This is a genomic window from Nonomuraea sp. B1E8, assembly GCF_039871515.1.
In the GTDB taxonomy this organism is placed as follows: domain Bacteria; phylum Actinomycetota; class Actinomycetes; order Streptosporangiales; family Streptosporangiaceae; genus Nonomuraea.
The window spans coordinates 511,756-701,700 of sequence record NZ_JBDPLS010000002.1; the positions used below are offsets into that span (position 1 = coordinate 511,756).

A 189,945-nucleotide genomic window follows, 5' to 3' on the forward strand; every position below is an offset into this window, starting at 1 on the left:
AGATGCCGACCTCGATCGCCGAGCGGATCATCCGCACCCGCCTGTCGGTGTCGAGCCGCAGCAACTCGGCGACGGCCGGGTCGTGCCGGGCCATCTCGACCTGCGAGTTGACCACCAGGCAGCCGGCCGGCTCCTCGGGATCGGGCTCGACCGCCCACCCCAGCACGGTGCCGACCTTCTCCCTGACGGGCAGATCGGAGTCCATCAGCTCGGCGAGCCTGGCGTTGCGCCCGTCCATGTAATGGCGCAGCGCCTTCTGGAACAGGTCGTGCTTGCTCGCGAAGGTGTTGTAGATGCTGCTGCGCCCGAGGCCGGTGGCCGCGCACAGGGCCTGCGTCGAGGTGTTCTCGTAGCCCGCGCCCCAGAACGCGTGCATGGCCGCCTCGACCGCACGGTCCTCCTCGAACGTCCTCGGTCGCGCCATGCCCGGCACGCTACCAGTTTTGGAACGGCCAGTGCAATATCCGAGGGTTCGCGAGGCATCTCACCGTCGCGCCGATGTCAGGTGCTTCGCCGGAACGTGTCGAGGAACACCTTGCGCGTGCCGGCCTGGTCGTCCCACTTCAGCTCGGGCAGGTCGAACGTGATCGTGAACCCGGTCGTGTCGTCGATCGTGACGTATCGGGTCAGCGCGTGCATGGGCACGCCGTTGGCGGTGGTGTAGGTGTACTCCCAGTCGGCGGCCTTCCAACCCCGGTAGGACACGGCCCGCAACTGCACCTGGATGTAGCTCTCCCGGCCGCCCTCGGACTCCTCCCTGCTCAGCCGGGACAATCCGCCGTCGGCCTGCGGCGTCACCCGCTCCACCACGATCCGCATGCCGGAGTCCTCCGGCCCGTTGAACGTGGTCTTGCCGTCGGCCTTCGCCGGCGTCCAGTCCTCCGGCACACCGGCCGCGAACCCGGCGGCGGTGTGCTCCTCGTAGCCCTCGGGCACGGGGGACGGCTCGCCGCCCGCGGTCGCGGCGCTCGTCGTGGCGGTGGGGGTCGCGGTCGCGGCGGTGACCGCGGCGGGCTCCTGCGGTGATCCGCCGGACAGGACGATCATCACGGCGCCCGCGACGACGGCCACCGCCACGATCGCGCTGATGAACGTGAGCGGCGTCGGCCGGCCGTCGCGCATCCACGCGCCGCCGTCGTCGTCCTCGCTCCTGCGCCTGCTCGTGCCCGTGCGCGGGGAGGCGCCGGGCAGCGTGGCCAGGCGGCTGCGGCCGATGTCGTGCGACAGGCCGCGTGACTGCTCGCGCAGGTCGGCGGGGGAGGCCAGCGGCCACGGGGTGGCGCCGGACGTACGGCTGTCGGACGTCAGCGGCAGGATCGGCCGGGGCCGCGGTCCTGACGGCGCGTCCAGGCCGTCGGCGGAGTCGTCCAGGGACGGGTACGACCCGAAGGGGTCCGGTCCGCCTGACGGGGACGGGCCACCATACGAAGGCGGGCCACCGTGCGAGGAAGGGCCACCGTGTGGAGGCGGGCCACCGGGCGGGGGCGAGCCGTCGAGCGAGGGCGGGGCGCCGATCACGGGGAAGCCGCCCGAGGACGAGGGACCGGCCACTGCGGGAGAACGGTCGGGCGAGGGCGGGCCGCCGGCCACGGGGAAGCCGCCCGAGGACGAGGGGTTGCCCAGGGAAGGGGCGCCGTCAGGCGAGAGCGGGCCGCCGAGCGAGGGCGGGCCGTTGTCCGGCCGCTGCGGCCCCGACGGGCTGCCGAACGCCTCGAACCCCTGCGCCGGGGGTAACTGGTCGGTGTTGTGGCTGCCCGACGGGCTCGTCATCCCGTCATAGGGCATCGAGTAGCCGCCCGAGGGGCTGTTCATCGGGTCGTACGGCACGCGCACCGGCCCCGAGGGCGTCTCCACGATCCGCGACGGCATCGGCCCCGAGGGGTGTTCCAGCGGCGGCAGCAGCCCGGCCGGGGTCGGGTCGGCCTGGCTGGGCAGCGTCTCCGGCGGGCGCGGCCTGGCGGAGCCGTGCGCGCCCAGCACCGTCTCCAGCATCTCGATGACCTGGGCCGAGGTCAGCCGCTCCGCCGGGTTCTTGCGCAGCAGGCCCTCGATCACCGGCATCAGCGCCCCGGCCCGCTGCGGCCTGATCGGGTCCTGGGTGAGGACCGCGCCGAGCACCGCGATCGCGTCGGGCCCTTCGTACGGCGGCCGCCCCTCGACGGCGGCGTACAGCGTGGCCCCGAACGACCACAGGTCGGCCGCCTGCGTGATCGGCTGGCCGGACAGGCGCTCGGGCGGGATGTACGCGGGCGACCCCATGAGCAGCCCGGTCTGCGTGATCGTCACGTCGCCCTCGATGGCCGCGATGCCGAAGTCGGTCAGCACCACCCGGTCAGAGGTCAGCAGCACGTTGCCGGGCTTGATGTCGCGGTGCATGATGCCGGCGGCGTGGGCGTGCCGGATCGCGTCGAGCACCCTGATGCCGATCTCGGCCGCCTGGATCACCGGCAGCGGCCCGCTCTGGCGTACGGCCTGCTCCAGGGACCACGCGCGGACCAGCTCCATCACGATCCAGGGGCGGCCGTCCTCCTCGACGACGTCGTGCACGGTCACGATGCCGGGGTGCGTCAGCCGCGCGGCCGACCTGGCCTCGCGCAGCATGCGCCGGTGCGCCACCTGCCTGCCCGCGTGGTCGAGGCCGTACGGCAGGATCAGCTCCTTGACCGCGACGTCCCGGTCGAGCAGGACGTCGTGGGCCTGCCACACCATGCCCATGCCGCCCCTGCCGACCGGCGACATCAACCGGTAACGCCGGCCGATCAGGCGGCCCTGGCTCTGCGGAGTGCCGCTCGGGGGGCCTCCCTCCGCGCCGGGGCCGCTGAGCAAGCGGTCGGCTGCCATGTTCCCGCCCCCATCTCGCCTCATCCGTCACGTGCGTTCTCACGCTACTTGCAGATTGCCACTGAGAAATCCGCCGGACGGCTGCCGCGAAGGGCTTTGACCAGGCGCGGCGACAGGGCCGCGGCGGGTTTCTTGCTGGCCTGAGGTTCGTTACGATATCGGCGCTATAACCGCAAGGGAAGCTGACATTGCTTGACAATAGTGCTGACGTGCGGCTATTTCACTATTCAATTGGGTCGCTTACTGAGCGTGCCAATGCCAGCAACGCGCCGGTGAACGCCTCGGCGGGCGGCTTGACCAGGCCCGCGCCGACCTGGCCCGTGCCGGCCACGCGCCCCGCGATGCCGGTGTTGACGACGGGCAGCACACCCGTCCTGGCCACCAGGGCGAGGTCGATGCCGGTGGGCGTGCCGCGGAAACCGAGGCCCGGGATCTGGTAGGCGGGATGCTCGGCCAGCGTGATCTCGTACATCGAACGGGTGGCCCTGACGGCGTCGGAGACCTCGCCGCCGACGAAACGCACGATGGCAGGGGAGGCCGCCATCGCGAAGCCGCCCAGGCCGGAGGTCTCGGTGATGGTGGAGTCGCCGATGTCGGGGTTGGCGTCGCCGGGGCCGTACGCGCCGAGATAGAGCCCGTCGGGCACGCCTGCCGGGCCGGTGAACCAGCGTCCGCCCAGCCCCGAGACCTGCACGCCGAAGTCGGTGCCGTTGCGTGCCATCGCGACCACCAGCGACGAACCGGGCACGTCGCGGGCGGCGTCGGTGCTGACCTTGGCCGCGGCCATGCCGGCGTTGAGGAAGAAGTGGTCGTTGCCGTTGATGAAGCGCAGCACCCGCGCGGCGGCGCCGGGAGCGGCCTCCACCACGGCGGGCGCCAGCTCGCGCAGCAGCAGCGAGGTGGCGGCGCGGTTGCGGTTGTGCAGCTCGTCGCCCATCTGCAGCGCCTGAGCGATCAGCGAGCGCAGGTCGATCGGCCCGGTGCGCTCCAGCGCCGCGGCCAGGGCAGGGCCGAGCACCTGGTCCATCCAGCGCAGCCGCTCCAGCACCTCCGGCCCGTACGCGCCGTAGCGGAGCACCTTACCCAGGCCCTCGTTGAGCGAGCAGTAGGCGGTGCCGCCGTGCTCCTCGTCGCGCACCTCGAACACCCACATGGACGGGCTCACCACGCCCGCCATCGGGCCCACGGCGGCGTGCTCGTGGCACGGGCGCAGCGTGACGCCGCCCTCGGCGAGCGTGCGCCCGGCCTCGTGCTCGTCGCCCGCCAGGCCCTCCAGCAACATCGCGCCGATGAGGGCGCCGCGCATCGGGCCGGACGCGCGCTCCCACGTGATGGGCGGGCCCGCGTGCAGGAACGTCCCATCCGGTAGCACCTCTGAGGCGCGCCGTACGCCCATCAGGTGCGGGCGGGCGGAGGTCAGCCGGCTGACGGCCAGCTCGTTGGCGGCCTGCCTGCGCGGGTCGGCGAGGACCCTGGCCAGCGCCTCGGCCGTGCCGGGCAGCGGCGGCCGCCACGCCACGGGGACCGTCGGCACGGCCTGCGCCTTGAGCGCGTCGTCGAGCAGGCCGGCGCCGACGGTGACGACGCGGGGCGGTGCGGAGAGCAGGGTCACAGCAGGCTCCTGGCGTGCTGGGGGGCCTGGGCGTTGGAGGTGGACCGGGTCACAGCAGGCTCCTGGCGTGCCGGGCGGCCTGGGCGTTGGAGGTGAACACGGCCGCGCCCGCCTCGCGGAAGGCGGTGGCCTGGCGGTGCAGGTCCTGGGGGTCGCCCTCCGTGCCGACGAGGGCGATGACGACCGTGGCCGGGGCGCGGGCGACGGCGTGCGCGAGCGAGGCGGCCGGGTCGGGGTCGGCGCCGTGGCCGAGCACGACGTCCATGAGCACCACGTCGGTGTCCTCGGTGCGGGCGAGCGCCTCGACGCGGAGCGCCGGGTCGATCATGGGGTGGGCGCGTCCCCTGGTGTAGGCGTCGTCGCCGTAGTCGACGATGTCGCCGGAGCCGGCGACCATCGCGGCCTCCGCGCTGAGCGTGCCGCCGGCGTAGACGCCCTTGATCGCCTTGACGGGCGGGCGGCCGCCCGGCCACGACGGCCAGGACGGCCACTCGGGTACGGGCCTGCCGAGCGCGCGCAGCACCTGCTCCGTCGCCTCCGTGAGGTCGGGCGCGCCCTCCTGGAGCATCGCGCGTACGACCGGCGTGCGCAGCCGGCCCACCGACTCCTCCACGGCCCGCGCCACCTCCGGCGACGGCGGCTTGGAGATGAGCACGATCAGCTCGGTGGCCGGGTCGTCGTCCAGCATGCGCAGGGCCCGCAGCGCCGACAGGCCGCCCACCTCGGCCGACAGGTCCCTGCCGCCCACGCCGAGCACGTGGCTGACGCCCGTGCCCGCCCAGTCGAGCAGGGACGTCACCTGCTGCGCGCCGGTGCCCGAGGCCGCCACCACGCTCACAGGGCCGGGGCGCAGGACGTTCGCGAAGCCCAGGCCGACGCCGCCGATCACCGCCGTGCCGCAGTCGGGGCCCATCACGAGGACGTCCCTGGTTTCCGCCCGCTCCTTCAGCAGGCGTTCCTGCCACACGGGCACCCCGTCGCTGAAGATCATGACGGGCAGGCCCGCCTCGACGGCGTCCAGCGCCTCGGCGAAGGCGTGCTCCCCGGGCGTGGAGACGAGAACCAGGTCGGCCGGGGTCCGCGCGGCCGAGCGGGTGGTCAGCGGCGGTTGGTGCTCCGGCGCCGGATCCGCCCGCTGGTAGGTGGTCAGCTGCCGGTCGGCCTCCTCGACGGCGGCCTCGGTGTCGCTCGCGCGTACGGCGATCAGCAGGTCGCCCGGGCCGGTCTCCGGGATCGTGAACCCCAGCTCGCGCAGGATGGAGACGTTGAGATCGGTGGCCATGGCGACCATGGCAGCCCTTACACCCGGCAAGTCGGACAGTGCCCGGCTGACCCGCATGAGGGTCACCGAGTCGTGATAAGTCCCCCGACGTACCAGCACCATCTCGCTCACAGCGTCAACCACGGGCTCACTCACGGGCTCACTCACTGGTCCGGTTCCTGGTCGGCCAGGGCGAGGACCGCGTTCACCCCGATGGCGATGCCCTGCGCCAGATCGGCCCCCGAGGTGTGGCCGAGCCGGTGCAGCCGGCGCAGCGCCGGGTCGAGCGCCTGCGTGCCGGCGATGCCGCGCAGCACCCCGATCACCTCGGGGCTGGCCGCGCCTCTGGCCGCGCAGTGCAGGAGCGTGGCCGAGATGGGCGTCGTCCGCGTACGGGCGTCGAAGGTGACCGTCGCGCCGAGCCAGCCGGCCAGCCAGACCGCCCGGTCCACGCCGGCCGCCGCGCCCACGTGCCGCAGCGTCACCAGCAGCCCGGCCAGAACGTCGTCGCCGCTCGGCGTGAGCCCAGGCCCCAGGCCCACCAACTGCTCGGCCGCCGTCACCGCCCCCAGCAGCCAGCCCTTGGCGCACCCGCCCGCCAGCATGTCGACCGCGGCGTTGCCGGCCAGGCCCGGCTCGGGCGGGTCCGTCAGGCGGGCGGCGGCGCGCGCGAGGCTCGCCCGGTCGACCGAGCCCAGCGGCGGCGAGGGATCCCACCAGCGCCGGACGGTCAGGCTGAGCGGGCCCAGCTCGATCGAACGGTCGCCCACCGAAGCGTCGTCACCCACCGTGACCTTCGGGAGCGGGCCGGACAGCAACACGGAGTTGGGCAACCGGATCGCCTCGCCGGTGATGACCGCGATCACCGAAGGCTCCAGATCGGTCCTGACCTCCAGGTAGATCCCGCCGGGAAACGCGGCGAGCACGCGCGCCGGGCGGCGGGACGACTCCAGGACGGGACGTACCGCCGTGCTGGCCGCTCCCGTGACGTGGACGCGGGTACGTCTCGCGTGAGTACTGACCGTCACCAGACCTCCCAACCGACCCTGGTCCTGACCGTAGAACGGGCCGGGAACCCTCCGTACGGGTAAATTTGCCAACAGTGAGCGGGAAGGTTGGCTCTTCCTGACAGACGGTCTCCGGGGTCACAATCACATCCATGGAGCCCCCCGTGCGTCTGGCGAGCACCGGAACGATCATCCATGGCGTGTCCGTCGGCGAGGTGCTCGGCGTGTCCACCCTCGCCGACGCCAGACTGATCGCGGGGGAGAGCGGGCTGGGCCGCATCGTGCAGCGGCTCAACGTCATGGAGGTGCCCGACATCCTGGCCTGGGTCAAGCCGCACGAGCTGCTGCTCACCACCGGCTACCCGCTGCGCAACACGCCGCAGTCGCTCGGCAGGCTGGTGGCCGACCTGGACGAGCGCGGGCTGTCCGCCCTGGCGATCAAGCTGGGCCGCTACGTCGACGAGCTGCCCGCCGAGATGGCCGAGCAGGCCGACCGGCTCGGCTTCCCGCTCATCCAGCTGCCGGACGATGTCGGCTTCGACGACATCCTCAACCAGGTGCTCACCGACATCCTCAACCGCCAGGCCGCCGTGCTCGCCCGCGCCGAGGAGGCGCACCGGGCGCTGGTGCAGGTGGTGCTGGCCGGAGGCGGGCTCAACGAGGTCACCGCCGAGGTGGCGCACCTGCTCGACGTGTCGGTGGCCGCGGTCGACGGTTCGGGCCGCGTGCTGGCCGCCGCGGGGCCCGCGGGACACGTGACCGTCCTGTGCGAGTCGATCACCCACGAGGGACCCCCGGCGGCCGAGGCCGACGGGGCGCGCAAGCGGTCGTTCGCCTCGGTGCCGGTGCTGGCAGGAGGGCACCACCACGGCAGGATCGTCGCCTACAGCCCGTCCGCGGCCATCAGGGACGGCGACATCGGCATCCTGGAACGCGCCGCCACCGTCGCCGCGCTGGTCGTCACCCGCCAGGAGGCGGTCAACGCCGTCGAGAGCAAATACCGGGCCGACTTCCTGCGCGACGTGCTCACCGGACGGGCCGGCACGGTCGAGCGGGTCACGGCCAGGGCCAGGGCGTTCGGATGGGACCTGTCGCGGCCCGTGACCGTGCTGGTGGCCGAGCTCGACCCCGACGGCGACGAGCGCAGCGCCCAGGACCGGCTGGTGGCCTGCTGGACGGCCGCGATCAGGCGTCACGACCCCCAGGGGGCGGTGGCGGGGTTCTCGCACGAGGTGGTGGCCGTGGTCGACGCCTCCGCCGACGTCGCCAGGATGGCCAAGGACGCCGCCTGCGCCTTCCCCGACGCGCCGCCCGCGACGTTCTCGACCGGCACGTCCCGGCCGAGCCCGGGCGCGGAGACGCTGCCCGAGGCGTATGCGCAGGCGCTGAAGGCCGCCAGGGTCGGGCGGCAGTTGCACGGGCCCGGCGCGGTGGCCCACTTCGACCAGCTCGGCGTCTACCGGCTGCTGTCGCTGGTGAACGACACCGACGAGCTGCACGCGTTCGTCCGCGAGACGCTCGGGCCGCTGGCCACCGACGACGACGCCGAGAACGCCGACCTGCGGCGAACCCTCCAGGCCCTTCTGGAAACAAACCTGAACGTGGCGGAGACGGCCAGGCGGCTGCACTTCCACTACAACACGCTGCGCTACCGGATCGGGAAGCTGGAGCGGCTGCTCGGCGGCTTCACCGACGACCCGCACCTGCGGCTCAACCTGACCCTCGCCCTGCACGTGCTGCGCATGCGCGGCATCTAGGCTTGGGGTCTGTGGACTTCGAACTGCGCTCCGACTTCATCCCGCTGTGCGACCTGCTGAAATACTGCGGCATCACGGAGACGGGCGGCATGGCCAAACAACTCGTCGCCGAGGGCATGGTGCTCGTGGACGGCGAGGTCGAGCTGCGGAAGCGGGCCAAGATCCGGTCAGGCCAGGTGGTCAGCGGCGAGGGGTTCTCGATCCGGGTCGAATAGCCCGGGGGTTCACGTGAAGTCACCGCGATATTACGCAATGTTGACTAACATCGGGCGCGCCGATGAAAAGAAACGGCCCCCTGACGGGGGCCGTAGCACCCGGGAGCGTAGCCCCGGGCGGGTGACTCCATGTTAGGGCGTGATGGCGGTGTGCGACAGCCGAATCCAGGAATCGAGCGCGTGGGCGTCTACGTCGACGGCTTCAACCTGTACTACGGTCTGCGAGAGCTCGGCAGGCGGCGCCTCCTGTGGCTCGACCTCCGGTCCATGATCATGCGCATCCTGCGGGCGCACCAGCGCCTCGTGGCTCTTCGATACTTCACCGCGACGATTCGCAACGACCCGGCTGCCATCGCGCGACAGGAGGTGTACCTCGCCGCGATGGAGAGCATGGGCATCCAGGTGGTTATGGGCCGGTACCAGGAACAACTGATGCGCTGTCGTGCGTGTGGCGACACTCGACGCACCTACGCGGAGAAACAATCTGACGTGGCGCTCGGCGCGGCCATGGTCGCGGATGTGGCGACCGGAAAGGTCGATGTGGTCATGTTCGTGTCGGCCGAATCCGACCTGTGCGCGGCGGTCCATGCCATCAGGCGGCTGGATGACGAGCGCGCCACGAAGACCAGGATTGTCACACTCTTCCCACCCCGGAGGCGCTCGGAGAGCCTGCGACAGGTCAGCGACGCCTGGTTCCCGCTGGGCGACGCCATCCTCCGCCAGTCCCAGTTGCCGGACACCGTGCGCACACCTGACGGAGCCGTCTACCACCGTCCGCCGTACTGGAACTGACGGAAGGCGCCCAACTGCGGAGAGCGAGAGCTTTTCTCTGGTTCCCGGCGTAGATTTGGCAGATCATGCCCGTGTAGGAGTGATCCTGCGGGCCTAATGTGCCCGCAACGGAAAAGCGTGTCGCCGGCCCAGCGCAACGCCCGGTACAAGAGGGGCTCTCATGGTTTTGGGATGGACCAAGCACGGTGACGGCAAGCATCTGGCCCCGGGAGAGGTGGTCAGGCCCGACGAGCGGCTGAGCTGGCCCCGGATGGTGGGGTTCGGGGCGCAGCACGTGATCGCGATGTTCGGTGCGACGTTCGTGTTCCCCCTGGTGATGGGGCTGGATCCGAACATCGCCGTGATGATGTCAGGGGTCTCGACGATCCTGTTCCTGCTGATCGTGAAGGGCAAGGTGCCGAGCTATCTCGGCACCAGCGCGTCCTTCGTCGGCGGGGTGTTCGCCATCAGAGCGGCGGCGGGGGGCGACACAGCGGGAGCGGACGCGATCGTGACCGGCGCCATCCTGGTCGCCGGGCTCGTGCTGGCGCTGGCCGGGCTGGCCATCCACTTCCTCGGCGTGCAGATCATCCACCGGGTCTTCCCTCCCGTGGTCACGGGCGCGGTGGTGATGCTGATCGGGTTCGGGCTGGCGTTCGTGGTGGCGGACACGTACTGGCCGCAGGACCACTGGGTCGCCCTCGTCACGATGCTGATCACGTTCGTGGTGATCGTGCTGTTCAAGGGGTTCATCGGGCGGATCGGCGTGCTGGTCGGGCTCGTCGCCGGGTTCGTGCTGTCCTGGGTGCTGGACGGGGTGGCCGGGCCGATCACGTCGGTGCTGCCCGGCGCGAACCTGCGGGACGCCTCCGGGGCCGCCTGCCAGCCCGAGGGCACGTACTGCGTGGCGACGGCGTTCCCGCACGACCGGGTGAACTTCGAGTCGGTGGCGCAGGCGGAATGGATCGGGTTGCCGGAGTTCCACGGGCCCGACTTCAAGACCTCCGCCGTGCTGCTCGTGCTGCCCGCGATCATCGCGCTCATCGCCGAGAACATCGGCCACGTCAAGGCGGTCGGCGAGATGACGGGCACCGACGTCGACCCGTACGTGGGCCGCGCCGTGGCGGCCGACGGCCTCACCACCGCGCTCGCCAGCTCGGTCGGCGGCTCGCCCACCACGACGTACGCCGAGAACATCGGCGTCATGGCGGCCACCAAGGTCTACTCCACGGCCGCCTACTACATCGCCGGGGTCATCGCGATCCTGTTCGGCCTGTGCCCCAAGTTCGGCGCGCTGGTCGCGGCCACCCCCGGAGGCGTGCTCGGCGGCGTCACCGTGATCCTCTACGGCATGATCGGGCTGCTCGGCGCGAAGATCTGGATCGAGAACCGGGTGGATTTCGCCGATCCCGTGAACATGGTTCCGACCGGGGCGGGCATCATCCTGGCCATCGGACCTGTGCAGCACTTCATCGGGGGCGACTTCACCTTGGAAGGCATCGCGCTCGGCACCATCGTGGTTCTGGGCGGCTACCACTTGCTCAGAGCCATCGCCGGGCGCGCCCCCGGGCCGGCCGGGAGCGAGCCCGCGTGAAGCCGCCGCCGTTCGCGTACCACGCTCCCCGTGACGTCGGCGCGGCGCTGCGCACGCTCGCGCAGGTGCGCGGCAAGGTGCTGGCCGGCGGGCAGAGCCTGATCCCGCTGATGAACATGCGGCTGGCCGCGCCCGAGCACCTCGTCGACATCAACCGGATCGGCTCCCTGTCCGCGATCGACGCGACCCCGGCGGGCGTCAGGGTGGGCGCGCTGGTCAGGCACTCCGATGCCGAGCACGCGGGCGCGCACCCGCTGCTCACGCGGGCGCTGAAGCTGGTCGCCCACCCGGCGATCCGCAACCGGGGCACGGTGGTGGGCAGCCTCGTGCACGCCGACCCGGCCGCCGAGCTGCCGGCCGTGCTGGCGGTGCTGGACGGTACGGTCCGGCTGGCCCGCTGGGACGGCGGGGCCGTGGAGCGGGAGGTGCCGGCGCGGGAGTTCTTCGTCGGGCCTCTGGAGTCGGCGGTCCAGCCGGGCGAGCTGGCCGTGTCGGCGTACTTCCCCGCGCTGGGCCCGGGCACCGGCACCGCCTTCGAGGAGGTGGCCCGCAGGCACGGCGACTACGCGCTGGCCGGGGTCTGCGCCGTGGTCACGGTGGACGGCGACGCGCGCGTCACCGCCGCCAGGGTCGCCTGCGTCGGCGTAGGACCCGCGCCCGTCGTCGTGGACGTGACCGGGGCGTGCGGGGGAGGGGCCGGCGGCTGGTCGGAGGCGGCGCGGACCGTACAGGAGGAGACCGAGCCGGAGAGCGACGTGCACGCCTCGGCCGCCTACCGGCGGCACCTGGTGGGCGTGCTCGCCGAGCGGGCGCTGCGGAACGCGGCCAGGGAAGGGGCGGCAGCCCGTGGAGCATGAGATCACGCTCGTCGTGAACGGCGCGACCAGGCGGGTGAGGGTGCCCGCCCGCCGGCTGCTGTCCGACTGCCTGCGCCACGACCTCGGGCTGACCGGCACCCACGTGGGCTGCGAGCACGGCGTCTGCGGCTGCTGCACGGTGCTGCTCGACGGCCGGCCGATACGCTCGTGCCTGACGTTCGCGGTCACCGTCGACGGGCAGGAGATCACCACCGTCGAGGGCCTGGCCCGCGAGGGAGCGCCGTCGCCTGGACTGAGGAGCGCAAGGAGCGCAGCGACCGGAGCGACGAGGGAAGGCGGCGGATTTGAGCGACCGAGCCGCCTCCACGAAGTGGAGGCCGTGAACACGAGGGAAGGCGGCGGATCCGAGCGACCGAGCCGCCCCCACGAAGTGGAGGCCGTGAACACGAGGGAAGGCGGCGGATCCGAGCGACCGAGCCGCCCCCACGGAGTGGAGGCCGTGAACACAGAGCTGTCGCCGGTGCAGCGGGCGTTCGCGGAGTGTCACGGGCTGCAGTGCGGGTTCTGCACGCCGGGGTTCCTGTGTACGGTCACCGCGTTCCTCAGGGACAATCCGGCGCCGTCGGACGACGAGATCGTCGAGGGCATCTCGGGCAACCTGTGCCGGTGCACCGGCTACCAGAACATCGTCAAGGCCGTGCACCGGGCCGCCGAGCTGCTGGCGGAGGAGACATGACGACGAGGTTGTTCGGGGAGCCCGTGCAGCGGCGCGAGGACCCGAGGCTGCTCACCGGGCAGGGGCGCTATCTCGACGACCTCGGCCGCGACGCGCTCGCCGCAGCCTTCGTGCGCTCGCCGCACGCCCACGCCCGCATCCGCGACATCGACGTGGCGGCCGCACTCGACGTGCCGGGGCTCGTCGCGATCTACACCTGGGAGGACCTGCCCGAGCGGGTGGGCAGGGCGCTCCCGCTGCTGATCCCGCATCCTGCCCTCACCCACGGCCGCACCGCCTACCCGCTGGCCCGCGACGTGGTCAGGCACGTCGGCGAGCCGGTCGCCATGGTCGTGGCGAGCGACAGATATGCCGCCGAGGACGCCTGCGCGCTCATCGAGGTGGACTACGAGCCGCTCAAGCCGGTCGTCGGCCTGGAAGAGGCCGTGCAGGGGGCCGCGCTCGTACACGAGGACGTGCCCGGCAACGTCGGCGCCCATCTCGTGCAGGAGGTCGCGGCGGCCGACGGCCGCGGCGCCGGCGAGGTGATCGAGGCCGCGCCGCACACGCTCTCCTTCCGGCTCGACATCGAGCGCAGCGCCAGCATGCCCCTGGAAGGGCGCGGGGTGTACGCCCGATGGGACGGCAGAGACCTGCGCGTCTACTCCAGCACCCAGACCTCCACGAGCGTCCGCATGGCCGTCGCCGCCACGCTCGGCCTGCCGCTGCCGCACGTCGAGGTGATCGCGCCCGACGTCGGCGGCGGCTTCGGCGTGAAGATCGTGCACCCGTGGCCCGAGGAGATCCTCGTGCCGTGGGCCGCCATGACGCTCGGGCGCGAGGTCAAGTGGGCCGAGGACCGCAGGGAGCACTTCATCTCCTCCGCCCACGAGCGCGCGCAGATCCAGCACGTGCGGGTCGGCTTCGACGGCGACGGACGCGTCCTGGGGCTGGACGTGACGATCCGGCACGACCACGGCGCCTACACGCCCTACGGGATCATCGTGCCGATCGTGACGTCCACCCAGCTGCTGGGGCCGTACAGGATCGGGGCCTATCGCGTCGAGTTCGCCTCCGTCTACACCAACACCGTGCAGGTCACCCCCTACCGTGGGGCGGGCAGGCCGCAGGCCGTGTTCTGCATGGAGCGGACCATGGACAAGATCGCCCGCCATCTGGGCAAGGACCGCACGAAGGTGCGGGCGGTCAACTTCATCCAGCCGGAGGAGTTCCCGTACGACCAGGGCATGACCTTCCAGGACGGGCGCCCGCTGATCTACGACAGCGGGAACTACCCGGAGATGCTCCGCATGATCAAGGAGCTGATCGGCTGGGACGAGCACGAGAGGCGTCCCGGGCGCGGCATCGGCATCGGCTGCTACGTCGAGGGCACCGGCGTCGGCCCTTACGAGGGCGGGCACGTGCAGGTCACCTCCGACGGCCGGGTGCACGTCTCCACCGGGCTCACCTCGCAGGGCCAGGGGCACGAGACGGTGTTCGCCCAGATCGCCGCCACCGAGCTGGGCGTGCCGATCGAGCGGGTCAGCGTGGTCACCGGCGACACCAGGAGGTTCGGCTACGCGGTCGGCACGTTCGCCTCGCGCGCGGCCGTCATGAGCGGCAACGCCATCGCGCTGGCCTGCAGGAAAGTACGCGAGAAGGCACTGCGCATCGCGGCCGACGCGCTGGAGGCCGACCCGGCGGACCTGGCGATCGACGACGGGATGGTGCACGTGGCGGGATCACCGTCGGCGTCGATCCCGCTGTCCACGGTGGCCGTGCTGGCCAACCCGCTGAGGTACGCCTTCGACGACGAGGCGGCCAAGGCGACCCAGTTCTCCGGTGCGGCCTCCCCTGACCGGCCGCCGGTCGCCGAGGGGGAGGAGCCCGGCCTGGAGGGGCGCGACTACTACTCGCCGATCAGATCCACGTTCGCGTCGGGCATGCACGCCGCCATCGTCGAGACCGACCCCGACACCGCCGAGATCAAGGTGGTGCGCTACGCCGTCGTGCACGACTGCGGGCGGCTGATCAACCCCATGATCGTCGAAGGGCAGATCCACGGCGGGGTGGCGCAGGGCATCGGCGGGGCGCTCTACGAGCGCATGGTGTACGACCCGCACGGCCAGCTGGTGAACGCCTCCTTCATGGACTTCCTCATGCCGTACGCCACCGAGATCCCGCACGTCGAGACGGCCCACCTGGAGACGCCCTCGCCGCTGAACCCCCTCGGCATCAAGGGCGCGGGCGAGGCCGGCGTGATCCCCGTCTCCGCGGTCATCGCCTCGGCCGTGGAGGACGCCGAGGGCATCGACGTGGACCGTATGCCCATCTCCCCGTCCGAGCTCTTCGCGCTCCGCGAGCTCCGCTCCGGCATGGGATGATCCGGTCTCGTGCCGGATCTGCGTGCCCCCGGAGCGGGCCTGACCTCCTTCCCCGGCGTTCCCGACGGCGTCCGCCTGATCGACCTGGCCTGGAACGCGATCACCGAGGTGCCCGGGTGGGTGGCCGGGCTCGGCTCGCTGGAGGAGCTCAGGCTCGACGGCAACCGCCTGCGCGCCGTGCCCGACCTGTCGGGGCTGGCCGCGCTGCGCGCGCTGCACCTGGACGGCAACGCGCTGACGGCCGTCCCGGCCTGCCCGCCGGGCCTGGAGACGCTCTCGCTGTACGGCAACCGCGTCCGCACGCTGCCCGAGCGGCTCGGCAGGCGGCTGCGGCACCTGGCGGCGGGCCGGAACGCGTTGACCGAGGTGCCGGGCTCGTTGTGGGAGCTGACCCGGCTGGAGTCGCTCAACCTGGCCGAGAACGCGTTGACCGAGGTGCCGGCGGCCGTCGGCGGGCTGGCCCGGCTGCGCATGCTCGACCTCGGGCACAACCGGCTCACCTCCATCCCGCCCGAGCTCGGCGACCTGGCGCTCACCGACTACCTCTACCTGAGCGACAACCTGTTCACCGAGGTGCCCGCGGCGATCGGGCGGCTCGACCGTCTCGCCTACCTCAACCTGACCGCCAACCGGCTCACCCGCCTGCCGGAGGCGCTGGGACGGATGGCCGCGCTGGTGGAGCTGCGGCTCTACGACAACCGCCTGGAGTCGCTGCCCGAGACGGTCGGCGGGCTGACCCGGCTGCGTGAGCTGCACCTCCAGGGCAACCGGCTGACCCGGTTGCCCGCGGCCATCGCCGAACTGGAGGAGCTGCGGGTGCTCGACCTGCGCGACAACCTGCTCGGCGAGCTGCCGGACACGTTGCCGTCCGGGCTCAGGCAGCTCGACCTGCGCAACAACCGGCTGCGCGAGCTGCCGGACCGGCTGCCCCCGCTGGACAAGCTCGACCTGCGGTGGAACAAGCTCGACGGCGAGCCGGAGGTGCTGCGCCGGCTCGCCGCGCGTGGGTGCGTCGTTCTGCGCTGAACCGAGGTGCCGGGTCGTGCGTACCTCCGCACATGACGACTTTTCCACGCTTGGCCGCTTTCGCGCTGCTGGCCGGGCTGGTCGCCGGATGCTCCTCAGGGGGCTGGAGCGACTACGTCGCGGCAGGCGCGAGCGGGCAGCCCGCGGCCCCGCTGACCGTCGAGCAGCTCTCCGCGAAGGTCGGCTGCACGCCGAAGATGCAGGTCGAAGGAGACGACCTGCGCACCGGGTTCTGCAAGACCTCCGACGGCAGGTTCTTCGTCAACACGTTCAGGACCGAGGCGCTCAAGGACGCGTGGATGGATCAGGCGCCCGAGTACAACCCCCACCTCGTCGGCCCCCGCTGGACCGTCCTGGGCCCGCTCGAGGTGCTGGAGTCGATCCAGGAGCGGCTCGACGGAGACCTGCACCTGACCGACCACCGCGTCTCGCAGACGCCCACGCCGGCCACCTGACCCGTGGAACGCGTACCTCCGCACATGACGGCACCGCGGCGCCTCGCCGCGCTCGCGCTGCTGGCAGGGCTGGCCGCGGCCTGCTCCGTGGGCGATGGGAGCGGCGGCTACCTCGCGGCCGGCGGGCGGGCCGGGGCCGCCCCCCTCACCGTCGAGCAGCTGTCCGCCAGGGTCGGGTGCGAGCCGCGCCTGCGGGCCGGCGGTGCCGGTGTCCGCTCAGGACACTGCACGACCCCTGACGGCGAGTTCGTCGTGACGACGTTCGCCACGCGGGCGGGCAGGGACGCCTGGATGGGCGCCGCCCCCGCGGGCGCCCCGCACCTCGCGGGCGACCTGTGGACCGTCACGTCCAGCCGCAAGGTGCTCGACCTGCTGGGCGAGCGGCTCGGCGGCGAGCTGCACATGACGGATCCGGGGAGCGGTGAGATGCGGGTCGTCGAATAGTCCCGCTCACAGGCAGCTCCGTACCCCGGGGCCGGCCAGGACGAGCAGGGTCACGCGGTGTGCGCGCAACGCGCGGATCCTGGCCGGCTCGGCCCGCCCGGCTTCACCTCCGGTCTGAAAGCCGGAGCACTGCCGACGCTTCTGGTAGCCGATCCGCGAGGCGACCGCCCGGACGTGGGCGGCGGGCTCGGCGCTCACCCCAGAGCCGCCCGTCGTGGCGCGGGAGGCCGTCGCCGGCGACACCCCCGCGGCCCTGGCCACGTCGACGCGCGTAAGGTCGCTCTGCCATGCGGACGGTCCCCCTTGTCTGGGGCCGGATCCCGTGTGATCGTGACCGAAAGCGCTTACGAAAGCGCTTTCGCGGCGCCTCTCCTGACGGGAGTCTCCTCGATGGCACGACTTTCCAGCGGCCTAGTGATCATCTCGATGTGCGGTCTGGCGCTGACCGCCTGTGCGAAGACCGATGAACCCGGCGCCGCCCCGTCACCCGGTCAGCGGCAGGGGCCGGTCAAGATCGGCATCTCGCTCCCGCTCACCGGCGACTTCTCCGAGCCGGGCAAGGGCATCCAGGAGGGCTACCAGGTCTGGGCGGACCGGGTGAACGCCAAGGGTGGCCTGCTGGGCAGGAAGGTCGAGCTGATCTTCCGTGACGACGCCTCCGACCCCAACCGGGTCAGCTCCGACTACGAGTCCCTCATCACGCAGGACAAGGTCGACCTGGTGTTCGGGCCGTTCTCCTCGCGGCTGGTGATTCCCGCGGCGAAGGTCGCCGAGTCGTACGGCATGGTGTTCGTGGAGCCGGCCGGGGCCGCGAAGGAGGTCTTCGAGCAGGGCTTCAAACGGCTCTTCTACGCGGCCCCCGCGATCGCCGACGACCACTACGACTACCTGGCCGACTATCTCATCAAGCTGCCGGCCGACCAGCGGCCCAAGACGGCGGCGTACGCGAGCCTGGACGACCCGTTCGCGCAGGGCACCGCGTACGGGCTGCGCGACAGGCTGGCCGAGGCGGGGATCAGGACGGTCGTGGACGAGATCTACCCGCCGGAGACCACCGACTTCTCGCCCATCGCCGCCAAGATCGCCGCGGCGAAGCCGGACCTCGTCGTCGGGGGCACGCAGTTCGAGGACTCCGTGGGCCTGGTGCGCGCGCTGCAGGAGCTGAAGGTGCAGCCCAAGCTGGCGGCGTTCTCGACGGGGCCGACGCTGGCCGAGTTCCCCGCCGCGGTGAAGGGGGCGGCCGAGCACATCGTCTCGCCCGTCGGGTGGTCGGCCGCCTCGACGTTCACCGGCAACGAGGAGATGGTCAGGCGGTACAAGGAGATGTTCGGCGGCGCGGCCAACGAGGACGCGGCCAACGGCTACACGGTCGGCCAGATCATCGAGGCCGCCGTGACCGCGGCCAAGTGCGCCGACCCGGGCAAGGAGTGCCAGGACAAGCTGACCGAGCACATCAGGCAGGGCACGTTCGAGACCGTCGTGGGCCCGCTGTCCTTCGACGACAAGGGCCGGCCCGAGCAGGCGCACATGATCCAGCAGTACGTGGACGGCAAGATCGAGATCGTGCTGCCCGAGCAGGCGAAGACCGCCGACCTCGTCTACCCGAAGCAGGCATGGTGAGCCTGCTCCTGCAGGGGCTGGCCCTGGGCGTGCTGACGGGCGGGCTCTACGCGCTGCTCGCCTCGGGCCTGTCGCTGTACTTCGGCGTGATGCGGGTCGTCATGGTGGCCCACCCGGCGTTCCTCTTCCTGGCCGCCTACCTGACGTACACGGTGCACACGGCGCTCGGCGTGGACCCGTTCCTGGCCCTGCCGGTGACCGTGCCGGTCTTCTTCCTGCTGGGCGTGGCGGTGCAGCGGCTGCTCGTCGCCCGGCTGGCGCCGGAGAACGTGGCGATGATGTCGGTGCTGCTGACGTTCGGGCTCGCGCTGACGATCGAGGGGCTGCTCGGGACGTTCTACACGGGCTCCTACAAGTCGGTCAGCATGGAGTACGCGACCAGGTCATTGACCGTCGCCGGCGTGCACCTCCCGTACGACAAGATCATCGCCTTCGGGGTCGCCGCGCTCACCCTCGGCGTGCTCTTCGCCGTGCTGGTCAGGAGCAGGTTCGGGCAGGCGCTGCGGGCCACCATCCAGCACCGCGAGGCGGCCAGGCTGGTCGGCGTCCCGACCGAGCGGGTCGCCGGCTACGGCTTCGGCGTCGGCCTGGCCACGGCGGCCGTCGGCGGGACCGTACTGGCTCTGATCACGCCGTTCTTCCCCGCCTCCCACTGGGTGTGGATCGGCAAGCTGATGGCGATCATCGTGGTCGGCGGGCTCGGCAGCGTGGCCGGCGCGGCGCTGGCGGCCGTCCTGCTCGGCGTCGTCGAGGGCATCGTGCTCGTCACCGTGGACGCCACCTGGGCGACGATGATGTTCTACGTCTTCCTCTTCCTGACCCTGCTCGCCCGCCCGCAGGGGTTCTTCGGAGGCCGCCTTGCGCACCGCTTCTAGAGGGCTCCCGCTGCTGGTCGCCGCCCTGGCGATCGCCTATCCCTGGCTGGTGCCCAACTACTACCTCGTGTACGCGGGCGCGCTGACCGTCATGTACGCCGCCATGGCCACCTCCTGGAACCTCCTGGGCGGTTTCACCGGCTACGTCTCGCTCGGCCACTCGGCCTTCTTCGGGCTCGGCGCGTACGGCACCGGGCTGCTCGTGACCCGGCTGGACGTGCCGTGGGCGGTGGCCCTGCCGGTCTCGGCGCTGCTGGTCACCGTGTTCGCCGTGGGCGTCGGCGTCGCGGCCGTACGGGTGCGGGGCGCGTCGTTCGTGATCGTGTCGATCGCGCTCGTGTCGATGATGAACCTCGTCGTGCAGGGCTGGCGCTCGCTGACCGGCGGCTCCACCGGCCTGCAGGTGCCCTCGCCGTTCCCCGGCCTGCACCGGGGGCAGACGCACCTGGTCTTCTTCTACCTGTTCCTCGTGCTGCTCGGGCTCGCGCTGCTGTCCTGGTGGTACGTCTCCCGCTCCCGCTTCGGCGCGGGCCTGCGGGCGATCAGGGAGGACGAGGACAAGGCCGAGTCGCTCGGCGTGCCGACGGCGGCGTACAAGGTGGCCGCCTTCGCCCTGTCGGCCCTGTTCGTGGCGCTGGCGGGCGGCCTGTACGCGCTGTGGTTCGGCAGCCTCGATCCGATCTTCATGTTCTCCATCCTGATCGGCTCGTACATGGTGCTGATGAGCCTGCTCGGCGGGGTCCGGCACGTGTACGGCCCGCTGCTCGGCGCGCTCATCGTGGCGCCCGCCGGCGAGTATTTCCTGATCGCGCTCGGCGAGACGCAGGTCCACCTGGCCGCGACGGGCGTGCTGCTCATCCTGGTTGTGCTGTTCATGCCGGAGGGCATCCTGTCCAGGCTCACCAGGACGGGCCCGGGGCCGTCCATCCCGGAGGAGAGCGCCGGGCAGCGGCTGGAAGGGGCGGCCCGATGACCTCGCTGCGCACGGAGGGCCTCACGAAGTCGTTCGGCGGCGTGCCCGCGGTGCACGGCGCCACCGTAGAGCTGCTGGAGGGTCAGGTCAACGGACTCATCGGACCCAACGGCTCGGGCAAGACCACGTTCTTCAACCTGATCACCGGCATGATCAGGCCCGACTCGGGGCGGGTGCTCTATCGCGAGCGCGACATCACCCGCCACGCGCCGCACCGGATCGCGCACGCGGGCATCGGCCGCACCTTCCAGCTCTGCCGGGTCTTCCCGCGCCTGACCGTGCTGGAGAACATGCTGGTCGCGGTCCGCCGTACCCGCCTGCGGGAGCTGCTGGCCGGGCTGCACGACAGGGACGAGGCCGAGCGCGCCCGCCGCTGGCTGCACCGCATGGGCATCGAGCACCTGGAGCACGCCGAGGCCCGCGACCTGTCCTACGGCCAGCAGAAGCTGCTCGAACTGGCCGCCGTGCTCATGGCCGAGCCGGACCTGGTGCTGCTCGACGAGCCCGCCGGCGGCGTCAACCCGGCGCTGATCGACCGCATCGTCACCCTCGTACGCGAGCTGAACGCCGAGGGACGCACCTTCCTCGTCGTCGAGCACAACATGGACATGGTGATGGGCATGTGCGACCACGTGATCGTCTTCGACCGCGGCGCGCCGATCGCCGCGGGCCCGCCCCCGGAGATCAGGGACGACCCCCGCGTGCTGGAGGCGTATCTCGGTGTCTGAGGTGCTGCTCGCCCTGGAGAACGTCGTGGCCGGGTACGGCAGGGCGGCGCCGGTGCTGCGCGGCCTGTCCGTCACCGTGCGCGCCGGCGAGGTCGTCTGTCTCGTCGGCCCCAACGGCGCGGGCAAGTCCACCGTGCTCAAGGTCGCCAGCGGCCTGCTCGCGCCCAGGTCGGGCCGGGTGCTGCTGGCGGGGGAGGACGTGGCGGGCCTGTCGCCGCAGCGGCTGCTCGGCCGCGGGCTGGCCCACGTGCTGCAGGGGCACAGCGTGTTCCGGGAGATGACGGTGGCGGAGAACGTGCGGCTCGGCGGCTACACCGTCCGCGACCAGGCCGTGCTGAACGCCAGGATCGAGGCGGTCAAGGAGTTGTTCCCCGTCGTGGCCGAGCGGTGGGGGAGCGTGGCCGGTCTGCTGTCGGGCGGCCAGCAGAAACAGGTCGAGTTCGCCCGAGCCCTCATGCTGGAGCCGGCCGTGGTGCTGCTCGACGAGCCGTCGATGGGGCTCGACCCGCGCAACACGCAGGTCGTGTTCGACCAGATCGACCTCATGCGCGGGGCCGGGGTGGCGGTGCTGCTGGTGGAGCAGAACGCGCGCAGGGCGCTGGAGATGGCCGACGTCGGCTGCGTGCTCGACCTCGGCCAGGTGCACATCTCCGGCCCCGCGCGCGAGCTGGCGGCCGACCCGCGGCTCGGCCGCCTCTACCTCGGCGGAGCGCCGTCTGACCACACGGCCGGGGGTGCGGCTACGCCACGCCCACCCGGACCCGCCTCCTGAACACCCAGTACGTCCACCCCTGGTAGACCAGCACGAACGGCAGCGCGATGAGCCCGATCCAGCTCAACATCGTCAGCGTGTAGGGGCCGGAGGCGGCCTCGGCCAGCGTCAGCCCGGGCAGCGGCCGCGCGTGCAGCTCCACGAAGACGGCCAGCGTGGTCAGCACGATGGCGCCCGCCGTGGCCGCGAACGCCCAGCCCTCCCTGCGGCGCCAGATCAGCGCCGTGGCCGCGGCCAGCGCCGCCATGGCGGCCAGCGCGGGCGGCGTGCCCAGGCCCGACAGGGCGAACACGGCCACGGGGACGGCCACGGCGCTGGCGGCCATCGCCGCGACGCGGGCGCGGCGGCGTACCGGTCCGGTGGTCTTCAGCGCCAGGAAGACGGCGCCGTGCAGGACGCACACCGCCAGCGTGAACGCGCCTCCGAGCAGGGCGGCGAGCGGGCGGTCGAACAGCAGGCCGGCGAAGATCGCGCCCCAGAGGAACGCCGGGAGCGCGCTGCCCGCCACGACGCCCAGGTCGCACCAGCGCGGGGAGACGACCTTGCCGCGCCACTCCAGGCCGACCCCGCGCACGATCAGCCCGACCAGGACGAGCACGACCGGCAGGTAGAAGGAGCTGAACACGCCCGCGTACCAGGCGGGGAACGCGGCGAACATGGCGCCGACCGCGGTGATCAGCCACACCTCGTTGCCGTCCCACACCGGGCCGATGGTCTGCAGGCTCTGGCGCCGCTCCTCGGCGTTCCCGCTCACGAGCGGCGCCAGCATCCCGACGCCGAAGTCGAAGCCCTCCAGCACGAAGTAGCCGGTCCACAGGAAGGCGATGATGACGAACCACAGATCGATCACTGTCCGCTCCCTCAGTACATCAGCGACGGTTCGAGCTGCTCGGTCGCGGCCGCGGGCCGCCGTTCCTCCTCGGCGCCCCCGCGGACGTGCCGGACGAGGAGCACGACCTCGGCGACGGCGAGCGCGCCGTACAGCAGCGTGAAGACGGTCAGCGAGGTGGCCACCTCGGCCAGGCTCACGCCGGGCGACACGCTGGCGGCCGTCAGCAGCTCGCCCGCGACCGTCCACGGCTGGCGGCCGATCTCGCTGAGCAGCCACCCGGCGGTCACCGCGGCCAGCGGCAGCGGCAGGGCCAGCAGGAAGGCCCGCGCCAGCCACCTCGGCATGTCACGCCTCCCGCGGGTCAGCCAGAGGCCGAGCACCGACAGGCCCACCGTGGCCATCCCGAACCCGATCATCACCCGGAACGACCAGAACACGACCGCCTGGTTCGGCCGGTAGTCTCCGGGGCCGAACTCCTGCTCGAAGCGCCGCTGCAGGTCCTCGGTGCCCTGGACGGTGGCTCCCGCGTCGTGGGTGGCCAGGAAGCTCAGGACGGCGGGGATCTCGATGCCCGGGGCGACGCTGAACGCCGCGCCGGCGGTGTCGCGCTCGAGCCCTTCGGCCGAGGCCAGCTTCATGGGCTGCTGCTCGTACATCAGCCTGGCGGACGTGTCGCCCGTGCCCGCGACGACGGCCCCCGCGATCGCGGTCATGATGAGCGCGCCCCTGGCGGCGCCGCGCCACATGCCCGCGCGCGTCCTCAGCAGCCAGTATCCGCTCACGGCCAGCACGAAGCCGCCCGCCACGACGAACGCCGCCCCGATCACGTGGGGCACCTGGGCCAGCGCCGTGGGGTTGGTGAGCACCGCCCACAGGTCGGTCATCCTGGCCTTGCCGCCGACGACCTCGTAGCCGACGGGGTGCTTCATCCAGGCGTTGGCGGCCAGGATGAAGTAGGCCGACAGGTTGGACCCGATGGCGGCCGCCCAGATGCACGCCAGGTGCGCCCTCTTCGGCAGCCGGTCCCAGCCGAAGATCCACAACCCCAGGAACGTCGACTCCATGAAGAAGGCCAGCAGCGCCTCCATCGCCAGGGGCGCCCCGAAGACGTCGCCGACGAACGTGGAGTATTCACTCCAGTTCATCCCGAACTGGAACTCCTGCACGATGCCGGTGACCACGCCCATGGCGAAGTTGATGAGGAAGAGCTTGCCGAAGAACTTCGTGAGCCGCAGGTAGTGCTCCTTGCCCGTGCGGTGCCAGGCCGTCTGCAGGCCCGCCACGAACACGCCCAGACCGATGGTCAGCGGCACGAACAGGAAGTGGTACACGGTGGTCACCCCGAACTGCCACCGTGCGAGGTCAAGTGCGTCCATCGTCTGCGTCGACTCCCGTGAGCTCTACAAGCTGTAGTACATCTACTTGCAGTAGTACTACAAGCTGTAGAGCAATGGGGTGCGACCTTGGTCACAGTCCTTCTCCCGTCTGGCAGGTGTTGCCCTTATCCGCCCGGACGCGGCCGCCTAAAGTTGCTCCATGAAGGTGGGTGGCAGCGCCGTGATCGGCGTGCGAAGAGATCAGGTGTGGACGGCGCTCCAGGATCCGGCGGTGCTGGTGCGCACCATTCCGGGATGCGAACGCCTGGAGGAGTCGGGACACGACACGTACCGGATGACGGTCAACGCGGGTGTCGCCTCCATCAAGGGGGTCTACCAGGGGGAGGTGGCGCTGACCGACCCGCTCGCGCCCGAGTGCTTCACGCTCAGGGCCCGCGGGCAGGGCGCGCCGGGGACGGTGGACGCCACCGTCGTGGTACGGCTGACCGAGATCGACGGCGGGACCCGCGTCGATTACGACGCCGACGCCGTGATCGGCGGGATGATCGGCGGGGTCGGGCAGCGCATGCTCGGCTCGGTGGCCAGGCGGACGGCGGGCGAGTTCTTCTCGGCCGTCGAGGAGCACCTGCTCGCACCGGCCGAAACCCCCGCCACCACCTCAGGTACGGCGGCTCCGGCCTCCGGAGACCTGGCTCTCTCCGGCCCGGCCCCCGGCGACCTGGCCGCGCAGGCTCCCGCCGGCCCGGCTTCCGGAGGTCCGGGTAGGCAGGGCGTCACCGCATCGGGAGCCGCCGCGGCCGTGGGCGGTGTCCGGCCGGCCGGGGCCGTCTACGAGCGGCCCGCCAAGGCGCGCGCGGAGACGCGGCCATGGGTGATGCTGGCGTCGTTCGGCATGGGCGCGGGCGTGGCGGTCGGCGGCGTCGTGGTGGGCTGGCTGCTCGGCCGCGGCTCCCGGCGCCGCGACTCCTGACTGGCGGGCGGAAACAGGTGGTGAGGAGCGTGGCGGCGTGGCCGGGGCTCTCGCGGAAAAGGATCTCCGGGCGTAGCGTGGCTGTATGCGGCAGGCACACGCTGAAGACGCAAGGACCGAGGCCAGACGAGTCGTACGCAACCTGCTCGGCGAGGAGCGCCCGACGGCCCCTGCCCTCATCGACGGCGTACGCCCCGTGCTCGGGGACGAGCGGACCGATCGCACGCTGGAGCTGGCGCTCGGGGCGTCGCTCACGAGACGCTCGGCCGAGCTGGCCGCCATCGCCGCGCTGCTGGTCGGCACCCGCGAGCTGGGCGCGGAGTGGTGGACGCGGCCCAGGGGCGGCAAGCTGCCCCCTCCCGACGAGGTGGTGCGCACGGCCGTCGCGATCGAGCCGTGGACCGATCTGACCGCGCTGGAGATGCTGGCGGCCTGGATCGCCGACGACGCCGCCGACCAGCTGTGGGGCCGGCCCGTCGCCGAGGTCGACCTCAACTCCTGGCAGGCCGAAGACCGTTTCCGCCTGCCGCCGGGGGTCAGGCCAGGGCAGCGGCTCGTGGTCCACTTCGACGCGGGCGGGCGGCTCGACGCGGTCGTCACGCGCCGGTCCGACGACGACCTCGGATCCAATCTGGACTTCCACTCGCTGCGTTACTCGCGCCCCGCCGAGGCGCAGTGGAGCTGGGGCGTGGCGGCCGGGCTCGGGCCGCACCGGCTGCCAGGGGAGCACCCCGACCCGTACGCGCGCGAGGTCCCCGCGGCGGCCTCGGGTGTCCTGCGCGACTGGGCCATGCGCCACGGCGCCACCCGCGAGCAGCTGGGCGAGCGGTGGGAGACCGTGGGGGACGTCGTGGCCGCCATCGAGCGGGTCGACTGGATGTGGCGCAGCGGCGAGTGGTTCGGGTGGTGGCGCGGCGCGTCGGCGCTGGTGGACGACTCGGCCTACCTGCCGTACCGGCTGGAGGAGCTCGCCGCGGGCTGACGCGCCCCCGGCGGGGGCGGCGCGGCAGGCAGGCGCCGATCATCCAGCTCGCCGCGCCCGCCGACGGCTGCGACGACGACGGTTACTGCCCCGTCTGAACGGGCTCATGAAGGGCGTCCACCGAGCCCTCGCCGAGCCGGCCGGAGCGGTGGTGCCTGCGGCAGAGCACCTGGTAGCGCACGCGTGAGGCGTCGGTGTCGCCGATCACGACCTGCTCGCCCGTACGCGCCATCGCCCCGCCCACGACCCTGGCGTTCAGCTGCCCGGGCCGGCCGCACCAGCACAGCACCTCGACCTGCAGCCGGCACACCTCGTCGGCCAGCTCGAACAGCCGCTGGGCGGCCGGGAACATCACCGAACGGAAGTCGGAGGCCAGCCCGAACGCGTACACGTCGACGCCGTGCTCGTCCACCAGGTCGGCGAGCTGCTCGATCTGCTCGACCGTGTAGAAGCAGGCCTCGTCGCAGATCAGGTAGTCGATCCTGTCGTGCGTGGTCACCAGCCGGACGAGATCGAGATCGTCCTCCACCTCGATCGCATCGAGGCCGAGCCCTATCCGGCTGGTGACCTTGGGGCCGCCGGAGCGGTCGTGCTTGGTCAGGACCAGGCCACGCCTCCCTTGCCGACCGTGGTTGTAGTTCATCTGGAGGGCGAGCGTGGACTTCCCGCAGTCCATGGGGCCGAAGTAGAACTTCAGCACCGCATCCCTGACACCAGACGGCACCGCAGACAAGGCAGACACTTCAGTCACGGGCCGCCAGCTTAGCGGCTTGGCTTGTTCCATGACCTCGTGGGACATTTCTCCCCTGGAGTTACAGGAGGAAGTGTGGTCACCGACAATCCGCCGTCCAACCCGCCCTCGACCCCGCCGTCCGGCGGGCCGTCCAGCGCGTCGTCCAGCCCTCCGGCGCTCGACGCGATGATGTCCCAGGACGACATCACGGCCGCCCAGGCCGAGGCGACCCGATGGCGCTACGGATTCCTCGTCGTCGTCACCGGGATCGTCGCCGTCCTGGTCGCCTTCGGCGCCGCCGTGTTCGCCACCCGGGAGTTCGCCGTGCTGTTCGCGGGCGTGGCCGGTGTGATCGGCACCATCATCGGAGCGTATTTTGGGGTGCAGGCAGGTCAGTCAGGCAAGGCCAGGGTGGAGGCAGAGCTCTCCCGCTCCCAGGAGATGGTGGTGAGGCTGGCCGCGTACGTCGGCACAGACAACGCGCCCCGGGTCATCGACGAAGTTCTCGGCCGTCGCCGAAGCTAGAGGAGCCATGCGTAGCGTCCGTATCGGAGTGGACACCGGAGGCACCTTCACCGACGTCGTGGCGGTGGACGAGCAGACCGGTGAGATCCTCACCACCAAGACCCCATCGACCCCCGCGAACCCGGCGGACGGGTTCGTCGCGGGCATCGAGAAGCTGGGTGACCTCGACATCGGCTCGATCGTGCACGGCACCACGGTGGCGACGAACCAGCTGCTCGAAGATCGCATCGCCGACCTCGGATTCATCACGACCGAGGGCTTCGAGTTCATCCTGGAGATCGCCAGGCAGAGCGTGCCGGACGGCTACGGCAACTCCTACTTCTGGGTCAAGCCGCCGAGGATCGTGCCCGTGCACCAGGTCAAGACCGTCGGCGGGCGGCTCGACCACCTGGGCGAGGAGGTGTGGCCGTTCTCCGAGGAGCAGGCCGTCGAGGTGGCCCGCTGGTTCAAGGCCAGGGGCATCACCGCGATCGGGGTGTGCTTCCTGCACGCGTACGCCAACCCCGAGCACGAGCGGCGCATGCGCGAGGTGCTGTGGCGCGAGCACCCGGAGGCGGTGATCTCCCTGTCCAGCGACGTGCTGCGCGAATACCGCGAGTACGAGCGCTCGGTGACCACCCTCGTGGACGCCGCCGTCAAACCGGCGATGCGCGGCTACATCGCCGGCCTGTCCAACCGGCTCGGCAAGCCGTTCTCCGTGATGAAGTCGAACGGCGGCATCCTGTCGGCGCGCGAGGTCGTCAACCAGCCGATCACCACGGTGTTGTCGGGGCCCGCGGCGGGCGCGCTCGGCGCGGCGCTCATCGCGTCCACGGCGGGTCACCGGTCGGTGATCACGCTGGACGGCGGCGGCACCTCCACCGACGTGGCCGTGGTGGTCGACGGCGAGCCGTCCATCACCACGGAGGGGTCCGTCGGCCGCTACCCGTGCAAGATCCCGATGATCGACATCGTCACCGTCGGCGCGGGCGGCGGCTCGATCGCGTGGATCTCGCCCGAGGGCACGCTCAAGGTCGGGCCGAAGTCCGCCGGCGCCGACCCGGGCCCGCTCTGCTACGGCAAGGGCGGCACGGAGGTGACGGTCACCGACGCGCACGTGTTCCTCGGGCGCATCCCGCCGCACCTGCTGGGCGGGGAGATCCCGCTGGACGCCGGCGCCGCCCGCGCGGGCATCCAGGCGCTGGCCGGCAAGCTCGGCCTGACCCCCGAGCGCACGGCGACGGGCATCCTGGAGATCAGCGCGTTCAACCAGAGCAACGCGATCCGGCAGCTCACCGTCAAGCGCGGGCTGGACGTGCGGGACTTCCCGCTGGTGACGTTCGGCGGGTCGGGGCCGCTGCTGGCCTGCCGGCTGATCGACATCCTCGGCCTGCCGTCCGTGGTCGTCCCCCGCGACCCCGGCAACGTGTCGGCGTTCGGGCTGCTCACGGTCGACGTCAGGAACGACTACGTCCGCACGTACGTCACCCGCGACCTCGAACTCGGCAAGGCGGTCGAGATCTTCCACGACCTGGAACATCAGGCGGGCGAGGCGCTGGACCGCGAGGGCTTCGACGACCCGGTCTACGTGCGCAGCGCCGACCTGCGCTACTACGGGCAGGCGTACGAGGTGCGGGTGGCCGCTCCCGCGGGCGAGATCGACGAGGCCTGGCAGGCCGAGGTCGTCGACCGTTTCCACGCCGCCCACGAGAAGTTGTACGGCTACGCCTACCGCGACGATCCCCGCCACGGCGTCGAATGGGTCAACCTGCGCGTGTCCGGCATCGGCCCCATCAGCCGTCCGGTCATCCCCCGCCTGGACAAGCCGGGCGAGGGCGCCACCTCGGTGCGTCCCGTGCACTTCGACGAGACCAGTGACACCCCCATCCACCAGCGCTCCGCGCTCGGCCCCGGCGCCACGGTCACGGGCCCGGCGGTGATCGAGGAGTACGGCTCCACGATCCCCATCCACCCGGGCTTCACCGCGACGGTGGACGACTTCGGCAACGTGGAGATATCCGCAGTGGACGAGGAACGGTGAACGACCGATGAACACGGCTGACCCCATCCTGGTGGAGATCGTCGAGGGGACCCTCGCGTCCGTCGAGAAGGAGGTCGAGACGGCCATCGCGCGCACGGCCCGCTCGCCGATGATCCGCGACGCGCACGACTTCCGCGCCGGCATCCACGACGTGCGCATGCGCAAGCTGACCGGCCGCTCCTACAGCGCGCTGGTCCAGCCGGTCGTGCGCGACTTCCCCGTCGAGACGATGAAGCCCGGCGACGTCTACTTCCACAACGACGTCTACCTCTCGGAAGGCGGCATCGGCCACCTGCCCGACCTGTGCGTCACCGTGCCGGTGTTCCACGAGGGGGAGGTGGTGGCGTTCGTGCAGGCGTTCGGCCACCACGACGACATCGGCGGGTCCGTGCCCGGGTCCATGCCCTCGCACGCCCGGTCGGTCTACGAAGAGGGCCTGATGGTGCCGCCCATCAAGCTGTGGGACGAGGGCGTGCCCAACGAGGCCGCGCTGCGCATCATGACCCGCAACTCCCGCATGCCCGACTCCCTCGCCGGCGACCTCGACGCCGAGTGCTCGGCCTGCCTCATGGGGGCGCGGCGGCTGGCGGAGCTGTTCGACCGGTACGGCAGGCAGGCCGTCGAGGAGAGCTTCGACGCGATCATCGGCAAGACCACCGAGACGTTCCGCAGGGAGCTGCTCGCCAAGATCCCCGAGGGCACGTACGTGTGGGAGGACTACGCCGAGCACGACGGCGTGGACGAGCCGCGCCTGCACACCCAGCGCATCACCCTCACCGTCGATCACTCCGCCCTCGAGCACGGAGGTGACCCGGCGCCGCTGACCATCGACTTCACCGGCACGTCGCCGCAGGCCAAGGGGCCGATCAACCACGCGGGCGACTACGCCGACGGCGTGTTCCTGAAGAAGTGGCTGGCCCCGGTGTTGCGCAACCTGGCCGACACGCCGGAGCGCATGGCCGAGCTCGACGTCAACGAGGGGGTCGTCCCCCTCATCAAAATGATCTTCCCGGAGAAGGGCAGCCTGCTCACCCCGGTCTTCCCCGCGCCGACCAACGCCCGCACGTTCGTCATCCTGCGCCTGCTCGGCGTGCTGGCGGGCGTGCTCGCCAAGGCCACGGGCGGGCGCATGCCGGCCGACCAGGAGACCATCCGCTACACCGGAGTCCACGGCACCGGCGCCGACGGCGAGCCGTACCTGATGCGGGAGGTGCTGGGCGGCGGCTCCGGCGGGCGCTGGTACGCCGACGGCGAGGACACCATCCACGTGGTGCCCGACTCGCGCAACATCCCGGTCGAGTTCGCCGAGGCCCGCTGGCCGTTCCGGGTGGAACGCCTGGCGCTGGCCTGCGACTCGGGCGGGCCGGGCATGTTCAGGGGCGGTCTCGGCTACGACAAGCACGTCAGGATGCTCAGAGACGCCTCGTACATGTCCATCGCCGACCGCTCGATCCTGTCCTGCTGGGGTGTCAACGGCGGCCTGGCCGGGCGGCCGTTCCGCGTGGAGATCGCGGGCAAGGAGATGGAGGGCCTGGTCGACGACCACCCGGTGCAGGCGGGGGAGCTGATCAGGATCCGCACCACCGGGGGCGGCGGATGGGGCTCACCCTACGATCGCGACCCCCGGGCGGTGGCCGCGGACGTGCGCGACGGGAAGGTGTCGATCGCCGGCGCGCTGGGCGACTACGGCGTGGTGCTCGACGGGGACCGCATCGACGAGCAGGGCACCGCCGAGCTGAGGGCCCGGCTGCGGCCCCCGGCCGGACGGTTCTTCGACCGCGGGCCGGGCTACGCGAAACTCGCCGGGCGGCCCTTCGCGGACGTCGACGAGCTCAGAAGCCCTCTCGACAGCGGCTCGCCCCACGATGGCCCGCTGGACGGCGGCCCGTCGCACGGTGGCCCGCTGGACGGCGGCCCGTCGCACGGCGGCCCGTCGCACGGTGGCCCGCTGGACGGCGGCCCGTCCCATGACGGCCCGCCCGGCGGCGGCGCCCCCGGCGATGGCCTGGCCGGCGGTGGCTCGCCCGGCGAAGGCCCGGTCGGAGAGCCCTGACCGGTGCTCACCGACCTGACACGGGCGCCGCGAGCCCGGCGAAGGCCCGGTCGGAGAGCCCTGACCGGTGCTCACCGATCTGACACGGGCGCCGCGAGCCCGGCCAAGGGTGCGGTGCTGACGCCCGCCGGCGCCGGAGAAACCGAACCATCGTGAGAAAGGGAGGGACCCGCGTGCGGATCGTGCTTGCCGGGCTCGCCACCAGTCACCCGTACACCGACGCGCGCACCCTCGCCAGGCATGCCGAGCTGGTGGTGTGGGAGCCCGATCCCGAGCGGTTGCGGCGCTTCACCGACGAACATCCGACCGCGAAGGTGGCGGAGAGCCTGGCGGGGGCGCTGGGCCACGAGCCCGACGGCGTGGTGCTGACCGTGCCCAACCCGCAGGTGCCCGCGGCGCTGGCCCGGGTGCTGGAGACGGGCGCGGCGTGTTTCGTCAACAAGCCGGCCGCCGCGACCAGGGGCCAGCTCGACGCACTCGACCGGCTGCCGATCCACGAGCGGGTGATGTCGACGTCGGTGTTGCGGTTCGCGCCCGCCTTCGCCGGGCTGCGGGCCGCCCCGGACGAGCTGCTCGCCGTGCGCGCCACCGTGCGCCACGACGTGGGCCTCTGGGCGACCGGCTACAACGCCTGGCAGGACACACCGGGCGAGGGCGGCGGCACGATGGTGACCATGGGGATCCACGGGGTGGAGCTGCTGGTGGCCCTGCTGGGCCCGGACGTGCGGCTGGCCGGGGCCGCCCGGTCCACGCGGCATTACGGTGCGCTGCGTTCTGAGGACACCGGGGTGATGGCCCTGCGGTGGGGCGGCGGCGTGCTCGGCACAGTCGAGGTGCTCGGCGTCTCCGAGGCGGAGTCGTACGCGGTCACGCTGCACGGACGCGACTCCACCGAGACCGTGCTCATCGAGGGCGGCGACGACCCGATGAGGGGCCTCGGCTACGAAGGCACCATCGACGCGTTCCTCGCCATGGTGGGCGGCGCGCCCAGTCCGGTGCCGTGGGAGCAGACCAGGGCCGTCCTCGACGTGCTCGTCTCGGCGAGGGAGAGCGCGTAGGGAGCCGCCCCGGCGTTGACAGCACGACTCTCGCGCAGTTACGGTCTGGACCGTAAATAGCGGATGGAGGACGTTCGTGCGGACGACGGCGGAACTCGAGGAGCGGCTGGCGCGGCCCGGCGCCGGGCTCGTCGACGATCTGGGCAGGCTGCCCGGTGACATCATGATCCTGGGCGCGGGCGGCAAGCTGGGCCCGAGCCTGGTGCGGCTGGCCCTCAACGCCACCCGCGGCGACCGGCGGATCATCGCGGTGTCCCGGTTCGGCGAGCCGGGCCTGGCGGACGCCCTCAGGGCGGACGGCGCGACGGTGGTGAGCGCCGACGTGTCCGACGAGCGGGCGCTGCGCGACCTGCCGGACGCGCCCAACGTGGTCTTCCTGGTCGGCGCCAAGTTCGGCACGCAGGGGCGCGCCCACGCCGCCTGGTTCACCAACACCTACCTGCCCGGCCGGGTCGCCGACCGGTTCAGAGAGAGCAGGATCGCCGCCCTGTCCACCGGCAACGTCTACCCGCTGGTCCCCGTGGCCGGCGGCGGCAGCACCGAGGACTCGCCGGCCGGGCCCGTCGGCGACTACGCGATGAGCTGCCTGGGCAGGGAGCGGGTGCTGACGCACTTCTCCGAGACCTACGGCACCCGCGTGGCGCTGCTCCGGCTCAACTACGCCGTCGAGCTGCGCTACGGCGTGCTGGTCGACCTGGCGCAGAAGGTCCTGGCGGGCGAGCCCGTCGACCTCACGACCGGCCAGGTGAACGTGGTCTGGCAGGGCTACGCCAACGAGGTGACGCTGCGGTCGCTGCTGCTGGCGGACGCGCCGCCGTACGTGCTCAACGTGACCGGGCCCGAGCTGGTCTCGGTGCGGCAGGCCGCGCTGGCGCTCGGCGAGGCGCTCGGCAAGGAGCCGGTCTTCACCGGCGAGGAGGCCCCCACGGCGCTCCTGTCGAACGCGGGCCGCTGCCACCGGCTGTTCGGCTACCCGGAGCTGACCCCCGCCGAGCTCATCGAGCACACGGCGCGCTGGGTCGCGGGCGGCGGGCCGCTGCTCGGCAAGCCCACCAAGTTCGAGCGCCGTGACGGGCGTTTCTGATCCACAGCTCACATCACGGCACCTATCACTTGGGGGGACTCACGTGCTCGGCACGGCTCCAGAGGCGCACGCGTCCGTGCGCGACCTGTTCAGGCGCGGCCTGGTGATCCCGGCGCATCCGCTCGCGCTGACCTCGGACAGGAAGCTGGACGAGCGCCGCCAGCGGGCGCTCACCCGCTACTACGTCGAGGCGGGCGCGGGCGGGCTGGCGGTGGGCGTGCACACCACGCAGTTCGCCATCCACGGCACCGGGCTGCTGGCTCCGGTGCTCGAACTGGCCGCCACGGTGGCGGGCGAGTACGCGCACGAGGTCGTGCTCGTGGCCGGCGCCACCGGGCCGACGGCGCAGGCGGTGGCGGAGGCCGAGCTGGCCAGGTCGCTCGGCTACCACATGGTGCTGCTCAGCCCGTACCGGGAGCTGGACGAGGACGGCCTGATCGAGCGGGCGCGGGCGGTGGGCGAGGTGCTGCCGGTGATCGGCTTCTACCTGCAGCCCGCGGTCGGCGGCCGCCACCTGTCCAGGGAGTTCTGGACGAGGCTGGCGCAGATCGAGGCCGTGGCCGGCATCAAGGCGGCGCCGTTCGACCGCTACCGGACCCTCGACGTGCTGCACGGCGTGGTGCGCGCGGGCCGGGCCGGCGAGGTCGCCCTCTACACCGGCAACGACGACCACATCCTGACCGACCTGATCACCCCGCACCGCGTGGTCGTGGACGGGCGCGAGGTGGACGTCGAGTTCGTCGGCGGGCTGCTCGGCCAGTGGGCGGTGTGGGTACGGCGGGCCGTGGAGCTGCTGGAGCAGGCCAGGGCCGCGCGGTCCGGCGACGACGCGGCCGTGCGCCGGCTGCTCACCCTCGACGGGCACCTGACCGACGCGAACGCCGCCATCTTCGACTCCGCGAACGCCTTCCACGGCTGCATCCCCGGCATCCACGAGGTGCTGCGCCGGCAGGGCCTGCTGGAGGGCCGCTGGTGCCTGGACCCGGCGGAGGACCTGTCGCCCGGCCAGCTCGCCGAGATCGACCGGGTGCTGGCCGCCTATCCGGAACTGCGCGACGACGACTTCGTCGCGGAGAACCTCGCACGCTGGCTCGCCTGACCGATGCGCGGGGGCGAAGCGCCGGTGCGTCCGGCGGCGAGCGGGGGCGGGGCGCCGGAGCGTCGGGCGGCCGGCGGGCGCGGGGCGCTGGAGCGTCGGGCGGCCGGCGGGCGCGGGGCGCTAGAGCGTCAGGCGGTAGAGGGTCAGCGGGCGGCCGCTGGATCCGCTGGTGAGGTTGCCGGTGCGCTCGGCGAGCCCGGCCAGTTCCAGGCGGTGCAGCATGCGCCGGGCCGTGCGCTGCTGGACGGCCAGCCGGTCGGCGATCTCGCGCGTCGTCAGGGGTTCGTCGCCCGCGGCGGCCCGCGCCTCCAGGAGCTTCTCCAGCGTGGGCACCGACAGCCCGACCCGGCGGGCGATGACCGACAGGCTCTGCCGGCCCGCGGGCGTGGTGGTCACCGACTCCAGGACGATGTCGGCATCCGCCCGCAACGACAACACCGCGGCGACCGGGCCGATCCTGCGGGCCTTGGCCAGCGCGCGCCGCGCCAGGCTCTCCGCCTCCGCGGCGCTGCGTCCCAGGCCGAAGCCGACGCGGACCGCGTCGTTCTGGCCGGCCAGCCGGGCCAGCATGGGCAGCCCGGTGAAGCCGCCCGTGGCGTCGTGCAGGGGGCCACGGGTCGTGACCAGCAGGTGCGTGCCGCCGCGGAAGGCCGCCAGCGTGCCGCCCAGGGCCGTGGCCTCGCGCAGCAGCCCTTCCTCGTTGGCCACCTCGATGAGCCCGAGCGCGATCTGGGCGTCCTCCTGCACCTGCCCCTCGGCGGTCAGCACGACCTGGCGCAGCGCCACGCGTACGGAGTGCACGGACGGCACCAGGCGCAGCACGTGCCGCTCGTCGCGCAGCGCTTCGTACACGGAGCTCAGGCAGGTGATCACCGTGTGCGCGGGACTCCTGCGGTGGAAGGCGATCGCCTTCTGGGAGGTCATCCCCGGCCGGTACGGGTGCGTGCGCAGCTCGCCGGTCGGCAGCCCGGCCTCGGTGAACGTGGCGTCGACGTCGGCGGCCGACAACGTGTCGATCGACAACATGGTGACGTCCTCGCCCTGGTGCTGGAGGCGTACGAGGGCGTTGAGCAGCGTCGCGCCGGAGTAGTCGACGAACGCGGCGGGACGGGTGAGGGCCTCGGCGTCGCGGGAGAGCATGTAGGGGACGATGCCGGTGAACAGCCAGCCCTCGACGGAGGTGGCGTGGGCCTCGACGATCGCGGGGGCCTGCGACTCATGGTCGTAGTCGAGGCGCAGGGTGCTCACGCCCGGCTGCTCCTCGCAGACGGCCGCGACGTCGTCGACCAGATCGTGCGGGCCGACGACTCCGATGACGATTCCCACGCACGCCTCCCTCTCTCTCATTTCGGTCAAGACCGCAATCATAACTGGTGAGGTGCCAGGTGAAGTTCCCGTCCATGGCAGAGGCAGACGGCCGCACACTCGGCGACGAGGAGGTGGCCGCCGTCGAGCGGGTGATCCGCTCGGGCATGCTCAGCTCCGTCTGGGGGACCGAGGCGCGGGCGCTGGAACGCGAGATCGCGCAGGCGTACGGCTCCCGCCATGCGATCACGTGCAGTTCCGGCACCGCGGCCCTCCATCTGTCGGTCGTGGCGGCCGCGCCGGACCCAGGGGACGAGATCATCACGACACCGATCACGGACTTCGGAACCGTGGCCCCCATCCTGGCGCAGAACGCCGTTCCTGTCTTCGCCGACGTGGATCCGTCCGACGGAAATCTCGATCCCGGCGCCGTGGCCCGGCTCATCGGCCCCCGGACGAAGGCGATCATGGCGGTGCACCTGTTCGGGGCGCCGGCCAGGATCCACGAGTTGCGCGCGCTCGCCGACGAGCACGGCCTGATGCTGATCGAGGACTGCGCGCAGGCCTGGCTGGCCGAGCTGCCCGGCGGCGGGCTCGCGGGGACGACGGGTCACGTGGCGTGCCTCAGCCTGCAGCAGTGGAAGCACATCACCTGCGGCGACGGCGGGGTGGCGATCACCGGCGACGACGGGCTGGCCAGGCGGATGCGGCTCTTCTCCGACAAGGGCTGGGACCGCGCGGCCGGGCGCTCGCACGCCGCCTTCGGGCTCAACTACCGCATGACCGAGCTCCAGGCCGCGGTGGCGCGCGCCCAGCTCGCCAAGCTTCCCGGCGTGGTCGCCGCGCGCCGCCGTACGGCCGTGCGGCTGATCGAGGCCCTCAAGGACCTGCCAGGGGTACGGCTGCCGCGCCCGCAGGGGCACGCGTGGTGGCTCTTCCCGGTCGTGTGCCCGGACGGCGACGCGCCCGAGCTTGCGGCGCACCTGGCGGCGGCCGGGATCCCGGCGCGGGCCGGATACCTCGCGGAGCCGCTGAACAGGGCGCCGGTGTGGCAGGCGGCCATCTACGGGACTGCCCGCTTCCCGCTCGACGGCTACTCACCGAACCCCTGCCCGCAGGCCGAGCGCATGGTGGACCGTACGCTGCTCGTCATCGACTGGAACGAGAACTACACGCCGGAGCACGTCGACCTGATCGCCCAGGAAATCACGAAATTTCGGGCTCAGGGGTAGTCACGTTCATATCTCAGGCATTGACCAGGCCAAGTCCCGCTCACTAGGTTTCGGTCAGGACCGGTATTAAGCGAAAGGAAGCCGCCGATGAAGAAGGCAGCGGCAGTCGGCCTCGCGGCCGCCCTGAGCCTGGCGGCCGCCGGGTGCGGATCCAGCGGTGGCTCGGACAAGAGCGTCGTGACCCTGTGGATGTACCCCGTCATCGGGGACCAGGCGAAGAGCCAGGCGTTCTGGGGCAAGGTCGAGAAGGACTTCGAGGCCGCCAACCCCACGACGGACATCAAGATCGATCTGCAGCCCTGGGAGGGCCGTCAGGAGAAGGTCACCACGGCGCTCGTCTCGAAGAAGGGCTTCGACCTGGTCGTGCTCGGCCCCGACCAGATCCCGCAGTACGCCCAGCAGGGCACGATCGAGCCGGTCGACGACATCGTCGCCCCGGCCAAGGCCTCCTACCTGCCCAACTCGCTGACCGCCCTCACCGTCGACGGGAAGCTCTACGGCGTCCCCATCTACCAGACGATCACCGCGCCCATCTACAACAAGAAGCTGTTCTCCGAGGCGGGCGTGAACAAGGTGCCGGAGACGCTCGACGAGCTGAAGGAGGCCGCGCCCAAGCTGGCCGCCAAGAAGGTCGCCATCCTCGACTACCCGGGCAAGCCCGAGGTGACGCTCAACCAGAGCTTCTACCCGATCCTGTGGGCCAACGGCGGCACCGTCTTCGCCGCCGACGGCAAGAGCGTCGTCTTCAACGGCCCTGAGGGCGTGGCGAGCCTGCAGCTCCTGCTCGACCTGAAGGCCGCCGGCGGCCTGCCGCCGAACACCGCCAGCAAGGGCAACGACATCGAGGGCGGCCTGCTGGCCGCAGGCAAGACCGCCATGTACCACGCGGCCACCGCGGGCCAGGTCGACCAGCTCGGCGCCGCCATCGGCGAGGAGAACGTCGGCATCGGCCTGCCGCTCGAAGGCACGAAGCGGGTCGCGTTCGGCATCCCCGGAGGCCTGATGGTGGCCAAGCACTCCGAGAACAAGGACGCGGCCAAGAAGTTCGCCTCCTACCTGGCCTCGCCGGAGGTCTCCGCCGCGCTGGCCAAGGAGTCGGGCTTCTTCCCCGCGCGCACGGACGTGACCGTGCCCGGCCAGTCGGAGGCGTCCAAGGAGTTCGCCAAGTCCCTGCAGTACGCCTTCCCCGGTGACACCCACCCGAAGGCCCGGCAGGTGATGGGCGTGCTCGCCCCGCACATCCAGGCGGCGCTGCTCGGCAAGGAGGACGCGAAGACCGCGCTCGACGCGGCCGCCGAAGAGGCGAACCAGCTGCTCGGCAGCGGCGGCTGAGAGGGAAGGAACCACCTGGTGCGTCAACGCTTGCGTGACCCGGTCACGGGCCTGCTGTTCGTGCTGCCCGTGCTCGTGCTCTTCCTGATCTTCAGGATCTTCCCGTCGCTGGGCGCGGCGGGCATGAGCCTGACGAACTGGAACATCGGCGGCGAGTGGGACATCATCGGCGCGGACAACTACGTCCGGCTGCTCGACGACGTGAACTTCTGGCTGAGCCTGCGGGTCACCCTCGTGTACTCCGCCGTCTACGTGCCGCTCACCATGATCGTGGCGCTCGGCACGGCGTTGCTGCTCAACCAGGTGGTCTTCATGCGCGGGCTGTTCCGCGGCATGCTCTTCCTGCCGTACGTGACCAGCTTCGTGCTCGCGGGCATCATCTGGCGCTGGATCTACGAGTTCAACGGCCTGATCAACGGCCTGCTCGCCAAGGCCGACCTCGGCCCGGTCGCCTTCCTGGAGGAGTCGGGGGTGGTCCTGCCCGCCCTGGCGGTCGTGGCGGTGTGGAAGGGCTTCGGCTACTCGATGCTGATCCTGCTCGCGGGCCTCAAGGCGATCCCCTCCTCCTACCTGGAGGCCGCCAGCATCGACGGGGCGAGCGCGTGGCAGCGTTTCCGCAGGATCACGCTGCCGCTGCTCAAGCCGGCGATCTTCTTCGTCATGGTGATCGAGACGATCAGCGCGTTCCAGACGTTCGACACGGTGTACGTGATGACCGGCGGCGGCCCGGCCAGGGCGACGTACACCCTCATCTACGGCATCTACGACCACGGTTTCCGGTCGTTCGACTTCGGCTACGCCGCCACCTGGGGCATGGTGCTGTTCGCGATCGTGCTGGTCGTGTCGCTGGTCCAGCGCCGCTTCCTGGACCGGGGGAACACATGACGATCACCACGACCTCCCGTCCCTCCGTACGGGCCGAGGCCCCCAGCGCGGCGCGCAGGCGGTGGTGGCGGGGCAGGTGGCCGCTGGCCGCCCTGCTCGCGCTGCTGTCGGTGCTGACCGTCAGCCCGTTCGTGGCGATGTTCATCGTGGCTCTGTCGCCGGCGGGCCGGCCGACCGTGCCCGCGGGGTGGCCGGATTCGCTCACGCTGGACAACATCACGATGGTGCTGTCGTCGTCCGGCTTCGTCACCTGGACGATCAACTCGCTGATCTACGCCCTGGTCTCCGTGGTGATCATCCTGCTCACCTCGTCGATGGCGGGCTACGCCTTCGCCAAGAAGCGCTTCCCCGGCCGCGAGGCGATGTTCTGGACGTTCCTCGCGACCATGATGGTGCCGTTCCAGGCCACGCTCATCCCGACGTTCGTGCTGGTCAACAGCCTGGAAGGGGTGGACACGTTCTGGGGGCTGATCGTGCCGACGCTGGCCAACTCGCAGGCCGTCTTCCTGATGCGGCAGTTCATCCTGGGCCTGCCGGACGAGCTGTTCGACGCCGCGAAGGTGGACGGCGCCTCCGAGTGGCGGGTGTACTGGACGATCGTGCTCCCCCTGACCAAGCCGATCCTCGCCACGCTGGGCGTGTTCGTGTTCCTGTGGCACTGGAACGACTTCCTGTGGCCGCTGGTCGTCGGGCAGAGCGACGCCACCCGCACGCTCACGGTCGGCCTGACCACGCTGCGGACCGAGGAGATGCAGCTGTCGCTGCTCATGGCCTCGGCGGCGGTGTCCGTGGTGCCGTGCCTGCTGGTGTTCTTCCTGCTGCAGCGCTACCTGGTCAACAGCATCGCGATGACAGGGCTGAAATGATCGCCCTCAGCCTGGCTCCCGAGCTCCGCGAGATGTTCCTCCCGCCGCCGATCTTCACGCGGCTCGAGCGGCTGGCCCCGATCGGCCCGCTGGAGCGGGCGCGGGTGCTGGTCACCGGGTGGGACACCCCGCGCGTGGACGCGGAGACGCTGGCCCGCGCGCCGGAGCTGCGGCTCGTGGCGCACACCGGCGCGGCGGTGGGGTTCCTGGTCTCCGACGCGCTCTGGGAACGCGGCATCCGGGTGACCCAGACCGGAGCGGCGATGGCGCCCGCGGTGGGCGAGGTGGCGCTCACGTTCACGTTGTGCCTGCTGCACCAGGTGCACCGTTTCGACCACGAACTGCGGTCCGGGTCGGGCTGGGCGGAGACCAGGCAGGCCGCCCGGCCCCGGCGCGAGCTGCGCGGCAGCGTGGTCGGCGTCGTGGGCGCCTCCCGCACCGGCAGGGCGTACGCGGGCCTGGTCCGGGCGCTGGGCGCGGAGCTGCTGCTCGCCGACCCGACCGTCTCCGCCGGTGAGGCGGCCGGGCTGGGCGCCACGCTGGTGGAGCTCGACGACCTGCTGACGCGCAGCGACGTCGTGGCCCTGCACGCCCCCGCCATCCCGGCGACCCGGCACCTGATCGGCCGCAGGGAGCTGGCGCTCATGCCCGACGGGGCGGCGCTGGTGAACACCGCCCGATCGTGGCTGGTCGACTCCGCCGCGCTCCTCGACGAGCTGCGCGGCGGCAGGATCGACGCGGCGCTCGACGTCTTCGACGAGGAGCCCCTCCCTGCGGACCACCCGCTGCGCGGCCTGCCGAACGTGCTGCTCACGCCCCACCAGGCGGCGGGCACCGAGGAGGCCAGGCACCGGCAGGGGACGCTGACGGTCGGCGAGATCGCCAGGTTCCTGGCCGGTGAGCCGCTCCAGCACGAGATCACCCGCGAACAGCTGCGATGGACCGCCTAGCGCTCCCGAAGAGAGGGTCTAAGCTGTGCGAATGGCCCCTATCGACCCCCGTGCGGCCGCGCTGCGCGACCGGCTGCGCGGCACCCTGATCGCCGCCGCCGCGACCCCCATGACCGGGTCGGGCGAGGTCGACCTCGACGTCGTCTCGCGCTATTTCGCCGGCCTGGTGGCCGACGGCGCCACCGGCCTGGCCGTGCTCGCCCACACCGGCCGCGGGCCCTTCCTCGTCCCCGGCGTCCGCGCCGCCGTCATCGAGCGCGCCGTCGCCTGCGCCGCTGCGGGGGACGTCCCGGTGCTGGTCGGCGTGGGCGGCGGTCCCGAGACCGCCGACCCGGCCGAGCAGGCGCGGGTGGCCGCCGGCCTGGGCGCGGACGGCGTGCTCGTGTTCCCGTCGGAGGGCGACAGGGCCGCGCTGCACGAGGAGGTGTGGCAGGCCGCCCGCCTGCCGATGGTCGCCTTCGACCTCTACACGCGGCCGTGCCCGCCGGGCGTCCTGCGGGAGATCCTGCGGCACCCCGGCGTGGCCGGGCTCAAGACCGCGCTGCTGTCCGACGCCATCGGCTGCCAGCGGGCGATCGTGCTCGCCCGCGAGTCCGGCCGGCTGGCGATCACCGGGGAGGACCGCATGTTCGGGCCCTCGCTGCTGTGGGGGGCCGAGGCGGCGCTGGTGGGCATCGCGGCCGCCGCCGTCCAGGTGACGGCCGAGGTGATGCGCGCCTTCCGCGAGCCCGGCCTGCGCGCGTTCGAGCAGGCGTCGGGACGCCTCGACCGGCTGGCGGCCGCCACCTTCACCGACCCCATGGAGGGGTACGTCCAGCGCATGCTCTGGCTGGCCGCCGCCGAGGGCCGCATTCCCGGCACCCACGCCCACGACCCTCACGGCCCCGGCCTGACGGAGCGGGAACGCCTGGAACTGCAGGCCCAGGACTTCGGCCCCCGACCGTCGGTGGCGCCGGCGGCCACGTCAGCGGGCGAGTTCGCCGCCCGACGTGGCCGGCGCGCTGAACGTGCCCTGCCGGTTGATGGTGTGCCAGCGCAGCCGTACGCCGAGGATGGCCGTGGCCACCGACTGGATCACCACGAGGTACATCAGCTGGCGGTAGACGAACTGCTGCAGCGGCAGCACCCACAGCGCTGAGGCCCGCTCGCCGTCGAGGCGCAACGCGTACCAGCCGGTCACCGCCTGCACGGCGACGAACCCGGCCCACACCGCGGCTACCGGCAGCGGGTCGCCCACCGCCACGCTGTAGACCGCCATGAGGTCCACCACGGGCGCGAGCAGCGGCAGCACCAGCTGGAACAGGGTCAGGTATCCAAGGCACCGGCGGCCGAACGGCGCGCCTTCCAGCAGTGCGCGCCGGTGCTTCCACATGGCCTGCAGGGTGCCGTAGCACCAGCGGTAGCGCTGCTTCCACAGCTGGCCGAGCGTCGTCGGGGCCTCGGTCCAGGCCAGCGCCTTCTCCTCGTACACCACCCGCCAGCCGGCCCGGCACAGCGCCATCGTCAGGTCGGTGTCCTCGGCCAGCGTGTCCGTGCTCACCCCGCCCAGCGCAACCAGCGCCGAGCGGCGGAACGCCCCGATCGCTCCTGGCACGGTCGCCATGCAGTCCAGCAACTCGAACGCGCGCCGGTCGAGGTTGAACCCGATCACGTACTCGATGTGCTGCCAGTGCCCGATCATGCCGCGCCGGTTGCCCACCTTGGTGTTGCCGCTGACCGCGCCGATGGCCGGGTCGGCGAGCTGGCGGACCAGGTGCCCGATCGTGGCGGGCTCGAAGACGGTGTCGCCGTCCACCATGATCAGGATCTCGTGGGAAGCCTGCGCGATGCCGACGTTGAGCGCCGAGGGCTTGCCGCCGTTCGGCTTCGTGATCACGCGGACGTTGCCGTAGCCGAGCGCCGCGGCCAGTCCGGCGGTAGGGTCGGTCGATCCGTCGTCGACGACCAGGACCTCCACCACTCCCCGGTACGACGTGGTGACCAGCGAGCGGACCGTCGCCTGGATCCCGGCCTCCTCGTTGTAGGCCGGAATGATCACTGTCACGGGAGGCGGCGCGGGCCAGTCGGGTGCGCGGCCCTTGCGCCGCCGTCCGCCCCTGTTGCGGTGGGCGTGCACCATCGCGAGCACCGCGAAGAACGCCAGCCGGCCCAGTGTGAGTGCCCCGGCGGCGAACAACGCCCACGCCAGCGCCGTGGTGAACCAGCCAGAGGCCCGCTGGGCGAAGGAGAACACCGTGCCCACGAACCGCTCCCCGCCTCCCGCCTTCTGGTGCGCCGACGGCATGCCGAGCGCGTCGGTCACGGTGACCATCCGGTGTCGGTCCGGGACGTCGTGCAGGGCACGATCCAGGGCCTCGACGGTCTGCCGCCGGTTGCCGCCCGAGTCGTGCATCATCACGACCGCACCCCGCTCGCCGCCCGCCAGCGCCGCTGCGGCGATCTTGTCCGTGCCGGGGTTGCTCCAGTCCTTGGTGTCCAGGTCGGTGAGCGTGACCAGGTAGCCCTGGGCCGCCGCTACGCGCAGGCCCTCCCACTGGGGGACGGTGATGGTGCGCGGAGTCGAGGAGTACGGCGGGCGTACCAGCGTGGTGTGCAGGCCCGTTGCGCCGGCCAGTGCCCGCTGGGTCAGCGACAGCTCAAGCCGCAGCCGCCACTCCGGAACGGCGGCCATGTCCGCGTGGGTGTAGGTGTGGTTGCCGATCTCGTGGCCCTCGGCGACGATCCGCCGGACGAGCTCGGGATGCTGGGCGACCTTCGAGCCGACGACGAAGAACGTGGCCTTGGCGCCATGGCGGCGCAGCACGTCCAGCACCTTCGGCGTCCACTCCGGATCGGGGCCGTCGTCGAACGTCAGGGCGATCGTGCGCGCGGGCAGGCGGGCGCTCGCCGGCTGGCCGTCCGTGAGGTTGAGCACAGGGCCGCCGCGGCGAGCCCGCTCCAGGTCGGGACTCGGGCGGTCGGTGGCGGGAGGGACGGCCTGGGTCTCGCCGGCGACGTTGGTCACGTATCCGTTGAGGACGAGCATGCCGGCGACCAGCAGCAGTCCGGTGGCCAGCAGGAACCAGTGGCCCCGCGGATCCTTCCGGTTCCCGGGCACCGGCGGGGAAGCCCCATGGGGCGGGGCTACCGGTGGGCGGCCGGCGACGAGGCGGGGATCCCGCCGGGCGGGCACGGCCGGACGGCTCATCCCTTCGGCCCTCTCGTCCTGCCGGGGTCGTGTCCCGGCGGGATGTCGCGGCCCGGCGGGTCCAGCTCGGTCGGCACGGGCTCGGCGCCGTCCCCGCCGGTCGGCTCGCTACTCGGTTCCGCGCTGGCCGGGCTGCCGGGGTCCGTGCCCGGCTGCTCGGTCGCGAAACGTCTGCCGGGGGCCGTGGTGCTCGCCCGCGGGGGCTCCTTGCCGTTCCGGACCCGCGTCGGCTCGGCCGAGCGTGTCCTGCCCGGCTTGGGGGCGGAGGATGCGGTACGGGTGGGGGTGGCCACCGGTGGCCGGCTTGCCTGGGCGCTGCGGCGGGGCGTCGCGGTGGGGCTCGCATGGTGGGGCGAAGCCGTGCCGGCCGGGCCGCCGGGCCGCTCCCCGGGCCAGCCGCTCACGGAGAGTGTCGTGCCGGAGAAGAGCCCGCCGACCACGACGAGTAGCATGCCGAACACGACCACGCTACCGGCGATCGAGCCGAACATCATGAGCCGCCGGCGACGGCCGCTGTGGTCCACGAAGACGGCGGTGGGAGGTGCCTCGAAGACTGCCGTGGGAGGCTCAGGGTGGTGCTGCTCAAGGGACACGAGCTGAGATCGTAGTGACAAATCGGGAGGTATAACCATTAACCCCCCGCCTGACTTGAGTCAGGACCGGGCCTGTCCGAGCGGCCCTCAGATGCAGACCCGCTGGACGGGCGGTAGTGCGCTGGTGCTCACGGTCCCTCGCCGACCATGTGCGCGGCTTTGCTGTGCACAGGGGCCGGCCTGGCGAGGTCGTCACACTCGTCGGCGGAGTTGGAAGAGGGCGGCGGCGTTGCGCCAGGCGACGCGCTCGGCGAGCTCGCCCGTGAGGCCGGCCGCGGCGACCGCCCCGAAGGCCGACGACGGGTCGATCAGGGTCGCGTCCGTGCCGAACAGGAGCTGGGCCGGGTCCACACCCGCCACCACCTCCGCGATGCGGCCCGCAGGGGCGTGCGACCAGCAGGGCTCCAGATAGAGGCGGTCGCAGGCGCCCGCCGCCTCGATGGCGTGCCGGAACCCGTCCGCCCCCATGTGCCCGGCGATCACCCGCAGGCCGGGGATGTCCAGGCAGACCTCGGCCAGGTCGAGCACCGAGGTGCCCCACGTGTGCACGAGCGCCGGGCGGCCCGTTCCGGCGACCAGCGTCAGCGCCTCGCGCAGCCGCGCCGAGCCGACCGGCGAGCCCGTGTAGTCGGTGTGGATCTTGACGCCGACGAACCTGCCGCCCGGCAGGTACGCGCGCAGATCCGCCTCGGCCTCGCGCAGCCGGCGCGGGTTGACCGTGACGTAGCCGAGCAGGCGGTCCTGGGTCTCCAGGTACGCGGCCAGGGCGCGGTTGCCCGCAGGGGCGTCGTAGATCACGGCCTCGGTGGCGGAGACGATCGCCCGGTCGATGCCGTAGCGGTCCATGGTGGCCAGGGTGGAGCCGGCCACGTCCATGGTGAAGAACCACGGGCCCCAGTGGGCGTGCACGTCGATGATCACAGCGCGGGCCTCCTCGGCGTCCCGGCGAGCAGCCTCGTCGCGTTGCCGCCCGCCACCGCGGCGATCTCCGCCGGCCCCAGGCCGCTGGTGGCCAGGCGGAGGAGGGGGACGAGGGGTTCGTAGTGGGGGGTGCGCGAGCCGTACAGCAGGCGGTCGGCCCCGATCTCCGCGGCGACCGTCTCCAGCGCGTCGGGGGAGTTGAGCAGGCGGGTGGAGGTGTGGAAGCCGGGCTCGTCCCCGGCGGCCACCAGGAAGTCGCCCAGGTGGTAGAAGTGCGTGTCGAGGAAGACCACGTCGGCCCCGAGTCCGGTGAAGGGCTGCCAGAACCTGCGTACGTCGCCGCCGGTGAGCACCACCAGGCCGAGCCGCGCCGCCCGGCGGGCGACGTGCCGGACGGACGGGAAGCCCGCTTCGACCCCCTGCTCGTCGGGGAACAAGCGGACGGCCCTGGCCCCCGCCGACGCCAGCCGCTCCAGCTCGCGGGCCGCGCCGATCGGGTCGCGCAGGTCCACGGCCCCGACGGGAACGATCTCCGGGCGCGTGGCCGTGGCCAGCAGTTCGTCGTTGCCCGTGCGCACGTCGAACAGCGCCGCCCGCAGGCTGGCCACGGCCGCCGCCCGGACGTGGTGCGCGGCCAGCGTCTCCAGCACGGCGCCGGGCGTGCCGGGCGGCCCGTCGCGGTCCGGATACGCGCCGAACAGCACGTCCACGTCGAGCGTCACCTCCAGCTCGCCCACCAGCCGCCACGCGTCGAAGGGCGTGGCGGACCCAGCGTTTTCGGGCCCGACCTCAATCGACATGCCGGTCATTATGTCATTGACGACAAGCGTTGCTGAAGATACGGTCATGACCTTAATCAGGGTCTGCTCCGCTTCCGCGATCGTCATCGATCGCGCCGGGCACGCACCGTCCGCCCTTGACCGCCACTCCGTCGCCCGGATAGTTTCGGTCTGTGCCGAAATATGTGATCGATGCGCACCGGCTCGTCGGTCCCGTGCCGTTCGACGACCTGCCGTCGGATCCCCGGGGCGAGATGGACCGGCTGCGCATCGACCGGGCCCTCGTCACCCACACGCTCAGCCTCTACTCCGACCCGGAAGCGGGCAACGAGGCCCTGCTCACGCTCGACGATCCCCGGCTCGTCCCCGTGCCCGTCGTGGTGCCGGGGGAGACCGACGCGCCGCCGCCCGGCGTACGGATGGTCAGGCTCTGCCCGGAACGCCACCGGTTCGATCTCACGGGCCCGGCCACGCTGCGCTGCCTGCCCGCCCTCGGGCTGCCCGCCGCGATCGACCTCGACGAGACCTCGCCCGCCCAGCTCCGCCACCTCGCCGAGCTGCTGCCCGGCCAGCGCCTCCTCGTGCTCAACCCCGGTTACCGCAGGCTGCGCGCGCTGGGCGAGCTGATGGACGAGGCGCCGAACGTGTGGGCCGAGATCGGCACCGTCAACACCCAGGGCGGCGTCGAATGGCTGGCCGCGCGGTTCGGCGCGGAGCGGCTGGTGTTCGGCACCGGAGCGCCCGTCGCCGACGACTGCGGGCCGCGCTTCCTGCTCGACCACCTCGACCTGCCCGCCGAGGACGTCGAACGGATCGCCTCGGGGTCCCTGGAGGCGCTGCTGTGATCCTCGACGCCCACGGCCACGTGGGGACCTGGCCGGACTTCCTCATCCCCCACCCCGCCGCCGAGCACCTCGTGGCCGCGATGGACCGGATCGGCGTGACCGCGATGGGCATCAGCCACCTGCTCGCCGTCGGTCCCGACGCGGTGCGCGGCAACGCGACGGCCCTGGAGATCGCCGGGCGCTTCCCCGGCAGGTTCGGGGTCTGGCAGGTCTACAACCCGCACCACCGCACGCCGCTCCCCGGCGAGGGCGCGCGGGGCGTGTGGGGGGTCAAACTCCACCCCGACGTGCACCAGTGCCGCCTCGACGACCCCTTGTACGAGCCGGTCTGGCGCTGCGGCCTGCCGGTTCTCGCGCACGGCCAGACCGACTCGCCATGGAGCGACCCGGCCCAGTTCGCCACCGTCGCCGCACGCCATCCGCACGTGCCGCTGCTCATGGGGCACACGGGGCTCTGGCCGTACGGGTTCGGCCGCGCGGCCCGGCTCGTGGCCGATCAGCCCAACGTGTTCCTGGAGACGTGCGGCTCGAAGATGACCGGTCGCTGGATCGCCAGGCTGGCCGCGCTCGCGGGGCCGGAGCGGGTGCTGTTCGGCTCGGACGCGTGCTTCCTCGACGTGCGTACGGGCTACGGCCGCGTCGCGCTGGCCCCGCTCGCCGACGCCGACCGCGCTCTCATCCAGGGCGGCAACCTGGCCCGCCTCCTCGGCCTCCCCCTACCTGATCTGCCAGGCTCGCCCGGTTCGCCCGGTTCGCCGGAGAAGGGACATCCAGCGTGACGCTCGCCATCCACGGAGGCGCCCCCGTCCGGACGGCCCCCTGGCCGGCCTGGCCGCCGCCCGTCGACCCCGCCCAGCGCGAGCTGGTCACGAAGGTGCTGGAGAGCGGCCTCTGGGGCGCCACGCAGGGCGGCTCCGTCGTCGCGGACCTGACCGCCGCGTTCGCCCGCCGCTCCGGCGTCCGGCACGGCGTCGCCGTGGCGAACGCCACGCTGGGCCTGTTCGCGGCGCTGCGCGGCCTGGGCGTCGGCAGGGGGGACGAGGTGATCGTGCCGGCGTACACGTTCGTGGCCTCGGCCACCGCGGTGCTGCTGGCCGGAGCCACCCCCGTGATCGCCGACGTCGACCCCGTGGACCTGCACCTGTCCCCGGGCGCGGTGCGCGATGCGCTGACCGGCAGGACGGCCGCGATCATGCCCGTCCACCTGGCGGGCAGCCCCGCCGACATGGACGCGCTGAACGACCTGGCCGCCCGCCACGGACTCACGGTCGTCGAGGACGCCGCCCAGGCGCACGGCGCCACGTACAAGGACCGTCCGGTCGGCGGCCTGGGTGACGCCGGCGTCTACAGCTTCCAGGCGAGCAAGGCGATGACCGCGGGGGAGGGCGGCCTGATCGTCTGCCGCGACGAGGCCGTGCACGAGCGTGTCTGGTCGGTCTGCAATCTCGGGCGCGCGCTGGGCGGGCAGTGGTACGGTCACCCGTCCGTCGGCTGGAACCTGCGCCTGACCGAACTCCAGGCGGCGCTGCTGCTGCCCTGGCTGGACCGGCTCGACGAGGAGATCGACCGCAGGAACACCTTCTGCGCCGCTCTCGAGCGCGAGCTGGCCGCCGTCCCCGGGGCCGACGTGGTGCCCGCGACGGAGGGCACCACCCGCGACTCGCGCCACCTCCTCATGGTGCGCCTCGGTTCCGGCGTGGACCGCGCGTTCCTGCTGAGGGCCATGGCCGCAGAAGGCGTGCCGCTGGACGCCGGCTACCCGCCGCTCGGCACCATGTCCGCGCTGACCGACGAGGGCGCCCGCGCCGAGCCGTGCCCCGCCGCCGCCGAGGCGTCGAACACCGTGGTGTGGGTGCGCCAGTCGATGCTCATGGAGGCGCCGGCCGCCGCGGCCGACATCGCCGAGGCCCTCGCGAAGGTGCTGAGCCATGAGGGCGACGCCGGGATCGCGAATTAGTTCCTTCACCGTAATCCAGGTATTGACGACATAACAGCGTATCTCTAGGTTTCGGTCATGACCTTAATTAGACAAATGCTGGCTGCCGCGCTGGCGGCCGTCCTCGTGGCACTGGCCGCGGCCGCCCCCGCTGGCGCGGCGGAGCGCCGGGTGGAGGACCTGGGCGTGCCCCTGGAGGACGTGCTGCTGCTCGGCGGCGTCGTGGCGCCGGGCCCGGGCGGCGCGACCGTGCTCTGGGGCGCCTCCTCCGGAAGCCCCGCCCACCTCAACGCCGTCGACCCGGCCACCGGGGCCGAGGTGGCCAGGTACGACCTGCCGGGCGCCGAAGGCGCGTGGGCCGTGACCGCCACCGGCGACGGCAGCGTCTACGCCGGCACGTACGGCGACGGGCGGCTCTACCGCTGGACGGACCAGGGCGGTGTGCAGGACCTCGGCCGGCCCCTGCCCTCGGAGAACTTCATCTGGTCCGTGACGGCAGGTGCGGGCGCCACCGTCTACGGCGGCACCTACCCGGGCGGCCGCCTGTTCGCCTACGACCCCGAGACCGGCGTACGCGACTACGGCAGGCTCTCGCCTGCCCACGACTACGTCCGCAGCGTCTCCTACGCCGACGGGAAGATCTACGCCGGCACCGAAGCACCCGCCGCGGTCTTCGAGATCGACGCCGCCTCCGGCGCCGTCAGGCAGCTCCCCCTTCCCGACGGCCTCGACCCGGCGGGCAAGTGGGCCTACGACGTGGACGTCGCCGCCGGCCACCTCTACGTCCGCTTCGGCAGCGCCTTCCCCGGCCCGCTGCACGTGTGGGACATCGCCGCCGGCCGCTGGACCGACACCCTCGATCCCGCCCACGGCCTGGACGTCTCGCCGCCCGACGCCGACGGCGCGGTCTACCTCATCAAGGACGCCGAACTCGTCCGCTACGACCCGAAGACGAAGGAGACGACGGGCACGGGCATGCCGTTCACGGGCCGCGTCGCCAACACCCGCGGCATCGGCTGGGCCGAGCTCGGCCTGCCGGACTACCCGGGCAAGAGCGTCGTGGGCCTGCTCTGGCGCGGGCTGATGTTCCGCTACAACCCGCAGACCGGCGCGACGTCGTTCGTGGAGACGCAGGTCAGGGGCGAACCCATCGACGTCACCGCGCTCTCAGAAGGCCCCGACGGCCGCATGTACGCCGGCGGCTTCCTCAACGGCGGTTTCGCCGCCCTGGACCCGGACACGGGCGAGCGCGCCGAGTTCCACACGTTCTCGCAGAGCGAGGACATGGCCACGCACGACGGAAAGCTCTACGTCGGCGCCTATCCCGACGCCAGGGTCTACGCCTACGATCCGGAGCTGCCGTGGAACAGCCCCGAGTACTCGCCGAGCCCCGAGCCCGGCCCGGCGGACAACCCGGCACGCCTGTTCGACCTGTCCGCGGACAAGCAGATCAGGCCGCGGGCGCTGGCGTCGGCGGGCCGCTACCTCGCCGCGGGCACCATGCCGGACCTCGGCCACCTGGGCGGCGTGCTGGCGGTCTGGGACCCGGAGACCGGCAAGCTCAAGCACTCCCAGCGCAACGTGATCAAGGACCAGAGCATCGTCTCGCTCGCCTACCGCGACGGCGTGCTCTACGGCGGCACCTCCATCTACAGCGGCCAGACGGCCACGCCGCCGACCCAGCCGGAGGCCAAGCTCTTCGCCTGGTCGGTGAAGGACGACCGGCTGCTGTGGGAGATCGTCCCCGCGCCGGGCAAGCCGGCCGTCCCCGCGCTGACGTTCGACGATCGGGGCACGCTGTGGGGGATCGCCGGCGGCGAGGTCTTCGCCGTCAACCCGGCCTCCCGCAAGGTGGTCAAGCGGGTCACGCTGTCGGGCAGCGAGAGCGCGAGCGGGCAGCTCTCCTTCAACCGGCGTGACCGCACGCTGTACGGCGCCCACGCCGGCCAGTACGTCTTCTCGCTCGACCCGCGCACCGGCCGGCACACCCAGCTGAAGCAGGGACCCGTGCACCAGCTCGCGGTGCACGGGTCGGGAGACGTCTACTTCGCCGAGGGCCCGCGCCTGTTCCGGCTCACGGGTCAGCAGACGCGGTAGGTGGAGAAGTTCTCGAAGCGCCAATAACGGTCTCGACCGTAATTTGGCCGGTGGCTCCGTGGCAAGATGGCGGGCGTGGGCCCATCAGTGATCATCGCCGTCCGGCACGGAGAGAGCGAGGCCAACCTCGCCTACCGGCGGGCCGGCGACACGCCGCTGGTCTACGAGCGGGGCGACGACGAGGTGACGCTGACGGAGCAGGGCAGGGCGCAGGCCGCGGCCCTCGGGCGGCTGCTGGCCGCGCTGCCCGCCGGCGAGGCACCCGAGCTGGTGTGGTGCTCGCCCTACCTGCGCGCCCTCGACACGTGGCGGATCGCCCAGGCGACCTGGGGGATCCACCCGCTCCCCGTCACCGTGGACGAGCGGCTCAGAGACCAGGAGGCGGGCGAGTTCGCCCGCTACAACCCCGCCGCGGTCAAGCAGCGGTTCCCCGGCGAGCCGGAGCGGCGGGAGGCGCAAGGGGCCTGGGCCTACCGCCCGCCCGGGGGCGAGTCGCTGGCCGACGTCGTGGCCCGGCTGCGTGACCTCCTCGCCGGCCTGCCGCGGCGGGCCGACGGCCGGCGGGTGCTGATGGTCGCCCATGACTCCGTGGTGCTGGGGCTGCGCCACGTCATCGCCGGCGGCCCCGACGCGGAGCTCGCGGCCGTGCTGGAGTTCGCGCCGGTGCTCAACGCCTCCGTGTCGGTCTGGCGCACCGGCGGTGGCCGCTTCGAGCTCGTCCGCTTCAACGACGTCGGCCACCTCGGCCCCTGACGTTCCGGGGCTCGTCCGCCGCGACGACGTCGGCCACCTCGACCCGGGGGCTCGTCCGCCGCGACGAGCTCGCCTGTTACGGGCCCTGACGTCACCCTGTCCGGATGATCAGGTCGGCGCGTTGCCGCGTCCGGTCCTCGGCGAACCACGCGTGCTCGGCCGCGAACCACCTCCGCCACCGCGGCTCCAGCTCGGGTCCGTCCCGCTCCAGGACGCGCGCCAGGCGCACCGCCTCGGGCGCCTCCACCCAGACGGTGTACGCCAGCAGCTCCGCCACCGAGACCCTGGCCGTGCCGACCCCCTCGATGACGAGCGCCGGCGCGACCGGCACGATCACCTGTTCGACGTATTCGCCCAGCACCCAGTCGTACCTGCGAAAACACCCCGGACGGCCGTGTCGCAACGGATCGATCACCTGCGACTCCAGCGCGTGGAACCAGCCGCCGGGCCCGTCGTCCCACGGCACGGGGAAGTCGTCGCTGTGAATCACCTGGCACCCCAGGTCCGCGGAGAGCCGCCGCGCGAACGTCGTCTTGCCCGCCCCCGCGGGCCCGTCGACGGCCACCAGGCGGACAGGGCCGCAGGACGGGGGCAGCTTCCCGATGACAGCGGCCGGCGGATTCATCGGACCAGGGTAGAGGAGAGGGGCCCCGCGCCTGAGAGAATGTTCTTTCGCCCTTGGATCGCATGTAGGAGGTTGATCTTGCTCGGACCCCTCGGCGGCATCGTCGTGCTCGATCTTTCCAGGGCCCTGGCCGGGCCGCACGCCGCGCAGATGCTGGGTGACCTGGGCGCCAGGGTGATCAAGGTCGAGCATCCGGACGGCGGTGACGAGTCCCGGGGCTGGGGACCGCCGTTCGCCGGGCCGGATCACGACGTTTCGACCTATTTCCTGGCGGCTAACCGCAACAAGCAGTCCATCACCGTCGACCTGAAGTCTGTGGAGGGCAAGGAGCTCATCGAGCGCCTCGTCCGCCAGAGCGACGTCCTGGTGGAGAACTTCCGCACCGGCGTGCTCGACCGCCTCGGCTTCTCCGTCGAGCGCCTCCACGAGCTCAACCCCCGCCTCGTCATCCTGTCCATCACCGGGTTCGGCCACGACGGCCCGGAGGGCGGCCGCCCCGGCTACGACCAGATCGCCCAGGGCGAGGCCGGCCTGATGTCGCTGACCGGCCCCTCACCCGACGAGCCCTACCGCGTCGGCGCGTCCATCGCCGACCTGCTGGCCGGCATCCACGGCGCCTACGGCGTGGCCGCCGCACTCTACGAGCGCGAGCGCACCGGCAACGGCCGGGTCGTGCGCACGTCGCTGCTGGCCGCCGTCACCGGCGTGCACGCCTACCACGGCACCGCCTGGACGGTCGGCGGCAAGGTGCCCGGCGCTGGCGGAAACCACCACGCCTCCATCGCCCCCTACGGCGCCTTCCGCTGCGCCGACGGCATGTTGCAGATCGCCGCGGCCAACGACGGCCAGTGGAAGAAGGTCGCCGCCCTGCTCGGCATCGACCCCGCCGATGCGCGATACGCCACCAACAGGGAGCGGTTCGCCCACCGCGACGAGCTGATCGCCGACATGGAGCGGGCCCTGGCCGCCCACGACCGCGCCCACTGGCTGGCCAGGCTGGCCGAGGCCGGTGTGCCCGCGGGCGCGATCAGGTCGATCGACGAGGTCTACGCCTGGGAGCAGACCCGCTCGCAGGGCCTGGTCGTCGAGGTGGAGCACCCGGTGCTCGGGAAGATCGAGCTGCCGGGGCCCCCGCTGCGGTTCGACGGGCTCACCGGGGCCGAGCACAGCGCGCCGCCCGCGCTCGGCCAGGACAACGACGCCGTGCTCGCCTGGCTGGAGGCGCGCGAACAATGATCCGCCACCCGCGGCACCGGACGGCGCCCTCATGCGTCACCATTGCAAGGATGTCCGACTTCTAGGGAGTGATAGTGAGCCGTCCGGACGCGCGCACACTGATCGACACGGTCCTCGACAAGGGCTCGTGGACATCGTGGGACGCGCCGCCAGCCGACCCGGCGCCGCCCGGCTCCTCCTACGCCGACGAGCTGGCCGCGGCGCGCGCCAAGTCCGGCTACGACGAGGCGGTGATCACCGGCGAAGGGCGGCTCGACGGGCGCAGGGTCGCCATCGCGGCCTGCGAGTTCTCGTTCATGGCGGGCTCGATCGGGGTGGCGGCGGCCGAGCGGTTCGTCAGCGCGGTCGAGCGGGCCACGCGCGAAGGGCTGCCGCTGCTGTCCGCGCCGGCCTCGGGCGGCACGCGGATGCAGGAGGGCGCGCTCGCGTTCGTGCAGATGGTGAAGATCACCGCCGCGATCCAGGCGCACCGCGCCGCCGGCCTGCCCTACCTGGTCTACCTGCGGCATCCGACGACCGGCGGGGTCTTCGCGTCGTGGGCGTCGCTGGGGCACGTCGCGGCGGCCGAGCCGGAGGCGCTGATCGGGTTCATGGGGCCGAGGGTGTTCGAGTCGCTGCACGGCTACCCCTTTCCCGAGGGCGTGCAGGTGTCGGAGAACCTGCACCGCAGGGGGCTGCTCGACGCGGTGGTGTCGGCCGGGGAAGCGCGCGACGTCGCGATCAAGGCGCTCGCCGTGCTCGCCGCCGACAGGTCCGCCGTCGTGGCCGGCGCTCCCCCCGAGGAGGATCTGCGGCCCGTCGAGGCGTGGGAGGCGATCACCCGCTCGCGCCGCGACGACCGGCCCGGCGTGCGCACGCTGCTCAAGCTGGCCGCCACCGACGTGACCCCGCTCAGCGGCACCGGCGAGGGCGAGAACGAACCGGGACTGCTGCTGGCGCTGGCCAAGTTCGGCACCGCGCCGGCGGTGGTGCTCGGCCAGGACCGGCGCTTCCAGCGGGCCAACTCGCCGCTGGGCCCGGCCGGGCTCCGCGCGGCCAGGCGCGGCATGCGGCTGGCGGCCGAGCTGGACCTGCCCCTGGTGACCGTCGTCGACACGGCGGGCGCCGACCTGTCGAAGTCGGCCGAGGAGGGCGGCCTGGCGGCCGAGATCGCCCGCTGCCTGGCCGAGCTGGTCATGCTCGACGCTCCCACCGTGTGCCTGCTGCTCGGCGAGGGCGCGGGCGGGGCGGCGCTGGCGCTGCTGCCCGCCGACCGGGTGCTCTGCGCGCAGCACGCCTGGCTGTCGCCGCTGCCGCCCGAGGGGGCCTCCGCCATCCTCTACCGCTCGGTCGACTTCGCCCCCGAGATCGCCCAGGCGCAGCACATCCGCGCCACCGACCTGCGGCGCGACGGCATCGTCGACCGGGTCATCCCCGAGGTGCCCGACGCCGCGTACGAGCCGCGCAACTTCTGCGAACGGGTCGGGCGGGCGCTTGAGCACGAGATCGCGCTGCTGCTGCGGGCGGCCCCCGCCGACCGGCTCGCCGCCCGCCACGCCCGCTACCGCGGCCTCGGCGTCTCCACCGGTTAGACCCCTACGGCACCGGGACGCGCTCGACGCGGATCGAGAAGACCTCCTCGCGGGGCACCACGACCTCGTAGGCGCCGTGGTCGACCATCCAGTAGCCCAGTGCCTCCGCCTTCATCCCGCTGTGCCCGGTGTAGGCGATGTGCAGGCCGTCGTCGTCCTCGTCGAGCACGATGCACGGCTCGCCGCCGAACGCTCCCACCGTGCGGATCAGCACCAGCCACTCCAGCTGCGCCCTGGGCACGACTCGCCGCCAGTAGCCGGAGGAAGGCTCGAACCCCTCCAGCTCCGTCTCGCTGAACAACACCACCTGGTCGCTGTCGGGGCCGAGGGCGGCGGGCAGGGTGCGCTCGCCGAAACGGGCCACGAACCCGGCGGCGATCGGCACGATCTCGTCGCTCATGCGGAGGGCCGCCAGGTCAGCCCGTCGTAGTGGGCGAAGGTCCGCTCGCCCTCAGCGGTGACGCGGATGATCTCCGCCCCGGCCGGGATCGGCATCGGAACGGTGTGGAACTGCGGCACCACGTGCTCCGACGACGTCGTGAACCCGTTGCCGGCGAACGGCGGGGCGTCGCTCCAGTCGCCGCCCATGTGCGGTCCGTACGGCACCGCGTAGGTGTCGATGTCGCGGGCGAACCAGCGCATGACGTAGATCTCGGGCACTTCGGCGAACAGCTCCGATCCATCGAACGACAGGTCGAGCCCGTAGTAGAGCGCCTCCGGCGTGGCCAACCTGACGCAATCCTGCACCCGGTAGACGTAGCCGGAGATGACCGTGCGCTTGCCCGACAGATATGGCACGAGCAGACGCGGCGGGACAACCTTCTGCATCTGCGTTCCGCTCACGCTTCTACTTTACGATCTGTTGAAACCGGAGCATCCGATGTTCAAGGCACGGCAAGGCGGCGCGGGCGGCCGCGGTCTGCTCATGGTCGATCTCCACGACCTGCACACCCGGGGCGGTGCCGAGGTCGGCGCGCACCACGCCCAGCGGGTCGACCAGCATGCTGCGGCCCACACCGTAGCCGTCGGACGCCTCGGCCGGGTTGGGCGCCTGGCCGACGGCCGCCGTCCACATGGTGTTCTCCAGCGCCCGCGCTCTCACCAGGGTCACCCAGTGGTCCTCCTTGAGCGGCCCCGAGCCCCAGGCCGCGATCACCGCGAACAACTCGGCGCCCTGGTCGACCAGCGCCCTGGCCAGCTCGGGGAAGCGAATGTCGTAGCAGGTGATCAGCCCGACCCGCACCCCGGCCAGCTCGACGACCACCGGCTCGGCGCCCGGTTCGACCAGGTCGGACTCCTTCGCCCCGAACGAGTCGAACAGATGGATCTTCCGGTACGCCGCCCGCACCGTGCCCTGGGCGTCGATGGCCACGGCCGTGTTGTGCACGCGCTGGCCGCCCGGCTCGAACACGCCGGCGATCACCGCGAGACCGTGCTCCTTGGCGGCCTCGGCCAGGCCGGACACGAACGGCCCGTCGAGGGGCTCGGCCAGGCTCGTGATGCGCCTGCCGTAGCGGGTGAGCGTGGCCTCGGGGAAGATCGCGAGGTCGGCGTCCTCGGCTCGGGCGAGCGCCTGCCGCACTCTCTCGAGGTTGGCCGGCGGGTCAGGAGAGACCGGGATCTGGCAGAGGGCGATTCTGGTCACGGCCAGACTCTAGCCGGTTGGGGACCCGCCGAAACCACGTGAGGCACCGCCAGACCCATTCGAGCGGGCCGTACCTGAACCTCGCCAGCCACCACCTGCTCAGCAGCACCTGCGCGGCCACGGTCACCAGCGTCAGAGCCACCACCGACCAGCGGGTCCTGTCGGCGCCGACCAGCGGGCCCGTCAGCATGACGATCGCGGTGCCCGAGACGTAGTTGGTCAGCGCCATCCGGCCCAGCGGCTCCAGCACCGCCGCCGACCACGGCCGCAGCGCGAGCAGCAGCCCCAGCGAGTACGCCGCCGCGCCCGCCAGCGCGGCCACGCTGTAGATGCTCCAGGCGTGCGTGGACGACCACGCGGCCGTCAGCAGCGCGGTGGCCGGCACGGCGACCGCGAACGACGGCAGCAGCAGCCACCTGGGCGGACGCAACTGCCACACCGCCATGCCGACCAGGAACAGGCCGGGGATCAGCAGCGGCCCGCCGCCGACCGCAACCCCCCACCCGGCGACTGCCAGCCCGAGCACCAGCACCGGCAGGCCGGGCGCCAGGAACGAGGCGGGCAACAGCACCACCGCGCCGTAGAAGGCGTAGTCGGTCAGCACCTCGCCCTCGTAGAAGGTGCGCTGCACGAGCCCGAAGCAGAACAGCCAGAACAGCCTGCTCAGCAGCGCCCACCGGCTGTTGCCGCGCAGGAACAGCAGGAAGCTGATGCCGAACAACATCGAGAAGATGGGGTAGAACCGGCTCTGGAACAGCGCCTCGATGGTCCAGTCGACGCCGGTCTGCTGCTTCGTGGTGTGCTGCCAGGTGTTGACCAGCATGATCCCGCCCACCGCGAAGCCACGGAGAGCGTCGAGTTCACGGATGCGCGTCACAGGAACCAGGTGAACCACCATATGAGGAATCCGGCGCCGATGGCGGTCGCGGCGATCTGGGGCCACCTGCGGTCGCGGAGCAGCGCCGCGGCCGTCAGCACGGCCGACGCCACCGCGATCGACGTGTACGGGCCGGTGGTGCCGGGGACGCCGACGGCCAGGGCGGAGCCGTTCGCGCCGGCCAGGGTGTGCGCGGACTGGGCCACGAGCCCCGTGAAGGCCACGCCGGCCAGCCCGGCGAAGGCCGCGGGCGCCCGGCCCCGAAGCGCCCCGGAGACGAGCTGGACCAGCGAGGCGAGCGCGAACGCCGCGAAGGGCGCGGCCAGCCAGGGGGATCGGGAGATCAGGTAGGGGGCCGCGGTGACGTGCAGGTCGCCCGGCCGGGCGGCGGTGGTGGGGGCCGCGCACGGGGCGGTCGACGCCGTGGCCGGGTCGGCGACGAACGCGGCGATCTTCCCGCGGGCGCAGGCGCTGGTGAGGAAGACGGCGTGGGAGGCGCCGGCGAACTCCTCGAAGCGGGCGTCCGGCAGGGCCTGCGCGGCGGACCTGGCCGTCGCGGCGGGGGCGGCGGGGTCGTACCGGCCGCCCAGGACGTACACGGGGGCCGAGGGGGTGGCGTTCACGGGCTCTGACCTGGACACCTGCCAAGCATCGCATACCGCTTTGTCTGCATTTATGGTGAAAAGTCGTGATTGTGAAGTGAAGGTGTTGAACGGGACCTCGTCCTGGCACTGGACCGCGTGATACAGGCCCCACACGCGCGCCGCCAGCCGCTCGCCCGCGGCGTCCACCAGCGGCCGCAGCAGCTCGTCACGCCCCTCGGCGAGCCCGCCGACCAGCGCGGGCGCCACCGCGGCCAGGTCCGCGTCGAGCAGCGCCCCGGCCATGATCGCGGCCAGGTCGTCGCCGGTCACCCATGCCGTGAACGCCCTGCCGAGCACCGGATCCGTCGTGGGCACCCGGGCCGGCGAGGCGTTCAGCCTGGCCCGCACGGCCGCGAACCGCTCCCCGGCTTCCAGCGCGGCGAGCGCGCCGCCGAGGTGGCGATCGGCGCCGTCGTAGCGGCGGGCGCCCGCAGGAAGGAACGAGTCGAGCACCGCCGAACGCACGCCCCCCGGGTCGGCCGCGGCCACGCCGAGCATGACCCTGGTCGAAGAGCCGACCCCGAACAGGTGCCACGCGTCGTACCCCAGCTCCTCGCGCAGGGCGACCACGTCGGCCGCGATCTCCCGCGTACGGTAGCCCCGCAGGTCGACGCCCTCCTCCTGGAGCCGGTCGCGGCATCGTACGGCCGCCGCGGCCACGTCGGCGGCCCTATCGGCGGCCCTGTCGGCGGCCGGCCGCCGCAACTGCCCGAGCAGCGCCTGCGCGGTCTCCGGGCAGCCCAGCGACGGCTCGGAGTGCCGGCCGCCGCGCTGTTCGACCGTCACCACGTCGCGATCGGGGAACATCGCGCTCAGCACGGACATCGCGTCCATCGACGCCGGCCCCGGCCCGCCGCCCATGAAGACCACCGGATCCGCTTCGCGGCCACCGGCGCCCGCCACGCGCACGGCGTACGCCACCTTGACCGTCCGCCCGGGGGCATCCCTCCGCTCGGGGACCTCCAGGAAACCGCAGGTGGTGCGCGGCGGCATGGCGACCGGGCACGGATGCCGCGCGGCCATGCCCGGGTTGGGGGCGGGGTTCATGGCGGGGTTCACGGCGGGGTTCACGGCGGGGTTCACGGCGGGGTTCACGGCGGGGTTCACGGCGGGGTTCACGGCGGGGGGCGCCGTGAGGGCGAGGGCGAGCACGACCCGAGAGATCACTGCACGAGACTAATAGTGTGGGCACGTGACCGAACCACTTGTTTCCAGGATGCGCACCTTCGGCACGACGATTTTCGCGGAGATGAGCGCGCTGGCCGTGCAGACCGGGTCGATCAACCTCGGCCAGGGCTTCCCCGACACCGACGGGCCCGCCGCGATGCTCGACCGCGCGGTCGAGGCGATCGGCTCGGGCGCCAACCAGTACCCGCCGGGGCCCGGCGTGCTCGACCTGCGGCAGGCGATCTCCGAGCATCGCTCGGCCCACTACGACCTCTCCTACGACCCGGCGGGCGAGATCCTCGTCACGGTGGGCGCCACCGAGGCGGTCGCGGCGAGCGTGCTGGCGCTGTGCGAGCCGGGCGACGAAGTGATCGCGTTCGAGCCCTACTACGACTCCTATGCCGCCTCGATCGCGCTGGCCCAGGCCCGGCTGGTGGCCGTGACCATGCGGCCGGAGGCCGGCCGCTTCACGTTCGACCCCGGCGAGCTGCGCGCCGCCGTCACGCCGCGCACCAGGGCCATCCTGGTCAACTCGCCGCACAACCCCACCGGCACGGTGTTCACCAGGGAAGAGCTGACCGTCATCGCGGAGCTGTGCCAGGAGCGCGGGTTGATCGCCATCACGGACGAGGTCTACGAGCATCTCGCCTTCGACGGGGTCGAGCACATCCCCCTCGCCACGCTGCCCGGCATGCGGGAGCGCACGGTGATGATCTCGTCCGCGGGCAAGTCGTTCTCGGTCACCGGCTGGAAGACCGGCTGGGTGTGCGCGCCGCCCGCCCTGGTCACGGCGGTGCAGACGGTCAAGCAGTTCCTGACGTTCACGGCGAGCGCCCCGTGGCAGCTGGCGGTGGCGTACGCGCTGCGGCACGAGCTGGAGTGGGTGGCCGCGCTCCGGGCCGGGCTGCAGGACAAGCGCGACCGGCTCATGGAAGGGCTGACGGCCGCGGGCTTCTCCGTGCTCAAGCCCGCCGGCACCTATTTCGTGCAGACCGACATCCGGCCGCTGGGCTTCGAGGACGGCCTGGAGCTGACCCGCCGGCTGCCCGGCCTGGCCGGGGTGGTGGCGATCCCGACCCAGGTCTTCTACGACCATCCCGAACGCGGGCGGCACTTCGTACGGTTCGCCTTCTGCAAGAAGGACGAGGTCATCGACGAGGCGGTGACCCGGCTCAAGCGCCTGTCGTCCTGACGCGCCCTCCGTAAAGAGTGTGTAAGCATGTGGTCGCTGAGGGCAGTATGAAGCTTGCGGTATCGCGGTGATACCACTCCCCGACCTACGATGAGGGGCATGGCCATGACCCTTCGCCTCAGCGACCAGCAGACCGAAGCCCTCCGCAAGCGCGCCGACGCCGAGGGGCGCAGCATGCAGCAGGTCGTCCTGCGCGCGATCGACGACTACCTGGAGCGAGCCTCGGACGACGAGATCACCGAGGACCTCGCGCGCAAGGGAGCCGAGCGCTTCTCCGACCTCTTGCGGAGGCTCGGCGAATGACCCGATATATCACCCTGGAACAGGCGCTGCGCGTCGCCAAGATCGCCGTGGGCGGCCCTGTCGAAGTGCGCGATCTCGGGCTTCTCGAGGCGGCCCTCCTGCGGCCGCGCACGTCGCTCTTCGGCTGTGAGGCCTACCCCGATGTGCTGGTGAAGGCCGCCGCCCTGCTTCACTCGATCGTCGCCAACCATCCCTTCGCCGACGGCAACAAGCGGACGGGCTGGCTTCTCACCTATGTCTTCCTGGCCAGGAACGGCATCGAACTCGATCCCTCCAACGACGACGACGCCTACGACCTGGTCATCGCCGTGGCCTCCGGCAAGCTCACCGAGGCCGACGAGATCGCCGACGTGTTGCGTACGTTCACCGTCCCGTCGTGACGGACGGTCACCGGCGGTGGGTGTTGCCGCCGCTCGGCTCGTCCAGCGGGGTCAGCGCGGCCGTCGCCTCCTCGTTCTCCATCCCCGTCGCCTGCAGCAGGTCGACCACCACCGAACGCAGCTGCGCGATGATGACGTGCGCCGAGAACCCCAGCTGCGGGGGCCGTTCCCTGGCGGCCACGGCGAGCAAGGCCTGCCGCGCCAGCGTCGGCTCGCGGCCCGCCCCCAGCTCCAGCTGCAGCAGCAGGGCCGCCTCCGACACCTCCCGCATGGCCTCGGCCAGCGCGGCCGGGGGAGGGCTGACCTCTCCGAGCGAGGCCAGCGTGCGCCTGATCAGCACGCGTGCGTTGCGCAGGGCCAGGTCCACCGGCATGGCAGCGGTCTCATAGCGCGCCAGCCGGGCCCGCCGGTGCCAGTGCACGGGCGAGATCATGGCGATCTCCTTGCTGGTCTCCAGCGCCGCCTCGAACTCCTCGACCGCTCCCTGCGTGTTGCGTGCCTCCTCCAGCGCTTCGGCGGCCAGCTCCACGTCCCGCTTCTCGATCGCCGCGGCGGCCTGTTCCAGCACCGTCGACAGCGCGTCCAGCACCCCGGACAGGTGTTTGGCGGCGATCATGAACGGGCTGGCGGGCAGCAGCGCGACCGCCGCGATCCCGATGATGCCGCCGGTGAGCGCGTCGGCCATCCGGTCCAGGCCGCCCACGTCCTCGCCGGGCACCAGGGTGGCCACCAGTACGGCCGACGAGCCGGCCTGCGCGACGAAGAGCGCTCCGCTGTTGAGCAGCACCGCCACGGTCATCGCCAGCCCCACCACGAGCGCGAGCTGCCAGGCGCCCGAGCCGATCCAGGACACCAGCAGGTCGCCCACGCCGACGCCGAGGCTGACCCCGACGACCAGTTCGATCACCCGGCGCAGGCGCTGCCCGAGCCCCACGCCGATGCAGATGAGCACGGAGATCGGTGCGAAGATCGGTCGCGGGTGGCCGAGCAGCTCGATGGCGGTGAGCCAGGCGAGCGCGGCGCCGACCGCGCACTGCGCGATGGACGGCGCCATCAGGCCGAACGTGCCCAGCCGTTCCTTCACATGATCGCTGAGCCTCGTTCGCACCTCTCCACCTTGGCGGATCTTCGACACAATGTCACGTTTGCCCCGGCCAGGTGTGTTTAGTCGGGAGCCGGTTCTGCGATCACGAACCCGCCGCTGATCCGTTCAGGAATCCGGCGGCGACCCGTCCAGGAAGCCGTCCACCACCCGCAGGAACGCGCGGCGCGCGTTGACGTGGACGAGGTGCCCGGCCTCGATCGTGACCAGCTCGGCCCCGGGGACCAGCGCCGCCACGTCCTGCGCGCGCAGCGGGCTCGACGCCCCGCCCGACACCACCAGCGTCGGCGCCGTGATCCGTGCCAGCCCCTCCCGCCAGGCCGGATCGGGGTCGACGAGTTGCCGCTCGGTGTCGTGCATCATCCGCCAGTCGAACCGCGTCGACCCGTCCTCCACCAGCGGGGCGCGGTTCTCCAGCGGGTAGGGCTGCGGCGGATCCTCCAGCACGAGCCGCTCGACCCGCTCGGGACGGCTCATGGCCAGAAGGTAGGCCACCACGCCGCCGAGCGAGTGCCCCACCACCGTGGCGCGTTCGACGCCCAGGTGGTCGAGCAGCCCGACGACGTCCTCGGCCATGGCGGGCAGCGGATATTCGCCCGGACGGCCGCTCGCCCCGTGCCCGCGCAGGTCGAGCGCCAGAACGTGATAGCGGGCGGCGAAGTGCTGGGTGATGCCGTTCCAGTCGTTGTGGTCGGCGGTGCGCCCGTGGAGCAGCAGGAGCGCGGGGGCGGAAGGATCGCCTTCCTCCCGGTAAACGAGCTTGATCCCGTTGACGTGCGCGTCGCGAATCACAGGCGCGACCCTACCGCCGCCGCTCAGCGCACGTTGACATCGTCCGCGGCGTTCCTGGGCAGACATTGACCATGAACCCCGCTGACCGGCTCGGCTAGCGTCGCCAGGACGGGGGAAACGTACGGGAAGAAGGGGCTTCGTATGCCGGACCCGATAGAAGTGCGCAAGGTGCCCATCGAGAGCGTCACCGACGCCTCGGGGTTGTCACGGCTCATCGCCGACGGGGTGATCGAGGCCGGCCGGGTGCTGGCCGTCGTCGGCAAGACCGAGGGCAACGGCGGCGTCAACGACTACACGCGCATCCTCGCCGACCGCGCCTTCCGCGAGGTGCTCGCCGAGCACGGGCATCCGGCGCCGGACAGCGTGCCGCTGGTCTGGTCGGGCGGCACCGACGGGGTGCTCAGCCCGCACGCCACCATCTTCGCCACCACGGCCGACGCGCCCCCGTCCGAGGAGCCGCGGCTTTCGGTGGGCGTGGCCATGAGCGAGGTGATCCTCCCCGAGGACATCGGCAGGCCCGCCATGGTCGAGAAGGTCGCCGCGGGCGTGCGCGAGGCCATGAAGACCGCCGGCATCGACGACCCGCGCGACGTGCACTACGTACAGACCAAGACGCCGCTGCTCACCCTCGCCACCATCACCGACGCCAGGAGCCGCGGCCAGGACACCGCCATCGAGGAGACCGGCCCCTCCATGGACCTGTCCAACTCCACCACCGCCCTCGGCATCGCCGTCGCGCTCGGCGAGATCGACATGCCGCGCGCCGACCAGATCCACAAGGACCTGTCGCTCTACTCGTCGGTGGCCTCGTGCTCGTCGGGCGTGGAACTGGACCGGGCGCAGATCGTCCTCGTCGGGAACGTACGCGGGATCGGCGGCCGCTACCGCATCGGCCACAGCGTCATGAAAGACGCCCTCGACGCCGACGGCATCTGGGAGGCCATCAGGGACTCCGGGCTGCCGCTGCCGGAGCGCCCGCATCCGTCCGACCTCGGCGGGCGGCTGGTGAACGTGTTCATGAAGTGCGAGGCCGACCCGTCAGGACGGGTGCGGGGACGCCGCAACATCATGCTGGACGACTCCGACGTGCACTGGCACCGGCAGATCAAGGCGACGGTGGGCGGGGTGGCGGCCTCGGTCACGGGCGACCCCGCCGTGTTCGTCTCGGTGGCCGCCGTCCACCAGGGCCCATCCGGCGGCGGCCCGGTCGCCGCCATCTCCGACCATGGATGAGCTTTTATGAGTATTTACGGCTTCGCCCAGGTTCAGCCACTCGCCGCAGGTTGCTGACGGCCCTCCAGGAAACGCCCGCTGACCCTTCACCGGCGGCCCGCCGTTACGGAGCGCACTCTTGACCCTCGCCGTGGTCGAACCCGCGACCGGTCGCGTGACCTGACGCAGGACACCGTTAGCACGTTGGTGCGCAGCACGCGGGGCATGGCGGCGAGTTGCTCGTCGAGGGGGAGGCGCGCGATCCGCATCGGAAACCATGATGTCACCCGGGCGCGGCCGGGGGTGGACCGTGACCGGCCGGATGCGCGCGCTGCGGGCCAAGCTCGGGGCCGGATCCGGGCGCGGGTAGTGTCGGGGGTTGTGCCGAGCATCCCGCAGCCTCTGAACCCTGACGACGACGGCCGCGCCGCTCCCGCCGTCGCCGCCGCTCTGGCCGCCTTCGAGGCCGGTACGGCCGGCGACGCCGAGGTGCTGGCCGCGCTGAGCGGCGCCAGGCTGCTCGTGCCCGTGGTCGCCCTGCTGACCGAGACCGAGGTCGGCGCGCACGGGCTCCGGCAGGAGAAGGAGAGCGAGATGGCCCTGCCCAAGCTCGTCGGGCAGGACGGCAGGCACGCGGTGCTCGCGTTCACAAGCGCCGGCGCGCTGGCCAGGTGGCGTCAGGACGCCCGGCCCATCCAGGCCACCGCGCTCCAGGTCTGCCGGGCCGCCGTGCAGGAGCAGGCGGCCGCGGTCGTGGTGGACGTGGCGGGTCCGGTGCAGTTCGTGATCGAGGGAGACGTGCTGGCGGCGCTCGCGGCGGTCGAGTCCGGCACCGTGGGCGAGCTGCGCGGCGTCACCGTCGCCCGCGTGGAGCCCACCCGCAGGCGCCGCCGCTTCCCCTGGGGACGCAGGCCTGCCCGATAACCACCCGGCGCCGGTGGTCAGGAGCCCGACTCCGGCCACGCCTGATCCGTCCTGATCGGGCGCAGGTTCCCGCCCGGCTCCGGCCGGCTGCGCTGGTTGATGGGCGGCAGCGTGAAATGGCCGCGGATCATGTCGACGAGCTTGGCCATCTTGTCGTCGGCCTCGCCGACCTTGCGCTGGTCGAGTGTGACGCCCACGACGTAGCGGCCGTGGTCGACCCAGTAGTGGAACAGCGCGCCGCGCTCGACGTCCAGCACGGTCCTGATCACCGTGCCGCTCTCCAGCAGCCTGAGGTGCGCGTCGAGCCGCTGCCCGATCCAGTCGATCTGGCGGCCGAGCTTGAGATAGGTGATCCTGCGTTCCTCGGGTGTCGACTCGTGGAAGAAGTGCTGCAGGTCGGCGTCATCGAGCACGTCGGTGTAGAAGGCGCAGCCGCCAGGGCTGAAGAACGCCACGAAGTGCAGATCCTCCTGGTCGATCACGGAGACGCAGCTCCCGAGCGCCTTCTCCATCGCCGCGCTGAGGTCCGGCTGCGTGCGGATCAGGATCTCCGACTCGCCGATCACCTTGCGCTTGGTCGTGGTCGGCGACGGGCCCGCCGTCGTCTCCAGATGCGGCACGTACAGGCCGCGCCGGAAGAGGACCAGCAGGTACGTCCCGGTCAGCAAGGTGAACGCGGCGATCCCGATCATCGACAGGCCGAGCAACTCGCCGGACAAGTGCCCGTTCCACAGAACCGGCCCGAACCCGGCCGCGAACCCCAGCACGACCCCCCCGGCCGCCGTCACGGTCATGGCCGTGACCAGCATGGTCGGCAGCCGTCCGCGCAGCCGGCCGGCGATCAGGGCGATCAGGGCCAGCCCTGTCACCACGGAGACCACGGTGATGGCGCGGGAGACGTTGTACTCCTCGCCCTCGATGTACCAGGCCAGCATTTCGAGCAGGACAGGGGCGAGCACGAAAGTCGCGATGACCACTGCGAACCTGACGAACCGATCCCTGTCCACGCGGGCAGTGTCCGTGATCGGCTCGCCGACCGCAATAGCCGAACCCCCATCCCCACCGACGGATTCCGCTCTCGAACGCCCACAGCCGGGCGGGCCTGCCAAGACCTGGGACGCGACGATCCGGCCCACCGATCCGGCCCACCGATCCGGCTCACCGATCCGGCCCACCGATCCGGCCCACCGATCCGGCCCACCGATCCGGCTCCGATTGCCGCGGCCCAGACGACCGGGCCCCGACGAACCGGTTCGCACGCCGGGTTTGGGGGCGCAGCGACGGCCCGGCTCAGCGCCAGGGCTTGGGATGGCGCAACGACGAACCGGCTCCCGTGCCGGGGCTCGGGGCGATCGGCCTGCGGGGGCGGGCCGGGCGGTTTAGGGTCTGTGCGTGGTCGCACTCATGGCGCTGCTCGGACTCCTGTGCGGACGCGCCATCCGGGCGCTGGCCGACGTCTATGACGACGGTGTCACCCCCGTTCCCCCGTGGCCGCCGGCCATCGAGGTGGTGTGCGCCGCCGTCACCGCGCTCGTCGCGTGGCGGGTGGGGTTGCCGTACGCGTGCTTCGCCGTGATCGGGGTGGCTCTGGCCGTGGTCGACTGGCGTACGAGCCTGCTGCCCGACGCGATCACGCTCCCGGCGTACCCCATCATGGCGCTGGCGCTCGTGCCGACGGGGGAGCTGCCCGCGGCGCTGGCCGGCGGGGCGGCGCTGGCGGTCGTGTACGGGCTGCTCTGGTTCGCCAGGCCGTACGCGATGGGGCTAGGGGACGTGAAGCTGGCCGGTCTCATCGGCATGACGAGCGCGGCGCTGGGCTGGCAGGCGCTGGTCGTCGCCGCCTTCGCCGGACAGTTGCTGGGCGCGCTCTACGCCGTCGCCCTCCTGGTGACGAAGCGCGGGACCCGGCACACCGAGTTCCCTTTCGGGCCGTTCATGCTGCTAGGGGCGTTCAGCGTGCTCTGTCTCGGTTGATGAACGCCGGTCCGGCCACTGGGCCGCACATGGAAGACTTGGAGTCATGTTGCGCTGGTTGACCGCCGGAGAATCCCACGGGCCCGAACTCGTCGCCGTCCTCGAAGGCCTGCCTGCCGGTGTCGAGGTGACCACGGCCGCCATCGACGAGGCCCTGCGCCGCCGCAGGCTCGGCTATGGCCGCGGCGCCCGGATGAAGTTCGAGCAGGACCAGGTGACGATCGTGGGCGGCGTGCGCCACGGGCGCACGATGGGCAGCCCCGTCGCCATCCGCATCGGCAACACCGAGTGGCCCAAGTGGGAGAAGGTCATGGCGGCCGACCCGGTCGACCCGGCCGAGCTGGAGGGCCTGGCCCGCAACGCTCCGAGGTCCCGCCCCCGCCCCGGGCACGCCGACCTGGCCGGCATGCAGAAATACGGGTTCGACGACGCCCGGCAGGTGCTCGACCGGGCCAGCGCCCGCGAGACCGCGGCCCGCGTCGCGCTCGGCGAGGTCGCCAGGCGTTTCCTCAAGCAGGCGCTCGGCGTCGACATCGTCAGCCACGTCACCTCCATCGGCGGCGCCAGGACTCCGGCCGAGACGCTGCCCGGCCCCGCAGACCAGGCCCGCATCGACGACGACCCGGTCAGGTGCGCCGACCCCGAGGGCAGCGCCGCGATGATCGCCGTGATCGACAAGGCGCACAAAGACGGCGACACGCTCGGCGGCGTCGTCGAGGTGCTGGCCTACGGCCTGCCGCCGGGCCTCGGCAGCTACACCCACTGGGACCGCAGGCTCGACTCCCGGCTGGCCGCGGCGCTCATGGGCATCCAGGCCATCAAGGGCGTCGCGGTCGGCGACGGCTTCGAGACCGCCATGCGGCCCGGCTCCCGCGCCCACGACGAGATCGAATACACCGCCGACGACGGCGTCAGGCGCATCACCAACCGCGCGGGGGGCGTCGAGGGCGGCATGACCAACGGCGAGGTCCTGCGCGTCAGCGCCGCGATGAAGCCGATCTCCACGGTGCCGAGAGCCCTGGCCACCATCGACGTCAAGACCGGTGAGGCGGCCAAGGCCCACCACGAGCGCTCCGACGTGTGCGCCGTGCCGGCCGCGGGCATCGTCGCCGAGGCGATGGTCGCGCTGGTGCTGGCCGACACGGCGCTCGAGAAGTTCGGCGGCGACTCCGTCGAGGAGGTCGCGCGCAACCTGTCCGGCTACCTCTCTTCCATGGTGATCAAATGAGCGCAAAGCCATCGGCGAGCATCGTCGTGCTGATCGGCCCTCCCGGGTCAGGCAAGACCACGATCGGGCGGCTGCTGGCCGAGCGGCTCGGTGTCGGGTTCCGCGACACCGACGCCGACGTCGAGGCCGTGGCGGGCAAGCCCGTCTCCGACATCTTCGTCGAGGACGGCGAGGACCGCTTCCGCGAGCTCGAGCACCAGGCCGTGCGCAGGGCGCTGGCCGAGCACGACGGCATCCTGTCCCTCGGCGGCGGCGCCGTGCTCAACGAGGAGACCCAGGCCCTGCTCGACGGCCACCACGTGGTCTACCTGCAGGTGGGGCTCTCCGACGCGGTGCAGCGGGTCGGGCTCGGCTCCGCCAGGCCGCTGCTCGTGCTCAACCCGCGCAGCCGGCTGAAGAAGCTCATGGAGGAGCGGCGGCCGGTCTACGAGCGGCTGGCCGTGACGACCGTGGTCACCGACAAACGCGAGCCGGCCGAGCTGGCCGACGAGATCGTGAAAGGGCTGCCCGCATGAGCGCGACGCGCATCCACGTACGCGGCGACAGCCCCTACGACGTCGTGGTCGGCACCGGCGTGCAGGCCGAGCTGGCGACGCTGCTCAAACCGGGTGTGCGCACGGTCGCGGTCATCCGCCCCGAGAGCCTGCCCGATCTCGCCGGGCCGGTCACCGCGACCCTGTCGGAGCGCGGCTACGAGATCGCCGACCTGCCCGTGCCCGACGGCGAGCAGGCCAAGTCCGTCGACGTGGCCGCGCGCCTGTGGTCCGCGCTCGGCCGGCACGGCGTGACCCGCTCCGACGCCGTGATCGGCGTGGGCGGGGGAGCGACCACCGACCTGGCCGGGTTCGTGGCGGGCACGTGGCTGCGCGGCGTGCAGGTCGTGCTCGTGCCCACGACGCTGCTGGCCATGGTCGACGCGGCCGTCGGCGGCAAGAACGGCATCGACACGCCCGAGGGCAAGAACCTCGTCGGCACGTTCCTTCCGCCGGCCGGGGTGTTGTGCGAGCTGTCGACGCTCGGCAGCATGCCCAGGGCCGACTACGTCGCCGGCCTCGCCGAGATCATCAAGGGCGGCTTCATCGCCGACCCGGACATCCTCACGCTCGTCGAGGCCGACCCCGAGGCCGCCACCACACCCGGCGGCCCGCACACCCGCGAGCTGATCGAGCGCAAGATCCAGGTCAAGGCCGACGTCGTGGGCGCCGACCTGCGCGAATCCGGCCTGCGCGAAGTCCTCAACTACGGCCACACGCTCGCCCACGCCATCGAACGCGAAGAGCACTACACCATCCGCCACGGCGAGGCCGTCGCCATCGGCATGGTCTACGCCGCCGAGCTGTCACGCCTCTCCGGACGCGCCGACCTGGTCGAGCGCACCCGGTCGATCCTCACGAGCGTCGGCCTGCCCGTCTCCTACCGCGCCGGCGCCTGGCCCCGGCTGCGCGACCACATGCGCCTGGACAAGAAGAACCGCGGAGCCAAGCAGCGCTTCGTCGTGCTCGACGACCTGGCGCGACCCGGTCGCCTCGAAGATCCCGCAGAAGAGCTGCTCGAAGCCGCCTACAAGGAGATCTCCGCATGATCCTCGTGCTCAACGGCCCCAACCTGGGCCGGCTCGGCGTCCGCGAGCCCGACGTCTACGGCGCCGAGACGTTCGAGGACCTCGCCACCCTCTGCCGCGACACCGGCCGCAAGCTCGGCGAGCACGTCGAGGTGCGCCAGACCGACGACGAGGCCGAGCTGATCGGCTGGATCCACGAGGCCTGCGACGGCCGCATCCCCGTCGTGCTCAACCCTGCCGCCTTCACCCACTACTCCTACGCTCTGCGCGACGCCATCGCCCAGCGCACCGCCCCGCTCGTCGAGGTGCACATCTCCAATCCCGCGGCCAGGGAAGAGTTTCGCCATACCTCCGTCGTGGCCGGGGTGGCGACGGGCACGATCGCGGGCTTCGGGCTACAGTCGTACATCCTTGCGCTGCACGCTATCGCGGAGATGAAGACGACCTCATGAGGCATTACAAGTCCTTCGTCGCTCTCGGCGACAGCTTCACCGAAGGGCTGAACGACCCCGGGCCGGACGGCCACTACCGCGGCTGGGCCGACCGGGTGGCCGAACGGCTCGCCACCGACAACCCCGGCTTCCGCTACGCCAACCTGGCCGTGCGCGGCAAGCTGATCAGCCAGATCGTCGCCGAGCAGGTGCCGCTGGCCGTCGAGATGGCGCCCGACCTGGTCAGCTTCTGCGCCGGCGGCAACGACCTGCTCAGGCCCGGCAGCGACGCCGACGAGATGGCCAAGCAGGTCGCGCGAGCCGTACGCGACCTGCGGGCCGGGGGCGCCGACGTGCTGCTGTTCACCGGGGTCGACCCGCGCGACACGCCGGTGATGCGGCGCCTGCGCGGCCGCTTCGCCATCTTCTACCTGCACCTGCGCTCCATCGCCGACCTCTACGGGTGCCGGCTCGTCGACCAGTGGTCGATGCAGGGGCTGCGTGACTGGCGGGCATGGAGCACCGACCGCCTGCACATGAACGAAGACGGTCACCGGCTGGTCGCCGCGCGCGTGCTCGACGTGCTGGGGGTGCCGTTCGACGACTGGCGCAAGGGCTGGCCGGAGCGGGCCGTGGACCCCCGGGCGCGCCGGCGCGAAGACGCCCAGTGGATGCGCGAACACCTCGTCCCCTGGGTCTCCCGCCGCCTCCGCGGCGTCTCCTCCGGCGACGGGGTGTCTCCCAAGCGTCCGGATCTTTCTCCTTTTTAGTGTTACGGCTTCGCTGGGTTCGGCCACCCGCCGCAGGTGGCCGATGGCCCTCCAGGAAACGCTCTCTGACCCGTGGCGGGTTTCGAGTCGTTACGGCTTCGCGGTGCTCAGCCACCCGCCGCAGGTGGCTGATGGCCCTCCAGGAAACGCTTTCTGACCCTTCACCGGCGGACAGCCGTTACGGAGCGCGCTCCTGGCCCTCGCCGTGGTCGAACCCGTGACCGGGGATGCGCGCGGCCGGCAGCGATCACACCACCGGAGGCGCGCATTCGCAAGGCTCCTGGCACGCGGTTTCGTCGATGGCCGGGCCCGCACGCATGCGCAGCCGACCCCACCGCCCAGCGAGCGGGCAGGTCGACCGCCCACCCGGCCGGTCTGGTGTTGGCCGCTACGCGAACCGGTCGTGTGTTAACCGTCGCGTGCCTCAGAGGCTGTTTCCGCGAGGCGTTTGAGTGCCGCCCGGGGGATGGCCGGGTCGTTCGTGCGCCAGAACGGCGGAAGGGAACCCAGGAGGAAGCCGCTGTAGCGGGCCGTGGCCAGGCGCGGGTCGAGGACCGCGATCACGCCCTTGTCGTCCTGGGCGCGCAGCAGGCGGCCGGCGCCCTGGGCCAGCAGCAGGGCGGCGTGGTTGGCCGCCACCGCCATGAACCCGTTGCCGCCCTTGGCCGCCACGTGGCGCTGCCGGGCCGAGGTCAGCGGGTCGTCGGGGCGCGGGAACGGCACCCGGTCGATGATCACGAGGCGTAGCGACGGCCCGGGCACGTCGACGCCCTGCCACAGCGACAGCGTCCCGAACAGGCACGTCGGCTCGTCGTCGGCGAACTGCTTGACGAGCAGCATCGTCGAGTCGTCGCCCTGGCACAGCAGCGGCACGTCCAGCCGATCGCGCAGCGCCTCGGTGGCCGCCTTGGCCGCCCGCATCGACGAGAACAACCCCAGCGTGCGGCCCCCGGCCGCCTCGATCAGCTCGGCGATCTCGTCGAGGTAGGCTTGCGGCAGCCCGTCGCGCCCTGGCTGGGGCAGGTGTTTGGCGACGTAGAGGATGCCCGCGCGCGGGTGGTCGAACGGCGAGCCGACGTCGATGCCCTGCCAGCTTCTGCCCTCGCCCAGCCCCCACTGCGCGGCCAGCGGGTCGAACGTGCCGCCGAGCGCGAGCGTGGCCGACGTGAGCACCACCGTGCGCTCCCCGAACAGCTTGTCGCGCAGCATGCCGCTGACGCTCAGCGGCGCGACCCGCAACATCGGCGGCCGGCGGTCGGTGCCGGCGTCGAGCCAGACCACCTCCGCCCGGTCGGCCTCCGCTGCGTGCCCGTAGGCCTCCAGCATGCGCACCGCGGTGTCGTGCACCTCGTCGAGTGCCGTGAACGCGGCCTTGCGCTGCCCCGCCTTGTCAGGGTCGTCCTTGTCGGCGTTGCGCGGGCCGAGCGCGGTGATGCATCGCCAGGCCGTGTCGCGCACCAGCGCCAGCGTCAGCCCGAGCACCTCGGGCAGCTCGTCGATGCGCCCGGGCGGCGCGGCGGTCAGCAGCGCCTTGAGGTCTTCGCCCGCCTCCATCAGCTGGTCGGCGATCGGCTGCTCGATCAGCCGGCCGACCCGGCGGACCGCCAGCATCACCGAGGTGTCGGACAGCTCGCCGGTGACCACCGACGTCACCCGGTCGACGAGCTCGTGGGCCTCGTCGACGACGACGACCTCGTGCTCGGGCAGCACCGGCAGGTCGCCCATGGCGTCGATGGCGAGCAGCGCGTGGTTGGTCACGACCACGTCGACCTCGCCCGCCCGCGCCCTGGCGAGCTCGGCGAAACATTCGGCGCCGCTCGGGCAGCGGGTGGCTCCCAGGCACTCCTGCGCGCTCACCGAGAACTGCCGCCACGCCTGCTCGCTCACGCCGGGCACCAGCTCGTCGCGGTCGCCGGTCTCGGTCTCCTCGGCCCACTCCTGGATGCGCTGCACCATGCGGCCGGTGGCGCTCACCTCGCGCGGGTCGAAGAGCTGGTCCTGCTCGTCCTCCTCGGGCCAGCCCGCCGTCGCCTTGTAGCGGCACAGATAGTTACGCCGGCCCTTGAGAATGGCGAACGTCGGCTCGTGCGGCAGCTCCTTGCCCAGCGCCTCGGAGAGCCTCGGCAGGTCGCGGTCGACGAGCTGGCGCTGCAACGCGATCGTGGCCGTGGAGATCACGACCGGTTTCTCGCTGTCCATCGCGTGGCGGATCGAGGGCACGAGGTAGGCCACTGACTTGCCGGTGCCCGTGCCCGCCTGGACCGCCAGGTGCGTGTTGTCGTCGAGGGCCTGCCGCACGGCCTGGACCATGGTGATCTGGCCCTGCCGTTCGCTCCCTCCGAGAGCGTTGACCGCGATGCTGAGCAGTTCGTCCACTGACGGGAGATGGGAGTCCGGCACGGCACTAAACGCTACCCGCATTCCAGGGCCGCCGCGCCGAACGCGGCGTGATCGGCCAGACGCATCCCGGCATTCCTGAATCGGCGCGACGGCACGCATGGCACACTGGTCGATCGGGACTCCAGCTGGTGTCAGAAAGTCTCCACCGAGCGTGACCAGAGGGAATCCCGGTGTAGGTGGGAAGACCGGTCCCGTAGGGTTTTCCGGGGTTGAGTGGACGAATAAAGGCTGGTTAAAGCAATATGTCCTCCATGTCGGAAGTTGTCCCCTTGCCGTCGTTCGGCGAAGTCTTCTTCGATGCGCGAGGTCAGGAACGGTGTCTCCGCGTCACGTGGCACGAGGGCACACTGGTCCTCAGCCTCTGGCGGGGCGAGATGTGCACGGCGAGCTTCCGCATGCCCATGGAGGACGTCGGGCGGCTGCTCGACACCCTCGACGACGGCTACGCCGAGGCCACGGGCGAGCAGCCGGCGGTGCCCGCGCAGGAGCCGGGCACCGAGGTCATCCCCGGCACCGGCCAATACCACCGGCCGCCCCAGCACGCTCAGCAACCGCCGCAGCAGCCGCAGCCCGACGACCGGCCCACGGCGGCCCTGTCGCCCAACGACGTCCTCGTGGCCAGGGGCGCGCCGCCGGCCCCCCGGGACAAACTGGTGGCCTCGTACGGTGAGACCGCGGCGCCGAGGGAGCACCACGCGCCCGCCTACGGCGAGACCGCGGCCCTCAGAGAGCAGCACACCCCCGCCTACGGCGAGCGGGCCCCCTTCACCGGCCCTCAATACGTCGATCAGACCGCCCCGCAACAGGCCTACACCGGTGACCCTTTCAGCGGCCCTCAGTACGCCGCCGACCCGATGAGCGGCCCGCACTACATCCAGCAGGGCCAGGCCGAGCCCTTCACCGGCCCTCAGTACGTCGAGAACGAACCGGTCTACCAGATGCCCGGCGACCAGCGTCGTCAGGCGCCGGCCAGCACCGACCCGCTGGGCTTCCCTTCGCAGGCCGCCGACCCCTACCAGCCTGCCCAGCAGCACCGGCCCGACTACCCGTCGGACCCGTACCCGTCCGACCCTTACGGACGCCGCTCCGACACCTCCTACCGGCAGCCCCAGCCGCAACAACCGCAGCCGCAACAGACCCAGCCGAGCACGGCCGGTCTGGGCACCCCCATGCACGGCATCCCGGGGGCCGGCCGGCCTCGCCCGGCCCCGCAGCAACGTCAGGCGCCGCCCCACCAGAACCCCGTGGACCCGCTGCTGACCCTCGGCCGCCATGAACAGGGTGATCCCGAGATGACCCGCCCGTACGTCGGGGACCCGATGTTCTCCACGGGCGAGCGCCTGCGTCCCGAGCAGCCGGACTACCACGAAAGAAGCGACCGCAGGGAGTGGTGACGCGCGCCCGCCGGTCCGTCGCCGCAACGCCTCCGCCGCGCGCCCCGTCCGCCTGACGCGTCATCGCCCCCCGCACGCCGTGCGCCGCACCTCGCCCCCTGGCGCGGGGTCCGCTCACACGGGATCCGTCGGCGCGGTGACCGTTCCCGCGCGACGTGAGCGGGCCACGCTCCTCCCGCGGGTACGTTCACGGCGGGGTGATCGGGCCGAGGGGGAGGGGAGCGCCGGTGAATCCCACCATGGGCCTGGACCCGGAGCTGGCGCTGTTGGTGTTCCTGCCGCCGCTGCTCTACTCCGCCGTGCTCGACAGCTCCTACCTGCGGCTGCGTGAGGTCAGGCGGCCCGTGGGGCTGCTGTCGGTCGGGCTGGCGCTGGCGTACGACCTGTCGTGGGTGTTCGAGCGTACGCGCGACTCGCTGGTCGAGAACGCGCTGATGTTGCTGATCCCGTTCGCCGCCCAAAGAGGCGATGCTGGAGCGCTAACCCATCCGGCTGTCCACGAAGCACCAGCGCCACTGCTCGCCGGGTTCGTAGGACTGCATCACAGGATGGCTGGTGGCGTGGAAGTGGGCGGTGGCGTGTTTGGCCGGCGAGGAGTCGCAGCAGCCGATGTGACCGCACTCCAGGCAGCGCCGCAGGTGCACCCACCGGCCTCCGTCGGCCAGGCATTCCTCGCAGCCCTCCGGCGTCCTCGCCGCCGGGTCGTCGGCCTGGGAAAGGTGTTCGCACGTGGCCATAGACCCATTCTATGACCGCCGTGCGGCTCGGCCCTTGGCGGGGCGCCGGCGCCCCGCCGCAGGCGGGCTCCTCCGCGCCACTCGATGAACACGGCGGTGTCACCGAGCGTGGGGAACTCCCCGGTCTTCTCGACCTTCTTGGGCGTGGATCCCGGCTCGGTGCCGCAGAGGTAGTGCGGTCTCCGGCCAGCGGGCGCATTAAGGGAGTTGCGTTCCCGGGCTTTCCGGGTTTTCCGCATCACGCCGCCCGGGGCGGCAGAGCTCGTCGCAGCCGCCGAACCGGGCCGTGTCCATCGGGGTGAACGACGTCGGCGTCACGCGCTTCAGCGCCGCCGCCATCGTGTCCCGCCAGATGGGCCCGGGCACGCTCGCGCCCTGCACCGCGCCGTGGTAGCGGCCGCCGAGCGTCACCCCGACGAGCTTGTGCCGCTGGGAGCCGCGCGGGTCGCCGACGCTCACCGCGCCCGCCAGGTCGGGGGTGAACCCGGCGAACCACGCCGCCGCGTAGTCGTCGGTGGTGCCGGTCTTGCCCGCCGCATCACGGCCGATGCCGCCGACGCCGCTCATCGTGCCCTTGGTGAAAACGCCCGACAACACGGACGAGGCCGCGTCCGCGACGGCGGGGTCGAGGACCTGGCGGCATTTCGGCCGGTAGCGGGTGGTCGAGCCGTCCCGGTCGGTGATGCGGGTGATCGCCATCGGCGCGCAGTGGCGGCCGCGCGCCCCGATCGCCGCGTACGCGTTCGCCACGGTCACCGGGTCCATCTCGTTGATGCCGAGCGTGAACGTCTCGTACTCCTGCAGCTTCTTCCCGTCCGCGCGGCGGATCCCCAGCGACTCGGCCATCGTGACCGTCTCGCACAGCCCGACCCGCTGCTCCAGCTCCATGAAGAACGTGTTGACGGAGTCCCACGTGCCGGTGCGCAGCGTCTTCCAGCCCGGCGAGCCCTCGTCGTTGGTGACCGTGTGCGTGGGGTCGCCGACGTTCTCGCCCGCGCAGTTCTTGAACGAGGCGTACCCCGGCGCGCGGTATCCGGCGCCCGCCTTGAGGCCGTCGTCCACCTTCATGCCCTGCTGCAACGCGGCGAGCAGGGTGAACGTTTTGAACGTGGAGCCCGCCTGAAATCCCGCCCCGCCCCCGTGCGCGGCGTCCGCGACCACGTTGTACGAGATCTCGTTCCTGGCGGCGCTGCGGCCGTAGCGCCTGCTCGCGGCCATCGCCCTGATCGCGCCGGTGCCCGGCTGGACCAGGGCCTCAGCGGCCACGGCGCGGTCCGAGGGCCTGACCCACGTCGTGATCGCCCGGTCGGCGGCGGCCTGCATGGCCGGATCGATCGTGGTCCTGATGGTCAGGCCGCCGCGGTTGAGCCTGGCCAGGCGTGCCTCGGCGGTCGGGCCGAAGCCGGGGTCGCTGAGGATCTCATGCCTGACATAAAGGCAAAAGTACGGATATTTGCTGGATTCGCAGCCGCCGGGGAGCTTCGTGCCCCTGTATCCCAGCCCGGTGGCCTTGGCCTTCGCCGCCTCGGCCGGGGTGATCGTGCCGAGTTCGGCCATCCGGCCCAGCACGACGTCGCGCCGCGCGCGCAGCCTCTCGCGCTGCGCCCTGCCCAGGTTGGGGTCGGTGGCGTTGGGATCCTGCACGGCCCCGGCCAGCGTCGCCGCCTGGGGCAGGGTCAGGTCGGAGGCCTTGACGCCGAAGAAACGTTTCGCCGCCGCCTCCACGCCATAGGCGCCCGCGCCGAAATACGCGATGTTCAGATATTTTTCGAGGATCTGGTCCTTGGTGTACTTCTCCTCGACCCCCATGGCGTAACGCAGTTCGCTGAGCTTGCGCGCGTAGCTGGCCTCCACCGCCGCGTCACGCTCCTCGTCACTGTCGGCCGAGTTGAGCAGCACCTGCTTGACGTACTGCTGGGTGATGCTCGACCCGCCCTGGCTGACCCGGCCCGCCCGCAGGTTCGCGGCCAGCGCCCGGAGCGTGCCCTCGACGTCGATCGCGCCGTGCTCGTAGAAGCGGTAGTCCTCGATCGAGACGATGGCCGTCTTCATCACGTCGGCGATCTCGTCGAAGCCGACGACCTCGCGGTATTCCTCGTAGAAGCGGGCGATCTCCTTCCCCCTGGCGTCCTGCACGATCGTGACCTCCGCCGGCGGCGGCTCGACGAGCTCGGCGGGCTCGAGGTTCACCCCTTCGGCCGCCGCCACGAACCCGAACCCCGCGCCGCCCACGGCGGGCAGCGCGATCCCCGCGACCAGCACGCCCGCCGCCACCCCCACGGCGGCGAGGCGGACGATCTGCGTCCCCCGGCGTGCCATCAGAGTCTGCCGAGCCCGCGGGCCAGGATGGTGGCGGTCTTCGCGATGGTCTTGTCGTCGGCGGCCAGGCCAGGCGTGCGGTTGGTGTAGATGGCCATGATGATGGGAGCGGCCTTCTTGTCCGGCCAGATGACGGCGATGTCGTTACCGCCGCCGAACCCGTCGGAGTTGGTGCCGGTCTTGTCGCCGATCGTCCAGGTCTTGGGCAGGCCGGCGCGGATGCGGGCGTCTCCGGTCTTGTTCGCGATCAGCCAGGCGTTGAGCCGGGCGCGGTCCTTGGCGTCGAGCGCCTTGCCGTACGTGACGGCGCGCAGGTCGCGGGCGATGGCCGACGGGGTGGTGGTGTCGCGCCGGCTCTTGGGCGTCCAGTCGTTGAGCTCGGTCTCCCAGCGGTCGAGGCGTGAGACGCGGTCGTTCAGCGACCGGAAGTACCTGGTCAGCCCGGCCGGTCCGCCGATCTGCTTCAGGACCATGTTGCCCGCGGTGTTGTCGCTCATGGTGATGGCGGCGTCGCAGAGCGCGGCCACGGTCATGCCGTCCTTGACGTGCTTCTCCGTGACGGGGGAGTAGTCCACCAGCTCGCGGGCCGTCCACCGGACGCGCTTGTTCATCAGCCCCGGCCGGGAGGTGCGGGCCTTGTGCAGCACCGCCGCGCACGCCATCGCCTTGAACGTGGACAGCAGCGGGAACCGCTCGCCCGATCGGTACGCGATCGTCCTGCCGGTGGCGGTGTCGATCGCGTACGCGCCGATGCGGCCCTTGAACGAGCGTTCCAGGGCCCGCAACTCCTTCGCGGCCCGGGCCTGCCCGGACGTGACCGTCGTGGCCGAGGCCGTGCCGGTGACGAGACCGCACCCCAGGAGGGTGATCGTCAGAGCGGTCGCCGTCGCCGCCCGGAGGTGTCGCATGTCGAATCCTTCGCCGTCGTCCGTCAGAGGGCAGGAGCAAAGCAGATGCGATCAGCGGATGTCTAATAGCGATATCGCGAAGGGAGCGATATCCGATCACGCATGACGCCAGGTGAGCAGCACCATTCCGCCGGCGATGGCCAGCCCGAGCGCGTGCAGGCACAGGGTCGGCACGATGCCGAGCGCGCCGCCGAGCACCCCCGCCGCCGCCATGCCGGCCAGCGAGGTGGCCGCCTGGGCGCTGCCCAGCAGGCCGATGACGCCGCCGCGGCGATCGTCGGTGGTGACGGTCTGGGCCAGGGTGGTGAAGCCCGCCATCGCGGCCGCCGCCGGCACGCCGGCCAGCACGATCAGCACGAGCGCGGGCCAGAGTGCGGGCCCGGATGCGGGCCCGCATCCGGGCCCGCATCCGGGCAGGGCAAGGGGGTAGGCGAACAGCGCCAGATCGACCGCCCCGAACACGATCGTCCCCCAGCCCAGTAACCCCCGCGGGGTCGCCCTTCCCGGGCGGGCCGCGACGACGAGCCCGCCGAGCAGCCCGCCGACCGCCTGCACCGACAGGAACAGCCCGTACGCGTCGCCGCCGCCGCCGAGGACGTCCGCGACGAAGGGCGCGGCCAGCGTGGCGAAGATCCCCTCGCCAGCCCTGTGATCACCATGTACGCCACCAGCACGCGCACGCCCGCGTTCCCCATGGCCAGGCGGAGCCCCGAGATCCACTGTCCGCCCGCCGACATCGACCTCGCGGGCCGTCCCGGCGCCCGCACCGCCGCCTGCAGGGCCGCCGAGACGACGAAGCTGGTGACGTCGACGAGCACGACGGCGGGCAGCCCGCCCGCGCTGACGGCGACGCCGCCCAGCATCGCTCCCAGCAGGCGGGCCAGCTGCCCGCTCTGCCCGTGCAGGGCGTTGGCGCGCACGAGCTGGGACTCCGCCACGACCTGCGGGAGCAGCGCCTTCTGCGCGGGCACGAGCACCGTGCTGAGAACGCCCGTCCAGAGCGCGACCGCGTACACGATCCACATCTGGGCCGGGTCGCGCACCGCCAGCAGCGGCAGCAGCCCGAGGGCGAGCAGCAGCTCGGTGACCACCAGCAGCCGCCGGCGGTCCCAGCGGTCGGCCAGCATCCCGGCCACCGATCCGAGCAACACGTCGGGCAGCCGCGAGACCACCAGCATGATGGCGGTGGACAGCGTCGAGCCGGTGAGCTGGTAGACGTGGAAGGCCAGGCCGGTGCTGATCGCCCAGTCGCCGGTCTGCGAGACCACGCCGGCGAGGAGCAGCCGCCGGTAGTCGCGGTTGCCGCGCAGCGGTCCCGGCGCCCGGGACGCCGCCCCGGCCGGCATCCGGGAGACCGCGCCGGACACCGCGGTGCCCGGTGTCCCGGGCGGCTCCCCGGACGGCTCCCCGGACGGCTCCCCGGACGGCTCCCCGGGCGGTGTCCCGGCGGGCGCCTCAGCCATCGCAGCCGGCCGGCGGCAGCGGGACGACGACCTGCGTCAGGAGCACGGGCCGGGCGCCGTCGGGCTGCGCCGCCGGGTCGCCCACGCGCGCCATCAGCGGCTCCAGCAACTCCGTGATGGCCGCGCCGATCTCGGCTACCTCGTCGGGAGTGGCATGGAGGTAGAAGTTGCCGATCCCGCCGACCGAGCGCCACGGCTCCGGCTCCTCCTGCCGCCGCTCCCCCCAATCCGCCAGCCGCGCCAGCGCCCGCTCGGCGATGACCTGCTCCAGCAGGCTCCTGGCGGCCGAGTGCTCGAGCCCGGGCACGCCGTCGTCCCACTCCTGGACGCGCTCGGTCACCTTCCACGGCCGCTCGCGCTCGTCGCGGGCCTCGGCCTGCTCCACGAAGCCGTATTTGGCGAGCTGCCGCAGGTGGTAGGAGGCCAGCGCCTGGCTGACGCCGGTCTCGCGCCCGGCGTCGGCGGCGGTCGTGGGGCCCGCCCGCAGCAGCAGCTCGTGCAGTGCCAGCCGGACGGGATGAGCGAAGGCCCGCATGGCCGCCGGGTCGTCGAGCCGCCGGCGCGAGAATTCCAAAGACATGCTTGGAATCTTCGGGCTCGGGGGAAAGCTATGTCAAGGAAATCCTTGGCATCAGGAATCCGTTTGCCGGAACGGCAAGCCGATGTGTGCGCGCCGCCCCCGGGCCCGCATGATGCGAAGAGCAAACCCGTTGGGAGGACGCATGACCGATCACCCGTCTTTCTCGCCCGCCGAGGTGCGGCACCGGCTGGTGGAGACGCCCGGCGGCCGCATCCACGTGGCGGAACAGGGCACAGGCCCCCTGGTCCTGCTGGTCCACGGCTTCCCCGAGTCGTGGTATTCCTGGCGGCACCAGCTTCCCGCCCTCGCCGCGGCGGGCTTCCGCGCGGCGGCCATCGACGTACGCGGCTACGGCCGCTCGTCCAAGCCCGCGCAGGCGCACGCGTACCGGATGCTCGACCACGTCGCCGACAACGTCGCCGTCGTGCGCGCGCTCGGCGAGCGGTCCGCGGTGGTCGCGGGCCACGACTGGGGGTCGCCGATCGCCGCCAACAGCGCCCTGCTCAGGCCGGACGTGTTCACCGCGGTGGCCCTGTTCAGCGTGCCCTATTCTCCGCGCGGGCCCGTCCGGCCCACCGACGCCTTCGCCCGCCTCGGCGGGGATGAGGAGTTCTACGTCAGCTACTTCCAGCGGCCCGGGCGGGCGGAGGCGGAGATCGAACCCGACGTCCGCGGCTGGCTGGCGGGAATCTACGCCGCGCTCTCGGCCGGCACGATGCCCGCGACGGGCGTCTCCTCCGTTCCCGAAGGCGGCCGGCTCTCCGACCGTTTCCCCAAGGGCGAGCTGCCGTCCTGGCTCACCGAGGCCGACCTCGACGTCTACGCCGGCGAGTTCGAGCGGACCGGGCTGACCGGCGCCCTCAACCGCTACCGCAACGTCGACCGCGACTGGGAGGACCTCGCCGCGTGGGACGGCGCCGCGATCACCCAGCCCGCGCTGTTCGCCGGAGGCGAGCTCGACCCCACCACCACCTGGATGGCCGGCGCGATCAAGGCGCTCCCCGAGACGATGCCGGGCCTGACCGCCTCCGACATCCTCGACGGCTGCGGCCACTGGCTCCAGCAGGAGCGCCCAGGCGAGGTCAACCGCCTCCTCATCGGCTGGCTCCAGGGCCTCCCCGCCAGGTGAACCGCCGTCTGCGTGCGGGCCGCCGGCCGGCTCGAGAGCCTCGCCCGGACGAACCGCGTGCGGGCGACCGGGGTTTCGGTCGCGTCTACTGTCCGAAAAGCAGCGGTCACGTCGCGTGGCCGTTCGTTGGGTAGGGTCGAAACATGCGCCACCTCAAGAGCCGGTTCCTGCCCCTTGCCGCTTTCGCCGTGTGCCTTGTCGCCGCCGGGTGCGGCGAGGTCAACGACACCATCGACAAGGCCCAGGCGTGCCTGGAGGCGCCGAAGATCGTCACTGATCTGGGCGCGCAGATCGCCAAGCTGACCGACGACCCGCAAGCCATGGACAAGGCGCTCGACGACGCCGCGACCAAGCTCAACGATGTGGCCGACAAGGCCACCAACACCACGCTCAAGGAGGCCACCGACGACCTGGCCGCGACCCTGAGCGGCATCTCCGTCACCAGCGTCAACGACGCCGTCGACGCGGCGCAGAAGGTCGGCACCGACTCGGCCGCCTACCTGGAGAAGGTCGCCAAGGCCTGCACCGGCTGACCCTCGACAGAAAGGGCAATCCCGACTTCTCTAGGGGAAAAGTAGACGAATTACCGTTTTTGTCATGGAACCCGACCCGCGTTTCACCTTGGCCAACGAACGCACCTTCCTCACCTGGCTGAGCACGGCGCTGGCGCTCAGCGCGGGCGGCGTGGCCATGGCGGCGGTGCCGGCCGACATGTTCGTGCCCTGGATCCGCACAGCCCTGGCCATCATGCTCGTCACCCTCTCCGCGCTGGCCGCGGGCCTGGCCTACCCACGCTGGCGCAACATCCAGCGCGCCCTGCGCCGGCAGGCGCCGCTGCCCCCGCCCGCGCTCGCGGCCGTCTTCGGCTACGGCGTCGCGGCCGTCGCCGTGATCGCCCTCGTCCTCATCGTCCTGTCGATCTGAGGCCGCGGGTGGGGGAGGAGGCGAAGGCGCCCGACGAGGAGATCTGGGACCAAGGGCTGCAGAGCGAACGCACCCGGCTGGCCTGGGTGCGTACGGCGGTGGCCCTGGCGACCGGCGGGCTGGGCGCGGCCGGCCTGTCCGCCAGGCACGACCTGCCCCTCCTCGCCGTCACGGTGTTCGCCCTGGCCGCGCTCTGCGGCGCCGTGCTGCTGATCAGGACCAGGGCCCGGTTCCGCCGGGTGCAGGCCGCCCTGCACGGCGGCCGGCCCCTGGACTCCCGGCTGGACGCCGTCGTCGCATGGCTCGGCACGTTGTGCCTGGTCGCGGGTGCCATCGCCTTCGTGTTCACGGTCAGGTAGCCGGCACGCGGGCCAGGGTTGCGATGTTCCCCCAGGCGGGCGGAGACTCGGAAACGAGGGGGTGACCTCGTTGACCGAAGAACTCAGGACCGTGCCCTTCGAATGCCGCCGCTGCTGGCATGTCTGGGAAGAGCAGTATCTGGTCAGGCGCATCGACGACCGCCACGGCAACGAGACCGAGGTGTGGCTGCGCGACGGCCTGCCCGCGCTGCCTCCAGGGCCGGGCGTGATCTGCCCGCACTGCGGGTGCCAGCAGTCCACCAGGTTCCCGGACGGCTATCTGTCGCGTCATCCGGAGCTCGTCCCACCGGCTGAGCCCGGCGTTCCCGACGCGACGCCGCTGCTCAGCCCGGTGCAGCGGCGCCGCCGGGGCCTGACCTGACTCTCGGTGAGGTGGTCGTGCCCGCGGTCCGGCCGGGTGAGGCGCCCGCTGATCGGACCCGCCTACCCGGCCGGCTGCTGATCGCGCTGGGCGTGCCGCTGGTCGCGTTCCTCGCGTACGAGCTGTACGCCGGTTTCGCGGCGGCGGCCCACCCGCACGGCTAGCTCAGGCTGTCGAGCCAGGCCTGGTGCAGGCCCGCGAACCGCCCGGAGGCGGCGATGAGCCTGGCCGGCGGGCCGTCCTCGACGACCTCCCCCCGCTCCATCACCAGCACCCGGTCGGCGATCTCCACCGTCGACAACCGGTGCGCGATGATCAGCGCGGTCCTGTCCGCGAGGATCGTGCGCAGCGCACGCTGGACGAGCCGTTCGCTCGGCACGTCGAGGCTGGAGGTGGCCTCGTCGAGGATGAGCACCGCGGGATCGGCGAGGAACGCCCTGGCGAACGCGACGAGCTGCCGCTGGCCGGCCGACATGCGGCCGCCCCGCTTGCCCACCTCGGTGTCGTAGCCGTCGGGCAGGCCGGCGATGAACTCGTGCGCGCCGATCGCCTTGGCGGCCTCGCGCACCTGCCGGTCGGTCGCGTCAGGGCTGCCGAACCTGATGTTGTCGGCGACCGTGCCGCTGAACAGGAAGTTCTCCTGCGTGACCATGACCACGGCCTGGCGCAGCGTGGGCTCGTCCAGCGTGCGCAGGTCGACGCCGTCGAGCAGCACGCGGCCCTCGGTGGGGTCGTAGAAGCGGGAGATCAGCTTGGCCAGCGTCGTCTTGCCCGCGCCCGTCGCGCCGACCAGGGCCACGCTCTGCCCGGCCGGGATCGTCAGGTCGAGGCGGGGCAGGATCGGCATCTCCTCGACGTAGGCGAACCTCACGCCCTCGAAGCGCACCTTGCCGCGCGCCCCGCCCGGCGGCAGCGCCGCGGGCTCGCGCGGCTCGGGCACGGACGGCTCCTCCTCCAGCACGCCGGACAACTTCTCCAGCGCCGCGCCCGCCGACTGCAGCGTGTTGTAGAACTGGCTGACCTCCTGCATCGGCTCGTAGAACTGGCGCAGGTAGAGCAGGAACGCCGCCAGCACGCCGACCTTGACCTCACCGTGGAGCGCCAGCCAGCCGCCGTAGAGCAGCACCCCGCCGATCGTCATGTTGCCGATGAGCTTGATGCCGGTCATGAACGTCGCGCCGAGCTGCATGCTGCGGGCGTTGGCGCCGCGGTAGTCGTCGTTGAGCTGCTGGAAGATCTCCTGGTTGCGGGGCTCCCTGCGGAAGGCCTGCACGGCGCGGATGCCGGTCATCGACTCCACGAAGTGCACGATCACCAGCGCCACCGTCTCGCGCGTGCGGCGGTAGACGATCGCCGACTGCCGGCGGAACCACTTGGTGAACAGCAGCAGGATCGGCAGCGGGACCAGCGCCACCAGGCCGAGGTGCACGTCGAGCACCAGCAGCAGCACCGCCGTGCCCACCATGGTCAGCACGGCCTTGACCAGTGCGTCGAACCCCGACTGGAGCAGCTCGGCGATGGCCTCGATGTCGGAGGTCAGCCGCGAGATGACCCGCCCGGAGGTGTACTGCTCGTGGAAGCTCAGCGACAGGCGCTGGAAGTGGTCGAACACCCTCCTGCGCAGCTCCAGAAGGATGCTCTGGCCGATCCGGCCCGACAGCCGCAGGAACGCCTGCCGCGTGACCGCCTGCGTGACGGCCGCGGCCAGGATCACCCCGACCACGGTCAGCAGCACGGAGGGGCCGGATCCCTGCCGGATCGGCGGGATGCCGGAGTCGATCCCGATCGAGACCAGGAAGGGGATCGACAGGCCCGCCGCGTTCGAGACCACGATGATCCCGACCAGCAGCGTGATCTTCTTCCGGTACGGGCGCAGCAGGTTGCCCAGCAGCCGCCGGGAGCGCGCCCGCAGCAGGACGGAGACCTTCTCCGGCAGCTCGTCCTGGTCCTCGGAGGCGACGCCGCGCCAGGACGCCGCGCCGGACGCGTTCGGCGGGGGCGGTGTCGTGGTCGCGGTCATCGCAGAGCCCCTTCCGACGCGCCGTCGAAGTCGGCGTCCTGGGCGAGCAGCTCGCGGTATTCGGGCACCTCGGCCAGCAGCTCCTGGTGCTGCCCGACGTGCGTGATCGTGCCGTTGCGCAGCAGCGCCACCTTGTCGGCCAGCAGCACGGTGGAGGCGCGGTGGGCGACGACGATGCCGGTCGCCTCGCGCAGCACGTGCCGCAGCGCTTCCTCCACGAGGGCCTCGGTCTCGACGTCGAGCGCGGACAGGGTGTCGTCGAGGACCAGGATCCGCGGCCTGCTCAGCACCGCCCTGGCCAGGGCGAGCCGCTGCCGCTGGCCGCCGGACAATGACAGGCCCTGCTCGCCGATGCGGGTGTCGAGCCCCCACGGCAGGTCGTAGACGAACATGGCCTGCGCGGTCTCGATGGCCGCCGCGAGCTCTTCCTCGGTGGCGTCGCGCCGGCCGAGCATGAGGTTCTCGCGCACGCTCATCGAGAACAGCGTCGGCTCCTCGAACGCGGTGGCCACCACCTGGCGCAGCGTTGTCAGCTTGAGGTCGCGTACGTCCTGCCCGTCGATCGTGACGCGGCCCGAGGTGGGGTCGAGCAGGCGGGGCACCAGCGCGGTCAGCGTGGTCTTGCCCGCGCCTGTCGCGCCCACGACGGCGACCGTCTCGCCGGGCTTGACCTCGAGCCACACGTCGCGCAGCACCGGCTCGTCGGCGTCGGCGAAGCGGAACCCGACCCCTTCGAAGCGGAGATGGCCGCGCGGCCGCTCGATGGTCTGGGTGCCGCCCTCGATGGCCGGGACGGTGTCCATGACCTCCATGAGGCGGTCGGCGGAGGTCATGGCCTCCTGGGCCATGGCGAGGATGTAGCCGAGGCTCGCGATGGGCCACACGAGCTGCAACATCAGCGTGGTGAACGCCACCAGCGCGCCCAGCGTCAGCGCGCCCGAGCCGACGGCCAGTGCTCCGAGCAGCAGCACCAGGGCCAGGGTGATGTTGGGGATGATCTCCAGGAAGGAGAAGAACCGGGCCGACAGCCGCACCTTGTCCATCGAGCTGCCGTACACCTTGAGCGCGGCGTCGTCGTAGCGGTCGTAGACGTGGTGGCGGCGGCCGAACGCCTTGATCGTGCGGATGCCGAGCGCGGACTCCTCGACGAGCGTGGCGAGGTCGCCCTGCTCGTCCTGCACCTGGCGGGAGATCTTGATGTAGCGCTTCTCGAAGCGCAGCGACGTCCAGATGATCGGCACGGCCGAGGCCAGCACCAGCAGCCCGAGCGGCCAGTACTTGTTGAGCAGCAGCACGGTCACCGTGATCAGCTGCAGGATGTTCATGACCAGGAAGAGCATGCCGAAGCCGAGGAACCGGCGGATCGTCGACAGGTCGGTGGTCGCCCGGGATAACAGCTGGCCCGACTGCCAGTCGCCATGGAAACCCATGGGCAGGCGCTGCAGGTGCTCGTAGAGGTCGTCGCGGATGCGGGTCTCCAGGCCGAGCACCGGTTTGACCTGGGCCCATCGCCTGAAGAAGATCAGCAGGGCTTCGACCACGCCGACGCCGACCGCGAGCAGGCCGAGGGGGAGCAGCCCCGCGGAGTCACCGTGGGCCACGGGGCCGTCGATGACCTGCTCGCTGATGAGCGGGAGCGCGAGGCCGGCGCCGATGCCGACGATCGCGGCCAGCCAGATGAAGACCAGTCTGGCGGCGTACGGGCGGAGGTAGGACTTCATCCGCCACAGGGAGTTGGAGGACAGCAGGGGACGGCGAGGTTTGTGCGTATCGGGAGGCATCCCATCTAGGCTAATACGTGGGATCAACAGATTTTCTGTGGCCTGGAGGTGGGTTTCACGTTTCTGACGTGGGAAAACGTGAATGACCATGCATGCTTCGGCCGACCATCACTTTTGTTGTGGTCTGTTGGGGAATGTTCCTCGAGGCTGCTCGACCTTGCGAGGATTCATGATCGACAGTACGGAACTACCCCACCTGCGCCGCTGCGTCGAACTGGCCAGGCAGGCGCTGGAGGAGGGCGACGAGCCGTTCGGCTCGGTCCTCGTCTCCGGCGACGGCACCGTCCTGGCGGAGGACCACAACCGGGTGGCCTCGGGTGACCGCACCCGCCATCCGGAGTTCGAGCTGGCGCGCTGGTCGGCGGCGAACATGACGCCGCAGGAACGCGCCGCCGCGACCGTCTACACCTCCGGCGAGCACTGCCCGATGTGCGCCGCCGCCCACGCCTGGGTGGGGCTGGGCCGGATCGTGTACGTCGCGTCGTCGCAGCAGCTGGCCGGCTGGCTGAGCGAGCTGAAGGTGCCCCCGCCGCCCGTGCGCACGCTCCCCGTCAACGAGGTCGCGCCGGAGGTGACGGTGGAGGGGCCGGTGCCCGAGCTCGCCGACGAGGTCCGCGAGCTGCACCGCCGTTGCTACGCCGGGTCCTGAACACCCCCTGGCACGGCCCATGGCCGGCCGTCCCTGGAATGCACCGGGCCCACCGAGCCCGGGGCGCCCCTCCTGCGGGTCACGGAGGTGCATCCAGGGCGCAGGCAGGGCACCCGGTGACGTCCGGGTGCCCGTCCCGCTTCTAGTACCAATTGTGCGATCTGAAATGACCCCAGGCGCCGCAAGGCCGGCCGTACCTCCCCTTGATGTATGCCAGGCCCCACCGGATCTGCGTCTCGGGGTTGGACCGCCAGTCGTGGCCCGCGCCCCGCATCTTGCCCGCGGGCAGCGCCTGCGGGATGCCGTACGCTCCGGACGAACGATTGCGGGCCCGGTGGTTCCAGTTGCTCTCCCTGGTCCACAGGTTGTCCAGGCAGCGGAACTCCTTGAGGTTCCACGATCGCTGGACGACCTGCCCCAGGGCGATCCGCTTGTTCCTGCTGGCCGGTTTCCCGGCCGTGATCTTCGGTTGCGCTGTCGTGGTCCACACCCGGGTCTTCGGCTGCGCCTGCGTGGTCCAGAGCCGGGTCCTGGGCTGCGCCGGCATGGTCCAGATCCCGGTTCTGGGTTGCGCCGGCGTGGTCCAGGCCCGGGTCTTGGCCGGAGGCGCTGTCTCCGCCCGGGCCGGCGTGCCACCGAACGCGGTGAGCGCGGTGACGGAGATGAGAGTGCTGCTGAGCGCGCGTTTGCTGTCCAAGTCGATCCTTGCTGTCGGGCCGCGTGCGGACGGACGCTTCTTCCTGCGCCTCGTGCCGGTCCGCGTCCGTGGCTCGGACGCGGAGAGTCCGCGTGGCCTTCCGGGATTCCGGTGTCCGCCCGATCGTGCTGGGCGGCCCGGAAGGCGCCGCGACGTGTCCTCTAGCACGATTCCTATTACGCTCCGTAATCGCGGGTCGCGCATCGCGACACGGCGTGGACAGGTGTTTGTTGCACCGTTGCGGATAAAAGGCCCGCTCGCTGGGCCGGGATTGCCCGCCCCGTCGCGCACATGGGGCGGGCTTGCCGGAAAACGCGGCCAACCCTGAGGTTTGGCTCAGCGACAAGGGTGGGATGGGGCGTTCTCCCCGGGCGGGGACACGGCGCGCCGGACCGCTGCTCGATGGGAGCGAGACGGGGTCAGGCAGCGCGGAAAGTCCCGGCCCGCGGCGTTCTGTAGGGTCAGGGCCATGAGTCTCAGCGACATTCCGCTCCGCACCCTCGACGACGCTCCCACTACGCTCGGTGACCTTGCGGCCGGCAAAGCCGCCCTGATCGTCAACGTGGCCTCCCGGTGCGGCCTCACCCCGCAGTACGCCGGCCTGGTCAAGCTCCAGCAGGAGTACGGCCCGCGCGGCTTCACGGTGATCGGCATGCCCTGCAACCAGTTCGCCGGCCAGGAGCCGGGCACGGCGGAGGAGATCCGGCACTTCTGCGCGGCGACCTACGGCGTCGACTTCCCGCTGCTGGCCAAGGCCGATGTCAACGGTCCCGGCCGCCACCCGCTCTACGCCGAGCTCACCCGGACGCCCGACGCCGACGGCGAGGCCGGTGACGTCCAGTGGAACTTCGAGAAGTTCCTGGTGAACCGGGAGGGCGAGGTCGTCGGCCGCTTCCGCCCGCGCACGGCCCCGGAGGACCCCGCCCTCGTCGCGGCCGTCGAGAAGGTGGTGTAGCCGCCGGTGGCGGCCCGGCGGGACCGGCATCGACCCCGTCCAAGCTCAGTGCACGTGCCCTTCGAGATGGAAAGTCCGTTTGCACGTGTAGTGAGCGTATTGCTGCGGTAAGTAATCAGGGAGTCGTGGCTGGTTCCTTCACCGGCTCCGCACACTGACCTGATGTCCCGCAGGGGGTTCGCGATGACGATCAATCCGTACGCAGGATCGTCCTCCAGCTACGTCTCCGAACCCGCCGCGGGCCCGTACGCGATCGTCGAGCTGATGCCGGGCGTCCGAAACCTGTGCGAATACGTCCGGCTGGCCGCCGGCGAACGGGTGCTGCTGCTCATGGAGCACACCGTCGACCCCGTCGTCGTGCAGGCCATCGCCGCCGGCGCGGCCTTCCGCGGGGCCGACGTCCGCATCCTGTCCGTGCCGCCGTTCAGCGCCGGCGGCTGGGACAGGGAGGCGCCGCTGCAGATCGAGACGGCCGCGTTCCACGAGGCCGACGTCGTGATCAGCGGCACCTGGTGGGGCGAGGTGCACACCGCGCCGCTGTTCTTCGACCAGATCAAGGCGCGCTCGTCCCGCTTCCTGTCGCTGCACATGACCGCCACCGCCGGCGCGCTGCTCACCGGCGGCCGGCTGCCCGCCGAGGTGTTCTACGCGCTGCTGCGCCGGGCGCTGCGGCAGTTGTCGGGGGCCGGGCGCATCCGGGTGACGTCCGGGCGGGGAACCGACGTGACGTTCTCCGGCCTGACCTTCGACCCCGACCCGGGCGCGCTGCGGCCCGGCGACTGGCGGCCCTTCCCGTACGGCGGCGCGAACTTCTGGCCCACCGACACCGAAGGCGTGATCATGATCGAGGACAGCACGGTCACCGGCGTGCCCGGTGAGCCCGTGCTCCTCACCCTCGAAGGCAACCTGGTCCGCAAGATCGAGGGCGGGGCGGAGGCGGAGAGCCTGCGGCGCTACGCCCCCGAGGGCTTCTACATGCGCCACGGCCTGATCGGGCTGAACCCGAAGGTGCGGATCGCCGGCGGGACCCAGTTCGAGCGGGAGAAGCACGCCGGGGCCTTCTACTGCGGCATCGACGGGCTGACCGGCGGCGAGCCCGTCACGACGGGCCCCGGTTTCGCGCACTGCGACTGCCAGATGGACCGGCCCACCGTCACGGTGGACGGCGAGCTCTTCATCGAGCAGGGGCGGCTGCTGCTGCTCGACGAGCCGGAGATCCAGGAGGTGGCCGCGCGGTTCGGCCCGCCGGAGGTGGTCCTCGACGACAACCCGGTCATGATCCTGCCCCGCCGCTACACGGGCCTGTCCGGGCAGTGACCCCCGCCGGCGTCTCGCCGGGGCAGGAGCCCCCGGTCAGCGGCGGGGGCCGCAACTGCCCCTGATGATGAGCTCCGTGGGCAGGACCACGCTCCTGGCCCTCCTGGTGCCCGCGCGCAGGACGAGCTCCGCCGCGCGGTAGCCCATGTCGCGCCCCGGCTGGGCGATCACCGTCAGCGGCGGCGAGCACAACTCGGCCCAGGGCACGTCGTCGTACATGACGAGCGAGACGTCTTTCGGCACTCTCAGGTCGAGTTCCCTGGCCGCCAGCACGGCCGCCTCCCCGAGCACGTTGCCGCCGGCCACCACGGCCGACAGATCGGGGCGGCTCTGGTAGAGGCCGGAGGCGGCGGCGTACGCGGAGTCGCGGCTGCCGGTGCCGAACACGATCAGCTCCTCGTCCACCGGAGCGCCCACGGCCTCCCTGAAGGCGTGCGCGCGGCCCTCGTGGCCGGGGCCGCCGAGGAAGGCGATGCGCTTGTGGCCGAGGCCGCGAAGATAGCGGACCGCCGTCCGGATGCCCGCCCGGTCGTCGGCCACCACGGCGGGGACGTCCAGCGGCCGGGCCGGAGGAGCGGGCGGCAGGCCGTCGAGGGCCATGAGGTCGCCCACGGCGGACGGCCCGGTGTCGCCGGCGGACGCCTGGGAGGGAAGCCGGTCGGCGAAGATCACGGTCATGCCCGCGCGCATCGCCGGGGTCCAGGTTTCCGCGTCTCCTGACGGGACGGCTATCAGGCGGTCTACGCTCTGTTCGAGAAGCATGCCGATCAGGTCGGCCTCCTGCTCGGGGTCGCCGCCCGTCGAGCCCAGGACGACGGGCTCGCCCGCCGAGCGGGCGCAGGCCAGCACGCCTTCCGCCAGTTGCCCGTAGAAGGTGTCGGTCAGGTCGGGGACGAGCAGGCCCATGCCGCCCGTGCGGCGCTGGCGCAGGTTGCGGCCGAGGGCGCTGGGGCGGTAGTCGAGCTGGGCGGCGGCGGCCAGGACGCGCTCCCTGGCGCCGGCGCTGGCCGAGCCGCCCGACAGCACCCGGGAGACGGTGGCGACGCCCACGCCGGCCGCCTCGGCCACATCTTTGATCGTCGCCCGCTTCTCCATGGAAACGATTCCATCATGATTTCCGGAAATCGGGAAGTGCACCGTTTCGGCAACGGCTGGTCACGCTGCAACCCTTGACACCGATGTCCGTTTCGGGTGAGATGCTTGAAAACGTATCCACGCGAGTGGGCACACGGAACCAACATCCGGGCCACAGCCCTGGAGCGCGAAGGAATGTCATGGCATCCATCGTTCTGACGAACGTTGACAAAATCTACGCCGGTGGCGTAAAGGCCGTGAACGGGCTCAACCTTGAGATCAAGGATGGCGAGTTCATGGTGCTGGTCGGTCCGTCCGGTTGCGGTAAGTCGACCGCGCTCCGGATGATCGCGGGCCTGGAGGACATCAGCGGCGGCGAGATCTCGATCGGCGAGAAGGTCGTCAACCACCTGCCGCCCAAGGACCGCGACATCGCGATGGTCTTCCAGAACTACGCGCTCTATCCGCACATGACGGTCGAGGAGAACCTCGCCTTCGGCCTCAAGCTCCGCAAGATGCCGAAGGCGGAGATCCAGAAGCGCGTCGGCGAGGCGGCCAAGATGCTCGGCCTCGAGACCTACCTCAAGCGCAAGCCCGCCGCGCTGTCAGGTGGTCAGCGCCAGCGTGTCGCGATGGGCCGCGCCATCGTGCGTGAGCCGCAGGCCTTCCTCATGGACGAGCCGCTGTCCAACCTCGACGCCAAGCTCCGCGTCTCGATGCGCGCCTCGCTCAACACGCTGCACGAGCGCCTCGGCGTCACCACGGTGTACGTCACCCACGACCAGGTCGAGGCCATGACCCTCGGCGACCGGGTCTGCGTGCTGCGGGACGGCATCCTCCAGCAGGTCGACACCCCGCAGAACCTGTTCGACAAGCCGGTCAACCTGTTCGTGGCCGGGTTCATGGGCTCGCCCGCGATGAACTTCGTCACCGCCGAGCTCGTCCGCGGCGACGACGGCGCCGCGGTCACCTTCGCCGACATCAAGCTGTCGATCCCCGAGTCGACCTTCACCGACAAGCCGGGCCTCGACCAGTACATCGGCAAGAAGATCATCCTCGGCATCCGCCCGTCCGACTTCGAGGACGCCACGTCGGCCGGCAACCACGCCAACGGCTGGGCCACCCTGCCGGTCAAGGTGGAGGTCACCGAGGAGCTGGGCTCCGAGATCAACGTGCTGTTCCTGATCGACGCCCCGCCGGTCGAGCACAAGGACACCGTGGCGGCCGCCGACTCCGGAGACGACGAGGAGGCGTCGCTGCCGCTCGTGGGCGACAAGTCCCTGTGGACGGCCCGCGTCAACGCCCGCAGCCACGCGCGCTCCGGCCAGAACCTCGACCTGGTCGTCGACACGCACAACCTGCACTTCTTCGACCAGACCTCCGGACTGGCCATCGGCCACGAGGCCAACCGCTGAGTCTCCCGCCGGCTCCTGATTCCCGGTCGTGAGCACGCTCACGGCCGCTCGGGCCCCCACCGCGACCCCCTCCCGCGGCGGGGGCCCGTCCTTTTCCTCTCCCGCCCCCTTCCCGCCCCTTGCCGGGCGGAAGGTCAGCGGCCGATCCTGGCCGACACCATGGCCTGCAGGCTCCGCGGCACGAACCGGCCGACCCCGACGATGACCTTGTAGCGCAGGCTCGGCACCGACACGCTCTTGCCCAGCGCCAGGTCGCGCATCGCGCCGCGGACCACGTCGTCGGCCTTGAGCCACAGCGGCCCGGGGATGCCCGAGGGATCCATCCCGGCGCGCTGGTGGAACTCCGTCCGCACGAAACCGGGGCACAGCGCCATGATCCGGATGCGCGGGTGGCCCACCTGGTGCGCCGCCGCCTCGCTGAAGCTGACCACCCACGCCTTGGACGCTCCGTAGGTGCCGCGGGTGAAGAACGCCGCCGCGGACGCCACGTTGACGATCGCGCCCCTGCCGCGCTTCTTCATCGCGGGCAGCGCGGCCAGCGTCAGCCGCAGGACCGCCTCGCAGTGCACCCGCAGCATGCGCATCTCGTCCTCGACGGGCGCGTCGGGGAAGCTGCCGGCGTTGCCGAAGCCGGCGTTGTTGACCAGCAGGTCGACCCCCTCGCGGAGCCTGGACTCGACCCTGGCGATCCCCTCGTCGCTCGCCAGGTCGGCGGCCAGCACCTCGACGTTGACGCCGTAGCGGAGCCTGAGCTGCTCGGCGTTGCGGACGAGCCGCTGCTCGTCGCGCGCGACCAGGACGAGTGAGAACGCGTCGGCGGCCAGGCGCCGGGCGAAGGCGGCGCCGATGCCGGCGGTCGCGCCCGTGATCAGTGCGGTAGGCATGGCTGAACCTTAACCTTCATGGCAGGATGACGCCGTGCGCCCCGTCCTGGCCGTGCTCCTCCTCCTGGCCGTCACCGCCTGCTCGGGCCAGGCGCCCTCGCCCGGGCCCTCCGCCGGATCGACCGGCCCCGCGGCCACCGCGACCGCCGCCCCTTCGGCGTCCGCGCCCACCACCGCCGCGCCGGCCGAGCGGGGCCGGCTGCGGTTCGCGAAGATCGGCGAGTTCGACAAGCCCGTCGCGTTCGCCGTGCGCGAGGGTGACGACCGCCTCTACGTCGCCGAGCAGACCGGCAGGCTGCGCACCTCCGCCGGCGACACGGTGATCGACCTGTCCCGCGAGGTGAGCGGCGGCAACGAGCAGGGGCTGCTCGGCGTGGCGTTCCATCCCAGCGGGCGGTGGGTCTACCTCGACTGGACCGACGCCCAGGGCGACACCCACGTCACCGAATGGGCCTACGACGGGTCCACGGCGACGGCCAGGCGTGACGTGCTCACCCAGGAGCAGCCGTTCGCCAACCACAACGGCGGCCAGCTGGCCTTCGGGCCCGACGGTCACCTCTACATCGCGCTCGGCGACGGCGGCGGCGCCGGCGACCCGCAGGGCAACGGCCAGGACCTCGGCACGCTGCTCGGCAAGATCCTGCGCGTCGACCCGCGCGGAGACCCGTACACGATCCCCGAGGACAACCCGTTCGCCGGCAGGAAGGGCGCCAAGGGCGAGATCTGGGCGTACGGGCTGCGCAACCCCTGGCGGTTCGCCTTCGACCGCGAGTCCGGCGACCTGTGGATCGGCGACGTCGGCCAGAACGAGTGGGAGGAGGTCGACCACCAGCCGGCGGGCTCGAAGGGCGGCGAGAACTACGGCTGGAGCCTGCGCGAGGGCAAGGAGCGCTTCCACGGCGGCAAGGGCGGCGACCTGACCGAACCGGTGATCGTCTATCCGCTGGGCGAGGACGGCAACTGCTCGGTGATCGCCGGGCCCGTCTACCGCGGTACGAAGATCCCCTGGCTGCGGGGGCGCTTCGTGTACGGCGACTTCTGCGCCGGCTGGATCAGGGCCGCACCCGCCGACGCGCCCGATGAGGCGGCGGAGGTCGGCGAGGTCGAGCAGCTGTCGTCGTTCGGCGAGGGGCACGACGGCGAGCTCTACGCGCTCAGCCTGCAGGGCCCGCTCTACCGGATCGAGCCCGCCTGACCCGCTCGATCAGCTCCTCGACCCGGCCGTTCAGCCTGGCGCCCCGGATCCACCCCGCGTAGTGGGTGACGAAGATGACCACCTCGCGCAGCTCGGGCTCGGTGAGGTCGCCGGTGCGCAGGGCCGCGTCGAGCTGGACGTCCGTCAACTCGTCGAAGCCCTGCCCGACGAGGAGCCCGAGAAGGAGCAGGCGACGATCCCTGTCCGACAGGGCCGTCCTCGACCACACCTCGGCGAACTGGCGCTCGGCCGTCATGCCGAAGGAGTCGACGGTCTCCATGGCAGGATCTGTCATCGTGCACTCCAGGTGTTCGCAAGGGATCCTCACATCTTTCGCTACCTCTTGAGTTGAGCCAATGGGGGTTGCACGAACGTTGCACGCCCATGCCGCACGGAGTGTCGCCTCCGAGAGGTCGACACCCGCACTCGTACCATGCGCGCGGGCGGTCAGGCCCGGTCGTGCTCCTCGTGGGCGCGGCGCAGGAGCGTCATGAGACTCTCCTCCTCCCGGATCCACCGCCTGTGCTTCTCCGGCAGGCGCCTGAGCTGCTCCTCCTCGGCCAGCAGCCGCCGGTAGACCTGCTCGCGCACGTCCGGGTCGTGCTCCACCTCCAGGTACTCCTGCGCGTGCCGGCGCGCGGCGGAGACCGCGTTCTGTGCCCGCCCCCGGCCGCTGACCAGCGAGGCCACCACGGTGACCAGCAGCACGCCGAGGATCACCAGCAGGGACAGCCCGGTGGTGATCTCGATCACCGGCACCGGCTCGCCGTCGTTGATGAACGGCACGTTGTTCTCGTGCAGGGCGTGCAGGATCAGCTTCACGCCGATGAAGCCGAGGATGACGGCCAGCCCGTACGACAGATAGATCAGCCGGTCGAGCAGGCCGTCGAGCAGGAAGTAGAGCTGCCGGAGCCCCATCAGGGAGAACGCGGTGGCGGTGAAGACGAGGTAGACGTCCTGGGTCAGGCCGAAGATCGCCGGGATGGAGTCGAGGGCGAACAGGATGTCGGTGCCGCCGAGGGCGACCATGACGAGCACCATGGGCGTCATCACCCGCCGGCCGTTCTCGACGGTGAACAGCTTGTCGCCGTCGTACGTGTCGGACGCCGGCAGCAGCCGGCGGGCGGTGCGGACCATGAAGTTGTCCGGGGTGTGGCTGTCCCCGCCCTCGGGCTTGAGCAGGTTGCCCGCCGTCAGCAGCAGGATGAGGCCGAACACGTAGAACACCCAGGCGAACCGGTCGATCAGCGTCGCCCCGAGCCAGATGAACCCGCTCCTCGCGATCAGCGAGAACACGATGCCGAACAGCAGCACCTTCTGCTGGCCCGCCCGCGGCACCTTGAAGCTGCCCAGGATGACGAGGAAGACGAACAGGTTGTCGACCGACAGCGCCTTCTCCGTGATGTATCCGGCGAAATACTCCGCTCCCGGGTCCGGACCGCCGAAGATCCACACGGCCACGCCGAACACCAGGGCGACGCCGACGTACAGAGCCGACCAGAAGGACGCCTCGCGCAGGGTGGGGATGTGCGCTTCGCGTACGTGGAAGACGAAGTCGAAGAGCAGCAGGCCGGCGATCCCTGCGATCGTCAGCCACCACACCACGGTGGGCACGTCCACTCGGGGCTCCCTCTCTGCAGGCCGTCGCGATGGGCGACTCGGGGTAGGGCTCGCGACTCGGCATGAGCTACCCGATCACGGCGGGGGTAAGCCTCGGCGCCCGCGGGGGTGTCCTGGGCGGGCGTCGAACCCGCGGGGGCCGGGCGACGTCTGAGAAGTGTGCATCGAATCGCCCTCATCGCCGCCCTGTTCGCCGTCGCGCCGGCCGCATGCTCGGAGGGGACGCCGTGCACGCTGATCGGCACCCCCGTCGGCGTGTCGGTGATGGTCAGGGCGCCGGTCGCCGCCCAGGCGGACACCGCTGAGATGGAGGTGTGCTGGGACGGCGCCTGCCGGCAGGCCAGGGCCGAGCTGCGTACGGTCCGGCGGGCCGGGGAGGAGACCTGCGACGGTGACACCTGTTCGGTGACCGCGGTCCCGACCGCGGACAAGAGCGGTTTCGGCACCGTCGAGGGGTTGCCGAAACGGCCGGTGGAGGTACGGCTGACGCTCAAGGGAGCGGGCTCCGAGCCGGTGGCCGAGCACACTGTCACGGTCACCCCGAAGGGGCGCTTCCCCAACGGGCCCGGCTGCGGGGAGGGCGGCCCGAATGTCGTGCTCACCGTCGAGGCCGACGGCACCGTACGGGAGAGCTGACCCGCGGCATGAGTGGTGCTGATTAACACGGCGTTCACATACGGGCAAAAATCGGGAAACGGTCGTCCGTAAGACTCGGCGTGGCTGAAAGAACCCGAAAGGACCGCCGTGAGCTACAAGGCTGAGTACATCTGGATCGACGGCACCGAGCCCACGGCTCTGCTGCGCTCGAAGACGAAGATCGTGGCCGACGGGGTCGAGCCTCCGGTCTGGGGCTTCGACGGCTCCAGCACGAACCAGGCCGTGGGCCACGCGTCCGACCGCGTGCTCCGCCCGGTGTTCACCTGCCCCGACCCGATGCGCGGCGGCGACAACGTCCTCGTGTTGTGCGAGGTCGAGGAGACCGACGGCGAGCCCCACCCGAGCAACACCCGCGCCCTGCTCCGCCCGGTCGCCGAGCAGTACGCCGAGCAGGACTCCTGGTTCGGCATCGAGCAGGAGTACACGTTCTTCAAGGGCAGCCGTCCGCTCGGCTTCCCCGAGGGCGGCTTCCCCGCGCCGCAGGGGCACTACTACTGCGGTGTCGGCGCCGAGGCCGTGTTCGGCCGCGAGATCGTCGAGCTCCACCTCGACCGCTGCCTCGCCGCCGGCCTGAAGATCTCCGGCATCAACGCCGAGGTCATGCCGGGCCAGTGGGAGTTCCAGGTCGGCCCGGCCGGTCCTCTCGAGGTCGCCGACCACCTGTGGGTCGCCCGTTACCTGCTCTACCGGACGGCCGAGGAGTTCGGGGTGGAGGCCACGCTCGACGCCAAGCCCGCCCGCGGCGACTGGAACGGCGCCGGCGCGCACACCAACTTCTCCACCCGCGCCATGCGCGAGGGCTACGACGCCATCATCACCGCCTGCGAGTCGCTCGGCGAGGGTGACAAGCCGATGGAGCACGTCTCCCAGTACGGCGCCGACATCGAGTTGCGCCTGACCGGCCACCACGAGACCGCCCCGTGGAACAAGTACACCTACGGCGTCTCCGACCGCGGCGCCTCCGTCCGCATCCCGTGGCAGGTCGAGGTGGACAAGAAGGGCTACATCGAGGACCGCCGCCCCAACGCCAACGTCGACCCGTACGTGGTCGCCCGCCTGCTGGTGGGCACCTGCTGCGCCGCGCTGGAGAAGGCCGGCCAGGTCTGACGACGGCACCGCGTCTTCCGGGGGCTCCTCGCCGAGGAGCCCCCGCCGGCTTTCACGGGAGGCGGAAGTCCAGGTCCGGCTCGATCTCCGCGACGTCCATCTGCGCCTTCTGCAGCCGGCCCGAATGATCCCAGTTCATGGACTGCCAGCGGGTGAACTGGTCGAGCACCCACATGCCCGACTGGCGGCTGCCGTTGCCGGACTTGCCGTTGCCGCCGAACGGCAGGTGCGCCTCGGCGCCGGACGTCGAGTTGTTGACGCTGACCATGCCGGCCGAGATGCCCTCGCGGAAGCGGAAGGCGTGCCTGGCGTTCGTGGTGTAGATGGAGCTCGACAGGCCGTAGCCGGGCAGGTTGGCCAGCTCGATGGCCTCGTCGAGGGTGGCGAACGAGGTCACGCCCACGATCGGGCCGAACGTCTCCTCCAGGAACAGCCGGTCGCCCGGCTGGACGCCGTCGACGATGACCGGGTGGTAGTAGAGGCCCTCGCCGCCGTCGAAGTCGCCGCGCGGGTTGTCCTCCGTGATCCGCCCGACATTTCCTGACACGACCTTGTGGTGCGGCTGGAGCCAGGTCAGGAACTCCTCGTACCGGTCGGCGAACTTCTGGTCGAGCAGCGGGCCCGCCAGCACGTCGCCCGCCGGGTCGCCGATGTCGGCCGCGCGCAGCGCCCGCGCGAACCGCTCGACGAACTCGTCGTGCACGCTCTCGTGCACGATGACCGTGCCGAGGCTGGTGCAGCGCTGCCCCGCCGTGCCGAACCCGGAGAACAGCGCCCCCTCCACGGCCAGGTCCAGGTCCGCGTCCGGCATGATCACCATCGGGTTCTTGCCGCCCAGTTCCAGGCAGGCCGACTGCAGGTGACGCCCCGCCAGCTCGCCGACCTTCCTGCCCACCTCGCTGGAGCCGGTGAAGCCGACCTTCTGCACGGTGCCCTCGCCGAGGGCCAGCTCCAGGCCGTCGAAGGTGTCGGCGCCGCCGGCGAACACGATGTTCAAAACCCCGTCGGGCAGCCCGGAGGCCGTGAACAGCCGGAACATGGCCTCCGCGGACGCGGCGGCGTACTCGGCGGGCTTCCAGACGACGGCGTTGCCGCAGAGCAGGGCCGGCACCAGATACCACGAGGGCACGGCGACCGGGAAGTTGCCCGCGGTGACGACCGCCGCCACGCCGATCGGGTTGCGGAACGTGAACAGGTTCTTGTCCGGCATCTCCGACGGGACCGTCTGGCCGTACAGCCTGCGCCCTTCGCCGAGGAAGAAGTCGCAGGTGTCGACGATCTCCCGGACCTCGCCCAGCGCCTCGGCGTACGGCTTGCCGATCTCCTCCGTCACCAGCCGGGCCAGCCGCTCGGCGTTGGCCTCCACCAGCCGCCCGATGGAGGCGATCACCCGGCCGCGTACGGGAGCGGGCACCCTGGCCCACTCGCGCTGGGCCTCCTTGGCGGTACGGCAGGCGGCGGCGAACGTGCCCGCGTCGGCCAGCCCGACCCGGGCCACGACCTCGCCCGTGCGGGCGGGGTTCAGCGATGTGTACGTGCCGGCGACGGCGGCTTCCTTGCCACCCACCACGGAAACGATCTGACGGCTCACCGGTGCCCTCCTCATAGTTCCTCCGGACAGACAATCATCTCGCCGGAAAAAACCCAAGAAAACCGCGTCGTCAGCCGGTCAGCACGGCGTCGATCACATGCCGCGCGTTGGCGGCGATCGACGGATTGCTGTGACGGTAGTAGGGGAGCTGGATCAGGGCCATGGACAGCGCCCAGCCGCGCCCGCGGGCCCAGGCCGCGTCGTCGGCGCCGAGCGCGTCGCGGAAAGTCCGCCGGGCGGAGGGCGGCAGCAGGTTCCAGGCCGGGATCAGGTCGCAGGCGGGATCGCCCACGCCCGCGGTCGCGAAGTCGATCACGGCGGCGAGCCGGCCGTCCTCGACCAGCAGGTTGGCCGGCATCAGGTCGGAGTGCGCCCACACGGGAGGGCCCTCCCACTCGGGGGCCCGCAGCGCCTCCTCCCACGCCGCCGTCGCGGCGGCGGTGTCGATCAGCCCTTCCAGTTCGCCGATCGCGGCCCGCGTCCCGGCGTCCACCGTCGACAGCGGCCCCGCCCGGTAGGCGACCGGCCCGCCCGGCAGATCGATGCGCTGGAACGCGGCGACGAACCGCGCCAGATCCTCGGCCAGCGACCCGGCGTCGGAGAGGTGGGCCGGGTCGGGGTTGGCGCCGTCGAGCCAGCGGTAGACGTACCACGGCCAGGGGAAATCCTCGGCGGGCTCGCCCAGGCCGAGCACCGTGGGGACGGCGGCGGGCAGCAGCGGGGCGAGCCGCGGCAGCCAGTGGTGCTCCTTCGTCACGTCGTCGGCGCCCCACGCGACGCGCGGCAGGCGTACGGCCAGGTCGTCACCGAGCCGGAAGATCGCGTTGACCGTGCCGCCCGAGGGGAACGGCTCGACCGGCAGGCCCGCCCACTGCGGGAACCGGCCGGCCACCAACCGGCGGACGAGCCCGGCGTCGATGTCGAGCTCTTCGTCATGCATCCTGCCCATGGGCACCCTTCTTCGTCCGGACCGGGCCCATGTCAGCGTTCTCCGGCGCCGCCCGTCAACCGGTTTTGCTCGCAGGACGGGCTTCGCGATCCGGCACGGCAGCCCACACTCGTGAGGACCGCGCCCAGGGTCGGCGCGATCAGGCGGTGAAGTCGGCGAAGTCGAAGCCTGGCGAGACGATGCAGCTCACCAGCACCGGTTCGTCGCCCACCGGCCTGGCCGACTGCCACACCCCGCCGGGCACGACGGCCTGCGGCACCTGGCCGCGTTCGACGTCAGGCCCGAGCGTGATCGTGTCGTCCCCGACGGTCAGGGTCAGCGGCCCGCCACGATGCCACAGCCAGACCTCGTCCGACCTCACCGCGTGCGGGACAGACTGCTCGCCCGGCTGGAGCAGGAAGTAGATGCCGGTGGCGCTGGCCCGCGGCCCCGGGTAGCCGTCCGGCCGGAACGCAGCCGCCGACCGCCACGTCTCCCTGAACCAGCCGCCTTCGGGGTGGGGGAGCAGGTCGAGGGCCTCGGCGACGGGCGGCCGCTCGACGAACGCCACCGGGGCGCCGGTCACGTCTCTGCGCAGGAAGCGGTTGCCGTCGAGGACGAGCTGCCCGTCGAGCCGGCTGGCCAGCGCCGCGGCCTCGTCAGCCACCTGGACGGACGGGCCGCCGGGGTAGATCCGTAGCTCCACCCGGCCCAGTTTATGGGTACGCCGGACGCATCGCGGTGCCCGATCCGTCCGTTCGGGGTGGGCCCCGGGGGCTGTACGTCGGCCGGGTGGTCTCGGGCGGTCCTGTGCCGGCCGGCCGGCGCTTTCGGTGATCTCCGGGACTCGGGGCGAAATGTCGGTCGGGCTGGCTAGTCTGCGGCAGGTGATCGAACGGTGGAGCCGTGACCAGGTGCTCGCTCTCGCCCCCGACGCCTCCTCCCAGAAGGCGGCCCAGGGGCTGGCGACGCCCGGGAAATGGTCGTTGCGCGGCACGGCGGGCACGATGCTGTACGGCGAGTGCAAGGGCAGCGGGGCCAAGCCCTACCTGGCCTGTGTCGATCTCACCGAGCCCGCCTACCGATGCAGCTGCCCGAGCCGCAAGTTCCCGTGCAAGCACACGCTCGGCTTGCTGCTCCTGTGGTCCGCCGACGGTGTTCCCGCCCAGGAGGCGGCGCCGCAGTGGGTGACCGAGTGGGTGAAGGCACGCGCCGAGCGGGCGGCCAGGATCGAGGCCGCCCGCCGGCCGGGTGACGGTGCCGTGCGATCAGGTGACGGGGATGGGGTGTCCGGAGGATCCCATGGTGCACAACCCACTGGGGAGGAGACGTCCGGGCGAGGGCGTGGCGGGGAGTCCGTACGCCACGGGCGGGTCGCGTCAGGGCTGGCGGAGCTGGAGCGGTGGCTGTCCGACCAGGTGCGGCAGGGGCTGGCGGGAGCCGCGGAGCACGACTGGGAGGGTCTGGCCAAGCGGCTCGTCGACGCCCAGGCGCCCGGAGTGGCGGGCATGGTCTCCAGGCTGGGCCGGGTCCGTTCCGAGGAGGGCTGGCCGGGGCGGCTGCTGGAGGAATACGCGCTGCTCAACCTGCTGGCCGTCGCCTACCGTCTGCGGGCCGGGCTGCCCCCGGCGCTGGGGCAGACCGTGCTGATCCGCACCGGGTTCCCCGTTACCAGGGAAGAGGTGCTGGCGAGACCCGCCGTACGGGATCACTGGGACGTTCTCGGCGGACGTGACGAGGTGCAGGATCGGCTGACGGCGCGCAAGGTCTGGTTGCGCGGCAGGCGCACGGGGCGGCCCGCGCTGGTCCTCTCGTTCGCTCCGCAGGGCCAGTCGCTCGACGCCTCCCTGGTCACGGGCACCACGATCGATGCCGACCTCACCTACTACCCGGGTGCCGCCCCGCTTCGGGCCCTCGTCGCCGCCCGCCGCGGCACCGTCCCATCGCCCGAGCCCTCAGACCGCTCCGAGACGGTGCCAGGACCGCCTGCCCTGCCCGACTTCTCCGGTCCGCCGGGAGTGTCGCCGGAAGAGGCGCTGGACGAGGTGGCCAGGGCGCTGGCGGGGGATCCCTGGACGGAGTCGTGGCCGCTCGTCCTCACCGGCGTGGTGCCCGGGCGAACCCGGCTGGGCGGCCTGCCGCTGCACCTCAAGGCCCGTGATCCCTGGCGGCTCATCGCCGTTTCGGGCGGACGCCCGGTCACGGTGGCCGTCGAGTGGACGCCCCAGGGCCTGCGGCCGCTGACCACGTGGGACGGTGACGGAAGGGCGGTGATCCTGTGACGGGCTGGGAGGAGCTGGCGTCGGCGGCTCTCGTGGGCACCGACCGCAGACCGTACACCGGAGATCTGCTCGCGAGCGCCGCCGTGGAGGTGGCGCGGCGGCGGGCGGGCCGGCCGCTCGGAGAGGTCGTGGAGCAGGAGCGGGCGCCTGACGAGGAGCGGCCGGCCGTCGGCAGGCGTGCGGCCGAGCGGCTGATGAGGATTCTGGGCGGCGAGCAGGAGCGGCTGCTGGCGGAGTGGCTGGCCGCGGCCGCCGCGACCGGCCGCAGGGTGCCCCCGTACGCGCTGCCCGAGTTGCTCGAACGCGGCCGGCGTGACCGTTCGATCAGAGTGCACCTGGGCGTTCTCGCCGGGCAGCGCGGCCGCTGGCTGGCCGGCCTCAATCCCGCCTGGGCCTACCTCCTGGAGGAGCCCACCGGCGAGACCTGGGAGCTGGGCTCCGCCGCCGACCGGCGGGCTCATCTGCGCCGCGTCAGGTCGGACGACCCCGCGCGGGCCCGGCGGCTGCTCGAGAGCACGTGGGAGAGCGAGACGCCGGACGACCGGGCCGAGTTCGCGGAGGTGCTGGCCGACGGGCTGAGCATGGACGACGAGCCGTTCCTCGAGCAGGTGCTCGACGACCGCCGCAGGGAGGTGCGCCAGGCCGCCGCCAACCTGCTCGCCCGGCTCCCCGGGTCGCGCCTGTCGCAGCGCATGGCCGAGCGGGCGCGAGCGTGCGTGACGATCGCCGGCGACGTCATCACCGTCGAAGCCCCCGGGTCCTGCGACAAGGCGATGGAGCGTGACGGCGTCCGGGCCAAGCCGCCCAGGGGCATCGGAGAGCGGGCCTGGTGGCTGCAGCAGATCATCGCCCGCGCCCCGCTGGCGATCTGGGGCCACCCGCCCGCCAGGCTGCTCCGGATGACGATCCCCGACTGGGACGCCGAGGTGAAGACGGCCTGGGTGCGCGCCGCCGTGCTGCAGAAGGAGCCGGAGTGGGCCCGGGCGATGTTCGGCTGGGACCCGATCGCGGACCTTCTCGAATGCCTTCCGCCGAACGAGCAGCAGGAGCTCGCCGCTGATTTCGTGAGAAAGCACGACCTGGACAGTCAGTTGATCATGGTGCTGGGCGGTGTCTCGTCCCACTGGCGCGACGAACTGGCCACGGCCGTGCTCCGCAAGATCGTGAAGGTGGCCACCACGCAACCGTGGAACCTCGGCGAGCTGGTCAAGCTGGCGGGCGAGCACATCGACCCGGCCCTGTTCCCGCTGGCCGAGAGCTACTCGCCCGTGGAGTCCATCCAGCAGGTCGCCGCCCTGCTGCGTTTCCGTGCCGACATGTACAAGGAGCTTTCCGTGAGTGAGACGACGACGAGGGAGGGCTCATGACCGTTCTGCGCCCGCACGCGGAAGACCAGTACTCCGAGGAGCTGGCCCTGCTCGCCAAGGACGACGACCGGCCGAGGCCGCCCGGCTGGAGGTTGTCCCCGTGGGCCGTCACCACCTACCTCCTGGGCGACGGCGAGCGCGTCACCCCGAAATACGTGGGCGCGCGGCGCATCGTCGAGGTGGCCGTCGCCACGCTGGCGACCGACCGCGCGCTGCTGCTGCTCGGGGTGCCCGGCACCGCCAAGACGTGGCTGTCTGAGCACCTCGCCGCGGCCATCAGCGGCGACTCGACGCTGCTCGTGCAGGGCACCGCGGGCACCGCGGAAGAGGCCATCAGGTACGGCTGGAACTACGCGAGGCTGCTGGCCGAGGGCCCGTCGATCGAGGCGCTGACCCCGTCGCCGGTGATGCGCGCGATGGCCGAGGGCCGCGTGGCCCGCGTCGAGGAGCTCACCCGCATGCCGTCCGACGTACAGGACGCCCTCATCACCGTGCTGTCGGAGAAGACGCTGCCGATCCCCGAGCTCAACCGAGAGGTTCAGGCCGAACGCGGCTTCAACGTCATCGCCACCGCCAACGACCGTGACCGGGGCGTCAACGAGTTGTCCAGCGCGCTGCGCCGCCGCTTCAACACGGTGGTGCTGCCCGTGCCCGCCACCGCCGAGGAGGAGGTCGACATCGTCGCCCGCCGCGTCACCCAGCTCGGCGCCTCACTGGAGCTGCCGGAGACGACGACGGGACTGGCGGAGATCCGCCGGGTGGTGACGGTGTTCAGGGAGCTGCGCGCGGGCGTCACCGAAGACGGCCGCACCAAGGTCAAGTCGCCCAGCGGCACCCTGTCCACGGCCGAGGCGATCTCCGTCCTCACCAGCGGCATCGCGCTGGCCGCCCACTTCGGCGACGGCGTGCTGCGCCCGTCCGACGTGGCGGCCGGGATCGTGGGCGCGGTGGTCCAGGAGCCGGTGTCGGACCGGGTGGTGTGGCGCGAATACCTGGAGACCGTCGTACGCGAGCGGCCGGACTGGCGCGACTTCTACCGCGCCTGCCGCGAGGTGTCATGAACCCCCGCCCACCCTCCGGGCCCGCCGACGCGCCGGGCACCGGGCGGGCGGAGGTTGTCGTGCTGGGCGTACGCCACCACGGGCCGGGGTCGGCGCGGGCCGTGCGCGACGAGCTGGAGCGGCTGCGGCCCGACGCGATCCTCATCGAGGGCCCGCCGGAGGCCGACCCGATCGTCTCGCTCGCCCCCGGCATGGAGCCGCCCGTCGCGCTGCTCGCCCACGTGCCGGGACAACCGTCCCGTGCGGCGTTCTGGCCGTTCGCGGTGTTCTCCCCGGAATGGCAGGCCATCGTGTACGGCACGTCCGCCGGCGTCCCGGTGCGCTTCTGCGACCTGCCCGCCGCCCACTCGCTGGCGGGCGACGGCGGGGAGAAGGTGGCCGGGCTGCGGGCCGACCCCATCGGGACGCTGGCCGCGGCCGCCGGATACGACGACCCGGAACGCTGGTGGGAGGACGTCGTCGAGCACCGCGGCGACACGCCCTTCGCCGTGATCGCCGAGGCCATGGCGGCGGTGCGCGAGGGCCACCAGCCGGACGAGCGGGAGGCCCGGCGCGAGGCGTACATGCGCAAGACCCTCCGCGCGGCGATCAAGCAGGGCTACGGGCGGATCGCGGTGATCTGCGGCGCCTGGCACGTGCCCGCGCTGGCGGAGCCCCTGCCCCCGGCCGGCGCGGACAACGCGCTGCTGCGCGGCCTGCCGAAGGTGAAGGCGGAGCTGACGTGGGTGCCGTGGACGTACGGGCGGCTGGCCTCGTGGAGCGGCTACGGCGCGGGCATCTCGTCGCCCGGCTGGTACCACCACCTGTTCGACGCGCCTGACCGGCCCGTGGAGCGGTGGCTGGCCGGGGCCGCGGGGGTGCTGCGCGACGAGGGCCTGCCGGTGTCGTCCGCGCACGTCATCGAGTCCGTACGCCTCGCGCACGGTCTCGCGGCCCTGCGTGGCAGGCCGCTGGCCGGGCTCGGCGAGGTCACCGAGGCGGCCAGGGCCGTGCTGTGCGAGGGCGACGACCTGGCCGTGGAGCTGATCCAGCGGCGCATGGTCGTCGGCGACCGGCTCGGCCACGTCAGCGACGGCACGCCGATGGTGCCGATCCAGCGCGACCTGCGCGAGCAGCGGCGGCGGCTCAGGCTCAAACCAGAGGCGCCCGACCGGGAGATCGACCTCGACCTGCGCAAGCCGCTCGACCTCGACCGCAGCCACCTGCTGCACCGCCTGCGCCTGCTCGGCGTCGACTGGGGGACGCCGGGGCAGGCGCGGGGGAAGGGCACGTTCAGGGAGACCTGGACGCTGCGGTGGCGGCCGGAGCACGACCTGGCGCTCATCGAACACGCCGCCCTCGGCACCACCGTCGAGGCCGCCGCCACCCAGCGGGCCACGGGCCTTGCGGCGGCGGAGCCGGTGGCGCTGGCGGATCTGACGTCGCTGGTCGAGCAGTGCCTGCTGGCCGAACTACCGGAGGCGCTGCCCGAGGTGCTGGCGGCGCTGTCGGCCAAGGCGGCCCTGGACACCGAGGTCACGCATCTCATGGCGGCGCTGCCCGCGATGGTCCGGGCCCACCGCTACGGCGACGTGCGCGGCACCCCGGCGGAGGGGCTGGCGGCGATCGTACGGTCGATGCTGGACCGGATCTGCGTCGGGTTGCCGGTGGCGGTCACGGGGCTTGACGACGAGGCGGCGGCGGGGCTGCTCAAGCACGTGGACGGCGTTCACTCGGCCGTCGCCCTCCTCGACGAGCCGCCCGGTCCCGCCCCCGCCGGGCCGACGTCCGAGCCCGGCGCTCAGGGCGAGGGAAACGGGACGGATGCGGGAGGCGTGCCGCGTCCAGGAGGAGCGAGGTCCGGCGAGGGTGCGGGCGAGGAGCCGGTGTCGCCGAGGAGGCAGTGGCTGGGCACACTGCGGGGCATCAGCGACAGGCAGGATCTGCACGGGCTGATCGAGGGCCGGCTCACCCGGATCCTGCTCGACTGCGGAGGGCTTGACGACGCCGGCGACCGTATGTCCAGGGCCATGTCGCGGGGCCAGCCGCCGGCGCGGGCGGCGGCGTGGGTCGAGGGGTTCCTGGCCGGGGGAGGGCTGCTGCTGGTGCACGATCCGCGGCTGCTCGGCCTCGTGGACGGCTGGCTCACCGGGCTGTCCTCCGACCAGTTCACCGACGTGCTGCCGCTGCTGCGCCGTACGTTCGGCACGTTCGCCGCGCCGGAGCGGCGGGCGGTCGGCGAGCGGCTGCGCTCGGCCGGTGGTGAGGCGGGAGAGCGGGCGCAGGCCGTCGACGAACGCCGCGCCGCGCCCGCCGTCGCGACCGTGCTCTCCATTCTCGGCACGGCGGGCCGATGAGCGCCCCTGGGCCGGCAGGCCGGCGGGAGCACGGACGGGCCGGTCAACGGATGGCGAAGTCCTGCGGTGGGGTTCGGCGGGCTCGGGTGGTGGGATCCGGCGGTGGGGGTTCCGCGGTGAGGAACGTCGGCCGGGTTCGGCGGTGAAGGGGTGCGGGTGATGAGGGCAGCCTGGGGACGATGGCGTGGGAAGGCGGAGCGATGAGCGCGGCGGACGAGCGGATGCGCCGGTGGCGGCTGGTGCTGGGCGGTGGCGACGCCGACGGGACCGGGTGTGCTCTGGAGGGCGCCGACGCGGGGATGGACGCGGCGCTGGCCGCCGTCTACGAGCCCGTCCGCGAGCAGGGTGGTCGCGGAGGCGGGCTGGGCGCGTCGGCCCCGAGGGTGGCCCGCTGGCTGGGCGACATCCGCACCTATTTCCCCTCGACGGTCGTTCAGGTCATGCAGAAGGACGCGATCGAGAAGCTCAACCTCACCCGGCTGCTCCTCGAACCCGAGATGCTCGAGGCGGTGGAGCCCGACGTGCACCTGGCCGGCACCCTGCTCGCGCTCAACAAGGTCATGCCCGAACGGGCGCGCGAGTCGGCCAGGGCGCTGGTGCGCCGGGTGGTGGCGGAGCTCGAACGCCGGCTCGCGCAGAAGACCAGGGCCGCGGTGACGGGCGCCCTCGACCGCTCGGCCAGGACTCACCGCCCCAGGCGGGTGGCCGACATCGACTGGAACCGTACGATCAGGGTCAACCTCAGAAATTACCTGCCGGAGAGGAACACCGTCGTCCCTTCCCGCCTGGTGGGCCATGCCCGCAGGCAGCGGTCCGTCCAGCGCGAGGTGGTGTTGTGCGTCGACCAGAGCGGTTCGATGGCGGCCTCGGTCGTCTATTCGAGCGTGTTCGGGGCGGTGCTGGCGTCGATGCGGTCGTTGAAGACGTCGCTGGTGGTGTTCGACACGGCGGTGGTGGATCTCACCGACCAGCTGCACGACCCGGTGGAGCTGCTGTTCGGCACGCAGCTCGGCGGCGGCACCGACATCAACAGGGCCGTCGCCTACTGCCAGGGCCTCATCACCAGGCCCGCCAGCTCGATCGTCGTCCTGATCAGCGACCTGTACGAGGGCGGCGTCAGGCAGAAGCTGCTGCGCAGGGTGGCGGCCATGACGCAGGCCGGGGTGCAGGTGATCGTGCTGCTCGCGCTGTCGGACGAGGGCGCGCCGTTCTACGACCATGAGAACGCCGCCGCGCTGGCCGCTATGGGCGTGCCCGCGTTCGCGTGCACGCCTGACGCGTTCCCCGACCTGATGGCGGCGGCGATCGAGCGGCGCGACATCGCCCGGTGGGCGGAGCGCCACGCCGCGGTCAAGGGTTAGGGACCTCGGCCCTGGGGCGCCACCGGCTCGATCTCCTGCTCGACGGGATGGAGGGGCGCATGCCGTGACCGTGCCGTAGGTCCAAGGGCCTAGGGCCGGCGCCCGATGTGCTGACCTGTGGGTTCGCCATAGCTTGCCACCATGACGACAACTGTTGACGGGCCCGCGGCCGCCGCCCCGGTGAGCGTGGTGGCCCCGCCCTATCGAGCGCTCAGCGTGGGGCTGGTCGCGCTGATCATGTTGACGGCCTTCGAGGCGATGGCGGTGGCCACGGCGATGCCGGTCGTGGCCCGCGACCTCGGCGGCATGCACCTGTACAACCTGGCTTTCAGCGCCACGCTGGCGGCCAGTGTGATCGCGACGGTGCTGGGCGGGCGGTGGAGCGACGTACGCGGACCGTTGCCGCCGATCGCCGTCGGCGTGACGAGTTTCGTGGCCGGGCTGCTGCTGGCCGGGTTCGCGCCGACCATGGAGGTGTTCGTCGCGGGCCGGTTCGTGCAGGGCCTTGGGGCGGGTTTGATCCAGGTTGCGCTTTATGTACTGGTTGCCAGGGTCTATCCGAGCGCGATGCATCCCAAGGTGTTCGCCCTGTTCTCCGCCGCCTGGGTGGTGCCCTCAATGGTCGGCCCGGCGATCGCCGGGTTCGTGGTCGAGACCATCGACTGGCGGTGGATCTTCCTCGGCGTCTCCTTGATCGTCGTTCCGGCGGCGTTGCTGCTCTGGCGCGGCACCGCGGGACGTGAGGTGCGGGACGGCGTCGCCGGGCCCGCCCCCGGCCTGGGACGCAAGCTCGTCTGGGCCATGCTGACCGCCGTCTCCGCCGCCCTCATCCAGTACGGCAGCGCGCTCAAGCTCGCCGGCCTGCCCCTGCTGCTCGCCGGGATCGTCCTGCTGGTCGTGGCGCTGCCCCGGCTGCTGCTGCCCGGCTCGCTCAAGGCCGCCCGCGGCCTGCCGACCGCGCCCGTGCTGCGCGGCCTGGCCTTCGGCGCGCTGACCGCGGCCGAGGTGCTCGTCCCGCTCATGCTGATCAGCGAGCGCGGCCTGACCCCGACCGGGGCCGGCATCGTGCTCACCATCGGCGCGCTCGGCTGGTCCGCCGGCTCGTGGATCAAGGGCCGCGGCGCGATCAGCGACATGACCGCCATCCGCGGCGGCGCCGCCATGATCGCCCTGGGCATCTCCCTGGTGACGCTCGTGCTGATCGACTCGGTGCCGATCGCGGTCGCGTACGTGGCCATGGCCACCGCGGGCCTCGGCATCGGCGCGCTGCACCCCACGGTGTCCGTCCTGGTGCTGGAGATGTCCAAGGAGGGGGAGGAGGGCCAGAACAGCGCGGCCGTCGGCGTCGGCGAGTCGGTGTTCACCGTCGTGGCCGTCGCGGTCAGCGGCGCCCTGTTCACGGCCGCCGCCGAGAACTACCTCGCCGGTCTGACCTTCACCATCGTGCTGGCGGTGCTGGCTTTCCTGCTGGCCCCGCGTTTTGCCAAGCCCGCGGTACCAGGCACTATGGAGGGAAGCGCGTCATAGAACGACGAGAAATCTCCCCTTCCGCCCTCCGCTGACCGGGTACGACCCTGGGGCGGCGGCCGGAGGGGCAGGCTCTCGCCGGTGAGGGGGATACATGCCGCGAGTGCGGGAGCTTGAGGTCTTCCGGCTGGCACTGCCGTTCGGCAAGAGGTCGGAGAGCCTGCTCGTGAAGCTCACCGACCACGGCGGCATGAGCGGCTGGGGCGAGGTGACCTCCCCCCAGCCGAAGACCTGGTCGAGGCTGGAGGAGTCGCTGGCGGCCCTGCTGATCGGCGTGGACTGGGAGCATCCCGACACCGTGCCGAGCGGCGACTCCGCGGTCGACATGGCCTGCTGGGACCTGTGGACCAAGATGCGGGGGGTGCCGCTCGCCGAGGCGATCGGCGGCACCCGCACCTCGCTCATGGCGACCGTGCGCATCGCGCCCGACCTGTCCGTCGAGAGCCTCGTGTCCCGGGTCAACCAGCAGGTCTGCGCCGGCTACGGGCACGTCACGCTGGACATCAGGCCCGGATGGGACGTCGAGCCCGTACGCGCGGTGCGGCAGGCGTACCCCGCGCTGACCCTGGCCGTCGACTGCGGCAACGCCTACTCCGACCTCGGCCAGCTCGTCGCGCTCGACTCCTACGGCCTGGAGGTCATCGAGCGGCCCTTCGACGCCGGCGACGTCCAGTCGCACGCCTCGCTGCAGGACCAGGTGGCCGCCTCGGTCGCCGTCGAGGTCGGCTCGATCGCGGGTCTCGACGACTACCTGACGCTGCGCGCGGCGCGGGTCCTGCTGCTGCGGCCCGCCGCGTTCCCGTCGTTGTCGGAGGCCAGGCGGGCGCACGACCGGGCCGCCGCGGCGGGCTGGGACATCCAGTGCGCGGGCGGTCAGGGCGCGGGGCTGGCCCGGGCGGCGACGGTGGCGGTGGCGAGCCTGCCCGGGTGCACGCTGCCGTGCGACGTGACGCAGCCGCCGCGGCAGAACCAGATCGTCACCCCGATCGTGGGCGCGAACGCCGGCGTGATCGCCGTGCCGTACACCCAGTCAGGTCTCGGCCACGACATCGACGAGACCCGCCTGCGCAAGCTGGCGAAGGACTCCTTCCACGCGTGACCGCGACGCAACCCCGGCGAGCCCGCCATCCGGCGACCCTGAGCAGGGGTTTCCCGCCCGCCCGGCGCGCTCGCATGTAACGGCCAGGGCTTAACCTGGGTTAGGGGAGGTCCGACACTGACGGCTCAGCGGCTTGCTGGGCCGCTGGGGTGATCAAGGCCATGGCTGAGTCGAACATCGCGAACGGCTGCCGGTTGCCTGCGGAGCTGAACAGTTTCGTGGGCCGCCGGCATGAGGCGGCCGAGGTGAAACGGCTCCTGTCCGAGTCCAGACTGGTGACGCTCGTCGGCGTGGGAGGAGTCGGCAAGTCCCGGCTGGCCCTGCGTGTGGCGTGCGACGTGCGGCGCGCCTTCCCCGACGGTGTGTGTCTGGTCGAGCTGGCCGCGCTGGAGAGCCCCGAGCTGCTCGCCCAGACGGTCAGCGAGGCCCTGGGAATCCAGGACCGGTCCGTACGCTCCCCGATCGACGTGCTCACCGGCCACCTGCGGGACAAACACCTGCTCGTGGTCCTCGACAACTGCGAGCACCTGCTGGACGACTGCGCGGTCCTGGCGGCCACGCTGATCCGCGCGGCGCCCCGCCTGAGCATTCTTGCGACGAGCAGGCAGGCGCTCGGCGTCATGGGCGAGCTGACGATGCCGGTGCCGCCGCTGGTGGTCCCCGGCCTGGACAACGATCGCCCGTCCACCGCGTCGCTGCGGCAGTCGGACGCGGTGCGGCTGTTCGTCGACCGCGCCCACGCCGTGCTCCCCGGCTTCGAGCTCACCGACGCCAACGGCGACAGTGTGGCGCGGATCTGCCGGCGGCTGGACGGCATCCCGCTCGCGATCGAGCTGGCCGCCGTGTCGCTCAGGGCCATCTCCGTCGACCAGTTGCTGGCCCGGCTGGACGACCGCTTCCGGCTGCTCACCAAGGGCGCGCGGACCGCCATGCCCCGCCAGCGCACGCTGCGGGCGCTGATCGACTGGAGCTACGGGCTCTGCACCGAGCAGGAACAGCTGCTCTGGGCCCGGCTCTCCGTCTTCTCGGGAGGCGTCGACCTGGAGGCGGCCGAGCAGGTGTGCTCCGGCGACGGCATCGAGCCGGACGATATGGTCGAACTGGTGAGCGGCCTCGTCGGCAAGTCGGTGCTGGCCCGCGAGGACCACGGCTCGTCGGTGCGGTACCGGCTGCTGGAGACCATCCGCCAGTACGGCCGCGACCGGCTGCGGGAATCGGGCGGCGAGCAGGAACTGAAGCTCCGGCATCGCGACTGGTGCAGGGACCTGGTGGACCGCGCGCTGCAGGCCTGGTACGGCCCCGACCAGCTGACCTGGTTCGCCCGCCTGCGCGCCGAGCACGGCAACATCCGCGCGGCCCTGGACTTCTGCCTGACGACGCCGGGCGAGGCGGAACCCGGCCTGGACATCGCCACGGCCCTGCGCTTCTACTGGATCGCGTCGGGCTCGTTCCGCGAAGGGCGCAGCTGGCTGGACCGCCTGCTCGCCGTGGACCACGAGCCGAGCGCGGCCCGCGCCCGTGCCCTCGTCGTCGACGCCAGGCTGGCCGTCCTGCAGAGCGACTTCGCGGTGGCGGCGGCCATGCTGGACGAATGCCACAGCCTGGTCGTGCGGCTCGGCGAGGAGTCGATCCTGGCCAGGTCCGCCTATGTCGCCGGCTTCTCGGCCCTGCTCCAGCGTGACCTCGACGGCGCCCTGAGGATGCTCGGCGAGGCGGTGGAGCGCAGCCGCGACGAGGACGACCAGACGGGTGTGGTGAACGCGCTGATCTACCTCGCCACCGCGCACTCGCTCCTCGGCCATTCCGAACAGGCCGTCACGCACTTCAAGGAGTGCCTGGAGATGTGCGAGGCCCGCCAGGAGCACTGGTTCAGGTCGTACACGCTGTGGGTGTTCGGGATCGAGAAGTGGCGGCAGGGGGACACCGCGGAGGCGGTCGGGATGGAGCGCCTGGCCATCCGGCTCAAACAGCCCTTCGACGACCGCCTGGGCATCGCCCTGTGCATCGAGGCCCTGGCGTGGATGGCGGCCGAGGACGAACCCGAGCGCGCCGCCGTCCTGCTCGGGGCCGCGCGGGAGAACTGGCGCTCGTTCGGCGGACCGCTGTTCGGCAACCTGTCCGACTACCACGACGCCTGCGAGGCGTCCACGCGGGAACGCCTCGGCGGACGGCGCTTCGACACCGCCTTCCGCAAGGGCACCGAGCTCGGCTCCACCGCCGGGGTCGCGTACGCCATGGGTGAGGACCCGCGGCCGGGCAGGCAGGCGGCCGATTCGTCGCCGCTCACCCGCAGAGAGACGGAGATCGCCCGGCTCGTCGCCCAGGGGATGAGCAACAAGGCGATCGCCGCCTCGCTGGTGATCGCCCAGCGGACCGCCGAAGGGCATGTCGAGCACATCCTGAACAAGCTCGGGTTCACCTCACGGGCCCAGATCGCCGTCTGGGTCGGCGAGCAGGACCACCGAGACCCGGGGAGTTCCTCATGAAGTCCAACGGCGGTCTGCTGACCGGCGGAGCCTCCTTCGTCGGCCGGAGACGCGAGCTGGCCATGGCCAGGAAGGCGCTGATCCACGGACGGCTGCTCACGTTGACGGGGGCGGGCGGCGTGGGCAAGACCCGTCTGGCCCTCCAGATCGTCGAGCACGTCAAGGGGGCGTTCCGCGACGGTGTCGGGGTGGTCGAGCTGGGCACGCTGGAGACCGGCGAGCTGCTGGAGCCGGCCGTCGCCTCGGCGCTCGGGTTGCGCGACGCGGGCCCCGACCCGATGAACGTGCTGGTGGACCACATGTCCGGCAAGCGGATGTTGCTCGTCCTGGACAGCTGCGAGCACCTGTGCACGATCTGCGCCCGCTTCGTCACCCGGCTGCTGCGGGTCGCTCCCCGGCTGCGCATCCTCGTGACCAGCAGGCAGACGCTGGGCGTCTACGGCGAGCAGGTGCTGACCGTGCGGCCGCTGGGCGTGCCCGACCCGGGGCGGCCCCTCGGGGAGATCGCCCGCCACGACTCCGTCCGCCTGCTCGAGGACCGCATGGCGGACGTCCTGCCCGGCTTCTCCCTCGCCGCGGACAACGCGTGTCGCGTGGCCCGGCTGGCCCAGCGCCTGGAGGGGGTGCCGCTGGCGATCGAGCTGGCCGTGGCCAGGCTCCGCACGATGTCGCTCGACCAGCTGATACGCGACCTGGACAAGCCGATCGACGTGCTGGAGGACGACACCTGCGCCACGCTGCCGCGCCACCACTCGGTGCGCGCGACCACGGAATGGAGCTTCGGGCTGTGCTCGGCGGCCGAGCAGCGGCTGTGGGCCCGGCTGTCGATGTTCCCCGCCGGGGCCGACCTGGACACCGCCGAGTCGGTGTGCTCCGGCGACGGGATCGACGCCGCCGACGTGCTCGACCTGCTGGCCGGGCTGGTGGACAAGTCGGTGCTGTGCTGCGAGCGCAGGGAGCGCGGGCTCAGGTACCGCATGCTGGAGAGCCTGCGCGCGTACGGCTGCGAGCGGCTGGCGCCCTCCGAGAAGAACCGGCTGCGCGAGCGCTACGTCGATCATTACCGGCGGCTGGTGGAGGGCAGCCAGATCGACCGGATGGTGCCCGACCAGCTCGAACGCTACCGGCGGCTGCAGGTCGAGCTGCCCAACGTGCGGGTCGCCCTCGAAGCGTGCCTGAGCACGCCGGAGCTGACGCGCGTGGGGCTGGACACCGCCTCGGCGTTGTGGTGCTACTGGCTGCTGGCCGGATCGCTCATCGAGGGGAGATACTGGCTCGAACGCGGCCTGTACCTGGTGCGGGAGCCCGGCAGGACCCGCGCGACGGCGCTCTGGGTGGACAGCATGCTCGCCCTGCGCCAGGGCGACCTCGTGATGGCGCTGCCCAGGCTGGGGGAGTGCCTCGACCTGGCCCGCCGCCCCGGCAACGAGGCCGTCCTGCCGTACGCCATCAGGACCGCCGGCGTCGCGGCGTTCTCCAGCGGAGACCCCGAGCGCGGGCTCTCGCTGCTGCAGGAGTCGCTGGCCCTGCACCGCGCGGAGGAGAACCTCGACGGCGTCATGCTCAACCTCTACTACGCCTCCGCGTACGGCTCCGTCGGCCACCCGGGACGCGCCGCCGAGTTCGGCGAGGAACTGCTCGCGCTCTGCGAGAAGCACCACGCCCGCGTCTCCCGCGCGTACGCCCAGCTGGCGCTCGGCGTCGCCCGCTGGAACCTGGGCGACTGCCGCCGGGCAGAGGCGCTGGTGACGTCGGCGGCCCTGTTCACCGGGGAGGTCAACGACCGCTGGTGCCTCACCCAGTGCCTGGAGGTGCTGGCGTGGATCGCGGGTGCCCGCGAGGAGCACCGGCGGGCCGCCGAACTGATGGGCGCGGCCCACGCTCTGTGGCAGGCGATGGGGGCCGCGCCCGAACGGCTGTGGTATCACGCGGCATGGCACGAGCAGTGCAGGGAGCAGGCGCGCCGCGCGCTGGGCGGGAGGGCGTTCGCGACGGCCTTCCGCCAGGGGGCGCGGCTCGGCCAGGACCGCGCCGTGACCTACGCCGTCGCGGGCTGAAGCCCAGGTGACACGTCAGGTCAGCGCGGCCTCCAGGAGCAGGGCGCCGGCGCCGAGGAGCGCGGCGTCGCGGCCGGCCCGCGCCGGCACCACCTCCAGGTCCCTGGTGGCCAGGGGGAGGCAGCGTTCCCAGACGGCCGCCCGGATCGACGTGATCAGCGGCTCGGCCGCCGACAGGCTGCCGCCCACCGCCACCACGTCCGGGTTGAAGAAGTTCACCAGCACGGTGAGGACCTCGCCGATCCGCCGGCCGGCGTTGCGCACCAGGCTGGTCGCCTCGGGGATCGCGTCGTTGACCAGGCCCACGATGTCGCCGGTGCGGGTCACCGGGATCCCGGCCTCTGACAGGGCGGCCATCAGGGCGGCGCCGCTGGCGTAGGCCTCCAGGCAGTCGGGATGGCCGCAGGCGCAGATGACGGACGAGTCCGAGCGGACGCGGACGTGGCTGATGTCGCCGGCCGCGCCCCGGCCCCTGTGCAGGCGGCCGTTCACGACGACGCCGCAGCCGATGCCCGTGCCGGCCTTGACGACCATGAGGTTACGGCGGTCCGGCCAGCATCGTGTCTCGCCCGCGGCCATCAGGTTGGCGTCGTTCTCGACCAGGATCGGCAGGTCGTAGCGGGTGGCCAGGTGCTCGGCCACGGGGAAGTCGTTCCAGCCGGGCATGCGCGAGGGCGTCACGACCCGCAGGGTGAGCGGGTCCACGGGGCCGGGGATGCCGGTGCCGATCCCGCGCAGCGGCACCGCCGCGGGCACGTGTTCGGCCAGCAGCGTGTCGAACGCGTCGGCGATGCGGTCGAGCGTGGCCCTGGGGCCGTCGGCGATCTCGCAGGGCCGTTCCTCGATCACGATCGGGGCGCCGCTGAGGTCGAGCAGGCCGAGGCGTACGTGGTGGGCGCCCAGATCGGCGACCGCGAGCACGCCCGCCGTGTCCGACAGGCGCAGCAGCCGGGGCCGCCGCCCGCCGCGCGACGTGCCGGAGCCCTCCTCGGCCAGCAGGCCGGCGTCGAGGAGCTCTTCGACGCGCAGCGACACGCTCGACGCGGCCAGGCCGGATAAACGCGCCAGGTCCGCGCGTGACTCGGCTTTGCCGGTGGCGACGAGTCGCAGCAGGTCACCCTGTGCCCCCTGCACGGGCAGCCGCTGGTTCATGTGAAAATACCTACCATGCGTTGACTTCAGACGACAACGTATTGACTTGGTACGAAATCTCCCACTACGGTCCGGCTTATCTTCGATATCGAAGGAAGTGAGCTGTTCATGAAGAGGTTTGTCGCCGCCGCCGTCCTCGCGGTGTTAACCCTGGCGGCCTGCGGTGAGTCGAGCAGCCCAGCCGTGCCGGGCGAGTCCCCGAGCAGCGGCCCCGACGTGCTGGCCAAGGCGCCGGTCGCGACGGCGGCCGAGATCCTGCCCGGCTCGACCATGGAGAAGATCAAGAAGCGCGGCGAGCTCCTCGTGGGCGGCTCGCTGGACGCGCCCCTGCTCTCCCAGCAGAACCCCGTCACCGGCGAGGTCGAGGGGTTCGACGCGGAGATGGGCAGGGCACTGGCCACGTACATCCTCGGCGAGCCCAAGGTGAAGATCGTCAACTCGGCGTCGGAGACCCGTGAGGCGCTGCTCGCCAACGGCACCGTGGACGTCGTGTTCCAGACGTACACGATCACCGAGGAACGCGCGAAGCAGGTCTCGTTCGCGGGCCCGTACTACACCTCCGGTCTGACGATCGCGGTGAAGAAGGGCGCGACGGGCATCGCCAAGCCGGAGGACCTGAACGGCAAGAAGGTCCTGGCGGGCGCGAACACCCCGGCGATCCCCGCGATCAAGAAGCTGGCGCCGCAGGCGGAGATCATCACGTTCGGCAGCGACCCCGAGTGCGTCCAGGCGCTCAAGCAGGACCGCGGCGTCGCGTACGTGCAGGACGAGACGATCCTCATCGCCGACGCCAAGGCCGACCCGGCGATCGAGATCGTCACGAAGCCGTTCACCGAGGACCCCTACGGCATCGGGCTCAAGCACGGTGACGACGCGTTCAAGAAGTTCCTCAACGACTGGCTGAAGAAGACGCAGGACACCGGGGTCTGGCAGCAGATCTGGAAGAAGTCCATCGGCACCGTGGTGACCGGCGAGGCTCCGCAGCCGCCGCGGATCGGCTCCGTGCCGGGGTCCTGATGTCCGTCCTGCTGGATCACCTGCCCGAGCTGTGGCAGGGACTGGTCGTGACGTTCCAGCTCACCGCCGGGTCCTTCGCGGGCGCGGCGGTGCTGGGCGTGCTGGTCTGCGCCCTGCGCGTCAGCCCGGCCGGGGTGCTGCGCGCCCTCGGCACGGCCTACGTCGAGGCGTTCCAGAACCTGCCGCTGCTCGTGCTGCTCGTCCTCGCGTTCTTCGGCCTGCCGGAGATCGGCATCCAGGCCGGCCTGCTGGAGACGGCCATCGTGGTCATCGCGGTGTACGAGGGCGCCTACGTCGCCGAGGCCCTGCGCTCGGGGGTGAACTCGGTGTCGAAGGGCCAGGGCGAGGCCGCCAGGGCGATCGGCCTGACGTTCGGCCAGTCGCTGCGGCACGTCATCCTGCCGCAGGCGCTGCGCACGGTCGTCCAGCCGCTCGGCAACATCTTCATCATGACGACCATGAACACCGCGCTCGCCGCGGCCGTCGGCGTCGTCGACCTGACGGCGGCGGCCAACCGGGTCAACCTCGTCGAGGCGCAGCCGATCCCGATCTTCGTGGGCGCCGGCGTGGCCTACGCCCTGATCGCCGCCGCGGCCGGGTTCGTCACCGGGCGGCTCGAACGCAGGCTGGTGATCCTCCGATGACGACCCTCCACCCACTCCCGAGGCGGGCACTCCGATGACGAGCACCGCGCTCTTCGACGAGCCGGGGCCGAAGGCCAGGAGGCGCATCCGGATCGCGACCGTGCTCGGCACGCTCGCCGCCGTCGCGCTCGTCGCCCTCGCCGTGCGGCAGTTCGCCGCGAACGGGCAACTCGACGCCGCCCGCTGGCAGCCGTACGCGACCTGGCCCATGTGGCGTTACCTCCTGGACGGCCTGTGGTCCACCTTCCTCGCGGCCGTCGTCTCCGCGGCGCTGTCCATGGCGCTCGGCCTGCTGCTGGCGCTGGGCCGGCTCTCGCCGCGCCGGTGGGTGCGCCTCCCGGCCGCCGGATACGTCGAGGTGGTCAGGACGATCCCGGCCCTGCTGCTGGTGTACGTCGTGCTGTTCGCCCTGCCGCGCTACGGGATGGACCTGCCGCTGTTCTGGAAGCTGGTCGTGCCGCTGACCGTCTCGAACGCGGCCGCCTTCGCCGAGATCTTCCGCGCCGGCATCAACGCGATCGAGCGCGGCCAGACCGAGGCGGGCCTGGCCGTCGGGCTCACCCGCTTCCAGACGATGCGGCTGGTCGTGCTGCCCCAGGCCGCCCGGCGCGTACTGCCGTCCATCGTCAGCCAGTCCGTCGGCCTGCTCAAGGACACCTCGCTGGGCTTCATCGTCAGCTACGGCGAACTGCTCTACAGCGGCAAGGTCCTGGCCGCCTACAACCACCTGGTCATCCAGACGTACCTCGTGGTCGCGCTCATCTACCTGGTGGTCAACGCCTCGCTGTCCAAGCTGGCCCGCACGCTGGAGGCCCGCCGGCCCGCCCCGCTCAGAAGGAGACCCGCACGTGCCTGAACTCGCCCTGCTCGCCGAAGTGATCCGGTCGGGGTTCGTGGAGAGCGTGCACTACGGCAGCGCCGTCGGCCTCGGCCCCTCCGGGCGTACGGAGGTGGCGTTCGGCCCGGTCGGCGCGCCGGTGCTGCCGCGCTCGTCGGCCAAGCCGTTCCAGGCGCTGGCCTGCCTGACGGCGGGCGCCGCCCTGGCGGGGCCGAGGCTCGCCATCGCGGCGGGCAGCCACACGGGCGAGGACTTCCACGTACGCCTCGTCCGCGAGCTGCTCGACGACTACGGCCTCGCCGCCGGCGCGCTGGCCTGCCCGCCGTCGTGGCCCGAGGACCGGCCCACCATGCACGAGCTGATCAGGCAGGGCCAGGACGTCTCCCGCGAGCGCATGAACTGCTCGGGCAAGCACGCCGCCATGCTCGCCGCCTGCGTGGCGGCCGGCTGGGACGTGCCCGGCTACCTGGCTCCCGAGCATCCCCTGCAGGTCCACGTGCGCACCGTCACCGAGGAACTGGCGGGGGAGAAGGCCGCGCACGTCGCGATCGACGGGTGCGGGGCGCCGCTGTACGGGCTCACGCTGACCGGCCTCGCGCGCGCGGTGCGGGGGCTGGTGACCGCCGTGCCGGGCAGCGGGCCGCGCCAGGTCGCCGACGCGATGCGCGAGCACCCCGAGTACGTCGGCGGCACCGGCCACCAGAACACCGGCCTGATGCGGGCGCTGCCCGGCGCCCTGGCCAAGGGCGGCGCGGAGGGCGTGCTGGTCGTGGCGCTGGAGTCGGGGCACTCGGTGGCGGTGAAGGTCATCGACGGCAGCCCGCGCGCCACGACCGCCGTCGCGCTGGAGGTGCTGCGCCTGATGGGCTGCGACGTCGGCGGGGCGGCCGCGTTCGCGCGGGTGGACGTGCTGGGCGGCGGCGAGCCGGTGGGCCGGATCGTCACCAGGTTGTCCTGACCGCACCCGCCGGGGGAGCGCCGGGTCAGCCGTTCGCCAGGGAGGAGCCGCACCCCTCCGTGAGGCCCTTGGCCGGGTCGCCCGAGTCGTCGCCGGTCTTCTTCGCCGGCGGCTCGGCGGTCTCCTTCGACGGCTTCTCCGCCTTCCCCGCCTTCGCGGGCTGCCCCGGCGACGGGGTGGCCGAGGCGGCGACGGCGGGCTTCGTGGTCTTCGAGTCGCGGATGGCCTTGTCGGCGACGTCGCGGATCTTGTCCCAGTCGGGGTAGCCGGTGTTGATGAGCGGCGGCACGAACTGCACGCTCGACACCTTCGCGTTCTTGACCTTCAGCGCGAGCGGCACCAGGTGTTTGAGCATCGGCCGGGGGATGTCGGTCCTGATCAGCTCTTTGGTGGCCAGCGCGATCTTGTTGAACCTGGTCAGCACCGTCGCCGGGTCGGCCTGGTCGAGGATGGCGCCGAGCACGCAGCGCTGCCGGCGCATCCGCGTGTAGTCGTCGCTGTACGTCCGCGAGCGGGCGTACCACATCGCGTCGGCGCCCTTGAGCTTGCGCGTGCCGGCCTTGACCAGGCCCTCGTTGTACCTGCCGAACACGACGTCCTTCTCGACGGTGATCGTGACCCCGCCGATGGCGTCGATGAGCCGGGCGAACCCCCACATGTTGACCAGGGCGTACCAGTCGACCTTGACGCCGAGGGTGTAGCCGATCGTGTCCATCAGCACCTGGGCGCCCTGGTGCTCCTTGCCGCCGAAGATCTCCGGGTGCGAGTCGGCGTACTCCCAGACGCTGTTGAGCAGGTCGCTCCGGCCGCCGCCCGGGTCGGCGGGCAGGCGGAAGCCGCCGGGGAAACGCTCGGCCATCGGCGTGCCGGGACGGAAGCGTACGTCCTCCAGGTTGCGCGGCAGGCTGAACAGCACGGTGTTGCCGGTCTCCACGTCGACGCTGGCCAGGTTCATGCTGTCGGTGCGCACGCCGACGCGGTGGTCGTCGGCGTCGCCGCCGAGGAGCAGGATGTTGACCCGGCGCCGGCCCGCCCACGGGTTCTCCGGCTCCGGCTCGGCCGCTTCCGGGGCCCCGTCGTCGGCGGGGGGCTGCTGGAAGATGCCGTCGAGCGTCTGCTGCGAGGTCCAGACGAACTGCGCGACCACTCCGAACGGCACCACGACGATGACGGCGAGCAGTCCCGCGAGCGTGCCGGTGACGATCTGCCCCGTCTGCGGCAGCCGCCCTGGCCGCAGCACGACGAACGAGTGCACGATGAGGGCGAACCACCCCACGCCCAGCACGGACGCGCCGACGATGATCGCCGTCAGCCAGGAGTCCTCGGTCAGCGAGCCGAGCAGGTTGTCGGTCAGCAGGCCCAGGGCGAGCAGGCCCAGCAGCAGGGCGGCGTGGCAGGAGAGCAGCACGAGGCCGGTCTTGCGCCATCCGGCGCGCAAATGGGCGGCGCCGGGCGCCAACGCGCCCAGCACCAGCCAGCCCAGGACCGCTCCGGCGTTCATCGGTTCCTTCGCCTGCCGCACGCCTTCCCCGTTTCCCCGCGATGTCCACCATAGGCGCGATCGCCGCATCTTGTGGTGGACCCGCCGGTGTGGGCTCGCCGAAGACGCGGAGTTCGCTGCCCGAGGCGGGCCGCTGACGTGGCCCGTCTCAGGTCTGATCGAGGCGGCAGCCTACGCAGTGAATGCGAAATGTGTCCTTATCGGAGGATGAACATCAGCAACCGAATATGATTCTACTCATGGTCTTCACCGAGATCGGATACCAGGTGGACGATCGTGTCGCCACCGTGACGCTGCGCCGGCCGGAACGCCTCAACGCCTTCACCCTCACCATGCGCGGGGAACTGATCGAGGCGTTCGACCGGGCCGACGCGGACGACGACGTACGCGCCGTGGTGGTCACCGGGGAGGGCCGCGCGTTCTGCGCGGGAGCCGACCTGAGCGGCGGCGGCGACACGTTCGGGCGCCGCGACGAGCCCGGAGAGCAGCGGGAACGCGTGAACGGCGCGCCCCGCGACGGCGGCGGCACGGTCGCGCTCAGGATCGCCAGGTCGCTCAAGCCCGTCATCGGCGCGATCAACGGCCCCGCCGTGGGCGTCGGGGTCACGATGACGCTGCCCATGGACGTCCGTCTCGCCTCCGAGACGGCCAGGTTCGGGTTCGTGTTCGCGCGGCGCGGCATCGTCACCGAGGCCGCGTCCAGCTGGTTCCTGCCCAGGATCGTCGGCATCGCCCAGGCCATGGAGTGGGCGGCCACCGGCCGGATCTTCCCCGCGTCCGAGGCGCTGGAAGGGCGGCTGGTCTCGCGGGTGTACCCGGCGGGCGACCTGCTGCCCGCGGCGTACGCGCTGGCCCGGGAGATCGCCGCGAACACCTCCGCCGTCTCCGTGGCCGCCGTCCGCAGGCTGATGTGGTCGGGCCTGTCGGCGGCCTCGCCGTGGGAGGCGCACGCGGCGGACTCGCGGCTCATGACCGAGCTCGGCGGCGCGCCCGACGCGGTCGAAGGGGTGACCGCCTTCCTGGAGAAACGGCCCGCCGAATTCCCGATGACGGTCAGCCAGGATCTCCCGCCCGGCGTGCCGTCGTGGCCCGACGATCCCTATGGTGTCTAGCGTGTACGAGATCACCGTGCTGCCCCTGCCCGACGACTTCGAGGGCGCGGTCGTCGCGACGCTGGTCGCCAGAAGGGCCACCACCCCCACCCGCAGGGCCGTGCTCTACCTGCACGGGTTCACCGACTACTTCTTCCAGGACCACCTGGCCGAGCACTACGTCAGCCGCGGCATCGACTTCTACGCCCTCGACCTGCGCAAATACGGCCGCTCACTGCTGCCCCACCAGACCAGGGGCCTGATCAGGAGCGTCACCGACTACTTCCCCGAGATCGACGAGGCCGTCCGCATCATCAGGCAGGACCACGACGAGCTGACGATCAACGCCCACTCCACCGGAGGCCTGATCGCGCCCCTGTGGGCCGACCGGGTGCGAGGCCGCGGCCTGGTGCAGGGGCTCGTGCTCAACAGCCCGTTCTTCGACCTCAACGTGCCCACGCCGCTGCGCCTGGCCGCCGACCTGCTCAAGACGCCGCTGTCCTACACCCGCTGGGTCCTCCCCCTGGGCGCCGGCACCGTCTACGGGCAGACGCTGCACCGCAGCCTGCAGGGCGAATGGGACTACGACCTGGAGCTCAAGCCCCTCGGCGGCTTCTCGGTGCACGCCATGTGGCTGGCCGCCATCCGCAGGGCCCAGCGGCGGCTGCACGCCGGCCTGTCGGTGGACGTGCCGGTGCTCGTGCTGACCTCGGCGACGGGCCTGCGCGTACGCGACTTCGTTCCCGAGGCGCGCGCGGCCGACATCGTGCTCGACCCCCGGCACATGGCCCGCTGGTCCACCTCGGTCGGTCCGCACGTCACGTGCGTGCGCATCGCGGACGGCCTGCACGACCTGGTGCTGTCGGCCGAGCCGGTGCGCAAGCAGGTGTTCGGCGAGCTCGACCGCTGGATGAACGCCTTCATCTACCACGGGAACGAGAAGAGCCCGTAGTAGGCCGCCGCCACCATCAGCAGGCCGGTGCCGCCCAGCACGCCCGCGATCGCCACGTGCTGCCAGCGGCTCGGCCGCATGCCCTCGCGCAGCGCCGACACGAGCGCCGCCACCGCCGTGACCTCCTGCACCAGCATCCACACCGCCAGCACCCGCACGACCAGCCAGCCGGCCAGCACGGCGGGCCAGGCGCCCGCCTGGTTCACCGAGAACAGCACCAGCAGCGTGATGAACGCCGCCACCGACACCAGCAGGCCGAGGCTCGTCCACGCGATCCTGCTCAGCCTGCGCCGCAGCGGCGGCCAGAGGCGGGCGTTGGCCTCGGCGGTGACGCCCGCCCGGCCGCGCAGGCGCACGACCATGGCGGCGACCGGCCCCGCCACGTAGCCGACGGCGGCCAGGCAGATCGTCAACCCCAGCATCGTGCCGCCCGCGTACCAGGGGGCGGCGGGCACGTCGCTGGCCTCGAACCGCTGGACCGGGGTGGCGCCCGCCATGTGCACCGACGGCTCGGCGGTGCCCGGCAGGCCGATGATCCAGTTGGCGAGGGTCTCCAGATAACCCTGGGTGAAGTCACCGCCGTGGACCCGCATGGCGTGGTCGCCACTCGCCATGAAGCGGATCGTGTAGTCGTCGTTGCCCGCCTTCTTCATCGCCGTGATCAGCGCCTGGGTGGACTCGACGAAGGGGATCGAGGGGTCGGTGGTGCCGTAGAACGCCAGAACCGGCTGCCTGACCTGGCTTAAGGCCGGCATCGCGTCGTAGCGCAGGAAGTCGAAGCCCACCCCGCCCATCGCCCTGGTCAGCAGGTCGCGTACGCCGATCGGGGCGTGCAGCCTGAGCAGCTGCTCGTTCAGCGCCCACGCGACCTGGCGCAGCGGGGAGACGTTCGGCGAGGACACCATCACCAGGAACTTCACCGCGCTGCTCTTCGCCGCCGCGACGGGCACCACCCAGCCGCCCTCGCTCACCCCCCACAGCCCGACGCGCGAAGGGTCCACCTCGGGAAGGGTGCGCAGATATTCCACCATGCGCAGCGCGTCGTCGGCGAGCAGCCCGAAGTCGCGGTCGCGGAAGTTGTAGCCGATCGTGCGCTTGTCGAACGCGATCGTCACCACGCCCGCCATGGCCAGGAACTCCGCCTGCGGCGTGAACTCCGTCCGCGACCCGTTCCCCGAGCCGGACACGAACACCATCGCCGGATGCCGCCCAGGCGTCAGCGGCACCCGGAGCGTCCCCTCCAGGCGCTGCCCTTCGCCCGCGACCGAGATCTGCTCCCTGCGGACGGAGGCGGTCGCCACCACCGGTTTCAGCTCGGCGGCCGGCTGGGCCGGGATCGACTGGAAAGCTGGATCGGCTTCGAGCGGCGGCGGGTCGAACGCGGGTGGCAGGACGTATCCGACCGTCGCGAGAGCCACCAGCACCAGACCGGCGGCCACGCTCAAGGTGCCACGGCCCGTGCGCATCGGCCTCCCCATGTGCGTTGGTTTGCCCGCCGATCGTCCAGCGTACTCCCGGCTCGTGAGACAGGTGATCCCGCATTTGTCGGTGAGACCTGTTAGCTTCCTGCGACATGCGCATCCTGCACACGTCCGACTGGCATCTCGGGCGCTCGCTCCACCGCGAGAGCCTGCTCGCGGCGCAGGCGGCGTTCGCCGATCACCTGGTGGAGACGGTGCGGGCCGAGCGGGTCGACGTCGTGGCGATCGCCGGAGACGTCTACGACCGGGCGCTGCCGCCCGTCGACGCGGTCGCGCTGCTCGACGACGCGCTGGCCCGGCTGCGCGCCACGGGGGCGCGGGTGGTCCTGATCAGCGGCAACCACGACTCGGCGCTGCGGCTCAGGTTCGGCTCGGCGCTGTTCGAGACGGCGGGGGTGCACATGCGCACGCGGCCCGACCAGGCGTGGGAGCCGGTGCTGGTCGGCGACGTCGCCTTCTACGGCATCCCCTACCTGGAGCCCGAGCTGGTCCGGGCCGGCTGGGAGCTGCCCGACCGCAGCCACACCGCCGCGCTCACCCACGCGATGACCCGCGTCAGGGCCGACGCCGCCCGCCACCGCGCCTCCGTGGTCCTGTCGCACTGCTTCGTCACCGGCGGGCAGGCCAGCGACAGCGAGCGCGACATCAGCGTGGGCGGGGTGGCCCACGTGCCCCTGCCGGTCTTCGACGGGGTCGACTACGTCGCGCTCGGCCACCTGCACGGGCGACAGCGCATGTCCGAGACCGTGCGCTATTCGGGCTCGCCGCTGGCCTACTCCTTCTCGGAGGCCGGCCACGTCAAGGGCTCCTGGCTGGTCACCCTGGGCGAGGAGGCGGAGTTCGTGGCCGCCCCCGTGCCCCGTCCCGTCGGCACCCTGAAGGGCCGCCTCGACGACCTCCTCACCTCCCCGCTGCACGCCCCTCTCGAAGACCACTGGCTCCACGTCACCCTGACCGACGCCGTCCGGCCCAAATCCGCCATGGAGCGGCTGCGCGCCCGATTCCCCCACACCCTCGCCCTGGCCTTCGAGCCCGACGGCGCCACCCCCGCCGCCCGGCCCGCGCGCCTGAGCGGGCGGCCCGAGGCCGAGGTCGCCCTCGACTTCGTCCGCGAGGTGCGCGGCGAGCCTGCGGCACCTGACGAGGAATCCCTGCTAAGACAGGCGATCGAGGCATCGAGGGTGAAGGAGACGATGGCATAGATGCGGCCGCACCGGCTCACGTTCACGGCCTTCGGGTCCTTTCCCGGCACCGAGACCGTCGACTTCGACGCCCTTGCGGAGGCCGGCCTCTTCCTCGTCCACGGGCCCACGGGGGCGGGCAAGACCACGATCCTCGACGCGCTCTGCTTCGCCCTCTACGGCCAGGTCCCCGGCCAGCGCAACAGCGCCCGCAGCCTGCGCTGCGACCACGCCCCGCCCACGACAGGGCCCGCGGTCACGCTCGAGGTGACGATCCGCGGCCGCTTACTCCGCATCCAGCGCTCACCCACCTGGCAGCGGCCCAAGCTGCGCGGCACCGGGTTCACAGAAGAGAAGGCCAAGGTCGTCGTCTCCGAGCGGCGGGGGTCGTCCTGGCAGGGGCTGACCACCCGGCTCGACGAGGCGGGGCACCTGGTGGGCGAACTGCTCGGCATGAACGCCGACCAGTTCTGCCAGGTGGCGATGTTGCCGCAGGGGGAGTTCGCCAAGTTCCTGCGGGCCGGCGGCGACGAACGCGCCAAACTGCTCGAACGGCTGTTCACCGTCAAGATCTTCACCCAGGCGGAGGCGTGGCTGGCCGAGCACCGCAAACGGGCCTGGCGCGAGGCCCAGGAGCTGAGACAGCAGGTCGACTTCGCGATCAAACGCGTCGAGGAGGCCGCCGGCGACGCCCTCCTCGCCGCCCCCGCGTCCGGACCCTCCGCTTCGCCCTCGTACGAGCGGGGTGCCGTCGCAGCGCCCGGGGGAGGCGTGACTGCTCAGGAGACCGGCGGCGAGGGGTTCCACGGGACCGGCGAGGGGACCGGTGGCGAGGAGTTCCACGGGACCGGCGAGGGGACCGGCGGCGAGGGGTTCCACGGGACCGGCGAGGGGACCAGTGGCGAGGAGTCCCCGGAGGCAGGACGACATCGGCAGGGAAGCGGGAGTGCCGCCGACCAAGCCGGGGACGCAGAGCTGCTCACGCCGGAGGCCGACCCGTTGCGCTGGGCCGGGGCTCTGCTCGACGCCGCGCGGGCGGTCGTGCGAGGCGCCACCGAGGAGCAGGCCGCAGCCGGCCAGGCGCTGCGCTCGGCCCGCCTCCGTCACGAACAGGCCGCCTCCCTGGCCGACCGCCGGCGCCGCCACGCCGAGGCGCTCACCCTCCGCCGCACCCTAGACGAGCGCGCCGACGAGAGAGCCGACCTGCAGGCCATGCTCGACGACGCCGCCAGGGCCGACCGCGTCATCCCGCTCGTCACCGCCGCCGGGCAACGCGCAGAGGCCGCCACCAAGGCCCGCGCCCTGGCCGCCGACGCCCTCGCCCGAGCACGCCCCCTCCTGACCACCACCCCACCCGCCCCCGGCACGGACCGGCCGACCCCCGGCAGTCCCTCCTCCGGGCGGCCCACCGACCACACGCCCGATCCGGCACGCCAGGGAGACGATGCCGCCGCCGAGCTGGCGGTGCTCGAACGCGAGCGGCAGGCCGAGATCGCGCGGCTGTCGGAGCTGCTCACAGAAGAGGCCAGGCTGTCGGTGGTCAGGCGCGACCTTCTGCGCGTGGAAGGGGAGCTGGCCGCCCTGGTCGAGGCCGACGAGTCCGTCGCGGAGCGGCTGGCCGTTCTGCCCGGCCTCGTCGAGCGGGCCGAGCGCGTGCTCGCCGAGGCGCGTACGGACGCCGCCAGGATCCCGGCGGCGCAGGCCGTACGCGACGCCGCCGCCCACCTGATCGAGATCGACGACGAGCTGGCCGGGCTGGCGGCCGAGCTGGCCGAGCTGTCGGAGCGCGAGGCCGAGGTGTTCGCCGCCCAGGCCGAGCTCCCTGGCCGGATCGCCGACGCGGACGCGGCCCTGGCCGACGTACGCGCGCAGGCGGCGGCCATCCCCGCGGCGGCCGCGAGCCTCGACGCAGCCAGGCTCGTGCTGGAGGCCGCGCACCGCCGCGAGAGCCTCGCCGCGGAGCTGGACGCGGCCGTCGCCTCCCATCAGGTGCTGGTTGACCAGGCCCAGACGCTGCGCGAACGGTGGCTCGACCTGCGTCAGGCCCGCATCGACGGCATGGCGGCGGAGCTGGCCCGCGACCTGGCCGACGGGCAGCCGTGCGCGGTGTGCGGCTCCGACCACCATCCCGCTCCTGCCGCTCCCGCCCCGAGCGCCCCTTCGGCCGACGACGAGCACGCGGCCGAGACCGAGCACGAGGCCGCCCTCGCCGAACGCGAGGCGGCGGAACGCGCGCTCGCCTCGCTGGAGTCCCGGCACGCCGACGCGGTCGAGGCCACGGGAGGCCTGGGTGTGGCGGAGGCCGAGGAGCAGGTGCTGCGAGCGGAGGAGGAGGTCGCCCGTCTGGAGGCGGTGGCGGCCCGTGAGCCTGCCCTGGCGGACGAGCTCGACCGTGTCGAGACCGAACGCGAGCAGGTCAGAGACCGGGCCATGGAGATCGCGGAGATCCTCGCCGGGCACCGCGCTCACCTCACCCACCTCCGGTCCGAACGCGCCCGCCTCCAGGCCCGCCTCGCCACGACCGGCCTCGCCGGACCGCCAGGACCAGCCGGTGCCCTTCCGAGTTCAGGCGCCGCGCACAACGACCCCGCTGCGAGGGAGGGGGCGGACCACGGTGACGGCAGGACCGGGGAACGCCGCGACGACGCAGTGGCCGCGTCGGTGGCGGGTGGTGGGGGTTCCCACGGCGCGCAGGAGGTCGACGGCGCGGTCGTGCTGGCCGAGGCCGAGAAAGAGCTGCGGAGGTTGCGGGAGTCGGCCGGACGGGAGGACGAGCTGGCCAGGGAGGCGGCGCGGCTCCACCGTGAACGGCAGGACCAGGAGGAGGAACGCCGCAGGGTCGGCGCGAGGCTGGCGGCCTGCCGTACGAAACATGAGGAGCTGAGCGGCGACGCCGCAAGGCTCGGGGCGCGGCTGGACGCGGCGCGGGACGGCGACCCGACCCTGACCGCCCGCCTGGCCAGGCTCGGCGACGAGGCCGAGCTGCTGCGGGAGGCCCGCGAGGCCACGCAGGTGGCGGCAGCGGCCCATGACGAGCTGACCAGGGCCCGGCAGGCGGCGGAAGAGGCGGCGGCCGAGGCCGGGTTCGCGGACGTCGCCGAGGCGGCGGAGGCGGTCAGGAGCCCGGCCGAGCGGGAGCGCAAGGCGGAGCTGCTGCGCCGCCTCGACGACGAGCACGCCGCCGTCATGAGCATCCTGGCCGACCCCGAGCTGGTCGCCGCCGCGGCCGAACCCGCGCCCGACCTGGCCGCGATCGAGGCGGAGCGCGACGCCCTGGAGGAGGCGCACACGCGGCTGTCGAGCGTTCGCGACCGGGCCGTGGCGAGGGCGGCGCGGCTGGAGGAACTGCACGGCGAGCTGGCCGGCCGGCTCGAACGCTGGCGCCCGGCCGCCGACCGGCACCGGCTGGCGGAGCGGCTGGCGGCGCTGGCCGGCGGCACGTCCAGCGACAACCGGTGGAGCATGAGCCTGTCGTCGTTCGTGCTGGGCGAGCGGCTGCGGCAGGTCGTGGACGCCGCGAACGAACGCCTCGACCACATGTCGGGCGGGCGCTACCTGCTACGCCACGACCTGCGGAAGACGGCCGGGTCCCGGGCCCGCTCCGGCGGCGGGCTGGGGCTGCGGGTGGCCGACGGCTGGACCGGCGTCGACCGCGACCCGGCGACGCTGTCCGGGGGCGAGAGCTTCATCACCTCGCTCGCCCTGGCGCTGGGCCTGGCCGACGTCGTCACGGCGGAGGCCGGTGGCGCGGAGCTCGGCATGCTCTTCGTGGACGAGGGCTTCGGCACCCTCGACGAGGACACCCTCGACAGCGTCCTCGACATCCTCGACGGGCTGCGCGACGGCGGGCGGGCGGTGGGCATCGTCAGCCACGTCGCCGAGCTCAGGTCCCGGATCCCCGCCCGGCTCAAGGTCACCAAGACCCGCACCGGATCCACCCTGGCCTCGGTGGGCGCCGGCTGAGATCGTCCCCTGCCCGGGCGGGGCTCACGTCCCGCCGGGCGGGGTTCATGTCCCGCTGCCCACGGGGACCGGGCGGGCGACGGCGGCCAGCCGGGCGGCCACGCGGGACAGATCGAGCCCGTTGGCCTCCTCGACCCGGGCGACCGCCGCGGCGGGCACCGCGGCGATGCCGTTGAGCGCGCCGGCGACGGCGGCGGCCATGCAGCCGACCGTGTCGGAGTCGCCGCCCGCGGTGGCCGCGGCGACCGCGGTCTGGAACGGGTCGCCGCCGGCCGCCACCAGCAGGCCGATGGCCGCCGGGCAGGCCTCGGCCGCGGGCAGGCCGGTGCCGATGACGGAGGCGATCCGCTCGATGGCGTCGTCCAGGTCGCGGGACTGCACGGCGAGCGTGACGGCGAGGTCGATGCGCTGGGCGACGGAGGGGCCGGGGACGTGCCGGCCCTGCTCGCCGCCGAGGGCCTCGCCGAGTTCGGCGCCGCGCCGCGCCGCCCGTACGACCTGGAACAGGTCGGCGCCGTCGACGCAGGCGGCGGCGGTCGCGGCGGCGATGGCCGCGGCTCCGGCGACGCCGATGTTCGTGTGGTGACTCGGTACGCAGGTCAGGTGTGCCGCGCGGACGGCGCCCTCGACGTCGCCGGGGTGCACCAGACCGGCGGGGGCGACCCGCATGGCGCCGCCGTTGCTGGCGCCCTCGCTCATGATGCGTCCCGCCTTGCCCACCTGCCAGGGGTCGTCCCCGGCCTTGAGACGTTCGATGGCCTTGCGCGTGGTGGGGCCGGCGAAGTGGGGATAGTAGGAGGGGTTGCCGGACCAGCCGATGAGCAGGCGCGCCATGACCTCGGGGGTGACCTCCCCGTCGTGCTCGATGAACGCCTCGGCGAGCAGCAACATCTGGCTGGAGTCGTCGGTGATCTGGGCCGGCCCGCGCCCGGCCGCGTACGGCGCGTCGGGCAGCGGCGCGTGGAAGCTCTCGACCCTGCGGCCGAACAGTTCCCGGATCTCCGGGATGGAGCGTTCCTCGGTGGGCGCGCCGAGGGCGTCGGCGATGCAGGCGGCGGCCAGGCTGCCGTGGATGCGGTCGAGAAGTGTGGTCATCGGATTCCTTGTGGACGGGGTGCGGCGTCGAGGGTGACGTTCCGCAGGGATGTTTTGAGGCCGGTGCCGGCGTCGAGGTAGGCACGTGAGCCGAGGCGGCCCACGCAGAGGGAGGCGGTGGCGACGCCGGCGCGCAGGCTGCCGGCGAGGGAGCGCCCGAGGATCCAGGACCCGGTGAACGCCCCGGCCAGGGCGTCTCCGGCGCCGGTGGTGTCGACGACCTCGAGCTCCGGCCCGCGCGCGTGCCAGCTTTCCTCCCGGCTGTGGCAGGCCGCGCCGTCGCGCCCGCCGGTCACGACGACGACGGACGCGCCGGCGGAGATGAGCAGCTCGGCGCAGCGCCCTGGGTCGCCGCCGGCCAGCACCTCGACCGCGCCCTGGTTGCAGAAGACGAGGTCGCTGGCGTGGGCGAGGGCGAGGGTCTTGCCCCGGCGCCCGGTGACGGCGTCGGGTTCGAGGTCCACGGCCACGGCCGCGCCGCTCGCGCGGGCCCGGGTGGCGAGGTCGAGCGCCCAGTCCAGGTCGTCGGCCAGCGGGGCGACGACCCTGGCCGTACGGAGCAGGTCGTCGGAGATCTGTCCCGCGGCCGGGATCTTGACCTCGGTCACCGCTCCGACGAGGGACTTCTCGCCGGTGTCGTCGAGCTGGACCACGCAGAACCAGGTGTGCCCGCCGGCGACGGTGACGCTCGCGGAGACGTCCACGCCGTGGGCGGCCAGCCGGTCCAGCGCCTGGCGGCCGGGCTCGTCGGAGCCCACGGCGGTGACCAGGCCGCTGCGGGCTCCGGCGAACCGCGCGGCGGCGGCCAGGTTGGCGCTCATGCCCCCGCCCTGGATGCTCAGCAGCCGCCCGATCGCCTTGCCGTCGGCGGTGGCGATGTGGGGCACCCGGACGAAGTAGTCGACGCTGGCGTCTCCGACCGCCAGCACGTCCAGCGGCCGCGGGTTCGTGGCGGTCATCCGGGAGCCCTCCGGCTGAGGAGGTTGTTCAGCAGGGCGGCGCCGACCAGGACCAGGCCGAGGATGCCGGTCTGCACGGAGTTGCCGACCTGGGCCAGCTGCAGCCCCCAGGACAGCACCACGACGACGACGAGCGCCAGCAGGACACCGCTGAGGTGCCCGCGGCCGCCGAAGATGTGGATGCCGCCGAGCACCGCGATGGTGATCGCCTGCAGCTCCATCCCGAGGCCGGCGCTGGGCCGGGCCGTGAGCAGCCACGCGTTGGTCACCACGGCGCCGAGCGCGGCCAGCGCGCCGGACAGGCAGTACAGCCGGAACCTGAGCTTGGTCACGTCGACCCCGGCCAGGGCCGCGGCCCGGTCGCTGGTGCCGATCTGGTGCAGCCGCCGGCCGAAGGCGGTGCGGTTCTGCGCCCAGATGGCCACGGCGAACGCGGGCGCCAGCACCAGCAGCACCTGGGCGGGCACGCCGAGGATCGCGGTCTGCCCGAGGGCGGCGAAGCCCTGCCGGTTGAACCCGCCGAGCTGGCCTCCGTGGGTCAGCACCTGGGCGAGCGCGCCGTACAGGAAGAGCGTGCTCAGCGTGACGATCAGCGGGGGCAGGCCCAGCCGGGCGACCATGAAGCCGTTGACGGAGCCGAGCAGCGCGCCGAAGGCGACGGTCACGAGGGCGGCCAGCCACGGGCTGAGCCCGAGGTTCTGGGCGAGCAGGCCCATGACGATGCCCGACAGGCTCAGCGCGGACCCGACGGACAGGTCGATGCCGCCCCGGCCGCCGAGGATGACCAGCGACACGCCGAGGGCCAGCAGGCCGATGACCGCGCCGTACTGCGTCATCGCCAGGAGGTTGGCCACCTCGAGGAAGTACGGCGACAGCAGGCTCATCAGCGCGCCGAGGGCGACGACGAGCACGGCGAGGAACACCCTGCGATCGCTCACGCGGTCCCGCATCGACCGCCGGGGCAGGGCTCCCGTTGTCATTTCTTGGCTCCGATCCGCTTGTCGAGGGTGCGCCGGGTCAGCACGTCGAAGGCCACCGCGAGGGCGACGGCCGCCCCGACCAGCACGCCGTTCCACAACGGCGGCACGCCCATCAGGACGACGCCGTTCTGCAGGAGCGCGATGAAGGCCAGGCCGCCGAGGGTGCGCAGCACGCCGCCCTCACCGCCGAGGATGCTGGTGCCGCCGACGACCACGGCGGCGATCGCGGGCAGGGTGAGCTCGTTGCCGGCCGTGGCCTGGACGACGCCCACCCTGCCCACGTAGATGAGCGCCGCGACGCCGACGAGGACGCCCACGAGCACGTACGCCGCGAACGCCGTCCGGCCGACGGGTACGCCGAGCAGCCGCGCGCCCTCCGCGTCGTTGCCGATGGCGAACAGCCGCCGGCCGAACACCCGGCGCCGCAGCACGTACGCCAGCACGCCGAACACGGCCAGGACGACCAGGCCCACCAGGGGGACTCCGCCGGCGCGGGCCGGGCCGAGCGCGGGCACGACGGGGCCGGCGAAGACGTCGGTGCTGTTCCAGAGGACGAACAGCACGGTCTTGAAGATGGCGGCGGTGCCCAGCGTGGTGATGATGGGGGAGATCCGCCCGCCGACGACCAGGCCGCCGTTGATCGCGCCGAGCGCGCCGCCGAGCAGCACGGAGATCACGACGACGAGCAGTGGCGGCATGCCGGCGACGACGAGGGTGGCGCCGACCCACGCGACCACGCCGAGCATCGGCCCGACCGACACGTCGATCCCGGCCAGCAGGACGACCAGCGTCACCCCGGCGGCCAGCAGCGCCAGGTCGGCCGAGTTGATCACCACGTTGGCGAGGTTGGCCGCGGACAGGAAGCCGGGGGCGGCCACGGTGAAGAAGATCACCTCCGCGACCAGGAGGATCGGCAGCAGCGCGTTGCGCAGCAGGACCAGCATCCGCGCGGAGGGCGCGAACGCGGAGGTGACGGTGGTCGTGGTCACCGGTTCACCCCCATCGTGGCGCGCAGCACCGCGTCCTCGGTCAGGTCGTCGCCGCTCAGCTCGGCGGTCATGCGGCCCTCGCGCATGACGTAGACGCGGTCGGAGACGGCGAGGAGCTCGGGCAGGTCGCTGGAGACGACGAGCACCGCGGTGCCGTCGCGGGCGACCTCCACCAGGCGCTGCTGGATGTCGGTCTTGGTGGCCACGTCGATGCCCCGGGTCGGCTCGTCCAGGATGAGGATCTTGGGTTCGGTGGCGAGTTGCCGGGCGAACAACGTCTTCTGCTGGTGGCCGCCGGACAGGCCGGTGACGGGGAAGGCCGGTGACGGGGCCTTGATGCGCAGCCGGTCGATCCACGAGGTCGCGAGCTCGCGCTCCTCGGCGCGGCGGATGACGCCGAGCCGGCCCAGCAGGTCCGGCAGCTTGACGGCCGTGATGTTGCTGAGGGTGTCCATGCCGGGGAAGATGCCGAGCGTCTTGCGGTCCTCCGGCAGGTAGGCGATGCCGCGGGCCATGGCGTCGCGCGGGCCGCGCGGCGTGTGCGGCTCGCCGTCCACCCGCATGGTTCCCGCGCTGGGGCGCAGCACGCCGAAGACGGTCAGCGCCAGCTCGGTACGCCCGGCTCCGACGAGTCCGTACAGGCCGACCACCTCGCCGCCGCGCACGGTCAGGTCGACGTCCGACACGGCTCCCGGCACGGTGAGCCCTGAGGTCTCCAGCATGACCGGCACGGTGAGCCCTGAGGTCTCCAGCATGACCGGCCCGGGCCGGGCGGGCGAGCGGCTGATGGCGGCGTTGACCGGTCTGCCGGACATCATCTCCAGGATCCTGTCGTGGTCGGCCTCCGAGGCGGGCAGGTCACCGGCGAGCCTGCCGTCCTTCAGGACGATGAACCGGTCCGCGACGTGCTCGAGCTCCTCGAAGCGGTGGGTGATGTACAGCACGCCCACGCCGGCCTCGGAGAGCCGCTGCACGATGAGGAACAACCTGCGGACCTCGGCGTCGGTCAGGATCGAGGTGGGCTCGTCGAGGATCAGCACCTTGGCCTCGACGTCGACCGCCCGGGCGATCAGCGCCAGCTGCTGCTCGGCCAGGCTGAGCGCGTCCATGCGCCGGGTCAGCAGCTCCACGGGGACGTCGAGCCGCCGGAACAGCTCCTCGCCCCTCTCGCGCATCCGGCGCCAGTCGACCTGGCCCGCGCGGTCGCGGGGCTCGCGGCCGACGTAGAGGTTCTCCAGCACCGACAGCCGGGGGAAGAACGACGGCTCCTGGTAGACGACGCTGACGCCGCCGGCCAGCGCGGCCCCCGGGGAGGCCGGCCGGTGCGGTGCGCCGTCCAGGACCATCTCGCCGCCGTCGGGCGGATACACGCCGGCGATGATCTTGATGAGGGTGGACTTGCCGGCGCCGTTCTCGCCGAGCACCGCGAGCCGCTCGCCCGCCCCCAGCGTGAAGCCGACGTCGGTGAGGGCGGTGGTGGCTCCGAAGCTCTTGGACAGGCCGGACACCGAGAGGATGGACCGCACGTCGCTCCTAGTAGTCATACTGGGCGATGTTCGCCTTGGTGAAGACCATCGGCGGGCCCATGACGAGCGTCGTGGCCGCCGCGGAATACTCGACGGGGTCCTTCAGGCCCGGCACGGTGTTCTTCGGCGCGAACTCCTTGCCGTCCATGAGCTGCTTCATCGCCCAGACGGTCAGCACGCCCAGGTTCGGCACGTCCCAGAGCACGGTGGAGGTCATCACACCGGACTCGACGTACGGGCGCGCCGTCCGCGGCGACCCGAAGCCGGAGACCGCCACCTTTCCCGTCTTGCCGGCGTTCTGGACGGCCTGCGCCACTCCGGGGACCGCGGTCGACGGCACCGCGATGATCGCCTTGAGATCAGGGTAGGCGGTCATGAGGTCCTGCGCCTCTTTGAGCGCCTGCGCGGTGTCGGTGGTGTAGCGCACGCCGCCCACCAGCTCCATGGCGGAGTAGGTGGACTCCTGCCGCTTGCGCGCCTCGGCCACCCAGCTGTTGAACGTCTGCGTGTCGGCCGCCCCCGACACGATGCCGTACTTGCCCGTGCCGCCCACGGCCTTGGCGATCTCGTCCATCACGGTCGCGCCGAGCGCGGCGTCGGAGGCCTGCTGCACGAACACCTGGCGTTCGCTGTCGGGCGCGTCGGCGTCGGAGGTGACCACGACGATGCCCTTCTTCCGCGCGGCCGCGATGGCGGGGTTCATCGACCGGGGGTCGAGCGGGGACACCGCGATCGCGTCGTAGCCCTGCTGGACGAGGCTGTCGAAGATGCGCAGCTGCTCGGTCGCGTCCGCGGTGGAGGGCCCGGCCTGCGTGTACGACATGCCGAGCGACTCCGCCGTCTTCTCCGCGCCCTCCTTGAAGGCGGAGAAGTAGGGTACGCCCTCCACCTGGGAGACGAAGGCCACCTTCGGCCCCTCGCCACCACCGGTGCTCGGCGCGGCGCTCTGGCCGGCCGGCCCTCCCACGGTCGAACAGGCCGCCAGGGCGACGGCCGTGAAGATGGCCACGAGCCCGGCACTGATGTTTCGCATATCGCATCCCGAGGAGACGAACGGACAGGTCTGTAGGCGCACCCCGTATCCGCCTGTGCGGCCACCGTAAGAATTAGTACCAATCAGTGTCAAGAGTTGTAGGTACAAATCTGAATGTTGTTGGTATATGTTGTGCATGGAGCTCGTTGACTGGTACTTCGGTCTGCGCCAGGTTCGCGAGCGAGGGGAGATGGGCCCGCATGACCAAGCGCCATGCGCACGAGATCGTGGCTGATTCGCTGCGCACGCACATTCTCGAAGGCCGCTACAAACCGGGGCAGCGCCTGCCGTCCGAGGAGGCGCTCACCGACGAGTACGGCGTGAGCCGCAACACCGTGCGGGTGGCGCTGAACCACCTCGCCGCGGCCAACCTCATCACCCGGCGCCGCGGATCCGGCAGCTACGTCAACGCCGACCTCGGCATCAGCCACTCCCTCGGCAACCTGCGCAGCTTCACCGTGCTCCTGCGCGACCTGGGCCTGCAGCCGGGCATCACCGAGGTCGAGGTGCGCCCCGACCCCAGCCCTCCCCTGGAGATCCTCGGCTTCCTCCCCTCCGAGGTCGCCTGGCTGGTCCGCAGGGTGCGGACGGGCTCGGGCTCGCCCTTCGCCCTGCTCGACTCGTGGCTTCCCGACCGCATCGGCTCGCGGATCGACCCGGAGGCCCTGACCCGCCGCCAGTCCCTGTACGCCTCACTCGCGGAAGACCTCGACATCAAGGTCGCCGAGGCCACGGAGAGCATCCACGCCGAGGCCGCCGACGAGCGCGAGGCCCGCGTTCTCGACGTCCCGGTCGGCAGCCCGATCATCGTCATCAGGCGGTGGACCTATGACCGGGCGGGCAGGCCCGTCGAATACACCCGGTCGGCCGCCCGCGGTGACCGCTACCGGTACGTGGTCAAGCTGCGCGCCTGACGGCGGCGGCGCGCCTGTGACCTTGGCTCAGCCGAGCGACATGATCAGTCGCGGCAGGGCGGCCGGCTCGTGGAAGAGCGTGGCGCCCAGGCCCGCGAGGCGGCCGGCGGGGGTGAAGCCGCCGGCGTAGGCCAGGCAGCGCATGCCCGCGCTCATCGCCGCCGTCACCCCGAACGGGCTGTCCTCCACCACCACGCACCGCTCCGGCGGCACCCCCATCGTGTCCGCCGCGTGCAGGAACAAATCCGGCGCCGGCTTGCCCCTGGCCACGTCCTCGGCGCTGAACACCCGCCCGTCGAACCACTTGGCCAGCCCCGTGAGCTCCAGGCTGCGGCGGATCGTGGTGTGCCGGCCGTTGGAGGCCACGCAGGCCGGCACCGTGAGCTGGTCGATGGCCGCCTCGATGCCCTCGATGGCCCGCAGCTCCGCCATCATCGCGGCCTTGTGCTCGGCGATGAGCTGCTCGCGCCAGCCCGGCGGCGTCTCGCCGACCTGCTCGGCCCAGTATTCGTTGGTGCAGCCCACGAAACGCTCGGCGTACTCCGCCTCGTCGATCGTCCAGCCCAGACGCCGCAGCGCTGCGGTGCCCACGCGCGTGGAGATGGGCTCGCTGTCCACGAGCACGCCGTCGCAGTCGAAGATGACCAGGTCGATGGCCAAGCCTGCTCCTTTCCCGGGGAGGTCCGGCTACGAACCTATCTGATGTGACATAGCGCCAGGTGATAGCGTTCGCGTACCGCTTCACAAGACGCTAGTCCGCATGGTGAGACCCCTATGACGACAACCCCCCAGACGGCGGCCCCCAGCAGGTCCAGGGTCGCGGCGGCCAGCCTCATCGGCACCGCGATCGAGTTCTACGACTTCTACATCTACGGCACCGCCGCGGCCCTCGTGCTGAACTCCGCCTTCTTCCCCGACCTCGACCCGGTGGCGGGCACCCTGGCGTCGTTCTCGACGTTCGCCGTCGCCTTCATCTCCCGCCCGCTCGGCTCGGCGGTGTTCGGGCACTGGGGCGACCGGATCGGCCGCAAGTCCATGCTCGTCGTGTCGCTGCTGGTGATGGGCCTGTCAACGGTGGCGATCGGGCTGCTGCCCGGCTACGCGGCGATCGGCGTCATGGCGCCCGTGCTGCTGGTGTTGTTGCGGTTCACGCAGGGCATCGGCCTCGGCGGCGAGTGGGGCGGCGCGGCGCTGCTGGCCACCGAGCACGCGCCGCCCGGCAAGCGCGGGCTCTACGCGATGTTCCCGCAGCTCGGCCCGTCGGTCGGGTTCATCGTGGCCAACGGGCTGTTCCTCGTGCTCGGCGAGACGCTCAGCGACGACGCGTTCGGGAGCTGGGGGTGGCGGCTGCCGTTCGTGGCGAGCCTGCTGCTCGTGATCGTCGGTCTCTACGTACGGCTGAAGATCTCCGAGACGCCCGTCTTCCAGAAGGCCATGGACCAGCGGCGCATCGCCAAGGTGCCGTTCGCCGGGCTCATGCGGCACCAGTGGCGGCGGGTGCTGCTCGGCGCCGGCGCCATGACCATCGCGTACACGCTCTTCTACACCGCCACCACCTACTGCCTGGCGTACGGGACCAGCGAGCTGGAGATCCCGAAGACCACGATGCTCGCGCTCACCATGATCGGCGTCGTGTTCATGGCGGCGGGCACCGTGGTCTCGGCGATGGTCTCCGACCGGCTGGGCCGGCGCCGCACCCTGATCGCGGGCACCGGCGTGGCCGTCGTGTGGGGGCTGGTGATGTTCCCGCTGATGGAGACCAGGTCCGTCTTCCTCGCCGGGCTGGCGCTGGCCGGGGCGCTGGCGCTGATGGGGTTGATCTTCGGGCCGATGGGGGCGTACCTGCCCGAACTGTTCAGGACCGAATACCGCTACAGCGGCGCGTCCGTCGCCTACAGCCTCGGCGGTGTGCTCGGCGGCGCGGTGCCGCCGCTGGTCGCCACCGGCATGCAGGCCGGCGGCATGGGAACGATGGCGGTCGGCGGGTACGTGTCGGCGATGGCGCTGCTGAGCCTGCTCTGCCTGCTCGCTCTGCCCGAGACGGGCGACGAATCCCTATAAAACCAACAAATCGCGGCAGCTGGCCCGGTAATGTGATGCTCATCAACACGGCGGTCGAACAGAGCCGTGGCGCCCACGGCCGCGCTGACTTCACGGGCTGACTTCACGAGCTGACTCCTTCAAGCCGGCCCGTGAAGTCAGCGCGGCCGGAACGCCTCAACCGCCCTCGTAGCCCGGGAAGAGCAGGGCCAGCTCCCGCGGGTACGCCCCGATGAGGCGCAGCTCGTCGTCCGTGAGCGGCCTGCCCGTCATCGCGTTGCAGAGCTGCACCAGCCGGAAGGCCAGCTCCTCGTCGGGCGTCTCGATCCCCAGCCCGTCCATGACGTGCCCGAACCCGGCCTTGCCGCCGTACTCGCCGGTCAGCACCACCCGCCCGCTCCGCGCGTGCCAGTCCTCGGGGAACGGCCCCAGCGTCGCCTCGTCGTACAACTCGTAGTTGCCGTGGTCCTTCAGCGCGCCGTCGGCGTGGATGCCCGACTCGTGCGCGAAAGCGTTGCGCCCCACCCCCACCTGGTTGTACGGCAGCGGTTGCCCCAGCGCGTAGCTCGCCCACAACCCGAACCTGCGGGCCCACGACAGGTCGAGTGCGTCGCCGATCTCGGCGCCGAGCCCGAAGCCGTGCTCGAAGGCCAGGATGGTGGAGAGCAGGTCGGCGTTCCCCGAGCGCTCGCCGACGCCGTTCACGCACGTGTTGATCCACGCGTCCTGCCCCGCGTCGAGATCGCCCAGAGCGCCCGAGACCGAGTTGGCCACGGCCATGCCGAGGTCGTTGTGGCAGTGGGTCTCGACCGGCATCGCGGTAGCCGCGGCCAGCTTGGCGAAGCGCTCGCGGATCCGGCCGGGCGTGTCACCGCCCATCGTGTCGCAGTAGCGCACCCGGTCGGCGCCCGCCTCCTTGGCGGCCATGGCGAACTCCAGCAGGAAGGCGTCGTCCGTACGCGAGCCGTCCTCGGCGTTCACTCCCACGGTCAGCGCGCCCGCGGCCTTGGCCACGCGGACCGCGGCCGTCATCTCCCTTATGATCGCCTCCCTGTCCAGGCGGCCGCGGAACTTGTTCTGGATCATAAAGTCGGACGTCGAGATGGACAGGTTGTAGTGCTTCAGGCCGAGCGGCGCAGCCTTCTCCACGTCCTGCGGCACGCCCCGGCACCAGCCGGACAGCCGCAGCTCACCGAACGCCCCGGCCTCGGCCAGCGCCACCTGCGCCTTGACGTACGGGACCTCGTGGAAGAGGAAAGGGAAACCGATCTCGGACTGAGCCACGCCGAGCCTGGCCAGATAGAAGTTGACCATGGTCTTGCCGAACTTCGACAGGCCGGTGCGCGCGGTCTGCACGCCGTCCCTGTTGGTGACATCGAGGAAGTGAACGTAGGGCATGCCCTTACGTTGACACGGTTGCTCAACGTGTATCAATATTGATTTTCGTCAATATGCCAGAAGGGCTTCCCCCGTGATGGAGTGGATCGACGCGGCCACGGCCGCCGAACGGCTCGGCGTCAAACCCGCCACGCTGTACGCGTACGTGAGCAGGGGAGTGCTGCGCCGGCGGCACGGCGACGACGGGCGGCGCAGCCTCTTCTCCGCCGAGGAGGTCGAACGCCTCGCCCGCCGCGGCCGCCCCCGCAACCGGCCGCCGGAGCTCGTGATCGAGTCGGCCGTCACCGCCCTCGGCGCCGACCGGCCCTACTACCGGGGGCGCGACGTGCTGGGGCTCGCCGCGACCAGCGGCTTCGAGACGGTCGCCACGTGGCTCTGGACCGCCGACCCCGCCCTCCCGCACCACCGGCCCTCACTCGCCGGCTCCCCTGCGGGGAGCGGCGGTCACGGTGAGGAGCCTGCGGCGCCCTCCTGCGGCGCGGTGTGGCGGTGCGAGCCGGAGGCACTGCGGGCCGCCGTCGCCGCCCAGCGAGGGCTGCCGGAGGACCTGCTGCCGCTCGATCGCCTCCAGGTGATCGCCACCGTGCTGGGCGCCTCCGACCCCCTCCGCCACCAGCTCGATCCCGCCTCCGTGAGCGACACGGGCCGCCGCCTGATCGCCGGGCTGGTCGACGCCATGCCGCCGCTCAGCGAGCCCCAGGGCGAGTCGATCGCCCAGCGCCTGTGGTCCCGCCTGTGCCCGGCCCCGCCCGCTCCCGGCCTGCTCCACGCCCTCCAAGCGGCGCTGGTGCTGCTCGCCGACCACGAGCTGGCCGCCTCCACGCTGGCCGCCAGGGTCGCCGCCTCCGCGCGGGCGGACCCGTACGCCGTGGTCCTGACCGGCCTCGGCGTGCTGGGCGGCCCGTTGCACGGCGGTGCTTCGTACGGCGCGGAGCGCCTGCTCGCCGAGGTCGCCGAGCCACGCCAGGCCGCGCGCGCGATCACCGATCGCCTGCGCCGCGGCGAACGTGTCCCCGGCTTCGGCCACAGCATCTACACCAACGGCGACGGCCGCGGTGGCGCCCTGCTGGACCTGGTCAAGGAGGCCGCGCCGGGGCACGAGCGGATCGCGGCGGGAGAGGCCGTGCTGGCCGAGATGCGCCGCAGGCGGCTGCCGGAGCGCAACATCGACTTCTCCCTCGCCATCCTGGCCGCCGTCAGCGGCATGGTGAGCGGCGCGGGAGAGGCGATCTTCGCGGTGGCCAGGGCGGCGGGCTGGCTCGCGCACGCCATGGAGGAGTACGAGCGCGGCACCCTCCTCCGCCTGCGCGCCTCCTACACCGGCCCGCCGATCAACTGAAGTCGGCCGGGTGGTCATGCGGACGCTGGGACGGGTTTAATGCCTATGACCCAGATGTGCTGGAAGCGAGCATTGAGACTGGAGTGATACGTGCGAGCGTTGCCCGAGGACGACCCCCTCACCGGAGCCGGGGAGGCCGCCGGTGGTCAGGTCAGGGCGGTCGTCGGCGAGGACGGCCTGCTGGCCAGGATGAAGCTGGACCCGCGGGCGATGCGGCTCGGGTCGCACGAACTCGCGGGCCACATCGTCGCCGCCGTGCGCGCGGCGCAGCAGGATCGGCTGGCGCGGGTCGGCGAGCCCGCCACGCCCGCGGAGGAGGGCCCCGGCACGGAGGAGTTCATCCGCCGGGTCAACGACATGGAAGCGCAGGCGGCCAGCGACTTCGCCCGGTTGACGTCCAGTCTCGAAGAGATGTTGCGCCGACTGGATGATCCGCCCCCAGGAAGGATGCGCCGTGATGACAGATGACGAGATCACCTGGGACGTCGCCGGCCGCGAAGCGTCCGCCCGGCGATTCCGTACGCTGACGGACGAGCAGCAGCAGGTCCACGAGGGCTTCCGGGGGCAGGTGGCGGGCAGCACGGGCCCGTTGCCCTACCCCGACTTCGCCGGCCCTTACCAGGACTACCTGGTCGCGCTGTTCGGCGGCTCCGCGGAGGTGATCGCCGGGCTCGGCGGGACGGCACAGGGCCAGGCGCTGATGGCGGCGACGAACGCGGAGGCGGAGGCGGCGGCGATGAGCGAGGTGAGAGCCGACCATGGCCACCGGGCTTGAAGAGCCTGGCTTCGGCCTGCTGGGTGTTCCGCGCCCGCCGGACACCGCCGAGCTGGAACGCCAGACCGGCGTTCTGGAGTCCCTGGGCCGCTCGCAGGCGCCGGTCGCCGACGACGGCGCGCGCGCGTACCGGCTCGGCGGCGCGAACACCGGCGCCGCCACGGACGCGCTGGACGAACACGTGACAGGGCGGGCAGGCGTGTTGCGGCGCAGCACCGTCCAGGCGCAGCTCGCCTCGCTCGGAGCGGGCGCCGCGCAGGTCGCGTGGAACGCGGTCAAATGGGCCGGCAGGATAATCGGCGGGCTGGCCGGGCTGGCGGGCCTGGCCGCTCTCACGCCGCAGGGACGGGCGCTGATCAGGCCGCTGCTGCGGCCGGTCGCCCAGCGCGTGCAGCAGTGGCTGCTCACCGCCACACGGCTCATCGGACGGATCTTCACCAAGCTCGCCGAGCGGCTCCGGGGCGCGCCCGCCAAACCGCCGGCTATTCCTCCGCGTCCCCCCGTACCGCCGGCTATTCCTCCGCGTCCCCCCGTACCGCCGGCTATTCCTCCGCGTCCCCCCGTACCGCCGGCCTACCAGCGTGGGGCAGTGCACCCGCCTGTCAACCAGCGCGGGGCGGTGCAGGCGCCGGCCAACCAGCGCGCAGTCACGCAGGCACAGGCCCAGGCCACACGTGCCGGGCACTCCACCAGACAGGCCGTGGAGAGCATGAACCGCGCCGAGGTGAGTCTGCAAGAGGTCGAAACGTACGTCCACAACGCCAAGCGCACCGTCAACACCAGGCTGAGAGAGGCGCACAGGCGCGGCGAGATCGACGCGGCCACCAGAACGAACCTCGCCAGGCAGGCGCTGGCGGACCATCCGTACCTGGACGACATGACCAGGCGGCACCTCAGACAGCAGGCCGAGCGGCTGCAGCAGATCGGGTCGCACCTCGGCAGGCACGTGGCCGGACCTCTGGACGATGCCGCCCGCCAGGCGGACCACGGGCTCCACATCGCCAGGGCGAACGGGCTGGACACGTCCGACCTGCAGAGCATCCGCGACAACGTGAGAGCCTTGGACGGCCGGCGTAGCGACATGGCGGAACGCGCATATCTCAATAACCTGGATATCCGCGGACCTTTCGAAATTCAGGACATGTACCGGATCTGACGGGCAACCGGCGAGGGCGGAGCACACATCCCTGCGACGGACGGGGCCGCACCCTGGCCGGCGTTCACTCGACCACGGCGCCGCGGTCCACGTAGGCGGCGAGCGCCCGTACGCGCTCGCCGTGCTGGTCGTGCCCGACGATCACCGGCGGCTCGTTGTACGGCATCGCGTCGGACGAGCGCCGCAACTTGATGTACTGGCCGCAGGCGTCGATCGCGTACGGCTCCATGTCGTCCTGCAGCGCCCCGATCACCGTGATGCCGTACGTCTCCCCGATCCTCCTGAACAGCGCCACCGCCTCCCTGCGGTGCTCCTTGCCCAGGTTGCGCCCCAACTCGTCGAGCACCAGGCACAGATGCCCGCCCCCGGACGAGGCGATGGCCGCCGCGCACACCAGCTTGACCGCCTTCTCGTCCATGAGCGCGGTGTTGGCCCGCCGGTTGTAGGGCACGTACCCCTGTCCCTCGCCGCGCCGCCACTTCGGCGTCACCCGCCACTGCCAGCGCTGCTCGGGATCGGCGGGCGCGGGCGGCACCGGGAACTCGAGCGTCGCCCCGTAGCCTCCGTAGGAGGTGTCGAGCTTCTCGAACTCCTCGGCCACCCGCGTCAGCCGCGCCTTGATCGCGGCCGTCAGCGCGGCCCGGTGCACGGCCGTGGACTGCGCCGCCTCCTCGGCGCCCCTGGCCGCCGCCGCCAGGTCGCGTTGCCTGGAGACCAGCTGGGCCTCGATCTGCCGGCGCTGGTGGCGTTCGTACTCCTCCTGACCTCGAAGGTAGGAGGCCAGCGACCCGCACACCGCCGCGAACGTCGCCTGCTCCCGCGCCGTGCTTCCGCCCCGCTCCTCCAGCAGGAACCGCAGCTCTTCAGGGACCTCCGCGTCGTCCTCGGGGAAGGTGTCGCGCAACGCCTGGTCGAGGTGGCGTTCGGCGATCCGCCACCACTCCTCGGTCGTACGGGGCCGCTCCTCCTCCGGCAGCGCCGCCAGCCATTCGCGGGCCGTCTCGACCGTGCCGCCCCAGTCGGCGGCCAGCGCGTCGAGCTTGAGCGACTCGCGTTCGGCGGTGACCTTCGCCGCCTGGTCACGGGCCTGTGCCCGCTCGGCCTCGTGCCGCTGCCGCCGCCCCTCCAGGCGTTCGATCTCCATGTCCCGGGTGCGGGCGCGGAAGTCCAGCGCCCCCGCCTGCCGTTCGGCCTCGGCGACCTTCGGCGCGAGCTCCTCGATGGCGGCATTGAGCTCGCCGAGCCTGGTCCGGCGCTCGCCCAGCTTCGCCTCCAGCTCGTCCAGGCGCACCCCCGCCCTGGCCCCCTCCAAACGGTGTTGCGCCTCGGCGACGGACTCCTCCCCGTCGCGCACGGCCTGCGCGGCCGTCTCCTGTACGTCCTTCGCCCGGTTGAGCCGCTGCTCGGCGGCCTTGATGCGGGCCTCCCGCCCGGTCGCCATCCCGTCGAACGCGCCGACGACGCTCACCCCTGCGGCGCTGACCAGCACCGAACCCGGCAGCTCCGCCAGCGCCGCGACGGCGGCGTCGAGCTGCGCCGCGTCCACGATCACCGCATGCTCGTTCGGCCACCCCCGCAGCTCACCCAGCGGGACCACCCCCGGGCGCCCGTCCTGCCGCTCGCCGGCCTTCCCATAACGCGCCTTGAGCGCGGCGCCCAGATCTCCGGCGTCGCCCGGCGCCTTCTGCCGGGCGGGCTCCTGGGCGGGGCTCGCGGAGTCGCGGGCCTGTTCGGCCACGTCGAGGGCGTCGAGGAGGCCCGTCGCGCCGATTCCCGCCGCCGTCAGCGCGTTGAGCTGGGCCGCCGCCGGGCCGCCCTCGGCATCGTCGAGCGCCGCCTGAGCGGACGACACCTCCTGGTCGGCCACCCCGAGCGCCTTGAGCGCCTCGTTCAGCCGCAGCCGCACCTCCCGCAGCTCCCGCTCGGCCGTGGGCACGTCACGCCCGTCCGCGAACCTGCGGCTCTCCTCCAGCGCCGGGATCAGCCCACGCAACTCGTCGGCGGAGTTCTCCGCCACCGCGCGGTCGGCGTCGAGCTTCGCGGCCCGCGCCTGCATCGCCGCCAGCTCCTTGCGCGCCTGGGAGACCTGCCGGTCGAGGGTGTCCTCCCGCAGGGTCGTGATCTCCGCCTTGACCATGGCGATCGACTCGGCCGCGGCCTCCTCCGCCGCGACGTGCCGCTGGAGGCCGGCGGCCAGGACGTCGTCCTTGCCCGCGGCGTCGGCCAGCTTGCGCGCCAGCCTGCCCCGCCAGCACCGCAACGCGTCCGCCAGCCGCACCCTGGCCTGGTCGCGCCGGTCGAACGTGGTCAGCAACGCCTTCGACTCCGACTCGAACTCGGCCAGCCGATCGGCGGCCTGCGCCGCGCGCACCCGCCTGGCGTGCTCGTCGCGCCGGGCCTCCCGCTCCTGCTCCAGCTCGGCGTCCAGGCCGGTGAGCGCGGCGATGGCCTCGAAGACGCGCTCGGGGGAGATCTCGTTGAGCGGCTGGGAGAGCAGGTTGGTGGCGACCTTGCTGCGTACGGACGTGGACAGGAACGACACGCACCTGACCCGGTCGCCGTAGAGCACCTTGGTCAGGTCGCGGGCCACGACGTCGCGCCGCCCGGCCGACTTCGGCAGCGACGCCCAGATCTCGTCGGCGCGAGCCACCCGCTCGGCCTCCGACGGGGACGCCGCCAGATGCACGCCCTCCCGCCACCTGATCTCCAGGTGCGGCGCCTCCTGGTTGACCTTGAGCCACACGGTGAGCGCCCCGCCCGAGGTGTCGGGCACCTCGAACAGCTCCGCGCTCCCTCCGGGATCCCCCAGAGCGAACGCACCCTCACCGGAGACCGCACCTTGGGCCGCCGCACCTCCGGATACCGTGCCTCCGGACGCCTCACCTGCGGACCCCGCGTCCCCGGGTGCGGCACGGCCGGGCGCCGCGCCGCCGGAGGGCGTGCCGTCGGATGCGGGGACGTCCAGAGGGCCGGACGTCCCGGTCTCCGACGCGTGGGCCGCGGGCGCGGCGCCGTGGCCCGCCGGTGCGAAGCCGTCCATGCCGGGCGGCCCGAACACGCCCACGATGTAGCCGTGGTCGGCGCTCGCCCACTGGCGGGACCCGGCGCCGCTGGCCAGCTCGGCGTTGAACAGCAGCTCGGACACCGCCTTCGCACCTGACGCGAATCGCCACTGCTCATCACCGAGCAGCGCCGTGATCGAGGCGATGAACGATGACTTGCCCGCGCCGTTGGAGTCCTTGGGCCCGGCGCCGGCCACGACGATGAGCGTGCCGGGCACGGTGGGCACCGGATGGGTCGAGAGCCGCGAGATGTTGACCGCCTGCACGGCGATCAGTACGCGGTCTCCGACGACGTTCTCCACCTGCGACACTCGTACCCCCGTTACCCTTCCATCCGTCATCTTCACCGCGCTGACCTGCGCGCGCGTACGGCCGCCGCCAGCGGGGTGCTCGGCCCGGCGGCCAGGATCAGCTCCTCCTGCAGGCGGCGCCGGGCCGCCGGGGTGAGCCGGTGGAACTGCGGCCCCGGCACGTAGCCGCCCGCCTCCTCACCGGCCTTCACCTGGCCCAGCAGCCCCGCGTGCCGCAGCGCCCGCAACGCCGCCTCCAGCTCGCCGATCGGCAGCTGGGTGTGGCGGCGCAGTTCGTCGACCGGCGTGGGGTGCGGTGACAGCCAGCTGTCCTCGGGCAGCAGCCCTTCGGCTCTCGGGATCGCCACGGAGTGCACCAGGACGAGCGTCAGCACCGCCCGCTCGCTCACCCCGAGCCGCGCCCCCGCCGGACCGCCGCCCCAGCCCGCCCCTGCCTTCGCCCGTTCCGGCGTCCCCTCGCCGTACGAGCCCTCGCCGCGGTGTGCCGTCTCGGCATGGGCAGACGCCCCGGCATCGGTCGCCGCCTCCACCGAGGTGGCCGCGCCACCCCCGCCGGAAGGACCGTCCGCGTGCGCGTCCACGCCGGTGACGTCGCCGATCCCGATGCCCGGGATGGACGTGGTGAGGGCGGCGGCGCAGGCGTCGTCGTAGCCGGAGATCCAGCGTTCGCGGTGCTGGATGAGCGTACGGCCGCGCCGGGCCAGCATCTCGCCCAGCGTGTGCCGCAGCGCCGGGTCGCGCAGGGCGGCGAAGCGAGCCTCCTGCACCGGCTCGGCCGCGTGCTCCACCACCATGAACGCCGCCACCAGCTCCGCCCGCCGCCGCTCGTCGTAGCCGCTCAGCAGGTCGTCGAACTCCGCCGCGCCTGCCTCGACCCGGCCTCCCGGCCCCGCCACCGGCGCCGGCGCGCCCTCCAAGGCGGCGGCCACGATGTCGGCGTCACCCACCACGGTCAGCTCGGGACGCTCGGGCTCGGGCAGCCGCCGGACCAGCTCCTGCAGCTGGGCATGCGACTCGACCGGCCAGAGAGCACAGCGCGGGCCCAGGCGGACGACGCCGTCGTCCATGACGGTCCAGGCCGAGTCGTGCAGGCGCCGCAGCGCGCCGACCGCCCAGTTGCGCATCAGGTCGTCGGTGCGGCCGATCAGCGCGCGGTAGGTGTCGAGCACCAGCTCCACCGGCGCCGGACCGCCCGGCCACGGATCTGCGGCCAGGTCGGTCCAGCAACACTTGAGCACGGCGGCGAGCACCCGCCGGGTCTCGCCGGAGCGCTCCACGGGCAGGGGAGCGACCTGGTGTTCGTCCAGCAGGGACGGCGTCACCCCGTCGGGCCACACCGGCAGCGCCTGCCCGGTGGAGTCGGGGCGCGTCAGGCGCGCCATCCCCGGCGGCGGGACGACCCCCGCCCGCAGCCACAGCGGCCCGGTGGACCGCGCCCGCACGTGCCCCATCGCCGCGTCGCCGGTCATCGGGCGCGCTCCAGGTAGCCGTGGGACAACCAGGCCGGCTCGCGGTCCGGGGCGATCGTGAGCCCGTCGGCCCACGTCAGCCGGTAGGGCAGCTCGGGCCGCAGGTCGAGCGTCGTCAGGTCGGCGAGCACGCGGCGCGCCGACGGCCAGTCGGAGCCGAGCACGTCGGCCAGCGCCACCCGGGAGGCCTCACCCAGCAGCGACTCGGCGACCCGCGTCAGCCGCTCCGTGGCCGCGTCGGGCGAGGTGTCGAGCGCGTCGCCGGGCCCCGGGTCGGGCAGGTTGGAACGCGGGGGAGTGGGCTGGGCGGGCGCGGGCCGCGGCGCCTCGTCGACGGCGCGGGCGATGGCGGCGGGATCGTGCCAGGGCGCTGGCGCGTCGAAGACGAACCCGTCGAGCACCGCCGCCAGCTGCTCCCTGGAGGCGGTCTGCGCGAACGTGCGCCACGTCTCGGTCGGCAGCAGCGTCAGGTTGCGCGTGGTGCCCGCGGAGTCGGCCAGCCGCCCGGCGGCCCGGCGCGAGGCGTCGCTGTAGGCGTAGATCGCCGCGCGCAGGTCGGTGCAGACCCGGTCGAGCTCCGGCCAGCGGGTCAGGATCGTGCCGTGCAGCCCCTGCGCGCGCCGCGCGATCTCCTCGGTGCCCCACAGCTTGGGCGCCTGCTCGCGCAGCTCCTCGATGGTGCCCATGGTGAGCGTGATCAGCTCCAGCGCCCACAGCCGGAACGCCCGCGTCAGGTTGACCGCGCTCTGCCTGGCCTCCTCCATCGTGGTGCGCGGGTCGGCGACGTTGAGGTCTTCGAGCGCGAGCAGCCGGTGCATCTCCGACTGGCCGCCGTCGTCCATCATCCGCCGGATGAACATCAACCCGACCACGCTGGTGAACGACGCCCGATAACGCAGCTGGTTGGGCTTGGGGAACACCTCGCGGATCGCTCCGAGCCCCTTGAGCACCCGCAGCCGGTTGTCGAACTGGTCGGTGGGGTAGGCCCGGCAGGCGAAGCGCATCTGCTCGTGCGTCAGCCACTCCTCGCCCGCCTCGGCGAACGCGGCGAACAACGTCTCGGCGATGTCGACCAGGGCCGGATCGTCGACCACCGCCCCGCTGTCGCGGGCCAGCGCGGCGAACATGCGGCGGTAGGTCGACAGGACCGCCTCGTCGGTGAGGACGGCGTCGAGGGTCAGAGGCTGTTCTGGCACGGGGACTAAGGTACGGCTTCGCACCGACACTCTCCGCCTTCTCCTGGCGAACCCATGCCCGTACCAGCGAGTACATACGCACAAGCGACGGCTGAGCGCTAAGGTGATGCCCGGCAAGGCGGGGGCAAAACGCTCTGTAACTGTGCATACGGGTTGAGTTAGCGGTGCGGACGCGCATGCTCCGAGGTGATCGGGGCGGTGATCGCCTCCGTGGTGGCCACGTGCCTGGTCGCGGCGGCGGCGTGGTTCGGCGTGGGCGTGTCCAGCGCCAACCCCGCGCCGCTCTACGAGTGCACCGACTGAGAAGGGGACTCAGTTGACCCAGTACAACCACCAGGACCAGGTCGAGCAGACGGTGCAGCCGTACCAGCAGCCGCCGCAGCAACCGGCCCAGCTGGCCGGCCAGTTCGCCCAGCGTTTCCAGCTGCTCGCCGCCAACATCGAGCGCATCATCCGCGGCAAGCACGAGGCCATCGAGCTGGCCCTGATCTGCCTGTTCTCCGAGGGGCACCTGCTCGTCGAGGACGTGCCGGGCACCGGCAAGACCACGCTCGCCCGGTGCGTCGCCGCCAGCGTGGACGCCGAGTGGCGGCGCATCCAGTTCACCCCCGACCTGCTGCCCAGCGACATCACCGGCGTGTCGATCTTCAACCAGGCGCACCAGAAGTTCGAGTTCCACCACGGGCCCGTCTTCGCGAACATCGTGCTCGCCGACGAGATCAACCGGGCCTCGCCGAAGACCCAGGCCGCGCTGCTGGAGGTCATGGAGGAGCGCAGGGTCACGGTGGACGCCGAGCCGCATCCGGTGCCCCGTCCGTTCCTGGTGGTGGCCACGCAGAACCCCGTCGACATGGACGGCACGTACCCGCTGCCCGAGGCCCAGCTCGACCGGTTCCTGATGAAGATCTCCGTCGGCTACCCCGACCACGTCTCCGAGGTCGAGGTGCTCAAGGGCATGCCGACAGGGCCGCAGGTCGAGCGGCTGCCCGTGGTGGCGCGGGCGTCGGACGTGTCCGGGATGATCGACTTCGCCTCGCGCATCCACGTGGCCGACCCCGTCTACGACTACATCGTGGCGGTGTGCGCCGCCACCCGGACCAGCCCGCACCTGCGGCTCGGCGCGAGCCCCCGTGGCAGTCTCGCGCTGCTGCGCGCGGCCCGGGTCAAGGCCGCGGCCGCCGGACGCCACTACGTCGTCCCCGAGGACGTCAAAGCGCTGGCCGTGCCGGTGCTCGCGCACCGCCTGATCCTCACGCCCGAGGCGGAGCTGCGCGAGGTCACCACCGTGGCGGCGCTCGGCGAGATCCTCGCCGGGATGCCGGTGCCGCAGGCGGCGTAGGAGCCGGCCGTGCTCACCCCGCCGGGCTGGGGCACGCTCGCCGGGTCCGTGCTGCTGTGCGTGGCGGGGTTCGCCCTCGGCCACCCGGAGCCCGTCGTGCTCACCACTGGAGGGCTGCTCGCGCTGGGCGCCGCGCTCGCCTGGGCCGCTCGCGCTCACCGCCACGGGGGTGAGCCCGCTGCGCGTTTCCCGCCCGTTCAGTCGAAGATCTCGTGGAGGGTTTGTGCGGTGGCGGCACGGGTGAGCCACGTTTCCAGCCGGCCGGGGTCGGTGCAGGAGGTGATCGTGTCCCGGGTGTCCTGCGGGATGTCGAAGCCGCGAGCGGCCAGGACGAGCAGCACCGACCTGGCCGCTCCCTCTGCCTTTCCTTCGGATCTGCCTTCTTCGCGCCCGCGGCCGTAGTGTTCACGGGCGAAGGGGCTGAAGACGGGCCAGTCGGTGGATGTCATGATTTCCTCCATGAGGCGCCGGATCTCGGGCGCGGCCATGCTGTAGGCGTATTCATAGTACTTCGGAGCGTGTTCGTTGCAGGTGCCGGCGAGCGCTGTGGCGAAGGCTTCGACGACTTTGGGGTCGCGGCCGTGGACCATGACGGACATGGCGGCCAGGTCCAGCTGGTCGGCGGCGTGCTGGGGGTCGGTGATGGCGGGGATGCCGTCAGGGCCGAGAGCCCGTGCCTGGAAGCGGTATCCGGTCAGTCCGGGGTCGATGGGCTGGGCGTAGTGGTCGGCGACGCCTTGGTCGGCGGACATGACGAGCACGGTGACGTCGCATTTGAGCACCAGCCACAGTGATGCGGCGTAGCGGGCCAGTTGGCGGCGTTCTTTGTTCTTGTCCTGCTGGATTTCCACGATGACAGCGTGGGCGGGGCTTGGTGTGGGTCCGAGGGTGAGGACTACGTCGGCTTCGATGTCGTCGGAGGGACGGGTGTTGAAGGTGGTCTTCTCGATCTGGACAAGAGTGGTGTGGGGGAGGTTCACACCCATGAGGTCGCGCAGGATGTCGACCACCAGTGAGGGGCGGTCGTGGAACAGCTTGACGAGGGTGTCATGTCGGGGGGACGGCATGAAACTCATTGTCACACAATGAACACTTAGCGTGGCGGAGATCGGGGAAACTAGGTATGGCACCCCCTTGGGGTTATAGTGGGGGCATGCCTAAGATCAACGTGTACCTTCCCGATGACCTCGCCGAGGCCGTCAAAGCGGCCGGTGTCCCGGTGTCGGCCATCTGCCAGCGCGCCCTGGAGCAGGCGGTGCGCCGGGTGACCGCCATCAGGGAGATGGCCCTGATCCCTCAGGACGTCGACCAGCCGAGCGGGGCGCTCGCCCACCTCACACCGAGGACCCGCGTCGTGGTGGTCAAGCTGGCCCAGGAGGCGGCCAAGGCCGACGGCGCCGCGAGCGTCGGCACCGAGCACCTGCTCGCCGGCATGCTCAACGAGGGCTCCAACCTGGCGCTGCACGTGCTGCGCGCCATGGACATCGACCCGGAGCAGGTCGGGCGCGACCTGTCCCGGCACCGGCCGGCCCAGCGCCCCGAGGGGACCCCGGACGGCGACGCAACCATGGCGCTCAGCACGGAGGCCGCCAACGCCCTGGAGCTCACCGTCACCGAGGCCACCTCGCTCGGCCACAACTACGTCGGCTGTGAGCACCTCCTGCTGGGCCTCGTCGCCGAGCCTGACGGGGTGGCGGGCCAGGTCCTGCGCGGGCTGGGCGCCGAGCCCCGGCTCACCCGGCGTGCGGTGGTGGCGGCCCTGGCGGGGTACGTGCACCTGCGCGGAGAAGCCCAGCAGGGCGCCCCGGCGGCCCAGGCCGGTCAGGCCGCGGGCGAGTCCGCCGTACAGGCGAGGCTGGCGGCCGCGATCCGTCAGGAGCTCCAGCCGTTCGTCCAGCGCCTCGAACACCTGGAAGAACGCCTCGGCCAGGACTCCTGAGAGCCTTCCGTGAACGGCGCAGGGCGCAGGCGGGCGCTGGTCGCGTGGCGCGTCACCATCGTCGGCGTGATCGTGGTCGGCCTGGTGGTCGCGGCGACGTGGTGAGCCGTCGCCTCACTGATCCGGCCCACAGCAGGGTCAGAGCCAGTCGCGGCGTTTGAAGACGGTGTAGAGCACCAGGCAGACCGCCGCCATGAGCAGCATGGCGAACGGGTAGCCGAACGCCCAGTGGGTTTCGGGCATGACGTCGAAGTTCATCCCGTAAATGGTGCCGACCAGGGTGGGCGCGAAGAGGATGGCGGCCCAGGCGGAGATCTTCTTGACCTCCTCGCCCTGCCTGATGCTCGCCTCCGTCATCCTCGCCATCTCCTCGTTCTGCGCCTGCGTGACGAGCGTCGAGTTGACGATGAGGATGTTCTGCAACGTCTGCCGGAAGGACGAGATGCGCTCCGCCACCGTGATCGCGTGGTCGGCCACGTCACGCAGATAGCTTTCGAGCTCGCTGGTCACGCCGTACTTCGCCGCTCCCGCGATGAACCCGTGAATCATCCCGACCAGCGGCGCCGTGGCCCGCTGGAACTCGATCACCTCGCCTGACAGCTCGTAGACGCGGCGGGAGACCGAGGGGTCGCCGCCGAAGACCTGGACCTCGATCTCCTCGATGTCCTTCTGCAGCCCGGCCACCACCGGCGCGTAGCCGTCGACGATGGTGTCGAGGATGGCGTAGAGCACGGCCTGCGGGCCCTGCCGCAGCAGGTCGGGGTCCGACTCCATGCGCCGGCGCACACCGTGCAGGTCGGGCGCCTCCGCGTGGCGTACGGTGATCACGAAGTTGGGGCCGACGAAGAGGTGCAGCTCCCCGAACGCGACCTCCTCCACGTCGTCGAGGTAGCGTGCGGCCCGCAGCACCACGAACAGCGTGTCGCCGTAACGGTCGGCCTTGGGCCGCTGGGAGCCGACGATGGCGTCCTCCAGCGCCAGCTCGTGCAGCTCGAACTCCTCGCCGAGCTTGACCAGCTCCCATTCCTTCGGCCGGTAGAGGCCGATCCAGGCCATGCTGCCCGGCTCCTGCTTGAGGCGTTCGAAGGCGTCGGCGAGCGAGCCCGGGTTGTCGACGCGCTCGCCGTCGCGGTAGATCGCGTTGTCGATGACGGTCGGCCGGTAGGGCGGCTCCTCCGAAGCGCGCGGGTCCATGGAGAGCTCGGGCGCCTCCTCGCGCGCGTCCGTGCCGCGCCTGAACCCTCTGACCCTGGCCATGCCCCTCCCAACGGCCTTCCCAACGGCTACGCGGGCCTGAACTCGTCGAGCTGCCGCACCGCCCGGTCTCTGATGGACGTGCGCCACATGGGTGTCCAGCCGAACAGCAGCCCAGAGCGTCGTAGAAGGCACTGATGAGCGCCACGTGCCGATCGTTCACTTCCCCATCAGATCATGTCCGCGCCGTTGTCCCAGCACACGGTCCTGAGCCAGGCGTCGCCGAGGCCGAGCCTGGCGAGCGCGTCGAGCTGGTGCGCGTAGGGGTACGGGATGGTCGGGAAGTCACTGCCGAGCACCACCTTCCCCGCGAGGCCGAGATCAAGCAGCGCGGGCCGCAGCCGGGCGGGGAACGGCATGCCGCGCTCGGCGAAGTCGGTGAACGCCATCGTGGTGTCCAGCGCGACCCGTTCGTAACGTCCGGCCAGCTCGAAGAACGGGTCGTACTCCGGCATCCCCAGGTGCGCGATCACCAGCCGGAGCCCGGGATGGCGGCGCAGCACCTGACCGATCGGCTCGGCGCCGACGTGACCTCCCGGGACGGGCACCGAGCTGGCGTGCGTCACCACCGGCACCCCGGCCTCCGCCAGCAGCCCCCACACCGCGTCCAGTTCCTCGCTCCGCGGGTCGAACCCGCCGACCTGCAGGTGCACCTTGAAGATCCGGGCGCCGTCCGTGAGCGCCCGGCGCACGTAGTCCACGACTCCAGGTTCGGGGTAGAAGGTCGCCGACGGCAGACATTCCGGTGTACGGCGGGCGAAGTCAAGGGTCCAGGCGTTGAGATCGGCGGCCATGTCCGGTTTGTGGGCGTAGGCCAGGGCGGGGAACGTGCGTACACCCATCTCCCTCAGCCGCGCCAGCCGCTCCTGCGCCGGCCACTCGTACTCGATCTTCCAGCCGTCGCCCACCAGCGGGCCACCGTGGCGGAAGTGGTGCCAGACCCGCCGCTGCATGCGTTCGGGGAGGAAGTGAACGTGCAGGTCGATCAGGCCGGGCAAACCGAGGCCGCGCCACCAGTCCGGCACCTCCGCGTCAGAATGTCGTTCTGTGGCCACGGAAATGACTTTACCTGGATAGGGTTTTCCCTCGATGGACAAGTTCTGGGCCCACCTGATCGAGGTTCAGCCTGACCCCGACCCCTGGGTCGTGGCGGTCTCGGCTCTCGCCGCGCTCGTGCTCGTCGGTTTCCGCCTGCCCTGGCAGGTGTCCAGAGGCCTGATCACGATCGCCCACGAGGGCGGCCACGCGCTGATGGCGCTGGCCACCCGCCGCAAGCTCGAAGGCATCCGCCTGCACTCCGACACCTCGGGCGTCACCCTGACCAGGGGCAGGCCCACCGGTCCCGGCATGGTGCTGACCGCGCTGGCCGGCTATCTCGCGCCCTCGCTGCTGGGCCTGGCCGCGGCGTGGCTGACCGAGCAGGGCCGCATCACGCTGCTGACCTGGGTCGTGCTGCTGTTCCTGGTCTGCATGCTGCTGCTCATCCGCAACCTGTACGGCGCCCTGATTCTGCTGGCCACCGGCGGCGCGGTGTTCGCCCTGATCATGTACGCGCCGGCCGAAGTGCAGCAGGTCGTGGCCCTGGTGGCGGTGTGGTTCCTGCTGTTCGGCGGGATCCGCCCGATCATCGAGCTGCAGCGCAAGCGGCACCGGCGCCAGGCCCGCGACTCCGACGCCGACCAGCTCGCCAGGCTGACGATCCTGCCGGGCGGGTTCTACGTGTTCTTCTTCCTGCTGGTGTCGCTCGCGTCCGTGGCGTTCGCCGCTTACCTCATGAATCCTCTCTAGGTTCGCCGGCTGTGTCCACGGTGTCCTACCCTCGCCCCAGGGAGCGCTGGTGAAGCTGCGGTGGGCGTTGCCCGCCGGCGCCCGCCGCTATCCCGTCGTCCTGCGGCGTTCCCCGGTGAAGGAGGGCGAGCATCGCATCACCGCGCTCGCCCAGGGAGCCACCTCGATCCGGGTCGCGGGCCTCGCCCCGGACACCGGCTGCTGCTTCGTCGTCGGCGTGCCCCTGCGCATCTCGGAGTCGTCGACCGTGGCCTGGTCGAAGCCCATGTGCATCAGGGGCGCGGTGGCGCGCTCAACCGAGGAGCTTGCGCGCCGCCTGCTCGATCTCCTCCTCCGACAGCAGCACGTGGTCGGCCGCCCCGCCCAGCGGAATGAAGCTGTCGGATGAGGTGACCCGGGCGATCGACCCGGTGAACCCGGCGTCGAGCAGCTCGGCCACGACGCCCTCCGACACGCCTCCCGAGCGGCGGGTCTCGTCGGCGATCAGCACGGTGCCGGTCAGCTCCGCGGCCCGCAGCAGGTCGTCCATCGGCAGCGGCGCCAGCCAGCGCAGGTCGAGCACGCGGCAGCCGTAGCCCTCCTGGGTGAGCCGCACCGCGGCGCGCAGGCTCATCCGCACCCCGTTGCCGAACGTCACGATCGTCAGGTCGCGCCCGTCGCCGTAGGAGCGGGCACGCCCGATGGGGACGTGCGTCTCGGCCCAGCGACCGGGCGGCGCGTAAGGTGCCAGCCAGCCTCCGTCGCCCTCCTCGAACAGGTCACGCGTGTGGTAGAGGGCGATCGGCTCGAGGTAGACGCAGACAGACCCGGACGTGCGGGCCGCCGCCAGGCAGGTGCGCAGCATGGCCGAGGCGTCGTCGGGGCGCGACGGCGAGGCGATGACCAGCCCTGGGATGTCGCGCAGCGCGGCCACCGCGTTGTCGTTGTGGAAGTGGCCGCCGAACCCCTTCTGATAGGCGTAACCGGCCACCCGCACCACCATCGGGTTGGTGTAGCTGCCGCGCGAGAAGAACGACAGCGTGGCCGCCTCCCCGCGAATCTGGTCGAGCGCGTTGTGCAGGTAGGCGAGGTATTGGATCTCGGGCACCGGCAGCAGCCCCGACACGCCGGAGCCGAGCGCCAGACCCAGGATGGCCTGCTCGTCGAGCAGCGTGTCGAACACCCGCCCAGCCCCGAACCGCTTCTGCAACCCCCTGGTCACCCCGTAGACGCCACCCTTCTTGGCGACGTCCTCGCCGAGCACCGTCATCTCCGGATAGACGGTCAGCGCGTCGGCGAGCGTGCGGTTGATGGACTGGCAGAGCGTCAGCGGCTGCTCGTTCTCCGGCAGCGACCCGGCGAACGCCTTCTCCCTGGCCTCGCCGGTGGCCGCCACCGGGCTGATCCTGGCGATGAGCTCGGGGTCGCGCGGCGCGATCGGCTCCATGACCTCGCGGGCCGAGCCGAGGCGCGGGCTGCGCGTCGTCTCCCTCGCCATCCGCAGCACGTGCTCGCGCGCGGACTCGTACGTGGTGAGCAGCCCTTCAGGGCTCTCCAGCCCGGCCTCGACGAGCAGCGCCGCCGTCCGCAGCAGCGGGTCGCGCGCGAGGTCGGCCTTGATCTCGCGCTGCGCACGGTAGGCCGACTCGACGTCGGAGCCGGCGTGCCCCATGAGCCGCACGGTCGACAGGTGCAGGAAGGCGGGGGAGCGGTGCTCGCGTACGTGCTCGGCGGCGCGGACGGCCACGTCGTAGGCCTGTGCCAGGTCGCAACCGTCGGCGGCGAAGTAGGCGATGCCCGGGCGCCGCGCGGCCGTCTCCACCCATCCCTTGGGGGTGCGGACGCTGATGCCGATGCCGTTGTCCTCGCACACGAACAGCAGGGGCAGCGCCTGCCCCTGGTAGGTCGCGTAGGAGGCGGTGTTGAAGCCGGACAGGGCGCTGGCGTGGTTGATCGAGGCGTCGCCGAAGCTGCAGACGGCGACCGCGTCTTCCGGCCATGCGGACCTGACGCCGAGGGCCCGCGCCCGCTCGATCGCGAACGCCACGCCGACGGCTCTGGGCAGGTGGCTGGCGATCGTCGAGGTCTGCGGGATGACGGCCAGGTCGGGATGGCCGAACACCTTGTGCCTGCCGCCCGCGATCGGTTCGTCGGCCGCGGCGGTCAGGCCCATCAGCACGTCGCGGATGCCCTGCTCGGGCAGCCGCCCGGCCTGCTCCGACCTGGTGAGGTAGAAGGCGCCGGAGCGGTAGTGGAGCAGCGCGGGGTCGCCGGGCCGCAGGGCGGCGGCGACGGCGGCGTTGCCCTCGTGACCGGCGGAGCCGATCGTGTAGTAGCCCTCGTCCTGCGCGCGCAGCCAGCGGGCGGCGACGTCGAGCAGCCGGCTGTCGAGCTGGCGGTGGAACAGGGTGCGGCACTGCTCGCCGGTCAGGGTGACGCCGTCGCGGACCGGTTGCCCGGGATCTCGGGCGGGGCCCGCCTCAAGCATCGCAACGGCCTGGGTGAAATGAGTCTCAACTGTGTCGCGCGCCACAGCTCGATTATGTCTTTGTTCGGCGCCGCCGTCTGCTGGACACCGGTGACATGTTGTGGGCCGGTCCCTTTGACTCCTGTTTATGACTGTTTGTCAGAATTCCAACCTTCCCGTACGGGAGCACGTCTACTGGGGTGACGTGGCACCCTCAATGCCGCGTTGGACCAATGGGTGTCCAGAAAGGAACCCGCATGTTGCAACGCATCCGTGTAGCCGCCCTCGCCACCGTGCTGGCCGCGGGGACGGTCGTCTCGGCGTCCACCGCCGCGACGGCGGCTCAGACCCCCGCCATCGCGAGGGTGAGCATCGACCCCGGCCCTCCGATCGACGTCTCCAAGGGCACGGTCAAGGCCACGTTCAGCTTCTACACCAAGGGCGCGGAGAAGGCCGCGTTCACGGTCAAGGCGCCCGGCGACGTCAGCGTCGACACGCCCGTCACCCTGACGCCGGCCAAGCGTGGGAACTGGACGAAGTGGACCGGCACGAAATCCTTCGACGCCGGCAACGTCGGCAAGTGGGGCTGGAGAGCCTCCGCCACCGGCGACGGCGACGCGTCCCGCAGCGGGACGTTCGAGGTCGTCAAGAAACCGCTCGACACCAAGATCGCCAACTTCGGCGCCCGCCCCGGCCGGGTCGACAAGGGCGACAGGATCCGGGTCTCCGGACGGCTCCTCGCCGGCGGCAAGGCCTACTCCGGCCAGTCCGTCGCGATCACCTTCCGTGAGCGCGGCACGGACGCCTATCGCGAGGTCGCCAAGGTGACGACCGGCCGCGGCGGCTGGTTCAGCGCCCGCGTCCGCGCCGACTCCACCGGCTGGTGGCGGGCCCAGTTCGCGGCCACGTCCGCGGCCGAGGCGTCCGTCAGCGACTCCGACCGGGTCGACGTCCGGCGTTCCAGGCTCGGCAGCCGGATCACCCGCTTCGACGCCCGTCCGGAGCCGGTGGAGCAGGGCGACAGGCTCGGCTTCTCCGGCTCCCTGCGGATCGAGGACCGCGCTCGGGTGCCGGGCCAGCGAGTGGAGATCTTCTTCAGGGCCGCAGGCTCTGACCGGTGGACGTACGTCACGAGCGACAGGACCAGCCGCCACGGCCGCTTCTACGCCTCCGCCACCGCGCGGAGCTCGGGCTGGTGGCGCGCCGAGTACGACGGCGCCCGCGGCGTCAAGGGCACGGTCAGCCGCCCGGACTGGGTGACCGTCAAGCCGCCGCCCGAGAAGGCGGACACACGGCTGATCAACGTCAACGCCTACCCCGAGCCGGTCAAGCGCGGCTCTCACCTGAGGATCAGGGGTCTGCTGCAGATCGACGACGAGGGCTCCTGGGAGGGGTACCAGGGCCGGGTGTCGCTGTACTTCAAGCCGCTGGGCTCGCGCTCGTGGCAGTACGTGAAGACGACCTGGTCCGGTGACAGCGGCCGCCTCTACACCAAGGCCACGGCCTGGCGGTCGGGTCACTGGAGGTTCGTCTTCCGCGGTGACGACGACGCCCACGGCGACACCAGCGGCTCGGACTACGTCCGCGTGCGACGGTGACCGCCTGAGATGGGGAGCGGCCCCGGGGCACACCGCCCGGGGCCGCTCCATCGGCCTAGTTGGGCTGCTGGCCGGGCAGCTTGGCGTCGATGCGGACAAGAAGGGACTTGATGTCCGCGATGTCGCTGTCGACCGCGTCGAATCGCCTGTCCACGGCCTCGAACCGCTCGTCCACGGACTTGAACCGGTTGTCCACGGCCGTGAAGCGGTCATCTATGGCCGTGAAGCGTTCGTCCATGGCCGTGAACCGGTCATCCATGGCCTTGAACTGCTCGTCCACGGACTTGAACCGGTCGTCGATCTCACGGGCCTGCTTGCCCATGAACGCCTCGAGACGGTCGAACCGGGCCTCGTGTGAGTCGAGCCGCTGGTAGATCTTGTCGATCTGCAGCTCCATCCGCGCGGCCTTGGAGTTCACGATGGCGAAGTTGTCCGCCATTTCCGTCCTGACGTTCTGAATCTGGTCGTCGAGGTCGTTGAGGCGGTCGTCCACATTCGTGAAGCGGGTGTTCGCCTCCTCGCGGAACTTCTCGAGCCTGTCGAGGACGTTCTGTCCTACGACGTCCACACGGTCGTGCAGCGAGCTGAAGCGTTCGGCGACGCTGGTGCCGGGCATGCCGCTGAATGTACCGTGCTCGAGCGCCGTGACCCGGGTTTCCAGGTCACGAACCTGCTCGGAAAGATCCAGCATTGCATGGGCTCCTTTCGGGGGGAGGGGCTGGAAAGCGCGCGCGCATCGGGAAAGCTACCCTCCGTGAGTGGACGACCGCAGCCGGATACGAAAATCAGTCCTACTCGGCCCGCCTGAACTGGGCGACGCCCACGCCGAGCAGCGCCGCTCCGAGCGCGGCCACGACGCCCAGCTCCAGCAGCACCGGCACCTGCTGGCCGAACCACGTCACCCCCGGGTTCAGCACCGCGTTCACCTGGGCCGGCACGTCCAGATGGGAGAAGACCGCCTGCCGCATCGGATCCACCGCGTACGTCATCGGGTTGACCACGGTCAGCACGTGCAGCCACGAAGGCAGGTTGGCCAGCGGGAACATCGCCCCTGACAGGAACATCATCGGCATGATCGCCATCTGCATCAGCCCGAAGAACGACTGCATGTTCTTCATCCGGGCGGCCAGCATCACCCCGAAGGCCGTGATCGTGAACGCCGCCAGGAACATCTCCGCCAGCAGCGTGAGCAACAGCGTGGGGGAGTAGGGCACGCCCACCAGCCCCGCCATGGCGAGGATGACGACGCCCTGCCCGGTGGCCACGATGGCGCCGCCGAGGCACTTGCCGACCACGATCGCGCCGCGCGACACGGGCGCGACGAGCATCTCCCTGAGGAATCCGAACTCGCGGTCCCACACGATGGACCCGGCGGAGAACATGCCCGTCATGATCACGGTCATGGAGATCATGCCGGGATACATGAACGTGCGGTAGTCGATCCCGGGGATCGAACCCTGCACCAGCGAGCCCAGGCCCGTGCCCATGATGAACAACCACAACACGGGCTGCATGAGCATCGACAACATGCGGGTGCGGTCGTTGGCGAACCGCAGCATCTCCCGATGGAGCACGACCTTGATGGCCCGGAGATCGTGGCCGGCGCTGCGGGCCGGCACCCGGACACTGATGGTCTCTGCCGCCATGACTACCGCCTCGCCATCGCACGCATCCACGCCATGGTGTCGCCGCCGGCCTCGGCGTCGCGGATCGTGGAGCCGGTGTAGGACATGAACACGTCGTCGAGCGACGGCCGGGAGACGCTGACCGACCGGATCGGCATGCCGAGCTCGGCGAACAGCCGGGGCACGAACTCCTCGCCCGACGGCACGGCGAACGTCACCGCGCCCTCGCGCACGGCCGCCTCCAGTCCGAACCGCTCCCGCAGCGCCTCGATCGCCGCGGTGTCGTCGGCGGTGTGGATCTGCACGCGGTCCTCGCCGACGCTGGCCTTGAGCGCCTCGGGCGAGTCGATGACGACGATCTCGCCGTGGTCGATGATCGCGATCCTGTCGCAGTATTCGGCCTCGTCCATGTAGTGCGTGGTCATGAAGATGGTGATGTCCTCCATGAGCCGTAACTGGTTGATGTAGCCCCAGATGGCCGCGCGGGTCTGCGGGTCGAGGCCGACGGTCGGTTCGTCCAGGAACAGGACCCGTGGCGAGTGCAGCAGGCCCCTGGCGATCTCCAGCCGCCGCTTCATGCCGCCGGAGAACGTCATCACCTTGGCGTCCTTGCGGTCCCACAGCGCGACCATCTCCATCACCTGCCGGATCCGGTCGCCGACCAGGCTCTTCGGCACGCCGTACAGTTCGGCGTGGAAGCGCAGGTTCTGCTCGGCGCTCAGGTAGCCGTCGAGCGTGGGGTCCTGGAAGACCAGGCCGATGTTCCTGCGCACCTCGTCACGCTCCCTCACCACGTCGTGCCCCGCGACTGCGGCGCTGCCGCCGGTCGGGTTCACCAGGGTGCAGAGCATGTTGATGGTGGTGGTCTTGCCGGCGCCGTTGGGGCCGAGGAAGCCGAACACCTCGCCGGGGCGCACCTCGAAGTCCACGCCTTTGACGGCGTCGACCTTGCCGTACGACTTGCGCAACCCCTGCACGGCCACCGCCGCGTTCTCGTTCATTCAGCCCTCCGCGAGGATCTGGAAGACGGACCTGCGGGTTTGCTTGATCAGCTTCTTGGCCTCCGCCACCTGCCGGTCGCTGCCCGTCCTGGCCAGGTGGGAGAAGGCCTCGCTGAGCTGGGCCCAGAGCAGGCGAAGCTCGTGGTGGCCGGTCGGCACGGTGCGGGCGACCTCCTCCCACGGCGCCTCGCCGGCGTGCCGGGCCGCCTGCGCGCGCCCCTGCCCGGTCACCCGGTACGTACGGCTCCCGCCCGCTTCGTCCGCCACCACCAGCCCCTCGTCCTCGAGCTGCTGGAGCGCCGGGTAGACCGATCCGGGGCTGGGCCGCCACACGCCGCGGCTGCGCTCCTCGATGTCCTGGATCAGCTGGTAGCCGTTCTGCGGCCCTTCATGGAGGAGGGCGAGCAGGGCCGCCCTGACGTCACCCCTGCGGACCCTCGGCGGGGGCGTCTCCCACCCCGGCCCCGCGCCGGGCGGTGGCGGTGGCGGTGGCGGTGGACCGGGTGGGAAGGCGCCGGGCCCGGGTGTCCCTGGTGGGGGCACGGGCGGCGGCGCATCCCAGAAGTCGTTCTCGCGCATACTGCCTCCAACCTATCGAGATATCGTGACGATATATCTAGATAGTTGGCATGAGCAAGGGTATGTCCGGAAGGCCGGAGCAAGTTAGCGAGCGTTAACGGAGGCCTCGATCGCGGACCTCGCCATCGCGTGCAGCAGCGGCCGCATGTCCTGCGCGGGCAGCTCGCCGGCGCTGTGCGGCGTCGAGTTGAGCAGCCCGAAGACGGCATGCGTCGCGGCGCGCAGGCGCGCGGCCGGGCAGGCGGGGTGCAGCTCGGCCAGCACGGTCACCCACTCCTCGACGTACAGGCGCTGCAGCCGCCTGATCTGCCGGCGCGCCGGCTCGGGCACGTTGCCCAGCTCCCTGTCGTGCACGGTGATCAGGGCCGGCTGTTCGATCGCGAACGTGATCTGCACGTTGAGCAGCGCGTCCAGCGTCTCCGCAGGGCCGGGGGAGGAGGTGGCGACCGCGACGGCCGACTCGCGCAGCCGCGAGCTGACGTCGAGCAGCATCTCCGACAGCAGCGCGTCCTTGCCGCTGAAGTGCCGGTAGAGCGCGGGCCCCGAGATGCCGACCGCGCCCCCGATGTCCTCGATCGAGACCCCGTGGAAGCCGCGGGCGGCGAACAGCCGGGCCGCCGCCTCCAGGATCTCCGCGCGCCGGTTGCCGCGATTGCGGGTAGGTGGAGAGACGGTGCTCACGTCTCACATGCTAGACGATTACGTTAATGATGACTAACATCCGAGCCATGGGAGGGGACTCATGAACGAGTGGCCGGTGCTGAAGTCGGCGGCCGAGCCCGGCGCGGAGGCGTACAAACGACATGCCGAGCACAACGAGCGGCTCGCCGCCGAGTTGCTCGAACGGCTCGCGGCGGCGGCGCTCGGCGGCCCCGAGCGGTCGCGGCGGCGCCACGTCGAGCGAGGCAAGCTGCTGCCGCGCGACCGCGTCGACGGCCTGCTCGACCCCGGCTCCCGTTTCCTGGAGCTGTCGCCCCTGGCCGCGGGCGGTCTCTACGACGACCAGGCCCCCGCGGCGGGCATCATCACCGGCGTCGGCAGGGTCTCCGGGCGCGAGTGCGTGATCGTCGCCAACGACGCCACCGTCAAGGGCGGCACCTACTACCCGGTCACCGTCAAGAAGCACCTGCGCGCGCAGGAGGTGGCGCTGCACAACCGCCTGCCCTGCGTCTACCTCGTCGACTCCGGCGGGGCGTTCCTGCCCAGGCAGGACGAGGTGTTCCCCGACCGCGAGCATTTCGGGCGCATCTTCTACAACCAGGCCACGATGTCCGCCCGTGGCATCCCGCAGATCGCCGCCGTGCTCGGCTCGTGCACGGCCGGCGGCGCCTACGTGCCCGCGATGAGCGACGAGGCGGTCATCGTCCGCGGCCAGGGCACGATCTTCCTGGGCGGCCCGCCCCTGGTGAAGGCGGCCACCGGTGAGGAGGTCACGGCCGAGGAGCTCGGCGGCGGCGACCTGCACGCCCGCGTCAGCGGCGTCACCGACCACCTCGCCGAGGACGACGCGCACGCGCTGGCCATCGTCCGCGACATCGTCTCCACGCTGGCGCCGCGCGCCGAGCGGCCGTGGACGACGATCAAACCGGAGCCACCCCGGTACGACCCGCGCGACCTGTACGGCATCGTTCCCGCCGACACCCGCCAGCCCTACGACGTGCGCGAGGTGATCGCCAGGATCGTCGACGGGTCGCGTTTCCTGGAGTTCAAGGCCGAGTACGGCTCGACACTCGTCACGGGGTTCGCCCACCTCCACGGGCATCCGGTGGGCATCGTGGCCAACAACGGCATCCTGTTCGGCGAGTCCGCCATGAAGGGCGCCCACTTCATCGAGCTGTGCGACCAGCGGCGCATCCCCCTGGTCTTCCTCCAGAACATCAGCGGCTTCATGGTCGGCAAGGCGTACGAAGCGGGCGGCATCGCCAAGCACGGGGCCAAGATGGTCACGGCCGTCTCGTGCGCGCGGGTGCCCAAGTTCACCGTGGTGATCGGCGGGTCGTTCGGGGCGGGCAACTACGCCATGGCCGGACGGGCGTACTCACCCAGGTTCCTGTGGATGTGGCCGAACGCCCGCATCTCGGTCATGGGCGGCGAGCAGGCCGCGAACGTGCTCACCACCGTGGGCGACGCCGACCCCGACGCGATCAGGGCCCAGTACGAGCACCAGGGCAACCCGTACTACTCCACGGCCAGGCTCTGGGACGACGGCGTGATCGACCCGGTCGACACGCGCACGGTCCTGGGCCTGGCGCTGTCCGCGGCGGCCAACGCGCCGCTCGAGCCCGCCGGTTACGGCGTCTTCAGGATGTGAGCGAGGTGAAGGAAACCGTGCGAAGCACCGGGCGGCAGGCGAGTTCCCCGCGCGGAGAAGGCGTGCGAAACACCGAGCCGCCGGAGGGCATGCGGAGGGCTAACCGCCCGCAAGGGGGCTTCACGAGCGTGCTGATCGCCAACAGGGGCGAGATCGCCGTGCGGATCGCCCGCACGCTGCGCGGGCTCGGCATCACGTCGGTCGCCGTGTACGCGCCGTCCGACGCGGGGGCCAAGCACACCCTCGAAGCAGACATCGCCCTTGAGGTGCCGACATATCTGGATATTGAGGCCATCGTCGCAGCGGCTCGCGATTCGGGGGCGCAAGCCGTACATCCCGGTTATGGGTTTCTCGCGGAGAACGCCGCGTTCGCGCGGCGCTGCGCCGAGGCCGGGCTCGTGTTCGTCGGCCCGCCCGCCGACGCCGTCGACGCGATGGGCGACAAGATCCGGGCCAAGGCCACGGTGGCGGCCGCGGGCGTGCCCGTGGTGCCCGGCCGGGCCGAGCCCTCCTCCCTGGAGGACTGGAACGACTTCCCCGCCCTGATCAAGCCGTCCGCGGGCGGCGGCGGCAAGGGCATGGTCCTCGTACGGTCGGCGGCCGAGCTGCCTGAGGCGATCGCGTCGGCCCGGCGTACGGCACTGGCGGCCTTCGGCGACGGCACGCTGCTGATCGAGCGCTACGTCGAGAACCCGCGGCACATCGAGATCCAGATCATGGCCGACACGCACGGAAACGTTGTGCACCTGGGCGAGCGCGAGTGCAGCCTCCAGCGCAGGCACCAGAAGATCATCGAAGAGGCGCCCTCGCCCTTCGTCGGCCCGGAGACGCGCGCCCGCATGGGAGCGGCCGCGGCGGAAGCCGCGCGCGCGGTCGGCTACGTCGGGGCGGGCACGGTCGAGTTCATCGTGGACGGCACCACCGGGGCCTACCACTTCATGGAGATGAACACCCGTCTCCAGGTCGAGCACCCGGTGACCGAGCTGGTCACCGGGCTGGACCTGGTCGAGCTGCAGCTGCGGGTGGCGGCGGGCGAGCTCCTGCCGTTCGGACAGGACGACGTACGGCTCACCGGCCACGCCGTCGAGGCGCGCGTCTACGCCGAGGACCCGGCCCGCGGCTTCCTGCCCAGCGGCGGCCGCGTCCTGGCGCTCCGCGAACCCGGCGACCCGGCTCCCGGCGAGACCGCGACGGCGTCGCCACGCGGCGGGGCGGTCGTGCGGGTCGACTCGGGGCTGGTCGAAGGAGCGGCCGTGGGCACCGCGTTCGACCCGATGTTGTCCAAGGTCATCGCCTGGGCCCCCGACCGGGCGACGGCGCTGGCCGTGCTCGACCGGGCGCTCGCCAGGACGGCCGTGCTCGGCGTGGTCACCAACATCCCGTTCCTGCGCGCGCTCGCCGCCCACCCGGCCGTCACGGCCGGCGAACTGGACACCGGCCTGGTCGAGCGCGTGCTCCCCGACCTCGTCCCCGCCACGCGGGTGCCCGACGAGGTGCTCGCCGCGGCCGGGCTCGTCTTCCACGCCATGCCCCAGGGCGACGACCCGTGGGACATCACGGACGGGTGGCGGGCCGGCGAACCGGCGTGGACGACCTGGCGGCTGGAGTCGCGGGACGGTGTGCACGCGGTCCAGGTCCGCGGGCTGCCTCGCGAATCGGCCGAAGTCCGGATCGACGGTGACGCGGTGCCGGCGCGCATCCGGATCGACGAGACGCCGGCCGGCGCCCTCCCCGGGCTTTCCGGCGGCGCGCGGCTGCACGTCACCGTCGGCGGCCGTACCGAGCGTTATCTCTGCGCGCGCGACGCCGACACGCTCTGGCTCGGCAGGGACGGCGCCTCATGGGCGCTCACCCGGCACCTCATCGGCGACCCGGGAGACCGTCCGGGCGCCACGGCGGCCGGCGACGGCGCGGTGCGCAGCCCCATGCCCGGCACCGTGCTGGTGGTCAAGGCCCAGCCCGGCGAGCGGGTCAGCGAGGGCCAGCCGCTGCTCATCGTGGAGGCCATGAAGATGGAGCACACGGTCACCGCCCCGCACGACGGCACCGTGTCCGAGCTGGCCGTGCAGGCGGGCCAGCCGGTCGACATGGACGCCGTCCTCGCCGTGGTCCGCCGCGAACCCGAGGTCAGTGATGGAGCGGCGGCATCAGGGGCGAGCGAACGCGCCGAACGGAGTGAGGCCATGGACCGTGAGGGAGCGCCGTCGTCTGGAGGAGTGGCGGGAGCGCAGCGACCAGAGCGGGGGAAGGCGACGGCATCAGGGGCGAGCGAGCACGCCGAACGGAGTGAGGCCATGGACCGTGAGGGAGCGCCGTCGTCTGGAGGAGTGGCGGGAGCGCAGCGACCAGAGCGGGGGAAGGCGACGGCATCAGGGGCGAGCGAGCACGCCGAACAGAGTGAGGCCATGGACAGGGAGGCGTGATGCCGTACCCGATGGAAGGTCTTCCGCACCAGGTCACGATCTACGAGGTCGGTCCCCGCGACGGGCTGCAGAACGAGTCCGCCGTCGTGCCCGTCGAGGTCAAGGCCGAGTTCATCCACCGTCTCGCCGACGCGGGGCACAAGGTGATCGAGGCGACCAGTTTCGTGCACCCGGACTGGGTGCCGCAGCTGGCCGACGCCGGGGAACTGCTCTCCAGGCTGCACAGGAAGCCGGGAGTGCGCTATCCCGTGCTGGTCCCCAACCTGCGCGGCCTCGACCGGGCGCTCGAACTCCAGGTCGGCGAGATCGCCGTCTTCGCCAGCGCCACCGAGACGTTCGCCGCGAAAAACCTCAACCGCAGCCTGGAGAGCCAGTTCGACATGTTCGAGCCGGTCGTGGCCCGGGCACTCGACAACGGGTTGAAGGTGCGCGCCTACGTGTCGATGTGCTTCGGCGACCCCTGGGAAGGGCCGACGCCGGTCAAGCAGGTGGTCGCGGTCGGGGAGCGGCTGCTCGGGCTCGGCTGCCACGAGCTGTCGCTCGGCGACACCATCGGCGTCGGCACGCCCGGCCACGTCACCGCCCTGATCAACGCCTTCCGCACGCCCGAGCGGCTCGCCGTGCACTTCCACGACACGTACGGGCAGGCGCTCAGCAACACCCTCGCCGCGCTCGAAGCCGGCGTGACCACCGTCGACGCCTCGACCGGAGGCATCGGCGGCTGCCCCTACGCCGGGTCCGCCACCGGCAACCTCGCCACCGAAGACCTCGTGTGGATGTTGCAGGGACTCGGCATCGAGACAGGGCTCGACCTGGGCAAGCTCGTGTCCACCAGCGTCTGGCTGGCGGAGCTGCTCGGCCGGCCCAGCCCATCCCGCGTCGTACAGGCGCTTTCGAAAGGGTGACCATGCTCAAGGACGAGTACGAAGAGCTCCGCAAAACCGTCGAGGCGTTCGCGCGCGACGTGGTCGCGCCGGTGATCGGCGACTACTACGAGCGCGAGGAGTTCCCGTACGACATCGTGCGGCAGATGGGCGCCATGGGGCTGTTCGGACTGCCGTTCCCGGAGGAGTACGCCGGCATGGGCGGCGACTACTTCGCGCTCTGCGTGGCGCTGGAGGAGCTGGCCCGCGTCGACTCCAGCGTGGCCATCACCCTGGAGGCCGCGGTGTCGCTGGGAGCCATGCCGATCTTCAGGTTCGGCACCGAGGAACAGCGCGAGACCTGGCTGCCCAGGCTGGCCGCCGGCGAGATGCTGGGAGCGTTCGGCCTGACCGAGCCCGGCGGCGGCACCGACGTGCCCGGCGGCATGCGCACCACGGCCGTGCTCGACGGAGGCGCGTGGGTGATCAACGGGACGAAGGCGTTCATCACCAACGCCGGCACCGACATCACCGGTGTCGTCGGCGTGGCCGCGCTCACCGGCGAGCGGGAGATCTCCACGATCCTGGTGCCGAGCGGCACGCCCGGGTTCACGGTGTCGAAGAAGTACTCCAAGGTCGGCTGGAACGCCTCCGACACGCGCGAGCTGTCGTTCACCGACTGCCGTGTCCCCGCAGCCAACCTGCTCGGCGAGCGCGGCCGTGGCTACGCCCAGTTCCTGCAGACGCTCGACGAGGGCCGCATCGCGATCGCAGCGCTCAGCGTCGGGCTGGCGCAGGGGTGCGTCGACGAGTGCCTGAAGTACGTCAGGGACAGGAAGGCGTTCGGCCACCCGATCGGCCACTACCAGGCCATCCAGTTCAAGATCGCCGACATGGAGGTCCGCGCGCACACCGCCCGCCTGGCCTACCACCACGCCGCCGAGAAGATGCTGGCCGGTGAGCCGTTCAAGAAGGAGGCCGCGATCGCCAAGCTGGTCTCGTCCAACGCGGCCATGGACAACGCGCGCGACGCGACGCAGATCTTCGGCGGGTACGGGTTCATGAACGAGTTCCCCGTCGGGCGGTTCTACCGCGACGCCAAGATCCTGGAGATCGGGGAGGGCACCAGCGAGGTGCAGCGCATGCTCATCGCCCGCCAGCTGGGACTGAGCGATCTCTGAGGTTTGCGTCAGGAACGTGCGACGATCTAGTGTCGTCAGTCATGACGGCTGACGATCTTCTGATCAGAAGGGCGGAGAAGGCCGACGCGGACGCGGTGTTCGCGCTGGCGCGTGAGTTCGGCCTGACCTTCAGGCCCGAGCGCGAGGCCTTCGACTCCGCGCTGCCCGAGCTGCTGGCGAACAAGGACGCCCTGCTGCTCGCGGCCGTCGTGAACGGGCGGGTCCAGGGCTATCTGCTGGGGTTCGTGCACCTCACGCTGTTCGCCAACGGGCCCGTGGCCTGGGTCGAGGAGGCCATGGTCGGGTCCGGTTCGCGCCGGCAGGGCATCGGGCGGGCGCTGCTGGAGGAGTTCGAGAAGTGGGCCCGCTCGCGCGAGGCGGGCTACGTGGCGATGGCGACCCGGCGGGCGCCGGAGTTCTACCACGCGCTCGGCTACGAAGCATCGGCCACCTTCTTCCGCAAGGTCCTGCGCTGAGCCCGGGCTTCCGCGAGGTCCTGAGCCGCGTCCGCAAGATTCTGCGCTGAGCCCGGTACGACGTCACCCTCGGGCGCGTTCTGTCGGCGCCGGATGGCATCCTTGGGGACGTGAGCATCCACGCCGTGAGCCCCTTGTTCGTCGGGCGTGCCCGTGAGCTCGCCGCTCTCGGCGACGCGCTGGTCAGGGCGCGGGCCGGGGCGTCGGCCACGGTGCTCGTCGGCGGCGAGGCCGGCGTCGGCAAGACGCGGCTGATCAACGAGTTCACCGGCCGGGCCGGCGACGCCCTGGTGCTCGTCGGCGGGTGCCTGGAGCTGGGCACGGAGGGTCTGCCGTTCGCGCCGTTCACGGCCGTGCTGCGCGGGCTCGTGCGCGAGCTGGGCCGTGACGGGGTCGCGGCGCTCGTCCCCGGCGGCACCACGCGCGGGCTGGCGCGGCTGCTGCCGGAGTTCGGCGAGCCGGACAGGGACGGGCCAGAGGCCAGGGCGCGCCTGTTCGAGCAGGTGCTCGGCCTGCTCGAACGGCTGGCGGACGAGCGTCCCGTGCTGCTGGTCGTGGAGGACGCGCACTGGGCCGACCGCTCCACCCGTGACCTGCTGTCGTTCCTCGTCCGCTACCAGCGCACCGCGGCCCGGCTGCTCATCGTCGTCTCCTACCGCGCCGACGAGCTGCACCGCACCCACCCGCTGCGCCCTCTCGTCGCCGAGCTGAGCAGGGTCGAGTGGGTGAGCCGGATCGAGCTGCGCAGGCTCACCCGCAAGGAGGCCGTCGAGCAGGCGGCCGGCATCCTCGACCGCGCGCCGTCCGCCGCCGACATGGATGTGATCTACGCGCGCAGCGAGGGAAACCCGCTGTTCGTCGAGGCGCTGCTGAGCGACGAGAGCGGCGGCCACGCGCTGCCCGAGTCGCTGCGCGACCTCCTGCTGGCCGGCGTCGAGCGGCTGCCCGCCGAGACGCAGGAGCTGCTGCGGGTGGCCAGCGCCGGCGGGCAGCGCATCGAGCACGACCTGCTGAGCGCCGTCGCCGGGCTTGACGAGAGCGCGCTCTCCGGCGCGCTGCGGCCGGCGGTGGCGGGCAACGTCCTGGTCGTCGACGGCGAGGGCTACTCCTTCCGGCACGCGCTCATCCGCGAGGCGCTCCACGACGACCTCCTCCCCGGCGAGCACACCCGCCTGCACACCCGCTACGCCGAGGCGCTGGAGCGTGACCTGTCGATCCTGCCCGCCCCGCGCGGCGCGATCGAGCTGGCCCACCACTGGCACTCCGCCCACGACTCCACGTGGGCACTGGTCAGCGCCTGGCACGCGGCCGCCGCGGCCCGCAAGTCCGCCGCCTACGACGAGCAGCTCAGGATGTTGTCCAGGGTGCTCGAGCTGTGGGACCAGGTGCCCGACGCGGCCGAGCGCATCGGCGCCGTCCGGGTCCGCGTGCTGCGGCAGACGGCCACGGTCGCCCACCTGGCCGGCGAATACGAGCGCAGCATCGCCCTGGCCGGCGCCGCCCTGGCCGAGCTCGACCACGACACCGACCCGATCGACTCGGCCCACGCGCTGCGCCAGCGCGGGCTGACCCGCTACGACCTGGGCCGCCCCGGCTACATCGACGATCTCCGCCAGGCGGCCGCGCTGGTCCCTTCGCACGAGCCCAGCAAGGTGCGCGCCCAGGTCCTGGAGAGTCTTTCGCGCATGCTCCACCGGCCCCAGGACATCCCGGAGCGTCTGGCCACCGCCCAGCTCGCCCGGCAGATCGCCCACGAGGTCGGCGACGCCAACGTCGAGGCCCACGCGCTGATCGACTACGCCTGGGCCCGCTGGGGCTACTCCGAGATCGAGGACCAGCTCGGGGCCTTCGGGGAGGCCCGCCGCATCGCCTCGGGCGGAGGGGCGTACAACGCGCTGATGCGCTGCGCGATCTCCGAGTCCGACGCGCTGGAGGGCGCGGGCCGGCACGAGCGGGCCGCGCAGGTCGCCCGCGAGGGCGTGGCCGAAGCCGGCCACTACGGCCTGGCCCGCACGTCCGGCACGTTCCTGTCGATCAATCTGGCCGAGCCGCTGGTGTCGCTCGGGCGGTGGGACGAAGCGCTGCAAGTGATCGAACACGCGCTCGACCTCTCGCCGCCCGCCCCCTACCGCGCCAGCCTGCAGGGATTCGCCGCCGACATCGCGCTGGCGCGGGGCGACCACGACCGGGCCGAGACGCTGCTGGGCTCGGTGCGGAGGGTGCTGTCACGCGGGGTCCACCGCGACCAGGTGCTGCTTCCTCATCTGCGCAGGGAGATAGGGCTGCTCGAGGCGCGCGGGCGGATCGAGGAGGCGGTGGAGACGGCGGGGCGAGCGCTGGAGGAGCGCGACCTGCTGGCCAGCCCGCGATATTCGTGGCCGGTGCTGGTGGCCTTCGCCCGGCTCTCCGCCTCCGTCGCGGCGCCCGTTCCCGCCGGGGGTTCCGGCGCGCCGGTGCGGCCCGGGGCGCCCTTACTGCCGCGGCTTCGTGCGCTGGCGCAGGAGCTCGAGGTCGCCGGGGCACTTCAGCAGGCGCACCGGCTCACGTTCACCGCGCTGACCGGCCCTCACTTCCCGTCCGCCGCGACGGTGCCCGCCGGGGAGCAGCGGCTCACGACCGGCGCGGACGGGGACGCGCCGACGTCCATGGCGCCGCTGGGCAAGGGGACGGTGCCGGACGAGGAGGCGGTGTCGGCTGCCGCGATGCCGGTGGAGGTCGCCGCCGGCCCGGCCGCCTGGAGGCTCAAGGCGTGGGACGCGGCGGTGCGGGCGTGGGCCGGGCTGCGGCAGCCGTACGCCGAGGCCTGGTGTCTGATGAGCGCGGCCCAGGCCGCGCTCGCGTGCGGCGACCGGCAGGAGGCCGCGGCGAGGCTGGCACGATCGAGGGAGCTCGCCGAGCGGCTCGGCGCCGGGCCGCTGACGGAGCAGATCGACGTCTTCGGCCGCAGATCCAGGCTCGCGGGGCCGGACGCGGCGGGCGAAGGAAACCCGTTGGGGCTGACGGCTCGCGAGCTGGAGGTGCTCCAGGAGGTGACCAACGGCCGCAGCAACAGGGAGATCGCGCAGGAACTGTTCATCTCGGTCAAGACGGTGAGCGTGCACGTTTCCAACATCCTGGCCAAGCTCGGCGTCGCCACCCGGGGCGAGGCCGCGGCCACGGCCCACCGCCTCCGCCTCTTCGACATTCCGACGTGAGTGGGGCCACGTGCCACGGGTTCGGCGAAGGAGCCTGACCGGTCGGCGAGGGCCGTGCCACCGGTTGCGACGGGCGTTCGCCGGTGGCAGGCAGGGGTGTGGTCAGCCGGTCAGCTGGGCCTCGAGGCGGTAGCCGTCCACGGTGACGTACACCTGGTCACCGGGCCGGGCGTTCAAGCGCATGAGCACCGGCTGCAGGGAGTCGAAGACCGGCTGGTGGCCCTGCCACACCAGCACGATGGCGTTGTCGCCGGGGCCCGTCACCGACAGCAGCGTGCCGGGGCGCATGCCGAGCTGGGCCGCGTACCCCTCAGGCACCGGCACCGGGCCGCCCCTGAGGTGTTCCGGAGTGACCTCGATGCGCTGCCAGCGGCGCGGGTCGGAGGACGGGCCCGGCAGGGGCGGGGGCGGCGTGGACGGGGCGCCCGCCAGGCCGCCGGGCAACTTCCCTGAGCGGCTTCCCGACAGGGCCGACAACGTGGCCAGGGCGGCGGAAGGGTCGATGGAGCCGGCGTTCACCGTCGGGATGGGCTGGCCGCCCCGGTGGTGGCCGTTGGCGCCGGGCGTGCGGCGGGGGAGGGGCTGGGCGGGCGCCTGCGCCGCGGCCGGGTCGGGGACCGCCTCAGAGGGGAGGGCGTCGAGCCAGGCCTTGGCCGAGTGGGCGCGGATGCCCAGCTCGGCCATCAGCTCCACGACGTCGGCGTCGGGCGGGCTGGAGGCCAGGAGCTGCCGCGTACGGCTCTGGAGACCCTGGATGTCGCCCACCACCAGCCAGCCATCCTGGAAACGGCGGTCGGGCATGAGCGTCACGAGCACGCGCCAGAGCGGGGTGCGCAGCGACGGGACGGTCACCGGGTGGGCCGGGTCGGCGCCGATGAGCTGGTCCTCGGTGGCCGCCGCGCCGAGCCACTCGGTCAGCCGGAACATGTGGCCGGTGACGGGCGCGGACTCGGAGGAGCGCAGCCAGTGCAGGACGCGTTCTTCCGCGGTGCGCTGGGCCTGCGAGAGGGCGTCCCTGTCGACCAGGAGCTTGTGGGCGAGCGTACGCAGGCTGACCGGGTCCTCGGCGAACAGCCGGTGCACGGCCACCGCCAGCTCCATCTTGTCCAGGCTGCGGAACAGGCTGTCCACGACCCGCACCATCGCATGGTCGGTGTCGGACGGCGGCGCGCCGGGAACAGGCGCCGCGTAGGCGGGCGCGCCTTTGGCGCCGTCAGGGCCGGGGACGGCGGGCATCGAGCCGGTGTGGGGAGCGGAGCCGGGGACGGCGGGCATCGAGCCGGTGTGCGGGCCGGAGCTGGGGACCGGGGGCATCGAGCCGGTGTGCGGGCCGGAGCCGCGGACGGCGGGCATCGAGCCTGTTTGGGGACCGGAGCCGGGCGTGCCGGGGAGCGAGCCGGTGTCCTGGCGCCCGGGCGCCGCGCCTCCGGGACGCTGCGGAAGGCGTTCGGACTGGCCGCCGGGGGCCGGGCGCTGGGGAAGGCCCTCGCCCGCCGGGCCCTGGCGCGGGCCGCCGCCCGGAGGCTGGGCCGGGAGCGACCCTGTCTGGCGGCCTTCCGGTTGCGCGGGGAAGGAGCCGCTCTGCGGGCCGGCCGGGCGGTCGGACGGCTGGGCGGGAAAGGAGCCCGTCTGGCTCTGCCGGCCGCTCTCCGGCTGCGCGGCGAACGACCCTGTCTGGCGGCCCTCCGCCGGCGAAGGCGACGACCCCGGCTGGCGGCCTTCCGGCTGCCCGGGAAGCGGGCCGGTCTGGCGGCCTTCCTGTTGGGCCGGGAAGGAACCGCTCTGCGGGCCGGGCCCGCGATCCGGCGGCTGGGCGGCGAAGGTGCCCGTCTGCGGCTGGGAGTGCCCCTCGGCCGGGCCGGCGAACGGCCCTGTGGACGGCGGCTGCGCGCCGGCGTCAGGTTTGGAGAGGCTCTGGGCGACGAACATCCCGGTCTGAGGGGGTGCCGGGGGAGCGGCGCTCTCCTGCGGGCCGGGCTGCGCGCCGGCAGGCTGGGAGCCCGCGGGCTGAGGCGGGCCGGACTGGCCGGCCCCCGGCTGCTGAGGTGCGCCGGACCGCGCAGCCGCAGCCTGCGGTGCTCCGGGCTGAGGGCCTGCGGGTTGTGGCGCTCCGGGCTGAGGGCCTGCGGGTTGTGGTGCTCCGGGCTGGGCGCCTGCGGGTTGTGGTGTGCCGCCGGGCTGGGCGGCGGCCTGGGGCTGGGGTACGTCCTCCGGCTGGGCGGGGAAGGAGCCGGTGCTCCTGGACGAGAGACCGGCGGCCGCGCCGACATGGAGCGGACGGGTCACCTCGGGATGGTTCGCCTGCGCCGCGAGCACCGGCTCGCGCTGGGCCGGGATGCGGCCGAGGATTTCGCGGAAGACCGAACCGACCACCACTTCGGGCGTGGCCGACGGGGTGCTCAGGTCGCTGGGGGACAACCGGCGCAGCCGCTGCCAGCCGCCGAGGCCGGTGATCGCCGTCCGGGTGGCCTCGGGCCAGCCCGGCAGCGCCGGGTCGATGTGGTGGACCGTCAGCGCGGGCAGCAGATCGCACAGCGGCAGGTGATCCCAGCGGGAGGTCGCCAGCCGGGCCAGCCGCTCGCAGATCCAGTCGAGGCCCGCCGTGCCGAGCGCCTTCGACAGCGCCAGGGATGACCACCACCCGGCGGGCAGGCGCGGGTCGCCGAGCGCCTCGGCCACCTGCTGCGGACGGCTCCAGCGCAGCGCAGGGACTAGGTCGCTCAGGCAGATCGATGACTCGACATCCATCGGCGGACCTTATCCTCCCCAGTGAGCCGCATGGTGCTGCCCGTAATGATGTGGCTATTGGTGCAGCCTACGCGGCAAGCTATCAATCAGTGTGAATAGGGTAAAGACGGTTCAGATCCAAACCGTACCGTGGTCGGCCGCCCACGTGGGCCACACATTCGGCCCCCGCGCGGCAACCGGCCTCCAGAGCGGCCCCTTCCCCGGCACCGTGTAAAGCCGCCGCGAGGAAGCCCGCGGCGAACGCGTCACCTGCCCCGGTCGAGTCGACGACCTCGGCGGGAACGCCCGCCGCCGTCGCGACCACTGCACCGTCCACGGCGGCCAGCGCCCCCTCCGCTCCCAGCTTCACGACCGCTGTGCCGTACGCCTCACTCAAGAGTACGGCGGCACGCTCCGCCGTTGGGGCACCACTGAGAATCAGGGCCTCGTCAAGATTCGGGATGATCAGGCTGGCAGCGGCGGTTTCCTGGATGAACCGTTCGACGCCGAAGTCGCGCAGCGGCCCTGTGGAGGCCGGGTCGATGCTGATCGCGACGCCTCTGGCCGCCGCCTCCGCCATGGCGCGCCTGGCCAGCCGCAGCCCGCCCTCGGCGAAGAGGATGTATCCCGACAGATGGAGCCGGCCGACGCCGTCGAGCAGGGCGGGGTCCCAGTCGGCGTCCGAGATCAGGCCCCCGGCGCCGCGGTTGGTGAGCATCGAGCGCTCACCGCTCTTGTCCACCATCGCGATCACGACCGCGGTCGGGTGTTCGGAGTCCACGGAGAAGTGGGGGCGTACGCCTGTCTTGACGAGCTCGGTCGTGTGCCACTCGCTGCTGTCGTACCCCAGCTTGGCCAGCAGCCGCACATCGGCGCCCAGGCAGGCGGCCCAGGCGGCGGTGTTCGCGCCGGAACCTCCGGGACGGAGCACGATGTCGGCGGCCGTGTCGGTGCCCGTCATGACCGGTGAACCATGCAACGCCACGACATCGGTGACGACGTCGCCGATGACCAGGAGGGCGTCGTCCATCACGGTCTCGCCCATGCGAGGGCGATCTGGGCGGCGAGTGCGGCGTTGCCGCGCACGGCGGCCAGGTTGGCCTCCAGGGAGGCGCCGCCGGTGCCGTCCACGAGATAGCCGAGCAGGAACGGGGTGATGGCCTGCCCCTTGACCCCCTCGCGCTCGGCGGCGGCCAGCGCCTCGGCGAGCACGCGGTCGTGCAGTTCGGGATCGAGCTGGCGGTCCTCGGGCACCGGGTTGGCCACGATCAGCGCGCTCTCCTGGCCGCCGAGAGCGTCCTGGCCGCGCATGATGGCCGCGGCCTCGGCGGGCGACTCGATGCGCCAGTCGATCGGCTGGCCGGAGGAGTGCAGGTAGAAGCCGGGGAAGGTGTCCGTACGGTAGCCCGCCACCGTCACGGCCCTGGTCTCCAGGCGCTGGAGCGTCGCGGGCACGTCGAGAATCGACTTCACGCCGGCGCAGACGATGGTGATGCGCGTACGGGCGAGCGTGTCGAGGTCGGCGGACTCGTCCTGGTCCTCGGTCCAGCCCCGGTGCACGCCGCCCAGGCCTCCGGTGGCGAAGATCCGGATCCCGGCGCGGGCGGCGAGGAACGACGTGGCCGACACGGTGGTCGCGCCGCTCGCCTTCAGCGCCGCCGCCACGGGCAGATCCCGCTGTCCCAGCTTGCGCAGGCCGGACTCCGTCGCGACGCGCTCCAGCTCCACCTCGTTGAGCCCGATGCGCGGCACCCCGTCGAGCACGGCGATCGTGGCCGGCACGGCGCCGGCGGCGCGGACGATCCCCTCCAGCTCGCGCGCCACCTCGAGGTTGCGCGGTTGCGGCAGCCCATGGGAGATGATCGTGGACTCCAGCGCCACGACAGGCGCGCCGCCGGCCAGGGCCTCGACGACCTCGCTGGACGGCTGAAGAACGGAGTCGGTGGCGCTGCGCATGGTGAGTTTCATACTCCCTGAGTGATCATGACCGGCATACCCTGAACGGGGTAGTTTACGGTATTTGTTCCAGGCCGAGCGTGGCGCTGCGGCCGTCCATCCGAGGATCACACGAGAAGCGCCACTCCGGCCAGTGAGACGGCGGCGACGACCGCCGTGGCGATGCCTCCGAGCAGCATGACCCGTCCGCCTTTGACCAGTTTTCGCAGGTCGATGCCGGTGCCCAGGCCGAACAGGGCGGCCGCCATCAGCACGCCGGTGATCTGGGGGATCAGGTCCGTCACCGCCGCCGGCACCTGCCCGGTGCTGCGCAGGGCGACCATCACCAGGAACGCCACCACGAACAGCGGCACGACCGGCGGCCGGGACGCGGCGTCCCCGGTGCGGCCGGAGAACAGGGCCACCATAGGGGCGAGGAGAAGCACGCGGCCCAGCTTGACCGTCACGGCGGTGGCCAGGACCCCCGAGGCGGCGCCGATCGCGGCCACCTGGGCGACCTCGTGCACGGCCGCCCCCGTCCACACCGCGAGCTGTGCGGGCGACAGGCCCAGGAGAGAGGCCAGGAGGGGGATCGCGGCGATGGCGGCGGTGCCGTACAGGACGACGACGCCGAGCGCGCCGGCGGCGTCGTCGTCGTCGGAGGCGTCCGTGCTCTCGTGCATGGCGGCGATCGCGGCGGCGCCGCAGATGGACACGCCGGTCGCGACGAGGAGCGACGCGCCGGGCGTGAGGCCGAGCCTGCGCCCGATCCACGGCGTCACCGCGAACGTCACCCCGGTCGCCACCACCATGACGGCGAGCGTCTGCCAGCCGAGCGCGAGCACCTGAGGCAGCGCGATCTGCAGGCCGAGCAGGGCGACCGCGACCCGCAACACCCGCCTGGAGACGAACGCCAGCCCCGGCCTCAACCGTTCGCCGACCCCGGCCACGTTGGCCAGCGCCGCGCCGGAGGCCACCGCGATCACCGCGGGACTGAGCGCCGGCAAGAACCGGTTGGCGGCCAGCGCGAACACCACCGCGAGTGCGGCCACGGCGACACCCGGCCAGGTCGCGGCGAGGAAGGGCGGGCCGGTACGGCGCGTCCGCGCCCAGGCGAGACGGAGAGTTCGGGATCCCGGTGTGGTGGAGCGGCGAGCCCGCGACCCCGCTGTGGCGGTGTCGTGAGCCCGCGGCTGCGGCCCCGATGGGTGGCGGGCGGCAGCGTGCGAGCCGTCGGTGAGGGACATGATCTCAGTGTCCTGAGCGGGTGACACGGCCGGTAGGCGCGAGCTGACTGGGAGCCCATAGCCTGGAGCTATGAGTACACTGCCCGATCTCGACTCCTTGAAGCTGCTGGTCGATGTCGGCGTGCTGGGCAGCCTCGGGCAGGCGGCCAAGGCCGCGGGCATCGCCCAGCCATCGGCGAGCAAGCGCGTCGCCCATCTCGAACGCCGCCTGGGCCTGCCCCTGGTCGAGCGCACACCGCGCGGGTCCACGCTCACCGCCGAGGGCAGGATGGTGGCGGGCTGGGCCGCCCAGGTGCTGGCCGCCGCCGAGGAGCTGATGCGCGCCGTGCAGGCCGTACGGCACGGGGAGGCGGCGCATCTGCGGGTGGCGTCCAGCATGACCGTGGCCGAGTATCTCGTGCCCAGGTGGCTCGGTGAGCTGCAGAACCGGGAGCCGGACGTGCCGGTCGGGCTCGACGTGGTCAACTCCGCCGACGTCGCGGCGCGGGTGCTGGCCGAGGAGGTGGAGCTGGGGTTCGTCGAGGGGCCGAGCGTGCCCGAGGGGCTGGACAGCCGGGTCGTGGGCACCGACAGGCTGGTGGTCGTGGTGGCGCCCGGCCATCCGTGGGCGCGGCGCCGCACGGCGCTGCGGGGCGCGGAGCTGGCCGCGACGCCGCTGGTGGTGCGGGAGCCGGGGTCGGGGACGCGGGAGACGCTGGACGTGGCGTTCAAGGGCCTGCACCAGGCCAGCCCGCGGCTGGAGCTGGGGTCGAACGCGGCGGTCAGGGGAGCCGCCCAGGCGGGAGCGGCGCCCGCGGTGCTCAGCGGGTACGCGGTGGAGTCCGACGTGGCGACCGGGCGGCTGGTGGAGGTGCCGCTGGCGGGGGTGAACCTGGTCAGGAGCCTGCGGGCGGTATGGCGCCGCGGCCGTCCCCTCACCGGCCCTGCCGCGATCCTGCTCGCCATCGCCAGCCGTCCGTGACCGTTCAGGGCGTTGACGGATGGTGTGGTTTGCGCCTTATGGTGCGTTGATGGGCGCTTATGACGTGATCGTAGCCGGCGGCGGGCACAACGGGCTGGTCGCCGCGGCGTACCTGGCCCAGGCGGGACGGCGGGTGCTCGTCCTGGAGCGGTACGGCCACGTGGGCGGCCTGGCGATCTCCACCCGGGCCTTCCCCGGCGTGGACGTGCGCCTGTCGCGCTACTCCTACCTCGTCAGCCTCCTGCCCCGCGAGATCGTCCGCGACCTGGGGCTCGACCTGGAGCTGCGGCGCCGCCGCCACGCCTCCTACACGCCCAGCGGCGGCACGGGCCTGCTCGTCGACAACGAGGACGCGGCACGTACGGCGGCCTCGTTCCGCGCCGTCACCGGAGGCGAGGCCGACCACGAGGCCTGGCGGGACTTCTACGGCATGACCGCGCGGGTCGCCCGCGCCCTCGCCCCCACCCTGCTCGAACCCCTGCGCACGCCGGCCGAGATCGAGCGGCTGGTCGGCGCGCAGGCGTGGCGGGACCTGTTCGCCAGGCCGATCGGCGAGACCGTGGACGAACGTTTCGCCGACGACACCGTGCGCGGCGTCGTGCTCACCGACGCGCTCATCGGGACGTTCGCCGACACCGCCACCGACCTGTCGGCCAACCGGTGCTTCCTCTACCACGTGATCGGCGACGGCACGGGCGACTGGAACGTCCCCGTCGGCGGCATGGGCGCGGTCTCAGGGGCGCTGGAGGCTGCGGCCAGGCGGGCCGGCGCCGAGATCAGGACCGGCGCGGAGGTCATCGGGATCTCGCCGTCCGGCGAGGTCGCGTTCGTGACGGAGGACGGCGAGCACACGGTGAACGGCGGGCACGTGCTGGCCAACCTGCCGCCCGCGGTGCTCGACCGGCTGATGGGCCGGCCGGCGGAGGTGCCCGAGGGAGCGCAGCTGAAGGTCAACATGGTGCTGTCGCGGTTGCCCCGGCTGAAGGACGCGCAGGTGGATCCGCGCGCCGCCTTCAGCGGGACGTTCCACATCAACGAGGGACGCGACCAGCTCGCCAGGGCGTACGCCCAGGCGGCCCGAGGGGAGATCCCGGAGCTGCCGCCCGCCGAGGTCTACTGCCACTCCCTGACCGATCCGTCCATCCTCGGCCCCGAGCTCAGGGGCGGGGCCGAGACGATGACGCTGTTCGGGCTGCACATGCCCGCCCGACTTTTCCGGAAAAATCCGGATCAAGCCCGGAAGCAGGCGCTGGAGGCCACCTTCGCCTCCGTCAACGCCGTCCTGGCAGAACCCCTGGAGGACTGCCTGCTCAAAGCCCCCGACGGCACCCCGTGCGTCGAGGCCAAGACGCCCGTCGACCTCGAGAAGGACGCGGGGCTTCCGGGCGGCCACATCTTCCACACCGACCTGAGCTGGCCGTACGCCGAAGAGGGCGGCTGGGGCGTGGAGACCGAGCACGAGCGCGTTCTCGTGTGCGGCGCGAGCGCCCGCAGGGGCGGCGGCGTGAGCGGGATCGGCGGCCACAACGCCGCCATGGCCCTGCTCGGCCGCTGACCGCCGCTACCCGTCCTCGGAGACCAGCTTGGCGGCCACCTCCAGCGCCACCGCCACCCGCTCCGTCTCCGACAGGTCCGTGTCGACGAGGACGGGCACGTTGCCCAGGATCACCGCGACCACCGCGAGCCGGGCCTCGAACCGCCGCACCGGGCTCGCCTCCGGGGGCGCCAGCAGGGACAACATGCTGATCAGGCCCTGGCGCATGCGCTCGCCGGCCGGCACCTCGCGCATCACCCCCTGGTTCACCTGCGCGAAGTGGAACAACGGCCGCCACTGATCCGCCAGCAACTCCGCGATCCGCCGCAGGATCTCCTTCTTCGACTCGGCGGTCATGGGCTGCTGTCTGGCCCAGGTCACCAGCTCGTCGATCGAGTCGACCAGCCGGTCGACGACGCCGGCGAGGATCGCCTCCTTGGTACGGAAGTGGTAGTAGAGCGCGGGCCTGGTGATCTGCAGCCGCTCGGCGACCTCCTGGAGCGTGGTCTTGTCATATCCCCGCTCGGCGAACAGCTCCAGCGCCACCTGCTGGATCCGCTCTCTCGTGTCCGTCCGCCGTCCAGCCATTCCGCTCCCATCACTTGACCGCCGGCCGCTCCATTGCTTACTTTCGCGTAAGTAATGAATGAGGCCGGACTCGTTGGGAGCAGACTATGGCCGAGAACTTCCCCGTCCCGCGCACCTGCCCGTTCGCACCCCCACCCGCGTACGAACGGATGCGCGAGCAGGCCCCGCTCGTCCGCGCCACGCTGCCCCGCGGTGAGGCGTGGCTGGTCACGCGGCACGCCGAGGCCCGGCAGGTGCTCTCGGGTGCGGGCATCAGCACCAACCCCGCCACCCCCGGCCACCCGAGCGGCGCGCTGAGCACGGAGCCCACGACCCCCGAGCGGGACGCGTTCATGGAGAAGCTCGCCATCGGCCACTTCATCGACCTGGACCCGCCCGAGCACGGCAGGTTCCGCCGGCTGCTCATACCCGAGTTCACCGTCAGGCGGATGAGAGAGCTCCGGCCCGGAATCCAGCACATCGCCGACGAGCTCATCGACGACATGATCGCCGGAGGGCCGGAGGCCGAGCTGGTGGAGGCGTTCGGGCTGGCGCTGCCCTCGCTGGTCATCTGCCGGCTGCTCGGGGTCCCGTACGCCGACCGCGAGTTCTTCCAGTCACGGACCCGCAGGATGATCTCGGCTGCCGTCGGCCAGGAGGCGCGTCACGTCGCGGTGATGGAGATCAGGGGGTTCCTCGACGCGCTGGTCACCAGGGCGGAGGCGGAACCGGAGGACAACCTGCTCGGCCGGCTGGCCGGCACCGGGCGGCTCAGCCACGACGAGATCGTGGGCGTGATGTTCCTGCTGCTCGTCGCCGGCCACGAGACCACCGCCAACATGATCCCGCTCGCCGCGCTCACGCTCCTGCGCCACCCGGCCCAGCTCGCCGCGCTGCGCGCGGACCCGGACCTGTGGCCCACGGCCGTCGACGAACTGCTGCGTTACCTCTCGGTCGTGGACTGGGTGGCGTTCGACCGCGTGGCCACCGAGGACCAGGACATCGGCGGGCAGCTCGTCAGGAAGGGCGAGGGCATCTTCGTGCTCGGAGCCTCCGCCAACCGGGACGAGCGGGCGTTCGAACGGCCGGACGAGTTCGACATCGGCCGCTCCGCCAGACACCACGTGGCCTTCGGCTACGGGGTGCACCAGTGCCTCGGCCAGAACCTGGCCAGGGCAGAGCTGGAGATCGCGCTGCGCACGTTGTTCGAGCGGCTGCCCGGGCTGCGGGTCGCGGTGGCGGACGAGGACGTGCCCCTCAAGCACGAGAGCCCCATCCTCGGGCTCAAGGCGTTGCCCGTCGCGTGGTGATCCACGGAAAAGAACCGAGGGCGTTCATCACCTTTTCATGATGAACCTCTAGCGTTTGCAGCATGAGTGAGCCCGCACGGTTGCTGGTGGTGGACGACGAGCCCGCGTTGCGCGAGGCGCTGCAGTCGAGCCTCGAGTTCGAGGGCTACAAGGTCGTCACGGCCGGCGACGGGCACGCGGCGCTGGAGGCCCTGGCGAGCGACTCGTTCGACGGGGTGCTGCTCGACGTCATGATGCCGCGCCTCGACGGGCTGACCGCGTGTCGCCGGCTGCGGGCGTCCGGCAACCACATCCCCGTCCTCATGCTGACGGCCCGCGACGCGGTCGGCGACCGGGTCTCCGGGCTCGACGCGGGCGCCGACGACTACCTCGTCAAGCCGTTCGAGCTGGACGAGCTGCTGGCCAGGGTGCGCGCGCTGCTGCGGCGCGGCGCGCTCAGCGCCGGCCCGGCCGAGACCGGCGACGCGCTCACGTACGACGACCTGCGCATGGACCCGGCCACCAGGGAGGTCACCCGCGGCGAGCGCAGGCTCGACCTGACCAGGACCGAATACCTGCTGATGGAGCTGTTCCTCGCGCACCCGCGCCAGGTGCTGACCAGGGACCAGATCCTGAGCGAGGTGTGGGGATTCGACTTCGAGCCGACCTCCAACTCGCTCGACGTCTATGTGATGTACCTGCGGCGCAAGACCGAGGCCGGGGGAGAGCCGCGCGTGATCCACACGGTGCGCGGCGTGGGCTACGTCCTGAGAGCGGCGCCGTGAGACGAGGGAGCCTGAGGTCCCGCCTCACCCTCCTCGTCACGGTGGCCGTGGCGCTGGCCATCACGGTGTGCGCGGGAATGTCGTGGTTCATCGTCCAGAACCAGCTGATCAGGCAGCTCGACCAGACCATCCAGGACCCGGAGGAGTCGGGCGACAGGGACTTTCTCCTCAGCCACTGCTCCCCCCAGGGCTCCTCCGACGAGTACGCCGGCATGGCGATGTTGCTGCGCGCCGACGGCAGCACGTGCTCGCTCGGCGCGCCCATCGTGTGGACGGAGGAGGATCTGGCCCTGGCGGACCACCGCCGCGAGCCGATCTGCCGTGACGGTGTGACCCGTGACGGCAAGCCGGTCCGCGTGGTGATCTCGAACTTCTCCCCTGGCACCGCCGTCCTGGAGGCGGCACCGCTCTACCACACCAGGCGTACGCTGCGGAACACCGCGTTCGCACTGGCGGCCGTCGCGGCCCTGGGCGTGTTCGGCGCCGCGTGGGCGGGCCTGGCCATCTCGCGCGCCGGGCTGCGCCCGGTCGGAGACCTCACCAAGGCGGTCGAGCACATCGCCCAGACCGAGGACCTCGGCACTCGCATCCCCGTCAAGGGCAACGACGAGATCGCCCGCCTGAGCTCGTCCTTCAACGCCATGACCGCGGCGCTGGCCGGCTCCCGCGAGCGCCAGCAGCAGCTCGTCGCCGACGCCGGCCACGAGCTGCGCACCCCCCTCACCACCCTGCGCACCAACATCGACCTGCTGCTGCGCAGCGAGCAGACCGGCCGCAGCCTCGACCCCGGCGCCAAGGAGCGCCTGCTGGTCAACGTGAAGGCGCAGTTCGCCGAGCTGTCCACGCTCGTCGGCGACCTGCTCCAGCTGGCCAGAGGCGACGCCGACCACGAGCCGCACGTCGAGCTGGCCTTCCACGAGGTCGTCACCGCCGCCGTGGAACGCGCCCGGCTGCGCGGCGCCGAGGTCGTCACCGACCTGAGCCCGTGGTACGTCGTCGGCGCCGCCGCCTCCTTGGAACGTGCCGTGCTCAACCTCATTGACAACGCCGCCAAGTTCAGTCCAGGAGGCCAGGTCGAGGTGAGGTTGCGCGGCGGCCGGCTGACCGTGCGCGACCACGGCCCTGGGTTGCCCGAGGAGGACCTGCCGTACGTGTTCGAGCGCTTCTGGCGCTCGCCGTCGGCGCGCGGGCTGCCCGGGTCGGGGCTGGGCCTGGCGATCGTGGCGCAGGCGGTCGCGGAGGCGGGAGGGTCGGTACGCCTGGAGAACGCGGGTGGCGGCGGGGCGATCGCGACCATGGACCTGCCGGGAACTCCCGATCCGCGGCCGGCAACAAGACCGTATGACGGGCGAAATGATGACCGGGAGAATACGTCTGGCTAATTTATTCGGATAGGTCCGAATTTATGCCGCCAATAGCCCGCTGACCAGGGGAAACTTTCTTCGGTTACATTTCATGGCCGACGCCCGGCAATGTATTCTCGTGGCAAACGAACGGGACCGGAGATCTATTACATCCCCGGTCCCTACCTCCAAAGGTAGGGGAGATCGAGTTGAGCTACAAGGACGCGGCTGTCAAACTCGCTAATGAGTTGGCCACTGAGTTCGTCAACATCCGGGCGGATCGCATGGAATTGGGACAGCAGCTCACCGAGCGCGTCAACGGCGTGGGCTCCCGCGTCAAGGTCGTCGATGCCAAGGTCACCACCCTCGACGCCAAGGTCGACACCCTGGACAGCAAGGTCGACGCTCTGGACGGCAGGGTGGGGTCGGTGGAGACGAAGGTCGACGCCCTGGACGGCAAGGTCGACGCTCTGGACGGCAGGGTGGGGTCGGTGGAGACGAAGGTCGACGCCCTGGACGGCAAGGTCGACGCTCTGGACGGCAGGGTGGGGTCGGTGGAGACGAAGGTCGACGCCCTGGACGG

At 72.0% G+C, this 189,945-nt stretch carries 168 protein-coding genes and 1 pseudogene (1 of these 169 only partly in view); 100 read left to right on the plus strand and 69 right to left on the minus strand.

The annotated features are described in order from the left end of the window. The 5 genes from ABGA98_RS11370 to ABGA98_RS11390 all read right to left on the minus strand — a co-directional run. On the minus strand, positions 1-424 hold the 5' portion of the coding sequence (locus ABGA98_RS11370; RefSeq protein ID WP_347618169.1) for a TetR/AcrR family transcriptional regulator. Its footprint begins 149 nt before the window's first position; only the first 424 of its 573 coding nucleotides appear in the window; the start codon lies at positions 422-424; the stop codon falls past the left edge of the window. A 77-nt stretch (positions 425-501) separates the two neighbouring features. Further along, a complete protein-coding gene (locus ABGA98_RS11375) occupies positions 502-2,841 on the minus strand; it encodes a protein kinase (RefSeq protein WP_347618170.1) in 2,340 nt (779 codons plus the stop codon). A 223-nt stretch (positions 2,842-3,064) separates the two neighbouring features. Further along, entirely contained in the window at positions 3,065-4,453 is a 1,389-nt protein-coding gene (locus ABGA98_RS11380) for a DUF1116 domain-containing protein (protein ID WP_347618171.1), read from the minus strand. Positions 4,454-4,502: 49 nt separating this feature from the next. Further along, positions 4,503-5,735: an FdrA family protein gene (locus ABGA98_RS11385; RefSeq protein WP_347618172.1), complete on the minus strand. Its 1,233-nt coding sequence runs from the start codon at positions 5,733-5,735 to the stop codon at positions 4,503-4,505. Between the two features lie 143 nt (positions 5,736-5,878). Continuing rightward, the gene (locus ABGA98_RS11390) at positions 5,879-6,742 is read right to left on the minus strand and encodes a DUF2877 domain-containing protein (RefSeq protein ID WP_347618173.1); all 864 of its coding nucleotides are present in this window, start codon (positions 6,740-6,742) and stop codon (positions 5,879-5,881) included. A gap of 131 nt (positions 6,743-6,873) precedes the next feature. On the opposite strand from ABGA98_RS11390, the gene ABGA98_RS11395 reads away from it, so the two are divergent. The 10 genes from ABGA98_RS11395 to ABGA98_RS11440 all read left to right on the plus strand — a co-directional run bounded on the left by ABGA98_RS11395 (position 6,874) and on the right by ABGA98_RS11440 (position 16,900). Further along, positions 6,874-8,478, plus strand: coding sequence for a PucR family transcriptional regulator ligand-binding domain-containing protein (locus ABGA98_RS11395; protein ID WP_347618174.1), 1,605 nt, complete (start codon positions 6,874-6,876; stop codon positions 8,476-8,478). A gap of 11 nt (positions 8,479-8,489) precedes the next feature. Continuing rightward, complete coding sequence (locus tag ABGA98_RS11400) at positions 8,490-8,693, plus strand: RNA-binding S4 domain-containing protein (RefSeq protein ID WP_220446781.1); 204 nt, start codon at positions 8,490-8,492, stop codon at positions 8,691-8,693. Positions 8,694-8,873: 180 nt separating this feature from the next. Continuing rightward, entirely contained in the window at positions 8,874-9,485 is a 612-nt protein-coding gene (locus ABGA98_RS11405; RefSeq protein WP_347618175.1) for an NYN domain-containing protein, read from the plus strand. A 160-nt stretch (positions 9,486-9,645) separates the two neighbouring features. After that, complete coding sequence (locus tag ABGA98_RS11410) at positions 9,646-11,058, plus strand: solute carrier family 23 protein (RefSeq protein WP_347618176.1); 1,413 nt, start codon at positions 9,646-9,648, stop codon at positions 11,056-11,058. Continuing rightward, a complete protein-coding gene (locus ABGA98_RS11415) occupies positions 11,055-11,915 on the plus strand; it encodes an FAD binding domain-containing protein (protein WP_347618177.1) in 861 nt (286 codons plus the stop codon). The genes ABGA98_RS11410 and ABGA98_RS11415 overlap by 4 nt, the downstream gene beginning before the upstream one ends. Then, positions 11,905-12,612, plus strand: coding sequence for a (2Fe-2S)-binding protein (locus ABGA98_RS11420; RefSeq protein WP_347618178.1), 708 nt, complete (start codon positions 11,905-11,907; stop codon positions 12,610-12,612). Before ABGA98_RS11415 ends, ABGA98_RS11420 begins: the two co-directional genes overlap by 11 nt. Then, positions 12,609-14,975, plus strand: coding sequence for an aerobic carbon-monoxide dehydrogenase large subunit (gene cutA, locus ABGA98_RS11425; protein WP_347618179.1), 2,367 nt, complete (start codon positions 12,609-12,611; stop codon positions 14,973-14,975). Before ABGA98_RS11420 ends, cutA begins: the two co-directional genes overlap by 4 nt. Before the next feature lie 9 nt (positions 14,976-14,984). Further along, on the plus strand, positions 14,985-16,001 hold the full coding sequence (locus tag ABGA98_RS11430) for a leucine-rich repeat domain-containing protein (protein ID WP_347618180.1): 1,017 nt from the start codon (positions 14,985-14,987) through the stop codon (positions 15,999-16,001). Between the two features lie 50 nt (positions 16,002-16,051). Then, on the plus strand, positions 16,052-16,456 hold the full coding sequence (locus ABGA98_RS11435; RefSeq protein WP_347618181.1) for a hypothetical protein: 405 nt from the start codon (positions 16,052-16,054) through the stop codon (positions 16,454-16,456). Between the two features lie 24 nt (positions 16,457-16,480). Continuing rightward, positions 16,481-16,900, plus strand: a complete 420-nt coding sequence (locus tag ABGA98_RS11440) for a hypothetical protein (RefSeq protein WP_347618182.1) — start codon at positions 16,481-16,483, stop codon at positions 16,898-16,900. Between the two features lie 6 nt (positions 16,901-16,906). Here the strand turns inward: ABGA98_RS11440 and ABGA98_RS11445 are convergent, their stop codons facing one another. Beyond that, complete coding sequence (locus ABGA98_RS11445) at positions 16,907-17,161, minus strand: helix-turn-helix domain-containing protein (RefSeq protein WP_347618183.1); 255 nt, start codon at positions 17,159-17,161, stop codon at positions 16,907-16,909. A 129-nt stretch (positions 17,162-17,290) separates the two neighbouring features. Between ABGA98_RS11445 and ABGA98_RS11450 the strand changes: the two genes are divergently transcribed. Genes ABGA98_RS11450 through ABGA98_RS11470 form a run of 5 tightly spaced genes read left to right on the plus strand, consistent with a single transcriptional unit; the run spans position 17,291 to position 21,868 of the window. Next, positions 17,291-18,520 (plus strand): amino acid ABC transporter substrate-binding protein, encoded by a 1,230-nt coding sequence (locus tag ABGA98_RS11450; protein WP_347618184.1) that lies wholly within the window; start codon positions 17,291-17,293, stop codon positions 18,518-18,520. Further along, positions 18,514-19,395, plus strand: coding sequence for a branched-chain amino acid ABC transporter permease (locus ABGA98_RS11455; protein ID WP_347618185.1), 882 nt, complete (start codon positions 18,514-18,516; stop codon positions 19,393-19,395). The genes ABGA98_RS11450 and ABGA98_RS11455 overlap by 7 nt, the downstream gene beginning before the upstream one ends. Next, positions 19,379-20,368, plus strand: a complete 990-nt coding sequence (locus ABGA98_RS11460; protein WP_347618186.1) for a branched-chain amino acid ABC transporter permease — start codon at positions 19,379-19,381, stop codon at positions 20,366-20,368. The genes ABGA98_RS11455 and ABGA98_RS11460 overlap by 17 nt, the downstream gene beginning before the upstream one ends. Further along, positions 20,365-21,096, plus strand: coding sequence for an ABC transporter ATP-binding protein (locus ABGA98_RS11465; protein ID WP_347618187.1), 732 nt, complete (start codon positions 20,365-20,367; stop codon positions 21,094-21,096). The genes ABGA98_RS11460 and ABGA98_RS11465 overlap by 4 nt, the downstream gene beginning before the upstream one ends. Then, entirely contained in the window at positions 21,089-21,868 is a 780-nt protein-coding gene (locus ABGA98_RS11470; RefSeq protein WP_347618188.1) for an ABC transporter ATP-binding protein, read from the plus strand. The genes ABGA98_RS11465 and ABGA98_RS11470 overlap by 8 nt, the downstream gene beginning before the upstream one ends. On the opposite strand, the gene cydB is transcribed toward ABGA98_RS11470, so the two are convergent. Together cydB and ABGA98_RS11480 are read right to left on the minus strand one after the other, a co-directional pair. Further along, positions 21,837-22,718 carry a cytochrome d ubiquinol oxidase subunit II gene (gene cydB, locus ABGA98_RS11475; RefSeq protein WP_347618189.1) on the minus strand — a complete coding sequence of 294 codons (882 nt, stop codon included), beginning with the start codon at positions 22,716-22,718 and terminating at the stop codon, positions 21,837-21,839. The two genes, ABGA98_RS11470 and cydB, sit on opposite strands and share 32 nt — an antisense overlap. A gap of 11 nt (positions 22,719-22,729) precedes the next feature. Beyond that, complete coding sequence (locus ABGA98_RS11480) at positions 22,730-24,076, minus strand: cytochrome ubiquinol oxidase subunit I (RefSeq protein WP_347618190.1); 1,347 nt, start codon at positions 24,074-24,076, stop codon at positions 22,730-22,732. 160 nt (positions 24,077-24,236) lie between these two features. Between ABGA98_RS11480 and ABGA98_RS11485 the strand changes: the two genes are divergently transcribed. Next, positions 24,237-25,007, plus strand: coding sequence for a carbon monoxide dehydrogenase subunit G (locus tag ABGA98_RS11485; RefSeq protein ID WP_347618191.1), 771 nt, complete (start codon positions 24,237-24,239; stop codon positions 25,005-25,007). 85 nt (positions 25,008-25,092) lie between these two features. Beyond that, positions 25,093-25,989, plus strand: a complete 897-nt coding sequence (locus tag ABGA98_RS11490) for a hypothetical protein (RefSeq protein ID WP_347618192.1) — start codon at positions 25,093-25,095, stop codon at positions 25,987-25,989. Positions 25,990-26,071: 82 nt separating this feature from the next. On the opposite strand, the gene ABGA98_RS11495 is transcribed toward ABGA98_RS11490, so the two are convergent. Continuing rightward, complete coding sequence (locus ABGA98_RS11495; RefSeq protein ID WP_347618193.1) at positions 26,072-26,689, minus strand: thymidine kinase; 618 nt, start codon at positions 26,687-26,689, stop codon at positions 26,072-26,074. A gap of 126 nt (positions 26,690-26,815) precedes the next feature. On the opposite strand from ABGA98_RS11495, the gene ABGA98_RS11500 reads away from it, so the two are divergent. The 6 genes from ABGA98_RS11500 (at position 26,816) to ABGA98_RS11525 (ending at position 34,561) form a co-directional block, all read left to right on the plus strand. Beyond that, positions 26,816-27,247, plus strand: a complete 432-nt coding sequence (locus tag ABGA98_RS11500) for a hypothetical protein (protein ID WP_347618194.1) — start codon at positions 26,816-26,818, stop codon at positions 27,245-27,247. Positions 27,248-27,254: 7 nt separating this feature from the next. Beyond that, positions 27,255-29,267, plus strand: coding sequence for a hydantoinase/oxoprolinase family protein (locus ABGA98_RS11505; protein ID WP_347618195.1), 2,013 nt, complete (start codon positions 27,255-27,257; stop codon positions 29,265-29,267). Between the two features lie 7 nt (positions 29,268-29,274). Continuing rightward, positions 29,275-31,320 (plus strand): hydantoinase B/oxoprolinase family protein, encoded by a 2,046-nt coding sequence (locus tag ABGA98_RS11510; protein WP_347618196.1) that lies wholly within the window; start codon positions 29,275-29,277, stop codon positions 31,318-31,320. Positions 31,321-31,493: 173 nt separating this feature from the next. Then, on the plus strand, positions 31,494-32,378 hold the full coding sequence (locus ABGA98_RS11515; RefSeq protein ID WP_347618197.1) for a Gfo/Idh/MocA family oxidoreductase: 885 nt from the start codon (positions 31,494-31,496) through the stop codon (positions 32,376-32,378). Positions 32,379-32,454: 76 nt separating this feature from the next. Continuing rightward, positions 32,455-33,462, plus strand: coding sequence for an NAD-dependent epimerase/dehydratase family protein (locus tag ABGA98_RS11520; protein ID WP_347618198.1), 1,008 nt, complete (start codon positions 32,455-32,457; stop codon positions 33,460-33,462). A gap of 43 nt (positions 33,463-33,505) precedes the next feature. After that, a complete protein-coding gene (locus ABGA98_RS11525; RefSeq protein ID WP_347618199.1) occupies positions 33,506-34,561 on the plus strand; it encodes a dihydrodipicolinate synthase family protein in 1,056 nt (351 codons plus the stop codon). 120 nt (positions 34,562-34,681) lie between these two features. Here ABGA98_RS11525 and ABGA98_RS11530 read toward each other — a convergent pair whose 3' ends face one another. Next, complete coding sequence (locus ABGA98_RS11530; RefSeq protein ID WP_347618200.1) at positions 34,682-35,887, minus strand: hypothetical protein; 1,206 nt, start codon at positions 35,885-35,887, stop codon at positions 34,682-34,684. Between the two features lie 74 nt (positions 35,888-35,961). On the opposite strand from ABGA98_RS11530, the gene ABGA98_RS11535 reads away from it, so the two are divergent. The 6 genes and pseudogenes from ABGA98_RS11535 to ABGA98_RS11560 form a co-directional block, all read left to right on the plus strand. Further along, the gene (locus ABGA98_RS11535; RefSeq protein ID WP_347618201.1) at positions 35,962-37,098 is read left to right on the plus strand and encodes a DegT/DnrJ/EryC1/StrS family aminotransferase; all 1,137 of its coding nucleotides are present in this window, start codon (positions 35,962-35,964) and stop codon (positions 37,096-37,098) included. A gap of 87 nt (positions 37,099-37,185) precedes the next feature. Next, positions 37,186-38,430 (plus strand): sugar ABC transporter substrate-binding protein, encoded by a 1,245-nt coding sequence (locus tag ABGA98_RS11540; RefSeq protein ID WP_347618202.1) that lies wholly within the window; start codon positions 37,186-37,188, stop codon positions 38,428-38,430. An 18-nt stretch (positions 38,431-38,448) separates the two neighbouring features. Then, entirely contained in the window at positions 38,449-39,315 is an 867-nt protein-coding gene (locus ABGA98_RS11545) for a sugar ABC transporter permease (RefSeq protein WP_347618203.1), read from the plus strand. Next, complete coding sequence (locus ABGA98_RS11550) at positions 39,312-40,181, plus strand: carbohydrate ABC transporter permease (RefSeq protein WP_347618204.1); 870 nt, start codon at positions 39,312-39,314, stop codon at positions 40,179-40,181. The genes ABGA98_RS11545 and ABGA98_RS11550 overlap by 4 nt, the downstream gene beginning before the upstream one ends. Further along, positions 40,178-41,131, plus strand: coding sequence for a hydroxyacid dehydrogenase (locus tag ABGA98_RS11555; RefSeq protein ID WP_347618205.1), 954 nt, complete (start codon positions 40,178-40,180; stop codon positions 41,129-41,131). Before ABGA98_RS11550 ends, ABGA98_RS11555 begins: the two co-directional genes overlap by 4 nt. Positions 41,132-41,162: 31 nt before the next feature. Beyond that, a pseudogene (locus ABGA98_RS11560) lies at positions 41,163-42,035 on the plus strand (dihydrodipicolinate synthase family protein); the annotation flags it as partial. Between the two features lie 60 nt (positions 42,036-42,095). Here the strand turns inward: ABGA98_RS11560 and ABGA98_RS11565 are convergent. The 4 genes from ABGA98_RS11565 to ABGA98_RS11580 all read right to left on the minus strand — a co-directional run bounded on the left by ABGA98_RS11565 (position 42,096) and on the right by ABGA98_RS11580 (position 46,632). Further along, positions 42,096-44,228 (minus strand): bifunctional polysaccharide deacetylase/glycosyltransferase family 2 protein, encoded by a 2,133-nt coding sequence (locus ABGA98_RS11565; protein ID WP_347618206.1) that lies wholly within the window; start codon positions 44,226-44,228, stop codon positions 42,096-42,098. Positions 44,229-44,314: 86 nt separating this feature from the next. After that, positions 44,315-44,911 (minus strand): hypothetical protein, encoded by a 597-nt coding sequence (locus ABGA98_RS11570; protein ID WP_347618207.1) that lies wholly within the window; start codon positions 44,909-44,911, stop codon positions 44,315-44,317. Between the two features lie 192 nt (positions 44,912-45,103). Then, positions 45,104-45,832: an amidohydrolase family protein gene (locus tag ABGA98_RS11575; protein WP_347618208.1), complete on the minus strand. Its 729-nt coding sequence runs from the start codon at positions 45,830-45,832 to the stop codon at positions 45,104-45,106. Next, complete coding sequence (locus ABGA98_RS11580; RefSeq protein WP_347618209.1) at positions 45,829-46,632, minus strand: amidohydrolase family protein; 804 nt, start codon at positions 46,630-46,632, stop codon at positions 45,829-45,831. The genes ABGA98_RS11575 and ABGA98_RS11580 overlap by 4 nt, the downstream gene beginning before the upstream one ends. A gap of 152 nt (positions 46,633-46,784) precedes the next feature. Here ABGA98_RS11580 and ABGA98_RS11585 point away from each other — a divergent pair, with 152 nt between their 5' ends. The 5 genes from ABGA98_RS11585 to ABGA98_RS11605 all read left to right on the plus strand — a co-directional run bounded on the left by ABGA98_RS11585 (position 46,785) and on the right by ABGA98_RS11605 (position 52,242). Beyond that, positions 46,785-47,456, plus strand: a complete 672-nt coding sequence (locus ABGA98_RS11585) for an amidohydrolase family protein (RefSeq protein WP_347618210.1) — start codon at positions 46,785-46,787, stop codon at positions 47,454-47,456. Next, complete coding sequence (locus tag ABGA98_RS11590; protein WP_347618211.1) at positions 47,453-48,235, plus strand: amidohydrolase family protein; 783 nt, start codon at positions 47,453-47,455, stop codon at positions 48,233-48,235. The genes ABGA98_RS11585 and ABGA98_RS11590 overlap by 4 nt, the downstream gene beginning before the upstream one ends. Further along, the gene (locus ABGA98_RS11595; protein ID WP_347618212.1) at positions 48,232-49,413 is read left to right on the plus strand and encodes a DegT/DnrJ/EryC1/StrS family aminotransferase; all 1,182 of its coding nucleotides are present in this window, start codon (positions 48,232-48,234) and stop codon (positions 49,411-49,413) included. Before ABGA98_RS11590 ends, ABGA98_RS11595 begins: the two co-directional genes overlap by 4 nt. Before the next feature lie 75 nt (positions 49,414-49,488). Further along, on the plus strand, positions 49,489-51,489 hold the full coding sequence (locus ABGA98_RS11600; protein WP_347618213.1) for a PQQ-binding-like beta-propeller repeat protein: 2,001 nt from the start codon (positions 49,489-49,491) through the stop codon (positions 51,487-51,489). 75 nt (positions 51,490-51,564) lie between these two features. Further along, positions 51,565-52,242 (plus strand): histidine phosphatase family protein, encoded by a 678-nt coding sequence (locus tag ABGA98_RS11605; RefSeq protein ID WP_347618214.1) that lies wholly within the window; start codon positions 51,565-51,567, stop codon positions 52,240-52,242. A 91-nt stretch (positions 52,243-52,333) separates the two neighbouring features. On the opposite strand, the gene ABGA98_RS11610 is transcribed toward ABGA98_RS11605, so the two are convergent. Beyond that, on the minus strand, positions 52,334-52,867 hold the full coding sequence (locus tag ABGA98_RS11610) for a hypothetical protein (protein WP_347618215.1): 534 nt from the start codon (positions 52,865-52,867) through the stop codon (positions 52,334-52,336). A 78-nt stretch (positions 52,868-52,945) separates the two neighbouring features. Between ABGA98_RS11610 and ABGA98_RS11615 the strand changes: the two genes are divergently transcribed. Continuing rightward, entirely contained in the window at positions 52,946-54,103 is a 1,158-nt protein-coding gene (locus ABGA98_RS11615) for a CoA transferase (protein ID WP_347618216.1), read from the plus strand. Positions 54,104-54,177: 74 nt separating this feature from the next. After that, positions 54,178-55,674 (plus strand): carboxyl transferase domain-containing protein, encoded by a 1,497-nt coding sequence (locus tag ABGA98_RS11620; protein ID WP_347618217.1) that lies wholly within the window; start codon positions 54,178-54,180, stop codon positions 55,672-55,674. Between the two features lie 4 nt (positions 55,675-55,678). On the opposite strand, the gene ABGA98_RS11625 is transcribed toward ABGA98_RS11620, so the two are convergent. From ABGA98_RS11625 to ABGA98_RS11645, 5 genes are read right to left on the minus strand one after another with little or no spacing between them, the layout of a single operon-like run. After that, positions 55,679-56,074: a hypothetical protein gene (locus ABGA98_RS11625; RefSeq protein WP_347618218.1), complete on the minus strand. Its 396-nt coding sequence runs from the start codon at positions 56,072-56,074 to the stop codon at positions 55,679-55,681. Beyond that, complete coding sequence (locus ABGA98_RS11630; protein ID WP_347618219.1) at positions 56,071-56,517, minus strand: hypothetical protein; 447 nt, start codon at positions 56,515-56,517, stop codon at positions 56,071-56,073. Before ABGA98_RS11630 ends, ABGA98_RS11625 begins: the two co-directional genes overlap by 4 nt. A gap of 4 nt (positions 56,518-56,521) precedes the next feature. Continuing rightward, a complete protein-coding gene (locus ABGA98_RS11635; protein ID WP_347618220.1) occupies positions 56,522-57,319 on the minus strand; it encodes a carbon-nitrogen hydrolase family protein in 798 nt (265 codons plus the stop codon). After that, complete coding sequence (locus ABGA98_RS11640) at positions 57,279-58,196, minus strand: DUF418 domain-containing protein (protein WP_347618221.1); 918 nt, start codon at positions 58,194-58,196, stop codon at positions 57,279-57,281. The genes ABGA98_RS11635 and ABGA98_RS11640 overlap by 41 nt, the downstream gene beginning before the upstream one ends. After that, the gene (locus ABGA98_RS11645; protein WP_347618222.1) at positions 58,193-60,007 is read right to left on the minus strand and encodes an alpha/beta fold hydrolase; all 1,815 of its coding nucleotides are present in this window, start codon (positions 60,005-60,007) and stop codon (positions 58,193-58,195) included. Before ABGA98_RS11645 ends, ABGA98_RS11640 begins: the two co-directional genes overlap by 4 nt. Before the next feature lie 25 nt (positions 60,008-60,032). On the opposite strand from ABGA98_RS11645, the gene ABGA98_RS11650 reads away from it, so the two are divergent. From ABGA98_RS11650 to ABGA98_RS11660, 3 genes are all read left to right on the plus strand, one after another. Further along, positions 60,033-61,199, plus strand: a complete 1,167-nt coding sequence (locus ABGA98_RS11650) for a pyridoxal phosphate-dependent aminotransferase (RefSeq protein WP_347618223.1) — start codon at positions 60,033-60,035, stop codon at positions 61,197-61,199. Positions 61,200-61,298: 99 nt separating this feature from the next. Beyond that, positions 61,299-61,502, plus strand: coding sequence for a ribbon-helix-helix protein, CopG family (locus ABGA98_RS11655; protein ID WP_347618224.1), 204 nt, complete (start codon positions 61,299-61,301; stop codon positions 61,500-61,502). Further along, complete coding sequence (locus ABGA98_RS11660; RefSeq protein ID WP_347618225.1) at positions 61,499-61,882, plus strand: type II toxin-antitoxin system death-on-curing family toxin; 384 nt, start codon at positions 61,499-61,501, stop codon at positions 61,880-61,882. The genes ABGA98_RS11655 and ABGA98_RS11660 overlap by 4 nt, the downstream gene beginning before the upstream one ends. 7 nt (positions 61,883-61,889) lie before the next feature. Here ABGA98_RS11660 and ABGA98_RS11665 read toward each other — a convergent pair whose 3' ends face one another. Both ABGA98_RS11665 and ABGA98_RS11670 read right to left on the minus strand, forming a co-directional pair. Further along, positions 61,890-62,990 (minus strand): FUSC family protein, encoded by a 1,101-nt coding sequence (locus ABGA98_RS11665; RefSeq protein ID WP_347618226.1) that lies wholly within the window; start codon positions 62,988-62,990, stop codon positions 61,890-61,892. Positions 62,991-63,092: 102 nt separating this feature from the next. Then, entirely contained in the window at positions 63,093-63,776 is a 684-nt protein-coding gene (locus tag ABGA98_RS11670) for an alpha/beta fold hydrolase (RefSeq protein WP_347618227.1), read from the minus strand. A gap of 141 nt (positions 63,777-63,917) precedes the next feature. Here ABGA98_RS11670 and ABGA98_RS11675 point away from each other — a divergent pair, with 141 nt between their 5' ends. Then, complete coding sequence (locus ABGA98_RS11675; protein WP_347618228.1) at positions 63,918-65,009, plus strand: ring-opening amidohydrolase; 1,092 nt, start codon at positions 63,918-63,920, stop codon at positions 65,007-65,009. A gap of 360 nt (positions 65,010-65,369) precedes the next feature. Then, positions 65,370-65,912, plus strand: coding sequence for an SseB family protein (locus ABGA98_RS11680; RefSeq protein WP_347618229.1), 543 nt, complete (start codon positions 65,370-65,372; stop codon positions 65,910-65,912). 17 nt (positions 65,913-65,929) lie between these two features. Here the strand turns inward: ABGA98_RS11680 and ABGA98_RS11685 are convergent, their stop codons facing one another. Continuing rightward, positions 65,930-66,919, minus strand: a complete 990-nt coding sequence (locus tag ABGA98_RS11685) for a hypothetical protein (RefSeq protein WP_347618230.1) — start codon at positions 66,917-66,919, stop codon at positions 65,930-65,932. 385 nt (positions 66,920-67,304) lie between these two features. Between ABGA98_RS11685 and ABGA98_RS11690 the strand changes: the two genes are divergently transcribed. From ABGA98_RS11690 to ABGA98_RS11715, 6 genes are read left to right on the plus strand one after another with little or no spacing between them, the layout of a single operon-like run. Beyond that, positions 67,305-67,886, plus strand: coding sequence for an A24 family peptidase (locus ABGA98_RS11690; protein ID WP_347618231.1), 582 nt, complete (start codon positions 67,305-67,307; stop codon positions 67,884-67,886). A gap of 46 nt (positions 67,887-67,932) precedes the next feature. Beyond that, complete coding sequence (aroC, locus tag ABGA98_RS11695) at positions 67,933-69,114, plus strand: chorismate synthase (protein ID WP_347618232.1); 1,182 nt, start codon at positions 67,933-67,935, stop codon at positions 69,112-69,114. Next, on the plus strand, positions 69,111-69,629 hold the full coding sequence (locus ABGA98_RS11700) for a shikimate kinase (RefSeq protein WP_347618233.1): 519 nt from the start codon (positions 69,111-69,113) through the stop codon (positions 69,627-69,629). Before aroC ends, ABGA98_RS11700 begins: the two co-directional genes overlap by 4 nt. Further along, a complete protein-coding gene (gene aroB / locus ABGA98_RS11705; protein ID WP_347618234.1) occupies positions 69,626-70,696 on the plus strand; it encodes a 3-dehydroquinate synthase in 1,071 nt (356 codons plus the stop codon). Before ABGA98_RS11700 ends, aroB begins: the two co-directional genes overlap by 4 nt. Continuing rightward, the gene (gene aroQ, locus ABGA98_RS11710; RefSeq protein WP_347618235.1) at positions 70,693-71,127 is read left to right on the plus strand and encodes a type II 3-dehydroquinate dehydratase; all 435 of its coding nucleotides are present in this window, start codon (positions 70,693-70,695) and stop codon (positions 71,125-71,127) included. The genes aroB and aroQ overlap by 4 nt, the downstream gene beginning before the upstream one ends. Further along, on the plus strand, positions 71,124-71,876 hold the full coding sequence (locus tag ABGA98_RS11715) for an SGNH/GDSL hydrolase family protein (protein WP_347618236.1): 753 nt from the start codon (positions 71,124-71,126) through the stop codon (positions 71,874-71,876). The genes aroQ and ABGA98_RS11715 overlap by 4 nt, the downstream gene beginning before the upstream one ends. Before the next feature lie 408 nt (positions 71,877-72,284). On the opposite strand, the gene ABGA98_RS11720 is transcribed toward ABGA98_RS11715, so the two are convergent. Further along, positions 72,285-74,297: an ATP-dependent DNA helicase gene (locus ABGA98_RS11720; protein WP_347618237.1), complete on the minus strand. Its 2,013-nt coding sequence runs from the start codon at positions 74,295-74,297 to the stop codon at positions 72,285-72,287. A 230-nt stretch (positions 74,298-74,527) separates the two neighbouring features. Here ABGA98_RS11720 and ABGA98_RS11725 point away from each other — a divergent pair, with 230 nt between their 5' ends. Beyond that, complete coding sequence (locus ABGA98_RS11725) at positions 74,528-75,670, plus strand: hypothetical protein (protein ID WP_347618238.1); 1,143 nt, start codon at positions 74,528-74,530, stop codon at positions 75,668-75,670. Positions 75,671-76,149: 479 nt separating this feature from the next. Here the strand turns inward: ABGA98_RS11725 and ABGA98_RS11730 are convergent, their stop codons facing one another. The 6 genes from ABGA98_RS11730 to ABGA98_RS11755 form a co-directional block, all read right to left on the minus strand. Continuing rightward, positions 76,150-76,407 carry a UBP-type zinc finger domain-containing protein gene (locus ABGA98_RS11730; protein WP_347618239.1) on the minus strand — a complete coding sequence of 86 codons (258 nt, stop codon included), beginning with the start codon at positions 76,405-76,407 and terminating at the stop codon, positions 76,150-76,152. Between the two features lie 198 nt (positions 76,408-76,605). After that, positions 76,606-78,726 (minus strand): transglycosylase domain-containing protein, encoded by a 2,121-nt coding sequence (locus ABGA98_RS11735; RefSeq protein ID WP_347618240.1) that lies wholly within the window; start codon positions 78,724-78,726, stop codon positions 76,606-76,608. After that, positions 78,726-79,634, minus strand: a complete 909-nt coding sequence (gene bla / locus ABGA98_RS11740; RefSeq protein WP_347618241.1) for a class A beta-lactamase — start codon at positions 79,632-79,634, stop codon at positions 78,726-78,728. The genes ABGA98_RS11735 and bla overlap by 1 nt, the downstream gene beginning before the upstream one ends. A gap of 96 nt (positions 79,635-79,730) precedes the next feature. Beyond that, entirely contained in the window at positions 79,731-79,991 is a 261-nt protein-coding gene (locus tag ABGA98_RS11745; protein WP_347618242.1) for a hypothetical protein, read from the minus strand. Continuing rightward, on the minus strand, positions 79,985-81,097 hold the full coding sequence (locus tag ABGA98_RS11750; protein ID WP_347618243.1) for an MFS transporter: 1,113 nt from the start codon (positions 81,095-81,097) through the stop codon (positions 79,985-79,987). The genes ABGA98_RS11745 and ABGA98_RS11750 overlap by 7 nt, the downstream gene beginning before the upstream one ends. Further along, on the minus strand, positions 81,090-81,677 hold the full coding sequence (locus ABGA98_RS11755; RefSeq protein ID WP_347618244.1) for a helix-turn-helix domain-containing protein: 588 nt from the start codon (positions 81,675-81,677) through the stop codon (positions 81,090-81,092). The genes ABGA98_RS11750 and ABGA98_RS11755 overlap by 8 nt, the downstream gene beginning before the upstream one ends. Positions 81,678-81,819: 142 nt before the next feature. Between ABGA98_RS11755 and ABGA98_RS11760 the strand changes: the two genes are divergently transcribed. The 6 genes from ABGA98_RS11760 to ABGA98_RS11785 all read left to right on the plus strand — a co-directional run bounded on the left by ABGA98_RS11760 (position 81,820) and on the right by ABGA98_RS11785 (position 84,635). Further along, on the plus strand, positions 81,820-82,806 hold the full coding sequence (locus ABGA98_RS11760) for an alpha/beta hydrolase (RefSeq protein ID WP_347618245.1): 987 nt from the start codon (positions 81,820-81,822) through the stop codon (positions 82,804-82,806). Positions 82,807-82,949: 143 nt separating this feature from the next. After that, positions 82,950-83,339 carry a hypothetical protein gene (locus ABGA98_RS11765; RefSeq protein WP_347618246.1) on the plus strand — a complete coding sequence of 130 codons (390 nt, stop codon included), beginning with the start codon at positions 82,950-82,952 and terminating at the stop codon, positions 83,337-83,339. A 64-nt stretch (positions 83,340-83,403) separates the two neighbouring features. Beyond that, positions 83,404-83,730: a DUF202 domain-containing protein gene (locus ABGA98_RS11770; RefSeq protein WP_347618247.1), complete on the plus strand. Its 327-nt coding sequence runs from the start codon at positions 83,404-83,406 to the stop codon at positions 83,728-83,730. 8 nt (positions 83,731-83,738) lie between these two features. Continuing rightward, entirely contained in the window at positions 83,739-84,089 is a 351-nt protein-coding gene (locus ABGA98_RS11775; protein WP_347618248.1) for a DUF202 domain-containing protein, read from the plus strand. 70 nt (positions 84,090-84,159) lie between these two features. After that, positions 84,160-84,471, plus strand: coding sequence for a hypothetical protein (locus tag ABGA98_RS11780; protein WP_347618249.1), 312 nt, complete (start codon positions 84,160-84,162; stop codon positions 84,469-84,471). A gap of 11 nt (positions 84,472-84,482) precedes the next feature. Next, positions 84,483-84,635 (plus strand): hypothetical protein, encoded by a 153-nt coding sequence (locus tag ABGA98_RS11785; RefSeq protein ID WP_347618250.1) that lies wholly within the window; start codon positions 84,483-84,485, stop codon positions 84,633-84,635. Here ABGA98_RS11785 and ABGA98_RS11790 read toward each other — a convergent pair. After that, complete coding sequence (locus ABGA98_RS11790; RefSeq protein ID WP_347618251.1) at positions 84,632-86,491, minus strand: ABC transporter ATP-binding protein; 1,860 nt, start codon at positions 86,489-86,491, stop codon at positions 84,632-84,634. The genes ABGA98_RS11785 and ABGA98_RS11790 overlap by 4 nt on opposite strands. Continuing rightward, complete coding sequence (locus tag ABGA98_RS11795; RefSeq protein ID WP_347618252.1) at positions 86,488-88,272, minus strand: ABC transporter ATP-binding protein; 1,785 nt, start codon at positions 88,270-88,272, stop codon at positions 86,488-86,490. The genes ABGA98_RS11790 and ABGA98_RS11795 overlap by 4 nt, the downstream gene beginning before the upstream one ends. 169 nt (positions 88,273-88,441) lie before the next feature. Between ABGA98_RS11795 and ABGA98_RS11800 the strand changes: the two genes are divergently transcribed. After that, positions 88,442-88,921, plus strand: coding sequence for a nucleoside deaminase (locus ABGA98_RS11800; protein WP_347618253.1), 480 nt, complete (start codon positions 88,442-88,444; stop codon positions 88,919-88,921). Positions 88,922-89,063: 142 nt separating this feature from the next. Here the strand turns inward: ABGA98_RS11800 and ABGA98_RS11805 are convergent, their stop codons facing one another. Beyond that, positions 89,064-89,618 (minus strand): transglycosylase SLT domain-containing protein, encoded by a 555-nt coding sequence (locus ABGA98_RS11805; RefSeq protein WP_347618254.1) that lies wholly within the window; start codon positions 89,616-89,618, stop codon positions 89,064-89,066. 469 nt (positions 89,619-90,087) lie between these two features. Here ABGA98_RS11805 and ABGA98_RS11810 point away from each other — a divergent pair, with 469 nt between their 5' ends. Both ABGA98_RS11810 and ABGA98_RS11815 read left to right on the plus strand, forming a co-directional pair. Continuing rightward, positions 90,088-90,573 (plus strand): glutathione peroxidase, encoded by a 486-nt coding sequence (locus tag ABGA98_RS11810; RefSeq protein WP_347618255.1) that lies wholly within the window; start codon positions 90,088-90,090, stop codon positions 90,571-90,573. 162 nt (positions 90,574-90,735) lie between these two features. After that, positions 90,736-91,890, plus strand: a complete 1,155-nt coding sequence (locus tag ABGA98_RS11815) for a hypothetical protein (protein WP_347618256.1) — start codon at positions 90,736-90,738, stop codon at positions 91,888-91,890. Positions 91,891-91,926: 36 nt separating this feature from the next. Here the strand turns inward: ABGA98_RS11815 and ABGA98_RS11820 are convergent, their stop codons facing one another. Next, positions 91,927-92,985 (minus strand): LacI family DNA-binding transcriptional regulator, encoded by a 1,059-nt coding sequence (locus ABGA98_RS11820; protein ID WP_347618257.1) that lies wholly within the window; start codon positions 92,983-92,985, stop codon positions 91,927-91,929. A gap of 179 nt (positions 92,986-93,164) precedes the next feature. On the opposite strand from ABGA98_RS11820, the gene ugpC reads away from it, so the two are divergent. After that, positions 93,165-94,379, plus strand: coding sequence for a sn-glycerol-3-phosphate ABC transporter ATP-binding protein UgpC (ugpC, locus tag ABGA98_RS11825; RefSeq protein ID WP_347618258.1), 1,215 nt, complete (start codon positions 93,165-93,167; stop codon positions 94,377-94,379). 134 nt (positions 94,380-94,513) lie between these two features. Here ugpC and ABGA98_RS11830 read toward each other — a convergent pair whose 3' ends face one another. Continuing rightward, entirely contained in the window at positions 94,514-95,263 is a 750-nt protein-coding gene (locus ABGA98_RS11830; protein WP_347618259.1) for an SDR family oxidoreductase, read from the minus strand. Between the two features lie 34 nt (positions 95,264-95,297). Here ABGA98_RS11830 and ABGA98_RS11835 point away from each other — a divergent pair, with 34 nt between their 5' ends. Then, positions 95,298-96,458 carry a PQQ-dependent sugar dehydrogenase gene (locus tag ABGA98_RS11835; RefSeq protein ID WP_347618260.1) on the plus strand — a complete coding sequence of 387 codons (1,161 nt, stop codon included), beginning with the start codon at positions 95,298-95,300 and terminating at the stop codon, positions 96,456-96,458. On the opposite strand, the gene ABGA98_RS11840 is transcribed toward ABGA98_RS11835, so the two are convergent. After that, positions 96,418-96,753: a carboxymuconolactone decarboxylase family protein gene (locus tag ABGA98_RS11840; RefSeq protein WP_347618261.1), complete on the minus strand. Its 336-nt coding sequence runs from the start codon at positions 96,751-96,753 to the stop codon at positions 96,418-96,420. The two genes, ABGA98_RS11835 and ABGA98_RS11840, sit on opposite strands and share 41 nt — an antisense overlap. Before the next feature lie 152 nt (positions 96,754-96,905). Continuing rightward, positions 96,906-98,078 carry a TerC family protein gene (locus tag ABGA98_RS11845; RefSeq protein ID WP_347618262.1) on the minus strand — a complete coding sequence of 391 codons (1,173 nt, stop codon included), beginning with the start codon at positions 98,076-98,078 and terminating at the stop codon, positions 96,906-96,908. A gap of 159 nt (positions 98,079-98,237) precedes the next feature. On the opposite strand from ABGA98_RS11845, the gene ABGA98_RS11850 reads away from it, so the two are divergent. Together ABGA98_RS11850 and glnII are read left to right on the plus strand one after the other, a co-directional pair. After that, on the plus strand, positions 98,238-98,714 hold the full coding sequence (locus ABGA98_RS11850; RefSeq protein WP_347618263.1) for a hypothetical protein: 477 nt from the start codon (positions 98,238-98,240) through the stop codon (positions 98,712-98,714). Between the two features lie 108 nt (positions 98,715-98,822). Next, complete coding sequence (glnII, locus tag ABGA98_RS11855) at positions 98,823-99,842, plus strand: glutamine synthetase (protein WP_347618264.1); 1,020 nt, start codon at positions 98,823-98,825, stop codon at positions 99,840-99,842. 52 nt (positions 99,843-99,894) lie between these two features. Here glnII and ABGA98_RS11860 read toward each other — a convergent pair whose 3' ends face one another. The 3 genes from ABGA98_RS11860 to ABGA98_RS11870 form a co-directional block, all read right to left on the minus strand. Continuing rightward, on the minus strand, positions 99,895-101,433 hold the full coding sequence (locus ABGA98_RS11860) for an aldehyde dehydrogenase family protein (protein WP_347618265.1): 1,539 nt from the start codon (positions 101,431-101,433) through the stop codon (positions 99,895-99,897). 70 nt (positions 101,434-101,503) lie between these two features. Beyond that, positions 101,504-102,382 carry an aminoglycoside phosphotransferase family protein gene (locus tag ABGA98_RS11865; protein ID WP_347618266.1) on the minus strand — a complete coding sequence of 293 codons (879 nt, stop codon included), beginning with the start codon at positions 102,380-102,382 and terminating at the stop codon, positions 101,504-101,506. A 139-nt stretch (positions 102,383-102,521) separates the two neighbouring features. Next, positions 102,522-103,067 carry a cupin domain-containing protein gene (locus tag ABGA98_RS11870; RefSeq protein WP_347618267.1) on the minus strand — a complete coding sequence of 182 codons (546 nt, stop codon included), beginning with the start codon at positions 103,065-103,067 and terminating at the stop codon, positions 102,522-102,524. A 181-nt stretch (positions 103,068-103,248) separates the two neighbouring features. Here ABGA98_RS11870 and ABGA98_RS11875 point away from each other — a divergent pair, with 181 nt between their 5' ends. The 9 genes from ABGA98_RS11875 to ABGA98_RS11915 all read left to right on the plus strand — a co-directional run bounded on the left by ABGA98_RS11875 (position 103,249) and on the right by ABGA98_RS11915 (position 117,937). Continuing rightward, positions 103,249-104,643, plus strand: coding sequence for an SWIM zinc finger family protein (locus ABGA98_RS11875; RefSeq protein ID WP_347618268.1), 1,395 nt, complete (start codon positions 103,249-103,251; stop codon positions 104,641-104,643). Then, complete coding sequence (locus tag ABGA98_RS11880) at positions 104,640-106,010, plus strand: DUF5691 domain-containing protein (protein WP_347618269.1); 1,371 nt, start codon at positions 104,640-104,642, stop codon at positions 106,008-106,010. The genes ABGA98_RS11875 and ABGA98_RS11880 overlap by 4 nt, the downstream gene beginning before the upstream one ends. After that, positions 106,007-107,071 (plus strand): AAA family ATPase, encoded by a 1,065-nt coding sequence (locus ABGA98_RS11885; protein ID WP_347618270.1) that lies wholly within the window; start codon positions 106,007-106,009, stop codon positions 107,069-107,071. The genes ABGA98_RS11880 and ABGA98_RS11885 overlap by 4 nt, the downstream gene beginning before the upstream one ends. Beyond that, on the plus strand, positions 107,068-109,407 hold the full coding sequence (locus ABGA98_RS11890; RefSeq protein ID WP_347618271.1) for a DUF5682 family protein: 2,340 nt from the start codon (positions 107,068-107,070) through the stop codon (positions 109,405-109,407). The genes ABGA98_RS11885 and ABGA98_RS11890 overlap by 4 nt, the downstream gene beginning before the upstream one ends. Positions 109,408-109,607: 200 nt before the next feature. Further along, positions 109,608-110,768 carry a VWA domain-containing protein gene (locus tag ABGA98_RS11895; protein ID WP_347618348.1) on the plus strand — a complete coding sequence of 387 codons (1,161 nt, stop codon included), beginning with the start codon at positions 109,608-109,610 and terminating at the stop codon, positions 110,766-110,768. A 141-nt stretch (positions 110,769-110,909) separates the two neighbouring features. Next, complete coding sequence (locus ABGA98_RS11900) at positions 110,910-112,295, plus strand: MFS transporter (RefSeq protein WP_347618272.1); 1,386 nt, start codon at positions 110,910-110,912, stop codon at positions 112,293-112,295. Positions 112,296-112,389: 94 nt separating this feature from the next. After that, positions 112,390-113,394: an enolase C-terminal domain-like protein gene (locus ABGA98_RS11905; protein ID WP_347618273.1), complete on the plus strand. Its 1,005-nt coding sequence runs from the start codon at positions 112,390-112,392 to the stop codon at positions 113,392-113,394. A gap of 161 nt (positions 113,395-113,555) precedes the next feature. Continuing rightward, positions 113,556-115,880 (plus strand): LuxR C-terminal-related transcriptional regulator, encoded by a 2,325-nt coding sequence (locus ABGA98_RS11910; protein ID WP_347618274.1) that lies wholly within the window; start codon positions 113,556-113,558, stop codon positions 115,878-115,880. Further along, positions 115,877-117,937 (plus strand): NB-ARC domain-containing protein, encoded by a 2,061-nt coding sequence (locus ABGA98_RS11915; RefSeq protein ID WP_347618275.1) that lies wholly within the window; start codon positions 115,877-115,879, stop codon positions 117,935-117,937. The genes ABGA98_RS11910 and ABGA98_RS11915 overlap by 4 nt, the downstream gene beginning before the upstream one ends. A gap of 15 nt (positions 117,938-117,952) precedes the next feature. Here the strand turns inward: ABGA98_RS11915 and ABGA98_RS11920 are convergent, their stop codons facing one another. Next, a complete protein-coding gene (locus ABGA98_RS11920) occupies positions 117,953-119,089 on the minus strand; it encodes an ROK family transcriptional regulator (RefSeq protein ID WP_347618276.1) in 1,137 nt (378 codons plus the stop codon). Between the two features lie 108 nt (positions 119,090-119,197). On the opposite strand from ABGA98_RS11920, the gene ABGA98_RS11925 reads away from it, so the two are divergent. Genes ABGA98_RS11925 through ABGA98_RS11940 form a run of 4 tightly spaced genes read left to right on the plus strand, consistent with a single transcriptional unit; the run spans position 119,198 to position 122,546 of the window. Then, positions 119,198-120,106, plus strand: coding sequence for a glutamate ABC transporter substrate-binding protein (locus ABGA98_RS11925; protein ID WP_347618277.1), 909 nt, complete (start codon positions 119,198-119,200; stop codon positions 120,104-120,106). Beyond that, positions 120,106-120,750: an amino acid ABC transporter permease gene (locus ABGA98_RS11930; RefSeq protein ID WP_347618278.1), complete on the plus strand. Its 645-nt coding sequence runs from the start codon at positions 120,106-120,108 to the stop codon at positions 120,748-120,750. Before ABGA98_RS11925 ends, ABGA98_RS11930 begins: the two co-directional genes overlap by 1 nt. Positions 120,751-120,784: 34 nt before the next feature. Continuing rightward, positions 120,785-121,606 (plus strand): amino acid ABC transporter permease, encoded by an 822-nt coding sequence (locus ABGA98_RS11935; RefSeq protein WP_347618279.1) that lies wholly within the window; start codon positions 120,785-120,787, stop codon positions 121,604-121,606. After that, positions 121,599-122,546, plus strand: a complete 948-nt coding sequence (locus tag ABGA98_RS11940) for an asparaginase (protein WP_347618280.1) — start codon at positions 121,599-121,601, stop codon at positions 122,544-122,546. Before ABGA98_RS11935 ends, ABGA98_RS11940 begins: the two co-directional genes overlap by 8 nt. Positions 122,547-122,571: 25 nt before the next feature. On the opposite strand, the gene ABGA98_RS11945 is transcribed toward ABGA98_RS11940, so the two are convergent. Then, positions 122,572-124,047, minus strand: a complete 1,476-nt coding sequence (locus ABGA98_RS11945) for an LCP family protein (RefSeq protein WP_347618281.1) — start codon at positions 124,045-124,047, stop codon at positions 122,572-122,574. Positions 124,048-124,286: 239 nt separating this feature from the next. On the opposite strand from ABGA98_RS11945, the gene ABGA98_RS11950 reads away from it, so the two are divergent. Further along, positions 124,287-125,159, plus strand: coding sequence for an enoyl-CoA hydratase-related protein (locus tag ABGA98_RS11950; RefSeq protein ID WP_347618282.1), 873 nt, complete (start codon positions 124,287-124,289; stop codon positions 125,157-125,159). Position 125,160: 1 nt separating this feature from the next. Next, positions 125,161-126,090 (plus strand): alpha/beta hydrolase, encoded by a 930-nt coding sequence (locus tag ABGA98_RS11955; RefSeq protein WP_347618283.1) that lies wholly within the window; start codon positions 125,161-125,163, stop codon positions 126,088-126,090. Here the strand turns inward: ABGA98_RS11955 and ABGA98_RS11960 are convergent. Continuing rightward, a complete protein-coding gene (locus tag ABGA98_RS11960) occupies positions 126,063-127,556 on the minus strand; it encodes a prolyl oligopeptidase family serine peptidase (RefSeq protein WP_347618284.1) in 1,494 nt (497 codons plus the stop codon). The two genes, ABGA98_RS11955 and ABGA98_RS11960, sit on opposite strands and share 28 nt — an antisense overlap. Before the next feature lie 107 nt (positions 127,557-127,663). On the opposite strand from ABGA98_RS11960, the gene ABGA98_RS11965 reads away from it, so the two are divergent. Both ABGA98_RS11965 and ABGA98_RS11970 read left to right on the plus strand, forming a co-directional pair. Beyond that, on the plus strand, positions 127,664-128,773 hold the full coding sequence (locus ABGA98_RS11965) for an exonuclease SbcCD subunit D (protein WP_347618285.1): 1,110 nt from the start codon (positions 127,664-127,666) through the stop codon (positions 128,771-128,773). Next, positions 128,774-132,715 carry an SMC family ATPase gene (locus tag ABGA98_RS11970; protein ID WP_347618286.1) on the plus strand — a complete coding sequence of 1,314 codons (3,942 nt, stop codon included), beginning with the start codon at positions 128,774-128,776 and terminating at the stop codon, positions 132,713-132,715. It abuts the gene before it with no gap. A 45-nt stretch (positions 132,716-132,760) separates the two neighbouring features. Here ABGA98_RS11970 and ABGA98_RS11975 read toward each other — a convergent pair whose 3' ends face one another. From ABGA98_RS11975 to ABGA98_RS12000, 6 genes are read right to left on the minus strand one after another with little or no spacing between them, the layout of a single operon-like run. Next, positions 132,761-133,810: an ADP-ribosylglycohydrolase family protein gene (locus ABGA98_RS11975; protein ID WP_347618287.1), complete on the minus strand. Its 1,050-nt coding sequence runs from the start codon at positions 133,808-133,810 to the stop codon at positions 132,761-132,763. Further along, positions 133,807-134,769 (minus strand): carbohydrate kinase family protein, encoded by a 963-nt coding sequence (locus tag ABGA98_RS11980; RefSeq protein WP_347618288.1) that lies wholly within the window; start codon positions 134,767-134,769, stop codon positions 133,807-133,809. Before ABGA98_RS11980 ends, ABGA98_RS11975 begins: the two co-directional genes overlap by 4 nt. After that, positions 134,766-135,749: an ABC transporter permease gene (locus ABGA98_RS11985; RefSeq protein ID WP_347618289.1), complete on the minus strand. Its 984-nt coding sequence runs from the start codon at positions 135,747-135,749 to the stop codon at positions 134,766-134,768. Before ABGA98_RS11985 ends, ABGA98_RS11980 begins: the two co-directional genes overlap by 4 nt. Then, complete coding sequence (locus ABGA98_RS11990) at positions 135,746-136,738, minus strand: ABC transporter permease (protein ID WP_347618290.1); 993 nt, start codon at positions 136,736-136,738, stop codon at positions 135,746-135,748. Before ABGA98_RS11990 ends, ABGA98_RS11985 begins: the two co-directional genes overlap by 4 nt. Then, the gene (locus ABGA98_RS11995; RefSeq protein ID WP_347618291.1) at positions 136,735-138,264 is read right to left on the minus strand and encodes a sugar ABC transporter ATP-binding protein; all 1,530 of its coding nucleotides are present in this window, start codon (positions 138,262-138,264) and stop codon (positions 136,735-136,737) included. Before ABGA98_RS11995 ends, ABGA98_RS11990 begins: the two co-directional genes overlap by 4 nt. A gap of 7 nt (positions 138,265-138,271) precedes the next feature. Then, positions 138,272-139,297 (minus strand): autoinducer 2 ABC transporter substrate-binding protein, encoded by a 1,026-nt coding sequence (locus ABGA98_RS12000; RefSeq protein WP_347618292.1) that lies wholly within the window; start codon positions 139,295-139,297, stop codon positions 138,272-138,274. A 200-nt stretch (positions 139,298-139,497) separates the two neighbouring features. On the opposite strand from ABGA98_RS12000, the gene ABGA98_RS12005 reads away from it, so the two are divergent. Beyond that, complete coding sequence (locus ABGA98_RS12005; RefSeq protein WP_347618293.1) at positions 139,498-140,211, plus strand: GntR family transcriptional regulator; 714 nt, start codon at positions 139,498-139,500, stop codon at positions 140,209-140,211. Positions 140,212-140,238: 27 nt separating this feature from the next. Here the strand turns inward: ABGA98_RS12005 and ABGA98_RS12010 are convergent, their stop codons facing one another. Beyond that, positions 140,239-140,871 (minus strand): HAD family hydrolase, encoded by a 633-nt coding sequence (locus tag ABGA98_RS12010; protein WP_347618294.1) that lies wholly within the window; start codon positions 140,869-140,871, stop codon positions 140,239-140,241. 114 nt (positions 140,872-140,985) lie between these two features. On the opposite strand from ABGA98_RS12010, the gene ABGA98_RS12015 reads away from it, so the two are divergent. Beyond that, positions 140,986-142,272: an MFS transporter gene (locus ABGA98_RS12015; RefSeq protein ID WP_347618295.1), complete on the plus strand. Its 1,287-nt coding sequence runs from the start codon at positions 140,986-140,988 to the stop codon at positions 142,270-142,272. Between the two features lie 156 nt (positions 142,273-142,428). On the opposite strand, the gene ABGA98_RS12020 is transcribed toward ABGA98_RS12015, so the two are convergent. Beyond that, positions 142,429-143,649, minus strand: a complete 1,221-nt coding sequence (locus ABGA98_RS12020; protein WP_347618296.1) for a hypothetical protein — start codon at positions 143,647-143,649, stop codon at positions 142,429-142,431. 76 nt (positions 143,650-143,725) lie between these two features. On the opposite strand from ABGA98_RS12020, the gene ABGA98_RS12025 reads away from it, so the two are divergent. The 4 genes from ABGA98_RS12025 (at position 143,726) to ABGA98_RS12040 (ending at position 146,919) form a co-directional block, all read left to right on the plus strand. Further along, positions 143,726-144,988: a citrate/2-methylcitrate synthase gene (locus ABGA98_RS12025; protein ID WP_347618349.1), complete on the plus strand. Its 1,263-nt coding sequence runs from the start codon at positions 143,726-143,728 to the stop codon at positions 144,986-144,988. A gap of 90 nt (positions 144,989-145,078) precedes the next feature. Beyond that, on the plus strand, positions 145,079-145,456 hold the full coding sequence (locus tag ABGA98_RS12030; RefSeq protein WP_347618297.1) for a YbaB/EbfC family nucleoid-associated protein: 378 nt from the start codon (positions 145,079-145,081) through the stop codon (positions 145,454-145,456). After that, positions 145,446-145,763: a hypothetical protein gene (locus tag ABGA98_RS12035; protein WP_347618298.1), complete on the plus strand. Its 318-nt coding sequence runs from the start codon at positions 145,446-145,448 to the stop codon at positions 145,761-145,763. The genes ABGA98_RS12030 and ABGA98_RS12035 overlap by 11 nt, the downstream gene beginning before the upstream one ends. Next, positions 145,747-146,919 carry a hypothetical protein gene (locus tag ABGA98_RS12040; protein ID WP_347618299.1) on the plus strand — a complete coding sequence of 391 codons (1,173 nt, stop codon included), beginning with the start codon at positions 145,747-145,749 and terminating at the stop codon, positions 146,917-146,919. Before ABGA98_RS12035 ends, ABGA98_RS12040 begins: the two co-directional genes overlap by 17 nt. Positions 146,920-146,983: 64 nt before the next feature. On the opposite strand, the gene ABGA98_RS12045 is transcribed toward ABGA98_RS12040, so the two are convergent. From ABGA98_RS12045 to ABGA98_RS12055, 3 genes are read right to left on the minus strand one after another with little or no spacing between them, the layout of a single operon-like run. Next, complete coding sequence (locus ABGA98_RS12045) at positions 146,984-150,283, minus strand: chromosome partitioning protein ParA (RefSeq protein WP_347618300.1); 3,300 nt, start codon at positions 150,281-150,283, stop codon at positions 146,984-146,986. Positions 150,284-150,324: 41 nt separating this feature from the next. Further along, a complete protein-coding gene (locus ABGA98_RS12050) occupies positions 150,325-151,761 on the minus strand; it encodes a hypothetical protein (RefSeq protein ID WP_347618301.1) in 1,437 nt (478 codons plus the stop codon). Beyond that, positions 151,758-152,957 carry a hypothetical protein gene (locus tag ABGA98_RS12055; protein WP_347618302.1) on the minus strand — a complete coding sequence of 400 codons (1,200 nt, stop codon included), beginning with the start codon at positions 152,955-152,957 and terminating at the stop codon, positions 151,758-151,760. The genes ABGA98_RS12050 and ABGA98_RS12055 overlap by 4 nt, the downstream gene beginning before the upstream one ends. A 316-nt stretch (positions 152,958-153,273) precedes the next feature. On the opposite strand from ABGA98_RS12055, the gene ABGA98_RS12060 reads away from it, so the two are divergent. Then, positions 153,274-154,296: a MoxR family ATPase gene (locus ABGA98_RS12060; RefSeq protein WP_347618303.1), complete on the plus strand. Its 1,023-nt coding sequence runs from the start codon at positions 153,274-153,276 to the stop codon at positions 154,294-154,296. 197 nt (positions 154,297-154,493) lie between these two features. Here ABGA98_RS12060 and ABGA98_RS12065 read toward each other — a convergent pair whose 3' ends face one another. After that, complete coding sequence (locus ABGA98_RS12065) at positions 154,494-155,363, minus strand: hypothetical protein (RefSeq protein WP_347618304.1); 870 nt, start codon at positions 155,361-155,363, stop codon at positions 154,494-154,496. An 86-nt stretch (positions 155,364-155,449) separates the two neighbouring features. Between ABGA98_RS12065 and ABGA98_RS12070 the strand changes: the two genes are divergently transcribed. After that, positions 155,450-156,235: a Clp protease N-terminal domain-containing protein gene (locus ABGA98_RS12070; RefSeq protein WP_347618305.1), complete on the plus strand. Its 786-nt coding sequence runs from the start codon at positions 155,450-155,452 to the stop codon at positions 156,233-156,235. 138 nt (positions 156,236-156,373) lie between these two features. Here ABGA98_RS12070 and ABGA98_RS12075 read toward each other — a convergent pair whose 3' ends face one another. Further along, entirely contained in the window at positions 156,374-157,492 is a 1,119-nt protein-coding gene (locus ABGA98_RS12075) for a magnesium and cobalt transport protein CorA (RefSeq protein WP_347618306.1), read from the minus strand. Positions 157,493-157,659: 167 nt separating this feature from the next. Next, positions 157,660-158,544 carry an amidohydrolase family protein gene (locus ABGA98_RS12080; protein ID WP_347618307.1) on the minus strand — a complete coding sequence of 295 codons (885 nt, stop codon included), beginning with the start codon at positions 158,542-158,544 and terminating at the stop codon, positions 157,660-157,662. A gap of 34 nt (positions 158,545-158,578) precedes the next feature. Between ABGA98_RS12080 and ABGA98_RS12085 the strand changes: the two genes are divergently transcribed. Further along, positions 158,579-159,277 carry a M50 family metallopeptidase gene (locus ABGA98_RS12085; RefSeq protein WP_347618308.1) on the plus strand — a complete coding sequence of 233 codons (699 nt, stop codon included), beginning with the start codon at positions 158,579-158,581 and terminating at the stop codon, positions 159,275-159,277. A gap of 87 nt (positions 159,278-159,364) precedes the next feature. On the opposite strand, the gene ABGA98_RS12090 is transcribed toward ABGA98_RS12085, so the two are convergent. Together ABGA98_RS12090 and ABGA98_RS12095 are read right to left on the minus strand one after the other, a co-directional pair. After that, on the minus strand, positions 159,365-159,544 hold the full coding sequence (locus tag ABGA98_RS12090; RefSeq protein WP_347618309.1) for a hypothetical protein: 180 nt from the start codon (positions 159,542-159,544) through the stop codon (positions 159,365-159,367). A 25-nt stretch (positions 159,545-159,569) separates the two neighbouring features. After that, positions 159,570-161,789, minus strand: a complete 2,220-nt coding sequence (locus ABGA98_RS12095; protein ID WP_347618310.1) for a thiamine pyrophosphate-dependent enzyme — start codon at positions 161,787-161,789, stop codon at positions 159,570-159,572. Positions 161,790-161,980: 191 nt separating this feature from the next. Between ABGA98_RS12095 and ABGA98_RS12100 the strand changes: the two genes are divergently transcribed. Continuing rightward, positions 161,981-163,321: a hypothetical protein gene (locus tag ABGA98_RS12100; protein ID WP_347618311.1), complete on the plus strand. Its 1,341-nt coding sequence runs from the start codon at positions 161,981-161,983 to the stop codon at positions 163,319-163,321. Positions 163,322-163,376: 55 nt separating this feature from the next. Here ABGA98_RS12100 and ABGA98_RS12105 read toward each other — a convergent pair whose 3' ends face one another. The 5 genes from ABGA98_RS12105 to ABGA98_RS12125 form a co-directional block, all read right to left on the minus strand. After that, positions 163,377-164,012, minus strand: coding sequence for a hypothetical protein (locus ABGA98_RS12105; RefSeq protein ID WP_347618312.1), 636 nt, complete (start codon positions 164,010-164,012; stop codon positions 163,377-163,379). 100 nt (positions 164,013-164,112) lie between these two features. Next, entirely contained in the window at positions 164,113-164,967 is an 855-nt protein-coding gene (locus ABGA98_RS12110) for an ABC transporter permease (RefSeq protein WP_347618313.1), read from the minus strand. Positions 164,968-164,969: 2 nt separating this feature from the next. Continuing rightward, positions 164,970-165,947: an ATP-binding cassette domain-containing protein gene (locus ABGA98_RS12115; RefSeq protein ID WP_347618314.1), complete on the minus strand. Its 978-nt coding sequence runs from the start codon at positions 165,945-165,947 to the stop codon at positions 164,970-164,972. After that, on the minus strand, positions 165,948-166,526 hold the full coding sequence (locus ABGA98_RS12120) for a PadR family transcriptional regulator (RefSeq protein ID WP_347618315.1): 579 nt from the start codon (positions 166,524-166,526) through the stop codon (positions 165,948-165,950). 84 nt (positions 166,527-166,610) lie between these two features. Next, on the minus strand, positions 166,611-167,207 hold the full coding sequence (locus tag ABGA98_RS12125) for a TetR/AcrR family transcriptional regulator (protein WP_347618316.1): 597 nt from the start codon (positions 167,205-167,207) through the stop codon (positions 166,611-166,613). A gap of 61 nt (positions 167,208-167,268) precedes the next feature. On the opposite strand from ABGA98_RS12125, the gene ABGA98_RS12130 reads away from it, so the two are divergent. The 6 genes from ABGA98_RS12130 (at position 167,269) to ABGA98_RS12155 (ending at position 176,974) form a co-directional block, all read left to right on the plus strand. After that, positions 167,269-168,837, plus strand: a complete 1,569-nt coding sequence (locus tag ABGA98_RS12130; protein ID WP_347618317.1) for a carboxyl transferase domain-containing protein — start codon at positions 167,269-167,271, stop codon at positions 168,835-168,837. Positions 168,838-168,926: 89 nt separating this feature from the next. Further along, positions 168,927-171,260: a biotin carboxylase N-terminal domain-containing protein gene (locus ABGA98_RS12135; protein WP_347618350.1), complete on the plus strand. Its 2,334-nt coding sequence runs from the start codon at positions 168,927-168,929 to the stop codon at positions 171,258-171,260. Continuing rightward, complete coding sequence (locus ABGA98_RS12140; protein WP_347618318.1) at positions 171,260-172,165, plus strand: hydroxymethylglutaryl-CoA lyase; 906 nt, start codon at positions 171,260-171,262, stop codon at positions 172,163-172,165. Before ABGA98_RS12135 ends, ABGA98_RS12140 begins: the two co-directional genes overlap by 1 nt. 2 nt (positions 172,166-172,167) lie before the next feature. After that, a complete protein-coding gene (locus ABGA98_RS12145) occupies positions 172,168-173,304 on the plus strand; it encodes an acyl-CoA dehydrogenase family protein (RefSeq protein WP_347618319.1) in 1,137 nt (378 codons plus the stop codon). Positions 173,305-173,345: 41 nt separating this feature from the next. Next, complete coding sequence (locus ABGA98_RS12150; protein WP_347618320.1) at positions 173,346-173,780, plus strand: GNAT family N-acetyltransferase; 435 nt, start codon at positions 173,346-173,348, stop codon at positions 173,778-173,780. Between the two features lie 110 nt (positions 173,781-173,890). Further along, positions 173,891-176,974, plus strand: coding sequence for an AAA family ATPase (locus ABGA98_RS12155; protein ID WP_347618321.1), 3,084 nt, complete (start codon positions 173,891-173,893; stop codon positions 176,972-176,974). A gap of 102 nt (positions 176,975-177,076) precedes the next feature. Here the strand turns inward: ABGA98_RS12155 and ABGA98_RS12160 are convergent, their stop codons facing one another. The 4 genes from ABGA98_RS12160 to ABGA98_RS12175 all read right to left on the minus strand — a co-directional run bounded on the left by ABGA98_RS12160 (position 177,077) and on the right by ABGA98_RS12175 (position 182,883). Next, positions 177,077-179,722, minus strand: coding sequence for a hypothetical protein (locus ABGA98_RS12160; RefSeq protein ID WP_347618322.1), 2,646 nt, complete (start codon positions 179,720-179,722; stop codon positions 177,077-177,079). Between the two features lie 82 nt (positions 179,723-179,804). Then, on the minus strand, positions 179,805-180,746 hold the full coding sequence (locus tag ABGA98_RS12165) for a PfkB family carbohydrate kinase (protein WP_347618323.1): 942 nt from the start codon (positions 180,744-180,746) through the stop codon (positions 179,805-179,807). After that, complete coding sequence (locus tag ABGA98_RS12170; RefSeq protein ID WP_347618324.1) at positions 180,731-181,657, minus strand: pseudouridine-5'-phosphate glycosidase; 927 nt, start codon at positions 181,655-181,657, stop codon at positions 180,731-180,733. Before ABGA98_RS12170 ends, ABGA98_RS12165 begins: the two co-directional genes overlap by 16 nt. 107 nt (positions 181,658-181,764) lie before the next feature. Continuing rightward, a complete protein-coding gene (locus ABGA98_RS12175) occupies positions 181,765-182,883 on the minus strand; it encodes a putative sulfate exporter family transporter (RefSeq protein WP_347618325.1) in 1,119 nt (372 codons plus the stop codon). 70 nt (positions 182,884-182,953) lie between these two features. On the opposite strand from ABGA98_RS12175, the gene ABGA98_RS12180 reads away from it, so the two are divergent. Both ABGA98_RS12180 and ABGA98_RS12185 read left to right on the plus strand, forming a co-directional pair. Further along, positions 182,954-183,844: a LysR substrate-binding domain-containing protein gene (locus ABGA98_RS12180; RefSeq protein WP_347618326.1), complete on the plus strand. Its 891-nt coding sequence runs from the start codon at positions 182,954-182,956 to the stop codon at positions 183,842-183,844. A 49-nt stretch (positions 183,845-183,893) separates the two neighbouring features. Then, positions 183,894-185,399 (plus strand): NAD(P)/FAD-dependent oxidoreductase, encoded by a 1,506-nt coding sequence (locus tag ABGA98_RS12185; protein WP_347618327.1) that lies wholly within the window; start codon positions 183,894-183,896, stop codon positions 185,397-185,399. 6 nt (positions 185,400-185,405) lie between these two features. Here ABGA98_RS12185 and ABGA98_RS12190 read toward each other — a convergent pair whose 3' ends face one another. Then, complete coding sequence (locus ABGA98_RS12190) at positions 185,406-185,966, minus strand: helix-turn-helix domain-containing protein (RefSeq protein ID WP_347618328.1); 561 nt, start codon at positions 185,964-185,966, stop codon at positions 185,406-185,408. Positions 185,967-186,052: 86 nt separating this feature from the next. On the opposite strand from ABGA98_RS12190, the gene ABGA98_RS12195 reads away from it, so the two are divergent. The 4 genes from ABGA98_RS12195 to ABGA98_RS12210 all read left to right on the plus strand — a co-directional run. Next, positions 186,053-187,255: a cytochrome P450 gene (locus tag ABGA98_RS12195; RefSeq protein WP_347618329.1), complete on the plus strand. Its 1,203-nt coding sequence runs from the start codon at positions 186,053-186,055 to the stop codon at positions 187,253-187,255. Positions 187,256-187,317: 62 nt separating this feature from the next. Next, a complete protein-coding gene (locus ABGA98_RS12200; protein ID WP_347618330.1) occupies positions 187,318-188,019 on the plus strand; it encodes a response regulator transcription factor in 702 nt (233 codons plus the stop codon). Continuing rightward, on the plus strand, positions 188,016-189,401 hold the full coding sequence (locus ABGA98_RS12205) for a HAMP domain-containing sensor histidine kinase (RefSeq protein WP_347618331.1): 1,386 nt from the start codon (positions 188,016-188,018) through the stop codon (positions 189,399-189,401). Before ABGA98_RS12200 ends, ABGA98_RS12205 begins: the two co-directional genes overlap by 4 nt. Positions 189,402-189,646: 245 nt before the next feature. Next, a partial coding sequence (locus ABGA98_RS12210; RefSeq protein WP_347618332.1) for a hypothetical protein occupies positions 189,647-189,945 on the plus strand: 299 nt, incomplete at its 3' end.

Excerpts from the sequence above, each read along its gene's own strand:
- ABGA98_RS11555 (WP_347618205.1), top strand. The coding sequence starts at position 40,178 with ATGATCGCCCTCAGCCTGGCTCCCGAGCTCCGCGAGATGTTCCTCCCG.
- ABGA98_RS11815 (WP_347618256.1), top strand. The coding sequence starts at position 90,736 with ATGTCCCGCAGGGGGTTCGCGATGACGATCAATCCGTACGCAGGATCG.
- ABGA98_RS12000 (WP_347618292.1), bottom strand. The coding sequence starts at position 139,297 with ATGCGAAACATCAGTGCCGGGCTCGTGGCCATCTTCACGGCCGTCGCC.
- ABGA98_RS11820 (WP_347618257.1), bottom strand. The coding sequence starts at position 92,985 with ATGGAGAAGCGGGCGACGATCAAAGATGTGGCCGAGGCGGCCGGCGTG.
- ABGA98_RS12090 (WP_347618309.1), bottom strand. The coding sequence starts at position 159,544 with ATGGGCTTCGACCAGGCCACGGTCGACGACTCCGAGATGCGCAGGGGC.
- ABGA98_RS11600 (WP_347618213.1), top strand. The coding sequence starts at position 49,489 with ATGCTGGCTGCCGCGCTGGCGGCCGTCCTCGTGGCACTGGCCGCGGCC.
- ABGA98_RS11985 (WP_347618289.1), bottom strand. The coding sequence starts at position 135,749 with ATGACAACGGGAGCCCTGCCCCGGCGGTCGATGCGGGACCGCGTGAGC.
- bla (WP_347618241.1), bottom strand. The coding sequence starts at position 79,634 with ATGCGACACCTCCGGGCGGCGACGGCGACCGCTCTGACGATCACCCTC.
- ABGA98_RS11760 (WP_347618245.1), top strand. The coding sequence starts at position 81,820 with ATGACCGATCACCCGTCTTTCTCGCCCGCCGAGGTGCGGCACCGGCTG.
- ABGA98_RS11755 (WP_347618244.1), bottom strand. The coding sequence starts at position 81,677 with ATGTCTTTGGAATTCTCGCGCCGGCGGCTCGACGACCCGGCGGCCATG.
- ABGA98_RS11895 (WP_347618348.1), top strand. The coding sequence starts at position 109,608 with ATGAGCGCGGCGGACGAGCGGATGCGCCGGTGGCGGCTGGTGCTGGGC.
- ABGA98_RS11720 (WP_347618237.1), bottom strand. The coding sequence starts at position 74,297 with ATGCGGGTAGCGTTTAGTGCCGTGCCGGACTCCCATCTCCCGTCAGTG.
- ABGA98_RS12165 (WP_347618323.1), bottom strand. The coding sequence starts at position 180,746 with ATGGGCGAGACCGTGATGGACGACGCCCTCCTGGTCATCGGCGACGTC.
- ABGA98_RS12185 (WP_347618327.1), top strand. The coding sequence starts at position 183,894 with ATGGGCGCTTATGACGTGATCGTAGCCGGCGGCGGGCACAACGGGCTG.
- ABGA98_RS12105 (WP_347618312.1), bottom strand. The coding sequence starts at position 164,012 with ATGCTGGATCTTTCCGAGCAGGTTCGTGACCTGGAAACCCGGGTCACG.
- ABGA98_RS11840 (WP_347618261.1), bottom strand. The coding sequence starts at position 96,753 with ATGACAGATCCTGCCATGGAGACCGTCGACTCCTTCGGCATGACGGCC.
- ABGA98_RS11770 (WP_347618247.1), top strand. The coding sequence starts at position 83,404 with ATGGAACCCGACCCGCGTTTCACCTTGGCCAACGAACGCACCTTCCTC.
- ugpC (WP_347618258.1), top strand. The coding sequence starts at position 93,165 with ATGGCATCCATCGTTCTGACGAACGTTGACAAAATCTACGCCGGTGGC.
- ABGA98_RS11900 (WP_347618272.1), top strand. The coding sequence starts at position 110,910 with ATGACGACAACTGTTGACGGGCCCGCGGCCGCCGCCCCGGTGAGCGTG.
- ABGA98_RS11915 (WP_347618275.1), top strand. The coding sequence starts at position 115,877 with ATGAAGTCCAACGGCGGTCTGCTGACCGGCGGAGCCTCCTTCGTCGGC.
- ABGA98_RS12130 (WP_347618317.1), top strand. The coding sequence starts at position 167,269 with ATGAACGAGTGGCCGGTGCTGAAGTCGGCGGCCGAGCCCGGCGCGGAG.
- ABGA98_RS11490 (WP_347618192.1), top strand. The coding sequence starts at position 25,093 with ATGCGGCAGGCACACGCTGAAGACGCAAGGACCGAGGCCAGACGAGTC.
- ABGA98_RS11580 (WP_347618209.1), bottom strand. The coding sequence starts at position 46,632 with ATGTCGATTGAGGTCGGGCCCGAAAACGCTGGGTCCGCCACGCCCTTC.
- ABGA98_RS12035 (WP_347618298.1), top strand. The coding sequence starts at position 145,446 with ATGACAGATGACGAGATCACCTGGGACGTCGCCGGCCGCGAAGCGTCC.
- ABGA98_RS12190 (WP_347618328.1), bottom strand. The coding sequence starts at position 185,966 with ATGGCTGGACGGCGGACGGACACGAGAGAGCGGATCCAGCAGGTGGCG.
- ABGA98_RS11830 (WP_347618259.1), bottom strand. The coding sequence starts at position 95,263 with ATGCCTACCGCACTGATCACGGGCGCGACCGCCGGCATCGGCGCCGCC.
- ABGA98_RS11465 (WP_347618187.1), top strand. The coding sequence starts at position 20,365 with ATGACCTCGCTGCGCACGGAGGGCCTCACGAAGTCGTTCGGCGGCGTG.
- ABGA98_RS11905 (WP_347618273.1), top strand. The coding sequence starts at position 112,390 with ATGCCGCGAGTGCGGGAGCTTGAGGTCTTCCGGCTGGCACTGCCGTTC.
- ABGA98_RS11660 (WP_347618225.1), top strand. The coding sequence starts at position 61,499 with ATGACCCGATATATCACCCTGGAACAGGCGCTGCGCGTCGCCAAGATC.
- ABGA98_RS12075 (WP_347618306.1), bottom strand. The coding sequence starts at position 157,492 with ATGGCCAGGGTCAGAGGGTTCAGGCGCGGCACGGACGCGCGCGAGGAG.
- ABGA98_RS11945 (WP_347618281.1), bottom strand. The coding sequence starts at position 124,047 with ATGAACGCCGGAGCGGTCCTGGGCTGGCTGGTGCTGGGCGCGTTGGCG.
- ABGA98_RS11970 (WP_347618286.1), top strand. The coding sequence starts at position 128,774 with ATGCGGCCGCACCGGCTCACGTTCACGGCCTTCGGGTCCTTTCCCGGC.
- ABGA98_RS11910 (WP_347618274.1), top strand. The coding sequence starts at position 113,556 with ATGGCTGAGTCGAACATCGCGAACGGCTGCCGGTTGCCTGCGGAGCTG.
- ABGA98_RS11700 (WP_347618233.1), top strand. The coding sequence starts at position 69,111 with ATGAGCGCAAAGCCATCGGCGAGCATCGTCGTGCTGATCGGCCCTCCC.
- ABGA98_RS11480 (WP_347618190.1), bottom strand. The coding sequence starts at position 24,076 with ATGGACGCACTTGACCTCGCACGGTGGCAGTTCGGGGTGACCACCGTG.
- ABGA98_RS11410 (WP_347618176.1), top strand. The coding sequence starts at position 9,646 with ATGGTTTTGGGATGGACCAAGCACGGTGACGGCAAGCATCTGGCCCCG.
- ABGA98_RS11625 (WP_347618218.1), bottom strand. The coding sequence starts at position 56,074 with ATGAGCGACGAGATCGTGCCGATCGCCGCCGGGTTCGTGGCCCGTTTC.
- ABGA98_RS12070 (WP_347618305.1), top strand. The coding sequence starts at position 155,450 with ATGCCTAAGATCAACGTGTACCTTCCCGATGACCTCGCCGAGGCCGTC.
- ABGA98_RS12150 (WP_347618320.1), top strand. The coding sequence starts at position 173,346 with ATGACGGCTGACGATCTTCTGATCAGAAGGGCGGAGAAGGCCGACGCG.
- cutA (WP_347618179.1), top strand. The coding sequence starts at position 12,609 with ATGACGACGAGGTTGTTCGGGGAGCCCGTGCAGCGGCGCGAGGACCCG.
- ABGA98_RS12160 (WP_347618322.1), bottom strand. The coding sequence starts at position 179,722 with ATGGATGTCGAGTCATCGATCTGCCTGAGCGACCTAGTCCCTGCGCTG.
- ABGA98_RS11975 (WP_347618287.1), bottom strand. The coding sequence starts at position 133,810 with ATGACCACACTTCTCGACCGCATCCACGGCAGCCTGGCCGCCGCCTGC.
- ABGA98_RS11930 (WP_347618278.1), top strand. The coding sequence starts at position 120,106 with ATGTCCGTCCTGCTGGATCACCTGCCCGAGCTGTGGCAGGGACTGGTC.
- ABGA98_RS12175 (WP_347618325.1), bottom strand. The coding sequence starts at position 182,883 with ATGTCCCTCACCGACGGCTCGCACGCTGCCGCCCGCCACCCATCGGGG.
- ABGA98_RS11810 (WP_347618255.1), top strand. The coding sequence starts at position 90,088 with ATGAGTCTCAGCGACATTCCGCTCCGCACCCTCGACGACGCTCCCACT.
- ABGA98_RS11375 (WP_347618170.1), bottom strand. The coding sequence starts at position 2,841 with ATGGCAGCCGACCGCTTGCTCAGCGGCCCCGGCGCGGAGGGAGGCCCC.
- ABGA98_RS11890 (WP_347618271.1), top strand. The coding sequence starts at position 107,068 with ATGAACCCCCGCCCACCCTCCGGGCCCGCCGACGCGCCGGGCACCGGG.
- ABGA98_RS11800 (WP_347618253.1), top strand. The coding sequence starts at position 88,442 with ATGATCGACAGTACGGAACTACCCCACCTGCGCCGCTGCGTCGAACTG.
- ABGA98_RS11790 (WP_347618251.1), bottom strand. The coding sequence starts at position 86,491 with ATGACCGCGACCACGACACCGCCCCCGCCGAACGCGTCCGGCGCGGCG.
- ABGA98_RS12015 (WP_347618295.1), top strand. The coding sequence starts at position 140,986 with ATGACGACAACCCCCCAGACGGCGGCCCCCAGCAGGTCCAGGGTCGCG.
- ABGA98_RS12005 (WP_347618293.1), top strand. The coding sequence starts at position 139,498 with ATGACCAAGCGCCATGCGCACGAGATCGTGGCTGATTCGCTGCGCACG.
- ABGA98_RS11735 (WP_347618240.1), bottom strand. The coding sequence starts at position 78,726 with ATGGCACGCCGGGGGACGCAGATCGTCCGCCTCGCCGCCGTGGGGGTG.
- ABGA98_RS11965 (WP_347618285.1), top strand. The coding sequence starts at position 127,664 with ATGCGCATCCTGCACACGTCCGACTGGCATCTCGGGCGCTCGCTCCAC.
- ABGA98_RS12135 (WP_347618350.1), top strand. The coding sequence starts at position 168,927 with ATGCGGAGGGCTAACCGCCCGCAAGGGGGCTTCACGAGCGTGCTGATC.
- ABGA98_RS12170 (WP_347618324.1), bottom strand. The coding sequence starts at position 181,657 with ATGCGCAGCGCCACCGACTCCGTTCTTCAGCCGTCCAGCGAGGTCGTC.
- ABGA98_RS11865 (WP_347618266.1), bottom strand. The coding sequence starts at position 102,382 with ATGGGCAGGATGCATGACGAAGAGCTCGACATCGACGCCGGGCTCGTC.
- ABGA98_RS11950 (WP_347618282.1), top strand. The coding sequence starts at position 124,287 with ATGGTCTTCACCGAGATCGGATACCAGGTGGACGATCGTGTCGCCACC.
- ABGA98_RS12100 (WP_347618311.1), top strand. The coding sequence starts at position 161,981 with ATGTTGCAACGCATCCGTGTAGCCGCCCTCGCCACCGTGCTGGCCGCG.
- ABGA98_RS11655 (WP_347618224.1), top strand. The coding sequence starts at position 61,299 with ATGGCCATGACCCTTCGCCTCAGCGACCAGCAGACCGAAGCCCTCCGC.
- ABGA98_RS11765 (WP_347618246.1), top strand. The coding sequence starts at position 82,950 with ATGCGCCACCTCAAGAGCCGGTTCCTGCCCCTTGCCGCTTTCGCCGTG.
- ABGA98_RS12140 (WP_347618318.1), top strand. The coding sequence starts at position 171,260 with ATGCCGTACCCGATGGAAGGTCTTCCGCACCAGGTCACGATCTACGAG.
- ABGA98_RS12115 (WP_347618314.1), bottom strand. The coding sequence starts at position 165,947 with ATGAACGAGAACGCGGCGGTGGCCGTGCAGGGGTTGCGCAAGTCGTAC.
- aroC (WP_347618232.1), top strand. The coding sequence starts at position 67,933 with ATGTTGCGCTGGTTGACCGCCGGAGAATCCCACGGGCCCGAACTCGTC.
- ABGA98_RS11440 (WP_347618182.1), top strand. The coding sequence starts at position 16,481 with ATGACGGCACCGCGGCGCCTCGCCGCGCTCGCGCTGCTGGCAGGGCTG.
- ABGA98_RS12040 (WP_347618299.1), top strand. The coding sequence starts at position 145,747 with ATGGCCACCGGGCTTGAAGAGCCTGGCTTCGGCCTGCTGGGTGTTCCG.
- ABGA98_RS12120 (WP_347618315.1), bottom strand. The coding sequence starts at position 166,526 with ATGCGCGAGAACGACTTCTGGGATGCGCCGCCGCCCGTGCCCCCACCA.
- ABGA98_RS11885 (WP_347618270.1), top strand. The coding sequence starts at position 106,007 with ATGACCGTTCTGCGCCCGCACGCGGAAGACCAGTACTCCGAGGAGCTG.
- ABGA98_RS11920 (WP_347618276.1), bottom strand. The coding sequence starts at position 119,089 with ATGAACCAGCGGCTGCCCGTGCAGGGGGCACAGGGTGACCTGCTGCGA.
- ABGA98_RS12195 (WP_347618329.1), top strand. The coding sequence starts at position 186,053 with ATGGCCGAGAACTTCCCCGTCCCGCGCACCTGCCCGTTCGCACCCCCA.
- ABGA98_RS11485 (WP_347618191.1), top strand. The coding sequence starts at position 24,237 with ATGAAGGTGGGTGGCAGCGCCGTGATCGGCGTGCGAAGAGATCAGGTG.
- ABGA98_RS12180 (WP_347618326.1), top strand. The coding sequence starts at position 182,954 with ATGAGTACACTGCCCGATCTCGACTCCTTGAAGCTGCTGGTCGATGTC.
- ABGA98_RS11385 (WP_347618172.1), bottom strand. The coding sequence starts at position 5,735 with ATGGCCACCGATCTCAACGTCTCCATCCTGCGCGAGCTGGGGTTCACG.
- ABGA98_RS12020 (WP_347618296.1), bottom strand. The coding sequence starts at position 143,649 with ATGCCCTACGTTCACTTCCTCGATGTCACCAACAGGGACGGCGTGCAG.
- ABGA98_RS11550 (WP_347618204.1), top strand. The coding sequence starts at position 39,312 with ATGACGATCACCACGACCTCCCGTCCCTCCGTACGGGCCGAGGCCCCC.
- ABGA98_RS12050 (WP_347618301.1), bottom strand. The coding sequence starts at position 151,761 with ATGACCGGCGACGCGGCGATGGGGCACGTGCGGGCGCGGTCCACCGGG.
- ABGA98_RS12200 (WP_347618330.1), top strand. The coding sequence starts at position 187,318 with ATGAGTGAGCCCGCACGGTTGCTGGTGGTGGACGACGAGCCCGCGTTG.
- ABGA98_RS11540 (WP_347618202.1), top strand. The coding sequence starts at position 37,186 with ATGAAGAAGGCAGCGGCAGTCGGCCTCGCGGCCGCCCTGAGCCTGGCG.
- ABGA98_RS12025 (WP_347618349.1), top strand. The coding sequence starts at position 143,726 with ATGGAGTGGATCGACGCGGCCACGGCCGCCGAACGGCTCGGCGTCAAA.
- ABGA98_RS12110 (WP_347618313.1), bottom strand. The coding sequence starts at position 164,967 with ATGGCGGCAGAGACCATCAGTGTCCGGGTGCCGGCCCGCAGCGCCGGC.
- ABGA98_RS11510 (WP_347618196.1), top strand. The coding sequence starts at position 29,275 with ATGAACACGGCTGACCCCATCCTGGTGGAGATCGTCGAGGGGACCCTC.
- ABGA98_RS11715 (WP_347618236.1), top strand. The coding sequence starts at position 71,124 with ATGAGGCATTACAAGTCCTTCGTCGCTCTCGGCGACAGCTTCACCGAA.
- ABGA98_RS12065 (WP_347618304.1), bottom strand. The coding sequence starts at position 155,363 with ATGCCGTCCCCCCGACATGACACCCTCGTCAAGCTGTTCCACGACCGC.
- ABGA98_RS11535 (WP_347618201.1), top strand. The coding sequence starts at position 35,962 with ATGGCAGAGGCAGACGGCCGCACACTCGGCGACGAGGAGGTGGCCGCC.
- ABGA98_RS11935 (WP_347618279.1), top strand. The coding sequence starts at position 120,785 with ATGACGAGCACCGCGCTCTTCGACGAGCCGGGGCCGAAGGCCAGGAGG.
- ABGA98_RS12145 (WP_347618319.1), top strand. The coding sequence starts at position 172,168 with ATGCTCAAGGACGAGTACGAAGAGCTCCGCAAAACCGTCGAGGCGTTC.
- aroB (WP_347618234.1), top strand. The coding sequence starts at position 69,626 with ATGAGCGCGACGCGCATCCACGTACGCGGCGACAGCCCCTACGACGTC.
- aroQ (WP_347618235.1), top strand. The coding sequence starts at position 70,693 with ATGATCCTCGTGCTCAACGGCCCCAACCTGGGCCGGCTCGGCGTCCGC.
- ABGA98_RS11730 (WP_347618239.1), bottom strand. The coding sequence starts at position 76,407 with ATGGCCACGTGCGAACACCTTTCCCAGGCCGACGACCCGGCGGCGAGG.
- ABGA98_RS11675 (WP_347618228.1), top strand. The coding sequence starts at position 63,918 with ATGCCGGACCCGATAGAAGTGCGCAAGGTGCCCATCGAGAGCGTCACC.
- ABGA98_RS11725 (WP_347618238.1), top strand. The coding sequence starts at position 74,528 with ATGTCGGAAGTTGTCCCCTTGCCGTCGTTCGGCGAAGTCTTCTTCGAT.
- ABGA98_RS11450 (WP_347618184.1), top strand. The coding sequence starts at position 17,291 with ATGGCACGACTTTCCAGCGGCCTAGTGATCATCTCGATGTGCGGTCTG.
- ABGA98_RS11455 (WP_347618185.1), top strand. The coding sequence starts at position 18,514 with ATGGTGAGCCTGCTCCTGCAGGGGCTGGCCCTGGGCGTGCTGACGGGC.
- ABGA98_RS12085 (WP_347618308.1), top strand. The coding sequence starts at position 158,579 with ATGGACAAGTTCTGGGCCCACCTGATCGAGGTTCAGCCTGACCCCGAC.
- ABGA98_RS11505 (WP_347618195.1), top strand. The coding sequence starts at position 27,255 with ATGCGTAGCGTCCGTATCGGAGTGGACACCGGAGGCACCTTCACCGAC.
- ABGA98_RS11925 (WP_347618277.1), top strand. The coding sequence starts at position 119,198 with ATGAAGAGGTTTGTCGCCGCCGCCGTCCTCGCGGTGTTAACCCTGGCG.
- ABGA98_RS11795 (WP_347618252.1), bottom strand. The coding sequence starts at position 88,272 with ATGCCTCCCGATACGCACAAACCTCGCCGTCCCCTGCTGTCCTCCAAC.
- ABGA98_RS11395 (WP_347618174.1), top strand. The coding sequence starts at position 6,874 with ATGGAGCCCCCCGTGCGTCTGGCGAGCACCGGAACGATCATCCATGGC.
- ABGA98_RS11610 (WP_347618215.1), bottom strand. The coding sequence starts at position 52,867 with ATGAATCCGCCGGCCGCTGTCATCGGGAAGCTGCCCCCGTCCTGCGGC.
- ABGA98_RS11750 (WP_347618243.1), bottom strand. The coding sequence starts at position 81,097 with ATGGCTGAGGCGCCCGCCGGGACACCGCCCGGGGAGCCGTCCGGGGAG.
- ABGA98_RS11980 (WP_347618288.1), bottom strand. The coding sequence starts at position 134,769 with ATGACCGCCACGAACCCGCGGCCGCTGGACGTGCTGGCGGTCGGAGAC.
- ABGA98_RS11960 (WP_347618284.1), bottom strand. The coding sequence starts at position 127,556 with ATGCGCACGGGCCGTGGCACCTTGAGCGTGGCCGCCGGTCTGGTGCTG.